This window comes from Sphingobium sp. TCM1 (genome assembly GCF_001650725.1).
GTDB lineage: Bacteria > Pseudomonadota > Alphaproteobacteria > Sphingomonadales > Sphingomonadaceae > Sphingobium.
In genome coordinates, this window is sequence record NZ_LXVX01000005.1 from 1 (window position 1) to 221026 (window position 221026).

The following is a 221026-nucleotide window of genomic DNA, read 5'->3' on the forward strand; positions in this document are numbered from 1 at the left end:
CGTTTTCACACGGCCTGGACCACTTTCGGACACTATGCCGTCCGCGCCTTATGCCCAGATAATGAAGTCCACAAAGGCAAATAGGACTATCCAGATCAGCACCAAAGCGTAGAAACCGACAACGCTTTCTGATCTGCTGATTTGTGTCGCCTTTCCTCCCGCAATCGGCATGCGGATAGTCTGACCGCGCAATAGCATCACTGCCAAGACAGCGATTTGAGCGGTGGCTACAGCAGCAAAGAATAAGCTCATGCGCTCAGCTTAGCGCGTTACCGGGCAGGTCGGCAACGTCAGCTATTCACCCGCGCATCGGGTGAGCAGTCAGTCAGCTAACCACCCGTTCCGTCATTCCCGCGACCCGAAGAGCGGCCGTTACGCAATCCACTCGAATGTCCGCCCGGCGGCAATCCCGGCCGCCTGAAAGCAATCGGGGCCGGATCGTTGCGATCCGGCCCCGGCTCGTTCGTCAGGCCGCGGCGCGGCGTTCCTTCAGTTCCTCGTTGAGCATCTCGGCCAGCAGGAAGGCCAGCTCCAGGCTCTGCGCCGCGTTGAGGCGCGGGTCGCAATGGGTGTGGTAGCGGTCGGCCAGCCCCTCGTCGGTGATCGCGATGGCGCCGCCGGTGCATTCGGTGACGTTCTGGCCGGTCATTTCCGCGTGGATGCCGCCGCCGAAGCTGCCCTCGGCGCGGTGGACGGCGAAGAAGCCGCGCACTTCGGCCAGGATGCGGTCGAACGGCCGCGTCTTGTAGCCATTGGCCGCCTTGATGACGTTGCCGTGCATCGGATCGCAGGACCAGACCACCGGATGGCCTTCGCGCAGCACCGCGCGCACCAGCTTGGGCAGGCCCGCCTCGATCTTGTCATGGCCATAGCGGGTGATGAGCGTGATGCGCCCTGCCTCGCGCGACGGGTTCAATATGTCGAGCAGGCGCAGGAGCGCGTCCGGCTCGAGGCTGGGGCCGCACTTCATGCCGATCGGGTTGCCGATGCCGCGCAGATATTCGACATGGGCCGACCCTTCGAAGCGGGTGCGGTCGCCGATCCACAGCATGTGCGCGGACGTGTCATACCAGTCGCCGGTCAGCGAATCCTGCCGGGTCAGCGCCTGTTCGAACGGCAGCAGCAGCGCTTCATGGCTGGTGTAGAAGCTGGTCCCGCCCAGTTGCGGCACGGTGTCGGCATGGAGGCCGCAGGCGCGCATGAAGTCGAGCGCCTGGCCGATCTGGTCGGCCATCGCCTCGAACTTCGCGGCCCAGGGACTGCGGCCCATGAAATCGAGCATCCAGCCATGCACCCGTTCCAGGCTGGCATAGCCGCCGGTCGAGAAGGCGCGCAGCAGGTTGAGGGTCGCGGCCGACTGGTTGTAGGCGCGGATCATCCGTTCCGGGTCCGGCTCACGCGATTCGGCGGTGAAGGCGATGTCGTTGACATTGTCGCCGCGATAGCTGGGCAGCTCCACGCCGCCGATCGTCTCGGTATCGGCCGAGCGCGGCTTGGCGAACTGGCCCGCCATGCGGCCGACCTTCACCACCGGCAGCTTCGACGCGAAGGTCAGGACGACCGCCATCTGGAGCAGCACGCGGAAGGTGTCGCGGATATTGTTCGGATGGAACTCCGCGAAACTTTCGGCGCAGTCGCCGCCCTGGAGCAGGAAGGCCTCGCCATTGACGACCTTGGCCAGGTCGGCCTTCAGGTTGCGCGCCTCGCCCGCAAAGACGAGCGGCGGAAACTGGCCAAGCTGGGCCTCTACCGAGGCAAGCGCCTCCGCATCCCGATAAAAGGGCATCTGGATGCCCTTTTGGCTCCGCCAGCTATCCGGCGTCCACTTCGCCGCCACGTCGAGTCTCCTTCGCACAAGATAAAATAGGCGCCGCACCTACGCGCCTGCGGGCGGCAAGGCAAGAATGTACCATTTCGACCATGGAAATGCGCAATGATTTGTCCCGATCAGGCTGATCGGCGCCCTCTATTTCTGGCAGGGATAGCGCTCGTTGAGGGCCACGCTGACCAGCACGGAGGCGGGCGCCTTGCGCTGGTCGGGCCAGCGTTCGAGATAGGCGACGACGATGCGGCGCGCCTCGTCCGCGCCCATGCGGTCGGGCCAGCAGACCGGGCGGCCCCGGCCGATGAAGGCGTCCTTGCGAATGCCGTCCACCACGCCGACGATATAGGCGGTGCAGGCCAGCCCATATTCGGGCGCCTTGTTGCGGCATTTGGAAAGCAGGGTCGCGCCGGTTTCGAACATGAAGGCGCCACTACCCGAAGCGGGCGCCGAAGGGCGGGCCGCAGGGGCGGGCGTGGCGGCGAGGGCGGCTGCCGCCAACGCGATCGGGAGCGCGCGCATCATATTATCCTGCAAATTGTCGTTGTTGCCCGCCCGTAACAAGGCGATGCTGAACCACGCCTGTCCGGGTCGCACCCATAGCCCTTCCATGGGCGCCGGGCCAGTGCGCGGCGGGATTAGTCCTTCCGTCGGGCCGCAAAGTCGAAGGTGACGGCCACCTGCGGCGTCAGGCCGGTGCTGCTGTCGCCATTGCCGACGCCGAAGGCGCTGCGGGCGATGGTGGCGCTGCCCGACACCTTGCGGGTGGCGTCCTTGCCCGACAGGGCGAAGCGGATCGCCTGCGGCTTCGATACGCCCTTGAGGGTCAGAGTGCCGCTGGCGCGATAGCGGTTGGGGCCGGTCGCTTCGGCGCCCTTCGCCACGAAGGTCGCGGTCGGGTGGGCGGCGGTGGCGAAGAATTCGTCGCCCGGCAACATCCCGTCCTTGTAGGCGTCGCCCACGCTGGCAGAGGCCATGTCGATCGACACCTGGATGTCGGCGCTTTCCGGATGGTCGGGGTCCATGACGATGCGGGCGGTCCATCGGGCAAAGCTGCCGCTGATCGTGTCGCCATCATTGCCGACCGAAAAGCCGATGCGGCCGCCGGGCTGAACGGTCCAGGCCGGGGGCGGGCCAACGGGTTGCTCCGTGGCGGCTTCGATGGCGTTGGCCGCTGCGGTGGCGGGGGGTGCGGCGGCGGCGTTGACGGCTTGCGCCATGGCGACGTTGCTGGTGTCGGCTTCGGTGTCGACGTCTTCCGCGACCGGCGCCGGTGCGGGCTCGGCCTGCGGGGCGGGCAGGATCGCGCGGCCGGCGACGAAGCCGACCAGGATCAGCGCGGGCAACGCCAGCAGCAGCGCGGTCGAGCGGCCGGGCACCATGCGCCAGATCAGGCCGTCGCGCATCATCACATGATGACGCAGCGCCCCCGCGACATGGAGCAGCACGAGGGCGATGCCGATCCAGGCGAGCAGGCCATGGCCATTTTCCGCAACGGCGTGGCTCTCAGCCGGGAGGGGAAGATGGGGCAGGGGCAGCACGCCGAAGAGCAGGGTCGGCACCTTGACCCGGGCGGTGGACACCAGCGCCCAGCCGGTGAGCGGCGCGCCCAGCATGAAGGCGTAGAGGCCGACATGCACGACCGAGGCGAGCGCGCCCTGCCAGCCGCCCTCCAGCTTTGCGGGGCGCGGCTTCCAGTAGCGGATGGCGATGCGGGCGAGGGTCAGCGCCAGGATCGTCATGCCGACCGACTTGTGTAGCTGGTAGAGGGAGAAGCCGCGCGCCCCCAGATCCTCCAGCGCCCAGCCGACCGCGATCTGGAAGGCGAGCAGGGCGGCGATCGCCCAGTGCAGGATGATGGCGGTGAGACTGTAGCGTTGCGGCATGAAGGAACCCCGGTTGAACAGGGGGCGAAATTATGGCGCGCGCGGAATGAAGTCCATTGGCTCAGGCGGAAACGATGGGTTGCGGCTTGAGGTCGGTTCGGGGGCGAGGTTTAACGGTCTGGAGGCGCGCATTCCCGTCCTGCCGGCGACGGCTGGCATTTCACTTTTTCTGGCGACATGCGTCAAAGAGAAGGGCGATCCCAGCTTATGCCGGGATGTCGGAAACGGACAGGGTCTCAACCCACCCGATCTCGTCGTCCCCGCGCAGGTGGAGATGGCTGCACGCGTTGGCCTGCGGCCGGCCTTCGGGTCGCGGGAATGACGATGTGCGAGAAGCCATTCCGCAATCCTCCCCCGTCCTCCACGTCCGGTCCTAGCGCCCGAGGTCGAGCGGCGGCTGTTCCGCGTCGGTCAGCGTCGCGCCCATGATCCTGGCGAGGGTGGGGGCGATGGCCCGCATATCGACCTCGCCCAGATCCTTGCCCGGCGCCACGCCCTTGCCCATCAGCATCAGCGTGGAGCGGAGGTTGGCCGGGCCGGGGAAATAGCCGTGCATTCCCTTGACCGCGCTGCGCGCGACGATGGGGGCGGTCGGGCCGTGATAGATGTCGGTGACGAAGCCGGGCTTGAGATTGAGGGTGAATCTGGCCTGCGGGTTGCCGCCCATGGCAGCGACCTGCGCCCGGTCGGCGACCGTGGCGATGCCGTTGGCGGGATTGGCGGCGAGCCGGTCGAGCACGATCTTCACCTGCGCCGCCAGCGCCTGGTCGTCCGGGCGGGCGAGCATGATTGCGGCCGACCCGCCGGAAATCCACGGCATGGCGAGCCAGGAGGCGACCTTGCCATCCTTCCCCAGGGTGATGAGGCCGGCGTCGATGAAGGGGCGATAGAGGTTGAGCGCGCTGTGGGTCGCTTCGAACCCATGGTCGCTGACCAGCGCGACCACCGCGTCGGGATGCGCCTTCAGTTCCGCTGCGACAAGGTCGCCGACGATGGCGTCGATCTTTTCCAGCACCGCTTTAGCCTGCGGGGTGTCGGGTCCCTGCTCATGCTGTTCATGGTCCAGCGCGGTCAGGTAGACGGTCAGGAAATCGGGCTTGTGCGCGGCGATCAGTGCGGTGGCGAAGCGGCCGCGCAGCTGGTCGCCGGGCAGGCTTTCGTCGATGCCCATGGCATAGGGCTGGCCGATCCTGGCCTCCAGTTCCGCCTTCAGGCCGGGCGTCGCCAGTGCGTCGAGCAGCTTCGCATCGTCGGGATGGCCAGTGCGCCAGATTTGCGGCAGGTTCCAGGTCACGCCCTTCGCCGCGACGCTGACCGGCCAGTGGATATTGCCGGTGGACAGGCCCGCCTTGCGCGCGGCCTCCCACAGCATCGGCAGCTTGACGTCCTGCGCATACCAGTACCAGCCGCCCTGGTTGATGCCGGTCGGATCGAAGCTGTTGTTGGCGACGATGCCGTGCCGGGCGGGCGCGGCGCCGGTCATCAGCGTCGTGTGGCTGGGGTAGGTGAGCGTCGGCAGCACGCCCGTCACGCCGCTGGCATGGGCGCCGTCCTTCAGGAATCGGCGCAGATGGGGGATGGCAAGGCCGCGCTTGTCCGCGTCCAGCACGTCGCCGGGGCGCAGCCCGTCGATCGAGATCAGCAGGACGGGCTCCGCACTCGCCATCGTCGGGAGGAGCGTAGCGAGTGCGGACAGGAAAAGCGCGGCCTTCTTCATATGTGCGTCTCCGATGCCGGGCTCAGAAACCGGTCTTGAGCGTGGCGAAGAATTGCTGCGGCGCGCCCACCAGCAGCGTCTGGGCGTCGCCGCTGTTGCCGAAGCCGCCCGAGCCGATCGTGCCGACATAGCGCTTGTCGAACAGGTTGGTGGCGTTCAGCTGGATTTCCACCTTGTCAGTGAAGCGATAGCCGAGCGAGGCATCGACGATCAGCCGACCGGGGACCGACGCGTCATTGGTGTAGCTGTAGTAGCGACGCGACATATAGTTGAGGCCGACGCGGAAGAAGCGTTGGCCATCATCATAGTTGAGTTCGCCGCGCGCCATATGCTTGGGGCTGTCGACCACGGTCTTGTCCTTGATCGCCGCGACCAGCGTGCCGTCGCCGTTCACGACATCGTCGCGATAGGTGGCGTCGGTATAGCTGTAGCTGGCGTAGAGGCCGAAGCCGCCGCCCAGCTTGAGGTCGCCCGCCGCCTCGACGCCGATCGCGCGCACGCCGCCGACATTCTGGAGCGCCGACGGGTTGCCCTGGATCGCCGAGCCGACCTGCACGGCGAGCAGCCGGTTCCTGAAATTGACCAGATAGGCGCCGACCGTGCCGTTGAACACGGGCGTATTGTAGCGCAGGCCCAGTTCGAACGTGTCGGACGTTTCGGGTTTCAGATCATCCTTGATCGCGTCGAAGCCGGTCTGGTTGGTCGAGAAGGGGCCGGTGGTGGTGGCGCTGGCGAAGGCGCGCGTCACTTGCGTGAAGCCGCCGAAGATTTCCGCTTCGGGCGTCAGTTCGACCGCGAAGCCGGCATGGGGCTGGAACCAGTCCTCGACCTTGATCTTGCCTTCGGGGAAGGACGACGACACGACCGCTTCAGCCTCGTTCGTGACCTTGAAGCCCTTCCACCCCAGGTTGATCGTGACCATGCCGAGGTCGATCTTGTCCTGGACATGATATTGGAAAGTGTCGGTGGTGAAGTCGAATTCCCACTGGGTGGCGAAGGGATCTTGCGGATAGTCGCGGAAGCTGAGGCCGGGTTCGGTGCGGCTGGCAAAGGCGTAGAAGCGGCGGGCCTGGTTGAACTTGTTATTCTCATACCATGCGCCGACGCTCAGATTCTGGATGCCGAGCGTATAGTCGACGCTGCCGAAGGCGCCGATCCGGTCCATCTCATATTCGGTGGTGCGTACCGACATGGGCACGCCGTTGGGGCTGGGGACATAGGGCGTCGCCCACAGGCCCATGCCGCTGTTGTTGTGATAATAGCCCTTGATCTTGAAACTGGCCGTCTCGCCCAGCGGCGTGGTGAAGCCGATCGCGCCCAGCCAGTCCTTGCGCAGGCCCGCCGCGTCATAATAGGCGTCGTCGGCGCTGGTGACATTGCCGGGGTAGGTCTGGCCGGTGGCCACCGTTGCGCCGCTATAGTCGTAGCGGCCATCGGGGAAGGGCGATCCGCCGCTGTTGCTGATCAGGTCGACATCGTTCAGGCGGCTGGCATAGTCGATCGCGCGGGCATAGTCCGGATAGGTGTTGTCCCAATCCCAGCCGAGGCGACGGATCATGCCCATCGACATGTCCTGATAATCCTGTTCGCGACGGTCGGAGTAGCTTAGCCAGCCGTCGATCTTCGCTTCGCCGATCGGGATGATGACCTTGGCATTGCCCATATGCTGGTCCTGAACGCCCTGGCCCTTATATTTGTCGGTCGAGCCATAGCCGTAGGAGACATAGCCGCGGATACCATCGGCGCTACCCATGTCGATCCGGCCGAAGGCGCGGATCGTGTCGTTGCTGCCATAGGTCAGGTTGCCTTGCGCGCCGAAGGCGCCGGTGGGGTCCATCGAGAAGGTTTCGACCGTCCCGCCGAGGTTGCCGGTCGCCTGCGTACCGAGCGAACCCGCGCCCTGGCTGACGCGCACGCTGCCGATATTCTCGCTGCTGATGGCGCGGGTGATGTGCAGGCCGTTATGATTGCCATAGCTCATATCGCCCAGCGGAATGCCGTCGAAGGTGAAGCCAAGCTGATTCTGGTTGAAGCTGCGGATGGTGACGCGCTGCGACCATTCATAATTGCCGAACGGGTCGGCCGACTGGAAATTGACGCTGGGCAGCTTCTCGATCGCTTTCAGCGCATTGGTGCCGGGCGTCAGGGTCACGATGTCGCGCGACTGGATTTCCTGCACCTGGCGGGTTTCGCCACGGCCGAACACGATGATTTCGGCGCTGTCCGCCGCCGCATCAGGTGCGGGCAGAACATCCTGGGCGAAGGCTGGCGCGGCGGCGAGCATGGTCGATGCGAGCAGTAGGGCGTTGACAGGACGCATGGTGAAAATCCCCCTTGGAACCCGGATGAGATGACTGGTTCGGCGGGGCCTTAGGCGCGCGATGTTGCACTGCGGTGAGAGTGGCTTGACGAAATGGCGACGTTATTGTGACACTATCGTCACAATCATTCTCGCGTCGCGCCCGATCCTTGTGTCAAAAAGGTCGCAGTCTCGCCATTTTCGCCGACGCGATTGCATCACTGGCGATGATGGCTATGGAAATGTGACAGAAAATTCCAATGGGAAAGCAGGACATGGCCAAACCCGAATCCTGGCGGTTCAGTCCCGAAGCCTATCGCTTCGTCACCAGCATCGACACCCGCTTCCAGGATCTGGATACGATGGGTCACATTAACAATGTGGCCATTTCGGGCATCTTCGAAACCGCGCGCATCCGTTTCCACCATCACATGGGGCGCCATCCGCAGGAACAGGGGGTGCGCTGGCTGGTGGCCAACGTGAACCTCAACTTCATCGAGGAATCGCATTTCCCCTATCCGTTCGAGGTCCATTGCGCGATCGGCCATATCGGCCGCACCAGTTGGACGATCAGTTCGGCCGGTTTCCAGAAGGGCGTTTGCGTTGCCACCTGCGACACGACGGTCGTCACCCATGGCGCCGAAGGGCGCCGCCTGATCGACGACACGCTGCGCGAGGCGATGGAGCTGAATTTCCTGCGCCGACCGGAATGATCGGGCCGGAATAATCGGGCCGGCGTGAATCGACCGGTCCGATCCGGCCTATCCGAACCCCGCCATCCGCCGGCTCCACTGGAAGGCGATGACGCCGCCCTTGACCGGCTGGATCATCGCCACCGCCAGCAGGATCGCGAGGCCCGGCCAGATCAGCACCTGCCAGCCCATCGGAATCGCGAAGGCTGAATTCACCTCGATCATCAGGGGGACCAGCAAATGCCCCAGCAGCAGGATCACGATATAGGCGGGGAAATCGTCCGCCTGGTGCAGGTCGAGGCGCAGGCCGCAGGCCGTGCAGGTCGGCGCCGCCTTCAGGAAATGCGCGAACAGCCGGCCCTGGCCGCAGGCCGGGCAGCGACCGCGCAGGCCGCGGCCGATCGCGGGACCGATCGGGCGATCGCCATGGGTGTCGGGGGCCGGGTCGCTCATGGATTCCGGGCTAGGGGCTTCGCACCGCGGATGCAACGGGCCATCCGACCGGGCATGGAACGGAACGTCACGGGCGCGCGCCCTTCCGCTGCGCGCAAAGCCTGTTAAGAAGCGCCATGCGCCTGCCCGGTCCCGATGAGCCATTCTGCCTGTTCGACGATGCGCGCCTGCGCGGCGCGGCGCCTGCGCGGCTGTATCGCGATCCGGTCGCCATCGTCGCCGCGCATGACATTGCGCAGGTGCAGCCCGCGCTCGACCGCATCGCCGAGGCGCGCGAGGCGGGGCTGCACGTCGCGGGCTATATGCGTTATGAGGCCGGCCTGGCGCTGGAGGAGCGGCTGGCCCCCGTGGCGCGGAAGCGGGACCTGGGCGGTGCGCCGCTGCTGTGGTTCGGCCTGTATGAAGGGGTGCGGATGATCGCGCCGGGAGGATTGCCGGAACTGCTGCCCGATGCCGCCGGGGCCACGGTCGGTCCGTTGCGGCCGCTGGTGGACGAGGCCGCCTATCGCATCGCCTTCGACCGGGTGCAGGACTATATCCGCGCGGGCGACATCTATCAGGTCAACCTGACCTTCCCGTGCGAGGTCGCGCTGGCTGGCGACCCGATGGCGCTCTATGCGGCGATCCGTCCGCGCGCGGCGGCGGGCTATGGCGGCGTCATCCGGGATGGCGCGCGGACCATATTGTCCTTCTCGCCCGAACTTTTCTTCACCCAGGTGCGCGGCCAGCTGACCGCGCGGCCTATGAAGGGCACGGCCGTCCGCGCCGCCGATGCGGACGAGGACGCCGCCAACGCCCGCTGGCTGGAGCAGGACGCCAAGCAGCGGGCCGAGAATCTGATGATCGTCGACCTGCTGCGCAACGATCTGTCGCGGGTATCGGCGGCAGGCAGCGTGACGGTGCCCGACCTGTTCAAGGTCGAGACCTATCCCACCGTCCACCAGCTGGTGTCGACGGTGCGCGCGCGGGTGCTGCCCGGCCTGTCTCCGGTCGACGTACTGCGCGTGCTGTTTCCCTGCGGGTCGATCACCGGCGCGCCCAAAGTGCGGGCGATGGAGATCATCGACGCGGTCGAGCCTTTCCCGCGCGGCGTCTATACCGGCGCGATGGGCTGGATCGATCCGGAGGGCGACGCCGCCTTCAATGTTGCCATCCGCACGCTTTGCGTCGAAGAAGGGAGCGGAGTCGGTCGGCTGGGGCTGGGATCGGGCATCGTCGCGGACTCGGAAGGGGCAGCCGAATGGGCGGAGTGTCTGGCCAAGGGGCGCTTTCTCTCACTGGCGTGACGATGATGTGCAGGGGCTTGAAACAATAACGATGTCTGTGGCTGATGGACGGTTCGACCTGCTCGAAACCATGGCATTCGATCCCCATGACGGGATCAGGCTGCTCGAGCTGCATCTGGCGCGGTTGAAGGCCAGCGCCGACGCGCTGGGCTTCGCCTTTGATCGTCATAACGTGCGCAACGAGCTTCAGGCCGCCACCTTCCGCCTGCGCGGGGCGAGCCGGGTGCGGCTGCTGATCTCGCGCGGAGGGGCGCTGGCGATCGAGGTGCGCGACCATCGAAGCTGGCCGCAGGCGATCGTCCCGGTCGCCGTGGTGCCGCGCAATGCCCCGGCGGATGACCTGCGCCTCCTTCACAAGACCACCGATCGATCGCTCTATCGCGACGCGCTGACGCGCGGGGGAACCTATGAGGTGCTGATGACCGATGCGGCGGGCTATCTGACCGAGGGCAGCTTTTCCACCCTGTTCGTCGAGCGGGGCGACAAGCTGGTGACGCCGCCGCTGTCGCGCGGCTTGTTGCCCGGAATCCTGCGGCAGAGCCTGATCGAGATGGGCGAGGCCGTGGAGGGCGACCTGCGTCCCCATGATCTGGAGGACGGCTTCTTCATCGGCAATGCGGCGCGGGGCATGGTCGCCGCGACATTGGCGCGCTGATTGGGGCGCGATAGCCGCGCTATTCTGCCGTAAAGCCATTAACGCCTATCTGGCCGGTTGCCCCTGCGTCCGTTGCACACTAAGGGACGCCGCGTCCGCATATGTTGCGGGCGTTCAGGATTCCTTATTTTGGGTCGCGATTTTCGAGTCGGCGGGCTGTTTCGCCCGCTTCGAAATCGCTCTGGAGAAAGATTATTGCCATGAGCCAGACTTCCGCTGCCCTCGGTCGCATCCAGCCGTCCGCCACGCTCGCCATGAGCGCCCGCGTGAACGCGCTCAAAGCCGATGGCGTGGACGTGATTGGCCTTTCGGCCGGCGAACCCGATTTCGACACGCCCGATTTCGTGAAGGAAGCCGGCATCGCCGCGATCCGCAACAACCTGACCCGCTACACCGATGTGGACGGCACCGCCGACGTCAAGGAAGCCGTGGCCTTCAAGTTCAAGCGCGACAACGGCCTGACCTACAAGCGCAGCCAGATCAGCGTCAATTCGGGCGGCAAGCATACACTGTTCAACGCGCTGGTCGCGACCGTCGATGTGGGCGATGAAGTCATCATCCCGGCCCCTTACTGGGTCAGCTATCCCGACATCGTGAACTTCGCGGGTGGGACCCCGGTGTTCATCGAAGGCCCGGCGAGCCAGGGCTACAAGATCACCGCCGCGCAGCTGGATGCCGCCATCACCCCGCGCACCAAGTGGGTGATGCTGAATTCGCCGTCCAACCCCAGCGGCGCGGCCTATTCGGCGGACGAGCTGAAGGCGCTGGCCGACGTGCTGCTGCGTCATCCGCATGTGCTGGTGATGACCGACGACATGTATGAGCATGTCTGGTACGCATCGACCCCGTTCGCTACCATCGCGCAGGTGTGCCCGGAACTCTATGACCGCACGCTGACGGTCAATGGCTGCTCCAAGGCCTTTTCCATGACCGGCTGGCGCATCGGCTTCGCCGGCGGCCCGGAATGGATCATCAAGGCGATGAGCAAGCTCCAGTCGCAGTCGACCAGCAATCCCTGCTCGATCAGCCAGGCAGCCGCCGTCGCCGCGCTGACCGGGCCGCAGGATTTCCTTGAGGAGCGCAACGGCGTGTTCCGCAAGCGCCGCGACATGGTCGTCGCCATGCTGAACGACGCGCCGGGCCTGGATTGCCCGACCCCCGAAGGCGCCTTCTACGTCTATCCCGACGCCAGCGGCGTGATCGGCAAGACGACGCCCAAGGGCGCGGTCATCGACAGCGACGAGGCGCTGATCGGCTATTTCCTGGACGAAGCCAAGGTCGCCGCCGTCCATGGCGCCGCCTTCGGCCTCTCGCCCGCCTTTCGCATCAGCTATGCGACCTCGGACGAGGTGCTGAAGAAGGCCTGCACGCGGATTCAGGAAGCCTGCGCCGCGCTGAAATAAGCCGGCGACGCTTCGCTGGGCGATGCAGGAAAAACCGGCGCGAAATCGCCGGTTTTTCTGTCCCGGCAAAAAATGGAAACGGTCTTTTTCCCCGCACGCCGTCTTGCGATTGTCGCAGGGCGGTCTATATGCCCGTTGCGTATAAAAACTGAATAACAGGCTTCGTTCGTCGTTCACCTGCCCACATTGGTCGAAAGCTGCTCCCGCAGCCCGGACCGTTCAGTAAGGGGCAAGGCGCATGGACATAGCCGGAGAGCCGGCACGACCGGCAGACTATGGTAGAAAGGCGTTGGCCATGATGGCGTTCCTCAAATCCGACCTGTTCCTGCGCTTCATGGGCGGGTTCGCGATCGGCGCTGTCGGCATGTTCCTGCTCCAGCCCGAAGAGCAGCCGGTGCTCAGCTCGACCGCGATCGCGGCGACCTCGACCCATGACGCGGCGCTCTAAGGCTCCGTTCCTTCTTTTCCTCGCGGCGCTTGCCGCCGCTTCCCCGCTGCACGCCGAACGCGCCGTCCAGGCGCCTGTCCCCAAGGTGGATGCCGCGCCCTCGCGCCGGCTGGAAACGGCGGTTTTCGCTGGCGGCTGCTATTGGGGCGTCGAGGGGGTATTCTCCCACGTCAAAGGCGTCCAGCTCGCCGTATCGGGCTTTGCCGGTGGTCCCAAGGGCCGCCGGGTCGACTATGCGGCCGTGAGCGGCGGCGATACCGGCTTTGCCGAAGCGGTCCGCGTCACCTATGACCCGGCCCAGATCAGCTATGGCAGCCTGCTCCGCATCTTTTTTTCGGTGATCGCCGATCCCACCACGCTCAATCATCAGGGGCCGGACCATGGCACCCAATATCGCAGCGCGCTCTTCCCGCTGAATGGGGAGCAGGAGCGGGCGGCGCGGGCCTATCTGGTCCAGCTCGGCCAGTCCGGCCTGTGGCGCGACCCGATCGTGACGCGGGTGGAGCCGTTTGCCGGCTTCCAGGATGCAGGGCGCGACCATCAGGACTTCATGCGCAAGAACCCGCTGCATCCCTATATCCTGCGCTGGGACAAGCCCAAGCTGGCGGCCTTGCGGTCGATGTTCCCGGCGCAGTATCGGGACAAACCGTCGGCCTGACCCGACCGCGCGTTTCTGCCAGCTTGTCTTCGCCGCCCGGCTGCCTACCTCCTGGTCCTCACATGATAAGGAGCATCCCGATGGGCGACACGCGCGGCCTCAAGATCCTGTCCACCTTGGCCGAGGATGGCCGGTTGACGGTCGAACTGGCCGAGGAAAGCCTGCCGCCGCCCACCGGGCATGAGCTATTGGTCCGGGTCGAGGCCGCGCCGATCAACCCGTCCGACCTTGGCCTGCTGTTCGGCCCGGCCGATGTCGGGAATGCGGATTACGGCGAGGGCCGGATCGTGGCGCAGATGCCCGATGCTGCGCGCCGCGCCCTGGCCGCACGGATCGGGCAGGCGATGGCGGTCGGTAACGAGGGTGCGGGGACGGTCATCGCGGCCGGCGATGCCCCCGAGGCGCAGGCGCTGATCGGCAAGCTGGTGACATGCGTGCCGGGCGGCATGTTCGCGCAATATCGGCTGGTCGATGCACGATCCGTCATGGCGTTGCCGGATGGGGCGAGCGCGGAGCAGGGCGCATCCGCCTTCGTCAATCCCATGACCGCGCTGGGCTTTGTCGAAACGATGCGGCGTGACGGGCACAAGGCGATCGTCCACACCGCCGCCGCGTCCAACCTCGGCCAGATGCTGGTGCGTATCTGCCGGGAGGACCAGATCCCGCTGGTCAATATCGTCCGCAGCCAGGCGCAGGCGGAAACGCTGAAGGCGCTGGGGGCCGAGCATGTGCTGGACAGTTCGCGCGAGGATTTTCGGGCGCAGCTCCAGTCCGCGATCGAGGCGACCGGGGCCACCATCGCCTTCGACGCGATCGGCGGCGGTGCGCTGGTGGGCCAGATCCTGCACGCGATGGAGCAGGCTGCCAGCAAGAACGGCGCCTATAGCCGCTATGGTTCCGGCACGCTCAAGCAGGCTTATATCTATGGCGCGCTCGACATGGCGCCGACGATCCTCAACCGCAGCTTCGGTTTCAGCTGGACCGTGGGGGGCTGGCTGCTCTTCCCCTTCCTCCAGCGTGCGGGCGGAGAGACGGTGGAGCGGATGCGCCAGCGGGTGCGCGCCAATCTCACCACCACCTTCGCCAGCCCCTACAAGGCGCGACTCTCGCTCGAGGACGCGCTGACGCGGGACGCGGTGCTGGCCTACAATGCGCGGCGCACGGGGGAGAAATATCTGATCGTCCCGAACGGCTAGGCCCGGGACTCGGGGTGGCCGCTTGGGAAAGCCGAAGTTTTCCGGTCCACCCCTTGCTGGCAAGGTGGCCGCCGCGCCATGCGGAGGGTGCGCCATCTGCGCCGCGCAAGAAAAAGGGCGGCCACCCGAAGGCGCCGCCCCATTCTCCGGCTGGAACCGGATCGGTTCGCCTCGCGAGCTTTTCTGCCGCGAGGCGGAGCCGATTACTTCAGCTCGACGGTGGCGCCGGCTTCTTCCAGCTGCTTCTTGATCTTCTCGGCTTCGTCCTTGTTCACGCCTTCCTTGACGGCCTTCGGAGCGCCTTCGACCAGAGCCTTGGCTTCGGTCAGGCCCAGGCCGGTGATGGCGCGGACTTCCTTGATGACGTTGATCTTCTTGCCGCCGTCGCCGGTCAGGACGACGTCGAATTCGGTCTGCTCTTCAGCGGCCGGAGCGGCAGCGGCAGCGGCCGGGCCGGCGACGGCGACGGCAGCGGCGGCCGAAACGCCCCACTTTTCTTCCAGAGCCTTCGACAGCTCAGCGGCTTCGAGGACGGTGAGGGCCGAAAGCTGATCGACCAGAGCGTTGATGTCTGCCATTTGTCAATTTCCTTATATGGGGCGATGCGCCCCGTCAGATGAGGGTCAAAAAATCGGATGGGGAACGGCTCAGGCCGCTTCCTTCTCCGCATAGGCGTTGAAGACACGCGCGAGCTGCGCGGCCGGCGCCTGGGTGACGGTTGCGAGCTTGGTAGCCGGGGCGACCAGAAGGCCGACCAGCTTCGCACGCAGTTCATCCAGCGACGGCATCGACGCCAGGGCCTTGACGCCCTCCGCATCGAGCAGCATTTCGCCCATCGCGCCGCCAACGATCTCGATCTTGTCGTTGGTCTTCGCGAATTCGACCGCAACCTTGGCGGCTGCGACCGGGTCGGCCGAGGTGGCGAGGCCGACGGGGCCGGTCAGCAGGTCGCTGATCGAGCCGTAGGCGGTGCCATCAAGGGCGATACGGGCGAGGCGGTTCTTCGTAACCTTGTAGGACGCACCGGCTTCGCGCATCTTCTGGCGCAGGACGGTCGACTGGGCGACGGTCATGCCGAGGTTGCGGGTCACGACGACCACGCCAACTTCTGCCAGCTCTGCGTTCAGCGCGGAAACGACCTCAGCTTTCTGATTACGATCCATGCCATTACTCCACTTCATGTCCGCCGACTTGGCATCGGCGAACGACTAAAACCCGGGCGTTGCGGCCCGGGGCACCAAGTCCGAAGGGGAGAGATCGACTGGCCCGCGCCCAAAAGGAAACAGGCAGACCCGAATCGGACGCAGGCGCCCGTTCGGTGAAGAACTTTTCCCCGTCTAGGCTGGACATTAAGAAGGGCATATTCCCTTCCCCAGCTGTCTCGGACGGAAGACCGCCGGCATTGCTGCCGGGGTCCGCTGGGCGGCCCTTAGTCGAAAGGGCACCCTATGTCACGCGGAATTTGCGCGCCTTGACGCCGTTTCCGGGCGTCAATGCTTGCCCGGCTTGCTCGACGTGCCGGGCGCGCTGGGGTTGATGAGCGCCGCGCCGGCGGGCAGGCCGGTGCCGCCCATGTCGAGTTTCGTCGCCTGTTCCCGCGCCACGCGCATTGGGTCGTCGCGTTCCTTGATCGCCGCCTTGGTCGGTGCGTCCATCTCTTCGTCGCCGGCGTCGTTGCCGCCGCGGCTCCAGCCCAGGATGATCGACATGCGCCGGTTGCGCGGGTCATAGGCGTCGGCCTTCATGAAAGGCTCGCGGTCGGCCACGCCCTCGATCCGGGCGAAGCGGTCATTGCCGATGCCGGTATCGGCAAGCGCCTGGCGCGTGGCTTCGGCGCGGGCGGAGGAGAGGCGCCAATTGTTCATCGTGCGACCCGCCGCATAGGGCAGGGCGTCAGTATGGCCGCGCACGATCAGGGCGTTGGGCATGGTCTGGAGGACGGTGGCGACTTCGCTCACCAGCGTGCGCGCTTCGGGCAGCAGCCGGTCGGTGCCCATCGCGAACATCGCGAAATCAGCCTCGTCGATCAGGTCGATGCGCAACCCTTCGCGGGTTTCGGTGAAGCGCACATTCTTGCGCAGCTTGCCCAGCCCCTTGCGCATCATACGCTCTTCCAGGCTCTTCTTGATCGATTCGAACTTCTGCCGGTCGGCGGCGCGCATCGCCTTGCCACCCTGGTCCTTGGTGCCGGTCGCATCGCGCGGGATGGTGATGGAAAGATTGCCCTGGCCGCCGGTGGTCGGGTAATTTTCCTTGCCCGTCAGGCTGTCGCCGCCCAACAGGCCGGTCGAACCCGCCGACGCCATCTTCAATTCGACCAGCGTAGGCGTGAAATAGTCGGCCAGCGCCTTGCGCTGCTTTTCGGTGGTCGCGCCCAGCAGCCACATCAGCAGGAAGAAGGCCATCATCGCGGTCACGAAGTCGGCATAGGCGACCTTCCAGGCACCGCCATGATGACCGCCATGGCCATCGACGATGATCTTCTTGACGATGATCGGCCGCGGTTCCGGCTCGTTCGCGCCGCGCTTCTTGTCCGCCATGGCTTATTTGCCCCTCATGCCGTCGAACACCTCGGCGAAGGCCGGCTGGTTCGCATGGGTCAGGCTGGAGCGCGCGGCCTCGATCACCAGCGGCTGCGGGTGGCCGTGCAGCGAGGCGATGATGATCTGCTTGACCACATGATAGATGGCGCCATCGGCCTCGATCACGCTGCGGCACCGATTGGCGAAGGGGTTGACCATGCCATAGGCGAGCAGCACGCCGAGGAAGGTGCCGACCAGCGCCGAGCCGATCATCGCACCCAGGATCGCGGGCGGCTGGTCGATCGACCCCATGGTCTTGACCACGCCCAGCACTGCCGCGACGATGCCCAGTGCGGGCAGCGCGTCGGCCAGCCCCTGGAGATTGTCGGCGGGCTTGATCGCTTCGTGATGATGGGTCTTGAGGCTGTTGTCCATCACCTCCTCGACCGCGTGCGGATCGAGCGTGCCCGACGAGACGACGACCAGGCGCAGCGTGTCGCTGATCAGGTGGATCAGCGTCTTGTCCTTCATCAGCCTGGGATATTCGGAGAAGATGGTCGAGCTGCCCGGATCCTCGATATGGGGTTCGAGCGCCACCGGCCCTTCGACCCGCAGCGTCTTCATCAGCTTGCTGACCAGGAAGATGCAGTCGAGAAAATCCTGCTTCTTGTATTGCGGCCCCTTGAACACCTTGGCCAGGCCCCCGCCCAGCGCCTTCAGGTCCGCGCCCGAATTGCCGATGATCAGCGCGCCGACAGCCGCGCCGCCGATGATGAGCATTTCGTGCGGCAGGGCATGGAGCACCGGGCCGATGTCGCCGCCGGTGAAGATGAAGCCGCCGAACACCATCACGATGAGCACGACGAGGCCGATGACTGCGAACATGAAAATCCCCGATATATCGCCCGGAGGCGGTGGCTCCGTCAGCGCCTTCGACAGCGCCGGTCCGTTTCTGGTTAATACGGACTGGTTAGCGTCGGCTTTAGGACCGGAGCCGCCTTTTTCCGCCGCTCAGCTGATCAGGTCGAACAGCGTCTGCTGGTTGATGCGGGCGAAGGCCGACTGCGCCGCTTCGAGCTGGAGCAGTTGCGCCTGCACGCGCGAAATGACATCCTGAAGGTCGGTCGATTCCAGGTCGGCGCGTCGCTCGGTAAGGGTCAGGTCGATGTCGGTCAGCCGGGTGCCGACCACTTCCAGCCGGTCGCTGCGCACGCCCTGCCGCGCCAGTTCGACGGTGATGTGGCTCTGGGCCGCCTTGACCCCGTCGAGCGAAGTCGCGATCTCGCTGTCGACGCCGCCGTCGATCGCGGCGATGCTCTGGGCCAGGATGGCGTCGATCGACATCGGCGTGCCGCTGACGTCGATTCCCTCCGACACCTCCTGCCGGGTGGCGACGACGGCAAGGTTGAGGCCGCGGCTGACGGGCACCAGCGTGCTTTGTCCGTCGTCGAACACGGGCGTGCCCTGATAGTCGGTCTGGTTCAACAATTCGCCGATGGTGGTGCGGATCGTCGTCATTTCCTCGACGATCGCGGCGCGGCTCGTGTCGTTGAGCGACCCGTTGCGGGCCGATGTCACCAGTTCCTGCGCGCGGGTCAGGAGATTGTTGATTTCCGACAGATTGGCTTCGGCATTGGCGGCGCGGGTGGTGCCGTAGCTGACATTGGCCTGCCACGCGGCCTGCTGCGCCTGCGCCCGGCCGATGTCCGACACCTGCACCCAGGCGAGCGCGTCGTCGGACGGCTTGTTGAGCGTGATGCCGGTCGAGATCGCGGTCTGCCCGTCGACGATGCTTTGCGACAATTTCTGCTGCCGGCGCATTTCCGCGAGCATGATCTTGTTGGTGATGCCTACCATGGGTCAGCCCTTCGCCGATCAGATGATGTTCAGGATGGAATCGATGGTTTCCTTGGCGATCTGGAGCACCTTTGCGCAGCCCGAATAGGCTTGCTGGATGCGCAGCAGGTCGGCCGCCTCCATGTCCAGATCCACGCCGCTCACCGCTTCGCGCGCGGCGACCGCCTGGTCGTTGCGGCTGGTCGCGGTATCATATTCGGCCTGGGTCGCCGCCAGCAGGTTCGCGTGGGTCGACACCAGCGAGGTCCAGCTCTGTTCGACGCTGCCATTGCCGCGCAGGGTCGACGAGACCGTGAGCAGATTGCCGTTGAGCGTGCCGTCGGAGGATTTGAGTGCCAGCTCGGCCGGATCGGTGATGAGCGCCGCCATGCTCGCCGCGCTGCCGCCGTAGGACAGCAGGGGAGCGCCAGCCGTGCCGCCGTCCGTCACGCCCTGCGCGTGCCAGGCGTTCATGTCGGTGACGAATTGTTCGGCCAGCGTGTCGAGGCTCTCGCGGCGATCGGTCGCCGTCTGCGCGGCGGAGAAGAGGCCGCCCAGCGTCCCGCTGGCGGGCGCGGTCAGCGCCGTGCCGTCGGACAGGCTGAGCGCGAGCGTGCCGTCGCTGTTGGCGGCCACCGCCAGGCTGGCCGCGCTGTTGCCGCTGACCAGCGTCTGGCCGCCGAAGCTGACCTCCGCACTGTCATGCGCGCCGAAGCTGATGGTGACGTTCAGATTTTCGGACAGGTCCTGGAGCGCGGAATCGCGGCTGTCGAGCAGCTGCGCATAGGCCGATGTGCCGGGCTGGGCGCGCAGCAGGCTGTTGTTGATGTCTGCGAGCGCGGACAGCGAGCGATTGATCGTGTCGACCGAGGCGGTCGCTTCGGTGGCGATGCCCTCGGACACTTGTTCAAGGTCGGCGGCGGTCTGGTTGAACGCCTGCGTCACGCGGCTGATGCTGTCGAGCGTGGTGACGCGCAGCGAGGTGTCCGTGGGGCTGGCCGCCAGCTTCTCCATATTCTGGAACATGCCGGTCATCAGCTGGCCGATGCCGGTGCCGCTGTCGTTCATCGCGGTTTCGGTGTCGGTCAGCCAGCGCAGCCGCGCCGTCGCGCTGCCCAGCGCCGTGCCGGTCGAACGGACCGTGGCGTCCAGATAGGGATCGCTTGCCCGGTCGACGCTCATCACCTGCGTCCCGCCGAAATTGGCGCGCGCGATATAGAGCGACATGGTGGCGGTCGATGCGCCCGATTCGGCGGTCGTCACCGTGCGGCGCGCATAGCCGGCGGTGCTGGCGTTGGCGATATTCTCCGATATGGCGGCCATCATGGTGCGATAGGCCTTCGTCCCGGAAGACCCGATGATGAAGAGGTCGCTCATGCGGCGTCGTCCAGCGTACCGGGCGCCGGGGTCGGGCCGTCAGGCGCGCTGGGGGAGGGGCTGTCACCGACGCGGTCGCCAAACTGCCTGAGCAGCAGTTCGGCGATGCCCATCGCGCCCTTGCTGGCCATGGCGTCGGCGGTGCGCGCGTCGGCCATGTCACGAAACTGCTGCGTCGCGCTCGAATCGCCGATGCCTTCGGCAAGGCTCGCCGATCGCATCGCGCCGATCATCTGGCGCAGAAAGACCGCCTCGAACTGCTGCGCGACCTTTTCCAGTGCGGCCTTGTTCGAGTTGCCGGCGACGCTGGCGCCGGCGGAGGATGTCGTCGCTACCTGCATCACAGCACCACCAGCTCCGCTTTCATTGCGCCCGCCTGTTTCAAGGCTTCGAGGATCGCGACCATGTCCGCCGGGGAAGCCCCGATGGCGTTGACCGCCTTGACTATATCGGCCAGCGACGCCCCACCTTTAAAATTCACCATCGGTTTTTTCTGTTCGTCGATGCTGATGCTGCTTGATGGCTCCATCGCCGTCTCGCCCCGGCTGAAGGGGGCGGGCTGGATGATGCGGGGGCTTTCGTTGACGCTGACGGTCAATTTGCCATGGGCGACCGCGGCCGGATGGATCCGGACCGCGCCGTTGATGACGACCGTGCCGGTGCGGGCGTTGACGATCACCTTGGCCGGGGCTTCAGCGGGCGCAATCTCGATATTCTCGATCATGCCCATCATCAGGATGCGCTGTTCCGCGCCCGGTTCGGCGTCGATCGCGACCGACACGGCGTCCATCGCGCGGGCGCGGCGATCGCCAAAGGCGCGGTTGATGCCGTCGGCCACGCGCAGCGCGGTCGTCAGGTCGGCTTCGGCAAGGTTGAAGGTCAGGGTCGGGGCCGTGTCGAACCCGGTCGCGACCGCGCGTTCCACGGTCGCGCCGCCGGGAATGCGCCCGGCCGAGGGAATGTTCACCGACACCTGGCTGCCGTCCGCGCCCGAAACGCCAAGGCCGCCGACGGCGAGGTTGCCCTGCGCCATCGCGTAGATTTCATTGTCCGCGCCGCGCAGGGGGGTCATGATGAGCGTGCCGCCGCGCAGCGACTTGGCCTTGCCCAGCGCGGAGACGGTGACGTCGAGCCGCTGGCCGGGTTTGGAAAAAGCGGGAAGGTCCGCCGTCACCAGCACCGCCGCCGCATTTTTGAGCGCCGGGTTGACGCCCTGCGGCAGGGTGAGGCCGAAGCGCGAGACGACGCCTTTCATGCCCTCGGTCGCATATTGGATGCTGTCGTCGCCGGTGCCCGCCAGCCCCACGACGATGCCATAGCCGGTCAGCTGGTTGGGGCGCACGCCCTGGAAGCCGCCCAGATCCTTGACCCGCTCGGCCTGGGCGGGGGTGGCGGCGAGGGCCAGCGCGGCAAGAAGAAGGCGGAACAGGCGGTTCATGATGTTTCTGTTCCTCAGAAGGGGCTGATCGCGGAGAAGAAGCGCTGCAACCAGCCCTGGCGGCTGGCATTGGCGATCTCGCCCTTGCCCTTGTAGATGATCCTGGCATCGGCCACGCGGGTCGAGGCGATGCGGTTGTCGGGCGCGATGTCGGCCTGACGGACGAGGCCGCTCAGCTGGATATATTCGTCGCCGCGATTGAGGGTCAGCGCCTTCTCTCCCTTCACCAGCATGGTGCCGTTGGGATAGACCGCCGCGACTGTCACCGTGATTTCGCCCGTCAGCGCGTTGGACTGGCTGGCGGCGCCCTTGCCAGTAAAACTGTTCTGGCCGCCCGCCGCCACGTCGCTGGCGGAAAAGAGCTTGGACAGGATGCCGGTGGTCGGGGGCGTCAGGCCCACCGATCCGTTGCGGGCGGTGTCCGCGCTGGTGCTCTTGGTCGCCTGGGTGCGTTCGACCAGAACGATGGTGATGATGTCGCCCACCGCGGTGGCGCGCGCGCCGCTGGTCAGCGGGGTATAGCCCATCGACGCCTGGAAGATGGAGCCGTTGGCGGGCTGCGCGGCCGGCTGCGCGATGGCGGGCGTGTAATAGTCGCGCTCGACGTCGCGCTTGTTCTTCCTGGCGGCCTCCAGCGGAGAGGCGGCGAGCGCGATCAGCGAGACGGCGGCGATGGTGGCGAGGGAGAGACGCATCATCCCGCTCACATATTCTGGTTGACGTACTGGAGCATCTCGTCGGTCGCCTTGATCATCTTCGAGTTGACCTCATAGGCGCGCTGGGTCTCGATCATGTCGACCAGCTCCTCGACGATGTTGACGTTCGACGTCTCCAGATAGCCCGACCGGATGACGCCCCGGCCTTCGAGACCCGCGACGCCGACCTGCGGCGTGCCGCTGGCGGCGGTTTCGACCAGCAGGTTGCCGCCGGTCGACTGAAGCCCGGCCGGGTTCATGAAGCTGGCCAGTTCGATCTGGCCGAGCTGGCTGGGTTCGCTTTCCCCCTGCAAGGTGGCCGAGACGGTGCCGTCATTGCCGATCGAGACCGATGTCGCGCCCTGCGGCACGGTGATCTGGGGGATCAGCGGCAGGCCGTCGCTGGTCACGATCGTGCCTTCGGCGGTGACGCTGAAATTGCCGGCGCGGGTATAGGCGGTGGAGCCGTCGGGCTGCTGTACCTGGAAATAGCCCGATCCCTCGATCGCCATGTCCAGCGCGTTGCTGGTCTGGTTGAGCGTGCCTTGGGTGTTGATCTTGCTCGTGCCCTGGAGCGAGACGCCCGACCCCAGATTGAGGCCGGTGGCGAACTTGTTCTCGCTGTCCGAATTGGCGCCCGCCGCGACGATCTGCTGATAGGCCAGCGTCTCGAAATCGGCGCGGTCCTTCTTGAAGCCGGTCGTGTTGACGTTCGCCAGGTTGTTGGCGATCACGCGCATCTTCGTGTTCTGCGCGTCGAGGCCGGTGCGGGCGACATGAAGGGCGGCGTTGCTCATCGTTCAATCTCCGTGCGGCATCCCCAAAGGGTGCTCATGCGCTCATAAAAGCAAGATGCGTGCCAATATTAACCATCTGATTCAGCTGTCGAGGCGCATCAGCGAGGCGCCGCCATCGTCCAACTGCTTGGCGGTATCGATCATCTTGACCTGGGTTTCCCAGGCCCGGCTCGCCTCGATCATCTGGATCAGCGCCTGGGTCGAATTGACGTTTGATCCTTCGAGCGATCCTGCGGTGACGGTGGCGATGGGATCGGAAGGCAGGGCGCCGCCATTCACTTCGCGGAACAGGCCGTCCGTGCCCTTGGCGATGCTGGAGCCGGTGGCGCTGACCAGCTTCAGCTTGTCGACCTGCTGCGGATTGGCCGGGTCGCCGCCCTGCGGCACGCCCCAGATGCTGCCGTCCTGCGCGATCGACACGCTGTCCATCTGCGGCAGGATGATCGGGCCGCCTTCGCCCAGCACGGCGAGGCCGTCGCCGGTCGTGAGCAGGCCGCTGTCGGTGACGCGCAGGTCGCCCCGGCGCGTATAGGCTTCGCTGCCGTCCGCGCCCTGAACCGCGAGCAGCGCGTCGCCGTTCATCGCCACGTCCAGCGGATTGCCGGTGGCGGTGACCGCGCCTTGCGCCATGTCGGCGGCGATCACCTGTTCCGACGCCTGGGCGCGGGTGTCGAAGGTTTCGCCCTGAATCCAGCGCGTCTCGGCATTGGCGATTTCGGCGCGAAAGCCGATGGTGTTGACGTTCGCGAGATTGTTCGCGACCGACGCCTGCCGCGCCATCGCGCCGCGCATTGCCGTAAGTGCCGTGTTGACGAGCCGGTCCATGGGCGCTTCCTTCTAACCCTGCGTCGTTCAGGTGCGGAGATTGACGATGGTCGTGGTCAGCGTGTTCGCCGCCTCGATCGCCTTGCTGTTCGCCTGGAAGTTGCGCTGCGCGGCGATCAGGTTGACCAGTTCCTCGGTGATGTCGACGTTGGAGCGTTCCAGCGAGCCGGAATTGACCGCGCCGAACAGGCCCTGGTTGGCGGTGCCCAGGATCGGGTTGCCGCTGGCCACGGTCGAGGTCCAGTGGGCGTCGCCCTCCTGACGCAGGCCTTCCTGGCTGTTGAACGAGGCCATGGCGACCTGGCCCAGATAGACGGTGCTGCCATCGGCATAGACGGCCGAGACCAGGCCTTCCTTCGACACGCCGACGCTGGTCAGCTGCGCGCCGTCCGCGAGCCCGCCAAGGGTGGTGGGAACCTGCAGGTCGGTGAGGTCGGCCGGGGTGGCGCCGGCCGTGGCCGTGGTGGGGTCGCCGGTCGTGGGATCGACCGCGAACACCTGGATGCGCGACCCGGTGGTGTCGACCACATAGCGGTCCTCGTCGACCGAGAAGGCGCCGTTGCGGGTGTAGCTGACATTGCCGTCCTCGCCCCGCACGGTGAAGAAGCCTTCGCCGGTGACGGCCAGGTCCAGCGTCTTGTCGGTGGTTTCGATGGTGCCCTGGGTATATTGCTGGGCGACGCCCTGCACGCGCACGCCCTGGCCGGCGACCTGGCTGGTGGTCTGCATCGGCGCGGCGGCGAAGATGTCGCCGAACTGCGCCTTGCTCTTCTTGAAGGCGGTGCTGCTCACATTGGCGACGTTGTTGGAAATGGTCGACAGGTCGGTCTGCGCGCCCTTGAGGCCCGACAGGGAGATGTAGAAGGACATGGCGTTGCTCCTTGGGTGAAAAGGAAAAGGGTGTGAGGGGTGGCGTTACATCAGGCTTATCGCGTCGGACGGGCTGTAGGTGCCGAGCGCGGTGATGAGCTTTGAGGAGGAGCCGTCCGCGGGTGACTGGACGGCGGCGATGGTGGCCCAGGTCGCGACCCGGCTGGGGGTGGCACCATTGACCTTGACCTGGAGGGCGTCGGTGGCGACGGTTTCGCCCGCATCATCCTTGCCGTCCCAGTAGAAGGTGACGTCGCCGGCTTCCTGCGCGCCCATGTCGATCGTCTTGACGACATTGCCGTCGGCATCGATCAGGTCGATGGTGGCGCCGTCCACGGCGTCCGTCAGGGTGATCTGGCCGGCATAGGTGCCGGTCGCGTCGGGCGCGGCGATATTGCTCTGGACCAGCATCGACTTGCCGATCCAGCTGGCCGCATCGCCCAACCGCGTACCGGTCAGCTCGCTCGCCAGGCTTTTCAGCGTCGCGTTCATTTCCGCGATGCCCGACGAATTGGTGATGGTCGCCATCTGCGACACCATCTGGGCGTTGTCGACCGGCTCGAACGGATCCTGATACTGCATCTGCGCGGTCAGCAGCGTCAGGAAGCTCGACTGGTCCATGGTGGCGCTGCCCGTGCCGACGGTGGCGTTCGGGTTGTAGACCGAAAGGCCCGCGCTGTCGGTGACGGTGGAGGTCGTCGTCATTTGCCGATCCTTATGGTTTCGAGCATCAGGGATTTGGCCGTGTTCAGGACCTGGACATTGTTCTGGTACATGCGCGCGGTCTCGATCATGTCGACCAGTTCGGCATTGCCATCGACCGCGGCTTCCCAGACATCACCATTGGCGTCGGCCAGCGGATGATTGGGGTCGTGGCGCTTGGTCGGCTCGGCATTGGTGGTGACGACATTCTTGACCTTCACGGTCGATACGCCCGGCGTATCGGTGACGGATTCGAACACCGGCTTGATCGCGCGATAGGCTTCGCCCGCGCTGCCGGTGACATTGCCCGCATTGGCCATGTTGGAGGCGGTGGCGTTGAGCCGCACCAACTGCGCGCTCATGGCGCGGCCGGCGATGTCGAAGACGTTCATAGGATTTGAGCCGCTCATGCTCATTCTCCCTTCAGCGCGCGATTGATGGTGTTGATGCGGCCCTCCAGGAAGGAGAGGGTCGTGCGATATTTGACCGCATTTTCGGCGAACAGCGTCTGCTCGGTGCTCAGTTCGACGGTGTTGCCGTCCAGGCTGGGTTGCAGCGGCACGCGATAGCCCATCGCATCATCGACGGCCCTGGACACGTCGGCGGCGGAGCTGCCGGCCTGCGCGGTGGCCTCTTTCAGCGCGGCTTCGAAATCGATGTCGCGCGCCTTGTAGCCGGGTGTGGACGCGTTGGCGATGTTGGACGCGAGCAGGGAGAGGCGCTGCGAGCGAAGCGCCAGCGCCTTTCCATGTATCCCGAACAGATTTTCTTCCACCGCCATGTCCGTTTGCCCTCAAAAGGCTCTAAAAGTTTCCTGTGGCCCGCCGTTCTGATGCCTGATGGCGTCTCCTGCGGGTGATCCAGCCTGTGATCAGCAAGAGCCGTGCCAATTTGCGTGGGTGACGCATCGGCAGGCGGGAAATTTGCGGAAAACCGGGCTGTTGCGGGAAAGGGCGGCAAGGGCGGCAAATTTTTGCCGGTCGGCGGCAGGCTGTTGCCGCCGCCGGTGCGACGGTAAGGGACGGGACGGCCATGATCGCGATTTTCAGCCATTTGTTCGATCCCCTGACGCTGGCGGCGATGCTGGGCGGGATCGGCCTGGTGACGCTGTTCCAGAATGGCGCCGGCGCGTCGGCGCGCGCGATCGCGGCGCTGCGCCCGCTGCTGGGGGCCGATCCGTTGCGCGACCGGGATGCGGCGCGTGCGGCAATGCTGAAGATCGACCAGGTGGCGCAATTGCGCGGCCTGGCCTGCACCGACCGGGTAAAGACCGCCAACCCCTTCCTGGCGGAGGCCGCGCGCAAGCTCGCCAATTGCGACCGGACCGAAGCGTTCGCGCTTTGGGCCGCGCAGGCGGTGGCCGATCGCGCGGAGCGCCACGGCGCGGTTCACAAGGTCTGGCTGTCGATCGCTGACGCCGCGCCCGCGCTGGGCATGGCCGGCACGATCATCGGCCTGGTCGGCATGTTCGCGGCGATGGACGATCCCGCCGCGCTTGGCCCGTCGATGGCGCTGGCGCTGCTCACCACCTTTTACGGCGTGGTCATCGCCAACCTGATCGCCGCGCCCATCGCCGCCCGTCTCGCCGACCTGTCCGGGCGCGAACTCGCGTGGCAGCGCGAGGCGGCGGACCGGATGCTGGCGATCGCCCGGCGCGAAAATGCGCCGCTGCGCCGCGCGTCGATGCGCGAAGTCGCATGACCGCGCCTGTCCATGCATCATCGTCCGCGACCGCCCGGCGCAATCGCTGGGCTGTGAGCTTTGCCGACCTGCTGCTGCTGCTGCTCGCCTTCTTCGTGCTGCTCCAGGCCAGCGGATCGCGGCGCGACGCGATGCTGGCGCAGGTCAGCCAGCAATTTGGCGGACGGGCCATGCGGCAAGGTGTCGAACTGCGCGCCGCCGAGCTGTTCGTGCCGGGGGAGGCGCTGTTGAGCGCAGGCGGGCAGGCGCTGCTTGCCAGCATGGCGCGGCGCTTCGCCGGAGCGCCGGGCGGGGTGGAAATACGCAGCCATGGCGCGGATGCGTCGCGCCGGCGCTTCGACGAATGGGATCTGGCCGCCGCCCGGCTGGGCGCGGTCGCGCGGGCGCTGCAAGCCCAGGGAATCGCGCAGGACCGGCTGCTGATCCGTGGCCTCGACCAGGCGGAGGACCCGGCCGGGCAGGGCCAGATCATCCGCATCGCGCCGGGCGCGCTCAAGCGCCATTGAAGGCGACTGGCACGAAAATTGCTGAATTCACGGCATGACTGTTTGTCTTTTTGGGAGACGTGCTGTGTTTCGAGTGTCGTTCCTCCTTCTCGCCGCCCTCGGGCTGAATGGCGCGCAGCCTGCGCTGGCGCAGCAGAAATTCGAGAATCTCGATCGCATCGACAGTCTGGTCGCCATGACCGTCGGCGCCAATCTGGGTGAGCCGGGCGGCCCCGCCGCGCCGGTCGATCGCCGCCTTCGCCTGGCCGCCTGCCCCGCCACGCCGACCGTCGAAGGGCCGGTGTTCGGCGCGGCGCTGGTCAAGTGCGAGGCGCTGGGCTGGCGCATCCGCGTGCCGCTGGTGTCGGGTGCGGCGACCGCCGCGTCGGGGCCCTTGCCCGGCAATGCCGCCGCCAGCCGCTTCACGCGCGCCGCCGTCCCTGCGGTCGCCTCCAGGGAGAATGTCGTGCGCAAGGGCGATCCCGTCCAGTTGATGGCCGGCAATGCCGTCTTCAGTGTCTCGCGCATGATGGTCGCGGATGAGGATGGCGCCGTGGGCCAGACGATAAGGGTGCGTGAGGACAAGAAAAGCGCGCCCATTTTCGCCCAGGTCGTGGAAATGGGGGTTGTGCGTATTCCCGGATTTAATAGTTTTTGAACTTGTCCGTTATAGGGTTTCAGGGACGAGTGAAGGATTTTACCCAATGATCAACTCTGTGGGCCAGAGCATCAGCAGCGCGATCGGCGCGACGAGCCTGCGGGAAGGCGGCAAGGCGCGCGCTTCGTCGGCGACCGGCTCGGCAGGCGCGTCGGCTGCATCGGCGTCGGCCAGCCCGGCCGCGCGCATGGCCGCCGAAGGCGCGCCGGTCGACACGGACCGGATTTCCGCCATCAAGGCCGCGATCGCATCGGGCAATTATCCGGTCGACGCGAACGCCATTGCCGAGCGCATGATCGCGCTCGACCTGCCGACCGCCGGATAAGGCCGGGAAGGAAAGAGCCGCCATGCCGCTTGGTCTTGCCGCACTGGACGATCTGTTCGACGCCTTCGAGGAATTGCGCGCTGTGCTCGGCGGCCATGACGTGGCCGCGATCGAGCAGGCCAGCAACCGGGTCGGCAAGGCGGCTTCGGCGGTGCGCGCGATCGGCGCCTGGCGCTCCGAAGCGGCGGTGGCCCAGCGGCTCGATGCCCTGCTGCCCCTGCTCGAAAGCGCGCGCGTGCGGGTCAACCTGCTGGCCGACCATGCAGGCCAGCGCCTGTCGATCCTGGCCGCGCATGGCGCGCAGGTCGCGCCCCTGACCTACGGACGCTGACGCCGAAATTTTTTCGCTTCGATCCTGAAGCGGCGCCTGCGGGCGCCGTTTTTCGTTGTACCGGCCGCATTTTCTTGCTGCCGCGTTAACCAAATCTTGGCACAAGCCTTGCTCTAATGTCCTCGCTAGCAAGTGGGGATTTTGGGAACAGTGTCGGCTTTCGCAGACATATCGGCAACGTCGGGATCGACCAGCAATCGCGTGACCAACGCGATTGCGATGGCGAGCCGTCGCACCGGTGTCGACTTCAGCTATCTGCTGGGACAGGCGAAGATCGAATCCAGCCTGAACCCGACTGCCCGCGCATCGACCTCCTCTGCGACCGGCCTCTATCAGTTCATCGACCAGAGCTGGCTCGCCGTTATCGACAAGCATGGCAGTGAATATGGGCTGGGCTGGGCGTCCGACGCCATCAGCCGGGGCAGCAACGGCCGCTATCAGGTGTCCGACCCCGAATTGCGCCAGCAGATCCTCGACCTGCGCAAGCATCCCGAAACCGCTTCGGTGATGGCGGCCGAACATGCCGCCGACAACAAGGCCTATCTGGAATCGAGGCTGGGCCGCGAAGCCGAGCCGGTCGATCTCTACCTTGCCCATTTCCTGGGTGTCGGCGGCGCGAGCAAATTCCTGTCGGTCCATGACCGCGCGCCTGACGCCAGCGCCGCGTCGCTCTTTCCGTCGGCTGCGCGCGCCAACCGCTCCATCTTCTACGACCGTGCCGGCAATGCCCGCAGCTTCTCCGAAATTCGCGACCGCTTTGCCGCCAAGCTCCAGAAAAGCTCGGACAACCTGGGCGGCCCGGTTCAATATGCCGACGCCGCGCTGCCTTCGGGCGCGAAGACCGTGCAGCCCGCCGACTATGTGCGGATCGAAACCCAGCGCCTGAGCGAGCAGCCTGACATCATGGTCAAGCCGCAGCCGCAGACCGCACGCCTCGCCTATCTCATGCTTGCCACCCTCGGAAGGTAACGGCCGATCATGTCTCCTGCCCAAGTCAAAGCGAAGATCTGGATGAGCGCCGCCAAGGGCGCCGTGCTCCCCTTTGCGACGCTGATGGTCGTGCTGTTCATGATGGTGCCGGTGCCGGCGGTCATGCTCGACATCGGCTTCATCACCAACATCATGATCAGCCTTGCCGTGCTGATGGTGGCGCTCAATGCCGCCAAGCCGCTCGACTTTTCCAGCTTCCCCACCGTGCTGCTGTTCGCGACGCTGCTGCGCCTGGCGCTCAACGTCGCCTCGACCCGCGTCGTGCTGGTGCAGGGGCATGAAGGGGCGGATGCCGCGGGGCAGGTGATCGAAGCCTTCGGTCATTTCCTGATCGGCGGCGATTATGTGGTCGGCATCTTCGTCTTCGCCATCCTGATGATCATCAACCTGGTCGTCATCACCAAGGGCGCGGGCCGCGTCTCCGAAGTCAGCGCGCGCTTCACCCTCGACGCTCTACCGGGCAAGCAGATGGCGATCGACGCCGACCTGAATGCCGGTCTGATGACGCCGGATGAAGCCAAGGCCCGCCGTCAGGAAGTCGCGACCGAGGCGGACTTCTATGGTTCGATGGACGGTGCCAGCAAGTTCGTGAAGGGCGATGCTGTCGCGGGCATCCTGATCCTGGTCATCAACATCGTCGGCGGCATCATCCTGGGCGTGGTCAGCCATGGCCTCGCCATCGGCGAAGCCGCGCAGACCTACATCATCCTGGCGATCGGCGACGCGCTGGTCGCGCAGATCCCTGCGCTGCTGCTGTCGATCGCGGCGGCCTCCATCGTCACCCGCGTCAAGAGCGAAGGCGACCTGTCCGGGCAGATCGCGGGCCAGTTCGGTACGGGCAAGGCATGGGTGCCGGTCGCCGCCATCCTCGGTTTCCTGGGCATCCTGCCCGGTATGCCGCACATGATCATCCTGCCCGCCGCGGCGGTTGCCGGGGGCATCGCCTGGCAGCTGCGCAAGGCGAGCCACAAGAAGGCCGCCGAGCCGGTGCCGCCGCCGCCCGCCCCCAATCCTGCGCTGATCGAATGGGACGACGTGTCCGACGGCGCGATCCTGGGTCTGGAGATCGGCTATGGCCTGATCGGGCTGGTGGACGAGCGCAAGGGCGCGCCGCTGATGGCGCGCATCACCGGCATCCGCCGCCAATTGTCCAAGGAACTGGGCTTCGTCGTGCCGATGGTTCGCGTGAAGGACAATCTGGCGCTGGAGCCGAACCAGTATCGCATCACCATCGCCGGCGTGGTCGTGGGCGAGGACGAGATCTGGCCCGACGACCTGCTGGCGCTCGACAGCGGCGCGCTGGAGGGCACGGTGCAGGGCCGTGCGGCGAAAGACCCGACCTTCGGCCTCGACGCCGTCTGGATTTCGCAGGCGAAGCGCAGCGAGGCGGTGGTCGCGGGCTATACCGTGGTCGATCCGCCGACGGTGGTCGCCACCCACCTCAACCAGCTGATCGCCATGAACGCGTCGGAAATGTTCGGCCTGGACGAGGCGCGCAAGCTGCTCGACAATCTGAAGGACGTGGCGCCGCAGCTGGTCGACGGGCTGACGCCGGGGCTGCTCAGCCTGACGCAGATCAGCGCGCTGTGCCGCGCGCTTCTGTCCGAAGGCATCGCGCTCAAGGATTTCCGCCGCATCTGCGAGGCGATGGTCGATGGCGCGCGCCCGGACATGAGTCCCGAGCAACTGGTGGAGGCCGTGCGTCAGCGCATCGGCGCGCTCATCATCCAGGGGCTGGTGCCGGTCAAGATGCCGCTGCCGGTCATCACCCTCGACGGCGACCTGGAGGCGATGCTGGCGCAGGCCATGCGCGTCGCAGGCGACGCCAGGCATCCGATCGAGCCGAGCCTTGCCAACCGCATCGTCGAATCGGTGGTCCATGCCGCGCGCCCGATGCTGGGCCAGGCGCGCAATTTCGCGATCGTCACCTCGCCCGTCGCGCGCCGGGCGCTCGCCCGCCTGTTCAAGCCGCACCTGCCCGAAACGCCGGTGCTGTCCTTCCTGGAAATTCCCGACGGTAAGGGAGTGGAAGTGGTTGCGGTGGTAGGGAATGATCCTCGCCCGGCGCCGCGCCACGATCCGTTGCCGCAGCGCGAACGAGTCGCCTGAGGAAAGGCTGAGCCATGTACATGAACAAGATTCAGGCCGGCGCCCACACCTATGCCAAGCCGGGGGAGAACAGCCCGGAGCGGCTGGCGCGCCAATATATGCCGCTCGTCCGCAAGATCGCCTGGCATGTCCATGGCCGCGTTTCGACCGCGATCGAGGTGGAGGATCTGCTCCAGATCGGCATGGTCGCGCTGGTCGAGGCGGCCAACGGGTTCGAGGATCGCGGCCTGGGCTTCGCTTCCTATGCGCAGTTGCGCGTTCGTGGCGCGATGATCGATCATCTGCGGCGGCAGGCGACGCTGTGCCGCTCCGCGATGGCGAGGCGCAAGGAACTGGCCAAGGTTCGCAGCCGGCTGGAGCAGAAGCTCGGCCGCCTTCCCACCGAAGCGGAAATGTCGGCGGAGATGGGGCTGGAACCGGCCGCCTATCGCGAGGTCGCGGACAGCGTCGAGATGGTCCAGCACACCAGCATGGACGAGGTCTATTCGGACCAATCCATGTGGTTTGCCGACGTCGAGGATCGCGCCGACGACATCATGGAGCGCGAGTCGCTCAAGAAGGCGCTCGCCGCCTGCATCGGCGAACTGCCCCAGCGCGAGGCGCTGGTGCTGCAACTTTATTTCGTCGAGGAACTGAACCTGGAGGAAATCGGCCAGACGCTGGACATCGGCGCGGCGCGTGTGTGCCAGATCAAGAAGGCCGCACTCGACAAGCTGCGCGAGAAACTGCGCGACTGGGACGATTGATCGTCCGGATCGAACTTGTCCAACTGATCCTATTCGTCGTTCGCCGCCACCGGTCCCACGCGCCGACCGTCGCTGGTCGGCCAGCGGAAGCGGAGCGGGCGGTAGCTTTGCGTCCGCCACCAGGGGGCGGCGACCTGAAACAGGCCGCTTTCCTCCGCCCTGCGCCCCAGATCCTTGCGCGCGGTGATCGCCGCCAGCAGCGGCGCGAGAAAAAGGCCTGCGACCACCGGGATGGTCCAGCCCAGGCCGCCAGCCTTCACCGCCAGCGCCGTCAGGCCCGCGCCCAGCAGCAGATGCCATTTGAACAGCCAGATCGCGCTGGTGATGGCCATGCCGTCGCGGTCGCGGGTCTGGCCGTTCCAGCTGCTCTTGCGCCCCATCAATATGCCGAACAGGTTGATCGTCTGGGTCAGCATCGCGACCGGGGCCATCAGGATCGACAGGATGATGTCGGCGATCACCCCGCGCGTCATGCGCGCCGCCCCGCCAAAGCCGATGCGCCGCGCCGGGTCCGCCATCGCCCAGATGATCGAAAAGATTTTCGGCCCGAACAGCAGCAGCGCCGTCACCGCCAGCAGTCCGCTCGACGGCAGCACCGCCGCCGGCGGCCATAGACCGCTCGCCGCGCCGCCCAGCACCACCAGCATCAGCGCCAGCCACATGGGGGACGTGCAATAGGCGCTGGCGCCCACGAGCAGCTGAAACCGGCTGACCGGATGCAGCCCGGCGATCCGAAACAGCAATGGCACATGCTGGATATTGCCCTGGCACCAACGGCGGTCGCGGGTGAAGAGATCGGGCATGGAGGGGGGAAATTCCTCGAAACTGTCGTCCGCCGTCACCATGTGGACGTCCCAGCCGCGCCGGCGCAGCAGCGCCGCCTCCAGCATGTCGTGACTCATGATGTGGCCGCCGAAGGGGGCGCGGCCGGGCAGTTCGGGCAGGCCGCAGCTTTCGGCGAAGGCGCGCACCCGAACGATCGCATTATGGCCCCAGAACATGCCTTCCGAACCCGCCCACCAGATCATGCCCGCGGCCGAGATCGGCCCGAACAGGCGGCTGGCGAATTGCTGCCAGCGCGCGAACAGGGTGGATGCGCCCATCACCGTGGGTACGGTCTGGATGAGGCCGACATGCGGGTGCCGCTCCATGTCGGCGGCGAGCCGCGCCATGGTCTGGCCGCTCATCACGCTGTCCGCGTCCAGCACGACCATATAGTCGTACCCGCCGCCGAAGCGCTGCACCCATTCGGCGATGTTGCCCGGCTTGCGCCCGATATTGAGCGCGCGGCGACGATAATGGACTGGGCGCGAGAAGGATGTGCGCATTTCCTGATAGGCGCGCTTTTCCGTCTCGCCACTCTCGGCGTTGGAATCGGACAGGATGAAGAATTCGAACCGTTCGCCGCCCATCACTTGCGCCAGGCTGCGCTCCATGATCGACAGCCGGCCCAGCACGCCCAGGAAATCCTCGTTACAGACGGGCAGCAGGATGGCGGTCTTGCCGCGCAGCGGTTCGGACGCGCGCAGCGGGCGGGGGGCGACGCTGCGCCCCTTGCCCACGGTCTGGAGGAGGAAGCCGATGGTCGCGGTCGCAAAGCCGAAGGCGATCCAGGCGAACAGCGAGATGAAGAGGGCAAGATAGACCCCCTCCATGGCGCTGATGCCGTCAAGGCCGATCGACCGGCGCATCTCATGCGCGGCCATGGCGGCCGGGATCAGCGCCAGCAGCACAACCAGCAGCCGCCGCGCCCACAGGTCGATATTGAAGCGGCGCGGCGCGATCAGCGGCGGGGCGGTCTCGAACTCCTGCTCCGGCATGGCCAGCGGGCTTTCGGGCGGCACCTGTTCGAAGGCCCGCGCCAATGGCTCGTCCTCGCCGGTCGGCCCCGCCGACCTTGCGCCTCCATTCCCCATGTTCAGACCTGCTTGCTGTTGACCCAGGCGTCAGAACCGTTCGTTACGGCGACGGTTCCCCTCACGCGCCGACAGGGTAATGCACATATTCGCTGAATGCACGATTGCCGGCACGCAATTGCAGGCGAATATCAGCTGAACCGGCCCCGTTTCGCCGCAGGTCGAGCACGACGCGATAGCATCCGGCCTTGCCGAGCACGGGATAGCCGGCACTCTTGAGCAGCGTGCCGCCCTTGATGTCGCTCCAGATGTCCGGCTTGCTGCCCGCCGCCACGCCCGAAAAGTCGACCACCAGCCGATCGCTGCCTGCCTCTCCGCCGCGCCCGCGCCAGATATTCTGGACGACCGCCAGCCCGGTCGAGGCGGGTGCCGTCGCGGCGCTCCAGTCCAGCCGATAGCGGGCGTCGATCCGCCGGCCTGGCCTTACTGCGACGGCCGGCGTCCAGTAGGCCGCGACATTGTCGGTATATTCGCTGTCTGTGGGAAAGGCATAGAGCCGCACCTCGCCCGGGCCCAGCGGCCTGGCCGGGGTCGCCCAGAGCGACGGGCGCCGGTCATAATAGACGCCGTCATCCTGATAATGGTCGAAATCCCGGTCGCGCTGGAGCAGGCCGAAGCCCCTGGGATCACGCTCGGCAAAGGCGCTGACCAGCGGGGCGGACGGGTTGACCAGCGGCCGGGCATGGGCGGTGCCGTCGGCGCTGGCGATCGACAGAAGGTCGCTGTCATGGATTTCCGGCCGCCAGTCGGTGCCCTGGACCCGATTGGCCTGGTCGTACCAGAACATGCTGGTCATCGGCATCAGCCCCAGCTCCGGGATCGCCGTGCGCGGGAAGAGGGCGGCGGTAACGTCTTGCCGCACGCCATCGGCGCCCAGGCTGCTGACGAAACGATAGGCGCCTGCGATCGAAGTGCCGTCGAGCAGCGCATAGATGGTGACGCTGCTGTCGCCGGTCCGCTCCAGCCAGAAATGGGTGAAGCGGGGAAATTCCTCTTTGCCCAGGCTCGTGTTGATCGCGATCGCGCGGGCGGACAGGCCGAACTGCTTTTGCGGGCTGGGCGCGCGGAAATAGCTGGCGCCGAGGAAGGACAGCCAGTCGCCGTCGCGCCGGGCGTTCATGATGCGAAAGCCGGCAAAGCCCGCGTCCGGTCCCAGCGCGGCGACGGCATTGCCCGCCGGTGCGTCGAACATGGCGGGATCATAGCGCAGCGGCGTCGCCTGCCCCCGCTCCACGATCGCGATCTGCACCGGCTGTGGCGCGGTGTTGGACAGCGGGAAGAAGCGGACGCCGGTATCGCCCGGCAGGTCGCCCCAGAGGGTCCGGTCGTCGCGAAAGCGTGCCGCGTGCAGCGCGTCATAATCCACCCTCGCCGCGCCGGGATGGGCGGGCGTGTCCGCATAGCGCGCGCGCGCCAGCTGCTGCGCCCGCGCGACCAGACCTTCCCATGAAAAAGCCTCGGCCCGTGGCTGGGCGCGCAGCGCGGAGGGAAGGAGGAGCGCGGCGCCGGAGGCGGCGATCATCGCGCGCCGGTCTATCTTGGTCATGGGATCGATCATGGATGGCGGAAACGATCAAGCCAAGCCCTGTATCCCTGAACCATTGCCGCAATGCGATGAAGCCTCCGCCCGGGGGGACGGAGGCTTCGGATTTCTGGTCGTTCGATCGAAGGTGTCGCCCCCGGCGCGGTGGGGACTGTTGATGCGCCGGGGGCCACTTGGGCGGCTGGCGGTGACCAAGACCTCAGCCGACCAATCCGGTCCTGGTTTAGCCGATCAGCTTCAGCACGCCCTGCTGGCTCTGGTTGGCCTGGGCCAGCATCGCGGTCGACGCCTGGCTCAGGATCTGCTGCTTGGCCAGCGCGGTGGTTTCCGACGAGAAATCGGCGTCCTCGATGCGGCTCTTGGCGTCGGTCAGGTTGGTGATGTTGTTGGTCAGATTGTTGACCGTTGATTCGAGGCGGTTCTGCACGGCACCCAGGTTGGCGCGGGTCGTGGCGATCGCTTCGAGCGCGTCGTCGAAGGTGGCGAGGTCGGCGGTCGTCGCGGTGGTGGCGTCGACGGCCAGCGCGGCGGTCACGTCGGCATTGCCGGCCACGTCGTCCAGCGTGATCGTCACCACGTCGGCGGCGTTGGCGCCGGCCTGGATGTCGACCGTGGCGGTCGAACCGTCGAACAGCTTGGTGCCGTTGAATTCGGTGTTCGCCAGCGTGTCGGTGATCTGGGTGGCGAGCTGCGAGATTTCCGCCTGGATGTTGCTCTTGGCGTCGGCGTCGTTGGTGCCGTTCAGCGCCTGGACGGTCAGTTCACGCATACGCTGCAGCATGTTGCTGACTTCGCCCAGACCGCCTTCGGCCGTCTGCGCCAGGCTGATGCCGTCATTGGCGTTGCGGACGCCCTGGGTCATGCCGCGGATCTGGGCGGTCATGCTCGAAGCGATGGCGAGGCCGGCCGCGTCGTCCTTGGCGCTGTTGATGCGCTTGCCGGTCGACAGGCGCTCCATGGCGGTGCTCAGCGCCTTGCTGGCCGAGGACGAGGCATTGGCCGAGCGCAGCGCCGCCGTGTTGGTTCCGATAACAGTCATGATATTCCCTTTCCGTATCACTATCAGGTCGCTGCCATCAGGGCGCTTGCGGCCTCGAAAGGGGATAACGGCGGGCCGGATCGTCTTTTTAGCGCTGTCCTGATTTTTTTCCGAAAAAGAGCAAAATCAGCGTCTTGGCGTACGCGCGTAGAGGGATGGGCGGAAATTTTTGCCGGGAAGCGGAAAAAAATTGCCGGTTAGCGGCAGACGGATTGCCGCGTTAACCATCTAATAACCACGGATAGATAGAAATTAACCATCGAAGGGGCGTGGGGCGTACGGGGGTACAAACCAGCCAAAATGTGGGGTATCGTTCATGTCATCGCTTGACGTGAGCCGTGGGGTCTGCGCGCTCGTTCCGGGCCTGCAGCACTGGCTCGAAAATGCCTGCTACATGGTTCGGGTCGTCGACGCCGCCAGCCCGCGCGACAAGGATGGCCGCCGCGTGCTGCTGGCGACCGAGATCGGCCATGCCACCCATCGCGACATCCTCATCAACCTGATCGATGGCGCGCCTTCGCTGGTCGCCGCCGCCAACGGCCTGCCGGCACGCGTCGCCTTCGGCCTGGAAGATATGGGCTTCGCCTTCGCGCTGATCGCGGAACTGGCGCGGCCCGCTTCGGTGCCCGCCGTGGGAGACGCCGCCAGCGCCCATCTGATGCGCCTCGCCGCCCGCGTTGCCCGCAGCGACGCCACGGTCCTGATCCAGGGCGACACCGGCACCGGCAAGGAAGGCATGGCGCGCTTCCTCCATGCCCAGTCCGGCCGGGCCGCTCATGATTTTATCGCGGTCAATTGCGCCGCTCTCCCCGAAACCATGATGGAAGCCATGCTGTTCGGCCACCGGAAGGGCAGCTTCACCGGCGCCGCCCAGTCCTCCGACGGTCTGTTCCTGGCAGCCGATGGAGGCACCCTGTTCCTCGACGAAATCGCCGAGCTGCCGCTGGCGCTGCAAGCCAAGCTGCTGCGCGCGCTCCAGGAAGGTGAAGTGCTGCCGGTCGGCGCGACTCATCCGGTGCCGGTCAATGTCCGCATCGTAGCCGCCTGCAACCGCAATCTGGCGGAAGAAGTCTCCGGCGGCCGCTTCCGCGAGGATCTCTACTGGCGCCTCAACGTCATGCCGCTGGAACTGCGCCCGCTGACCGAGCGTCGGGGTGACATCGGCGCCATCGCCGCTGCCATGCTGCTGCGCCAGCAGGATATGGCAAAGGACAGGTTCGTGTGGCCGACGGCCGCTGCGCTCGACAAGCTCGCCGCCCATGGTTGGCCGGGCAATGCCCGCGAACTGGGCAATGTGTTGCAGCGCGCGCTGGTGCTGCGCGACGGCGATCGCATCGACGCGGGCGACCTGCATATCTCCGGCACGCCGCAGCCGCTGCGCATCGTCCCGGCGGCGCCGCTGGCCGCCGCCGAACCGATCCTGCTGCGCGACGTGACCCGCCATTCCAAGCTGGAAGCGGTCCGCATCGCCCTGCGCGAAACCGATGGCCACCGCGCCGCCGCCGCCCGCAAGCTGGGCATTTCCGAACGCACGCTGCGCTATCGGCTCGCCGAAATGCGCGAGCTGGCTGCTTGAGGGAGGCTGACCGATGAACGGCATTTCCCCCACCGACAGCGTGATGGCGATCCGCAACGCCATCCTGCAGAAGAACGCCGCGCTGCGCGACGTCAGCCAGGCCGGCACTGTCGGCGGCGCGACCGGCGCCACCGGCACGCAGGGCACCGCGCCCGGCGGTTTCACCGAGGCGCTCAACAGCGCGCTGAACCAGGTGAACGGGCTCCAGAATCAGGCCGGTGAGGCCGCCGCCGCGTTCGAGCGGGGCGAGACCACCGACATCGCCGCCGTCATGCTGGCCAAGCAGCAGGCGTCGGTCAGCTTCGAGGCGACCCTTCAGGTCCGCAACAAACTCCTGTCCGCCTACAAGGACATCATGAGTATGCCGGTGTAATCCATGAGCGAGAACGCACTCTCCACCACCGTCGGCGCCGCAGCGCCTGCTCTCCCTGCCGGCTCGTCCTTTGGCGGCGCCAGGGGAATGGACGCGCTCAAGGCGCGCGTGACCGGCTTCATGAAGCAGCCCGCCGTGGCGAAGAGCCTGCCGCTGCTCGGCCTGCTCGGCACCGTCGCGGTCGCCGGCCTGGCCTGGATGGCGCTGCGCGAACCGCCACAGCGCGACCTGTTCCGCGGCCTGCCCGATGCCGACAAGTCGGCGGTCGCCCAGGTGCTCGACCAGAATGGCGTGCCCTATGGCTTCGACAATTCCGGCGCGATGACCGTTGCCGAGGATGATTATTTCAAGGCGAAGATGATGCTCGCCGCCCAGGGCCTGCCGAAGAGCGCGCCCGACGGCAACAGCATGATCGACAGCCTGCCGATGGGCGCGTCACGCGCGGTCGAGGGCGAAAAGCTCCGCTCGGCCCGCGAGATGGACCTGGCCCGCACGATCGAGGCGATCGACAGCGTCGAAAGCGCCAAGGTGCATCTGGCGGTCGAAGCGCCCAGCGTGTTCCTGCGCGACCGCAGCAAGCCTTCCGCTTCGGTGATGCTCCGCCTGGCCAATGGCCGCACCCTCACCGATCAGCAGGTCAGCGCGATCGTCCATCTCGTCGCCTCCTCGATCCCGGAACTCAGCCCGGACGATATTTCCCTGGTCGACCAGAATGGTCGCCTGCTCAGCGACAATGACGGCGACTCCGCCGATGACCGCCAGATCGCGATCCAGACCCGGATCGAGGATCGCTATCGCCAGTCGGTGACCGCGTTGCTGACGCCGATCCTGGGAACCGGCAATTTCTCGACCGAGGTCCATGCCGAACTGAATTTCGCCGAGCGTCAGGCGACCCGCGAAACCTATCCGCAGGATGAGGCGCGGCTGCGCAGCGAACAGGGCACCTGGGCGTCAGACCCGCGCGGTCAGGGTACCGGCGAGGCGAGCGGCATTCCCGGCGCGCTCAGCAATCAGGCGCCGGTTAATCCGACCGTCACCCAGACCAATCCCAACGGCCAGGCGGTGGCGCAGGGGCAGACGGCCCAGCAGCAGCCCGGCACGCCGCCCAACCCGCTGATGAAGACCGAAGAGACGTTCAACCGCAATTTCGAGCTGGGCCGCGAAGTGTCCGTCACCAAGGACGCCGTCGGCACGGTCAAGCGCCTGTCGGTCGCCGTGGCGCTCGATACCGCCCCCGATGGCAAGGCGCGCACGCCGCAGGAAATCGCGGCGCTCGAAGCGCTGGTGAAGGGCGCGGTCGGCTTCGACCAGGCGCGCGGCGACGTGGTTGCGCTGTCCTCGCGCAGCTTCCTCAAGGAAGAGGCGCCCGTAGCCCCCTGGTATGAGGCGGACTGGATGTCGCCGCTGGTGCGCAACGTTTCCGCCCTGCTGGTCGCGCTGCTGCTGATCTTCGGCATCGGTCGTCCGTTGCTCAAGCGCCGCGCCGTCGCCCAGGAAGCGGCAGCCGTCGACACCGCCGAAACCGGCCAGCGCATCGGCCGCGAGATTTCCAGCGAACTGACCAAGCAGGCCGCCGCCGCCAGCCCTGACGGCGCCGAACCGAAGGTAACGCTCGACATGATCTCGTCCACCTACGACTACGCCCAGCGCGCCGACCTCATTCGCAATTTCGTGAAGCAGGACCCCGATCGCGCCGCGCTGGTCGTCCGCGACCTGCTCAAGGAGGGGAAGAAGGAAAATGCCTGAGATCGTCCCCGGCCGTCCCGAGGCGCTGAAAGGCAGCGCCGCCGCCGCCGTCCTGCTGATGCTGTTCAACGAGGATGAAGCCGCGCAGATCCTCTCGCGCCTGGAGCCGGACGAAGTCCGCCAGCTCGGCTACGCCATGTATGACGTCCAGGATGTCGATCCCGAGGAGGTGAACGAGGCGCTCGACCATTTCGTCACCAAGGCGAAGAAGCGCACCACCATCGGCTATGGCGCGACCCGGCATATCCGCGGCGCGATGACCAAGGCGCTGGGCGAGGAGCGCGCCGAAACCATCCTGGCGCGCATCACACCGCCGACCCGCTCCACCCAGCTGGAAATGCTCAAATGGATGGACGCGAAGGAAATCGCCGCCCTGATCGAGGCGGAGCATCCGCAGATCATGGCGATCGTGCTCGCCCATCTGGAGGCGCCCGTCGCCGCCGACGTGCTGCAACTGCTGCCGGCCGAATATCAGGAAGAGATCGTCTATCGCATCGCCACGCTCGGCCCCGTGTCGAACGAGGCGCTGGAGGATCTGGAGCAATTGCTGCTGCGCGGCCCGGCCAGCAAGCAGGGCGCGGCGTCGCAGCGCGGCGGCACGGTCGAGGCGGCCGCGATCATGAACAATGTCCGCAAGGATAATGAGCAGCGGATCATGAAGGCCGTCGCCAAGCGCGACAAGATGATCGCCCAGACCATCGAGGAGGAGATGTTCGTCTTCGATAACCTGATCGACATGGACGACAAGAATCTGGGCACGCTGATGCGGACGATCGACAGCACGGTCCTGGTGGTCGCGCTGAAGGGCGCGAATGACATGCTCAAGGCCAAGATCTTCAGCTGCATGTCTGCCCGCGCCGCGCAGGCGATCGCCGACGAGATCGAGGAACGCGGCCCGATCCGCCTTGCCGAGGTGATCGACGCGCAGAAGCTCATCATCGCCACCGCCCGCCGCATGGCCGATGCGGGCACCATCATGCTGGGCGGAAAGGGTAACGACTTTGTCTAGGATATGGGGCGCGGAAGCCGTGCAGGATGTCGCGCCGGTCGCGGTCGCGGGTTTTCGCCCGGCCGAAGGTGGCTTTCGCAGCCTCTACACCGCGCCGCCCGGACAGCAGACCGCCGCGATGCGCGCGGTCCCGGACGTTCCCGAGGTCGACCTGATCGAGGAAGCCCGAATGGAGGCTTTCACCCTTGGCTTCGACGAGGGGTGCCGCGTGACCGGCGAGGCCCAGGCCGCCGACGCAGACGCCCGGACCCGGCTGGCAGAGGCGCTGGAACTGCTGGCGCCCGCGCCGAGCGGGATGCTCTCGACCATGCTCTCCGCCACCGTCGTTCGCCTGGTCGAACAGATCGTCGGCGAGGTCGAGATCGACATGGAGCGTCTGGTCCAGCGCTGCGACACGGTCGCCGCCTTCATCGAAAGCAATCAGGACCGCAGCGCGCTGCACGTTCATCCCGACGACGCAGAACTGCTCAGGGACGAGGCGATCGGCGTGCCGATGGTCGCGGACAAGACCATGCATCGTGGTTGTGTCCGCCTCGAAACCGCCGACGGTTGGGTCGAGGACGGCCCGGACGTGCGCCTGTCGCGCCTGCGCGCGCTGATGGACGACATGGAGGGGAAGGCATGATCCGCGCCGCGCTCGCCCAGGCGGAAACCCTGTTCGACCATCTTCAGGTCCAGAATCGCGCGCCCCGTCATGTCGGCCGGCTGGTCAGCCATGATGCCGGGATGCTGGAGGTCAGCGGCTTCCGCCGGCCGATCGGGTCCGGCGCGCGCGTGCTGGCGAGCGACGGGTCGGTCTGTCGCGCCGAAGTGGTTGGCTTTCGCGGCGACCGCACATTGCTGGTGCCGCTCGATGCCGACGCGCCGCTGGAAAACGGCATCCGCGTCGAGCCGGACAGCCAGGCGAACATGGTGCAGGTGGGCGACGGGCTGATCGGCCGCGTCATCGACGCCATGGGCCAGCCGCTCGACCGCAAGGGACCGATCATCGCCGGCGGCACCTGGCCGCTCAACGGCGTGAAGGGCAATGTGCTGGATCGCGGGCGCGTGACCGAGCCGTTCGACCTTGGCGTGCGGGCCGTCAACGCGCTGCTGACCGCCGGGCGCGGCCAGCGCATCGCCATCATTGCCGGGTCGGGCGTCGGCAAGTCGGTGCTGATGGGCCAGATGATCGCCGGCGCCGAAGCCGATGTCGTCGTCGTCGGCCTGATCGGCGAGCGTGGCCGCGAGGTCAGCGATTTCCTCGAAACCAAGCTCAAGCACACGATGAACAAAAGCGTCGTCGTCGCCGTCCCCGCCGATCATCCCCCGGTGCTGCGCCTGCGCGCCGCCGCGCGCGCCACCGCCATCGCCGAATATTTCCGCGCGCGGGGCAAGAAGGTGCTGCTGCTGATCGACAGCCTGACCCGCTGCGCCCATGCCCAGCGCGAAATCGGGCTGGCGCTTGGCGAACCGCCCGCCATGAAGGGCTATCCGCCCTCCGCCCTCGCGCTGATCCCGCGCCTGGTCGAACGGGCAGGCGTGGACAGCCGCAGCGGCGGGTCGATCACCGCGCTCTATACTGTGCTCGCCGATGGCGACGACACCGACGATCCGATCGTCGACGCCGCCCGCGCCATCGTGGACGGCCATTTCGTGCTGTCGCGCCATCTGTCCGAACAGGCGATCTTCCCCGCCATCGACATCGGCAAGTCGCTGTCGCGCGTGATGGCCGACGTCGTGCCCGACGAACATCGCATGGCCGCCGCCGGCTATCGCCGCCTCTGGGCCGCCTATGAGGAAAATCGCGACCTCATCCTGATGGGCGCCTACCGCCCCGGCAACGATCCCGTGATCGACGAGGCTGTCCGCCGCCGTCAGGAAATCCTCGACTTCATCCGTCAGGATCAGAAGAGCCGCATCGATCTCGACACCAGCGCCGCCGCGCTCATTGCGGGCTTCAGTGCATGAAGGGGCTGGTCAATCGCCGCCAGCGCGTGCTGCGTGTGCGCGCGGTCCAGCATTCCATGGCCGTCGCGGACACCGCGCGCGCGCGCGACGAAGCGAACGGCATCGCCCATAATCTCGAACGGCTGCGCAAGGTGCGCGGCGAATTGTTCGGAGGGGAGGGGATAGCGACCGGCGCATCCTTTGCGGCGATGCAGGAACTGGCGACCCGTCTGGAGCAGGCCAGCCGCCAGCTCGACGGCGCGCTCTACGATGCGCGGCGCAATGTCGAGGCCAAGGAAGGCCTGACCGTCGCCGCCAATCGCGAAAAGGAAATCGCCAGCCGCCTGAAGGATCGCGCCCGCGCGGACCTGGAGGAATGGCGCGAGAACAAGCTGGCTGCCCTCCCGCGCTATCGCCGGATGCAGCGGACGGGGGACGCCTGACCATGACCATGCTGACCAGTCTCAAGGCCTTGCTCTTCCCGTCGGCGCTGTCGGCTGGTTCAGCATCGGGGGTGCAGCCCGTCGAGGGCGCGCCCGATTTCGCTGCGTTGATGGACGGGGTCAATGCCGCGCCTGCCGCGCAAGGCCCGCAAGCCCCGTCGCCCGCCCTGTTCGCCGCAGCGGATGGTGCGACACCGTCGCCGGAGCCGGAGCCGGATGCGGCTCTGGCGCTTGCCTCCCGTCCCGAAGCGATCTCCGCGCTGCCGCTGACCGGCGGGGCCGCGTCGATCGCGCCGCCGCTGCCGATAGCCGGGCCGGATGCGGAGCTGGATATAGGGGTTAATGCAGCAGAGGGTGCGCCCACTGGCGCGATCGCTGCTTCCGGGTCGGCTCCCGATGAGGGCTGTCCCGATCCTGAAGTAGCGACTGCGCTGCCCAGCGATTCGTCCGCCAAAGTCGTCGCACCGCGCGAGCCGGCCATGGTTGATGCCTCGGGCCGGATGGCTCAGGCGCCGGGCGTCCCGGCGAAGGCCGTGACTGCGGAACACATGGTCTCAGCCGGTGCGGACATGCCGGTCGATCATGACGATACCGAAACAGACGCGCCGCCGGTTGATGTCGAGGCCGCGAGCGACACGAAGGATGAGGATGTCCTGCCCGTCCCCGTTGCGTCGCCTGACATGCCCGCCCTGGTCGTGTCGATGGCGCCACCCGCGCCTGGTCCCGTGACGACGACGATCCCGATCACGCCGGAAACGCCCCCGGCGCCCGCTGGCGTTTCGGCGGCTGCATTCCCCGGTGCGGTGGGTGAGCCTGCCGTCCGCGTCATTGGACCGGCGCTTCAAGGCGATGGTGGGAAGGCCATGGTGAGCGCTGGCCCGTCCGCGCTTTCTCCACCGGCGGAAGAGGCCGTAGCGCCCGCCCGGCCGCTGCCCGCTGCCCCGGCCGCTCCCGTCGTTCCGGAAGCTCCCGCCGCTCCGGAAGCCCCCATCGCCGCCACAAGGCCGGTGAGGGGGGAAGCGGTATCGCTGTTGCAGCTGGTGCGCGATCATATGAAGGGTCGGGACCACGCGTCGACCCCGGCGGCATCGGCCGAGCCGATGGCAATCCCGGCGAGCGATCCCGCGCGGGATGTCGCCGCGCAGCAGCCTGCCTTGCCCGCAAATGACCGTCCGCTCCTGTCGTCCGGCGGCGCTCAACCGACCATCGCCACGCCCCAGCCTGTCCTCGGGCAGCCGACCGTCGATCTGTCCGCCTCGCTCGGCGCGCAGGTGGTGGACATGGGGGTGTCGGGCCAGTGGATCGACGGCCTAGCCCGCGACATTGCCGGCCTGTCGGCCAATGGCGCGCAGGGCCGTTTCCAGATCAACGCCCATCAGCTTGGCCCGATCCAGGTCGACATCCGCCAGGGCGAGGACGGCGTCGCCGTCAGTCTGATGGCGGCGACCGAGGCGGCGGAACAGGCGCTGCGGCAGGACAGCGACCGGCTGAAGCTGGACGCGGGCCTGTCGGCGGTGCGGATCAGCGAGGTGAAGGTGGAACGCGCGCCTCCGGTCGCCGAAGCCGCGCGATCCGATCAGGCCGGCAATCAGCCCGGATCTCAGCCGCAATCCCAGTCTCATCATGGCCAGAGCGCCGGCCAGTCTCAGTCTCAGTCCCAAGCCCAGTCGCAGATGCACGGTCGCGGGCAGCAGCGTGAAAATATCGCGCCCGGCCATAAAGGGGCGAGCGATCCGGTCGTTCTTAACCATGACCGGGCTGGCGATGACGCCGGCGACCTGCCGCGCGCGCGCTATGCGTGACCGGCGCGACTTTCCAGGGGACTGAAGCATGAGCGACGAGCCTAAGGCCAAGAAGAAGAAGGGCGGGGGCATGAAGATGATCCTGCTGCTGGTCGTGGGCATCGTCGTCGGCGGCGCGGGCGCGGCGGGCGGCCTCTATGCCGCGGGCTTCTTCGCCCCCAAGGCGGAAGGCCCGAAGGAAGATCCCAACAAGCCGGTGCTGGTGCTGGCGGGCGAAAATGCCGAGGACATCGCCAAGGCCCATGCCGTGCCCCATGGCGAGGGCGGCGCGGCGGCGCATGGCGCGCATGGCAAGGGTATCGACCTCCCCACCCCGGCCAATCCGGCGGCCTATCAGGCGACCTATTTCCAGTTGCAGACGCCCTTCACGTCGAACATGTCCGATACCGACGCCTTCGCCCAGATCTCGGTCGCGGTATCGACCTATTATGACATGCGCGTGGTCGAGGCGATCAAGACCCATGAGATGGCGATCCGCAGCCAGGTGCTGATGATGCTCGCGCAGCAGCCCGAGGAGATGCTGTCGACGCCGAAGGGCAAGCAGGCGCTCCAGGGTCGGATCAAGACGATCATCAACGATATTTTGAAGCAGAAGACCGGCTATGGCGGCGTCGATAACGTTTATTTTACCAATTTCGTTATTCAATAGGGTTGCCTGAAAAGGATCGGGATGTCCCCTGATCCGATGCGGGCAGGGGACCAAGATGACCGACGTTCAATCCTACGCCTTCGGGCGCGGGGAATCGCAGGCGCCCGTGATGCTGTCCGGGCTGGACCGGCTGGGCGACAAGCTCGGCCGGCGCATTCGCGCGCTGATCGAGCCGATCGCGGGGGTGCGCCCCAATGTCGAGGCGCAGGATGCCCGCGTGCTGGACTTCGCCCTCTGGTCCGCGCAGGTTCCCGCCTTCACCAGCATTTCGCTCTATCGGCTGCACCCGCTCAAGGGGCAGATGCTGCTGCGCCTCGATGCGACGATGATCTCGACGCTGGTGGACTGTTTCTACGGCGGGATCGGCAACCGGCCGCTGCCCGTGCGCGGGGAGTTCACGCCGACCGAGGACCGGCTGATCGCCCGCATCTCCGAAGCGCTCGTCGCGCGGCTGGTCGAGACCTGGGATGACGTGCTGCCGCTCGAACCTGGCCTCATCCTGCGCGAAACCGGAGTTGGCTATGCCGCCGCCGCCCAACCGGCCGACCAGATGGTGCTGCAACGCTTCCTGATCAGCCTGACGCGCGATCAGGAATGGCCGATCGACCTTCTCTTTCCCTTGTCCGCCCTGCGCGCCGTCGAACAGCTGACCGGCACCAACATTCCTGCCGATGAGGATCATGCCGATCCCGTCTGGCAGGCCCGCATCGCGCGTCGGATGCGCGACATTCGCCTGCCCGCCCGCACCGTGCTGGCGCGACCCAACCTTTCGATCGCCGACCTGATGCAGCTCAAGGCCGGCGACGTGATCCCCGTGACGATCGGCCGCTCGCTGCCGCTGATCGTCGGAAACCGCATCGTCGCCCATGGCACGATCGGTGAACAGGACGGCCGCGCCGCCTTCCAGATTGAAAAGATTGCACAGGAACCCGATCAATGAGCGACATGACCGAAGCGCCGCGGATGGAGCGCGGGGAAGACCCCGTGGGCCGGATGACCAGCAACCGCCAGTTCAAGCTGCTGGCCGACATTCCGGTACGCATGTCGGTGGAGGTCGGCTCCACCTCGCTGCGCCTCGCCGAAGTGATGGACCTGGCGGAAGGCAGCATCGTCGAACTGGACCGCCAGGCCGACGACCTGCTCGACATCATGGTCAATGGCGCGCTGATCGCCAAGGGCGAGGTGGTGACGGTCAACGGCCGCTATGGCATCCGCATCGTCGACATCGCCGCGACCGAGAACCGCCTCGCCGGGATCGAACGGCGCGGCTGATCGCAGGGCGTTGATTTTGCACTTGCCTTCGCCCGTGAAACTGCGGATCGCAGGCGTGCGTTAACCATAGTCGCGGGCGGGCCTTCATGTTCTGGTATTTCGTCAAATTGCTGATCCTGCTGCCGCTGGTCGGGGGCATGGCCTTCGGCGCGCTGTGGCTGTGGCGCAAATATCAGCCCGGCATGATGGCGGGGCAGGGGGATCGCTCCCTCAAACTGCTGGAGGCTTTGCCGATGGGCGCCTTCGGCAAGCTCGCCGTGGTCGAGTTCGAGGGCAAGAAGATCCTCCTCGCCGTCACCCGCGGCCGGATCGAGAAGATCGCGGAAGGCGACCCCTACCGTGGGCGCTAAGGCTGTTTCTCCCTTTCCCGTTATCCTCTCGAAGGCGGCAATCCGCTTCCCCGACTTGCGACCAGGACCGACGCTCGGGAGATGGATCCCCGCTCTTGCGGGCGTGACGGCCGTTATTGTCCTGGCGCTGCTCTTCTCCGTCCCCGCCTTCGCCCAGGCCGCGCCCGCCGCGCCGGTCGACAATGGCGGCGCGCTGAGCCGCGCCATGGGGCAGATTTCGGGCGACGGCCGCCCGCTGTCGCTTTCCCTGCAAATCCTGATCCTCATGAGCCTGCTGACGGTGCTGCCGTCGCTCGTGCTCATGATGACCAGCTTCACCCGCATCATCATCGTCCTGTCGCTGCTGCGCCAGGCGCTCGGCCTGCAACAGACCCCGCCCAACCAGGTGCTGGTCGGCCTTGCGCTCTTCCTGTCGCTGTTCGTGATGCGCCCGGCGATCGACACGATCAACGCCCAGGCCTTCGATCCCTATGGCAAGGGCCAGATCAGCATCGAGGAAGCGGTCGGCCGCTCCGGCAAGGTGCTGCACGGTTTCATGACCAGGCAGACCCGCGAAAGCGACCTCAAGCTGTTCGCCAACCTCGCCGAGGCGCCCGCCTTCCGCACGCCCGCCGACATCCCCTTCACGATCCTGCTGCCGGCCTTCGTCACCAGCGAACTCAAGACCGCCTTCCAGATCGGCTTCATGATCTTCCTGCCCTTCCTCATCATCGACCTGGTGGTCGCGTCCACCCTGATGGCGCTCGGCATGATGATGCTGTCGCCCACCATCATTTCCATGCCTTTCAAGCTGTTGCTGTTCGTGCTGGTGGACGGCTGGGCGCTGACCATGGGGTCATTGGCGGGGTCGTTCGCGACATGAGCCAGTTTCCTTCAACGGGTGTAATGGGTTAATCCCATGGAAAACGCCGATTTCTTCATGGGCCTTGCCCAGCAGGCGCTGTGGATCACGGCGCTGGCGGCCGCGCCCGTGCTGATCCCGGCGCTGATCGTGGGCCTTGTCATCGGCATGGTGCAGGCGGCGACCTCGATCAACGAACAGACGCTGAGCTTCATTCCCAAGATCATCGTGGTGGGCGGGATGCTCGCCCTGTTCGGCGGTTCCATCATGGTGCTGATCGCCGACTTCACCCGCGAAATCTTCGAGCGCATCCCGGACCTTCTGCAATGAGGCGGCGGCCATGATCGCGCCGGGCTTCGCGGGCGTGGAGACGCAGCTCTGGATCTGGCTCATCGCCATGATCCGGCCCGGCGCGGCCTTCATTGCCGCGCCCGTCTTCGGCGCGCCCGCAGTGCCGCTCCAGTTGCGCCTGATCCTCGCCCTCGCGCTCGGCCTCGCCGCGCTCAACAGCGTCTCCATCACCCTGCCGCAGGACGGCGTTGCCAGCTTCGAGGGCGTGATGCTGGTCATGGGCGAGATATTGGCGGGCCTCGCCATGGGGTTCGCCGTCCAGATCGGCTATGCCGCCGCCTTCGTCGCGGGGGAGACGATCGGCAACGCCATGGGCCTCAACTTCGCGGCGATGGTCGATCCCTCCTCGGGCCAGTCGACCCAGGTGCTGGGCCAGTTCCTCTCCATCCTCGCCACCTTCCTGCTGCTCGGCATGGACGGCCATCTGCTGCTCGCGAGCTTCGTGGTGCAAAGCTACACCGCCGTTCCGCCGGGCGCGGCGATGCTGTCGAACGACACCGTCTGGCGGCTCATCGAATTTGGCGGTTCGCTGATGGGCATGGGCGTCACCGTGGCCCTGCCGGTCGCCTTCGCGCTGGTGCTGGTGCAGATCGTCATGGGGATGCTGTCGCGCGCCGCGCCCTCGCTCAACCTGTTCGCGGTCGGGATGCCGGTCGCGATGATGGCCGGGCTGGTGCTTCTGGCGATCGCCGCGCCGATCATGGCCGAGGGCATGACCGCCGCGCTCAAGGCGGGCCTGGAAGAAGCGCGCTTCATCTCGGAGGGCCGCTGAGATGGCGGGCGGCGGCGAGGGCGGCGAAAAGACCGAAAAGCCGACACAGAAGAAATTGCAGGATGCCGCCAAGAAGGGCGACATCCTCCAGTCGCGCGAACTGGGCACCGCCCTGGTCGTCATGGCGGGCATCGGCTGCCTTGCCGTCATCGGACCCGCCCTGATCGAGGCGCTGCGCGACATGCTGGTGGAGGCGCTGCGCTTCCGGCGCGAGGATATCACTGACTTCTCCCCCGCCCAACGCGGGATGGACCTGCTCGCGGGCATTGCCCTGCCGGTCGCGGGTGTGATGCTGGCGACCTTCCTCGCCGCCATCGCGGCGCCCGCACTGCTGGGATCGCTCGGCTTCCGTCCCGGCGCCTTCGCGCCCAAGCCGGAAAAGCTCAATCCGCTGTCGGGCCTGAAGCGCATCTTCGGGATGCAGGGGCTGATCGAATTGCTGAAATCGATTGCCAAGGTCGGGTTGCTGGGCAGCATCGGCGTCTGGCTGATCTGGGACCGGCTGACCGAGATCACCGGACTCGGCAAGGCCGGCATCGCGCCCGCCATCGCCGATGTCGGCAACATCTTCATCTTCACCTGCCTGGTCATGGCGGGCGGCCTCTTTCTGATCGCGGGTATCGACGTTCCGGCGCAGATCATGCAGCGCGCCAAGCGCCTGGGCATGTCCAAGCAGGAGGTGAAGGACGAGCATAAGGAAAGCGAAGGCTCGCCCGAACTCAAGGGCCATATCCGTCGTCGCCAGTTCGAGGTGCTGAGCGGCTCCACCCGCAAGGCGGTGGCGGAGGCCAGCGTCATCATCACCAACCCGACCCATTTCGCGGTGGCGCTGCGCTACAAGCCGGGGCAGGACGCGGCCCCGGTTGTGGTGGCCAAGGGGTGCGACGCGATCGCCGCCGCCATCCGCGACCTCGCCGACACCAATGGCGTGACCGTGCTGCAATATCCCGATCTCGCGCGCGCCATCTACTTCACCTCGCGCGCCGGGCAGATCGTCAATGAAGGCCTCTACATGGCCGTCGCGACCGTACTCGCCTTCGTCTTCCGGGTCGAAAACCGCATGGCGAGCGAGATGGACCGGCCCTTCATCACCGTGCCCGAAGACCTGCGCTTCGACGCCGACGGGAAGAAGCTGTAAGCGCGGCGATGGCCGACCGGCTGCGCATCCTGTGGGTCGCGGCAGGCCTGCTGCTGCTGGTCTTCGTGCCCGCCTATCTTCTAACCCTGACGGCAGGGCAGGGCATTCCGCGCGATGGCACCTCGCTGGTGGTGGGTCGTGATTTCCTCAATATCTGGATGTACGGCCGCGCGGCCTGGGAAGCGCATCCGGAAGTCTACTACGACATGGACACCTATCGCGCAGCGCTGGGGCGGGTGGTGGGCGGCGGCTATCCGGGCCAGATCTGGTCCTATCCCCCGGTCGCGCTGCTGGCGCCGCGCCCTTCGGCCTGCTGCCCTACCTGCCCGCGCTCGCGCTCTGGACGCTGTGCGGAGCTGTCGCCTTCGCTGTCGCGTTACGGCTCTGGAGCGAGGAAAGGCGGCTCGTCCTGCTGCTGCTGGCCTCGCCGGCCGCGCTGATCGCCATCCTGTCCGGCCAGTTTGCGCTGTTCGCCGCCGCCATCCTGCTCGCGGTGCTGCGCTGGCGGGAGGAGCGGCCGGTCCTCGCCGGCGCGCTGGTCGGCCTGCTGCTGGTGAAACCGCAGCTCGCCCTGCTGCTGCCCATCCTCTTCCTCGCCAGCCGCAATTGGCGCGCCTTCGCCGCCGCCGCCGTCTCCAGCCTGGCGCTGGCCGCCCTCGTCGCCTTGCTCTGGGGGCCGGACATCTGGCGCATCTACGTCCAGACCGGCATCGCCAACCAGTCGCTGGTGCTGAGCGATCCCGATCATCTGGCCGGGCCGTTCATGCCGACCCTGTTCATGAACCTGCGCGTCGCCGGCGTGCCCGTCCCGGTGGCGAGCGCCTTCCAGGTGGCGCTGGCGCTGCTTGCGGCGCTGCTGGTCTGGCTGCGCTTCCGTCACCGGCCTGCCGCTGGCGATCTGTCGGCCAATCTGCTGTTCCTGGCCTGCGCGGTGTCGGCGACGCCCTATATGCTGTCCTACGACACGCTGGCCCTTGCCACCATGGCCGTTTTTCTGCTGGTCGCCGGGCAAGGGCGCATCCTTCCCATCCTGCTCTTCCTTTTGCCCTTGCTTCAACTGGTTGCGGGGATGGCCGGCCTGCCCGGACCCGCCCTTGTGCCGATCGTCGCGGCCCTTCTTTCCGGCTCAGGGAAAAAATTTCATCTGGTGAATTAAAGTTTAGCCGGGCCTGTCCGTACTCTGTTCACGGGGACGCATGAAAGTGGTGCGTCATGGACGACTATGTATCTCGTACTGAGTTGTCGCCGGTCGACCGGACGGTCGTCCGCGCGCCCTCGCCCGTGCCCGTCGTCCAGCCCGTGGAGGCCAGCCGATCCACGGACTCGGCGACGCAGGAGCGGCGGGCGCCCGTGGCCCAGACCTCCAGCGCCAGCCAGGAACTGGCCAGCGTCGCCGAATATGTCGAGGTTCATGCCCGCATCGCCGAGATACTGGCTGACCTGGACGCTGGAGCGACCGACGTGGACGCCGCCGCCGGCGCGATCCAGGCGATGATCCCCCGGCCGATCGTGCTGGTGCCGCTGCCGCCCGCCAGCAAGGAAGCGGTCGAACATGCCGCCGTCCTCGCCAAGCGGATCGTCGAGCGCGCCGCCTACGCCCATGTCGCGCAGGCGCATCCGACGCGCGCGACGGTCGAGCAGATCGCTGCATCCGGCAGCTGAGCCAGCCTGTTTTTCCGGGACGCAAATCTTTCCTAAAGCTCTGGTCGCTACCGCCGTTCTACCCTCTTGAAAGGACGGCCCATGACTTCGGTAGGCAGCAGCATCTTGACGGCGCTCGGCGCGGGATCGGGGATCGACACCTCCGCGCTCGTATCCAGCCTGGTCAGCGCGACGCGCGAGCCGAAGGAGTCGGCGATCACCAGCCGCCAGTCGCTCAACAGCTCGCGCATCTCCGCGCTCGCCTCGGCGATCAGCTCGCTCGATACCTTCGCCGACGCGCTGACCGAAGTCCTCTCCGGCACGGACTATACCGGCACGGCCTCCTCCAACGACAGCAGCATCGCGTCCGTCAGCCTGCTGAGCGGCGGCAGCCCGGCGGGCCTGCCCGCGCAGCTGACGGTGGAGCAGCTCGCCACGGCGCGGGTGCTGTCCTCCAGCGCGGTCAGCGGCGCGACCGGCAGCACGGCGATCGGCACCGGCAGCTTCACGATCACGACCGCGTCGGGCGGAACGACGACGATCACGATCGATTCGACCAACAACAGCTATGCCGGTCTCGCCTCGGCGATCAACGCGGCCAACAGCGGCGTCACCGCCCGTGTCGTCACCGACGCGTCGGGCACCCGCCTGGTGTTCAAGGGCGAAACCGGGGCCGACAATGATTTCAGCATCGGCGTCGCGGCCGACGACAGCGGCAGCGCGCTCGCCGGCCTGGGGTGGAGCGGCACCGACAGCGCCACCATGACCGGTTCGTCGGCGCCGCAGAACGCGAAGATCACGCTGGACGGCGTCGCATATGAATATGCCAGCAACACCGTCGACGGCGCCATCGACTATCTGCGGATCGATCTCAACAAGGCGTCGCCCGGCACGATCGTGACCCTGTCCATGTCGCAGCCGACGGCGGGCCTGTCCGATCTGCTCAAGGAATTCGTCGACGCCTACAACACGCTGATGTCCGCGCTCAACACCGCGACCGCGGCGGGTACCGATTCATCGAACGCCGGGGTGCTGAGCGGCGTGTCGGGCGTGCGCGACATGAAGCGGCAGCTGGCGGCGCTCACCTCGACCGAGCTGAATTCGACCGGGACCTACAAGACCCTGGCCGACATCGGCGTCACGACCAATCGCGACGGCACGCTGAGCCTCGACACCGACCGGCTGGCGAGCGCGCTGGAGAACGACCCCGAAGGCGTCACCAACATGGTCAATCCCAAGGTGTCGACCACGGCGAATCCCGGCCTGTCCGCGCTGATGGACACGGTGCGCGACAATATCGAGAAGGATGACGGGCCGCTCACCCTGGCGCAGGAACGCTATGAGGCGCTGTCGGACGAATTTACCGAGCAGCTCGAAAAGCTCGACACTCAGATGGCCGATTATGAGGACCATCTGACCACCATCTATGCGGCGATGGAAACGCGCCTCAGCGCGCTCAAGGCCACGCAAAGCTACCTCGAACAGCAGATCGAGGTCTGGAACAACAGCGACAGCTAATTCGGGACGACAAGACGATGTTCTACAATCAGGGTTATGCAGGCGGCGCGGCGGCACGGCGTTATGCGGCGGTCCATTCGGGGAGCCGGACCGAAGGCGCCACCCCGCACGGGCTGGTCAGGATCCTGTTCGACGAGCTGCTGCTGGCGATGGACGCGGCGGCGCTGGCCGAACGCAATGGCGACCGGATGAAGGTGTCGGACAAGCAGGCCCGCGCCATGTCGATCCTGTTCGCGCTCGAATCCAGCCTCGATTTCGACAAGGGCGGCGATGTTGCGGTCGGCCTGGCGCAGATCTACCGCGAAGCGCGCCGGTTGCTGCTGGTCGGCGCCAAGGAACGGTCGGCCGATCCGGTCGACCAGGCCCGCGCCATGGTCGCGGAAATCGCCGAAGCCTGGAACCAGATCGGCTAAGGCCAATCGCCCCTGGGTGGCCATGCTGCGGGGTTGCACCCCCCACATGGCGCCTGTATAGGCGGTGCTCGCAAAGGGCGGCCCGGCGGGGGCCGCCTTTTTGCGTTTCGCGCAAGTCCGCGCACCAGACGATGATACATCAGTCCAGAAAGGGAAGGCCCATGTCGATTACGCCGCTCATGCCCGTTTACCCCCGGTGCGATGTGCGTCCGGTGCGAGGCGAGGGCTGCTATCTGATCGGCGAGCGCGGCGAACGCTATCTCGACTTCGCCAGCGGCATCGCCGTCAACCTGCTCGGCCACGGCCATCCGAAACTGGTCAAGACCATCGCCGATCAGGCCGCGACGCTGATGCATGTGTCGAACCTGTACGGGATGCCGCTGGGCGAGAAGTTCGCGCAGAAACTGGTCGACAACACGTTCGCCGACACCGTCTTCTTCACCAATTCGGGCGCCGAAGCGGTCGAATGCGCGATCAAGACCGCGCGCCGCTATCATTATGCCAATGGTGAGGCGCACCGGCACAAGCTGATCAGTTTCGACAACGCCTTTCACGGGCGGACGCTGGGGACGATCTCGGCCACCAGCCAGCCCAAGATGCGCGACGGCTTCGAACCGCTGCTGCCCGGCTTTACCGTGGTGCCCTTCAACGATCTCGACGCCGCGCTGGCGGCGATCGACGACAATACTGCCGGTTTCTTGCTGGAACCGGTGCAGGGCGAGGGCGGCGTCACCCCGGCGACGCGCGAATTCCTGACTGGCCTGCGCAAGGCGTGCGACGAGCATGGCCTGCTGCTGGTGCTGGACGAAGTGCAGTGCGGCTATGCCCGCACCGGCACCTTCTTCGCGCACGAGCAATATGGCGTGAAGCCGGACATCATGGCGGTGGCCAAGGGCATCGGCGCGGGCTTCCCGCTGGGCGCCTGCCTCGCCACCGAGGACGCGGCCAAGGGCATGGTCTTCGGCACCCATGGCACCACCTATGGCGGCAATCCGCTGGCCATGGCGGTGGGCCTGACGGTGATCGAGGAAGTGCTGGCCGACGGGTTCCTGGACCATGTGAACGCCATGGGCGCGCGCCTGCGCGCCGCGCTGGAACAGCTCATCCCCAATCATGACGACATGTTCGAGGATGTGCGCGGCATGGGCCTGATGCTGGGCGTCAAGATGAAGGACGGCTATGACGCTCGCAGCTTCGTCGGCCATCTGCGCGACCATCATGGCCTGTTGACCGTGTCGGCCGGGCAGAATGTGCTGCGCATCCTGCCGCCCCTCGTCATCGAGGAAAGCCATATCGCCGAAGCCATCGAGAAGATTTCCGCCGGCGCGCGGAGCTTCGCGGAGGCCAAGGCGGCCTGACACCAACCCCCGTTCGCCCTGAGCCTGTCGAAGGGCCGCTCTTCTTCACGGGAAAGAGCGGACTTCGACAAGCTCAGCCCGAACGGTTGAGGGGGCAATGACATGACCAAGCATTTCCTGAATCTCTCCGACGCGGGCGGCAATGCCATCGCCGCGATGATCGCGGATGCCATCGATCGGAAGGCCGCGCGCGCGGGCAAGCCCAAGGGCACTGTGGACGCCGATGCGCCGCTCGCCGGGCACACGCTGGCGATGATCTTCGAGAAGAACAGCACTCGCACCCGCGTCAGCTTCGACATGGCGATCCGCCAGCTGGGCGGCACGTCGCTGATCCTGGACGGCGCGACCAGCCAGCTGGGCCGGGGCGAAACGATCGCCGACACCGCGCGCGTCTTGAGCCGCATGGCCGACGCGATCATGATCCGCACCGACGACCATGCGAAGATCGAGGAAATGGCGCATTATGCCAGCGTCCCGGTCGTCAATGGCCTGACTGACCTTTCGCATCCCTGCCAGATCGTTGCCGACCTGCTTACCGTGGTGGAGCATGGGCTGGCGCTGCCCGGCAGCCAGTGGGCCTGGCTGGGAGACGGCAATAACGTCCTCCATTCGATCGTGGAGGCCGCCGGCCTGATGAAGTTCGATGTTCGCATGGGCATTCCCGAAGGCTATGATCCCGATCCGGCCTTTGCGGAGGCGGCGCGCGCCGCCGGGTCGACCATCACCCTGACCCGCGATGCGGCCGAAGCGGTCGCCGGCGCGGACGTAGTCGTCACCGACACCTGGATCTCCATGGGCCAGTCCCACGCCGAGGAGAAACTGGCGGCGATGATGCCCTATCAGGTGACGCCCGCGTTGATGGCCGGGGCGAAGGCGGATGCCAAATTCCTCCACTGCCTGCCAGCCCATCGTGGCGAGGAAGTGGTGGCTGACGTGATCGACGGCCCGCAGTCGCTGATCTGGGACGAGGCGGAAAATCGCATCCACGCCCAGAAGTCGGTTCTGCTCTGGGCGCTCGGGCGGCTTGGTTGAGTTTTCGGGCGGGCTTCCTATCTAGGCGTCCTGTCCGCATCGCTGGATGCCTATTCACGCCGGCGCGCTGTTCGTGCCGGCCGACCGGAGCTGTATCGTGACTTCTGCCGCCTCCATCGACCAGGCCATGGGCTTCACCATTCCCGGCCGCCATGCGCGCGGTCGCCTGGTGCGGCTTGGCCCGGTTCTCGACGACGTGCTTGCCGCCCATGCCTATCCGCCGCCGATCGAGCGGGTGCTTGCCTCGGCGCTGGTGCTGGCGGCCCTGCTGGGCAGCACGCTCAAGCTGGCCGACGGTCAGCTCACGCTCCAGGCGCAGACCGAAAATGGCGTCGTCAGCCTGCTCGTTGCCGATTATAAGAATGGCGAACTGCGAGGTTATGCCAAGTTCGACGCCGACCGGTTGGCCGAACTGGGGCCGAATCCCTCTCTCTTCGGTCTGTTCGGCAAGGGCTATCTCGCCATCACCTTCGACCAGGCGGTGACCGGCGAGCGCTATCAGGGCATCGTCCCGCTGGAGGGCGAATCGCTCGCCCATGCGGCCGAACATTATTTCTTCCAGTCCGAACAGATCCCCAGCATCATCCGCATCGCCACCCGGCATGATGCGGGCGAAGGCTGCTTCGCGGCCGGCCTGATGCTTCAGCACCTGCCCGAGGGCGAGGTCGGCCGCGAGCGGCTGCATGTCCGCCACGACCATCCCGAATGGGAGCATGTGCAGGCGCTGGCGGTCACGCTGAAGGATGAGGAACTGACCGACGCGGATCTGCCGCTGCCCGACATCGTCTGGCGCCTCTTCCATGAAGAGGAGGAAGTGCGCGTTACCGAACCTGCGCCGCTGGCGAAGGGCTGTCGCTGCGACCTGGCGCATATCCGCAGCGTCATCGGCCGCTTTCCGCCGGAAGAACGGGCGGAAATGGCGGACGAGCGGGGCGTGATCGGCGTCGATTGCGCTTTCTGCTCGCGCATCTTCCCCCTCGCGGTCGACAGTTTCACCTGACGAACGCCGGCTGTCGTTACACTGACGATATTTGTAATTGAGGCAATGGCGCGGCTTCGCGCTATCAAAATGCCGCATTTGTGCGGGATGGATGATGGGATTGCGCGCGGCCTGGCCGTCGCGCACCCTTTTTGGCGGGATCGTACAGGGATCATGGGCAAGGCAGGACTGCGGGCGCTGGGCGTCGCGGCGGCATTGATGATGACGGGTTGGGCCGGCGCGGTGACCATGCCGCAGCTGCTGGCCCTGCGCGCACTGGAAACGGGCGAATGGGAACTGCGCGGCCGGGGCGAGGGCGCCGAAACGCGCAAGCTGTGCGTCGCCGACCTGCGCCAGCTGATGCAGCCGCAGCATCCCGGCCCGCTCTGCGTCAGCTTTGTCGTCAGCGACAGCGCCCATGCGGCCAGCGTGACCTATGACTGCGCGGGGGCGGGCAATGGCCGCACCGACCTGCGCGTGGAAACCTCGCGGCTGGTGCAGATCCGCACCCAGGGCGTGGCGGACGGAGCACCCTTCGCCTTCGCGATGGAAGGTCGGCGCATCGGCGCCTGCCATTGACCGCCTGATGCTTGCGCTGCGGCTGCCCGGGGGGTAGCGCGAAAACCATGGTTGCCAATCAAGGAAAATTCGCCGTCGTCCTGCTTTCGGGCGGACTGGATTCGATGGTCGCGGGCGGGCTGGCGCGCGAATCGGGCTATCATCTGCTTGCCCTGTCGATCGACTATAATCAGCGCCACCGTGTCGAACTCAATGCGGCGGCGCGCGTGGCCGAATCGCTCGGCGCGATGCGCCATATCGTCCTGCCGCTCGATCTCACCGCGTTCGGCGGATCGGCGCTGACCGCTGACATCGCCGTGCCCAAGGGCGGCGTGGGTGGCGACATTCCCGTCACCTATGTGCCCGCGCGCAACACCATCTTCCTGTCGCTGACACTGGGCCTGGCCGAAGTGGCCGGCGCCAGCGACATCTTCATCGGCGTCAACGCGCTCGATTATTCGGGCTATCCCGACTGCCGGCCGGAGTTCATCGACGCCTTCCAGAAGATGGCGACGCTGGCCACCAAGGCGGGGGTGGAGGGGCATCCGATCCGCATCAACACGCCGCTCCAATATATGAGCAAGGCCGACATCGCGCGCGAAGCCCACCGTCTCGGTCTCGATGCCGGGATCAGCTGGTCCTGCTATGATCCCACGCCCGACGGCAAGCATTGCGGCCTGTGCGACAGCTGCCGCCTGCGTTCAAAAGGGTTCGAGGAAGCGGGGCTGCCCGATCCCACCATCTATGCCGTGCAGCCGCCAAAGGCATAGCCGATGAGTTATGCGGTCAAGGAAATGTTCCTGACCCTGCAAGGGGAAGGGGTGCAGGCGGGGCGGCGCGCGGTATTCCTGCGCTTCGCCGGCTGCAACCTGTGGAGCGGGCGCGAGCAGGACCGTGGCCAAGCCATCTGCCGGTTCTGCGACACCGATTTCGTCGGCACCGACGGCCTTGGCGGCGGCAGGTTCGCCGATGCCGATGCGCTGGCCGACGCCGCGCTCGGCTTCTGGGGCGCGGGCGGCGCGGGCCGCTATATCGTGCTGACAGGCGGCGAGCCGATGTTGCAGGTGGACGATGCGCTGGTCGCTGCGCTTCATGCGCGCGGCTTCACCATCGCGATCGAGAGCAACGGCACCCTGCCGGTCCATCCCGGCATCGACTGGGTCTGCATCAGCCCCAAGGCCGGGAGCGAAGTGGTGCAGCGTTCGGGCAATGAACTCAAGCTGGTCTGGCCGCAGCCGGGCGGCGGGCACAGCCTGGCCGATGTCGACGCCATGGCGGAGTGGGCTTTCGACCATCATCTCCTCCAGCCGCTGGACGACGCCCATGCGCCCGACAATGCCCGCGCCGCAATCGCCCTGGTCATGGACCGCCCGCAATGGCGCCTGACCGTGCAGGCGCATAAATATCTGGGGCTGCGCTAGGCGGCGGGCTTCGGCAGGTTGGGCCCGAACGGGAGAGGGGGGCACGTCGCTGAACCCGCCCGCTTCGTCCGAGCCGTTGCGCGCGCCCGCGCGGGTCAGGGCTTCACGCCGGTCCGGTCGTTCCATGCCTGATGACAGAGGGGTTGCAGCACGCCCTTCTTCCAGCATTTCGGATCGAAGGACGGCAGGGCGACGACATAGTCATAGCCAGGCGTGCCGTAAAATTGCTCGCCCGCCAGCACCAGCGCCTTCTTGATCGAGGGCAGGCCGACGCGCCCGACCTCGTTCAGCGTGCCGCGGTCGGCGAAGATCGCCTGGCGACCGACGACGGCGGCCTCCTGGCAGAAGCCCTTTTGCGCCTGGACGGTCGAATAGCCCGAATAGATGCGGGTGTTATACATGTCCGCGGCGGACTGGCCGGCGCGGCCCTTGCCGACGGTGCGCTGGAAATAGCCGAGCAGGGTCGCTTGGGCGGCGTCCAGTTCCGCGTCATGATGGGCGATCATCGCATTATAGTTGCCCACCGTCAGCAGCGTCGGTTCGAACTGGCATTGCAGCGCCGCGACGTTGAGCGCGGCGCGCATGTTCCACGCCAGCCCGGCCTTGATCTCCGCCGGCGTCGCGCCCGGCAGGCCGAGCGCGGTGGCGGCGGTCGTATCGCTCAGCGGCGGCGCGCTCATGTCGGGCGGCGACCAGTAGAATTGCGCGGCGGCGGGCTGGGCGGCGACAGGCGCGATGGCGATCGCCAGGCTGAACAGCGCGCGGCGTGACGGCAAACGGACCTTCATCGACAAAACCTCTCAGGCAGGGCGCGTCGATCGACGCGTCCGTTATCATTCCCCGCGACGACTGTATCGCCGCTGAACCGTCCGGCCTTGCTAGCGGAGCTTCCTATTGATCGGCAAGCACTTCGTCGTCCTGGACCGGCGCCTTTTCGGCAGGTGCCGCCGGTGCGGCCGGCTTGGCGGGCTCGCTGCCGTTGGCGGACGCGTTGCCGCCGGGCAGGGCCAGGGCTGTACCTTCGCTCTGCACGCCATCCAGGTCGGTCATGGCGTCGGTGGCGGTACCGTCCACCACCTCCATGTCCTTCATCTGCACGCTGTTGCCGCCCTTGTCACCGCCCCCGCAGGCGGCAAGAGGCAGCAGCGCAGCGATGCAGATGGTCCGTGCAGTCAGGCGCATCCGGGTCTCCTTGAAAGCCTGTTCCAATGCCCGGCAGCCCCCCGCCAAGCGAAAGGCGCGACCCTAGCCGCCTGTCCCGCATTGCTCAACCCCCGCGCCGCAGCGCGCCAAGCGGCTGAGAAAGGCGGGAAAATGGGCCTTCAAAGCGGCGTCCAGCGCGGCCATCGACGCATTTCCGCCCAATGCGGCGATGCTGGTGACGGGATATTCGCTGATCCCGCACGGCACGATGCCGCCAAAATGGGACAGGTCGGGATCGACGTTGATCGAAAAGCCGTGGAGCGTCACCCAGCGCCGCACCCGGATGCCCAGCGCGCCGATCTTCGCCTCGCGGCCCTGGCGGTCGTCGGTCCAGATGCCGATCCGCCCGTCCGCCCGCCGCGCCGCGATGCCAAGGTCGCCCAGCGCCGCGATCATCCAGCCTTCCAGATGATGGACGAAGTTGCGGACATCCTTGCCCCGTTCCCGCAAATCGATGTTGAGATAGCCGATCCGCTGCCCCGGCCCATGATAGGTGTAGCGCCCGCCGCGCCCCGCATCATGCACGGGAAAGCGCGGGTCGAGCAGTTCGGCTGGGTTCGCGCTGGTCCCGGCGGTGTAGAGCGGGGGATGTTCCAGCAGCCAGACCCGTTCCTGCGCGCCCCCTTCGTAAATGGCCGCGGCGCGCGCCTCCATCTCGGCCAGCGCGGGCGGATAGTCGAGCGGCGCGGTCTCGACGCGCCATTCGAGTCGGGCGGGAAAGGGAAGGGGCGGGGGCGTGGCATCGGAAACGGGATCGGACATGGGGCGCTTCCTTGACTTGGGGCGGGCGAGCGATCAAGTCTCGCGCCATAATTTCCGGAAAACACAGGCAGGCACATAGATATGACGACGATGTCGATCGGCAAGGCGTGGGAAGAAGCGGTCGCCTTCGTCGCGCGGGAGGCGTCGCTGCTCTTTCCCGTGGCGCTGCTGTTCGTGGCGCTGCCGGGCCTCATCCTCCAGGAAATGACCCCGCCCGAACTGGCGGCCTGGTTCGCCGATCCGAAGGCGGACACGATCCCCGCCATGCCGCCCGGCTTTGCCGTGGCGATGCTGCTGACGGTCATCCTCATCTGGTTCGGGTCGCTCGCCCTGTTCGCGCTGGCGCTGCGCCCCGGGATCAGCGTGGGGGAAGCGCTGCGGCTGAGCTTCGCGCGCCTGCCGGTGCTGATCGGCACCGCGCTGGTGATCGCCGGCGCGCTGGTCGTGGCCGTGACCATGGCGATCCTCCTGGGCGTGGTCCTCTCGCTCGCCTCGAAGCCGCTCGGCGCCACGATGGGCCTGCTTCTCGGCTTTGGCGGCGCGATCCTGGTCTTTTTCGCCAGCGTCCGTTTCGTCCTGCTCAACCCGGTGGTGATCGACGGGCGGACCGGGGTGGTGGAATCGCTGCGCGCCGCATGGCAGCTGACGCGCGGCCATTTCTGGCGGTTGCTGGGGTTTCTGTTCCTGGTGATGATCCTGTCCGCGATCGCGAGCGCGGCGGCGCAGGCGGTGGTCGGCGTGCTGGGCGGGCTGGTGGCCGGACCGGAAGGCGCGCGTCTGGCCGGCAGCATCGCCGGGGCGCTCGTGTCGACGGTGATCCAGGTCTATATGTTGGTGATGCTCGCCCGCCTCTATCGTCAGGCGGTCGCCGCCTGATCCAGCAGCGGGACATGCGGCGCGGCGTCGCGCGGCAATATTCCCGCCAGCCGTGGATCGGCGAAGGTCTCGATCTCCCGCCCATAGGCCACGAACCCTGACCTCAGATAGAAGCCCAGCGCCGCCGGGCTGTCCAGCGTGCAGGTATGGACCCAGAACCGCTCCACCCCCTTGCGCCAGGCGAGCGACTTCGCCTGCGCCATCAGCCAGCGGCCCAGTCCCTTGCCGTTCAGTTCGGGCACCAGCCCGAAAAAGCTGAGTTCGCAATCGGGCAGCGAGCGGAAGTCCAATTCGAGCAGGCCCACTTCGGTGCCGCGCGGATCGGTGACGGCATAGACCTCCACCGCCGGGTCATGGAGGATCGCCACCAGCGCCGAATCGGCCATGACCAGCCGCGAAAACCACAGCCAGGGCGCGCCCACCCGGCGGAACAGCGCGCGATAGGCATCCAGTTCCGGCCGCTTCCACGGCACCAGCCGCAGCGGCGCTGGCGGGATCGGCGCGGGCCGGGGGCGATCACGCATCTCCAGATGGGTGACGATCGTCGCCACCATGCCCGGATCGACCGGCATCAGCGCCATGCGCGTCAGCTCCAGCTCGCCATGGGGGGCAGGCTCATCAGGATCGCGTCGATATTGCCGCCGGTCTTGAGGCCGAACAAAGTGCCCCGGTCATGGACCAGGTTGAACTCGGCATAGCGACCGCGCCATTCCAGCATCGTGCGATAGTCCGCGTCCGTCCAGCCTTCCCCCATGCGCCGCCGCACGATCGGCGGGAAGGCGGCGAGGAAGGCGTCGCCGACATCGCGGGTGAAGGCGAAATTCGCGTCGAAGGCGGCATCGTCGGGGCATTCCAGATGATCGTAGAAAATGCCCCCCACGCCCCGATGCACGCCGCGATGGGGAATGAAGAAATAATCGTCCGCCCATTTCTTGAAGCGGGGATAATGATCCGCGTCATGCGCGTCGCAGGCGGACTTCAGCACCTGGTGGAAATGCGCCGTATCCTCGTCGCGCGGCAAAGGCGGGTTGAGGTCCGCGCCGCCGCCGAACCAGCTCCTGGTGGTCACCAGATAGCGGGTGTTCATGTGGACGGCGGGGGCATGGGGGTTGGCCATGTGCGCGACCAGGCTGATGCCGGTGGCGAAAAAGGCGGGATTGTCGGCCGCGCCATGGATGGTCTGGGCGAATCCGGGCGCGAATTCGCCGCCTACGGTCGACACATTGACCCCGACCTTCTCGAAGACCTTGCCCTTCATCACGCCGCGCACGCCGCCCCCACCCTCGCCGGGCGCCTGACCGTCGGCCTCGCGGTCCCAGGCGGTGAAGGCGAAGCGGGCGTCGCTGCCGGCTTCGCGCTCGATCGCCTCGAACTCGGCGCAGATGCGGTCCCGCAGCGATTCGAACCAGCTGCGCGCGGCCTGTTGCCGTGCGTCGAGGGCGAAGGGAACGGTGGGAACGGGATTGCTGGCGGTCATTGCGGGAACCTTCCGGTCTGGCGCAGGGCTTCGGCGACGGCGATGCCCGTCGACACGGCGATGTTGAGCGACCGGAAGCCCGGCGCCATGGGGATGCGGACGCGAATATCGGCCAGGTCGCGGACATCCTCCGGCACGCCGGCGCTTTCCGATCCCATCATCAACACATCGTCGGCGCGAAATTGCACATCGGGCAGTCGCTGCGAGGCATGGGCGCTCATCAGCAGCAGGCGGCGGCCTTCGGCCCGGCGCGCGGCGTCGAACGCGGCGAAATTGACGTGGCGGGTGACGTCCGCCGCCTCGCCATAGTCCATCGCCGCCCGCTTCAGGCGGGTGTCGGAAAAGGCGAATCCAGTCGGCATGATGATGTCGACAGGGACCGAAAAACAGGCCGCCAGCCGCAGGATTGCGCCGACATTGCCCGCGATCTCGGGTTGGTAAAGGGCGATACGCATGGCCGCGCCTTACCGCACGGACGCGATTTGCAACAGTTTAAGTAACATTGCGGTTGGCAAAGCGCGCAATGTGCGGTTATCAGGCTCCCCGAACCACGCCGGGGGGTAGGCGGGGGCAGCTGCGGCTGACGACCCAAATCCCTTGATAAGTAGCGCCAGTAACGGCATTCCGGTGTGACAGGGAAGTCTTGCAAGGGTAGAGGTGCATGGCGAGCGTAGAGCATTCTGACGGCCAAGGTCTATCCGGCGGAGAAGGGGTGCGCCGCCGCGATTTCATCAACATCGCTGCGGTGAGCTTCGCAGGAGTCGGCGCCGTCGCCGTCGTCCTGCCGCTGGTCGACCAGATGAACCCCAGCGCGGACGTGCTGGCGCTCGCATCGACGGAAGTGGACCTGTCGGCGATCCAGCCGGGGCAGGCGATAAAGACCACCTTCCGCAGCCAGCCGCTGTTCGTGCGGCAGCTGACCCCCAAGGAAATCGCCGAAGCCGACAAGGTGGACGCTTCCACGCTGCGCGACCCGCAGACGCTGGAGGAACGCACCGTCGACGGCAAGAAGCAGTGGCTGGTGACGATGGGTGTCTGCACCCATCTGGGCTGCGTGCCGCTGGGCGCGGGCGAGGGCGAGAACAAGGGCGAATATGGCGGCTATTTCTGCCCATGCCATGGTTCGTCCTACGATACCGCCGCGCGCATCCGCAAAGGCCCCGCGCCCAAGAATCTGGAAGTTCCGAAGTTCAGCTTCACTTCCGACACCGCCATTCTCGTAGGCTGAGGTAAGAAACCATGAGCTTTCCCTGGGCTGAGCATTATACCCCCAAGCATCCGGCGATGCAGTGGATGGACGAGAAGCTGCCGCTGCCGCGCCTCGTCTACAACGCGATCGGCGCGGGCTATCCCGTCCCGCGCAATCTCAACTATTTCTGGAATTTCGGCGTGCTGGCCGGCCTCGCGCTGGTCATCCAGATCGTTACCGGCGTCATCATGGCGATGCATTATGGCGCCAACGACCTGGTGGCCTTCAGCACCGTCGAACAGACGATGCGCGACGTCAATTCGGGCTGGCTGATGCGCTATGCCCATGCCAACGGCGCCAGCTTCTTCTTCATCGTCGTCTATCTCCACATCTTCCGCGGTCTCTATTTCGGCTCCTACAAGGCGCCGCGCGAAATGGTGTGGCTGCTCGGCCTCGTCATCTTCCTCCTCATGATGGCGACTGCCTTCATGGGCTATGTGCTGCCGTGGGGCCAGATGTCCTACTGGGGCGCGAAGGTGATCACCGGCCTGTTCGGCGCGATCCCGGTGGTGGGCGAACCGATCCAGACCTGGCTGCTGGGCGGATTCGCTCCCGGCAACGCGTCGCTCAACCGCTTCTTCTCTCTGCACTTCCTGCTACCCTTCGTGATCGCGGGGGTCATCATCCTGCACATCTGGGCGCTGCATATTCCGGGGTCCTCGAACCCGACCGGCGTGGAAGTGAAGGGGCCGCAGGATACCGTCCCGTTCCACCCCTATTACACCGCGAAGGACGGTTTCGGTGCGGGTGTCTTCCTTATCATCTTCTCGGTCCTGCTGTTCTTCGCGCCCAACTTCCTGGGTCATCCGGACAATTATATCGAGGCGAACCCGCTCTCGACCCCCGCGCACATCGTGCCGGAATGGTATTTCTGGCCCTTCTACGCGATCCTGCGCGCCTTCACGGTGGACTTCTTCTTCGTCCCCGCAAAGCTGCTGGGCGTGCTGGCGATGTTCGCGTCGATCCTGCTGCTCTTCTTCCTGCCCTGGCTGGATACCTCGCCGGTGCGTTCGGGCCGCTATCGTCCGACCTTCCGGAAATTCTGGTACATCCTGCTCGCGGACGTGGCGGTGTTGGGCTATTGCGGTGGCGCCCCTGCGGAAGAGCCGTTCGTGATGATCAGCCAAGTGGCGGCGGCTTATTATTTCGCTCACTTCCTCATCATCCTGCCGCTCATCTCGCGCTTCGAAAAGCCGCTGCCGCTGCCTGGCTCGATCACCGAATCGGTGCTGGCGAAATATGGCAAGACCGACGGCGAACCCGTCGCGGTCCCGGCCGAATAAGGGGGTAGACAGATATGGTACGCATCGGCGCATTTCTCGTCGGCCTCTTCTTCGCGGGCTGGCTGCTGGTTTCCTTCCTGGTGGGCGCGGTGGCCTATGTCACCGAGCCGCCCCAGCCCACGGTGGAGCATGAATTTCACTTGGCTCCCAAGCATGTCGCCTTCTCGTTCGACGGCCCCTTCGGCAAATATGACAAGCAGCAGCTCCAGCGTGGTTTCCAGGTGTTCAAGGAAGTCTGCTCGGCCTGCCACAGCCTGAAGTTCGTCGCCTTCCGCGACCTGGAAGCGCTCGGCTATAACGAGGCCGAGGTGAAGGCCATCGCCAAGCAGTGGGCGATCAAGACCCCGTCGGTCGATCCGGCCACGGGCGAGGCCTCGACCCGCGAGCCGGTGCCGGCCGATTATTTCCCCAAGCCGTTCGCGAACAATGTCGCGGCGGCGGCGGCGAACAACAATGCGATCCCGCCGGACCTGTCGCTGATGACCAAGGCCCGCCATCATGGCAGCGCCTATGTCTATTCGCTGCTGACCGGCTATCGGGCGCAACCTGCCGAACTGCTCAAGCAGTTCCCGGATTCGAAGACGCCGGAAGGGCTGCACTACAACCCCTATTTCGCCAACCTCAACCTCGCCATGGCGCCGCCGCTGTCGGCCGATGGCCAGGTGACCTATGGCGACGGCACCAAGTCGACCGTGGACCAGATGGCGCAGGACGTCGCGGCCTTCCTGACCTGGACGGCCGAGCCGAAGCTGGAAAACCGCCGTCGCGCGGGCCTTGCTACCATCGTCTTCCTGCTGATCGCGACGGGCTTGGCCTATATGTCCTATCAGAATATCTGGGCGGACAAGAAAAAGGCGGCCTGACGGAAGCCGGACCGGAGAAAAAGGGAGGGGCGCGGTTTCTTGAGGAAACCGCGCCCTTTCTCTATGGAGGCTTCCCATGAGCATCGACGGCCTGACCGCCCTTATCCGCACCATCCCCGACTTTCCCAAGCCGGGCATCCTGTTCCGCGACGTCACCAGCCTGCTCGCCGACGGGGAGGGTTTTTCCGAGCTGGTCGATCGCCTGTCGGCGATCGCGCGCCCGCTCGACCCCGATCTGATCGTCGGGATCGAGGCGCGCGGCTTCATCCTGGGCGCGGCGCTCGCGCTCGCGCTGGGCAAGGGATTCGTGCCGGTGCGCAAGGCGGGCAAGCTGCCGGGCAGGACGGTCGGCATCGACTATGTGCTGGAATATGGCACCGACCGGCTGGAAATGCATGAAGGGCAGGTACCGCGCGGCGCGCGCGTCATCCTGGTCGACGATCTGATCGCCACCGGCGGCACCGCGATCGCCGCCGCCCAACTGCTGCGCGAACAGGGCGCCAGCGTGCTGATGGCGCTCTTTGCGGTCGACCTGCCCGATCTGGGTGGCAGGGCGGCGCTGGAGGCCGATGGCGTCGCGGCGCAGGCGCTGATCCGCTTCGACGGGGACTGATCAGCCCGGATGCGCGAGAGCGGCGGGCAACAGGTCCACCGCCGCCGCCAGCCGCTCGTCCAGCAGGCCCAGTAATTCCATCCAGCTGTTGATATGGTCCAACTCCCCCGGTCCGTCGGACACGCCGCGCAATCCCATCAGCGGTACGTCGAAACGGGCGCAGGCCCGCGCCACCGCGAAGGTCTCCATGTCGACCATGTCGGCGTCGATCGCGGCATAATCCTCGCCCCCGACGATGTTCGCCCCGGTGGACAGGTGCGCGAGGGGCAGGGGGAGCGGGGTTGCCAGCGGCAGGTCGACGGGATGGTCGACAAAGGGCGTTACCCCTTTGGCAAAGCCCAGGCGCGAGGCGTCCATGTCGCGCCACGAAACGCTGGCCACCTGATAGATGTCGCCCAGCGGGCAGGTGCGCGATCCCGCCGAGCCCAGGCAGACCGCCAGGTCGGGCAGGGCGTTCTGCCGCGCCATGTCGTGCAAGGCGACGCCGGTCGCCAGCGCGGCTTCCACCGGTCCTACGCCGGTCATCAGCGGAATGAATCGCGCGCGCAGATGCGGGCCATATTCGGCCTCCACCGCCATCACGAACAGTATCCGCTTGCCTGATATCGTCTCGCAGCCCGGCATCATTGGTGCATTCCCCGATCGTCCGGGCCGAGCCTTAGCGCGCGTCCCGCCGCGCCGCAAAAGAGAAAGCCCGCCGCTTCGAAAGGAAGCGACGGGCTTTGTCATGGTGGGCGTGGCAAGGATTGAACTTGCGACCCCTGCGATGTCAACACAGTGCTCTACCACTGAGCTACACGCCCGCCGTGGAGGGGGCCAATAACGGGGCTATGTGACTCGCGCAAGCGGGAAATTGCATCGGGTCGATATTCTTCTGGACAGGGCAGGGGTGGCCCATATGCTGCGGCGCAAACAGGGGGACGCCAATATCCATGCTGCCATCGCCATCCTCGCCGATTCAGACGACCCCGCGCCTGCCCTTCTACCGCCAGCTTTATGTCCAGGTTCTCGTCGCGATCGCGCTGGGCGTGCTGATGGGGCATTTCTGGCCCGACGCGGGCAAGCAGATGAAACCGCTGGGCGAAGCCTTCATCAAGCTGGTGAAGATGATAATCGCCCCGGTCATCTTCCTGACCATCGTCACCGGCATCGCGGGGATGAAGGAGCTGGGCGCGATCGGCCGGGTGGCGGCCAAGGCGTTCGGCTATTTCCTGACCTTCTCCACCCTCGCCCTCATCGTCGGCCTGATCGTCGCCAACATCGTACAGCCAGGCGCGGGGCTGAATATCGATCCGGCGACGCTCGATGCCGGCAAGGTCGCCGACTATGCCCATCAGGCGCATGAACGCACGCTCACCGGCTTCCTGATGAGCATCATCCCCTCGACCATGGTGTCTGCGGTGGCGGACGGCAACATCCTCCAGGTGCTGTTCGTGGCGATCCTGTTCGGCATCGCGCTCACCATGATCGGAGAAAAGGCGGAGCCGCTCATGACGGTGCTGGAATCCGCCAGCCATGCCGTGTTCAAGCTGGTCGCCCTGCTCATGAAGGCCGCGCCGATCGGCGCCTTCGGGGCGATGGCCTTCACCATCGCCGAATATGGTGTCGGCACGCTCGCCAACCTGGCCGGGCTGGTGGCGACCTTCTACCTGACGGCCCTGCTGTTCGTGCTGGTCGTGCTGGGCGCGGTCTGCCGGCTGGTGGGCTTCAACATCCTCCACCTCATCCGCTATCTCAAGGCGGAACTGCTGCTGGTGCTGGGCACCTCCTCGTCCGAAGCGGCGCTGCCCAGCCTGATCGAGAAGATGGAGCGGGCCGGCTGCCGCAAGTCGGTGGTGGGGCTGGTCGTGCCGACCGGCTACAGTTTCAACCTCGACGGCACCAATATATACATGACGCTGGCGGCCTTGTTCATCGCACAGGCCTGCAACGTCCATATCAGCCTGGAGGAGCAGATATTGCTGCTGCTGGTGGCGATGATCTCGTCCAAGGGCGCAGCGGGCGTCACCGGCGCGGGCTTCATCACGCTGGCGGCGACGCTTTCGATCGTGCCGTCGGTGCCGGTCGCGGGGATGACCCTGATCCTGGGCGTCGATCGTTTCATGAGCGAGGTCCGGGCGCTCACCAACTTCATCGGCAATGCCGTGGCGACGGTGGTCGTGTCGGCCTGGGAAAAGGGGCTGGACCGGGAGCGGTTCAAGGCCGCGATGGCGGGCATCCCGCTCGATCCGACCCCGGACATGGAGGAAGTGGTGCCGGACTGAGCCTTCAGTTCCGGCCTGACACGCTCTCGCTGCCGAACATCCGTTCGACCTCCAGCACCAGATCGCGCAGGTGGAAGGGCTTGGACAGAACCTTGGCCTGCGGCACCGCCTTGCCGGCCTTCAGCGTCACGGCGGCAAAGCCGGTGATGAACATGATCCGCATGTCCGGCGCGACGGACGCCGCGTGCTGGGCCAGTTCGATGCCGTCCATTTCCGGCATGACGATGTCGGTCAGCAGCAGGTCGAACCGGTCCGAATTGATATAAGGCAGCGCTTCCAGCCCGGTCGCGACCGGCACCACGTCATAACCGGACTTTTCCAGCGCGCGGGCCAGATAGGTCCGCATACTTTCGTCATCTTCTGCCAACAATATGCGAATCATCGCCCGGTTTCGTCCTGTAACCTCACGCGCGCATCCCACCCCTTTGGCTGGCGCGAAGCCCGCTTATATGCGACAAGGTGTAAATATTATCCACCCGGGTAACCAAATTTGGCGCGCCGGCGAAAGGAACCGCATTGGACGACGGCGCGCTGCGATTTTCCGCTTCATCGAACGCTCCCTTCCGCCTGCACGGGCCGACGATCCCCGATCGCCCGGTCATTTTGTCGGTGCCCCATGCCGGGCGGGACTATCCGGCGGAACTGCTGGCGCAGGCGCGGGTGGGGCCGGAAGTGCTGCGGCGGCTGGAGGATCGCTGGGTCGATCTGCTGATCCAGCCCCTGATCGGGCGCGGCTTCACCACGCTGGTCGCGCGCGCGCCGCGGGCGATGATCGATCTCAACCGGCATGAGCGGGAGGTCGACCCGGCGATGCTGCGCGACCTGCCGCGCGGCGTCACCCTCCACAGCAGCGCCAAGCTGCGCGGCGGCCTCGGCCTGGTGCCGCGCCGCCTGCCGGGCGCGAACGATCTGTGGCGCGGACCGCTCGCCTGGGCGGAGGTGCAGCGGCGCATCGACCAGGTCCACCGTCCCTATCATGGGGAGCTGGCCCGGTTGATGCAGGCCGCGCGCGGTGCACATGGGCACGCCATCCTTCTCGACATCCATTCCATGCCGCCGCTGCCGCCGACCGCGCCGGGGTGGCGCGCGCCCGGCCTGGTCCTGGGCGATCGTTTCGGCCGCAGCGCGTCGAGCCGGCTGATGGCCCTCGTCGCCGACATCGGGCAGGCGCATGACGTGGCGACGGCGCAGAATCATCCCTATGCCGGCGACCATCTGCTGGACCGGCATGGCCGTCCGGGAAGCGGGCTCCATGCGATCCAGATCGAGATCGATCGCAGCCTCTATCTGGACGCAACGCTCGACCGGCCGGGGCCGGGCGTTGAGCGGATGCGCGGGCTGATGACCGATATTGTCGAGGCGCTGGCGCTGGAGCTGCCGCGCGAGGATTGCGCGCTCGCCGCCGAATAGGCGTTAAGGCCGCGCACGGATCACCAGCCGGGCGCCCGCGACGCTCAGATGATGGGTGTCGAAATAGAGCGGCCTGCGGTCCCGTTCGATCGTGCAACGGGATGGGCTGCAAAGCGCTGCGATCGGATCGATATAGGCCACGCCGCGCGCCTGCCATGCGGCGAACAGCGTGCGCAGGCGGCGCGTATGCGCTTCGACGGTCGCGCGCGCGACCCCGGTCGCGCCTTGCGTCGCGCCCGTGCGGGCCAGATGGGCGAGCCGGCGCGGCACGTCGAAGGGTTGGGGCGGTACCGGCCCGATGATGGTCACGTCCCGCCCCTCGGCCCGCAGCGCCGCGATCGTGCGGTCGAGCCGGGCGACGAAGGCGGGATTGTCGAAATCGCCATTGCCCCAGAAGGCGGCCAGATAGACGCGGCGGATCCGGGGATCGGCGCGGATTGCGGCGAAGGCGGCGCGATTGGCGGCGGCGCAGCGCGCATCCGTCGCTTCATGGTCCAGCACCGGCGGGCAGCTGGACGCCGTGCGCTGGATCAGCGACCGTCCCTCCCGCCGCGCGCGTTCCGCCAGCGCATAGGCCAGTTCCACGCCATGGCTGTCGCCCCACAGCAGGGCGTCGGGCGGCGCGTCGGCGCCCAGGATACAGGGCGCCGCGCCCCGCACGAAATTGTCGTGGCACCGCTCGCGCGCCGGGCTGATGTCCTGGCGTCCTGCGATCTGCGCCAGCACGGCCGGGGCGAAGCGAGACGGCCAGGGACCGGCGGCGATCAGCGCCAGCGACAGCGCGCACAGCAGAACCGTCGCCGCCGCCGTCAGGGTGAAGATCGCCCGCGCCGACACCCGCCGCGGGTCGCGGAAGGGCCGCTCGACGAAACGCCAGGACAGGAAGGCGGCAAGGAAGGCGGCGGCGACAACGGCTACCCGCGTCCAACCTGCCAGCGGCAGGTCCGTCGCATATTCGGTGAAGACGATCAGCGGCCAGTGCCAGAGGTAGAGGGAATAGGAGAGGAGGCCGATGCCGACCAGCGGCGGCAGGGCGAGCAGCCGTCCGACGCTGGTGCCCGGGGCGCCATGAAGCAGGGCGGCGGTCCCCGCCACCGGCAGCAGCGCCGCCATGCCGGGGAAGAGGGTGCCGCGATCATAGGTCGCGACCGCGATCGCGATGGCGGTAACGCCCGTCCAGCTGATCGCCTCACGCAGCCAGCGCGCCCGAGCCTCGGCGACCGTACCCAGCGCCAGCATTGCGCCCGCCAGCAATTCCCAGGCGCGCGTCGGCGGCAGGTAGAAGGCGAAGCCGGTCGCGTCGCGCTGCATCGCGATGCACAGCGCCAGCGACCCGGCCGCGATCGTCGCCACCAGGGCCGTCCGCCGGTGCGGTGCAAGGTGCGCCAGCAGCATCAGCAGGATCGGAAAGCCGATATAGAATTGCTCCTCGACCGCCAGCGACCATGTGTGGAGCAGCGGCTTCGTATCCGCGCCCCCGGCGAAATAACCGGTGTCGGCGAAGAACCAGAGGTTGGAGGCGAAGGCGGTGGCGGCCAGCGCGGACTTCGGGACGCCCTCCAGGTCGCCCGGCAGATAGAGCCAGGCCGCAGCGCCCAGCACCGCCAGCATCATCAGCGTCAAGGCCGGCAGGATGCGGCGAAAGCGGCGCTCGTAGAAGCGGGCGAGCGAGAAGCGCCCCTCATCCACCTCACGCGCGATGATGCCGGTGATCAGATAGCCGGAAATGACGAAGAAGATGTCGACGCCGACATAGCCGCCCGAAAAGCCGGGCACATGGGCATGGAACAGCAGCACCGGCAGGATGGCGAGCGCGCGCAGTCCGTCAATGTCGCGGCGATGGCGAATCGCGGCGTCCAGGGCTGGCTGTGTCGATGTCGGCCCGTGCATCGGGCGGGGCATAGGGGCAAAGCCCTGACAATCTCTTTACCCGAATCGCCCCCGCGATGCCGCGCGATTCGCGTGCCCGTAACGGGCCCAGCTTGCCGTAGCGTCACCCTGGGTCGTTGCGCTGGCGATTGCATTTCATGCAACTACTGTTTTTTCCTTCGCATTTGCGAACCCGCCGGCCGGTTGGCAAAGGGGGTGTGCCTTTCAGGCATCCTCTCCTAAAAACTTTCAGGCTGGTCTTCGGACCGGCCTTTTTTTTGTCGCATCACTGCGCTAGACAGATTGTGCTGTTGCCGAGCCTGATAATAGTTTCTTGGAGAGGATGCTGCCGGCAAAACCGGCAGGGCGAGGCATGGTTGGGGGATTGAGCGCGGACATCGCGCTCTCCCCCATTTTCTTCTCCGTCCATCACCCGTCGCCGAAGCCAAAGGGCGCGCGCGTGCGGCGATAGTCGTCGGGCAACATCTCGCGGCCGATCGGCGGGGCGGACCGTGCCATGCACTGGGCGCGGTGGCACAGGTGGCAGGTCACGCCGATCGGGGTCGGGTCCACCGGCGCCGCGTCCTGGGTATAGATCAGCCGATGGGCGTACTCCGCCGCGCAGCACAGCGCGATTGCGCGCTCCACCCTCGGTGCGCCCCAGCCGCCCCCGCCCGCCGTCACGGTGCGCGCGATCGAGAAGAAGCGCTGGCCGTCGGGCAGTTCCAGCCACTGCGTCACCACCTCGCGAGGGGTTTCGAACACGCGATGCACCGACCAGAGCGGGCAGGAGCCGCCATGGCGCGCAAAGGGAAAGCCTGCGCCATCAAGCCGCTTGGACACATTGCCCGCCGGGTCGACCCGCAGGAAGAAGAAGGGGATGCGCTCCTGCCCCGGCTTCTGGAGCGTGGTCAGCCGGTGCGCGGTCTGCTCGAAACTGGCGCCGAATTGCCGGGCCAGCGCCTCCACATCATAGCGCTTGGCCTCAACCGCCCTCGCAAAGGCGGTATAGGGCATCAGGATCGCCGCCGCGCCGTAACTGGCCAGCGCGCGCCGGGCGAGGCGCTGGCTGCTCGTCCCACTGAACTGGCCGTCCTTGAGCAGCGTGTCGAAGGCTTTGCGCATTTCCAGATAGGCGATCTGGAGCGCGAGCTGGAATTGCGAACTCGCGCCGTCCAGCGCATCGTCCAGCAATACCGCGTCGCGATGCCGGTCGAACCGCCGCATCGACCCCGCCATCACATCGGACGGCAGCCGCCGCACACGCAGATTGTGCCGCGCCTTGAGCCAGCCGGCCAGTCCGCCCTCAGCCTCCGCCTCGGCCGCCAGCTTCTCCGCCATATCGTCCAGCAACGGGAAGCTGTTGCGTCGCGCGGCGAGGAAGCGGCGGGATTCCGCTACCGGATCGGCGACATCCTCTTGGCGATCCGGCCCCGCGCCGCGATCCGCCCCGCGATCGGCCAGGGCCAGATGCTCCTCGCGATAGCTGGTATAGAGCCTCAGCAGCGCTTCGGTGATGCCGGGATAATTGACCGCCACGTCCCCCGTCGCGAGCGCCGGCAGGTCGATGTCGGCGAACATCGGGTCTTTCAGCACCGCGTGCAGCCGCGCGGTCTGTTCCGCGCCGCCGTCGCCCGCCACTTCCGCCATGTCCAGCTTGTAGGTGCGCGCCAGCCGCAGCAGCATGTCGGCGGTCAGCGGCCGCTGGTTTCGTTCCAGCAGAGCGACATAGGAGGCGGAAATCTCCAGGTCTGCGGCCATGTCCGCCTGGGTCAGCCCCAGCTCGCGCCGCAGCCTGCGCAGGCGCGGTCCCATGTAAACCGGGCGATCCTTGGCCAACGACTCATACCCCTTTGTGCAACCTTTACAACTTTACAGCAGATTTTTGTAAAGATCGACAACTGGACTTTGGCGGGGGTGCGCAAAGGCGGTTTACCTGTCTACTTCGCTGTCCATTCCCGCTCACCCAAGGATGGACACATGACCTATCAAAGTGAAATCGCGAAGGCCGACGCGCTGATCGGCGGCCAGGCCCATTGGGACGGTATCGCCCCGGAATCCGTCGCGCGGATGCGGGTCCAGAACCGTTTTCACACCGGCCTCGACATCGCGCGCTACACCGCGAAGATCATGCGCGCCGACATGGCCGCCTATGATGCCGATCCCGCCAATTACACCCAGTCGCTGGGCTGCTGGCACGGCTTCATCGGCCAGCAGAAGATGATCTCCATCAAGAAGCATTTCGGCACCACCAAGGGCCGTTACCTCTACCTGTCCGGCTGGATGGTTGCGGCGCTGCGCAGCGAATTCGGCCCGCTGCCCGACCAGTCGATGCATGAAAAGACCAGCGTCCCGGCGCTGATCGAGGAGCTTTACACCTTCCTGCGCCAGGCCGACGCCCGCGAATTGGGTGGCTTGTTCCGCGATCTCGACAAGGCCCGCGGGGAAGGGGACGAGGTCAGGGCGGCGAAGCTGCAACAGCAGATTGACGGTTTCGAAACCCATGTGGTCCCGATCGTCGCCGACATCGACGCCGGTTTCGGCAATGCCGAGGCGACCTATCTGCTCGCCCGCAAGTTCATCGAGGCCGGCGCCTGCTGTATCCAGATCGAGAACCAGGTTTCGGACGAAAAACAGTGCGGCCACCAGGACGGCAAGGTCACGGTGCCGCATGAGGACTTCCTCGCGAAGATCCGCGCGGTCCGCTATGCCTTCCTGGAGCTTGGCGTCGACGACGGCGTGATCGTCGCGCGCACCGACTCGCTGGGCGCGGGCCTGACCAAGCAGATCGCCTTCACCCGCGCGGCGGGCGACATCGGCGACCTCTATAACGGCTTCCTCGACTGCGATCCGGTCGATCCGGCGGCGATCGGCCATGGCGATGTCCTCATCAGCCGCGACGGGCAGCTGATGAAGCCGAAGCGCCTGCCGTCGAACCTCTACCAGTTCCGCGCCGGTACCGGCGAGGATCGCTGCGTCCTCGACTGTATCACCGCGCTCCAGAATGGCGCCGATCTGTTGTGGATCGAGACGGAAAAGCCGCATATCGGCCAGATCGGCGGAATGGTCAGCCGCATCCGCGAGGTGATCCCCAACGCCAAGCTGGTCTACAACAACTCACCCAGCTTCAACTGGACGCTGAACTTCCGGCAACAGGTGTTCGACGCCTGGGAGAAGGAGGGCCGCGACCTTTCCGCCTATGACCGCTCGAAGCTGATGAGCGTGGACTATGACGGCACCGACCTCGGCATGGAGGCGGACGAGCGCATCCGCACCTTCCAGAAGGACTCGGCGCGCGATGCCGGCATCTTCCATCACCTCATCACCCTGCCGACCTATCATACGGCCGCGCTCAGCACCGACAATCTCGCCAGGCGCTACTTCGGCGAGGAAGGGATGCTGGGCTATGTCAAGCAGGTCCAGCGGGAGGAAATCCGCCAGGGCATTGCCTGCGTCAAGCACCAGAACATGGCCGGCTCCGACATCGGCGACGACCATAAGGAATATTTCGCCGGCGAAGCCGCGCTCAAGGCCGGTGGCGCGCACAATACGATGAACCAGTTCGCGGCCTGACCAGACCGCAAAATCTCAACCCGTTCAAGGCGTATCCAGCTTCGCGGCGTGCAGTCCGCAAAGCGCCCCATCTCCCCGGCGATGTCCTGATGCGCGACAGGGGAGATGGGTTTCGCTTTCGCACCGGAAGTGAAAGACATGCAGTTTCGCGGCCGGGGCCGTGAAGACAGCCAGTTCGCGGGGACGTCGACACTCCCTCGCGATTTGGGTGGAAGGACCTGGACGGCCCGGTGGCGCACCACCGGGCCGTCTTTTTGTCCGGGCGCTTCCATCCGGGCAGGTGGTTACGCGACTCCTGCCCGCTGCCGCACGGTCTGCTTGAGGATGTCGAGCGGCATCGCGCCCAGCGTCAGCACTTCATGGAATTGCTTGAGGTCGAACGCCGCCCCCTGCGTCTTCTTCACTTCCTCGCGCAGGTCGTTCCAGACGGTGTGGCCGATCTTGTAGCTGCACGCCTGGCCCGGCCAGACCGTGTAACGGTCGATCTCGCCCTGGCTGCGTCCGCGCGCGATGCCGGTGGTGGCGATCAGATAGTCGGTCGCTTTCTCGCGGCTCCAGCGCTTGGCGTGCATCCCGCTGTCCACCACCAGGCGGGTGGCGCGGAACAGCAGCGACTGGAGATAGCCGACCCGGCCCAGCGGATCGCCCTCGAACATTCCCATTTCGTCGGCGAGTTGCTCGGAATAGAGCGCCCAGCCTTCGGAATAGCCGCTGTAGAAGCCGCGCCGCCGGATCATCGGGATGGAATCGGATTCCAGCGCCACCGACACCTGCAAATGATGCCCCGGCACGGCCTCATGATGGGTCAATGTCGCCAGGCCGAATTTGGGCCGGTCGAACGTGTCGCGCAGATTGATGAAATAGATGGCGGGCCGCGAACCGTCGAGCGAGGCATTCTGATAATAGCCGCCCGGCGCCCCCGCCTGGATCGTCACCGGCACGCGGCGCACCTCGACCGGCGCCTTGGGCACGGTGTGGAATGCCTCGCCCAGCCGCTTCTGCATGGCGATGATCTGGCTGTTCAATTGCGCCAGCAGCGCCTCGCGGCCCGGATCGGTGTTGGGGAAAAGCTGGTCGGGCCGCTGGTTGAGCGCCACCAGCCGGTCGCCGACGCTGCCCTGGCTCATCCCTTCGCCCTTCAGGATCGCGTCGATCCGGCCGGAGATGTCGGCGACCTGGTCCAGGCCCATCCGATGGATTTCGTCGCCGGTCAGCTTGGTCGTGGTCGCCGCCTCGGCGGCGGCGGCGTAAAAGGCTTCGCCATCGGGCAGGCGCCAGCAGCCCGCGTCATGGCTGGCCTTGGCGCGCAATTGCCGCACCAGTTCACGCTGGCGGTCGACGGCGGGAAAGATCCGCTCCGCCACGATCTTTTCCGCCTGGGCGGCGCGTTCGGGCGGCAGGCCGGCGGCCGCCAGCTTCTTCGCGAAACTGGCGACCAGCACCGTCTGCGCGGCGGGCTGATCGCGCAGTGCCGCTTGCATCTTCATCGTCGTGTCGAGAATATAGTCCGGCGCGAACACGCCCTTGGCGGCATCCGCCCGCTGCCGGTCCAGTTCGCCGTCCATTGCGGCGGGGAAGGCTTCGAGGCGCGACAGATAGGCGTCGGCGTCCGCCGCATCCTTCACCCGATGCTGCGAATCGAGGAAGTCGGGCACTTCACGATAGCTGCCCGTCAGCTGGGAGAGGATGTAGGGCGCGAACCGTCCCGCCGTCTCGCCATAGCCGAAGCGCTCGCCGCCGACCGCACGGTCCAGCTGATAGGCGACGACATCATAGTCGAGCTGGCTCGCCGCGCTCAGTGCAGCCCGGTCCATGCCGGACAACTGCTTGGCCTGCGCCTTGGTCCGGGCCACGTCGCGGGCTACCCCGGCAGCACTGGTATCGGTCAGTTTCCCGCGCAGCGCGGCGCGCGGGCCGGTGTCGAGGCCGAGCCGCGTCGCGCTTTCGGGCGAATCCTCCAGCCGTTCGTAGAAGAAGCCATCGAGCATCGCCCGGAATCGCGCATCGGGCGTGCCGGTCTGGGCAAGCACGGCGGGGCAGGCGGCGGCGATGGCGGTCGCGCCGCTGGTGGCGAGGAACTGGCGTCGGTTCACGGGAGGACTCCATGGATGGGGAAGGGCGGCAGGGGGCGCCGCCCGCGATCTGCTCTTTTGACGTGCGTTCAACAGCTTGGCTAGGCCCGTCGCGACAAGGGGTCGCAGCCATCCATAAGCCCGGCTTGTCAGCATCATGGATCATCGCGGCTATTGCCTGGGTGCCCGATGCGATATGGCGCGCGTGCAGCTTTCCGAGGGAGGAACCGCATGACCTACACGCTCATCACCGCAAACCGTAACTATAGCAGCTGGTCGCTGCGTCCGTGGGTGCTGATGAAGGCGCTGGCCATTCCTTTCGAAGACCGGATCGAGCCGTTCGCCTCGGCCACCAACTATGCCGCCTTCCGCAGCTTTTCGCCCACCGGTCAGGTGCCGGTGCTGGTCGACGGGGACCGCACGGTCTGGGATTCGCTCGGCATCACTCTCTATCTCGGTGATCGCCATCCGGGCGTCTGGCCGGCGGACGAGGCTGCGCGCGCCTTCGCCCAATGCGCGGTCGCCGAAATGCACAGCGGCTTTTCGACCTTGCGCAGCGATTGCACCATGAATGTCGGCGTCCGGGTCGAACCGCACATGCACTCGCCCGCGCTCAACAAGGATATCGCGCGCCTGCGCGAATTGTGGGAGCAGGGCCTGGACCGGTTCGGCGGCGCCTATCTCGCCGGTAGCGTCTTCACGGCGCTCGATGCTTTCTACGCACCCGTGGCCTTTCGCGTCCGTACCTATGGTCTGGATGTCGGTCGGACAGCGCAGGCCTGGGTCGACCATATGCTCGCCCATCCCTCCATGCAGCAATGGGAGGGGCACGCGCTGGCCGAAACCTGGCGCGAGGAAAGCCATGAGGCGGAGATCGGAGCGGCCGGTCGGATAGTGGAGGACTTTCGGGCGGTGTGACCGCACTGTAACATTCTTGCCCGGCTGAAAGGAAAAACAGTCGATTTCGGTCGTCCACCCCCTTTCCCGATTCGCCGGACGGGTCTACGGGGAAGGGACTATGGTTAAACCACGCACTCTCTACGAGAAGATCTGGGACGCGCACGTTGTCGAGCGTCGTCCCGACGGCACCTGTCTCATCTATATCGACCGCCACCTCGTTCATGAGGTGACGTCGCCGCAGGCGTTCGAGGGGCTTCGCCTTGCCGGCCGGACGGTGCGCCGGCCCGATCTCACCCTGGCGGTGCCGGACCATAATCTGCCCACAACCCCGCGCCGCGACGCGGCCGGCAATCGCATTCCGATCGCCGATCCCGAAAGCGCGCAGCAGCTTGCCGCGCTGGAGCGGAACGCGCCCGAATTCGGCGTCCGCCTGATCGGCGACGCCGATGCGGAGCAGGGCATCGTTCATGTCGTCGGCCCCGAACAGGGCTTTACCCTGCCGGGCACGACCCTGGTCTGCGGCGACAGTCATACCAGCTCGCACGGCGCGCTGGGCGCACTGGCCTTCGGCATCGGCACCAGCGAGGTCGAGCATGTGCTGGCCACCCAGACCTTGCTGCTGAAACAGTCGAAGACCATGGCCGTCGTGGTCGACGGCGAACTGGCCCCCGGCGTGACGCCCAAGGATGTGGCGCTGGCCATCTGCGGGACGATCGGCACGGCGGGCGGCACCGGCTATGTCATGGAATATCGCGGCTCGGTATTCCGCGACATGTCGATCGAGGGCCGCCTGACCGTCGCCAACATGTCGATCGAGGCAGGTGCCCGATCGGGCCTGTTTGCGCCCGATGAAAAGACCGTGGCTTACCTCAAGGGCCGTCCCATGGCCCCCAGGGGCCCGGACTTCGACGCGGCCGTCGCCTGGTGGAAGACGCTGGCCACCGATGAAGGCGCCGTCTTCGACAAGACGGTCGTCATCGACGCCGCCGACATCGTGCCCACCGTCACCTGGGGCACCAGCCCGGAAGATGTCGTCCCCGTGACTGGCTTGGTTCCCGATCCGCAGAGCTTCGCTGATCCGTCCAAGCAGGCCGCCGCTCAGAAGTCGCTCGACTATATGGGTCTGACCGCCGGCCAGCGGATGCAGGATGTCGCGATCGAGCATATCTTCATCGGCAGCTGCACCAACAGCCGGATCGAGGATTTGCGCGCCGCCGCCGCGCTGCTGAAAGGGCGCCATATCGCGCCGGGCATCAAGCACGCCATGGTCGTGCCCGGTTCCGGCCTGGTCAAGCGCCAGGCGGAGGAGGAAGGGCTGGACCGCATCTTCCTCGACGCCGGGTTCGAATGGCGCGAGCCGGGCTGCTCGGCCTGCCTCGGAATGAACCCCGACAAGGTGCCTGCCGGCGAGCGCTGCGCATCGACCAGCAACCGTAATTTCATGGGCCGTCAGGGTCCGGGATCGCGCACCCATCTCGTGTCGCCCGCCATGGCGGCGGCGGCGGCCATCACCGGCCGGCTGACCGATGTGCGCGAATTGCTGAATAACAAAGAGGGGATGGCGCTGTGAAAAAGATATTCTGGCTGCTGACGCTGGGCGCTCTGGCCAGCGCGGCGATGGCGGCGACCCTGGGCCGCGCCGAGGATACCCCGGCGGCCGAGACGAAGAAGGTTCATTGATGGAAAAACTGACGACCGTCGACGGCCGGGCCTATCCGTTCGGGATGAAGAATGTCGATACCGACATCGTCATCCCGGCGCACTGGCTCAAGACGATTTCCCGCAATGGCCTTGGCAAGGGCGCGTTCGAAGTGCTGCGCAAGGAGCCCGGCAATGTCTTCGATGATCCGGACTATGCGGGCAGCCCGATCCTGATCGCGGGCGACAATTTCGGCTGCGGTTCCAGCCGCGAACATGCCGCCTGGGCGCTCGGCGACCTGGGGATCAAGGTCGTGATCGCTCCCAGCTTCTCCGACATCTTCTCGGGCAACGCCTTCAAGAACGGCATATTGACCGTGGTGCTGCCGCAGGAGGCGATCGATCGTCTGATGGAGGTGGCCCGCGGCATCAACGGGACTCCGGACCCGATCCATGTCGATCTGGAGGCTCAAACGGTCACCACCCGGTTCCAGGACCGCTTCACGTTCGAGATCGATCCTTTCCGCAAACATTGCCTGCTCGGCGGTCTGGACGAAATCGGCCTGACCCTGGACGATGCCGATGTGATCGACAGCTATGAAGCGAAAGTGGCACAGGAACGCCCCTGGATCGTCCCCGCCACCGTTGCGTAATCCGGCACGACTCCCTATCAATTGGAAGTAACCAAGGCACGTAACGGGGCACTGACGCATGACCACTTTCGATGATCGCGAAAAGGCGTTCGAAAATATGTTCGCCCATGATCAGGAAATGCAGTTTCGCATCCAGGCCCGCCGCAACCGGCTGCTGGGCGAATGGGCCGCGGCGAAGATGGGGCTGACCCCGGAAGAAACCGATGCCTATGCCAAGGCGGTCGTGCAGGCGGATTTCGAGGAAGCGGGCGACGAGGACGTCATTCGCAAGCTGGTGGGTGACATGACATCGGCCGGGATCGACATCGACGAAGCCGGCGTGCGCGCGGCGCTGGACGAGCAGGCGGTGATCGCCCGACGCATGTTCATCGAAGCCCAATAACCTAATCGAATAGGTAAGGAAGCGCATCCATGCCAATGGCCGCCGACGAGATTGCGGACATGATCCGTGCCGCCATTCCCGATGCCGAGGTCGAAATCACCGACCTGGCCGGGGACGGCGACCATTATGCCGCGCGCGTCGTTGCGGAAAGTTTCCGCGGCATGAACCGCGTCGCGCAACAGCGCGCCGTCTATGCCGCGCTCGGCGGGCGGATGGGGGGCGTGCTTCACGCCTTGCAACTCACCACCGCCGTTCCCAACTAGAACCCCGTAAGACATTCGCGCGCCCGCGACGGTGACGCCAGAAAGATTGGACCCAAGGACATGACCGACGCCGTGCAACAGCGGATCGCGGAGATCGTGAACGGCAATGATGTGGTGCTGTTCATGAAAGGCACGCCGCTTTTCCCCCAATGCGGCTTTTCGAGCCGCGCCATCGCGATCCTTGAGCATCTGGGCGTGTCCTATGACACGGTCGACGTGTTGCAGGACCAGGCGATCCGTCAGGGGATCAAGGCCTTTTCCGACTGGCCGACCATCCCCCAGCTCTATGTGAAGGGTGAATTTGTCGGCGGCAGCGACATCATGATGGAAATGTACGAGGCGGGCGAGTTGCAGCAGCTCATGACCGACCAGGGCGTCGCCGCCGCCAACTGAGCGGGCCGGCTGCCGGGAACAGGATGGCGGTCCGCTATGGCGGGCCGCCTTTTTCATGCGCAGGGTGCGGCCGACCCCTCGCCAGCGCGATGCCGGGCGTGTTCCGCTGTTCCCCATAACAGCCCGGCGCTGAATTTTGCGGCAGGGATAGTCTGGTACCGCCCTCTTTTGACGCCGCGCTCGCCAGCCGGTTCAGGCTGCCAGTCGCAGGAAGGGCACCGGCTGCGTCGATCGCAGGACGATCGGCTTGCCTTCCGAAGCCTCGAACAGCTCGCCGTCCAGGATGACGCTGCTATGGTCGCCCTCGATGCGGATGATGTCGCCCTGTTCCAGGTGGATGCCCTGCATCTGCGCCTTGCCCACGCGCTTGAACAGGCTGGCCCAGACCAGGCGGAGCAAGGCTGGCAGGCTCTGGTCGACCGCCATCAGCTTCATGTTGCCCCGTCGGCTGCCGCCCGGCTGCACGCCCAGCAGCAGCCGCTCCAGCGTCGTGACGATCAGCACCGAAAAACGTCCGGCCAGCTCGCCGTCGCGGATCAGCGAGATACGGACCGGCTTGCTCGACGGCGGCAGGAAGCGCGCGCGGATGCCGAACAGCAGCGACACGATCACCGCGATCGCAGTGATGAAATGGCTGAGGCCGTTGGAAAGGCCCAGAGGATAAATCTGGTTGCGGCAATAGAGCATGGTGTCGGCCAGGCCCGCGCCCCCCAGAAACATGCCCAGCACCGGCCGGGTTTCCGCCCGGCCGTCGGACAGGGCGATCAATTCGCGGGCCACGACATGGTCGTCGACGCCCGACTTGGCGATCGCGACGATCCGCTCCAGCGCCTTGATCGGGTCGCCATGGATGCCAAGGTCCAGCGCGATCAGGTTGGTCTTGCCGTTGGGCAGCACCGCGATCGGCGGCACCCGGCCCTTGAAATGCTCGCCCTGATAGAGTTCGGTCAGCGATGCCTGCACCGTCCCGTCGCCGCCATTGATGACGATGACGGCCGGATCGACGCGGGCGATCGTCTGGAACGCCCGGCCGATCTGGTCGACATGCTCCACCTCATAATGGAAGATGTCGGGGTTGCTGGCGCAATAGCTGCGCACGCGGGGGAGGGTCTGCCGGTTGCCCGTGGACTTCGGATTGGACAGGAGCGCGACGCAGACCATGGCTTTGGATCACATATATTGAAGGTTGATCGTGATCTTCGTCACGCCGGTGCCGGCATAGAAGGCGGCCTTGTCCACGCCCGGCTTGCCCAGGTTGAAGACGCTGATCGACGGATTGTTCGAAAAGCCACCGCCGTCGCGCGAAATGTCGGTCTTGCCATTGCCGTCGCGGTCGTGGCGCACAGCGATGCCATATTTGCCCGGCTGAGGCACCGGCATACAGAAACGCATCGTGCCGTTGCTGGGCCGCACCGGCACATCGATGCGGCTGAGCCATTCGCCCTTGGTCAGCCATGCGGCCTTGGTACCGGGATAGGACTGGACGCGAACCTTGCCGGTGGCGGCGGCGAAGCCGCGCACGTCGACCAGCACCGCCGGCCCCTTGGCATCGGTGCCGCAGCGTTCGAGATTGTTGGCGATTTCCTGCCCATGGGCGAGCGCCGGAACCGCAGCGACCATCGCTGCTGCCGACATCATACCCATTGCAACTTTCAACATGACCATCAGACTCCTGGAAGCTATAGCCACCCGAATGGACCGGACGGCGAGCCCCTGTTCGCCCCGCTTTTTACCTGACTCGCATATGAGATGGGTTTGCGGCCAAAACATGGTGATGGGACGACGACTTAGAGAATGCTGACCGCCACCGACCGTTATCTCGCCCGCCTGATCGCGGTGCCCATGCTCGGCACGCTCGTGATCGCCGCGATGCTGCTGGTGCTCGACAAGATGCTGAGCCTGTTCGATTTCGTCGCGGCGGAAGGCGGGCCGGTCAGCGTCGTGTGGCGGATGCTCGCCAACATGCTGCCCGAATATCTGTCGCTCGGCATTCCGATCGGGCTGATGCTCGGCATATTGCTGGCCTTCCGCAAACTGGCCCTGTCCTCCGAACTGGACGTGATGCGTGCTGTCGGCCTGTCCTACGGCCGGCTGCTGCGCGTGCCCTATATGTATGCGATCGCGCTGGCGCTCATCAATTTCGGCATTGTCGGCTTCGTCCAGCCGCTGTCGCGTCACGCCTATGAAGCGCTGCGCTTCGAGCTTCGCTCGGGCGCGCTCGGCGCGTCGATCAAGGTGGGTGAGTTCACCAGCCTCGGCAAGCGCATGACGCTGCGGATCGAGCGCAGCCTGGACGAAGGACGCAACCTCCAGGGCATCTTCGTCCGCGCGACCAGTCGCGATGGCCAGTCGGTCGCGGTCACGGCGGCGCAGGGCACGTTTCTCGCGACCGACGATCCCGATACCATCATCTTCCGCTTGCGCGACGGCGTGCTGGTGAACGAGGCGCCGCGCTACAAGACGCCGCGAATCCTGTCCTTTTCCAGCCATGACCTGCCGATCGACCTGCCCCAGATCGAGGCATTTCGCGGGCGCGACGTCGACCGGGAAAAGACGATTCCCGAACTGGTGGTCATCGGCAAGAACCAGGCGACGCCCGACAAGCTGCGCAATGAAGTGCGCGCCAATTTCCATTTCCGCATGGTCGAGGTTGTGTTCATGATGCTGTTGCCGCTCGCGGCGCTCGCCTTCGCCATTCCGCCCAAGCGATCGACCTCGGCGCTCGGGGTCTTCCTGTCGATCGTCTTCATCGTGACCTATCACAAGATCAACCAATATGGCGAAAGCGTCGGCGCGCTGGGCAAGGTCGATCCGATCCTGGCGCTGTGGGGTCCGTTCCTGCTCGCGTCCGCGCTGGTGCTGTGGATGTATCATGTGATCGCCCATCGGCCCGGTGGCCAGCCGATCGCGGCGCTGGAAGTCGCCTTCGCCAAGCTGGGCAAGCAGATCGCCCGGCTGGTGCGTGTCGGCCGGCGGCGCGCCCCGGCGGAAGGAGCCGCCTGACCCCATGAACCTCGATTTCTTTCCCTCGCGCCAGATCAGCCTCTATATGATGCGGCTGTTCCTGACCCGTACCTTCGCGGTGCTGGCGCTGCTTGTGGTCGTGCTCCAGACGCTCGATCTGCTGGGCAATTCGGGTGACATCCTGGCCTATCCGGGCAATGGCGACGCGCAATTATGGCATTATGTCGGACTGCGGGCGCCGCAGATCGTTGCGCGGTTCCTGCCCTTCTCGGTGCTGCTTGGCACGCTGGTCATGCTCGCGACCCTGAACCAGAATAGCGAGATCATCTCGATGAAGGCGGCGGGCCTCTCCGCACACCAGATATTGGCGCCGCTGGTCGTCGCCGCGCTGGGCGTGTCGGCCATCAGCTTCGTCTTCAACGAACGGATCGTGGTTCGGTCGACGGCTGCGCTCAGTGCGTGGGAGGCCGTGGACTACGGCCCGATCCCGCGCGACAGCGGGGTCAAGACCAATCCGTGGGTGCGCGATGGCAATAATCTCGTCAATGCGGCGATCGTCGCCGGGCGCGGGACGGCGGTACAGCTGCGCAATGTCCAGATCTACAACCGGGTCAACAACAGCCTGACCACCATCGTCCAGGCGCCCAGGGGCCGTTATGATCCCGCATCGAAAAGCTGGGTGCTGGATGGCGCGCGCCAGTTCGACGTGGCGCGCGGCACGATGCGCGATGTCGGCACGGTCCGGTTCGGGCGCGACATTCGTCCCGACCAGTTCACCCTGGCCAAGGTCGATCCCGACGCCCTGACCTTCCGCGAACTGGAGGCCGCCATCGCCGACCTGCATGACGCGGGCCGGCCGACCGCAGAGCTGGAAGGGAGCCTCTGGCACAAGCTGTCCGGTCCGCTATCCGCGCTCCTGATGCCGATCCTGGGATCGGTCGCGGCCTTTGGCCTGGCGCGATCGGGGCAGTTGTTCGTGCGCGCGGTGATGGGCATGGCGCTCGGCTTCGCCTATTTCGTCGCCGACAATTTCTCGCTCGCGATGGGCAATCTGGGGGCCTATCCCCCGGTTCTGGCTGCGTGGGCGCCCTTCTTCCTGTTCCTGCTCGTCGGCGAGACCGTACTGTTCCGCACGGAGGAATGATCCGGACGCCCAACGAAAAACGCCCCGGCGACCAAGGGGCGTCGCCAGGGCGTTCATAGGGGGCGTCCCGGTCCTCAGGGGGAGGGGAAAGTGACCGGAACAGCCGCGATATGGGCGCGCTTTCTCAGGTTTCAAGTCGCAACTGGAAAATAATCGAACGGCCCGGCCGCTCGATCCGGCCTGTCAGCGCGCGGTCATGGTGCTGCGCGCGATCTTGCCGACCAGCGGCAGCATCCCCGTATAATTGCCTTTCCGATAGGGCGAATCCATCTCCAGCGTCGCCATCAACTGCGCATGGGCTTTGCCCAGCGCATGGTAGGGCACGCTGGGCAACAGATGGTGCAGCGCATGATAGCGCAGGCCCACCGGCGCCCAGAGCGCGGGCAGATAGCCTGGCGGCGGGACATTGACCGAGTCCAGATATTGCGCCGTGACGGTCATGGCCTCGCCCTCATTTTCCCACAGATGCGCGACCAGCGTGCGCAACTGGTTGATGACGGTCATCGCCGAATGGACGGCCATGTAGACCAGCAGCGGCTTCCAGCCAAAGGCGAAGACGCTCGCCACCAGCGCCAGCGCGAACAGGCTCGCGCCTGCTTCCTGCCATTGCCACATGCGCGCGAATTCGCCCTCCGGCGCGCGGCGGCGATAGGCGGGGTTGATCGACAGGGCCGAAAATTCAGCCACTACCTTGGCGCGCAGCGGCGGGATCAGCAGCGACAGCGGCGTCAGCAGGCCGAAGCGCAGGATGAGGCCCACCGGCGCCAGCGACGCGACCAGGATGAAAAGCGGCAGCGACCAGGGCTTCATCAGCGCCAGCGGCAGATATTCGGGGTCATCCGCCGTGCCATAGCGGGTCCGCGCATGATGCTGGGTATGCACGCCTTCATAGAGGAAGGACGGGATCATCAGCGGAATGCCGACGATCAGGTTCCAGCCGAAGCGGAAGCCAGGCAACGCGCCCTTGCGGATGTGGGTCAGTTCATGGATGAAGCTGGCCGCGCGATAGAGCGCCAGCATCGCCACGATGCCGCAGGCGATCGCGACCGCCACATTCTGGACCAGGATCGCGCCGGCCAGCGCGGCCCAGCCGACAAGGGCGGAGGCCAGCATGTCGGGCCAGTAGATGCGGGGATTGGCCGTGGCGAACGCGCGCGACAGATCGGCCGCTGCGCGCAGCATCGCGCTGTCGTCGGGGATCGCCGCGCGCGCCCGTTGCGCGGCGGCAAGAATGGGATCATGCACTGTCATGCGGGCGGTCCTAGCCTCCAAATGCGCTGAGATCATGGCAGCACCATGACATATTCACCCGGTTACGCCCCGGCTTCGCGCGCGTGATTGACATTCCGCAAACAAGCGTCGAACTGCACGGCATCATCCTTTTGAAGGCGGCGATAGTGGCGCAATCCGATCTGGTCATCACTCCTGTTTCCGGCAAGGCCGATCTCAAGGCCTTTATCGACCTGCCCTGGCGGCTATACGCCAACGACCCCAACTGGGTGCCGCCGCTCAAGGGCGAGGTGAAGGAACTGCTGACGCCCGGCAAGAACCCGTTTTTCGGACATGCCGAAGCGCAATATTTCCTCGCCCGGCGCGACGGCCGCGTGGTCGGCCGCATTTCCGCCCATATCGACCGTCTCGCGCTCGCCCAGCCGGTCGAGCAGGGCATGGGGCCGGGTACCGGCAATTTCGGCCTGTTCGAGGCGGAAGATGCGGAAACCGGCACGGCGCTGATCGCGGCTGCGGAGGCGTGGCTCCGCGCCAAGGGCATGACCCGCGTGCTGGGGCCGATCTCGCTCTCCATCTGGGAGGAGCCGGGGCTGCTAATCCAGGGGCATGACCATCCCCCCACGGTGATGATGGGGCATAACAGCCCTGCCTATCAGGCGATGATCGAGGGTTCCGGCTATATCCCGGTCAAGCAGCTCAAGACCTATGAACTCGACATCACGAAGGATTTTCCGCCGCTGATCCAGCGCATCGTCCAGTCGGGCGAGAAGAATGCCCGCATCCGCATCCGCAAGGTCGACAAGACCAGGTTCGATCAGGAAGCCGCGATCATCCTCGCTATCCTGAACGACGCGTGGGGCAATAACTGGGGTTTCGTGCCGATCACCGATGCGGAGGTCGCGCACACCGGCAAGAAGCTGAAGCCGATCGTGTTCGAGGATCTGATCATGATCGCGGAACTGGACGGCGAACCGGTCGCCTTCATGATGACGTTGCCCGATCTTAATGAAGCGATTGCGCCGCTCAATGGCTCGCTCTTTCCGTTCGGCTGGATCAGGCTGCTCAAATGGTTGAGAAAGCCGAACGCCCGCACCATGCGCGTGCCGCTGATGGGCGTGGTGCAGCGCCTGCAATCGTCGCGCATGGCGAGCCAGCTCGCCTTCATGATGATCGAGACCATCCGCCGGCAGGCGATCGCTCATTATGGCTCGACCCGTGGCGAGATCGGCTGGGTGCTGGACGACAATCAGGGCATGAACGCCATCGCCGACGCCATCAACAGCACGGTGAACAAGGTGTACCAGATCTACGAAAAGAGGCTGTAAGGGCACGATTGTCCGGGGCGTCGGGGATGCGGAGGGCGGACGCTCCTAATTCTCCCCCGGCACAGCGACCTCGATCGCGCCGGGGGCGATCCTGACCGTCACCGGCGTTCTCGCCAGCACCTCGCCATCGATCGAGATGCGCTGGGGCGGGTGCGTCGCGACGCGGAAGGATTGGCCATGAAATTCCTCGGTATGGGCGTCCCGGTCGCGCAGCTTGAAGAATTTGGCGTACCAGTCCCAGGCCAGGCGCGGCTTGCTGCGCCCGACGACCGCCTGGATTACGATCTCGCCCGTATCGACATCGGCATGGTCGGACAGTTCGACCCCGCCATGATAAGGGCCGTTGAGGATGCGGACCTCGGTCGACCACATGCGCCGTTCCGTCCCGCCATCGTCGATCGTCAGGCGGAAGGGGCGGAAGCCGACCGAGCATTTCACCGCCCAGAGCAGATAGCCCGCGCGCCCCAGATAGCGCTTGAGCTTGTGCGGCACCGTCTGGCCGATCATCGGGGACAGGCCGAGCGAGGCCGCATTGACGAAATAATCATGCTCGATCATGCCGAGGTCGACGCGCCGGCGCTGCCCGGTGGCGATCGCCCGGACCGCGCCGTCCAGGTCGAGCGGCAGGCCCAAGGTCCGCGCGAAGCTGTTGGCGGTGCCGAGCGGAAGCACGCCGAACACGCAATCCTTGCCCACCAGTTCGTCCACCGTGCCCGACATGGAACCGTCGCCGCCGCCGACGATCACCATGGGGGCGCCGCTGGCCACCGCCTGCCGCACGGTGGCGTTCATCCGGTCCGGTTCCTCGACCGCATGGGCGGCGATCAGGCGGACTCCGGCTGCCTCCAGCTTCTCCCTGGCCTGGGCGAAATCGTCCTGGCCACGGCGGCTATGGGCGTTGACGACGAGAATGGCGTCCTTGGGGAGGGGCTTCGTTTCCATGCCGCAATAACACCGCGTAAGTGATTTCGGGTCCATCGGAAACCGCCCTGCCGTCCATTCGTTACGTGGGGATGGCTCGCATCGCCCATCTGTCCGACATTCATTTCGGCGCGCATGATCCCAAGATCGTGGACGCCGCCACCGCCTGGCTGGAGGATCGCCGCCCCGACCTGGTCGTCATCAGCGGGGATGTCACGCAACGCGCGCGGGTCGAACAATTCCATCAGGCGGCCGTCTGGCTGGGACGGCTTCGTGCGGCGGGGCTGAAGATCCTCGTCATTCCGGGCAATCATGACGTGCCGCTCTATGATGTGGTGCGGCGGTTCGCGGCGCCGCTGGATCGCTACAAACGCTATATCAGCAACGATCTCTGCCCCTTCTACGAGGATCGGGAGGTGGCGATTCTCGGCCTCAACACGGCGCGGTCGCTGACGATCAAGGACGGGCGGATCAACCATGATCAGATGGACATGCTTCGGCAGAAATTCGCCCGCGTGCCGCCGGACAAGACCCGAATCCTCGTCACACACCATCCCCTCTTCGCCATGCCGATCGGCAACGGCGGCGAATGGAGCGAAGCGGTCGGACGGCATGATGACGCGGTCAAGGCCGCCTGCGAAGCGGGGGTGCATCTGGCGCTGGCGGGCCATTTTCACCGGACCTATGCCGAAGCCGCGCGAAAGATGGTGGCGCATAGCGGCGGTGCGCTGGTGATCCAGGCGGGCACCGCCACCTCGACCCGGTTGCGCAACAACGAACCGCAAAGCTTCAACTGGCTCCATGTCCGCCGCAACAACGAGATGGAATTGCAGGTGATCGTGTGGGACGGCGCCGCGTTCCGCCGGGCAAGCCATGTCGAATATCGGCACGATGGCGAGGCATGGGCGGCGCGGGAAGTCGTGGACCCGCCGACGGTCGGAAAAATGGAGCCGAGGCGAGGGTTGGGTTGACGGCCGTCTGCGACGTCAGCAGCGGGTCACTCCTTCCCCTTGAGGGCCGCCGCCAGCGACACCGTGGCGCTACCGCGCCGCGCCGGCCCGGCCTGGCTCGGGTCGGGTTTCCATCCCGATAGATAGACGATCGCGATCTGCTCGGCCGTGCGGCCGTCCGGGTCGGCGGCGTCGCTGAAATGACCTGCCGCACGCATCAGCACGTCGCGGGTCAGGCCCGGGGGGCGGGTCGCCAGCGCATTGCTCGCGCCCATGCCGCGCAGGTCGTGCATCAGGCGGACGACATCGCCATAGCGGATAGTCAGCATGTCTCCGTCCGCGACCGGCATGGCGAAGCCGGCGCGGCTCAGCAGGTCGCCGGCGGACCGCACATCGACCTGCGGATGGACATGCTGGCCCGGCCGGTCGCCTTCGGCGGCGAGCAGCGCGGCCTTGAGGCGGGGCAGGCTGCCCGCGCCCGCGAAGGCCGCCAGCATCAGGCCGTCGGGACGCAGCACGCGACGCATCAGGATCAGCGCGCCGGGCAGGTCATTGACGCTGTCCAGCGTCCCGCAGGCGATCACCAGATCGAAACTGTCGTCGGCGAAGGGCAGGGCATCCTCGTCCACCTGGACGCCGCCCGCGGCTCTTGCCGCAAGGAAGCCGGGGTCGGCGCAGGCGACGCGCTTGCCCATCGCTTCCAGCGCGGCTCTGGCGCTGCCGTCGGGGCAGCCGATCACCAGCGCTTCAGGCAGATCGCGCTGCACGTCGCGAAGGCGATCGAGCAGTTCGTCCAGCATCGCGCGATAGAGGAAGTCGTGATCGGCGAAGGCCGGCAGCATCCGGTCGCGGTGGCGGGCGCGGCGGGCGCGGTCGAAAATGTCGGGGCGGGAGTCCATGGCGGGCCTTGTGCATCGGGCGCGAAGTGCGGACAAGGCAGATGATGTCGCTCCTCCCGCTTCTCAAGGGCGCCTTGCAGCCTGCGGTCGATTATGCGCTGCCGCCGCGTTGTCCCGGTTGCGGCGCCATCGTGGGCGCGGATTTCGCCTTCTGCCTGTCCTGCTGGAGCGGGATGGTTTTTCTGGGCGAACCCTGCTGCGCGCGCTGCGGCTTGCCATTTCCCCATGAGATGGGGGACGGGGCCGAGTGCGGGGCGTGCCTGGCCGAACCGCCGCCCTGGGACAGCGCGCGGGCGGTGCTGGCCTATGGCGATGTCGCGCGGACGGTGGCGCTGCGGCTCAAATATGGACGGCGCATCGGCCTCGCCCGGCTGATCGCGCGGCAGATGCTGCGGCATGTGGGGGACGCGCGCGAAATGCCACTGCTGATCGTGCCGGTGCCGCTCCACCGCTGGCGATTGTGGCACCGGGGGTTCAACCAGTCTGCGCTGATCGCGGATCATCTGGGCGGGCTGACGGGGTGGCCGGTCGACAAGCGGGCCCTGCAGCGCGTGAAGCGGACGGCCCCGCTACGCGGCATGAACCCGGCCGAACGGGAGAGGGCTGTGCGCGGCGCCTTCGCGCTGGCGGAGGAGCATGGTTTCAAGGGCCGGCGGGTGCTGCTGATCGACGATGTCCATACCAGCGGGGCGACGGCGGCCGCCTGCGCGCGGGCGCTCAAGCGCGGCGGGGCGGCCGAGGTGCGGCTGCTCTGCTGGGCGCGGGTGCTTCCCGACGCGGACGTCGAATGAGCGGTGCCGATTGACAAAGCCGTGCGTTCACCCAATTTCGATCCTGCAAGGAGCAAGATATTCATGGCGAAAGTCGAAATCTATACGAAGGCCTGGTGCGGCTATTGCGCGCGGGCGAAGGCGTTGCTGGAAGGCAAGGGCGTAGCCTTCGACGAATATGACATCACCATGGGCGGGCCGAAGCGCGACGAGATGCTCAGCCGCGCGCCCGGCCGGACGACCGTGCCGCAAATCTTCATCGACGGGCAGCATGTCGGCGGCAGCGACGACCTGCGTGCTCTGGACAGCGAGGGCAAGCTGGACGCCTTGCTGGCGGCATGACGACGATGCGCGCCGCCCTGTTCCAGATGACCAGCGGGGTCGACCCTGCCACTAATGCCGCGGCGATCGTGGCGATGGTCGAGCGGGCAAAGGCCGAAGGCGCGGACATGCTGTTCACGCCGGAAATGGCGGGCTGTCTGGACCGGGACCGGGCACGGGCGGCGGCGACGCTTCGCAATGAGGCCGAGGACGTAGTGCTGGCCGCGGTGCGCGAGGCCGCGGCGCGTGAAGGGCTGTGGGTGCATATCGGGTCGCTGCCGCTGCAAGGCGAGCGGGCCGACGGGCGCTGGGCCAATCGCAGCTTCCTGATCGACGACAGTGGCGCGATTCGCGCGCGCTACGACAAGATTCATCTGTTCGACGTGGACCTGGCGACCGGCGAAAGCTGGCGCGAATCCTCCGTCTATGGGCCGGGCGAGCAGGTCGTGGCGGCCGATACGCCCTGGGGTCGGATGGGCTTTTCCATCTGCTATGACATGCGTTTCCCGGATCTGTATCGCGCGCTGACCAATGCCGGAGCGACGATCCTGCTGGCGCCAGCCGCCTTCACCGTGCCCACGGGGCAGGCGCACTGGCATGTACTGCTGCGCGCTCGCGCGATCGAGGCGGGCTGCTACGTTATCGCCACGGCCCAGACCGGGATGCATCAGGACGGGCGGACCACCTATGGCCATAGTCTGGTGATCGATCCCTGGGGCGAGGTGCTGCTCGACATGGACGAGACGGCCGGGCTGGGGCTTGCGGACCTCGACATGACGCGCATAGGGGACGTTCGCGGGCGCGTGCCGGCGCTCGCCAATCGCCGGCCCATACCGAAGGAAGTAACGATTTCGTGATCGTGTTCGATCTCAAATGCGCCGCCCAGGGCCATGTGTTCGAGGCCTGGTTCGGCTCCAGCGCCGATTATGAGGCGCAGCAGGTGCGCGGGTTGCTTGCGTGCCCGATCTGTGGCGACGTTGACATATCCAAAGCGGTGATGGCCCCCGCCGTGGGGGCGAAGGGCAATAGTCGTCCCGATCGGGCGCCCGCCACGCCCGCGCCCGTGCCCGCGGGCCCGGTCGCGCCCGTCATGAACGTCGCCGACCAGGCGAAGATGCAGGCGCTGGTCGAGGCGATGGCACAGGCGCAGAGCAAGGCGCTGGAAGGCTCCACCTGGGTCGGGCGCGGTTTCGCCGAACAGGCGCGGGCGATGCATTACGGCGAACAGGACCGCGTCAGCATCCATGGCGAGGTGGCCCCGGCCGAGGCCAAGGCGCTGATCGACGAAGGCGTGGAGGTGGCGCCCCTGCCTTTTCCCGTCATTCCCCCGCACGCCAAGAATTGACCCGAAGCCCGACGCGCAATAGAGCGCTTCCCTGCGTGCACCCATAGCTCAGCAGGATAGAGCGTCGGATTCCTAATCCGAAGGCCACAGGTTCGAATCCTGTTGGGTGCACCATTCACCTTCATCTTCAGACATCATATCGGCATTTTCCTGAAAGGGACGATGTCTGCGCAGACATCGACAAGATGAGTCGCGCAAATTTGGCGGCAACGGCCCTTTGGTGAACGAGGTTGAGGGGGCGGCAGCGCCTACGGTACATGACGTGCGGCAACAGGATCGTCTCGATGATGATCCGATCTCCATTTCCTGGCAATTTCCAAGACGATGATGCGCTGTGACGGACGCCGAAAACAGCGGAAGCTGGCGCAAGTCCTTTCAGACATTGGGGAGCTACCCCGAAAGATGTAGTCCCGGATAGCAGTGCGATCGTTGACCGCCCAATGATAGATTTGCAGTCCCTATTTGTACGGAGGCTGCTTTGCCAGAGGAACCAGATCGGACTTCCAGCGCCGAGGACAGGCGCGAGTTTCTGAAAACCTGCGGGCGGTTTGCAGCGACGGTCCCACCCGCCGTCACGGTGCTGCTGTCCACATCCCTGTCTTCAGAAGCAATCGCGAAATCCGGCGGCGGCGGCGGCGGTGGCCCGAAGGGCAATAACGGTGTTGGCAATGGTCTGGATCCTCAGCCGCCCGGTAATCCGCCGATCAATGACGGTCCCGGTACCGGCCCAGGAAATCCGGGGCGGCGGCCAAAAATCTGATATTGGTGACCGGCTGGGGGGGAAGGCTGAGCGGTGAAGATGCGGCTGCGTCTGTCGGAGGGCACGTCTATCGTCTTCATCGACGGCCAACCCCTAATTTTTTCGGTTGCCAGCCAGCAGTTGATGGGCGTCAATCAGGTCGCTGGGTATGTCGCCTGTCGCCTTGAAGATGGCGTGCCGTTCGCCCAACTGGCGCAGGAAGTGCTGGATCGGGGAATTACTGAGCCCCTAGCCATGCTGCGCAAGGTGTTAACCAGTTGGTCCCTGCGCGGGCTGGTGAGCGCCTGTGATCCGCCGCCTGCTTCCCATTCCCTGATCGTACAGCAGGTATCCATCGGGGGGAGGAAGTTCCTGCTGCGCTATCATGATAGGGGCCTTGCGGCGCGCGTTTCGCCGCTGTTCGCCCATCTGCAGGCTGACTGCGGGCTTTTCGATGTTGTCTACGATCTGTGGCATGATGACGGCATGGCCTGCCTCAGCCGGGATGGCGCGCCGGCGACGATCATGGAGGCGGCGCAGACGGGGCCAGTCATCAAGGCGCGTATGGCCGAGGATATATTGGGCAGTCCCGGTTGGCTGCTGGGGGTTCATGGTGGGTGTCTGCACCGGAATGGCAAGGCAATGCTGATCCTGGGAGAGCCGGGCGCTGGAAAGACGACCCTGACGTCCTGGTTGACCGGGCAGGGTTTTGCTTATGGTGGAGACGATATTGTTGTCGTGAGCGAAGACGGCCGGGTGCAGGGGCTGCCTTTCCTGCCTTCGGTCAAGGCGGGCGGCTGGAAATTGCTGGCATCGGTTTATGGCGGTCTTGGGGCATTGCCGATGCACGTTCGGGCCGATCGAAGACGGGTTCGCTTTCCTGCGCCACGCGTTATTGCGGGGGACGGATTGGCGGAGATCGGATGGATCGTCAGGTTGCGCCGACGTGCTGCCCGACCTGCGCACCTCGCGCCCCTGCAATCATCTTTGGCACTCAGGCATCTGCTGGAAGAGGCGACATCGCATGGCGACGGCATGAGCCACAGGGCGCTTGACGTGATGATCCGCGCTGTCGGCGGTGCGCGCTGCTACGAGCTTCATTATGCAGGGTTGGACGATGCGGGCGCGCTGCTCCGGCGAATGAGCGATAATGAAGCGGCTTGAGGCGCTTCGGAGTCTGCTTTCATGTTTGAAGGGCGAGCTTCCAGCTGGGGAGGATTGGGTTGGGATCATAGGCCTGGCCAACCGCTCGCTCTGCACGCCCATGCTGGCGAGCCGACTGAAGGCGGCAGGACGGTTTTCCTCGCTGCCGATTGATGTGCAGCAGTTTCTTCAGCTCATCCAAACGCGTAATGAGGAGCGGAACAGACGCCTGCTTCTGCAACTTGATGAAGCCGTGGCGCTTTGGAACGGGGTGGGCGTGCGTCCTGTGTTGCTAAAGGGGACGGCCTGGCTGGCGGACGTTGCAGCGGGTGGGCGGGCCGATCGCCTGATCACCGATCTGGACATGATGGTTCCGGCGGACAGGTTCCATGAGGCCATCGCGCAGTTGGTTGGAGCGGGGTATCGGCCCGATACGCCGATCGTCCGACCGGAGATTCCGGTGGTGCTCATGCGCCCCGAAGATTCGGGCACCATCGACCTGCACACAGAATATGGCGGGGCGAGTATCTTGCGCCTGGCTCATGATGATCTGGCAATAGATGGCACGCCTTGCCATCTGCCGCGGGGAGTAGCCTGTCTGCCCTCTCCTGTTGCAGGCATGGCGATCCTGCTGTTGCACGATCAGTTGAAAGGGAGGGACTATCTGCGCGGGAGGGTCGACCTGCGTCACTTGCTGGACATGCAGGGTCTTGCCGCCGGATTTGGTGCGACGGATTGGGCGCGTTTGGATGGGCTGTTCGCGGCGGGCTATGCTAGGGCAGCAGCAAGGACTCAGTTGCTGACTGCGCGCGAAATGCTCGATCTCCCAGTGCCCGACGGGTTGATCGGCGTTCGGGCGAGGCTGCAATATTGGCGGCGCATGGTACAGATATGCTGGCCGGCAAGCGCGCTGCCGCTCACCATATTGTCGCTGCTCGATCCTCAATATCTCGCCGCCCGGCGTCAGTGGAGGGAGAAGGCTTCCAGTGCTTCGGGTAACGATGCGATTCGGCCGGGATGGCTGCCCAGGCGAGAGAGTGTCACGCGGCTCCTGAGCTGGACGGAAGTCGGGAAGATCTAGCTCGACTGCTCGTCCAACAGATAGAGGCCCTGCATAGCCAAGCGGACATGCAGAAATCTGGGCGGGCACCTATGGCGCGTGCTGGCGGCGGCCGAGGAGAAACTGACGCCGAACATCGCTGCTCGGTGGAGGGGCAAAGCCGCCGGCGTCCTTTTCTGTGTTGCAGATGAGGGCTTCGGCAGCGGCTCGCGACCATTCTGGGCTTGTCCTCGGCATGGAACGCGGTGTCTTCACGATGATGACTGGCGTATCGGGCGTATCTCAGTCCGGGGCGTGCAGGTCGTGAAGCGGCCGGATCTCGATTTCGCACGGTCCTGGCATTGGATTGGGGCAGCGTTTGGCCCAGGCAACCGCTTCGTCCATGTCCTTCACGTCCCAGAGCCAGAAGCCCGCGACCAGCTCGGAGGGCAGCGGGAACGGCCCGTCGATGATGCTGCGCCCAACCCCGTCAAACGCGATCCGCTTGCCGGCGGAGGAAGGTTGAAGCCCGTCCGCCATAACCAGGATACCGGCCGCGCGCAGCGCATCGTTGAACCGGCCCATCGCCGCCATCATCTGCGACGTCCACGCTTCGGGAAACACGCCCTTTTCGCTGTCCTCGGTCGCCTTGACCAGCACCATGACCCGCAACACCTGTCTCCTGCATGATCGCCCGACTGTCATCCGGGCCTTGCAATGCCCAAGGAAGCGTCAGCCTGCCGCAAGCAACGGGTTGCGAGCGGCGGTGCATCCGGCGGCAATGGTCGCCCGAAAGCGGCTCGTCGCAATTTCCCCGAGATTGCGGTGAACCGTGTTCGTCCGCAAGGCTTTGTTAATGTGCCTGGCGGATTTTCAGGGTGAACCGCAGGGGGTTTTATCATGAACAGCAAACAGGTCGGCTCCGCCATCGGAGCCGGGTTTGCCGTGTTCTGCGTCATCGCAGCCGGGGCAGCCACGATTTTGACTTCGACGACAAGTATCGATGCAAATAGTTTAAATACCGTTAACTATAGCACGACGACGTCATCGACGCAGACGAGCATTGCGAGTGTTGGCAGCACGGCAACGACGTCCAGCTTCTCCACCTTCGACTTTGCGAACGGCACCAAATTGCCCGACAAGGCCACCCTGTCGATCGGCAATGCGACCTTCCGTCCCGGCACCGGAACCGCCTATGTGCCGATCAAGCTCGATCGCGCAACGCCCAACACCGTGATCGCGCGGGTCATCACGGTCAATGGGTCGGGCACGTTGCGGGCGCTGTCGGGCTATCATTACCAGACGGTCGACACGGTCGTGATCTTCCGCCCCGGCGACCCGCTGATGCAGACGGTCGCCGTCCCGATCATCGGCGCGGCCGAGGGGCAGTTCTTCCAGCTCAAGCTGCGCGAGGCGCCCTGGGGCGGGTTGCAGGGCCAGTCGGTCGGTACCGTCACCGCCTCCAGCACCGCGACGGTGACGGCCAAGGCGACCGGCACCTTCCGCGCCGCGCGCACGTTCGCGCCGACCGGAACGCTTCAGTTCGAACTGCTCAAGGACACGCACAAAAGGTCGCCCGATGGTGGCTGGAACCGCTGGGCGACATCGCTGTCCCATGGCCGCACGCAGGTCGCCAATGGCGAAACCGGACTCTATCTCGATTCCTCGATCTGGCCTGGCATCGAAGGGCCGGTCTACTGGAGCAGCAAGGGACTGGTCCTGCATACGCAGAAGCTGGCGACCCCGATCTACTACGAAGGGCAGAGCTGGAAATATGGCGCGTCAGTGCTCGACGGACGCAATTTCCTCGCCTCGCAGATTGGCTATGGCCAATATGAATGGGATGCGCGGATGCCCAACCGGCGCGGCACATGGCCGGCCTTCTGGCTGGTGTCGACCAGCGGCTGGCCGCCGGAAATCGATATCTATGAAGGCTTTGGCTATCAGAGCTACTGGGATTTCGACCGACATGTCGGCCAGACCATCCATGGCGGTTCCGGCGGGGTCCGGTCGTTCCAGCGCGGTGTCGTGATCCAGACCGAGCAGGCCTATGGCATCAAGGGCTATTCGGAGGATTTCCACCGTTTCGCGGTCGATATCCAGCGCGACTATATCACCTGGTTCGTGGACGGGAAGGAAACCTACCAGTCGGTCAATCCCTTCCAGGGTTTCCGCTGGTACCCCATCATGAATGTCGCGGTTAAGACCGACAGCGCCTTTACCGACGGGTCGGGCGACATGATCATCCGCAGCTTCAAGATCTACAGCGCGCCATAAGCCTTGTGGCCGCCGCCCGCGAGCGCGTAGAGGCGGCCCCAGCTCTTGATCCACTGCCCGGCGATGTCGACACGATGCGCGCCGGGCAGCAACAGGGCGGACAGGCCCGCCGTGCGAAGCGCCACGATGCCGACGGAGCGAATCAGCAGGACCGGCAATGGCGTCTCCTTCCGCCGAGCCAGCGTTTCGGTGCAGCCGATGCGCCACATGCGCCGCAAAACCCAGCCAAGGCGTGCCCGTTCGGGCGGCACCCATTCGCTGACGCGCGCATCGGGCGCCCAGCCGAAGCGCGCCCCGGCGCGCGCCAGTCGGGCCAGATAGTCCAGGTCCTCGCCGCCGCTGCGGTTAAAGCGCGGATCGAACCAGGGGCGCTCCAGCATCTCCAGCGCCGCGCGGCGAAGGAGCAGATTGTTGCTGGCCCAGAGCATGGCCGTCACGCCCGCCGGCCGCTCTTCTGCGCGGAACACCAGCGTTTCATGCGCCCAGCGCGGCGCCGGGCCGACGAACATCGAATCGACCGGGCCGGCCACGACGTCGGCGTCCACCGCAGCCTGACAGGCGAGCAGGGCGTCGAGCCAGCCGGGCTGGGGCCATTCGTCATCGTCGATCATCGCGAGGAAGCGCATCGCCGGATCGCCGAGCGCGGCCGCCACGATGGCGTTGCGGACGGCGCACAGGCCCGGCTCCGGCACGGGGAGCAGCGTCACCGGCAGCTCATAGCCCGATTCGATCAGGTCGCGCACGACCGCCGCACCCTCTTGGCGTTCGGGGTCATTGTCGGCGACCAGCAGCATCGCGTCCTTCCCGGCGACCACCGCGGGCAATGTTTCGAGCAGGTGACGCAGTTGCCGGGGACGGCGGAAGGTTGGGATCGCGATCCAGATCCGCTTGCCGGGAGCGGTCAAATCGCCGCTTCCCTGACGTCCAGGCGCCGTTGTGCGCGCCGTTGCAGCCATTTGACGAGCCTATGCCCGCGCAGCTCGACCAGCGCATAGCTGGCCCAGCAGAGCAGCCAGGTCGCCACCAGCATCGCCACGACGAACAGCCCGTCCATGCCGGTGATGCCGCGTCCATGCGCCATCGTCATGACCCGCGCCACCACATCGCGGACCAGCGGGTGCCACAGGTATATGGAATAGCTGATTAGGCCTAGGTGGAAGCTGGCCGGGTTGGACATGGCGGCGCGCGCGGCCGGGCCGTCATAATAGCAATTCAGGACCAGTGCAGGCATCAGGCAGACGACGAGCAGGTCGACCTTGCCCGGCAACCAGAGCGCGACGCCGATCAGCGCGCAGACGGCGGCAAAGCCGCCCGGCCGGTCGATGAGCGCCCGGCACCAGCGCCGGTCGGCGACGCGATAGGCGAGCACGCCGAGCGAGAAGCCGGCCAGGCAGCGCAGCAGGGTCAGCACCGTGTCGCTGTCGATCACGTCGAGCGGTCCGCTGACCCCACGCCCTGAACCCGCCACCAGCGCCAGCAGTGCGACGGCCAGAATGCCCTGGATCCAGGCCCAACGGGAAAAGGCGATGAAGGCGATCAGCGGATAGAGGAGATAGGCGGCAACTTCGGTGCTGACCGACCAACTGTTGCCCGCGATCGGTTCCGTGCCCCAGCCCCAACTCTGTACCATCAGCAGATTGCTGATGATATTAGGCGCGTTGAGATCGATTCCAGGATTGCCCGAAATGCTGAGCAGCAGGCGGGCGCTGAACACCAATGTCACGATCAGGTGCAGCGGCCACACGCGAGCCATGCGGTTGACCAGGAAATCGGTATAGCCGGCCCATCCGGGCCGACCCATCACCCGGTCATGATAGCCCAGCGAAATGACGAAGCCACTCAGGATGAAAAACAGATCGACCGCCAGATAGGCGCGCGAAAAGAGCGGGATGTCAAAGGCCGCGAAAGCGGGATTATGCGGGATATGGTAGAGCAGGACTGCCACGGCCGCCACCCCGCGTAGACCAGTGAGCGCGGCGATCCTCATGCGTCGGACCTGCGCAGCCCAGCCTGCTCGCGCATTGCAGGCGCGGCGTCGAAGGCAGCGCCGATCGCGTCCCACAGCGGCTTGCGACGCATCTCACCGTCGAGCGGAAGGCCGCGCGAAAGCTGCCCGTCAGGCCATTTATATTCGGGGTAGTTGGACAGCCAGCTATAGCGGTCCGACAGGCCCCAGCAGAGCAGCCCACGCGTCGCGCTATTGTCGAACGCGACATCCAGGAAAGCCTTGGCGACCGCCGCCACTTCACGGTCGCGCTTGTCCGGGTTGGGCGGGCCACCCCGGTCGGCGACGTCGAATTCGGTGATCGAGAGCGCAAGGCCATAGTCGCTGAGATGCGTCAGGAATTTGGCGAAGATCCTTTCGCTGAAGCCTTCGCGAAAGGGCTTGAGATGGCCCTGGATGCCGATCGCGTCGATGGGCACGTTGCGCGCCATCAGTCGGTCCAGCAGTTTCAGCATTGCGGTGCGCCGCCGTTCGCAGCGGGGGGAATCATGCTCCAGCCCATAATCGGTCAGGAACAGCGTCGCGCCGGGATCCGCCTCGCGCGCATGGTGGAAGGCGATGTCGATATAGTCCTCGCCCAGCCCGCGCATCCACATGCTGTTCTGGCGCATCCCGTCGGCGCGGCCGTCTTTGGGTTCCAGCGGCTCGTTGACCACGTCCCATTCCGTGATCCGGCCAGCATAGCGCGGCATTGCGGCGTCGATATAGCTGGTCATCAGCCGCTCGCGCCCCGCGCGGTCGGTCGCTTCCAGCGCGGGCTGGAGCCAGGGCGGATTGGCAGCGTACCAGACCAGCGCATGGCCGCGCGCGGCCATCCGATGGCGCTGCGCGAAGGCGAGGATCTGATCGGCGCCGCTGAAATCGAACCGTCCGCGCTTTCGCTCGGTCGTGCCGCGCTTCAGTTCATATTCCTGGACCACCATGTCGCATTCGCGTGCGACGGCGGCGGCGAAGGCCTTGTCTTCGCGCAACAGGCGCGACTTGACCGCCGCGCCGAAGCGACGGCCTGACCGGCGGGCGCGGGCTGCGATGCTTTCGGTCGCGGCACCGTCGCGCGCATGGCTTGGCGGCATCGGCGCGCAGGCGGACAGGGCGAGCGAGCCGGCCAGGAATTCCCGTCGCCTCACAGCCGCGGTCCCTTGCCCGCGAGCATGTGGGAAAAGTCGATCCACCGATCCGACAGGCGGCGATATAGCGGGTCGGGCATGACGATCTGGAGCAGGATCGTCGCGGCCAGCCGCGGCCCGAACGCGCCCCGGACCAGCGCGGACAGATAATAGCCCATCGCCCTGCGGCGGCTGACCGGCCAGATGCTCTTCGCCGCGTGCCAGCCCAGATAGGCGGAAAAGGCCTTGGCCGAGATATGCGGGCGCAGCTCGCGCAGCCATGTCAGATTGCCGATATTGTCGCGCACCTGCGAAAGCCGGTCTCCGGTCTGCCGGTCGGTCCAGATCGTGCCGGGCCGTTCCGTCATCAGGAAGCGACCGCCGGCGAGCGCTAGGCGCATGGCGAAGTCGGTATCGTCGCCAAAGCCGACATCCTCGCGATAGCGGACCTTGCGCGCCAGTGCGCGGCTCAGCGCCATGCTGCTGGTCTGCACGAACCCGCGTTCGCACATCAGGTAACGGTCCATGGTCTCGCCGCTGGCGATGGCGCGGGGCGGTTTCAGGAACTGGCGGCCCGCGCCCCGGTCGGCGACGACCTGCCCATAGGCGACGACATTCTCGCCATGTTGCAGCAGCACCAACAGATCGGACAGATGATGGGGCAGAAACAGGTCGTCGCAGTCGAGGAAGGCGACATAGGCGCCGCGCGCATGGTCGATGCCGGTGTTGCGCGCCCCTGCTGCGCCGCGATTGGGCTGCACGATCACGGTCAGCCTTGGATCGTCGATGCCCCGCAGGGCAGCCTCCGTATCGTCGGTCGATCCGTCGATGACGACGATCACCTCGATATCCGCGATACTCTGTTCGAGCGCGGAGACGGTCGCGGCGACCGTTTGCTCGCGCCGCTCATAGCTCGGGATGATGACCGAAAAGATCGGCGTAGCCGTCGTTGCGGCGCGGGCGGGGGCGAGGTCCACCAGCTTCATGAGGGTTGCGGCGGGCGGCGCGCGGCCTCCGCCTTGCCGAAATGCAGGACGAAGCGATTGACCAGCGACCGGTAGAGCGGCTTGGGCAGATAGGATCGCAGCAACTGACGGGCGATGATCTTCGGTGGCACGCCGCCCGCGACCAGTCCCACCGCCAGGTCGCGGATCGCCGCCACCGGCCGGATCGGCGCCATATGATAGGCCAGCACCGTCGCGCGATAGCCACGCCGCGCCCGCACGGTCAGCATGTGGCCGCACCGCTCCAGCCAGTCGAGCGAGGTTTCATAGCCCTTCACATAGGATGTGCGCCCCGCCTCGGTCGCGTCGAGCCAGACGGTCAGCGGCTGGTCGATCATGCGGAAACGCGCGCCCGCACCCTGCAAACGGACGCAGAAGTCGAGGTCCTGCCCTTTCTTGAGCGCCGGGTCGAACAGCACGCGTCGCGCCAGGTCGGTGGGCACGACCATGGTCGATGTCTGCATGAACTGGTTGGCGCAGAACAGATATTCGCCGACATCCTCGCCCTCGCGGATGCCGCGGTCGGGGCGTATCCAGTAGCGGTCTACGCCCCGGTCCACCTTCATCCGCGAATAAAGGACTGTGCGGCCATCGTCGCCCGCCAAGGCCTTCGCCATGATGGACAGCTTGCCGGGCAGGAATAGGTCGTCGGAATCGAGGAAGGCGATATAATGGCCGTACGCTGCCACTATGCCATGGTTGCGCGCCGCGCCGCCGCCCTGATTGTCCTGCCGGATGTAGCGGACGCGCCGATCGCCGATCGCGTCGATCACCGGACGCGGATCGTCCTTCGATCCGTCATCGATCACGACGATCTCCAGATCCTGCCAGTCCTGCGCCAGGACCGACCGGATCGTCGCGCCGACGATGTCCGCCCGGTTGTAGAGCGGGATGACGACCGAGTAAAAGGGGCGTTCAGACTGATGCGTCGCATCGCTCATGCGCCATGCACCTTTCGATATTCTTCATAATGGAAACCGGCGAGGCCGGCGATCTTGCCGGCCGCGCGATAAAGACGGCCGAGCCGCTGGATGCGCTTGCCCCGGTCGCGCGTGAGCAGGGCGCCGAACGCCCCCGACGCCGCGCCGCCCAGGATGCGGGGCGCTTCGCCCAGCAAAGCGCGCATCCGTCCCTTGTGGAAACGCTCGACGATCATGTCCGTCATGCCGATGCGATAACCGCGCATCAGCAGCCATTTCTGCGTCACCCGGCTGGCGGGGATGAGTTCGGTCACGACCGCCTCCTCCGACCAGGCGAAACGATGGCCGGCGCGCTGCATCCGGGAAAAAAGCTGCTTGTCCGACCCGCCGGTCAGCGCCATCCGCTCGTCGAACGGGGCGCTCCCCATGGCGTGCAACGCGGATGCGGCGATCAGCACATTGGCGGTGCTGTCGACCAGGTCGACCCGGCCGGATTGGCCCCGCATCTTGGGCTGGAGCAGCGGGTGGGGCGCCGCCCAGCCGGGCACGGGCGCGTCCATCTCGCGCAGCACGGCGCCGCCGACGACATCGGCATTCCATTGCCGGGCGGCGTCAACCATCGCCTCGATCCAGCCGGGGGAGGCGGCCTCGTCATCGTCCAGCATCGCGACATGGGTCACGGCCGGATCGCCCAGCGCCTGCGCCACCAGCGCATTGCGGACGCGCGGAATGCCACGTTCCGTCACTAGCAGGGCGCGGATCGGCCAGCGATAGCCCTCGCTCGCGATCCGTTCGACCACGGCCATCCCTTCCTGGCGGGTGGCGTCATTGTCCGCGACCAGGATTTCCAGATGGAGGCAGGTATCTTGCTGCGCGATCGACCGGAGCGTGCGCAACAGGCCTTGCGGCCGGTTGCAGGTGGCGATGCCGATGACGATTTTCCCGATTGCCCTATCCATGGGCGGCCTCCTCGTTGCGCGCCAGATGGCGGCGATTCCAGGCCGGGCGCGGTCGCGCCTTGAACGTCGCGTGCGCGGTCGCGACGGCCGCCAGGAAGATCACCCAGACCTGGCGATCTTTGTCGAAGAAGGAAGTTTCCAGCAGATTCTGGTACATGACGAAGACCCATATAGCGAAGGCCGGCACCATCAGATGCTGGTTCTCGCGGGTCGACCCCGTCAGGAACCAGTAGGCCGGCAGGGCAAGGAAGCTGAGCAGCAGCATGAGGAGGCCGAGCGGCCCGGTCGTGACCCAGATTTCCAGATACCCATTGTGCGAATGGGCGGTCAGCATCTGGAATTGCTGGTTCAGATAGTCGTGCGCGGGCGATTGCGCGCCGACCTGCCAGAATCCCCCGAAGCCCGCCCCCAGATAGGGGTGGTCGGCCAGATAGTCGAACACCACCCGCCAGATCGACACACGCCCGGTAAAGGCCGTGGGATCGGCGAACAGTCGCTCGACCGTCGGTTGGTAGGCGATGTAGAGCGCCAGGAATCCGACCATGCCGAAACCGAGCATCAGCAGCAGGATCGCCCGCTTCTGCGTATTGCCGCTCAGCGCGCGGTAGATGTTGCTGATGGCCAGCATCCCGACGGACAGCGCCATTGATGTTTTGCTCTTCGTTCCCACGACGAAGACGAAGGCCATGATCGCGAACAGCGCATAATACCATTTGCGCCGGTCGATCCACGCGTTGCCGCAGACGATGAAGGTCAGCGCCATGACGGCGCCGGCGATATTCTTGTGAAAGAAGAAGCCGCGCCATGCGCCGATCAATGCCTTGTCGCTCTCGGTCGGCGGATGGACCGCGGCCGCCGTCAGCGGCAGCGAGATCCAGCAGATGAGCAGCGAGGTGATCAGCGCTGCCCGCAAGGCATCGAACAGTCGTTGCGGCCCGATCAGCGACAGGGCGCAGAAGGTGATGTAGATCACGATCAATTGCTGCATGGCGCGCTTGAAGGACACGAACGGGTCCGCCCCCCAGGCGCAGGTGACGAAGCACCAGGCCAGCATGACGGCCAGCGGCCAGAAGCTGAACCGGTATCGCAAGGGCTGTTTGCGGATGATCTGCACGCCCGTCAGCAGCAGCGCGAATCCGATGAACAGCGCCTGCTTGAACAGGTCCGAGCCGTCATTGTCCTGCGCCAGCGCGACCAGTTCGTCCTGGGTCCGCGTGGCGAAGGGACGCTGGCCGATGAAGACCATCATCAGGAACACATAATAGAATATCTGGGCGACCCAAACCATCCGGTCGCCGGCGCCATCCGTGGTCGGGGCGGCGGTGGCGATGGTCGGGGTCTGGCCGATGCGGCGCCAGCTTGTCGCCATGGCCTCAGTCCTCCGTGCGCCGGGCGCGCCGCCACTGGCGGTCGAGCCGCCAGATGCCGAGCATCATCACCAGCTGCGAAAGCACCACGCCGCCGATCGACAGCACCGGATCGGCGCCGAGCACGATCAGTGTGACGGCGACGATGCCGACCCCGCAGCTGCGCAGGCTTTGTGCGGCGAGCGGGCGGAAGGCGCGGCGCGCCTGGGTCATCACGCTCATCGGCGTCTGCACGCACTGGACCAGGGACAGCAGCGCGCAGAGCGCGACCGCCATGACGACCGCCTGATGATCGAGCGTGGGCTTGATGATGAGGCCGGGGAAGGCGGCCAGCACGATCGCCGCGACGACGCAGGTGCCGATCCAGAGCAGGACCAAAGCGGCCATGAACAGGCGTTCGGACTTGATCGCCGCATCATGGTCGCCGCGCGCGACGGCACGGGTCATGCGCGGTCGCTCCAGCTGGGTCAGCGCGGTGATGCAGACATTGACCGGGCGGAAGAAGAGCATCCCCACGGCGACCGGGGCAAAGGCGGCCGGGCCTGCGAGCAGGGTGACGATATAGCTGTGCGCGTTGGATGTCGCCTCGGTGGACAGTACGCCCACCAGCGTCCAGGCGGACTGTTCGCGCCAAACCGGGCGGTAGGCGCGCAGCGCGCGGCCCGGCGTCATCGCGCCATGGCGGCGCAGGAAGGCGAAGCCAAAGGGCAGCATCCCGATCAGGCTGGCGGCCACCAGCATCGCGCCGATGGTGGGCAGGCTGGCGCCGGTGCGCGTCGCGATCGTCAGGCCGATCAGGATCGTGCCCGCATAGACGAGGTCGGATCGCGCCGCGCGCATCGGCGCATGATGGGCATAGGCATTGGAGCGGCCGAACCAGCGGATCAGCGAGAAGGTGCCAGCCAGCCCGAACAGCAGGGCGGCGGCGGGGGAGGCGGTGGCCCAGGCGATGCCCGCGCAGATCAGTCCCTGGCTGGCCGCCAGCAGCAGGTTGACCGGGAAGAAGAAGTCGAAACGGCGCGCGTCCGCTTCCTCGCCTTGGTTGACCGCGATCGTATAGGGCGTCGAGACCAGCGCGTTGGACAGGCCGTATCCGAACTGGATGATGACCAGCAAGAAGGCCAGCGTGCCGATCGCCGCCGTCCCCAGATGGTGAATGGAAAAGAGCTGGACGGCCAGATGGCTGACCGACACGATCGCCGAGGACAGGCTCGCCAGGCCGAAGCGGCCGAGCACGCCGCCCAGCCGCTGGGCACTACCCGTCGCGGGTCGCTCCCCGGCTGGCAGCTTTTCGGCCGCTGGCGCTTCAGCCATGGCGATGCTTCCAGATCAGCCAGAGCGCATGGGGATTGGTGGTGATGTAGCGCCAGGCGAGTTGGCGCGGGCGCGTCACCATGCGGTGCAGCCATTCCAGCCCGCGTTCCTGCATCCACATCGGCGCGCGCGGATAATCGCCGGTCACATAGTTGAACAGCCCCCCGCAGGTGACGATCCAGCCCGCCTTGATCCGGTGCCGGTTGCGCACGCAGAAAGCCTGCTCGCGCGGCTTGCCCGTGCCGACCCAGAGGACGTCGGGCGCAGCCGCGTTGATCGCATCGATCACCGCATCCTCATCCTGCGCCGACCAGTATCCGTTGCGGCGTCCGGCGAGGTTCAGCCCCGGCGCGATTTCGGTGATCCGCCGCGCGCATTGGTCGTTCACCTCTTCCGTTCCGCCGAGCAGATAATAGCTGACGCCGGCCTTTGCGGCGGGTTGCAGGCTGTCGATGAACATGTCGGTGGTGCTCGACCGATCGGCGATGGCCGGGCCGTCGAGCCACCGGGAAGCGGCGACCACGACCTGCCCGTCGGCGTGGATCAGGTCGGCCTGCGCCAGGTCGGCGCGAAACGCCCGGTCGGTGGCGTTCATCGACAGGCCCTGGCCATTGCAATCGAACACGAGCCAGGCGGGCTGGTCGAGCGACCGGCGCAACGGCGCCTCCCGCAGCATCTTGCCGATCAGGGCGTCGAGCGACAGGGTGGAAACGGGAATGCCGCCGACATGCGCGATCGACGACTCTGCTCGCGCGCCCTCCGGCCAGGGCAGCGGATTGTTGGCAGCCAGATCGTTCATGCGATCACCGTCCCGGCGATCGGCACGCCATGGCGATCAAGTTCGTCGATGACGCGGCGCATGGCGGCGATCCCTGTTTCTCCGCGCCGCACGATCAGCGTTACTGCGTCGAAGCCGGCGAGGATGCTGCCATAGGGCGTCTGGTCGCCCTTGCGTTCGGCCAGGTAGAACAGCATCGTCATGTCCCGCAGGCCCCAGCCGCTCGCGGTTTCGGCCAGTGGCCCCCGCGTCACCAGGCTGGATGCGCTGCCCGATGCACGCCCGGCGGTCATCAGCCAAAGCCCGTCGACCGCCGTCTTGGCGGCGGGCAGCAAGGCGGCGCTGCCGATCAGCTGTTCGGCCAGCCCTGCCTTGTTGGCGACCCGGAACAGCCGGTCGAGCGAGGGTCGCTCCATGTCGACGTCGACTGCCATGGTCGGTCCGTCCATCTGCGCCAGCACGACGGCCAGGTTGGCCGCCACGATCGCGCCTTCATCGCCCGCATCGACCGACAGGACGGCCAGCCGCAGCGCGGTGGGATCGCCATTCTTGGCGACGGCCCGCATCTTGGAGCGGATGGTGCGGATCTTTGCGGCGTAGGGATCGGCCGGGTCGAAGGCCGCTGCCACCAGCGGGTCAACGCGCGGGTCGCCCATCGGCAGCAGGGCGAAGCCGCCCTGCAAGGCGGCGAGCATGGCCGCATCCTCGCTGTCCAGCAGCCCCAGGTCGACGGCCGCATCATGCAGCGCCAGTCCTTCGGCGCGGGCGTGGGCCTCGATCCGGGCGACATCGGCCTCCGCCATGAAACCATGCTCCACCGCGAGGCGGGCAAAGCCCTTGCTGTCGCGGGCACGGGGACGGGAAGCGGCGGTGCCGCCGGGGTTCATCTGCGGCGGGGCGCCTGCCGTGGAACGCAGTCTCATGCAGCCTCCTTGTGCTTCGGGAACCACCCGGCCCGGACAGGGGCGGGCATCAGTTCGGTGATGACGTCGACTTCGGTGGCGCGGGCGACACCGGAGGCGGAGCGGACGCGGGGGTTGACGATCTCCATCAGGATGACCGCCGCTACGCCGCCGACCAGGCCCAGCGCCACGCCCGCGACCAGCCACAAGGGGATGTTTGGCTTGGCGGGCAGCAGCGGCACGGCCGCCTCGTCCAGCGGGCTGGCGTTGGGCTGGGAGATCTGGCTCCGCAGCGCCGCCTCGTTGAAGCGCTGGCGCACCGTGTCATAGGTCTGGCGCGCCGCATCCACGTCGCGCTGGAGCACCATCAGCTGGTCCTGCACGTCCGACATGCGGATCATGCGATCTTCCTGCGCGGCCATGTTGGCCTTGAGGTCGCCCTCGCGGCCGTTGGCGGCGACGCTGTTGGCGCTGACCGCGCCGGCCTGGCTGGCGCGGGCGGCGCCCAGCTTCGCCTGCAATTCCGACAATTGGGCACTCGCTGCGGCCATGGTCGGATGGTTCGGGCCCAGGGTCTTGCCCAGTTCCGACACGCGAGCGGACTGCGCCGCGACCTGTTCCTGCAGATTCTGGACGATCAGCGACCCTTCGATGTCCGACACGCTGCCGGCGCGCGCCTTGGAGCGCGCGGCGGCCGCCTCGGCCTGCGCCTGGGTCAGCTGATAGGACATGTTCTTCAGCTTTTCGGCTTCCAGATCCATGCGGTTGATGCCGATGATGTCATGGGCGCGTTGGAAGTCGGACAGCTTCTTCTGCGCCAGTTCGTAGCGGCGGCGCACTTCCTGCGTCTGCTCGTCGAACCATTTGGCCGATCCGCGCGCGGGCGAGGCCCGCAGCTCCACCTGTTCGCGCATGTAGATCTTGGCGACCAGGTTCGCGACCTTGGCCGCGATTTGCGGGCTGGGGTCCAGATACTGGAGTTGCAGCACGTTGCTCTGCCGTCCGGTGGTGATGATGAGGTTCGCGCGCACCATCGCGGCGGCCTGTTGCAGGCGGGCGTCGGCCGGCATGTCGGCGGGCAGGGCGTCGACGAACCCGGCTTCCTTCGCCACGGCGTTGATCACCTTGGCGCTGCGGATCACGTCGGTCTGGGTGCCGATGATGCTTTCGGTATCGACCCGGCTGCCCTGGTCGTTCGTCGTCGATGTCGGGTCGGTCTGCGACAGATCGAGCAGCAGCGAGGCCGTGCCCATATATTGCCGCGGCTGCGTGAAGGCAAAGGCGGCGACAAGCGCGAACAGCACGGCGCCGATCGTCGCGGCGGTGCGCCAGCGCGCCTGGAGCGCGGCCAGCAGATCGATGGGATTCATGCTCATAGCCCGTCCACTCCTCGCAGCAATGCGCGCATTTCCTCGGCCGGGGATTGTTCTGGCGGAGCCGCCGTCACCTGCTGCTTGGCCATCAGCAGCAGGAATTGCGGTGCCAGCGTGTCCTCGAACATCCACAATTCGCCATTGGGCGTCGTGACCAGCGCGGGTTGCAGCCGGGCCATGGCGTCGCGCGCCTGTCCTTCGTTGATCGACCCGCCGCCCAGCACTTCATGGCCGAGGCGCGCCAGGCGATCGCTGGAAATGGCGAGCATCTGCGCCGCCACTACCGCGGCCAGGCCGATCATGCGTCGGCTGGCGCCCGCTTCCCACAGGATGCGGCGGAACAGGGCGTGGGTCGGCTCGCTCATTTCCGCCCAGCCGGTCAGCGCATCGGCCAGCCCCTGTTCGGCGTCGGCCAGCGTCACATGATCCCGCCCCGCCCCTTCGCAGGCCAGCGCGGCGTGCATCCCGAAAAGCCGGGCATGATAGGGCGATCCCATCGCGGCGGCGGCCAGCGCCTCCAGCGCGTCGGGGTCGATGGTCAGCCGCGCGTTGGACGCGCAACTGGCGAGCAGCCGTTCCAGTTGGGGGCGGGGTATCGGGCTGACGCGCTGCGGCACCAGATGGCGACGCAGCGAGGGGTGGGCCGCGATCAGTCCGTCAATGTCGCTGGCGATGCCCACCAGCACCACCTGCACCGGGGAATGAATGTCCGTCAGCAGCTTGAGCAGCGCCGCGACATCCTGTTTTGCGCCATCGGATTCCACCCGGTCATATTCGTCGATGATCAGGATCGATCGTTCGCGCACTTCCTCGACCAGCAGCGCGGCCAGCCTTGCCACGTCCAGCCGATCGGCCAGCATGGTCTTCAGCCGCTCGCGTCCGGCCGCGCTCATCGGCAGTTCGGGCAGGAACGGGCGGAACAGCGCATCGAAATCCGAATCGCCATTGGCGGAGGCGTAGAGTGCAACGCAGCCCGCCTCGTCGGCCAGGTCGCCGAAAACCCGCGCGAGCGAGGTCTTGCCCGATCCGCGCGTGCCGAATACGACCGCATGTTTGCGCTGCACGACGATCGCCTCGACCAGCTTTTCCAGCTCGCTGTTGCGCCCGGCCAGGCCATGGCGGTCGGTGACGGGCATCGCCGTGTTGAAGGCGGCGTAAATGCTGTCGCGGCGCAGGCTGATCGGGCGGATGGGCGCGGTCATGGCGCTCATCGACAGCGGCCGCGGCTGCGCGTCATCGGTCTCCTGTTCGGACGAGGCGTGGTGGAAGCCCGGCACGGCGCGCATGTCCGCTTCCAGCTGGACCTCGTCGGGGATCAGCCGGTCGCTGCGCCGTCGCGTATCGCCGAGGGCGGACGAGAGGAAGCGGCCCAGAAGGCCGGTCCGTTCCTGCAATATGCCTTGATCTATCGCGGTCAAAACAGCTTCTCCCGGATGATGAGGACGTCTTCAGGCTGCACCGGATCGTCCAGATCGGCCTGAATTTCCTTCCCCCCCCGGCGAACCTTTATGCGTTTTGTGGACCCTGCCAGGGTCGGGCCGCCCGCCAATGCCAGCGCCTGGCGGAAGCTCTGCCCCGGCGCGAAGGAAAAGGCGCCGGGCTGCTGCACCTGGCCATAGACATAGACTTTCTCGGCCTGCGGCACGAACAGCGTGTCGCCCGGCTTCAGCGGCCGGTTGGCGCCCGCCGACATGTCGGCCAGCGAAATACGCACCGGCGCGCCGCCCTCGGCGGGCGTCAGGATGACCGCGTTGGCGCCGTCCTTGGTCGATCCCCCCGCCTTGGCCAGCATCGATGCCACCGTATAGGGCCGGTCGAGCGGGTAATTGCCTGCCTGCGGCACATTGCCCAGCACGGTAACGAAGCGGCTGACATAATTGCTGACTTCGACGCTGACCGACGGCTTGGTCAGATAGCCGCCGGCGGCATAGCCGGCGGCGATGTCCTGCGACAGCTGGGCCGTGCTCTTGCCGTTCGCCTGAATGGGGCCGATCAGCGCGAGCAGGACCGTGCCATCCGCCTTCACCCGCGTCGTGGTGGACAGGTCGGGCTGGCCGAACACGGCGATCTTCACCTCGTCGTCCGGGCCGAGCAGATAGCCGGCCGCGGCGCCGGGTTGTGGCGCGGCGGGGGCGACGGCCGCCGTCGTGCTCGCCGGTGCAGCGGCCTGGGCAATGGCGGCCGCAGGCAGCGCGGCAAGGGCCGCCGCCTGCAAGATGGTCAGGGTCTTGGCTGTTTTCACAGGTCTTTGCTCCCTGGATGGTTCAGAATTTGATCGCCGCGCCCAGCGTCACCTGGGTGCCGCTGAACTGGGAAATGTCGGTGTCGGTCCGGCGCCGATAATGCTGGGCGTCGAGCGTCAGCGCGACACGGTCCGACAGTTTCCGGCTCAGCACGCCACCCAGCCGCTGATTACGGTCGGCGTTGATCGTGAAGGGGCGCAGCGCGGCGTCCTGCCGGAATTTCCGCCGTTCCCATTCCGCGTAGAGACCGGCAGAGGTGAGTTCGGAAATGGCGAAGTCGCCCTGCACGCGATAGGCGGTCTCGATGGCGAAGCCGGCCGCTATCAGGCTGTCGTTGACGATGCTCCGTTCGGTCGTGGCGGTCAGCTTGAGGCGCGGAACCGCGTTGGTCGACAGGCTGACCTTCCAGCCCAGCCCGTCATAGCTGCCGACCGCGGCCGAATCGCTGTCGACGTCGAGCCAGCGCAGGTCCGCGTCGATCTGGGTCAGCGGCGACACCGAACGCTGGAAACGCAGACCCCAGCTGTTGATCCGGTTTTCGATTCCCAGCGTGTCGCGCTTGCTGTCGACCCGCGCATAATAAGCGGTGATCGTGCCCAGGCTCGGCTTGTTGTAGCCGATCCCGCCCATGAAGCTGTCACTGGTCTGGTCGGCATAGTCGAACTGGTCGGCGTTGCGCGTCAGGTCGTGGCTATAGGCGGCCACGGGAAACAGGCCGGGCCGCTCGCAGCTGAGCTTGGCCCCGAAGGAGGTGAAGCGCTGGAGATTCTCGGTCGCCGTGTTGAGATCGCCATAATCGGCGCGCTGTTGCCGGTAGGCGGCGCGGGGCGTGACGACACAGGTGGCGCCGAAGCGCAGGTCGGCCTTGGCCTCCGTATCGACGCGCAGCTTGCTGCGCTGCTGTTCCGACAGGAAACGGTCATAGCCCAGCTTGGCCCGAAACAGGATGTCATGTCGTCCGACCGGCCGCCCGAACCGCGCCTCTATCGATGGCGTGACGATCAGGTCGCTCTTCGGGTCGGCCACCGCGTCGTCGACGCGATAGACATTGTCGTCATAGAGCAGGTCCAGCCCGGCCGTGAGGTTGAAGCCATAGTCGACCAGGCGTCGCTCTTCGAGTGCGCCGTTGGATCCGATATTGTCCTGCGCAAACGCGACAGGAGGGGTGATCGTCAGGGCTGCGGCCGTGACGAATATGGTGCGCAGGACGCGCGTTCGACGCTCCAGGCGACCCGTGCCGGGCATGACGAAGTGCGTCCGCAGTTGCGGATGATCTGATGGGGCCAAAATGCGACTCATGTTGCGTTGCAGCAATGAGCCCATGCTAGTCGGGTTTCCGCCGCCTGCACACATGGCCACACACCGTTGGTCGCGGCAAAGCAACGGTTCGGATCGTCCGAAATGTGCGGGTTACAGGCCGGAACCCGCCATGTCGGACTTGTTAATCTGGGAGCAATCTAGCGAGCGCTGTTTGGACCTAGAGAATCACCCATCCGATTGCAGCCAAAGTGGCGATCAAGGCGGTGACGCCAGCCCAGCGCGAAACCATCTGCACGATGTTTTCCAGGCGATCGGCAAGCACCGGCGTAGCGCGACGACGGGCGGGAATATGGATTTTCGGGCTGATTTCCTCAGCCGAACGAACTGCAACGATCACGCCAGACTTCCGGTTCTGCATGACACAAAAAAATCCCGCCTGTTCCTGATGCAGGCGGGATATCGCGCGGATATTAACAAAAGGTAGGAATGCGGGGCTTAGCGCCAACCGTTCGTCGCGTTCCGCCCGGCGCGGCGGTGCGCTCAATATGCGTTGCGGTGGACCAGTACGTTGAGCGTGCCCACCAGGATGGCGATATCGCGCATCAGGCTCCAGCCGTGCAGATATTCCAGATCCGCCTCCACCCGGTTGAGGATGTCGCGCCGGGTTTCGGTCGCGCCGCGGAAGCCCCGGATCTGCGCCAGGCCGGTGATGCCGGGCTTGAGCGCGTGGCGATGCCAATATTGCCGGTCGACCTGCCAGAACAGCTGATCTTCCGCCGTCGATCCCAGCGCATGGGGGCGAGGACCGACCAGGCTCATTTCACCCATCAGCACGTTGATGAGCTGGGGCAGTTCGTCGATGCTGGTCTTGCGGATGAAGGCGCCGACGCGCGTGATGCGATCATCGTCGCGGCGGGTCGATGTCGCGCCGTCCTGGCCCGCCTGGTTCACCCGCATGCTGCGGAATTTCAGGATGTGGAAGATGCGGTTGCCACGCCCGATCCGCTCCTGCCGGAAGAAGATCGGGCCGGGCGAGTCGAGTTTGATGAGGATCGCCACCGCCGCCATCATCGGGGCCAGCGCGATCAGCACCGGGACCGTCAGGATGATGTCGAGAAGGCGCTTCTTGGCCCGGTTGGCCAAGTTCAGCGGCCCGCGGGACACGACCAGCGTAGGCATCCCGCGACAATTATGGACCGCGAGCGGCGCCATCGAATCCAGGTCGGAAACGATGATTTCCCCGGAGATGTTGCCGCCCTTGAGCATTTGGGCCCAGTCGTCCTTGCGATCGAGCGCGCTGGCGATCACCACGCGGTCGAATTCCTCCAGGATTACCCCCAGCCGATGCAGCATGTAGGGATCGTCGAGGTCGGGGCGCAGGCCCGCAGCATCGGCTTCGATAACCGTCAAGCCTTGGACATTGTCGGGCAGGACGCCGCCATCGACGATCAGCAGCTGCGCGAACAGGCCGTCGCCGAAATGGCGGCGCACCGCGCGCACGATCATCATTCGCTGGACGATCAGCAGCGTGGCGCTGCACAGGATGCCCGATGTCACGCCAAGGCGGGAAAGACTGTCGGTCGCCTTGAGCGAGAACACGACCAGGAGGAAGATCAGTAGCGTGCCGGCCAGTGCCATGATCGCGCTGCGGCAGGAGCTGGTAATGCCTGTAAGGCATCGCGGATGGAACGCCTGGTTATGAAAGGCCAGTATCCCATAAACGATCATGCCACCTGCCATGGACTGCCAAAGTGCGCTCGACAGTGTAGGGAGGCCCGCCGCGCGCAGGCCCAGAGCAAATCCGGTAGCCAATGCCACCATGTCTGTCGCCAACAGTAGCAGGCACAGCGCCAGTCGGATGTTCCGGAGACTTGCGGCTGTGGTGGGATGGAAACGGGGGATATCTTTGATCGCAAGATCGATTTTCGACATCTACAACCCTTTTTGCGTCATGACGTCATGCCCGATCCATGTTTCCATGGGCGACCGGAATGAAGGCATTTGTTACGCGTGCGTTATTTTGATTTATGTTGCGTAGCAGCACGCCACAATCTTTCGCGGCTGGCAATCCACTATAGACGCCCGGAAGGGCTTTTCCGACGACTTGAAGGCGATCGGCGACGTGGCGCCCCACAAGTGCGATAACCGGAGTAAGACCATCACTGCGCTGCGCTGCGACAAGGCGCGGCTGTAGCCCGTGCGAATCAGCTCAGCAGCCAGTATCCCAGAAGGAGGACGGCGCCAGACAGCGCGGTTGGCCCCGCCCAACGCGACAGATGTTGGACCATGCGTTCGGCCCTGACGAACGCCGGCAACGGGTCTGCAACGGGAGTGACGAGCGGATGCTCGCCCGGCAAAGGATCGCACCGTGCCGGCATCGGGCCTGGGCCAGAATCGACAATTCTTTCACTCGGATCGGTCGGAACACCTATCATATGCGCTTCTTCCGTCCTCACCCCGGCCAATTCAGGCCTGTATTCCGAATTTTTTCGATGCGATCGAACAATAACTGATTTTTTCGGAATTTTCCAGTTTTACAAGATAGTAACCGCGTCAGAACGGGACGAAGTCCACTGGCGTTGCAAAACACGGCTCGATCCGGCTGCTACAGCCACTTCAGCCGTTTGAAGCGGGCGTAGAGCAGGCTGCATATGACGGTTATCACCCCCAGCACGACGAAATAGCCGTAGCGCGTCTTGAGTTCGGGCATATGCTCGAAATTCATGCCGTAAATGCCCGCGATCGCGGTCGGCACCGCCAGGATGGCGGCCCAGGCGGCAAGCTGGCGGGTGATGGCGCCGGTGCGCTGCTGCTCCAGCAGGTTGGAGGATTCGAACACGCTGCTCAGCACCTCGCGCAGATCGTCGACCATCACCTGGACGCGGCGCACATGGTCGCGCACGTCGCTGAAATAGGCCCGCGCCTCCGCGTCGATGCATGGCAGTTCGACCTTCACGAACTTGGTCGCCACCTCCTGCATCGGTACCAGGATGCGCTGGAACCGGATCAGCTGGCGGCGCAGGTTGAAGATGCGGGTAATGTCGTCGCGCCCCAGGAAATGGTCGATCATCTGCTGTTCCATCGCCAGCACCTCATCCTCGATCCCCTCGATGATCGGCAGATAGCCGTCGACGATGAAGTCCAGGATGGCGTGCAGCACATAGTCGACGCCCTGCGCCAGGCGGGCAGGCACCGCCTCCAGGTCGTGGCGCAGGGTGAGATGGGCGCGCGCCGAACCGTGGCGGACGCTGATGATATGGCTGTGACCCACGAAGATCGCGGTCTCCCCATAGGAGATGGCGTCCGCTTCGAGATAGGCGGTGCGGGCGACGACGAACAGCTGGTCGCCATACAGATCGACCTTGGGCAACTGGTTCGCCTTGATCGCGTCCTCGACCGCGAGCGGATGAAGATCGTAGGTGCGCTGCAATCGGTGCATTTCGTCGTCGCTGGGATCGGCGAGGCCGATCCAGACGAATTCGGACTTGTCCGCCGCACAGGCGATCCGCTCGTCGATCGACACCGGGCGCACGCATTGGCCGTTGCGGTAGAGATAGGCGGCAATGACGGTCATGATCTCTTCTGTTTCGCTGTTGTTTCCGTCGATTAGCAGAAGCGGGCGGCGCCGTCCCGCGCGACCTGCGGTTCGCCGCGTCGGCATGTCCGCTCATGTCATTTTCGGCCATCAGGGCGGCGGCTGACTTTTGCCTGACATAGTTGGGGTGGAAATGGGGGCGCGCAAGACGATGCGCGCGGCACAGGCTGGGAGAGGGCCGGCGGCGCGCAGGACCGGAGCCTGAAACGTGACCATAATGACAATCGATTTCGAGGCGTCCTGCCTGCCGCGCCATGGGCGCTCCTTCCCGATCGAGGTGGGGATGGCGGATGATGGCGCCGCGCGCAGCTGGTTGATCCGGCCGCATGACAGCTGGGCCGGCTGGGACTGGACGGCCGAAGCCGAGGCGCTGCATGGCCTCAGCCTCAGCCGCATCGATTCGGAGGGATGGCCGGTCGAGGCCGTGCTCGCCGAACTGGCCCTCGCCGCGCGGGGGCGGCGGGTGATCGCCGACAGTCTGATCGACCAATATTGGCTGGACACCCTCGCGGCGGCCGCCGGCGCAGCTTCGCCCTTCCGCATCGACCATGTCTCGACGCTGTTCGATGAGCGGGCGATCGACGAGGCGCGGATCGGCGCGGCGGTCGCCTATGCCGACGCGCAGGGTGTGGAGCGGCATCGGGCGGCGGGAGACGCGCTCTGGCTGGCCGCGTTGATCGCCCATGCCACCGGCGAGGCGCGGAGCGCGCGCGCCCTGCTGGCGGCCCAGTGACAGGCGACAATGTCGCCAGCAACAATTTGTTACGTCGAGCCAATTACGCAGACATTGAGCGCGCCTAACCTGACACGGTCGTCCGGCTTTGCGGCCGGGATGGTGCGGGCCGCAAAGGAGAAGCGTTCATGTCCCCCGCTCTGGCGTCAACCATTGCGAGTATTTTATCGGCCGTTTTCCACGCAGGCTCCGGCCTTGACGGCCAGGCGCATTGCCCGATCGCTGCGGCAGGGGATGGTGCGCGGACGCTGGCCGCATGAATCCGCCCCTGGTCCTGATCGCCGAAACCCAGCAGGATTTGCGGCGCAATGTCCGCGAATATCTGGAACAGAGCGGATTTCGCGCCTTGCCCGCAGGGTCGGCGCACGACGTCTTCCACGCCCTGACCAGCGTGCCGGTGGGTGTGCTGGTGCTGGACGCGGCGCTGCGCGGTCCCGACGGGCTGGACCTGTGTCGTGACGTGCGCGAGCGCAGCGACGTGCCGATCATCCTGGTCGGTGCCAACAGTTCGGAGGTCGACCGCGTGGTCGGTCTGGAGCTGGGCGCCGACGATTATATGGCCAAGCCCTATTCGACTCGGGAGCTTGCCGCGCGGCTGCGCGCCGTCTTGCGGCGTGGCAGGGGGGAGCGCGCGCTTGGCCTGCGCCGTCAGAGCCGGGCCGTGTTCGAGGGATGGATCGTCGATTTCGCCCGCCGGGAGATTCGCGACCCGCAGGGTTTTCCCGTAGACCTGACCGCTGCCGAATTCGCGTTGCTGACCGTCTTCCTCGACCATCCCCAGATCGTCATCGCCCGCGCGCGGCTGATGGAAATGGCCGGCGTGCGCGACGCCCCCTCCTCCGACCGCAGCATCGACGTGCTGGTCAGCCGCCTTCGCCGCAAGCTGGGGGATGGCGGGCGTGCCGCGCCGATTGTTACAGTTCGCGGCGTCGGATATATGTTCAGCGCGGTGGTCGACCGGCGCTGACGCCCCTGTTTCGCGCGGAAATGGCGGGTTTCAGCGGTTCGGCGCGTCTTTGGCACCGTTTATTAGCCAGACATATTATTTAACAAAGCCGCTGCGCCGCAGCAAAACCGCGATCCTATTCTTCACTCTGCGCCGGTCCGCCCCCTGATCGGCAACCGCATAGAGCAACAGAGAAGAGGATAGACTCCATGAACGAGCTTATCGGTCGCGTATTCAGCTTCGAAACCAAGGTCTTCCCGAACGAAAGCGCGCTCTACAACCAGCTGGCCAGCCATGGCCAGAGCCCCAAGGCACTGATGATTTCCTGCGCTGATTCGCGCATCGTGCCCGAACACATCATGCAGGCGCAGCCCGGCGACCTGTTCGTTTGCCGCAACGCGGGCAACATCGTGCCGCCGCACGCCACCCAGAATGGCGGCGTCACCTCCACCGTCGAATATGCGGTGATGGTGCTGGGCGTGCGCGACATCATCGTGTGCGGCCACAGCGATTGCGGCGCGATGAAGGCGCTGTCCACCAACGCCGATCTCACCACCATGCCTAATGTCGCCGCCTGGCTGCGTCATAGCCACGCCGCGCAGAAGGTCTGCCGCGAAAGCTATCCCGACGATCTGAGCGATGCGGAAAAGCTCCGCAACATGGCGCTGGAAAATGTCGTCGCCCAGCTCGCCCATCTGCGCACTCATCCGTCGGTCGCCTCGGGCATCGCGCGCGGCGAGATCGCCCTGCACGGCTGGTATGTCGACATTCATGCCGGCCAGGTGCTTGGCCTCGACGGCGATACCGGCCGCTTCCTGCCCCTGCGCGAAGGCCAGCCCATGCCGATCGCGCTTCCCCACGGCCGTCGCCTCGCGGGCGAGACGGTCCTTGCCCAAGCGGCGGAGTAACACATGTTGAAGGCTCTTTCCGGCGGCAATTTCAGCCGCGACTTCACGGCGTCGATCGTCGTCTTCCTCGTGGCGATGCCACTGTGCATGGGCATCGCCGTGGCCTCCGGCGTGCCGCCGGAAAAGGGCCTCATCACCGGCATCATCGGCGGCATCGTCGTCGGCTTGCTCGCGGGCTCGCCGCTCCAGGTCAGCGGTCCCGCCGCCGGTCTTGCCGTCATCGTCTTTGAAATCGTCCGCGAACAGGGGCTGTCGGCCCTTGGTCCGATCCTGATCCTGGCCGGCGCCATCCAGGTGATCGCCGGGCTGGCGCGGGTGGGCGGCTGGTTCCGCGCCATCTCGCCGGCCGTCGTCCATGGCATGTTGGCGGGCATCGGCGTGCTGATCGTCGTCGGCCAGTTCCATGTGCTGTTCGACGACAAGCCCTTGTCGAGCGGCTTGCATAACCTGATCGCCATGCCGGGCCAGATACTGGGCCTGTCGAATGGCGGCGCGGCCACGGCCTTCGCGGTCGGTCTCGTCACTATCTTCGGCATGTTGGGCTGGGAAAAGTTCCGTCCCGCATCGATGAAGCTGGTGCCCGGCGCGCTGGTCGGCGTCGTGCTGGCCACCCTGGTCGCCTTCATCCTCGACCTGCCGGTGGCGCGCGTGGTCGTGCCCGAATCGATCGTCGCGGCGGTCAGCCTTCCCGAAGCCGGGCTGCTGGCCCAGCTGATGAACCCGGCCATCATCACCACCGCCATCGCCATCGCCTTCATCGCCAGCGCCGAAACGCTGCTGTCGGCGGCGGCGGTCGACCGGATGCACGACGGCGTTCGCACCAACTACAACAAGGAACTGAGCGCCCAGGGCGTGGGCAATCTGCTGTGCGGCTTCGCCGGCGCGCTGCCGATGACCGGCGTCATCGTCCGCTCGTCCGCCAACGTGCAGGCCGGCGCCAAGACCCGCCTTTCGGCGATCCTGCATGGCATCTGGATCCTCGGCTTCGTCGCGCTGCTCCCCTGGCTGCTGCGCGAGATTCCGATGGCCGCGCTGGCGGGCATCCTCGTCATCACCGGCGTTCGTCTGGTCAGTGTCGCCCACGTCAAGCATTTGTTCCACCTCTATGGCCCGCTTCCGGCCCTGGTGTGGGCGGCGACGTTGATCTGTGTCGTGGCGACCGACCTGCTGACTGGCGTGCTGGTGGGCATCGGCCTGTCGCTGATCGAGCTGCTGCCCCATGCCAGGCGCCTGCGTCTCAACATGGAGGAGGAAAGCCGCGGCGATGCACATGAAGTCGCGCTGCGCGGTTCCGCGACCTTCCTCAGCCTGCCCAAGCTGTCGGCGAAGCTCGAATCGCTGCCCGCCGCCGGCCTCGTCATCCTGAATGTCGAGCGCCTGGGCCATATCGACCATACTTGCGCGGAAATGCTGCGCGAGTGGGTCGATCGCCGTCGCGGCGCGGGCGCCCCGGTCGAACTGTTCGGCGCAACCGGACGGATGCGCCAACTCGTCGCCTGATCCTCACCCCCGTCCAGGCGACTGCCGGAGCCGCCGTGCCATTCCCCGGCACGGCGGCTTTTCCGTTTCCGGCACCGGACGGTTGTTGCATCCGCGCAACAGGGGCTGACTTCATTTCGCAAATGCGAGAAAAAGCGGTTTTCTATTCTGGCCGCATTGCATATTCATTGGCGCATCCACTGATACCGGGGCGCACGACAGACTTCCGGGCGGGTGGAAGCAGGACGGAACATTCTTTCGTAAAGGGGAATGTTCATGAAGTATCAAATCGCCTGTGCCGCCCTCGCGCTCATGTCCAGCGTACCGGCTTTCGCACAGGAAGAACCCACCAGCCCCGTCACCGTCACCGGCAGCGTTGGCCTCGTGTCCGACTATCGGTTCCGTGGCGTGTCGCAGTCCGACCGGGGCATGGCGATCCAGGGCGGCATCACCGCCACGCATGAAAGCGGCTTCTATGTCGGCACCTGGGGATCGAACCTGGGCGGCTGGGGCCGTTTCGGCGGCGCGAACATGGAACTCGATCTGATCGCCGGCTACTCGGCGTCGCTCGGTGAAGGCACGACGGTCGATGTCGGCTTGACCTGGTACATGTATCCGTCGGGCGCGGATGAAACCGATTTCGCCGAACCCTATGTCAAGCTGTCGCACCAGTTCGGTCCGGTCAAGGGTCTGGTCGGCGTTGCCTATGCGCCCAAGCAGGAAGCGCTGGGCAAGTGGTGCAGCGACGCGGCCTGCACCGTCTTCGATCCGGGCGACAAGGAAGACAATTTCTACGTCTGGGGCGACGTCAGCGGCGCCGTGCCCAACACCCCGGTCACGCTGAAGGCGCATCTGGGCTGGTCGAACGGCAATAGCGGCCTTGGCCCGAACGGCACCTCGGTCGCGCCGACCGGCAAATATCTGGACTGGCTGGTCGGTGCGGACGTCGCCATCCCGGGCACGCCGCTGACCGTCGGCGTCTCCTATGTCGACACCGACATCGCCCGCGTCGAGGAAAACTATCTGCGCCCCAACTTCATGGTCGCCGACAGCAAGGACTTCGGCAAGTCGATCGCGCGCAGCACGGTCGTCTTCTCGCTCTCGGCCGCCTTCTGATCCTGAACGCCGGACCCGGTTCGCCGGGTCCGGCGCCTCTATCGCGGATTGATTTTGACATTTGCCTCCCGCTAGCGGCTGGGATGGTTGCAAATGTCAGAATCGGACCACTAGTCCCCGCCGTGACAAATTGTTGCTGCTGTAGCGATCGGCCGTTTCGCTGCCGGCGCGCGGTTGACCCCCGATCGGGCCAGCCCTATCTCCCGGCCATGACCTTTCGTGCGCTGACGCTCCCATGACCGCTCCGTCGATCATTCTGGTCGAAGACGATCCGCCGCTGCGCACGCTGACCGCCCGCGCGCTTCAGGAACATGGCTATCAGGTGCGCCCCGCCTCCTCCGGCCCCGAAATGTGGGTCGCCTTCGACGCCGGCCCGGTCGACCTGGTCGTGCTCGACGTCATGCTGCCCGGCACCAACGGCATCGACCTGTGCCGCCAGATCCGCCGCAAGAGCGACGTGCCCATCATCTTCATCAGCGCCAAGGGCAGCGAGACCGACCGTATCGTCGGGCTGGAACTTGGCGCCGACGACTATCTGCCCAAGCCTTTCGGCACCCGCGAACTGATCGCGCGCATCCGCGCCATATTGCGCCGCGTCGGCGTGGAGCGCGGCCCGGACGAACATCGCGAGAGCGAGGCGCGCTTCGACGGCTGGTCCGTCAACTTCCCCCGCCGGGAACTGCGCTCGCCCACTGGCGCGATCGTCGACCTGACCGGCGCGGAGTTCGACCTGCTCGGGTCGTTCCTCAGCCATCCGCAACGCGTCATCGCGCGCGAACGGCTGATCGAACTGTCGCGCACCCGCATGGGCGACAGCAGCGACCGCAGCATCGACGTGCTGGTCAGCCGCCTGCGTCGCAAGCTGTCGACCGAGGACAAGGGCGCGCCGATCACCACCGTCCGGGGCGTGGGCTATATGTTCAACGCCGAAGTCAGCCGCGCTTGAGACCGCATGTGCGGGGGTCGCTGGGGCTGGTCGGCCGGCTCTTCGCGATCCTGCTGCTGACCGTCACGCTCGAATTTGCCGTGGGCACGCTGATCTACGAGCGCGCCAGCCAGCTCTCGTTGCAGGACGATGAGGCCCGCCGCCTGGCCGAACATCTGGTCATCGCGCGCAAGCTGCTGGCCGAACAGCCGCCGACCGAGCGGCGCGCGCTTGGCATCCAGCTGACCACCGATCGCTACGACGTCCACTGGTCGCCCGCCGCGCCGCCCCCGCCGCCGCTGTCGCCCGAACTGGAACGGATGCGGCGGCAGATCGTCGCCTGGGAACCGAGCCTGGAGAAATCCGGCTTGTGGCTCCGGATCTCGCCAGGGCGTCATTCGGAGATTAATGGCGGGTTGCAGCTGCCCGACGGCAGCTGGCTCTATTTCGGGATGCACCACAGTGGCGGCAAATGGGCCTTCACCATCGGCCGCATGGGATTGGCGCTCATCCCCGTCATTGCGTTGCTCGTCGCCGGCTGGCTGCTGATCCGCCGCACCCTGGGGCCGCTGCGCGACCTGACCCACGCCACCCATCGGATCGGACGGGGGGTGGAGGTGATCGTGCCGGAAGCCGGCACCAGCGACGTGCGCAACCTGATCGTCGCCTTCAACGCCATGCAGGCGCGCATCCATCGGCTGATCGACGAACGGACCGAGACGCTGGCGGCGGTCGGCCATGACCTGCGCACGCCCCTGTCCCGCCTGCAATTGAGGCTGGAGGCGGTGAACGACCCCGAAATCCAGGAGGCCATGGCCGGCGACCTGGAGGAAATGGGCGCCATGCTTGAATCGCTGCTCGCCTTCCTGGGCGGGGGGCAGGATCCCGAGCCGCCCGTGCGTACCGACATCGCCGTCAGCATCGAAACCGTTGTCGATGCCTTCCAGGACCATGGCGCCGACGTCAGCTATGAAGGGCCGGCGCATCTGGAGATGGATGTGCGCGGCCTGTCCTTGCGCCGCGCCGTCCGCAACCTGATCGAAAATGCGCTTCATTATGGCGACCGCGCCCGCGTTTCGTTGCAGCGCCAGGGTGGAGAGGTGCTGATCCGCGTCGATGATGACGGCCCCGGCATCCCGCGCGACCGGCTGGAGGAGGTGCTGCGGCCCTTCGCCCGGCTCGACGATGCGCGCCAGCGCAACACGCGCGGCCTCGGCCTCGGCCTCGCCATCGTGCAGAAGGCGGTGGCGGCGGAGGGTGGGCAATTTCTCCTCGCGAACCGCCCCGAAGGCGGCCTGCGTGCCGAAATCTGCCTGCCGCTGCCGCGATCCGCGACGCGCGGCGCTTCCTCGGCCCGCTAAAAGAGAAGCTGTCCGTCCCCAAGCAAAACTCGTTTACCGCCATGCCCGCGCAGGGGCTATGCCCGATCCATCAAGCGCGTGAGGCGGACATGATTGCAGACGGACCGGAAGACGACAGCATCGTCGAGGGATATTGGGATATCGGGCAACTGGTGACGGAGCTGGGGGCCGCGCGCCGCCGCTGGCGACAGGCGCAGCAGCATCATGCCGAATATGGCGCGGAGGGCTTCCCGTCGCGGGCCAATCTGACGAAGATCATGCAATCGCTGTGCGGCGCGCTCTTCCCGTTGCGCCTCGGCCCCAGTTTCGTGCGCCTTCACAATGAGGACGCCTTTGTCGCCGAAACGCTCCAGACGGTGCTCAGCCGCCTCTACGGCCAGATCCGGCTCGAACTTCTCTACGCGCTCAAGGATGAGCCGGTGCAGGCGGTCGATCGCGAGGCGGCGCGCATCATCGGCGGTTTCGCGCAGAGCCTGCCGGCCTTGCGCGCGCTGCTCGACAGCGATGTCGAGGCCGCCTTCCTGGGCGATCCGGCCGCGCGCAGCGTGGATGAGGTGCTGATCTGCTACCCGTCCATGCTGGCGATCATCCATCACCGGCTCGCGCATCGGCTCCACGCGCTGGGCGCGCCCTTGGTCGCGCGGATCATTTCGGAGATCGCGCATGGCGAGACGGGGATCGACATCCATCCCGGCGCGACGATCGGCCAGTCCTTCTTCATCGACCATGGCACCGGCGTGGTGATCGGGGAGACGGCGATCGTGGGCGATCGGGTGCGGCTCTACCAGGGCGTGACGCTCGGCGCGCGCAGCTTTCCCGCGGACGAGAAGGGGCGGCTCGAAAAGGCATGGCCGCGCCATCCGATCATCGAGGATGACGTGGTCATCTACGCCGGGGCGACGATATTGGGCCGGATCATCATCGGCAGCCGCTCCGTCATCGGCGGCAATGTCTGGCTGACCGACAGCGTCCCGGCGGACAGCAACGTCCGCCAGGCCAAGGCCCAATATGAGGTGACGAGCCGCGTCGAAGTGTCCGCTCCCCACCGCGTCCATGCCCTGCGCGACAGCACGGACGGGATCGGGGAGAATATCTAGGCGATTTCCGTTCGCCCGAAGCGAGCGGGCTCTGCTATTCCGGTGCGCAACTGTCGCCCGCACCCGCGATCAGGTCCAGGCAACGCCCGTCGATTTCGCCCTTCGCCACGGGCAGGCCGATCAGCGCTGCGAGGCTGGGCATGATGTCGACCGTTTCGACCCCCAGCGGCTGTTCGAAATGGCGCATGTCCTTGCGCCAGAACAGGATCGGCACGCGACGGTCTGTGTCCCAGGGCGAGCCGTGGGTGGCGACCGCGCCCATCACCGCCCGTTCGGGGATCGACATGACGCGCGGCTTGAGCAGCAGCAGCAGGTCGCCGGACCGTTCGGAATCGAAGCTGGCGCGCGCTTCCTGGATCAGGCTCCAGCTTTCGGGCGGGCCGGAGGGAGAGGGGGTGGCGGCGATTTCGGCCTTGGTGAACACCGTCTCGACCTGCGGATGGGCGCGCAGCAGCTTGAGCGCCTCGGCTTCCACGCGCGCGCGCTGCGCGGCGGTCAGCCCCTTGTCGAAATAGAGGTCGCCCGCCGGCCCGTCACCCCAGATGACCTTCCGGCCCGGCAGGCCGGCCTTCTCGGCGACGGCGGCCGACAGCGCCTTGGGCGTCAGCGCCATGTCGACCCGGCTTTCCATCGGCATGGCGTTCAGCCGATGGCGTTCGGGCAGGTCATGGCCGCCATGGTCGGCGGTCAGCACCACCACATAGTCGATGCCATCCTTGTCGAGCCGGTCGAAGAAGGCGCCCAGTTCCTGGTCCAGCCGGTCGACCTGGATGCAGCTTTCGGTGCCTTCGGTGCCATAGGTGTGGCCGATATAATCGGTCGCCGACAGGCCGATCGAGATGATGTCGGTCTGGGTCTGCTTGCCAAGGCCCATGGTCTCGATCGCGGCGGCGGCGAAAGCCAGGGTCATCGCATCCTGTTCGGGCGAGATGCGAAAGCCGTTATAGTCGCCCGCGTCGCGCGCGAAGCGGCCGGTGCCGACCGTGCGATTGCCCGCCTGCACCGGAAAATCCTTGGCCGCACACTGGGCGGGCAGTTCGAAGCCGGGATTCGGCTGGGCCAGGCGCTGGGCGAACACCTGGTTCACCTTCGCGACCAGCGGCGGGGTGGGGACGCCCTTGTAGCTGACATAGCCCTGCGCGCCGCCCAGCCACCAGACCTGGTCGGCGGTCGGCCCGCCCATCATGATCGCCGCGCGATCCTTGCCCGCGACCGACACGACGCGGGTGGCGGGGTTCGCCGCCTTCATCCGGCCGCCCAGCGTCGGTACCTTCAGATGGACGGGCGAGGCGACATAAGCGTCGCTGTTGCTGCCCGGCGCGCTTTCATCCTCGGCGCAGTAGATCGCCTTGTCCTCACGGCCCGTGCCGAGATCGAACCAGCTGTTGGCGATGATGCCGGTGCGCGCCGGGCGGCTGCCGGTCAGGATGGTCGAATGGCCGGGGCAGGTCTCCGTCGCGGCATGGCTCTGGTAGCCGCGCGGAAAGACCGCTCCCTGTGTCAGCCGCTTGAGGCCCGCGCTGTAATATTGGCGATATTCGCTGAAAAGGTCGGCGGAAAACTGGTCGATGCTGATCGCGACGATCAGCTTGGGGGCAGCGACGGGCGCGACGGTCGCGGCAACGGGGGCGGGGGCGGGCGTTTGCGCCATGACGGGCATGGCGCTGGCGAGCAACAGGGCGGCGGCGACGCGTTTGAACATATTCTATAACCTTCTCATGCCTTGACGGCGGATAGGGAGCGACCTAGCCCCCATGCATCCACGCGACCAGAGGCCCGATGCGGATTTTTCAAGTCATATTGATGACGCTTGCCCTGCTGGCGAGCCTGCCCGCCGCGCACGCGCAGGGTGCGTTCGGGGGCGGCAAGGCGCATATCGCCGCGCGACTGGTCGCCGAAAGCGCCGCGCCCGCGCCCGGCGCGGGCACGACCATCGCCTTCGCCATGACGCCGGAGGCGGGATGGCACGGCTATTGGGAAAATCCCGGCGACGCGGGCCTCGGCATGACGGTCGAATGGACCCTGCCCAAGGGCGTCAGCATCGGGCGGTTGCGCTATCCGGTGCCGGAAACCCTGGTCATCTCGGGCCTGATGAACCATGTCTATGAAGGCCCCTATGCGGTGCTCGCGACGCTCAAGGTCGCGGCCGACATCGCGCCCGGCACGCGGCTGCCGGTCCGGGCCAGGGCGCAATGGCTGGCCTGCACCGACAAGGTGTGCGTGCCCGAAAGCGGAGAACTGACGCTCGATCTGGTCGTGGGGGACGGGATGGTCGCGGCATCGGATCGCACGCGCTTCGACGGCTGGCGCATCCATCTGCCCCGGCCGCTGGGGTCGGAGGCGACCTATGCGGTGAAGGACGGCAGGGTGCGCCTGTCGGTGCCCTTCCCGGCGAGCGCGAGGGCGAGCGACATCCACCTCTTTCCGCTGGCCGAAGGGTTGGCCCGCTACGCCGCGGCGCAGACGGTGACTCGCGACGGCGACCGGCTGCTGATCGAAACGGACGCGGCCGAAGGCGGGAAGGGCGGCATGGTGCAGGCCGTTCTGCGCACCGGCGACCATGTCGGCTTCCTCCTGACCGCCCGGCCCGGACATGTGGCGGGGGCGAGCGGCGGACAGGCCATTGGCGGACAGGCGGGCGCGATCCTTGCCGCGCTGGGCGGGGCGCTGCTGGGTGGGCTGTTGCTTAACATCATGCCCTGCGTCTTCCCGATTCTGGGCCTCAAGGCGATGAAGCTGGCCAAGGCGGGCGGGGACGAACGCACGGTGCGGCGCGAGGCGCTGGCCTACACCGCCGGCATCATCCTCACCTGCCTCGCGCTGGGCGCGCTCCTGCTGGCGCTGCGCGCGGCAGGCGGGGCGGTCGGCTGGGCGTTCCAGTTGCAGGATCCGCGCATCATCCTCGCGCTGCTGCTGCTGGTGACGGCGATCGCCTTCAATCTGGCGGGCCTGTTCGACCTTGGCGCCTATGGCGGGGGCGATCGCCTCGCGGGGAAGGGCGGTCTTGCCGGTTCCTTCTGGACCGGGGCGCTGGTCGCCTTCGTCGCAACCCCCTGCACCGGGCCGTTCATGGCGGCGGCGATGGGGGCGGCGCTGCTGCTGCCCTTGCCCGCCGCGCTCGCCATATTCGTCGGCCTGGGGCTGGGTCTTGCGCTGCCCTTCCTGCTGCTCGCCTATCTCCCGGCCCTCCGCAATCGTTTGCCAAGGCCGGGTGCCTGGATGGGGCGCGTCCAGAAGATGCTTGCCGTTCCGATGTTCCTGACCGCGCTGGGCCTTGCCTGGTTGCTGGGGCAGCAACGCGGCGTGCCGGGCATGACGATCGGCCTTGCTGCGGCCTTGCTGCTGGCCCTGCTCCTCTGGTGGCTCGGCGGTCGGCAGCGGTTCGGCAAGGGCGGCGGGCTGGTCGCCGCGCTGGCGGCCGCGGCGCTGTTGGCCAGCGGCAGCCTCGCCTTGCCGAGCCGCGCCCCGGTCGTCGCCGAAAAGAGCGAAACTCGTGTCCAGTTCGGTGTCCAGAAACTGGCCGAGCTGCGCGCCGCCAACAAGCCGGTCTTCCTCTATTTCACCGCCGACTGGTGCCTGACCTGCAAGGCGAACGAGGCCGCCGCCATTGACCGCGCCGAAACCCGCGCCGCCTTCGAACAGGCCGGCGTGACGGTGATGGTCGGCGACTGGACCAACGCCGATCCCGCCATCACCCGCTTCCTGGAAAGCCAGGGCCGCTCGGGCGTTCCGCTCTACCTTTGGTATGCGCCGGGCAGGGAGGCCCTGACATTGCCGCAATTGCTGACTCCCGCCACGCTGACGGATCTGGTGCGCTGATGGCCAAGATCCGCGCCGACCAGTTGCTCGTCGACAGCGGTCTCGCCGAAAGCCGCGCCCGCGCCCAGGCGCTCATCCTCGCCGGCCTCGTCTATCTCGGCGACCGGAAGATCGAGAAGGCGGGGCAGCAGGTGCCCGAGGGAACGGACCTCGACGTGCGCGGCCGCGATCATCCCTGGGTGTCGCGCGGGGGCATCAAGCTGGCCCATGGGCTGGAGCAATTCGCGATCGACGTGACCGGCATGGTGGCGATCGACGTCGGCTCCTCGACCGGCGGCTTCACCGACGTGCTGCTGACCCACGGCGCCGCGAAGGTCTATGCGGTCGATAGCGGCACCAACCAGCTCGCCTGGAAACTGCGCTCCGACGACCGCGTCATCGTCCATGAACAGACCAGCGCCCGCATCCTGACCGATGCCCACATCGCCGGGCCGGTCGACATCATCGTGTGCGACGCCAGCTTCATCAGCCTGGCCAAGGTGCTGGAGCGGCCGATGACATTCGCCCGCGCCGGCGCCCATCTGCTCGCGCTCATCAAGCCGCAGTTCGAGGCACGGCGCGACGAGGTGGGCAAGAATGGCGTGGTGCGCGATCCCGCCGTCCATGAACGGGTCTGCGCGGAGGTGCGGGACTGGGTGAGCGGTCAGGGCTGGACCGTCGAAGGCGTGACGCAAAGCCCGATCACCGGGCCGCAGGGCAATGTCGAATTTCTCATCCATGCCCGGCTTGGTGGATAATGGACGTATGTTCGTTTTCCGCCCCGATACATATTGATACATGACGCGACCAACGGTCAGCTTGTGTCGCGTTGAAAGGCCCGATAGCCCTCTGCCATGCGCCCGTTTTTGCCTATCATTCTCACAGCCCTTTGCCTCGCCGGTTGCAATGGCGAAAAACAGCAGAAACCGCGCGCCGTGCCGCTGGTGGAGGCTGGTCCGATCGCGCGGGCCAGCTTCACCGACACGCTCGAAGCGGTGGGCACCGCGCTCGCCAATGAACAGGTGGTGCTGTCCGCGCCGGTGACGGAGCGGATCACCGCGCTCAACTTCGCGGACGGCGGCTTCGTGGCGAAGGGGCAGGTGATCGCGACCCTCGCCGTGGGGCAGGAAAGGGCCGAACTCGCCTCGGCCGAGGCGACCGCGCTTCAGGCGAGCCAGCAGCTCCAGCGCATCCAGGCGTTGAAGGCGCGCGGCTTCGCCACCGGGGCGACGCTCGACCAGCAGACCGCGCTTGCCAACTCCGCCCGCGCCAATGCCGACCTGGCCCGCGCCTCGATCGGCGACCGCGTCATCCGCGCGCCCTTCGCCGGCTGGGTCAGCCTGCGCACCGTATCGCCCGGCGCGATCGTCACCGCCGGCACCGCGATCGCCACGGTCAGCGACATCAGCCGCATCAAGCTGGACTTCACCATTCCCGAAACCCGGCTGTCGCTGCTCCGGGAAGGGATGCCGATCAAGGCGGTCTCCGCCGCATGGCCCGATCGGCCCTTTGCCGGCATGATCGCCACCATCGACCCGGTGATCGATCCCGCCACCCGCGCCATCCGGGTGCGCGCCATCCTGCCCAATCCCGATCATGCGCTGAAGCCGGGCATGTTGCTGACCGTCAGCGTCCTCGCCAGCCAGCGCCAGTCGCTCGCGGTGCCCGAACTGGCCGTTGTCGGCGATGGCGATGAGCGTTTCGTGTTCGTGCTGGAGGATCGCACCGCAAAGCGCGTGAAGGTCGACACCGGCATCCGCCAGAACGGCCTCGTCGAAATCACCGGGGGGCTGAAGGCCGGGCAGAAGGTCGTGACCGAAGGCGTGGTCAAGCTGACCGACGGGGTGACGGTGCGGCTGGCCGGCGACAAGCCCGGTCCCGCCAAGGCAGCGGGCTGAAGCCATGCAACTGTCCGACCTGTCCGTCCGCCGCCCGGTCTTCGCCGCCGTGGTCGCGGTGCTGCTCTGCATCGTCGGCGTCGTCGGTTACATCAGCCTGTCGGTGCGCGAATATCCCGACACCGATCCACCGATCGTGTCAGTCGAAACCAGCTATACCGGCGCGGCGGCATCGGTGGTTGAAACCCGCATCACCCAGTTGATCGAGGATGCGGTGGCCGGGGTGCAGGGCATCCAGACGATCACCTCGACCTCGCAGGACGGCACGTCCAACATCAATATCGAATTCGACCCCTCGCGCGACATAGACAGCGCCGCCAACGACGTGCGCGACCGCGTGGGATCGGTGACGGAGGATTTGCCGGAGGACGCTCTGGCGCCCGAAATCCGCAAGGTGGATTCGGACGCGCGCGCCATCCTCTTCATCGCCTTCTCGCGGCCCGGTTGGTCGCCCATCCAGATCAGCGACTATCTCGACCGCAACGTCGTCGATCGCTTCGCCGCAATCGATGGAGTCGCCCGCGCCAATATCAGCGGGGAAGCGCGCCCTTCGACCAGGGTCTGGTTCAACGCCGAACGGCTCGCCGCCTTCGGCCTGACGCCGGCCGATGTCGAAACGGCGCTGCGCAGCCAGAATGTCGAATTGCCGGCCGGCCGCTTCGAATCGCGGGACCAGAACCAGACCCTGCGCGTCGAACGCCCCTTCGCCACGCCCGACCAGTTCGCGCAACTTGTCGTCGGCCGCGGGACGGACGGCTATCAGGTAAAGCTCGGCGACGTCGCCCGGATCGAGGAAGCCGCGGAAAATCCCTACAGCAGCTTCCGCTCCAACCAGGGGACGGCGATCGGCATCGGCATCATCCGCCAGTCGGGCGCGAACACGCTCGATGTCGCGCAAAAGGCCAAGGCGCTGATCGCGGAGCTGAAGCCCACCTTGCCGCAGGGGATGCGGGTCGCCATCGGCACCGACGAATCCCTCTTCATCGAACGCGCGATCGACAATGTCTACGACACGCTGATCGAAGCGGCGCTGCTCGTCATCCTCGTCATCTTCCTGTTCCTCGGCTCGGTGCGCGCCACCATCATCCCGGCCATCACCGTGCCCATCTGCCTGCTCGCCACCTGCGCGGTGATGTGGTTGCTCGGCCTGTCGATCAATCTGCTGACCCTGCTCGCCTTCGTGCTGGCGATCGGGCTGGTGGTCGATGACGCGATCGTCGTGCTGGAAAATGTCTATCACCGCATCGAACAGGGCGAAGACCCGCTGGTCGCCGCCTATCTCGGCACCCGGCAGGTGGGCTTTGCGATCATCTCCACCACGCTCGTCGTGTGCGCCGTGTTCGTGCCGGTCATGTTCCTCGCCGGCCAGACCGGGCTTCTGTTCCGCGAACTCGCCATCGCGATGATCGCGGCGATCGCCTTCTCCGGCTTCATCTCGCTCAGCCTCGCGCCGATGCTCTGTTCCAAGTTGCTCAGGACCGCCGAGCGCGGCCGGCTGGCGCGTTGGGTCGATGCCCGCTTCCAGCGACTGGAGGACGGCTATGCCCGCTGGCTCGACGCAGTGTTGCGCCGGCCGCTGCTGCCGCTGGCCGGCGTGCTGATCTTCCTTGCGATCGGCGGTTTCTTCTTCACCCGCCTGCCCAGCGAACTCGCCCCGGCCGAAGATACGGGCGTGGTCGAAGCCCAGATCAGCGCACCCGAAGGCACCGGCTTCAATCGCATGATGGCCTATATGCGCAAGATCGAGGATGATCTCGCCTATCTGCGCAAGGATGGCACGCTTCAGAACCTGGTCATCCGCACGCCCGCCGGCTTTGGCGCGACCGACGATTTCAACGGCGGCAACATCATCGCTTTCCTGCGTCCGTGGGAGGATCGTACCATCACCACCGCGCAGGTCGCGACCGTCATCAACAAGGTGATCGCCGACCAGCCCGGCGTGCGCGGCAATGCCGCACCGCGATCGGGGCTGGGGCGCGGGCGTGGCCTGCCGGTCAATATCGTGCTGGCCGGATCCACCTATGAAGGCCTGGTGGCCGCTCGAAACCGCATCGTCATGGCAGCTGCGGACTATCCCGGACTCATCAACCTCGACAGCGATTACAAGGAAAGCAAGCCGCAGATGCGGATCGAAACCAACCTCGCCCGCGCCGGCGACCTGGGGGTTTCGGTCGATGATGTCAGCCAGGCGCTGCAAAGCCTGCTGGGGTCGCGCCGGGTTGGCACCTATGTCGACCGGGGCGAGGAATATCGCGTGCTGGTCCAGGCGGAGGATGAAGGGCGCGAGACGCTGGCGGATCTGGAGCGCATCCATGTGCGGTCGCGCACCGGGGTTCTGGTGCCGCTGTCGACGCTGGTCACGGTCAAGGAAGTGGCGGGGCCGCGCCAGCTCAACCGCTACAACAAGCTGCGCGCCATCACCCTGACGGCGGCGCTGGCGCCGGGTACTTCGCTCGGCGAAGCGCTCGGCTGGCTGGAGGAGCAGGCGCGCCAGTCGCCCGAAGTGCTGGCGCTGGGCTATCGCGGCGAAAGCCAGTCGCTGCGCGAGACGGGCAGCGCGATCTGGCTCGTGTTCGGCCTTACCATCGTCATTGTCTTCCTGCTGCTGGCGGCCCAGTTCGAAAGCTTCATCCATCCCGGCGTCATCATCGCCACCGTGCCGCTGGCGGTGGCCGGCGGCGTCATCGGGCTGGCTATCACCGGCGGGACGATCAATCTCTACAGCCAGATCGGCATAGTCATGCTGGTCGGGCTGGCGGCCAAGAACGGCATCCTGATCGTCGAATTCGCCAACCAGCTGCGCGACGAGGGGCTGGAGATCGCGCAGGCCATTCGCGAGGCCGCGACGCGCCGCCTGCGGCCGATCCTGATGACCTCGATCGCGACTGTGATCGGCGCGGTGCCGCTGGTCATCCGGGGCGGGGCAGGGGCGGCGGCACGCCATTCGATCGGCGTGGTCGTGGTGTTCGGCGTCAGCCTGGCGACGCTCATCACCCTGTTCCTGATCCCGATCTTCTATTCCCGCGTTGCCAAGCGCACGGTTTCTCCGCAAACCGTTAGCCGCAAGCTGGAATCGGCGCTCAAGGATTCGCCCGAACCGGCCGAGTGACATGCGTGGGGGTTGTTGCCGTCGATGAACCAGATTGCGTCCCAGGGTCAGTTGCGTCTCGCCTATCTGCGCTGGGCGCTGGTGACGGTGCCCGCCATCGTCTTTCTGGGCTTCCTGTCGGGCAGGCTCGCCAATAGCGGCTATGGCAATCGCTGGTTCGACGCGCTGGAAAAGCCCGTGCTGATGCCGCCCGGCTGGGCCTTCGGCGTCGCGTGGACCATCCTCTACATCCTGATGGCGCTGGCCTTCGCGATCGTGCTGGACGCACGCAGGGCAAGGGGGCGGGGCGCCGCGATCGCGCTGTTCCTGGTCCAGTTGCTGATGAACCTCGCCTGGTCGCCGCTTTTCTTTCGTTGGCACCAGGTCGGCGGCTCGCTGGCGTTGCTGCTGGCCCTCATCCTCGTCGTGGCCGCAACGATCGCGCTGTTCTGGCGCATCCGTCGCTTCGCGGGCCTGTTTCTGCTGCCCTATCTCTGCTGGCTGGCTTTCGCCTCCTTCCTCAATTATGAGATCGGCCGCCTGAACCCTGAGGCCGAGACCCTTGTCGCTCCGGCGCTCAAGACCCAGATATGAATGTCTGGCGCGCCCGACGCGCCGCAATGAGGATAGAGCAATGCAGAGCGAGAACCGCTTTTTCGACGATCTGGCCAAGCTGGTGAACGGCGCCGCCGGCACGGTGGCGGGCATGACGCGCGAGTTCGAATCCAACGCGCGCGAGCGGGCGAAGGAATGGATCGGCGGCATGGAATTCGTGTCGCGCGAGGAATTCGACGCGGTCAAGGCGATGGCCGCCGCGGCGCGGGAGGAGGTCGAACTGCTCAAGGCCCGGCTCGACGCGCTGGAAGGCAAGGCGGGCGAACCTGTCGCCAAAGGCGCCAGGACGGCCAAGCCCGCGCCGGGTGACGCAGGCTGATCCTATCTGTCCTTTCGCCCTATGCGGTGATAAGGCCCGGCGATGATGGATAGCGACGAATTTGAACATGGCGGCCAGGAAGCGGCCCCGATCGACATGCTGGCGGCCTATTTCGAGGCGCATGGCTGGAGCTTCGAGCAGGTCGGCGAGGATGAGATCGTCGCGAACACGCAGGGTTCATGGGCGCAATATGAACTGCGCGGCATCTGGCGTGACGAGGATCAGGTGCTCCAGCTCCTGGCCCTGCCCGACATCCGGGTGGCGGAGGAAAAGCGCGGCACCATCTATGAGACGCTGGGCCTGATCAACGAACAGCTGTGGATCGGCCATTTCGAACTCTGGTCGTCGAGCGGCATCGTCCTGTTCCGCCACGGCGCGCTGCTGGGTGCGGGCGGCACGCTGACGCTCGACCAGGCGCAATTGCTGGTCGAAACCGCCATCGACGAATGCGAACGCTTCTATCCGGTGTTCCAGTTCGTGCTCTGGGGTGGCAAGTCGCCCAGCGAGGCGATTTCCGCCAGCCTCATCGAAACGCGCGGCGAAGCCTGAGACGCCCCATGTCGATTGTCTGGCCCGATCATCTGTTCCTTGTCGGTTGCGGCAACATGGCGGGGCAGATGCTCATCCGCTGGCTGGATTGCGGTCTCGACCCCGCGCGCGTCACGGTGCTTCGGCCCAGTGGCCGGCCGGTGGCCGACGGGGTTGCCGTCGTGACCGACTATCCTTCAGCGCTGCCTGCGGGCACCACCGTGCTGCTGGGCATGAAGCCCTATCAGATCGGCGATGTCGCGGCCGCGCTGGCGCCGCTCTGCGCGGCGGACACGCGGCTCGTCTCGATCCTGGCCGGTACGACGCTCGCCGAACTGCGCCGCCGCTTTCCGGCCGCGGGCGACATCGTCCGGGCTATGCCCAACCTGCCCGTGGGGTTGGGAGAGGGCGTGATCGCGCTGTTTACCGACATGGCGACATCGGCCGAGGCGAGGGGCGACATCGACGCCCTGATCCAGCCGCTGGGCCTCGCTGAGTGGATCGCCGACGAAGGCCTGTTCAATCAGGTGACGGCGCTGTCGGGTTGCGGCCCGGCCTTCCTGTTCCGCTTCGTTGACGCACTGGCGCGCGCGGGTGAAGCGATCGGCATCCCTGCTGACCAGGCCGCGCGCATGGCGCTGGCGACAGTGCGGGGATCGGCCGAGATGGCCGGCCGCGCGGCGGAAAGCCCGGCGACGCTCGCCGATCAGGTCGCCAGTCCCGGCGGCATGACGCGCGAGGGATTGAATGTCCTCGACGCCGACGACCGGCTGCTGGCGCTGCTGACTGATACGCTTGGCGCCGCGCGCGACCGGGGCGAAGCGATGGCGCGCGGGGAATAAGGGCGTTCCGGCCCGGACGCTTTTCAGCTAAAGCGCCCGAAAATCGACCCCGGAGTCCCCTTATGCTGTCCCCCGAAACCCCGATCCTGCTGCTCACCACCGGCGGCACGATCGACAAAATCTATTTCGACGCCCTGTCCGACTATCAGGTCGGCGAGACGGTGATGGCCAAGCTGCTGGAGGTCGCCCGCGTGAAGCGCCCTTTCCGCATAGAGGAAGTGACTCGCAAGGACAGTCTGGAACTGGACGATCAGGACCGGGCGCTGATCTACGCCCGTGTCGCGGCCGCATCCGAACGCCATATCGTCATCACCCATGGCACCGACACCATGACCGAGACGGCGAAGCAGTTGAAGGACATTGCGGGCAAGACGATCGTGCTGGTCGGCGCGCTTGCCCCGGCGCGTTTCGGTGAAAGCGATGCGAGCTTCAACCTCGGCATGGCCTTCGCCACCGCGCAGGTCGCCGAGCCGGGCGTCTATATCACCATGAGCGGATCGGTGTTCCGCGCCGACCAGGTGGTGAAGGACCGAGCCAAGGGCGCCTTCGTCCCCGTCCAGGACTGATGCCGGTCGATCCTCCCCGGAACATTGCCCCGCATTCGCGCATTGAACCGGCCGGGTGGCGTGACGAGGAGGAGTGACATATGGCCGATTATCAGGAGCGTCCGGCAACGACGACGACGGTGATCGAGAAGCGCAGCGGCGGCGGCATGACGCTGGCGGTCCTGCTGCTGGTGGTCGTGGTGGCTGTGGCCGCCTTCTTCCTGATCAGCAGCGAAACGAACAAGGACAATGCGGTGTCGACGGCCGCGACCCAGGTCGGCCAGGCCGCCAGCGATGTCGGCGACGCGGCCAAGGACGCCGCTGGCAGCGTCAAGGGCGAGTAGGTTCCGACCGGCCCACCGGAATAACAGTAAAAAGGGGCGTCCCGATCGATCGGAACGCCCCTTTTCCTTTATCGGCCTGCCGTGGTCGGCTCGGCGGAATGGTCAGCCTTCGACCTTGACGTGCTTGGGCGCGGCTTCGTTGAGGATGCGCAGGATCTTCTTGAGCGCGCTCGGCTCGTCCGTCTCCTCCATCGCCGCGAGTTCGCGGGCAAGGCGGCTGGAGGCCGCTTCGAAGATCTGGCGCTCCGAATAGCTCTGCTCGGGCTGGTCGTCGGCGCGGAACAGGTCGCGCGTCACTTCGGCGATCGACACCAGGTCGCCCGAATTGATCTTCGCTTCATATTCCTGCGCGCGGCGGGACCACATGGTGCGCTTCACCTTGGGCTTGCCCTTCAGGGTTTCCATCGCTTCCTCCAGCGTCTTGTTGGAGGACAGCTTGCGCATCCCGACGCCTTCGGCCTTGTTGGTCGGAACGCGGAGCGTCATGCGCTCCTTCTCGAACCGGAGCACATAGAGCTCCAGTTCCATGCCCGCGATCTGCTCTTTCTGCAGCTCGATCACGCGGCCTACGCCATGCTTGGGATAAACGACATAATCACCAACGTCAAAGGACAGCGCCTTGGCAGCCATTTGATACCTTTCCAATTCAACCGGGGAACGGGACGTCGCGGAGCAGATGCACAAAGGCCATCTGCCGGGAAGTCCGCGGCGCGACCCGTCAGGACATGAAGCTTATTCTCCAAGGCCGGAATAAGGGGGGCATTCCGGCCGTTGCGGCGTTATTTAGCAGATTCGTAACAAAATTACCACCCCTGGACACAAAGTCTGGGGGTGCACCGCAATATGGGACGCAATAAGGAGCGGCGCGCGGCCGCCCGGATCAGTTGCCGGAGCCGGGTTCGGGCGAGAAAAACTGCTCCAGCTTGTTCTCGACGCCGTTCATCGCCTCGGCGTCGGCCGGGGCTTCGCCCTTGACCGTGATGTTGGGCCATTCGGCCGAATATTTGGTGTTCAGCTCCAGCCACTTTTCCAGGCCGTTCTCGGTATCGGGCAGGATCGCCTCGGCCGGGCATTCCGGTTCGCACACGCCGCAGTCGATGCACTCGTTGGGATTGATGACCAGCATGTTCTCGCCCTCGTAGAAACAGTCCACGGGGCAGACCTCGACGCAATCCATATATTTGCAGCGGATGCAGTTGTCGGTCACGACATAGGTCATTGTCTGGGCACTCTATCGTTTGGAAAAGCGCGGTCCTGCTATGCCTGCCGCGCGCGAAGGTCAATGAGGATATTGTTGCCGGGGATGTAGGGCCGGTTTTGGGCGGTGCGGGCGGAAGTGCAGCGTCGCAGGACGCCGGATCGGCCCGTCCATCCTATTTCGCGTAGCGCCCCTCGGCCACCCATGCGGCGGTCAGCGTCTTGGCCGCCTCCACATCCTGCGGGAAGTCGACCTCCTGCCAGTCCAGCCCCTCGATCGAGACGGTGCCGACGCGATTGCCCTTGGCGATGATGTCGATCGCGCGGAGGTACCAGCGTTCGACGCCTTCGGGCGTGCGCATCATCTGGTCGATCTGGTTGCGGAAGATCGCCGGACCTTCGCCGGTGAAGGCCAGCATCCCGATCGATTCGGCGTTGGTGTCGGGCGGCAGCAGCCGCTTGCCGATGGCGTGCAGGCGCCCGCTGGCATCGCGGTTCACCTTCATGTCGTCATCATCATATTCACCCTTCGCCTTGACGTCGACGGTGACGGTGATTGCATCCTGCGCGCCTGCGATCAGCCGGGCGACGATCTCGTCCGATACGATGGTGTCGCCGTTCAGGATGATGAAGTCCCGGTGCATTTCCTCGCGCGCGATCCAGCAGGTGCCCAGATTGTCGGCGACCTGGAAGAAGGGGTTGAACACGGTGCGGATGCGCACGCCGCTTTCGCGGTAGATCTGGAGCGCATGATCCTCGACCCGCTCGGTGCGGAACCCGGTGACGACGACGATGTCGGTCACGCCATTGGCCGCCAGCGCCGCGACCTGCCAGCTGATGAGGCTGCGGCCGTTGAAGTCGATCAGGCATTTGGGAATGTCGCGGGTCAGCGGCAGGAGGCGCGACCCCTGGCCGGCGGACAGGATGATGGCTTTGCTGATGGTCATGGGCGCGCTGTTAACGGGCAATTTTGCCCAAAAAAAGGCGGCGTTTGCACTCGACCCGGCGCTCGCCTAAAGCGCGCATGGAGAGCAGCACGCCATTCGGGCCGAGCCCGGACGAACGGATGCCATGCCTCTGCGATGCCATGACGGAAAGGCCGGCAGTCATAGTGATGTTCAAGCGCGGATCGGGCGCGGCGGGCGACGGCTTCGCCCGCATCCTGGCCAATACCGGCTGGCTGCTGGGCGGCAAGGGCGTGGGCGCGGTGCTCAGCCTCGCCTATCTCGCCATCGTCACCCGCACGCTCGGCGTCGCCGATTTCGGCCGCTTCGCGCTGGTGCTGAGCGCCGCCAACGTCATCAAGGCGCTGGTCAGCTTCGACAGCTGGCAGATCGTCGTGCGCTATGGCCAGCCCCATCTCGCCGCGAACGATGGCGACGCGCTCAATCGCGTGCTGCGCTTCTGCATCCTGATCGACCTTGCATCGGCGGTAGCGGGCGGTGGAATCGCGGCGGCTATCATCCTCTTCTTCGGCCGGGCGCTGGAACTGGGACCGGGCATGGGCTGGCAGGTCTGGCTGTTCTGCATGGTGATGATGATCACCATCCGATCCAGCCCCACCGGCATATTGCGCCTGTTCGACCGGTTCGATTCGGCTGCCTTCGCCGAAACCATGATCCCTGTCGGCCGCATGATCGGCGCGCTGGTCGCGCTGGCGCTCATGCCCGGCATCACCGGCTTCCTGATCGCCTGGGCCTTTGCCGAATTGCTCTGCGCCTTGAGCTACTGGTGGCTGGCGTTCCGGGTCGGGCGCGGGCGGATCGGCGACTGGCGCGCAGGCCGTGCGCTGGATGCGCGTGCCGAAAATCCCGGCATCATCGGCTTCCTCACCGCCACCAACCTCCAGACCAGCCTGTCCTCCATCGGGCAGCAGGTCGCGGTGCTGATCGTCGGCGCCTTCGTCGGCCCGACCGGGGCGGGTCTCTATCGCCTCGCCAACCAGCTCGCCAATTCGCTGACCAAGATTTCCAGCCTCCTGTCGCGCAGCATCTTCGTCGAACTCTCGCGGACCAGCAGCCACGGGCGCGAAGCGCTGGGCGCCCTGTTCCGGCGGACGAACCGCCTGGCGCTGGTGGTCGGCGCGGTCATCATCGGCCTGATCCTGATGATCGGCCATCCTTTGCTGGGGCTGATCGCGGGACGGGAATTCCTGCCGGCCTATCCGCTGCTGCTGATGCTGGGCGTCGCCGCCTGCATCGACCTGATCGGGGTCAGCTACCGCCCGCTGCTGATGGCGACTGACCGGGCTGGCCTGTCGCTGCGGATATCCTTCGTTTCGACCCTGCTGCTGCTCGGCCTGCAATCCGCGCTGCTGCCGCTCTACGGCACGCAGGGTGCGGCGATGGCGAATATCGCAGCATCGCTCGCCGGCTTCACGATGATGGGCCTCGCCAGCCGCCGGGCCGTGACAAGCGGGGGCTAGAGTCTGTCTAACGCCGGGCGAGGATCGATTCGATCAGCGTTACGTCGGCGGGCTTGTCCGCGTCGATGCAGGCTTCGGGGCTGTCCATCGCCACCAGCCGCGCGGCAAGGCCGAAGCGCCGGCCGATCCGCGCGATCCCGCCGCGCAGTGTCGATATGCGCAGCAGCGCGCCGATCAGCGCGACCGGGCCGAAGGCGGACAATATCTTCCAGCCCTTCTTGCGGTCCTGCTCCACCTCCTGCCACAGTGCGATGACCGGGCGCGCCCTGGTGCTGCCGAACCAGAAGATGTTGGCGCCCGACCACCAGCCGTCGCGAAATTTCAGCCAGGTGCGCCGCGACTGCGGATAGCGCGCCAGCAGCGTCGCCCGCTCCACCATGGCGACGGCAATGTCCGCGCCTGCCGCTTCGCCCACGAACTGGTCCAGCATCGCCGTGTCGAGCAGCACATGGTCGGCCGTGGTCAGCAGCAACGGGAAGGGCAGGTCGTCCGCCGCCATCAGCGCCAGCAGCGAGGAGGCGATTCCCTGCCCCCCCGTCTCGAAGGTGACGCGCGGATGCGCCGCGAGCCAGGCGGTGGCGGGATCGGCGGCAAAGACGTCGGGCCGCTGGGTCAGGACGATCAGCCGGTCGATGGCGGGATGGTCGAGCAAGGCCCGCGCCGGGCGATTGATCATCGGCTCGCCCGCGACCGGGGCGAGCGGCTTGACCGGCACGCCGGCGGCCAGCGCCAGCGGATCGGGAATGGGGCGCGCGCCTGCGAGCAGGATGGCGGTAACGGAACCTGTCATCGCCGCGCGTTAGCGGAGTGGCGGAGAGGCGGGAAGGGCTTTTGCATCCCGGCCCCGAACGGAAATCTACTTGCCTTTCGCCACCGGCACGGCCGACGGCGCCTGTGCGAAACCGTCATGCAGCCCCACGCGCAGGCTCCGATATTGGGCCAGCCGCGCGCGGAAGGCGGTCAGGTCTCGACCGGCCAGCTGCGCCGTCGTCGTGAACTTGACCGACAGCGGATTGACCGTCGCGCCGCCGCGATACAGCTCATAATGAAGATGCGGCCCGGTCGACAGGCCGGTCGATCCGACATAGCCGATCACCTGGCCCCGCCGCACCCGTTGGCCCGGCACGGCGGCGATGCGGCTCATATGGGCATAGCCGGTGGCGAGGCCGCCGCCATGCTGGATGCGGACATAATTGCCATGACCGCCATGCCGCCCGGCGAAGCCGACGACGCCGTCGGTCACGGCATAGATGGGGGAGCCGTAGCGGGCGGCGAAATCGATGCCGGCGTGCATCCGCGTATAGCCCAATATCGGATGGCGGCGCTGGCCATAGCCCGACGACATGCGCCCGGCCACCGGCGAAGAGAGCACGCCGCGCCGTTCGCCGACGCCTGACGCCTCGAACCATTCGGTGCGGCCGTTGCTGGTCCATTTCAGCATGTCGATCGCCTTGCCGCGCGCGCGCTTCAGGCCCGCATAAAGCAGCTCGCCGACCTCCACGTCGCCGGTTTCGGCGCGGCGATATTCGGTGACGATGTCATAACGGTCGCCCGCACCGATACCGCCCAGGTCGACCTGGCCGGCGATGACGCGCAGGAAGGCCTGCACCGCCTTGGGCGGGGCGCCAGCCGCGCGGGCCGAGCGATAGATGCTTTCGCCGACCACGCCCTGGATGCGCAGCGGCGTATTGTCGACGCGGATGGGGATGCGTTTCACCGACAGTACGTTGCCATTGCGGGTCAGTTCGACGCCGAGGTCGAGCCGCGCGCGGAAGGCCAGCTTGTCGAGCGGCCGGGGGCGGTCGCGGCTGGCGCGGCGGCCCAGCACGATGTCGAGCCGCGTGCCCGGCTTCACGCCCGCGCCGATGTCGCCGCCGACCATCGCCATGACGGTCGCGACATCGCCGCCGCTGACCCCTGCGCGCGACAGGGCGCGGGGCAGGGTGTCGCTGCTGCCGACCTGGGCGTTGAGTTCGATCTGCGGGCGCTCGGGCGTCTGGCGCAGCGGCTGCACCGCATCGGTCGGTCCCATGTGCCGGCCACTGTCCGCGCCCAGCGCCAGTGGCGTGATCATCTGGCTGCGCACCTCGTCATAATGCGCGTCGCTCAGCGTCGGGCCGGGCGCGCCGGGTACGGGCTGAAAACCGGGGGACAGGTAGAGGGCGGTGGCGCAGAGGCCGAAACAGGTGGCAAGGCCACGGAACCAGGTAAGGCTGCCGATGCGCTGGCCCAGGTCGGGGACGAGGTCCACTTCGTCGGCCCAGTCGCGCAACCGGCTGCGCCAGTCCTGCGGCCGCGGCGGGGCTTCGCGGCGTAGCGAGTCCGCGAGCCACAGGGATATGGACGCGCCGCCCTGCTGAGACCCGAACTGGCTATCCTGAAACAAACCCGCGACCCCCAAGGGTGATATCGTCACCGCCGACCCGACATTCCCGCTCTATGCGTCGGGGCGGCCGTTGTGAACCGGGCAGGGTTAAAGTCAATTTAAGATGGGGCGCATCGACTCGGTCGTGCGACGAATCGTGCCGCCGGCCCGACAGGCTCGGCAAAGCGGCGGGAACCGCCGAATCTCCTTGCCCCGTGCCGTTCCATCCCCGACATAGGGCGGATATGGCCCAGTTCGCCCGTTCTTCCGTCACTGCCGTCCTGGGACCGACCAACACCGGCAAGACCCACCTCGCCGTCGAGCGGATGTGCGGCCATAGCAGCGGCATGATGGGATTTCCGCTGCGCCTGCTGGCGCGCGAGGTCTATGACCGCGTCGTCGCGATCAAGGGGCCGCAACAGGTTGCGCTCGTCACCGGCGAGGAAAAGATCGTGCCGCCGCAAGCGCGCTATTTCCTCTGCACGGCGGAATCCATGCCGATCGGCGCAGGCCGGCAGGCCGGAGCCGCACAAACAATCGGTGGAGGACGGGAAAGCGGCACGAAGGAAGATTTCGCCTTCGTCGCGCTGGACGAGGCGCAATTGGGATCGGACCCTGAGCGCGGCCATATCTTCACCGACCGGCTGCTGCGCGCGCGTGGGCGCGAGGAAACGATGATCCTTGGCTCCGCGACCATCAGCCGCGTCGTCAAGGCATTGGTGCCCGACGTGGAAATCATCGGCCGCCCTCGCTTTTCCACCCTCTCCTATGCCGGCGCGAAGAAGCTCTCCCGCCTGCCCAAGCGCTCGGCCATCGTCGCCTTCTCCGCGGAGGAGGTTTACGCCGTGGCCGAAATGCTCCGCCGGTTCCGGGGCGGCGCGGCGGTGGTGATGGGCGCCCTGTCGCCCCGAACCCGCAACGCGCAGGTGCAGATGTTCCTGAATGGCGAGGTCGACTATCTGGTCGCCACCGACGCGATCGGCATGGGGCTCAACCTCGATGTCGCCCATGTCGCCTTCGCCTCGCTGCGCAAGTTTGATGGCCGGCGCACCCGGCGCCTGACCGTCAGCGAGATGGCGCAGATCGCCGGGCGGGCCGGCCGGCATCACAAGGATGGCACCTTCGGCAGCCTGGGCCATGAAGATGGCGACGCCGCCTTCACCCCCGAGGAGATCGAAGCGATCGAGGCGCACCGCTTTCCGCCGGTGGAACACTTATTCTGGCGCAACGGCACGCCGCGCACCGACCGGCTCGACCATCTGCTCTTCGACCTGGAACAGAAGCCCGAGCGCCCCGAACTGCGTGCCGCTCCGGAAGCGGTGGACCATGCCGTGCTGAAACGGCTGGCCGACGATCCCCTCGTCATCGAACGCGCCAGGGGGCAGAGGCAGGTGGAACGGTTATGGGCGGCCAGCGGCCTGCCCGATTTCCAGAAGCTGGGCGCGGAGCATCATGCCCGCACCGTCGGCCGCATCTGGCGCTTCCTGTCCGAAGGGACCGGCCATATCCCGCGCGACTGGTTCGCGCAGAATCTCGCCCGGCTCGATTCGGTGCAGGGCGACATCGACACGCTGTCGGGCCGGATCGCGGCGGCGCGGACCTGGTCCTACATCGCGCACCGGCCCGACTGGCTGGCCCATCCCGCCGAGATGGCGGAGCGGACCCGCGCGCTGGAGGAGAAGTTGTCGGATGCGCTCCATGCCGCGCTGACGCAGCGATTCGTCGACCGGCGCACCTCCGTTCTGCTGCGCGACATCGGCCAGAATGCCAGCACCCTGCCGGTCACGGTAGAGCCGGACGGGAGCGTTTGTGTCGATGGCGAGACGATCGGACGACTTGACGGCTTCCGATTCTCGGTTGATCCCGCTACGCGGCATCAGGACCGAAAGATGTTGCTGGCGGCCGCGGAACGGCGCCTTGGAAAGGTATTGCGAGTGAAGGCTGACGAACTGGTTGCTGCGGCGGATGCGGATTTTGCGCTGCTGGACGAGGCGGGACAGGCGCCGGGCATCGCCTGGGGCGAGACGCCGGTGGCGACCCTGCTGGCGGGGCCGACCCTGCTGGCGCCCGAAATCCGGCTTGATCGTGCATTGCTGGGCCTGGGCCAGGATGTGCAGAAGCAGGTCGTGGCGCGCCTCGCCGCCTGGTTCGAGGGTCAGAAGCAGAAGCATCTGCTGCCGCTGGTCAAGATGGTCGAAAGCGCCGCCGATCCGGCCGTGCCGCCGGTGGTGCGCGCGGTCTTCGCGCAGTTGGCCGATGCTGGCGGCGTGATCGCGCGGACCGAACTCGATTCGGCGCTGGGCCATCTCGACAAGGATCAGCGCCATCTGCTGCGCAAGGCGGGCATCGATATCGGCGTGCTCGATATCTATCATCATGGCCTGCTCAAGCCCGGCGCCGCGCGCTGGCGATCGGCGCTGCTGGCGGCGCGCATCGCCAAGCCCTGCCTGCCGCTGCCGGGCCCCGGCCTCACGCTGATCCCGGCGGGCGAGAAGCCGGCGCAGATGGGTGCGCGAATCGCCGGTTTCCGCGGCTTTGGCGATCAGATGCTGCGGATCGACATGGCCGAACGCATGGCCCGCGCCGCGCATGAGGCGATCGCGAAGAATGAAGCCTTCACGGCGCTCAGCCCGCAGATCGTTTCGCTGGGTCTCAGCGAACCCTCCTTCCTGCAACTGATGCGCCTTGCCGGTTTCCGCCCGGTCGCCCCGGCCGCGGCGCCGGCGTCCGAAACGGAAGCGGCTGAAGTGACAGAGGCGACGGAGAGCGGGGACGACGTGGTCGCCGCCGCCGCGCCTCCCGCGGGCGCCAACTGGGCGTTCAAGGGCCGGCAGAAGGCGCGCACCGATCGCCCCCAGCATGGTCAGCAGCCGCGCGGCGGCAAGCCGGGCGGCAACCGTCGCCCCGGCAAGGAGGGTGGACAGAGGGATGGCGGCCAGAAGGAGGGCGGTCGGCCGCGCACCGCTTCGGCCGGCGGCAGCCCCGCGCCCGCCAACAACGCCTTTGCCGGCCTCGCCGAGTTGCTGGGCCGCAATGGCTGACGCGGGCTCCGGCCATGGACCGGCGCTGCGGATCGACAAATTCCTGTGGTTCGCGCGCCTGTCCAAGAGCCGGTCGACCGCGCAGAAGCTGGCCGAGGACGGGCATATCCGCCTCAACGGCCGTCGCGTGGAGCGCTCCCACGCGCCCGTGCGCGCGGGCGACCTCATCACCTTCCCCCATCCCAGCGGCGTGCGGGTGGTCCGCGTGATCCAGCTGCCGGCCCGGCGCGGCCCCGCGCCCGAGGCGCAGGCCTGTTATGAGGAATTGACGGTCGGCGGCTGACCGTGGCGAATGATCGTCGAACCATGATTTGACGCACTTCGATTCAAAAATGCGCAAAACACGCTCGCGAGACGCGGCGTTCCCGTTCGCCGAGACGGGTATAAAAACTATTGAGTTTCAATATGTTATATCGAATTTCAGGCGCTCTTGGCGATTTCCTTTTCGAACCCCTCCTGGAGGAACGCGCGCAAGCTGTCCATTTCGCTGTCCAGTCTTACCGCCGCGCCAAGCTCCGGCTGGCCCGGCCAGCCCGCATCCGCGACGGTCACGCCAGCCGCGCTGCGCGTCCCTTCATAGCGGGGGATGACATGGAAATGGACATGCGGGTCGACCATCATCAGCATCAGATAGTTGATCTTGCTGTAGCCCACCGCCTTGCCCAGCGCCGCCTCGATCACGGTGGTCACGGTCTTGAGTTCGGCATGGGCCGCCGCCGGCAGGTCGCCGAAGGCGGTGGCGTCACTTTTCGCCGCCAGCACCAGGGATCCCAGCGTCGGCTGGGCCGGGCGGAGCAGGACCAGCCAGTGCTCGAACGCCGCGACCAGCGTGGCTGGCCAGCCGAACTTCTCGATTGTCGCGTTCATCGCGCCGCCTCCGCTTCATCCATCCAGCTGACGATCGGCTTGCCGCTGCGCTGCACGGCATAGGCCTGCGCCAGCCGCACGGCATGGACGACCAGCGAAAGGATGGTCCACCAGGCGAGGGCGATCAGGCCGATGTCGGGCCGCCCGGCCAGCAGCGCGACGAACAGGATCACCATGTTCGGGTTGCGCCGTGCGGTGATCAGGCGGAACTGGCTGTCGAATGGCTGCCAGACATGGATGTCCATCTTGAAGTCCTTGAGGAACATCCCCTCGATCAGCCGTTGCAGCACATAGCCGGCGATCACGGCGGTCATGATGAAGGCGAAGGTGCCGGGCGACAGCGCAAGGCCCCAATAGGCGAGGCCGGTGCCCCAGAAATACCACCAGAAGGGCGGGTGGACCAGGTCGACGCCATGGTCGATCACATTGCCCCATTTGGACGAGGTGATGGTGCAGCGGGCGAGCTTGCCGTCAACCGTGTCCAGCACCATGAAGATGAAGCCGCTGAGGAATCCGGTCCAGTACATCCCTTTGGCGAAGAGGAAGGTTGCGACCAGGCAGAGGGTGACGCCGATCACCGACACCATGTTGGGCGTCATGCGCAGCTGCGCGGCGATGCGGGTCAGGACCAGCGCCAGTTCGGGCCAGAGATATTTGGTCAGCAGGTCGGTGACGCCTTTGTAGGCGCCGAAATAGCTGCGCCGCTCGATCTCGCGCCGGGTGCCCGGGGTGAGTTCGCGCACCATCGGCTGTTCCAGCTTGCGAAGCTGGCGATTGTAGAGCTTGCGGCCGTCCGACAGGTCGATGACCGTCGGCGCCGCGAGCGGATCGCTGCCCACCGGCACCTGCCCGACAATGGGCGTCCGTCCCCAGGCGAACAGCGTGCCCGGCGTTTCGAGCGCGAGGCGCAGCAGCAAAGGGTCGAAGGCATAGGCCAGGTTGAACAGCAGTTCATGCCCTGGCGCGAGTATGCTGCCGTTCTTCGCCGCGCTTTCCGCCATGCGGCGGTTGCGCTCGGCATTGGACATGCCCCAGATCGGCGTCGCATTCTCGCCGAGCAGGCGGACCGGGCCGAGGGTGGTGGTGATCGTCTGGCTCATGGCGTTATGAGTCCTTGGGGGCTGTCGCGAAATTCAGGATGAGGTCGGCCTGGCGCTGCGACGCGGGGACCGGGGACAGGTCGATGGATTGCTGCATTGCCGCCTTTTGCGCAGCAACATAGCCCGGTTGCAAGTCGTTCGCGCGGGCGAGGGCGGCGGGCAGGGCGTCGGCCCGCTCGATGACCTGCCCCAGCTTCCAGTGGGCGAAGGCATCGCCCGACCCGTCGTGCCGGTCGAGGTTGAGGAAGATGCAGGGGCGCGGTTCGATAAGGAACTCATAGACCTGGCTCGATACGTCACCCAGATAGACGTCCGCGCTCATCGTATAGCTCATGTCGATCGACCGGCGGCTGCCCATGTCGATCCGGATGTGCGGCGCGCTGCTGGTGATCGCCGGCACCTTGCGTGCCAGCTTGGTGTGCGGGGCGATGATGACGTTCCAGCCGGTCAGCGACTCCAGCGCGGCCAGAACGTCGGGGCCGTGCTTGATCCATGACGACAGCGCCGGATCGAAATGCGGATTGTAGAGCAGGAGCGGCTTGTCGTCGGGGAAGAAGCGCTGCCGCGCCGCCTTCAGTTCGAACTTGGGATAGCCGCCGACGGCGACCGTCTCGGCGGTGCATAGGCCGCGCTCGATCATGCGGCGGCGATCCTTTTCGCCCGCGACCAGGGTCAGGTCGAAATCGGCGTGGCGTTTCTTGTAGCCGCCCTCCCGGTCGCCCGCGCCATGCTTGATGAGGATGAGGCGGGAATGGAAGCCGGGTATGCGGCGGAGCCAGGCGCTGCTGATCTCGGTGGTCACGAGCGTCGGGAAACGGGCGATGGTGGGCAAGTTGAGCAGCAGGGTCGCCAGCCGCGAGGGCTGGCGGAAGAGCGAGTCGGGCCGCGATGGCGGCCGCGCCAGGCGAACGATGTTCAGGCGGCCTTCTGGATCATAGCTTGTCACCAGCGCCAATATCAGGTCCGAAGGGGACAAGATGCTGACCCGTACATCGGGCCGGCGCGCCAGTTCCAGCGCGGCGGGCAGCCAATGATAGAGTTGCTGGGCCTCGGCGATGGCGAGAAAGGCGATGTCGATCGGCAATAGGAGTTCCCCACAGATTTCGTCGCCCTAGCGCGGATGGTGAAGGAAGCAAGACGCGGACTTGGCCGCCATGCTGATCTGCAAGCCATTTGCAACAAGGCTTTGCGGGCAGAAACATGGTCCTCGGTGCTGGACCTTTGCAGATTTTTCGTTATGCGGACCCCCAACAGACAGACATCGACGAAGAGGCTCGACGAGCGATGGCCGAATTTGCGTTGCCCAAGAACAGCAAGATCAGCGGCAAGGGCGTGACCCACAAGGCGCCTGAAGGGGCGACCAACGTCCGCAGCTTCAAGGTCTATCGCTACGATCCCGACTCCGGCGAAAATCCGCGTTATGACACCTATGAGATCGACCTCGACTCCTGCGGTCCGATGGTCCTGGACGCGCTGCTGAAGATCAAGAATGAATATGATCCGACGCTAACCTTCCGCCGCTCCTGCCGCGAAGGCATTTGCGGCAGCTGTTCGATGAACATGAACGGCCGTAACGGGCTGGCCTGCACCACCGCGATCGACGAGTGCGCCGGCAAGGATGTGCGTATCACGCCGCTGCCGCACATGGACGTCATCAAGGATCTGGTGCCGGACTTCACCCATTTCTACGCCCAGTACAACAGCATCAAGCCGTGGCTGCAAACCGTCAGCCCGCCGCCGAGCGGCAAGGAACGGCTCCAGTCGCCCGCCGATCGCGAGAAGCTGGACGGCCTCTACGAGTGCATCCTGTGCGCCTGCTGCTCGACCAGCTGCCCCAGCTATTGGTGGAACAGCGACAAGTTCCTGGGTCCGGCGATCCTGCTCCAGGCCTATCGCTGGCTGGCGGACAGCCGTGACGAATATACCGGCGAGCGTCTTGATGAGCTGGAAGATCCCTTCCGCCTCTATCGTTGCCACACCATCATGAACTGCGCGAACGTCTGCCCCAAGGGCCTTTCGCCGGCCAAGGCGATCGCCGAAACCAAGAAGATGATGGTCGAACGGCAGCTGTAAGTTGGCGAGTGACGGCATAGCGGGCGGCGCCACGCTGACCGAAGGCAAGTGGGCGGGCTGGGCCGCCTGGTCGGACCCGCACCCCGACACTTTCCTCCAGGCGATCGGGCGCGGCTATATGCGCAGTGATGCGCCGGGCAAGGCGCTGGTCGGGCTGGAGACGCGTGCCAATCATCGTAATCGAGTCGACACGCTTCACGGCGGCTTCCTGGCGGCGTTTGCCGATCATGCCTATTTCGGCGGCCTTTGGGTCATGGGGCACAAGGCGCAGGTCAATGGCGTGACCATCGACCTGTCCATGCAATATCTGGGCGCGGGCAAGGTCGGGCCTGATCTGTTTGCCGACGTGGAGATGCTGCGGGAGACGGGGAGGCTCTTCTTCCTGCGGATGCTCATCACCCAGGATGGTCAGCCCGTCGCAGCATCCTCCGCCACTATCCGCAAGGCGCCTGCCGCCAGGTGAGCAGCGTGATCGCCCGCTACGACACGCTGGTCCAGGCCGGCGAACTGAGGCCCGACTCGGACCAGCGGGCGGGGGCGGTTCGACTCGATCGGCTGCAACAGGAACTGGAAGCGGCGCCAGCCCGCGGATCGACGCTCTGGAAGCTGCTGCGCAAGGCGCCCGAGCCACCGCGCGGCCTCTACATGTGGGGTGGCGTCGGGCGCGGCAAGTCGATGCTGATGGACCTGTTCTTCGACACGGTTCAAGTGAAGCGCAAGAAGCGCGCCCATTTCCACGAATTCATGCTGGACGTTCATGCCCGCCTTGCCGAGGCGCGCAAGTCTGAGACGGGCGATCCGATCCCGCCGGTTGTCGAGTCGCTGGCCGAGGAGGCGCGACTGCTCTGCTTCGACGAGATGGTCGTGAACAACATGGCTGACGCGGCGATCATGTCGCGCCTATTCACCGGGCTGCTGGAAAAGCGGGTGACGATCGTCACCACCTCCAACCGCGAGCCTGACGAACTCTACAAGAATGGTCTCAACCGCCAGCTTTTCCTGCCCTTCATCGACCTGATCAAGGCGAAGCTGGACGTGATGACGCTGAACGGGCCGGTTGATTACCGGCGCGACCGTCTGGGCGACGCGAAGCTGTGGCACTGCCCCAACGGGCCGGAGGCGACGAAGGCGCTGTCCGAGGCCTTTTTCCGCTTGACCGACTATCCGGTCGAGGACCGGGCCAAGGTGCCGGCGGAGGAGATTGTGGTGCAGGGCGGGCGCACCATGCAGGTGCCCAAGAGCCTGAAGGGCGTCGCGGTCTTCTCCTTCAAGCGGTTGTGCGTGGAGGCGCGCGGCGCGCCGGACTATCTGGCCATCGCGCGCAAATATCACACCGTCATCATAGTGGGCATTCCGGTGTTGGGGCCCGAAAATCGTAACGAGGCGGCGCGGTTCGTGACGCTGATCGACTCGCTTTACGAATATCGGGTGAAGCTGCTGGCCGCGGCGGATGCGGAGCCGGCGCGCCTCTATCCCGAAGGGGATGGGGCGTTCGAGTTCGAGCGCACCGTATCGCGGCTGATGGAAATGCAGTCAGACGATTATCTGGCGCTGGGCCACGGGCCAAAATAGGCTTTCGCATCGCAAGTCAGTTCATCGGCGGGAGGAATCCGCTCGCCGGATATTGCGCGTGTCGTTCATCGGAACGCAATTTTCATAAAGCAAAACAGGCCGGGCGCCCCCGAGGAGAAAGGCGCCCGGCAGGATACCTCTGCAGGGAAGGCTCGCGGACCAGGGTAGGAGCCCGGAGCGACAGGGTGTAAATCTCCATTAATGCAACTGCGAATGAATTGCAAAGATAATTTGTCCCTCAGCTCTTTGACAGGTTGAAACCCCCGTCCGAAGGGCGTAGGCGGGCCGGCAATTCCAGTAGTCATGACTTGGAGGATGATTGCATATGGCCCGTAAGAAGATCGCGCTCATCGGCGCTGGCAATATCGGCGGCACGCTGGCGCACCTCGCGGCGCTCAAGGGTCTGGGCGATATCGTCCTGTTCGACGTGGTGGAGGGCGTGCCGCAGGGCAAGGCGCTCGATCTGTCCCAGTGCGGTTCGGTCGAAGGCTTCGACGCGAAGATCACTGGCTCGAACGACTATGCCGATATCGCGGGTGCGGACGTCATCATCGTCACCGCCGGCGTCGCCCGCAAGCCGGGCATGAGCCGCGACGACCTGCTGGGCATCAACCTCAAGGTCATGAAGGCCGTGGGCGAGGGCATCGCCGCCAACGCGCCCGACGCCTTCGTCATCTGCATCACCAATCCGCTCGACGCGATGGTGTGGGCGCTGCGCGAATTTTCGGGCCTGCCGCACAGCAAGGTCGTCGGCATGGCGGGCGTGCTCGACAGCTCGCGCTTCAACCACTTCCTGGCCGAAGAATTCAACGTCTCGGCCAAGGACGTCACCAGCTTCGTGCTCGGCGGCCATGGCGACACGATGGTCCCGGTCATCGAATATTCGACCGTCGCCGGCATCCCGGTGCCCGACCTCATCAAGCAGGGTCGCTCGACGCAGGAGCGCATCGACGCCATCGTGCAGCGCACCCGTTCGGGCGGCGGCGAGATCGTCGCGCTCTTGAAGACCGGCTCGGCCTTCTACGCACCCGCCACGAGCGCGATCGCCATGGCTGAAGCCTATCTGGGCGACAAGAAGCGCCTGCTGCCCTGCGCCGCCAACCTGACCGGCCAGTATGGCGTGGACAATCTCTATGTCGGCGTGCCGGTCATCATCGGTAAGGATGGCGTCGAGCAGGTCGTCGAGATCGAGCTGAACGACGAAGCCAAGGCGAACCTTCAGGTGTCGGTCGATGCGGTCAAGGAACTGCTGGAAGCCTGCAAGGCCATCGACCCCTCGCTCGCCTGAGCCCACAAGCTTGCACCGGTCCGTCCCAGGTAAGTGCGCAGCCTGGGGCGGATCGCTTTAGACCCAAGTGCCACGTCCACAGAAGATAAAGGGACACGCATGTCCATTCTGGTGAACAAGAACACCAAGGTCATCACCCAGGGTATGACCGGTGCCACCGGCACCTTCCACACCGAACAGGCTCTGGCCTACGGCACCCAGATGGTTGGCGGCGTGACGCCCGGCAAGGGCGGCACGACCCATATCGGCCTGCCCATGTTCGACACCGTTGCGGAAGCCAAGTCGAAGACCGGCGCCGATGCGTCGGTCATCTATGTGCCGCCGCCGTTCGCGGCCGATTCGATCCTGGAAGCGATCGACGCCGAAATCCCGCTGATCGTCTGCATCACCGAGGGCATCCCGGTCCTCGACATGGTTCGCGTGAAGCGCGCCCTGTCGGGTAGCAAGTCGCGTCTGATCGGCCCGAACTGCCCCGGCGTGCTGACCCCCAATGAGTGCAAGATCGGCATCATGCCCGGGTCGATCTTCTCCAAGGGTTCGGTCGGCGTCGTGTCGCGTTCCGGCACGCTGACCTACGAAGCCGTGTTCCAGACCACCAATGCGGGCCTGGGCCAGACCACCGCGGTCGGCATCGGCGGCGATCCTGTCAACGGCACCAACTTCATCGACGTGCTGGAACTGTTCCTGGCCGACGACGCGACCGAATCGATCATCATGATCGGTGAAATCGGCGGCGACGCGGAAGAGCAGGCCGCCCAGTTCCTGATCGACGAGGCCAAGAAGGGCCGCAAGAAGCCGATGGCCGGTTTCATCGCGGGCCGCACCGCCCCTCCGGGCCGTCGCATGGGCCATGCCGGCGCGATCGTGTCGGGCGGCAAGGGCGACGCCGAGAGCAAGATCGCGGCGATGGAAGCGGCCGGTATCAAGGTCGCTGCCAGCCCGTCCGAGCTGGGTTCGACGCTGGTCGAAGTGCTGAAGGGCTGATCAGCCGATAGATGATGCGGCCGGGCTGCACCCCGGCCGCTATTTTCCCGCATCCGCGACTGCACGCGGCTGGGATGGGACGTAGGGACATGGGTTACGAAAACCAGGATTTCGAGGTCGAGCGCGGGCCGAGCTGGGCGCGCGACAACTGGCCGCTGACGGACACCGACGATCTGACCGGGGCGCTGGACCCCACGCAGATGCAGGTCGCCGTGAAGGCCGCCGCCAAGTCGGCGGGCAAGGCCGTGTCGGATGCCGATGTGGTGGCTGCCGCTGACGATGCCATCCGCGCGCAGATGCTGATCCGCACCTATCGCGTGCGTGGTCATCTGGCCGCCAACCTCGATCCGCTGGGCCTTGCCAAGCGTGACCTGCCGGCCGACCTGACGCCGGAATATCATGGCCTGACCGATCCCGCCAAGAAGATCTATCTGGGCGGTACGCTGGGCGTGCAATATGCGACGGTCAGCGAGATCGTCGCGATCCTGCGCGCCAATTATTGCGGCAATGTCGGCCTGGAATATATGCACATCGCCGACGTGGAGGAGCGCCGCTTCCTCCAGGACAGGCTGGAAGGCAAGGACAAGGAAATCCACTTCACGCCCGAGGGCAAGAAGGCGATCCTGGCCAAGGTCATCCAGGGCGAGCAATATGAGAAGTTCCTGGGCCGCAAATATGTCGGCACCAAGCGTTTCGGCCTCGACGGTGGCGAATCGATGATTCCCGCGCTTGAAGCCGTCATCAAATATGGCGGTTCGTCGGGCGTGCGCGAGATCGTGTTCGGCATGGCTCATCGCGGCCGCCTGAACGTGCTGGCCAATGTCATGGCCAAGGGCTTCCGCGTCATCTTCCACGAATTTTCGGGCGGTACAGCCAATCCCGAAGATGTCGGCGGTTCGGGCGACGTGAAGTACCATCTCGGCACTTCGACCGACCGCGAGTTCGATGGCATCAAGGTCCATATGTCGCTGGTGCCCAACCCGTCGCACCTCGAAACCGTTGATCCCGTGGTGCTGGGCAAGGTCCGCGCGCAGCAGACCTTCCGCGACGATCTGGCCAAGCATGACCAGGTGCTGCCGGTGCTGATCCATGGCGACGCGGCCTTCGCCGGCCAGGGCATCGTCTGGGAATGCCTCGGCTTCTCGGGCGTCCCCGGCTATAATACGGGCGGCTGCATCCACTTCATCGTGAACAACCAGATCGGCTTCACCACCAGCCCGCAATTCTCGCGCGGCTCGCCCTATCCCAGCGATGTGGCCAAGGGCGTCCAGGCGCCGATCCTGCACGTCAATGGCGACGATCCCGAAGCCGTGACCTTCGCTTGCAAGCTGGCGATGGAATATCGCCAGGCCTTCCATCGCGACATCGTGATCGACATGTGGTGCTATCGTCGCTTCGGTCATAATGAAGGCGACGAGCCGGGCTTCACCCAGCCGCAGATGTACGCCAAGATCCGCCAGCATCCCCCGGTCAGCGACGTCTATGCGGCGCGGCTGAAGGCGGAAGGCCTGGTCGATGATGCCTTCGTTGCCAAGGCGACGGACGATTTCGTCAACCATCTGGAAGAAGAGTTCGAGGCGGCCAAGAGCTACAAGGCGAACAAGGCCGACTGGTTCGCCGGTCGCTGGTCGGGGCTGCACAAGCCCGCCGACGCCGAAACCGCGCGCCAGAGCGTGGAATCTGCGATCAGCCAGAAGCTGTTTGACGGCCTGGGCAAGACGCTGACTACCGTTCCTGAAGGGCATAACGTCCACAAGACGCTCAAGCGCGTTCTCGACGCCAAGGCCGAGATGTTCAAGACGGGCGAGAATTTTGACTGGGCGACCGGCGAGGCGCTGGCCTTCGGGTCGCTCCTGTCGGAAGGCTATGGGGTGCGCCTGTCGGGTCAGGATTCCGGGCGCGGTACTTTCAGCCAGCGTCATGCGGTCTGGACCGACCAGGATACGGAAGCGAAATATATCCCGCTCTCGACCGTGCCGCATGGCCGTTTCGAGGTGCTGGATTCGCCGCTGTCCGAATATGGGGTGCTCGGCTTCGAATATGGTTTCGCGCTGGCGGACCCCAAGAGCCTGGTCATCTGGGAAGCGCAGTTCGGCGATTTCGCCAATGGCGCGCAGATCATCTTCGACCAGTATATCGCGTCGTCGGAGACCAAGTGGCTTCGCTCCAACGGCCTCGTCTGCCTCCTGCCGCACGGCTATGAGGGGCAGGGGCCGGAGCATAGCTCGGCGCGTCTGGAACGCTATCTCCAGCTCTGCGCGGAAGGCAATATCCAGGTCGCGAACGTCACGACGCCGGCCAACTATTTCCATATCCTGCGTCGCCAGATGCTGCGGCCTTTCCGCAAGCCGCTGATCATCATGGCGCCCAAGTCGCTGCTGCGGCACAAGGCGGCGGTCAGCAAGGCCGAGGATTTCCTGGGCGAAACGCATTTCAAGCGCATCCTGTCGGACCCCAATGGGGCGTCCGACAAGGACACGAAGCGCCTGGTGCTTTGTTCGGGCAAGGTCTTCTACGACCTGATGGAAGCCCGCGATCAACATGGCGACAAGGACGTGCAGATCGTTCGGATCGAGCAGATCTATCCGTTCGCGACCGAGGCCTTGGCGACACGTATCGCGCGCATGACCAACCTGGAAGAGGTCGTGTGGTGCCAGGAAGAGCCGCGCAACAATGGCGCCTGGTTCTTCGTGGAACCCTATGTCGAGGAAGCGCTGGCCAAGGCCGGAAAGGCGCCGATGCGCGCCCGCTATGCCGGCCGAAAGGCATCGGCCTCGCCCGCCACGGGCCTGGCCAAGCGCCATGTCGCCGAACAGGGCGCCCTCGTCGCCGATGCGCTGGGCCACAGCGTTCGTGAAGAAATCCGCCGCCAGAAGAAAGGCTGAGACAGCTCATGGCAACCGAAGTCAAAGTCCCCACGCTGGGCGAATCCGTTACCGAAGCAACCGTTGGCCAGTGGCTCAAGAAGCCCGGTGAAGCGGTCAAGGCCGATGAGCCGATCGTCAGCCTGGAAACCGACAAGGTCGCGGTCGACGTGCCTGCACCTGTCGCCGGCGTGCTGGGCGATATCATCGCCAAGGAAGGCGATACGGTCGAGGTCGGCGCGCTGCTGGCCTATGTGAACGAAGGTGCGGCTGCGGCCGCTTCGCCGGCACCGGCCGCTGCTGCGCCGGCTGCGAAGGCCGAGGCAGCGGCGCCTGCCGCAGCTGCATCGGCACCCGTTTCGGACGACGAAGAAGGCGGCAACCTGACCCTGTCGCCGGCGGTCCGCCGCCTGGTGCTGGAACATGGTCTTGACCCGAGCAAGATCAAGGGCACCGGCAAGGACGGCCGCCTGACCAAGGACGACGTCACCGCCGCCGTCGCCGCCGGCACCGCTAAGGCGGCTGCCTCGACGCCTGCGGCAGCGCCGGCTGCCGATGCCCCGGGCGCCGGTCCGAGCCGCAAGCAGGAGCGCGTCAAGATGACCCGCCTGCGCCAGACCGTCGCCAAGCGACTCAAGGAAGCGCAGAACAATGCGGCGCTCCTGACGACCTACAACGACGTGGACATGACCAACGTCATCGAGGCGCGCGCCAAGTACAAGGATCTGTTCGAGAAGAAGCATGGCGTCCGTCTCGGCTTCATGGGCTTCTTCACGAAGGCCGTCTGCATGGCGCTCCGCGACATTCCGGGCGTCAATGCGCAGATCGAGGGCGACGAGATCGTCTATAATGATTTCGCCGACATCTCGGTCGCCGTTTCGGCCCCGACTGGCCTGGTCGTTCCGGTGATCCGCAACGCGGAATCGCTGAGCGTCGCCGACATCGAAAAGACCATCGGCGGCTTTGGCAAGAAGGCCAAGGAAGGCAAGCTGACCATGGAAGATATGAAGGGCGGCACCTTCACCATCTCCAACGGCGGCGTGTTTGGTTCGCTCCTGTCCAGCCCGATCATCAATCCGCCCCAGTCGGCGGTGCTGGGCCTGCACCGTATCGAGGACCGCCCGGTCGTGCGCGACGGTCAGATCGTGATCCGCCCGATGATGTATCTCGCGCTCAGCTATGACCATCGTCTGATCGACGGTCGCGAAGCGGTGACATTCCTGGTCGCAGTCAAGAATGCGATCGAGGACCCGACCCGCCTGCTGATCGACCTGTAAGGTCGAGCCGACCCATCCCGTTCGGGCTGAGCCTGTCGAAGCCCCCGTCCTTCCTGTTTCGGACGGACAAAAGAAGAAGTAATGCCCTTCGACAGGTTGAAGCGAGACACTCGGCTCGCTTCAAGGGCGAACGGAGATCGTTATGGCAGACTTCGATTATGACGTGCTGGTGATCGGTGCCGGCCCCGGTGGCTATGTCGCGGCGATCCGCGCGGCGCAGCTGGGCCTCAAGACCGCCTGCGCCGAAAGCCGCGAGACGCTGGGCGGCACCTGCCTCAATGTCGGTTGCATCCCTTCCAAGGCGCTGCTGCACGCCTCGGAACTCTATGACGAGGCCGCGAACGGTGCGCTCGCCAAGCTGGGCGTCAAGATCGACAAGATGAGCCTGGACCTCGACACCATGCAGGGCCAGCGCAAGGACGCGGTCAAGGGTCTGACCGGGGGCATCGAGTTCCTGTTCAAGAAGAACAAGGTGACCTGGCTCAAGGGTCGGGCCAGCTTCACCGGTGCCAACACCGTTGAAGTCGGCGGCGAGACGGTGACGGCGAAGAACATCGTCATCGCGACTGGCTCCTCGGTCACGCCGCTTCCGGGCGTTGCGGTCGACAATGCCGGCGGTCAGATCGTCGACTCGACCGGCGCGCTGGAACTGGACAAGGTTCCGGGCCATCTGGTCGTCGTCGGTGGCGGTGTGATCGGCCTCGAACTGGGCAGTGTCTGGAAGCGCCTGGGTGCCAAGGTGACGGTGGTCGAATATCTCGACCAGATCCTGCCCGGCATGGACGGCGAAGTCCGCAAGGAAGCCAACAAGATCTTCAAGAAGCAGGGCTTCGAATATAAGCTCGGCACCAAGGTGACGGGTGCGCAAGTCGGCAAGAAGGGCGTGACCCTGACCGTCGAGCCTGCTGCCGGTGGCGACGCGGAAACGATCGAGGCGGACGTCGTGCTCGTTTCGATCGGCCGTCGTCCCAACACCGAAGGCCTCGGCCTCGACAAGATCGGCCTGGAGCTGAACGCACGCGGCCAGATCGAGACGGACCATGAGTTCGGTACGAAGGTTCCGGGCGTATGGGCGATCGGCGACGTCATCCCCGGACCGATGCTGGCGCACAAGGCCGAGGACGAAGGCATTGCCGTTGCCGAGAATATCGCGGGCCTGACCGGCATCGTCAATCATGACGTGATCCCCAGCGTGGTCTATACCAAGCCGGAAATCGCAGGCGTGGGGCTGACCGAGGAAGTCGCAAAAGAACGCGGCGCGATCAAGGTCGGCAAATTCCCGATGATGGCCAACAGCCGCGCCAAGACCAACCACGAACCCGACGGCTTCGTGAAGATCATTGCTGACGCCGAGACGGACAAGGTGCTGGGCGTGTGGATCATCGGGGTCCCTGCTGGCACCATGATCGCGCAGGCGGCACAGGCGATGGAGTTCGGCGCGTCGAGCGAGGACATCGCCTACACCTGCCACGCGCATCCGACGCACAGCGAGGCGATCAAGGAAGCGGCGATGGCTGTGACCGGCAAGCCGATCCACATGTGATCGCCTATCGCGTCGACCCATCGGTAGACAAAGGAAGGGCCTCCGCATTGCGGCGGCCCTTTTCCTTTGGCGGCGTCATATGCCCGTTGTCCCTGCCGAAAGGGCGTGAGAGGATCTGTGCTTCAACGGGGAGCCATGCTCATGCGTTTCGCGATCAAAACTGGTGAAGCTGGCGTCCGATGGCGACGCAGCTTCTGGACCGTCCTGTGCTGCCTCTGGGTGCTGCCTGCGATCGCCATGCGTTTTTCGCGGCAGTTTGTCTGGGGCATCGAGGATTTTGCCGCTTGGGCGCTGTTGCTCGGCGGCCTGGGGCTATGTGTCGAATTGTCGTTCAGGGTCACATCTGCGCCGATGTTGCGGGCGATGCTGGTCGGCGCGGCGGTGGCTGTCGCCGGCGTCATCTGGGCTGACGCTGCGGTCGGCATTCTGTAGCGGCGGAACGGGGTTCCAACCGATATTCAGAAATCGGGCCTCCGCTTCTCCCGGAACGCCGTCACGCCCTCCGCAAATTCGGGCAGCGTGAAGGCGTCGCGGAACATTGCCAGCGTGGTCGTGTCATCGTCGGCCTGACCGTCGAGGATGCGGCGGATGATCGCCTTGGATGATCGCACGCTATGCTGGGCATTTGCGGCGATGCTCCGGGCCAGGGTGTCGGCAGTGGTCAGCGGATCGACGGCGATCTGCTCGATCAGGCCGATCGACAGGGCTTCGTCCGCCCCGTGTAGCGCGCCGGTGAAGAGGACGCGCTTCGCGCGCGCCGGGCCGACCAGATCGACCAGCAATTTCGTGTCGAACAGCGAGTAGACGATGCCGAGCTTCGCCGGCGTGATCCCCATTCGGGCGGTTGGTGCGGCGACGCGCAGGTCGCAGGCGATGGCAAGGCCGCATCCCCCGCCGATGCAATCGCCATCGATCGCGGCGATCACCGGCTTTTCGGCATGGGCGAGCGCATATTGGCTGGCGCGGATTGCGGCCTGATTGGCGACCCGCCACTCCTCCGCGCCAGAGAAACGGGCAAATTCGTCTATGTCGGCCCCGGCGCAGAAGAGGCCGGGCGTGCCGGAAGCGAGGATCAGCACGCGCACCGTGGGGTCGCCCATCGCGTCTCCCACCAGCTGCGGCAATGTTTCCCACATCGCCTGGCACATGGCGTTGCGTCGCGCGGGCCGGTCGATCAGCAGACGGGCGACCGCACCGTCGCGTTCGAGCCGGAGAGTCATGCCGGCCAGCGTTCCAGCAGCGGCACCAGTTCGTCGAAATGATGGATGATGGCGTCGGCCTCCAGGTCCTCGACAGGGCCGTCAAGGAAGCCGAAGCTGACGGCGACATTGGCGACGCCTGCATTGCGCGCGCCGGCAATGTCGTTGATCGTGTCGCCGACGAAGAGGGTCCGGCCGCCGCCCGCGCGTTCGATCATGGCGCGGATCGGCGCGGGGTCGGGCTTCGATATGCCGACCGTGTCACCGCCCACGATGCTGGCGAACCGGTCGGACAGGCCGATCTGGCGCATCAATGGGATGGTGAAGCGCTCCGCCTTGTTGGTGCAGATGGCGAGCTTGATGCCAAGCCCCGCAAGCTGATCCATCGCCGCGATCAGGCCGGGATAGGGAACGGAGTAAATGGCCAGATTCTGCTCATAATAATCGAGCAGGATCGGTAGCAGTTGCGCCAGGATCGCCTCGTCATGGCCGCCCGAGGCGTCCAGCGCGCGCTGGAGCATGACCTTTGCCCCTTTCCCGACGAAGGGATGGATGGCCGCGACCGGAAAGGCCGGGCGGCCGATCGTGCCGATGGCATAATTGACCGCCGCAGCGAGGTCGCCGCTGGTGTCGATGAGCGTGCCGTCCAGGTCGAAGCCGATGATGTCGAAGGGGATGTTCGCCATGACCATCGCCATGCCGCGACCATGGTGGCAAAGGCAAGCCAAACATGGCAGAGCAGTCCTGCAATCGCCCGGCGAGGGTGATCGTCGCACCATTCTCCGTTCGCCCTGAGCCAGTCGAAGGGCGGCGCTTTCTCCTTCACACGGAAAGGGAAAGCATGGGGAAGCGGCAAGCTCCGACCCTGGAGGGCTGGGCTTGCCGTGGGGACGATCATCACGCCGGACGCTCAGGAACAACAGGATCCGCACGCCGTGACCAGCCCCGCCTCTCGTCCGCTCGCCGTCATCATCCTTGCCGCCGGCCGGGGGACACGTATGAAATCCGCGCTGCACAAGGTGCTGCATCCGGTCGCCGGGCGGCCGATGCTGCTCCATCTGCTGGCCAGCGTTTCCCAACTGGCGCCGGAACGGCAGGTGGTGGTCGTCGGCGCGGGACGCGAGCAGGTGGAGAAGGCGGTTGCCGGCACGGGCGCGGTGATCGCCGTGCAGGACCGGCAGCTGGGCACCGGTCATGCGGTCGCGCAGGCGCATGACGCGCTCGCGGGTTTCGCGGGCGATGTGCTGATTCTTTATGGCGACGTGCCGTTGGTGAGCGCCGCTACGATGCGGGCGATGCTCGATCGGTTGAGCCGGGGCGACGAGCCGCGCGCGGTGGTGCTGGGCTTCCGTCCCGATGATACCGCCGCTTATGGCCGCATCATCGCCGATGGGCAGGGCATCATCGAGAAGATGGTGGAATATAAGGACGCGAGCGAGGCCGAGCGGGCGGTGACGCTCTGCAACAGCGGCCTGATGGCGGTGCGCTCGACCGACCTGTTCATCCTGCTCGACAGGATCGGCAACGACAATGCGGCCGGCGAATATTATCTGCCCGATATCGTGATGCTGCCCGGCGCCACCAGCGCCGTGATCGAGACGGAGGCGTGGGAAGTGGCGGGCATCAACAGCCGCATCGAACTGGCCGGGGTAGAGGCGATGTGGCAGGCGCGCCGCCGGATCGAGGCGATGCGCGACGGCGTGACCCTGGTCGCCCCGGAGACGGTCTTCTTCTCCCATGACACCGAGCTGGGCCGCGACGTGGTGGTCGAACCGAACGTCGTCTTCGGCCCCGGCGTCATGGTGGCGGACGATGTGACGATCCATGCCTTTTCCCATCTGGAGGGCGCGCGCGTCGAAAGCGGGGCGGAGATCGGTCCCTATGCGCGGCTGCGGCCGGGGGCGGAGATCGGCCCCAAGGCGAAGGTCGGCAATTTCGTCGAGATCAAGAAGGCGACGCTGGGCGAGGGGGCGAAGGCCAATCACCTGTCCTATATCGGTGACGCCAGCGTGGGCGCGGGGGCGAATATCGGCGCGGGGACCATCACCTGCAATTATGACGGCTATTTCAAGTACCGGACGGAGATCGGCGCGGGCGCCTTCATCGGCTCCAACAGCGCGCTGGTCGCGCCCGCGACTATCGGGGACGGCGCGATCGTAGCTGCGGGCAGCGTCGTGACCCAGGCCGTGGAGGCGGATTCGCTGTGTCTGGTCCGGCCCGAACAGGTCGGCAAGGCCGGCTGGGCGGCGGCATTCCGCGCGCGGATGAAGGCGAAGAAGGCGGCTGTCAAAGGATGAGTTTCGTCCGTGGTCATCCCTGGCTGGCGGGATTTCTGTGTCTGCTGCTGGCGATCATCGGTTTTGCGGCTTGGCTGGTCCTGAACGCCAGCGCCATGCCGGTGGTGCGACGGGCGGAGATATTGCTGCCGTTCCCCGCCGATGCGCCCCGCAAGCCGATGACGGTTGCGCTCATGACCGACACTCACCTGTCCGGCCCGGACAACAGCCCGGCGCGGATGGCGCGGATCGTGGCACAGATCAATGCGCTCCGGCCCGACCTCATCCTGCTGGGTGGCGACTATGTCGGCGACGACAAGGGCGGCGCGATCTATGACGGGCAGGCGAGCATCGCGCCCTTTGCCGGCCTGCGTGCGCCACTTGGCGTGGTTGCGGTGCTGGGCAATCATGACAGCCGCAGCCGGAAGAACCAGCGGGCGTTGAGCGGGCCGGACTGGCAGGCGGCTTTCGACCGGATCGGCGTGACGCTGCTGCAGGATCGGGCCGTCCGGCGCGGGCCGCTGGCGATCGGCGGCTTCAAGGACATCTACACCAGCAAGCCCGATGTGCCCGACACGCTGGCGGCGATGCGCCGGATCGGCGGTGCGCCGGTCATGCTGTCGCACGGGGCCGACCTTTTTCCGAGGCTACCCGATGCGCCGTCGCTGACGCTGGTGGGCCACAGCCATTGCGGACAAGTCGCATTTCCTTTGGTTGGCGTAGTCTACGTGCCCTCGCGCTACGGCACCCGCTATGCGTGCGGCCTGTATCGCGAGGGCGCCAGGACGATGATCGTTTCAGGCGGCGTGGGCACCAGCGGCTTTCCCATCCGGATGTTCGCGCCGCCCGACATCTGGATGATCACCATCCGGCCGGGCTGAAATATCCTCGCGCGCCCGTCATGATGCTGCTGGCCGGTCGCGATGACTGGCATGGCGGTGAAACCACTCTATAAGAGCGGTTTCGCTGGTTCATCGGGTTCGACGGGGCATCTTCTTCATGTGCGGCATCATTGGAATCATCGGCAAGGACGACGTGGCCGACCGGCTGGTCGACGGCCTCAAGCGGCTGGAATATCGCGGCTATGACAGCGCAGGCGTCGCGACTGTCCATGACGGCGCGATCGAACGGCGCCGGGCCGAGGGGAAGCTTGCCAACCTCGTGAAGGAACTGGCCGCCGAACCGCTGCCCGGCATGACCGGCATCGCCCACACCCGCTGGGCGACCCACGGCGCGCCGACCACCAGCAATGCCCACCCCCATGCCACGCGTGAGGTGGCGCTGGTCCACAACGGCATCATCGAGAATTTCAAGCCGCTGCGGCAGGAACTCATGTCCCGCGGCCGCGTGTTCGACAGCCAGACCGATACCGAGGTCGTTGCCCATCTGGTGAGCGAACTGGTGGAGCAGGGCGTCAGTCCCAAGGAAGCCGTGGCGCAGGTGCTGCCCCGCCTGCATGGCGCCTTCGCGCTCGCCATCGCCTTCCGCAGCCATCCCGACATGCTGATCGGCGCGCGGCTGGGCTCGCCTCTGGTGGTCGGCTATGGCGACGGGGAGACCTATCTCGGCTCCGACGCGCTGGCGCTTGCGCCGCTGACCCAGCGCATCGCCTATCTGGATGAGGGCGACTGGGTCGTCATCACGCGTGACAGCGCCGAGATTTTCGACAAGGACAACAACCCCGTCGAGCGGCCGGTGACGATTTCCGGTGTGTCGGGCGCGATGATCGACAAGGGCAATCATCGCCACTTCATGCAAAAGGAGATTTTCGAGCAGCCGGTGGTCGTCGCCCAGACGCTGCGCTCCTATCTGCGCCGCATGGAAAACCAGATCGCCATGCCCGACATGGATTTCGATCTGGGTCAGGTGAAGCGCATCACCATCGTCGCCTGCGGCACCAGCTTTTATGCCGGTCTTGTCGCCAAATACTGGATCGAGAAATTCGCGCGCGTGCCGGTCGACATCGATGTGGCGAGCGAGTTCCGCTATCGCGAGCCGGTGCTGGAGCAGGGGGGGCTCGCCCTCTTCATCAGCCAGTCGGGCGAGACGGCCGATACGCTGGCTGCCTTGCGCCATGCCAAAGCGGAGGGGCAGATCATCGCCGTCGTGGTGAACGTCCCCACCAGCAGCATGGCGCGGGAGGCGGACCTGCTGCTGCCGACACATGCCGGCCCGGAGATCGGCGTCGCCTCGACCAAGGCCTTCACCTGCCAACTGGCCGTGCTGGCGGCGCTGGCGGCCAATCTCGCGCGGGCCAAGGGCAAGTTGACCCCGGAGGAGGAAGCCGAGATCGTCTGGCACCTGTCCGAAGCGCCAGCCGCATTGAACGAGGCACTCAGCCGCGACGGTCAGATCGAGGCGATGGCGCACCTGATCGCGCCGGCGCGCGACGTGCTCTATCTGGGGCGCGGGCCGGACTATCCGATGGCGCTGGAGGGCGCGCTGAAGCTCAAGGAGATCAGCTATATCCACGCGGAAGGCTATGCCGCGGGCGAGATGAAGCACGGCCCGATCGCGCTGATCGACGAGCTGGTTCCCGTTATCGTCATCGCGCCGAGCGGGCCGCTGTTCGAAAAGACCGTTAGCAACATGCAGGAAGTGCAGGCGCGGGGCGGCAAGGTGGTGCTGATCTCCGACGCGGAGGGCATTGCCTTGGCCGGCGAAGGCTGCATGGCGACGATCGAGATGCCGCAGGTTCATCCGCTCATCGCGCCCCTCGTCTATGCCGTGCCGGTGCAACTGCTTGCCTATCATGTGGCGGTGGCCAAGGGCACCGATGTCGATCAGCCCCGCAACCTCGCCAAGTCGGTGACGGTGGAGTGACCGAAGACCTGTTCGAGCCGCCGGCCCCGGCTTCGCAGGCGCCGCGGCCGGACATGCTGACCGTCAGCTTCGACCATTGGGAAGGGCCGCTCGACCTGCTGCTGACGCTGGCGCGGGGGCAGAAGGTCGACCTGCGTGAAATTTCCATCCTGGCGCTGACCGAACAATATCTCGCCTTCATCGACAGTGCGCGGCAGCTGAAGCTTGAACTGGCGGCCGATTATCTGGTGATGGCGGCTTGGCTCGCCTATCTCAAATCCTCCCTGTTGCTGCCCCGCCAGGAACAGCCCGATCCCAGCCCCGAGGAGCTGGCGCTGCGGCTGCAACTGCGGCTTCAACGGCTCCATGCGATGCGCGACGCTGCCGCGCGGCTGATGGCGCGCGACCGGATCGGTCGCGACGTCTTCCCGCGTCGCAAGCCCGAAGGGTTGCGGCTGGTCCGGAAGGCGCAGTGGCGCGCCAGTCTGTTCGACCTGATCCAGGCCTATGGACAGATTCGCGCGCGGACCCAGCCCGTCGTCCACACCATCGCGGTGCGGCCGGTGATGACGCTGGACGAGGCCATCCAGCGGGTCGGCGCGCTGGTGGGCGCGGCGCTGGACTGGACCCGGCTGGAGGCTTTCCTGCCCCGCGATCTGGACCAGCCCAAGGCGAAGTCGGCGCTGGCCAGCAGCTTCGTCGCGGCGCTGGAACTGGCGCGGCAGGGGCGGCTCGACATCCAGCAGGACGGCATTTTCCAACCCATTTACCTGCGCGTCGCCGCGCCGGTCGGACCCCAGTCATGATCCAGGAACCCGACGATTTCCTTCGTGCCGTCGAAGCTGCCCTGTTCGTGGCGGAGGCGCCGATGACGCCCGCCGAGCTGAAGCTGCATGTGGGCGATGCGGGCGACCTCGACGGCGCGCTGGCGGCGCTGGGTGACCATTATGCCGGGCGCGGGGTCAATCTGGTCGAGCGGGGCGGGCGCTGGCATTTCCAGACCGCGCCGGACCTCTCCCATATCCTGCGGCGCGAAAAGGACGAGCCGCGCAAACTGTCCCGCGCGGCAATGGAGACGCTGGCCATCATCGCCTATCACGAGCCGGTCAGCCGTGCCGAGATCGAGGCGATTCGCGGCGTGCAGGTCGCCAAGGGCACGCTGGACGTGCTGATGGAAGCGGGATGGGTCCGGCCTGCGGGGCGGCGCGAGGTGCCCGGACGCCCGCTCATCTATGCAACCACCGTAGAATTCCTGTCACATTTCGGCCTTAGCAGCCGCCGTGACCTGCCGGGGATCGAGGATTTGCGTGTCGCCGGGCTGCTTGATCCCGTGGATTTGGCGCTGGAGGGTCTCGCCGACCAATCCGTTGTGGAAAATGACGAGGAAGACGCCTAGAAAGGCCTTCTACTAGGAGTATTGAAAAATGGGTTCCTTCTCGCTGATGCACTGGGTGATCGTGCTCCTGGTCGTCATGCTGCTGTTCGGTGGCGGCCGGATTTCCGGTCTGATGGGTGATGTCGCCAAGGGCATCAAGAGCTTCAAGAAGGGCATGGCGGACGATGATGACGCGGTCACGCCGACCAAGCCCGCCACCCGGATCGAAGGTCATCGCGTCCCCGAACAGGATGCGCCGAGCGCGACGCCGACCGCATCCGACGAAAAGACCAAGGCCTGATCGCTAGCACAGGCCGATAGTCCCGCATGTTTGGCATCGATTCGACCGAACTTCTGGTGATCGTGATCATTGCGGTGATCGTGATCGGGCCGAAGGATTTGCCGCGCGCGCTCTACAAGGTGGGGCAGATCGTGGGTAAGGCGCAGGGCATGGCCCGGCATTTCCGCACCGGGATCGACGCCATGGTGCGCGAAGTCGAACTGGAAGAGCTGGAAAAGAAGTGGGCCGCGCAAAACAAGCGGATCATGGCGGAGCATCCGGCCGAGACTGCGGCCGAAGCCCTGCCCGCTCCGGATGCCGGCGACACGCCGCCGTTCGTGGCCGAATCCGCGCCGCTGGCCGACGAGCCGCCCTATGTTGCTGAATCGGCGCCCGTGGCGACCCCGGCCTCCGATGGCCCGCCCTATGTTGCGGAAGCGCCCGCTGCCGGAGCGCGCAAGGATGACGCAGCGGCATGATCACGGATATTGACGACAGCAAGGCGCCCCTGCTGGATCATTTGATCGAGCTGCGCAGCCGCCTGCTCAAATGCGTTTATGCGCTCTTCCTGACAGGCGCGATCTGCTTCTATTTTTCGGAGCAATTGTTCGCCATCCTTGTCCACCCGCTGAAGGAAGCCTTTGGCGACGGCGGCGGCAAGCTGGTCTATACCAAGCTTTACGAAGCCTTTTTCGTGCAGGTGAAGATCGCCGTGTTCGGCGCTTTCTGCCTGTCCTTCCCGATCATTGCCAACCAGCTCTGGGCCTTCGTCGCGCCCGGTCTTTACGCCAAGGAAAAAAAGGCGCTGCTGCCCTTCATCCTGGCCACGCCCTTCCTCTTTGCCATGGGAGCGAGCCTCGCCTATTTCGTGGTGATGCCGACCGCCTTTCATTTTTTCCTGGAGTTCCAGGGCAATAGCAGCGGCCTGTCGGTAGAGGCGCTGCCCAGCGCGGACTCCTATCTCGGCCTGGTCATGCAGTTCATCCTGGCCTTCGGCATCAGCTTTTTGATGCCGGTGCTGCTGATGCTGCTCAACCGTGCGGGGTTCGTGACGCGCGCGCAACTGATCAGCTTGCGCCGCTACATGATCGTCGCCGCTTTCATTCTGGCTGCGGTGCTGACTCCGCCCGACGTCGTATCGCAGCTGATGCTCGCGATCCCGTTGCTGCTGCTGTACGAAATCACCATCATCGCCATCTGGTTCACCGACCGCAAGCAGGCGAAGGATGAGGCGACCGAGGAAGCGTCGGCCTGAACTGACCCGGATGATGATGGCTTTGCGCGGGGTCGAACGCCGCCCGCGAACGCCTCTTCAGCCGTTCCACGACATGAGACGAACCGGGTGGGGGATGCCTGCGGAGACCTGCCGGCATCCCCCGGTAGTTGAACGGTGGGAACGCCCATCGTGTCGCAATCGCCGTGCCAATATGATGCCGGTCAGGAAAGTCGGCCATTGCAAAGGTTAACGGGCGGCATCCGGGCGTTCGCTTTGTCAAAATTCCCGACATAGTCCGATTCCCGTTGAAATGGCGAGGCTGTCACTCGCTCGAACTTCTATTGACTACATTCGTAATCGATGCGACTACATCTGTGGTTGTCAAACGGATGAGTCGGGTGTCGGGCAAGTGAGCGAGAAGATCAGCGAAGCGGAACTGGTGGTGATGGAAGCGCTGTGGGAACAGGCGCCGCAGACCGCCAATGACGTCGCCGACCGCGTCGCCGCCGACCGTGACTGGAGCCTTCAGACCGTCAAGACGCTGCTGTCGCGACTGATGGCCAAGGATGTGATCGCCGCCGACCAGGATGGCCGCCGCTTTCTCTATCGCCCGCTGGTGGCGCGGGACGATTATGTCGCGGGTGAATCCGGACGGCTGGTGAACCGGCTGTTCGGCGGGCGCGTGTCGCCGCTGGTCGCCCAGCTGGCGCAGCAGGATCAGTTGACGGCGGACGATATCGCCGAGCTTGAGGAAATCCTGAAAGGATTGAGATCATGAGCGTCTGGCTGGCAGAAACCCTGATCGCTACCACCTTGCTGATGGCGCTGGTCATGATGCTGCGAAGACCTGTCGCGCGCTGGCTGGGGGCGGGGGCGGCCTATATGCTCTGGCTTCTACCCTTGGCGCGAATGCTGATGCCCGCGCTGCCGGACGATGTAGTCGATCCCTCGCCGTTGCATGTCGCGGTCGACCAGGCCGGTTTGCCCGCAATCTTCAACGACGCGCCGATCGGTGCGGCAGTCGACACCGCGCCGGGTCTGCCCTGGCTGGAAATCGCCATTGCCATCTGGTTCGTTGGACTGATCGTCTTCCTGGCGATCCAGGCCGTGGGCTATGTCCGCTTCCGCCGTCACATATTGGCCGGATCGACCGAGATCGGCATGGAAGGCCGCATCCGCATCATCACCAGCCCCCAGGCGTCGGGTCCGCTTGCCTTCGGCATTTTCCGTCCCTTCATCGTGCTGCCGCCCGATTTCGCCCTGCGATACGATCCGCAGGAGCAGGACATGGCGATCGCGCATGAACGGGCGCATCATGAACGCGGCGACCTGACCGCCAACATGATCGCACTGCTGCTGCTGGCGATCCACTGGTGCAATCCCGTCGCCTGGATGGCCTATCGCGCCTATCGCGCCGATCAGGAAACCGCCTGCGACGCGCGTGTCCTGTCGCTCTACGGCAGCGACCAGGCCCACGCCTATGGCCGCGCGATTTTGAAGGCCGCCGGCGGTCGGCAGTTCGCCGGCGCCTGTCATCTCACCCGTCTCGCCACGCTCAAAGGGAGGCTGAAAATGTTGTCGACTCATGAAACATCGCTGCGGCGGATCAGCTGGGGCATGGCGGCTGTCGCGCTCGTCACCGCCACCGGTCTTGCCCTCACCGCATCGGGCAGTCGCGCCGCGCAGCAGATGGCGGCGCTGACCGAAAAGGTCGAAGGCGCCGATCTCGCTCGCCTGACCGATCTGGTCGCCCAGCCGGCGCAGGCCAGCATCCCTGCCGTCGCCGCCGTGCCAGCCGTTCGAGCCGTGCCTGCCGTCCCGGCCGCGCTCGGGCACGCCGATCCGCAGCCCCAGGCCGTGCCGCTGCCACCGGTCCCGCCTGTGCCGCCCGCCGCCGACATGGTCGCACCCATTCCGCCAGTGCCGCCTGCGCCGCCGGTGACGGTGCGCAGTGAGAAGGGGCGGATCATGGTCACCCACGCCGATGGACGGGTCGAAAGTCATCGCATTCCCACGGAAGCGGAAATCGCCCGGATGGTGCCGATCGTCGATGTCCGTGAGGGCTGCGACGGCAACGAGATGACCAGTCACCGCGAGACGGTCGACTCCGATGGCCGCCGCCATATCCGTGTCCGTATCTGCGAGCGGGCTATCGAGGCGCAGGCACGGCACGCCGCGCGCATGGGCAAGGCTGCCGCGCGGGCCGGATTATTGTCTGCCCGCGCCCAGATCGCCGCCACGCGGATGCCGGCTGCCGACCGGGCCGAGGCGCTGCGGGACATTGACGAGGAGATCGCCGAACTCGATGGCGAGAAGGACTGAGGTCAGCCGTGGCCCAGACGCCGGGCCACGGCGACAAATTCCTCGACGCTCACCGTTTCCGCGCGGCGCTGCGGGTCGATCCCTTCGGCCTCCAGCGCCGCCAGAGCGCCGGGCAGTCCCTTCAGGCTCTGGCGCAGCATCTTGCGTCGCTGGCCGAAGGCGGCAGCGGTCAGCCGCTCCAGATATTTGAGCTGCACATCCTCGGGCGCCGGCTTGGGGGTCAGGTGGACCACGGCCGACATGACCTTCGGCGGCGGCGTAAAGGCGCTGCGATGCACTTTCATCGCGATCCGCGCATCGCTGCGCCACTGTGAAAGCACGGCGAGGCGGCCATAATGGTCGGTGCCGGGTTTCGCCACGATCCGCTCGGCGACCTCCATCTGGAACATCAGGGTCAGGCTTTGCCACCAGGGTAGCGGCGACCAGTCGGTCGACAGCCAGCCGACGAGCAGGGGTGTGCCGACATTATAGGGCAGATTGGCGATCACATGCGCGCCGTCGCCGGCCTCGCTCTGGGCATCGACCTGCATGGCGTCGCCGGAAATGACGCGCAGCTGGTCGGGGAAGGCTTCCTGCAATTCGGCCAGGGCTGGCAGGCAGCGCTGGTCGCGCTCGACAGCGACCAGTTGCGCCCCTGCACGCAGGATCGCGCGGGTCAGGCCACCGGGGCCGGGGCCGACCTCGAACGCGCGCGCCGTCTTGAGTGGGCCGGGGATGGCCGCGATGCGGTCGAGCAATTGTTCGTCGAACAGGAAATTTTGCCCCAGCGCCTTGCTGGCCGCGAGGCCATGGCGCGCGATGACATCGCGCAAGGGCGGCAGCGCCGGACGGGACTCAGCCATGGGCGATGCGGGCGCGGGCGGCTTCGGCCGCCATCCGGAGCGCGGCCATCATCGCGCCGGGATTGGCGCTGTCGGTGCCGGCGATGCCGAAGGCGGTGCCATGGTCGGGCGAGGTGCGGACGATCGGCAGGCCCAGCGTGATGTTGACGCCTTCGTCGAAATTCAGCGTCTTGATCGGGATCAGCGCCTGATCATGATACATGCACAGCGCCGCGTCGTAGGTTTCGCGGGCGCGGGAATGGAACATGCCATCGGCAGCCAGCGGCCCGACAATGTCGAGGCCATCCGCGCGCAGCAGGTCGATGGCGGGACGGATCACGTCGATTTCCTCGCGGCCCAGCGCGCCATTTTCGCCGGCATGGGGGTTTAGCCCCGCGACGGCGAGGCGCGGGCGGGCGATGCCGAAATTGCGTTGCAATCCCTTGGCGGTGGTCAGCGCGCGGCTGCGGATCAGGTCGATGGTCAGGGCGGCGGGCACTTCCGCGATCGGGATGTGGATCGTGATGGGCACGACTTTCAGTGACGGGCCGGCCAGCATCATGACGGCATTGTGCGGCGCAACTCCACAGCGTTCCGCGATGAATTCGGTCTGGCCGGGATGGGTGAAGCCGACCCCGTACAGCTGTTCCTTCCCCACCGGGGCCGTGACGACGCCGCCTGCCGATCCCGATCGCGCCAGGCCGACCGCGACTTCCAGCGCCTGGAAAGCGGTACGGGCGCCATCGACACAGGGGCTGCCCGGAACGATGTCGCCCGCCTGCGCGACCTGGAGGCAGGGAAGGGACGATCCGAAGGCGTCGGCGGCTTCCTCCGGACTGTCGATCTGGACGACCGGCCCGAGCCACACGGCGCGCAGCGAGGCGATGTCGCCGACCGCGAAGAAGGGCGGCAGGCCGCGCGCCTCCCGCATCACCCAGCTCTTGGCGACGATCTCCGGCCCGATCCCCGCCGGATCGCCGAGCGAAACGGCGAACGGAGCGAGGGGGGGCGCGTCAGTTATATTCGATGACGGCATCGCGGCGAAGATCCCGCAAATAGATGCGCGCGCGCTTGTTGACCCGTTCTTCCTCCAGCTGCGCCATGATCTGGTCGGCATTGGGGGCGTTTGCGGAGGCCGGATCATCCCGGCCGCAGACCACCAGGACGCGCACGCCGTCAGTGATCGAGCCGAATGGCGGTGTCGATTCACCCACCTGCAGGTTGAGCAATATGTCCTGCAACTGCGGCGGCAGGTCGCGGACCTTCACATTGTCATTGTCGACCACGTCGGCGCCGATCTTCGCGCCGACCTCATTGGCCTGGCCGCACCCCTTGATCTCCTTGATCGCGGCCGCGAAGCTCGCGGCCTTGGCGCTTGCCTGTTCCTTGGTCGTGCCCTGCGGGAAGAGGACCGACAACTGCTTCAGGCTGAGCAGCGAATCGCGGGGATCGGCGGTCAGCACCTTGCGCTTGTCCATGACGTAGATGAGCGACACGCCACCCACCGTCTCGATCGGTCCGGCGATCTGGCCGACCTGCATTTCCGCGGCGGCCTGCGCCAGTTCGGCCGGGAGCTGCGCGGGGCGAATCCAGCCAAGGTCGCCGCCAACCGCGGCCGTCGACGCTTCGGAAAACTGGCGGGCATAGGCCTGGAAGCTGCCGCCTTGCTGGATTTGCTGGATGATGTTGCGGGCGTTGGCGACGATCTGCTCGCGATTTTCCGGCGTCGCCGAAAGATAGATTTCGCCGATCCGATATTCGTCGCTGCCCTTCGCGGCGTTGAGGCGGTCGATGACCGACTTCACTTCTTCCTCCGACACGTTGACGAAGGGCTGGATATTGCGGCGGAGCAGGCGGCTCCAGGCGAGTTCGCCCTCGATCTGCCGCTTGATGCTGGCGGACGAGCTGCCCTTTTCGCGCAGATAGCCGTCGAACTGGGTGGGCGACTGGCGGAAATTGGCGGCAACCCGCTCATAGCTCTGGTTGACCTCCGCCGGATCGACCTTGATGTCGTTGGCGGCGGCTTCCTGGATCTGGAGCGTCTCGTCGATCAGGTTGCGCAGAACCTGCACGCGCAGCCGTTCCTTTTCTTCGGCCTCCACCTTGCCGCCATTGGCGGTGATGATGAGGGCGAGGCGCTGATCGACGTCGGTGCCGGTGATGATGCGGCCGTTCACGATCGCGGTCGCCTTGCGGACATTCGGATCGCTCTTGCCGAAGACGGTGACGTCCTTGGGCAGGTTGAGCTGCTGCGCGGCGATATCGCCGCTATCATCGACGGTCTGGGCGGCGACCGACTGGATGCCGGTGCCGATCAGCGCGGACGACAGCAGCAGGGCGCGCAAACCGGTACGAACGCCGCGGATCATGCGGTTGGGCGTGGAAACGACAGGCAGCATCGTCGGCAATAATCTCCAATACGGTCCGATACATGATGTATCGATCCGCCTTAACCAGCCCTGACGGGGACGCGGGAAGCGTGATCCTTATATGCCAATATTGCGGAAAGCTAGCCGTAGCTGGAAACCATTGCCCTTTCGCGCGTCGCCATTGGCCTGGTAGTCGCGTCGCCAGGTGAGGCCGAGCGTCAGGCAATCATCCTCATAGGCGAAGCCCAGCCGATGGCGGACGGGTTCATATCCGTCGGCGGCGCTGACCGGATCTTCCTGCGCGTCGGTCAGGTCGACGACGGTCGATCCGAAGACGGACCAGAAGCGCGCGAACTGCACCCGACCGCCCAGGCGCAGCTCCTCGCGATCCTGAAGGTCCTCAAGCCCGGAGATGGCGTTGCGGTTGAGGCGCAGATAGCCGACCATGGCATAGGTCTTCTTGCTGCCCACGGTGGCGTCGATCTCGTTGCGGCGGACCGACAGACTATCCTTGTCCAACCGGAAACGGTGGGTGAAGGCCACCAGATTCTTGTAGCGGAGCGTGGTGCGCCCGACGATGTCGGAGGTGCGGTCGGAAAGGCCGGTGCCGTCGGGCAGGATGCTTTCCCGGCGGTCGAGGCGATAGCTTTGCCCGACGATGCTCTGGAGCGAGAAATTGGCCAGCTCCAGGCTATATTCCAGGCCATAGGTGACGCGCGAGCTGTCCTCGAACCGGTCATAGCCGGCGAAGCGGTTGAGCGCGAAGAGGTTGCTGTCCTCCAGGTCGACGGCGCGGGCATCTTCATTGGGCAGCGACAGGTTGGCAAGGTGGGGGGCGGCCACGATCTGCACGCGCGGCGCGATTCGCTGGACACCGCCAAATGCCTCGCCGACGAAGGGCCAGCGCATGTCGACGGCGGCTGCAGCGATGCCGCGCGCCTGCCAGCCCGGATCGCCGGCGTAGCTGGCGACCGAGGTCAGCAGATTGTCGCTGCTGTGATAGACGTCGCCGCGCAGATAACCGGTGAACGTCACTTCCTGGCCAAGCCCGGTCAGCGTGCGCAAATTCCATTCTGCGGCTGCGAAGGCGCGTTGCGTGTCCTGGCCGCTGGTCCGGGTGATCGCCAGCGTGTTCGCCTGCAATTGCAGCACGCCGCCTAGCCACGGATCCTTCATCCGCAGCCGATAGTCGATCACCGGCAGCGCGATCGGGGTCTGCCCCTGCGAATCGCCCTGGCGCAGCGTCTGCACCGCCCAGCCGCGAATCGAGAAATAGCTGTCCTCGCCAATGCGCTGCCCGCCGATGGTCGATCGCAGTCGGTCGTCGCGGCTGATGTCGTAACGGCGCAGGAAGGTGCGGTCGGTGGCCACGCGGATCGACCCGTCGACACTCCATTCCGGGCTGAGCTGCATCGCGCCGCTGGCATCGAGATAGCCGCGAATATCCCTTTCCGAATCTGCCGGTGTGGTGCCCGCAGCGCTGTCGCTGGTCGCGACGCGGCTGCCATGGGTGATGTAGCCGGTGATCTGGTAGGCGCCGCGATCGGTCAGGTGGCGGAAGTTCGTCTCCAGCATCGGCAGCGTGTCGGTGTAGACGTGCGGCGTGATGGTCAGGTCGCGATTGGGCGCCAGTTTGTAATAATAGGGCAGCGCGATTTCGAAGCCGTTGGTGCGGTCGTAGCGCAGGTTGGGCATCAGCAGGCCGCTGCCGCCATTGTCGCCGACCGGATGGGACAGGCCGGGCAGGGGTATGAGCGGCAGGCCGAACAGCTCGATATTGGCGTTCTTGTACGTCACGCGTTCGCGCGTGGGATCGTAGATCACGCGGACGGCATTGATCTGCCAGGTCGGCTCCTTGGGGCAGCCATCGCTGTCCTCCACCGCGCAGCCGGTATAGGCGGCGCGGTGGAGCGTGTAGACGCCGTTGACGCGCTCGCCCTTGACTGCCGCCAGGCGGCCGCCGGACTGGAGCACCAGAAGCATATTGTCGACCGCGCCGTCCTTGAGCGTGTCGGTCACGTCGAAGCGGTCGCCATAGGCGATATTGCCTTCGGGGTCGGTGACGGAGACATTGCCCTGCGCCTCCACCTTGCCCGAGTTGCGGTCCCATACGACCTTGTCGGCGCGCAGGCGGTTGCCGTCGCGCAGCAGCTGCACATTGCCGCTTGCGGTCACCACGTCGCTGTCGCTGTCATATTGCAGCGTGTCGGCCGCAAAGCCGAGCTGGTCCTCGCTGTCCGGCACCGGCGCGTCAGGCGCGCTGATCGGCGTCTGCGGTTCGTTGAGCTGTTGCGCCAGCGCTTGCGGGCCGGCGGCGAACGCGACACCGCCCAGCAATGCGGCGCGGAAGGAAATGGGGAACAGGGCGTTTTGCAAGCAGGGGGGCCTTATCGACGGGCGCATCTGGCGTCCCGCCTATCGCACTGATTGGCTGTCCGCAATCGCCCGCGATCCATGACGGGCCGCAAAATCGGTCGAAGCGCTTTGCCAGACGGGGAAAGCGCACTATCTGGCAGACAAGAGCGCGGTTCCCGCCGCCCGCCGACAAAAGAGGAAAAGAGCCCAGATGGATATCCACTTCAGCCCGACCCGTCCCGATGCGGACACCCTGGTCTTTGCCGTGCCCAAGGGTGGCTTCGACACATTGCCACTGGCCGCCGCGCCGACGCTGGCGGCTGGCGCGGCGTCTTCGCGCTTCACCGGGGAAACCGCGTCGGTCTTCGAAAGCTTTGTCGCCGAAGGCGGCAAGACGCTGCGCGTGCTGTTGCTGGGGATCGGCGCCGGCAGTGCGCAGGATGTCGAGAAGGCCGGCGCGGCGCTGACGGGCAAGCTGGCGACAAGCGGCGCAATCCATGCCGCGGTCGAATTCTTCGGCGGCGCCAGTGGCGAACTGGCGGCGCAGTTGGCCTTCGGCGCGCTGCTGCGCGGCTGGCGCATCGACACTTATCGCACGCGCCAGCCGGAAAAGGCGAAGCCGACGCTGAAGACGCTGACCCTGGTCGCGGCCGGCGCGGACGCCGCGTGGGAGCAACTGTCGGCGGTGGCGGCGGGAGTCGCCTTCACCCGCGAACTGGTGTCGGAGCCGGCGAACATTCTCTACCCCGAAAGCTTCGTCGAACGCTGCCGGCATCTGGAAGAGCTGGGCGTGAAGATTACCGTTCTCGACAAGGCGGCGATGGAAGGCCTGGGCATGGGATCGCTGCTGGGCGTGGCGCAGGGTTCGGTGCGCGAGGCGCGGTTGCTGGCGATGGAATGGGACGGCACCAACGGCGCGGTCGAAAAGCCGGTGGTGTTCGTCGGCAAGGGCGTGACCTTCGACACTGGCGGCATCTCGATCAAGCCGGCGGCGGGCATGGAGGACATGAAGTGGGACATGGGCGGCGCGGGCGCGGTCGCGGGCGCGATGAAGGCGCTGGCCGGGCGCAAGGCCAAGGCGCATGTCGTGGGCATCTGCGGGCTGGTCGAAAACATGCCTGACGGCAATGCCCAGCGTCCGGGCGACATCGTCACATCCATGTCGGGCCAGACGATCGAGGTATTGAACACCGACGCCGAAGGGCGGCTGGTTCTGTGCGACGCGCTGACCTGGGCGCAGCGCACCTACAAGCCGGACGTGATCGTGGACCTGGCCACCCTGACCGGCGCGATGATCGTGTCGCTGGGCAGCGAATATGCGGGCATTTTTTCCAACGACGATGGCCTGGCCAACGATCTGATCGCGGCGGGACAGGCGGTGGGCGACCCGCTGTGGCGCTTTCCGCTGTCTGCTGCCTATGACAAGCTGATCGACAGCCCGATCGCCGACATGAAGAATATCGGCCCGCGCTATGCCGGGTCGATCACCGCGGCGCAGTTCCTCAAGCGCTTCATCGAGGATGGCGTCAAATGGGCGCATCTCGACATTGCCGGGATGGTCTGGGCCGACAAGCCCGGCGGCACCTGGGACAAGGGCGCGACCGGCTATGGCGTGCGCCTGATCGACCGGCTGGTGGCGGACAAGTTCGAAGCCTGATGCAGGTCGATTTCTACCAGCTCGGCCGCGATCCCGTGGACCAGGTGCTGCCCGCCATCGCGGCGCGCATCCTTGGCCTGGGCGCGCGGCTGCTGGTGGTCGCGCAGGAGCCGGACCGGCTGGAGCGGATTTCGGCGGGTCTGTGGGCCGGCCCGCCCGAAACTTTCCTGGCGCATGGCCGGGCGGGCGATGGGGGCGAGGCGCACCAGCCGATCCTGCTGAGCGGGGACTGCAACCCGCTGAACGGCGCGGCGCATGTCGCTCTGGCGGACGGCATCTGGCGCGAGGAAGCGCTTGGGTTCGAGCGCGCCTTCTATTTTTTCGACGCTGACACGATCGAGAGCGCGCGCGCGAGTTGGCGCGCGCTGAGCAGGGCCGACGGCGTCGAACCGCGTTTCTGGCGGCAGGAAGGCCGCAAATGGGTGCAAGGCCCGTAGCGGTGAAGCCTCTTGCGGCGCGGGACCGGCGCGTCTAAAGGGCGCGCAACTTTATTCCCCCACCATTGGAGTACCGAGGGCCATGGCCGTCACGCGCACCTTTTCGATCATCAAGCCCGATGCGACCCGTCGCAACCTGACCGGCGCGGTCACCAAGATGCTGGAGGAAGCTGGCCTGCGCGTCGTCGCCTCCAAGCGCATCCGCATGAGCCGCGAACAGGCCGAAGGCTTCTATGCCGTTCACAAGGAACGCCCCTTCTTCGCCGATCTGGTCGCCTTCATGATCTCCGGCCCGGTGGTCGTGCAGGTGCTGGAAGGCGAGAATGCCGTGCAGCGCAACCGCGACATCATGGGCGCAACCAACCCGGCCAATGCCGACGCAGGCACGATCCGCAAGGAACTGGCCGAATCGATCGAAGCCAATTCGGTCCACGGGTCTGACAGTGAAGAAAATGCCGCGATCGAGATCGCCTATTTCTTCAAGCCCGAAGAAATCGTCGGCTAAAACCGATATCGTCTCCGGACGAGCAAGAAGGCCCGGCGCTCCCACAGGGGCTGCCGGGTTTTTGTTGGCTGGCTTGGCTCAGCGCTTCGTCTGGCGCGCCCAGCGGGCGTCGATCTGGGCCTGGGCGCCTGCTCCTTGCGTGGGGCCGACGAGCGACAGGCCACGCAACGTCAGCCGATGGCCCGACAGCCATTTCCCGGCAATGCCATAGCCGATGGCATAGATGGCGGAGTCGCTGCGCGTGTCGCCATTGACGACGAACTGGGTGACGATTGTCACCGGCAATGTCTCGTCGCCGATGCTGTCATCGGGCAGCTTGGCCGCATTGCGCGCTTTTTTCAGCGCGTCCTCGAACCAGCGGGCCTCGATCCGCGGTTCGCCGGTGGTATCGACCGGCGCGATGCCCAGCGCCGTGGGGAAATGGATCGTCTGGCTCTGCACCAGTTGACCGGGATCGGTCGGCTTGAGCGTCAGCCGGCTGTCGCCATCGGCCTGCCCATTCAGTACCAGCCGGGCGGCACGGGCGGAATCCCGGAGGCTCTGCGCCGCTTTGTCGGCGCGCTCGTCCTTCTTGTTCGCCCAGTTGAGATAAAGGGTGAGGGCGGAGATGAGTACCGCGGCCACCGCCAGCAATTCGCCCAGCGTGATCCAGCGCCGGCGGATTCTGGCGGCTTCCTCCTTGCGAGTCTCCGGGCTGTCGCTCATCGGCTCAGGCCGTCTGGGGCGGGACTTCGAACTTGTCGATCACCCATTCCTCCGCCTGCGCGCCGCCGATCCATTCCTGCATCCACGGATGGGCGATGACCGCGCGCATATAGGCTTCGGCGAAGCGGGCGACCGGCAGCTGATAGGTGATGAAGCGGGTCACGACCGGCGCGAACATCAGGTCGGCGCCGCCGAACGCCCCGAACAGATATTCGCCGTCGCCGCCATGGCGGGCGCGGGCCTCAGCCCAGAGCTGCATGATCCGGGCGATATCCTGTGCCACGGCTTCCGACGGCGGAACGGCGGGATAGATCTGGCGGATATTCATGCTGTGCTCGCGGCGCAGCGCGGCGAAGCTGCTGTGCATTTCCGCTGCCATGGACCGGGCCATGGCGCGCGCGGCGGGATCGGCGGGCCAGAATTTGTCGCCGCCGGTCTTCTCGTTCAGATATTCGACGATCGCCAGGCTGTCCCAAACGACGATGTCGTCGCCGTCCCACAGGATCGGCACCTTGCCCGACGACGGCGCGAACTCGTCGCCCTCGCGCCTCTTTTCCCAGGCTTCGTCATAGAGGGGGACGACCACCTCCTCGAAGGGCAGGCCGGACAGCTTGCACGCCAGCCAGCCGCGCAGCGACCAGCTCGAATAGGCCTTGTTGCCAATGAACAGCTTCATCATGTCCGTCTTCTTAGACGGCCAGGGAAGCCGGTGTCGAGCGACGATAATGGGGACCGGGATAATCTCCGACGCGGCATGAACGCCACAAAAGGAAAGGGCCAGGCTCGCGCCTGACCCTCCCTTCGGCCCGAAAGGGGGTGGCTTCAGGGCACGGAAGCAAGGTCATTCCGGTCGATAGCCGAGGCGCGGGAAACGCGGGCGCAGGACGCTGGCGGCAATGCGGGGGCAATTGCCGTCAAGACATACCTCAATCCCATCTGTTCCTCGCCCAAGGCCGCTCCCGTTCGGTTCGGCAGGGACGACTCACTTCATATCGGCAATCATAAGCCGGTCACGGCCGTGGCCGAACGCATCTTACGGATGATGACCGTTCAACCAGAGGACCGCCTGGACCCCTGTCCATCGGGTCAAGATGGTGAGCCATTCGAAGGCGGTGCGACTGGTCCGATTGCCGCATTCTCTATTGGCGACCCCGGCAGGATTCGAACCTGCGACCATTCGCTTAGAAGGCGAATGCTCTATCCAACTGAGCTACGGGGCCGTGCGCCTGCCGCGATAGCGGGCGAGGGAACGGCTTGCAACAGCACGGCTTGCAATCATCCGACCAGGCGATAAGCATGTCCGCATGAACGAGGGGGCTGTTCACAAGGTCGATGCCGGGGCGTTGGGTACGCGCCCGCTGCGCTATTTCGATTTCTTCATGGCGGCATTCGTCGCCATATTGCTGCTGTCGAACCTGATCGGCGCGGCCAAGCTATCGACGCTGGGCGGCTTCACCTTCGGCGCTGGCATCCTCTTCTTCCCGCTCGGCTATGTGCTGGGTGACGTGCTGACCGAAGTCTATGGCTATGCCCGCGCGCGCCGCTGCGTCTGGGCGGGTTTCGCCGCGATGCTGTTCATGGCGCTGATGAGCTGGGTGGTGGTCGCCCTGCCGCCTGCCGAGGGCTGGCCCGACCAGAAGGCCTATGAAGCGGTGTTCGGCAGCACCTGGCGCATCGTCTTCGCCTCGCTCTGCGCCTTCTGGGCGGGCGAGTTCGCCAACAGCTTCGTCCTCGCCAAGATGAAGCTGCGGACCCAGGGGCGGCAGCTGTGGACGCGCACGATCGGATCGACGGTGGTGGGGCAAGGGGTGGACAGCCTGATCTTCTACCCGCTGGCCTTCTATGGCGACTGGAGCGACGCGCAGGTGTTGACGGTGATGGTCACCAACTGGGCGATGAAGGTCGGCTGGGAAGCGATCCTGACCCCCGTCACCTACGCCGTGGTGGGCTTCGTCAAGCGGCGCGAAGGGCTGGACGTCTACGATGCCGGCACCGATTTCACGCCCTTCAGGGCCAGCCTGTGAAAAATGTCGATGCGCGCGCCAACGCGCGCCTTCATAGGACCGCCTCGCCCGGATAGGCGGCGCGGACGAAATAGAGGCCATCGGGCGGCGCGTTCAGGCCCAGCGCCGCGCGATCCTTCGCCTCCAGCGCCGCGCGCAGGTCGTCCGCGCTCCACCGCCCCATCCCGACCATCGTCAGGCACCCGACCATCGACCGCACCTGATGGTGAAGGAAGGATCGGGCCGCCGCATGGATGGCGATGCGGTCGCCGTCGCGCGCCACGTCCAGCCGGTCGAGCGACTTGACCGGGCTTTCCGCCTGGCAATGGGCCGACCGGAAGGTGGTGAAGTCATGCCGCCCGACCAATATCTGCGCGGCCTCGTGCATTGCATCCGCATCGAGCGGCTGGATCACCCGCCACGCCAGCCCCTGCTCGAAGGTCAGCGGCGCCCGCCGGTTGGCGATGCGATAGACATAGGACCGGCCGATGCAGGAAAAACGGGCGTGCCAGTCGTCGGGCACGGCGTCGCACGCCAGGATCGCCACCGGGGCCGGCCGCAGCCGCGCATTGATCGCCTCCATGAGGCGGAAGGGGGCGATCTCCTTCGCGATCTCCGCATGGGCGCGCATCGCCAGGCCATGGACGCCCGCATCGGTCCGCCCGGCGGCATGGATCACCGCGCGCTCGCCGGTGACGGCGAGGATCGCATCTTCGATGGCCTGCTGCACGCTGGGCCCATGGGCCTGGCGTTGCCAGCCCATGAAGGGGCGGCCGTCAAACTCGACGGTGAAGGCGAAGCGGGTCATGGTTTCAGGCGTCGATCCGGCTGCCCGCCGGCATCTCATATCCGCGCAGCAATTCGCCCGGCGTCATCGCGCCCTTGCCCGCGCGCTGGATCAGGGTCGGGCGGATCGCGTCATGGCCGCAACCGATCAGCAGGCTGTCGTCCAGCATCTCGCCCGGCGTCCCGGCATGATGCTCGACATGGGCCGCAAGGATGCGGAAGCGCTCGCCACGATATTCGAAGAAGGCGCCGGGGAAGGGGTTGAAGGCCCGGACCTGCCGTTCGACCTGATGCGCGCCGCGCGCGAAGTCGATCCGCGATTCCGCCTTGTCGATCTTGGAGGCATAGGTGACGCCCTCCTCCGGCTGGGCCATCGGCGGGTGGAGCGCGATGTCGTCGAGCACCTCGACCATCAGTTCCGCCCCGGCAAGAGCCAGTTCGGCGGTCAGGGTGCCCGCAGTCTTGTCCTCGATCGGGGTGACATGCTTGGCCCGCATCGGTCCTGTGTCCAGCCCTGCCTCCATGTCCATGATGGTGACGCCGGTGACATTGTCGCCCGACAGGATCGCCCGCTGGATCGGCGCCGCTCCGCGCCAGCGCGGCAGCAGCGAGGCGTGGATGTTCATGCAGCCATGGCGTGGCGCATCCAGAACCGCGCGCGGCAGGATCAGGCCATAGGCGGCGACCACCGCGACATCGGCGTCGAGCGCAGCGAAGGCGCCCTGCACCGCCGCCTCCTTGAGCGACACCGGCGTGTGCACCGCGATCCCCAGTTGCTCGGCCCGTGTCTGGACCGGGGAGGGGCGCAGTCCCTTGCCGCGGCCGGCCGGGCGGGGGGGCTGGCTGTAGACCGCGACGACGTCATGACCCGCCTGCACCAGCGCGTCGAGCGCGGGAACGGCGAAATCGGGGGTGCCCATGTAGATGATACGCATGATGGATGCTCAAACCCCTTGTCTCTCCCAGTTGCAACCCCTTATCTCACGATATGGCTTCACCTGAAATCGAGGCGCTCACGCAAGCGCTGTCCCGCTTGCCCGGCCTTGGCCCCCGCTCGGCGCGGCGCGCGGTGCTGCACCTGCTCAAGAAGCGCGAGGGCGCGATGGAGCCGCTGCTGCGCGCGCTGGAGGCGGTGAACGACCGGCTCGTCACCTGCCATGTCTGCGGCAATGTCGACACGGTGGACCCTTGCGGCATCTGCGCCGATCCGCGCCGCGACGCACGCGCGCTCTGCGTCGTGGAGGATGTGCCCGACCTCTGGGCGCTCGACAAGTCGCGCCTCTTTCCCGGCCGTTTCCATGTGCTGGGCGGGCGGCTGTCCGCGCTGGAAGGGGTGCGGCCGGAGGATTTGACCATCGACGCGCTGGTCGCCCGGCTGGAGCAGGGCGGCATCGACGAAGTGGTGCTGGCGATGAACGCCACGCTGGAGGGGCAGACCACCGCCCATTATCTCGCCGAGCGGCTGGAGCGCTTCCCCATCCGCCTGACCCAGCTCGCCCATGGCGTGCCGGTCGGCGGCGAACTCGACTATCTGGATGAAGGCACGCTGGCGCAGGCGCTGCGCGCGCGGCGGCCGGTGGGATAGGACGACCTGCCAAAGCTGCCAGCTTTCCACGCCGCCGCGCTCGGCTACACCGGGCCTGGCAGCCGGCCGGAAAGGACAGCCCGATGATCGACCTCAGCCGCACGCACCGCAAGGGCATCGCCGTCGCCGACATCGAACGGGCGGTGGCGGACTATGGCGCGGCGCTGGGCCTGGCCTTCGCGCCGGTGCGCGATTTCGATGCCTTGCCCTTCTGGACGGCGCGCGCGGGTTTCGGGTGCGCGCGACCTACTCGCTGGGTGGGCCGATCCATCTCGAACGGGTGCAGGGCGATAGCCATTTCTATGATCCCGCCAGGCCGGCCAGCGCGCCTCTCGGGCCTGGGCGGGGCCCTGCGCGCAGCCAATATGCGGCCCGAAGCGGGCTATGGCATGATCGCTTATTGCGCCTCGCCGGACGGCGCTTTGTTGGTGGAACTCAGCTCCACCGCGCTCAAGCCCGCCATCGACGCATGGCTGGGGGAGTAGTCGTCGCGCGGTCGCTCGCTTGATATTTCGCCCTGTTCCATCTATGTTCGGACAATGGCAATCCTTCCGATCCTTGAGGCGCCCGATCCGCGCCTGCGCACCATTTCGACCCCGGTCGAGGCGATCGACGACGATCTCCAGCGGCTGATCGACGACATGTTCGAAACCATGTACGACGCGCCCGGTATCGGCCTCGCCGCAATTCAGGTCGGCGTGCCCAAGCGGGTGCTGGTCATGGACCTGCAGGAACCCGAATCGGACGAGGAGGGCGCGCCGCCGGTCCGCAAGCCGATGGTGTTCATCAATCCGGAAATCCTCAAGGGGTCCGACGAACTGTCGGTCTATAATGAGGGCTGCCTGTCGGTCCCCGACCAGTATGCGGAGGTGGAGCGCCCCGCGACGATCCGCGCCAGCTGGATGGACCGGGAAGGGCGCATTCATGAGGAACAGCTCGACGGTCTGCTCGCGACCTGCCTCCAGCATGAAATGGATCATCTGGAAGGCATATTGTTCATCGATCATCTCTCGCGCCTGAAGCGCGACATGCTGCTCAAGAAGCTGAACAAGGCGCGTCGCGCCGCCTGACGCAAACGGCTCGCGATCGAAGCGAAAACACGCCTCGGCCCCTTCGGCCGGGGCGTTTTGCATTTCGGAACCTCTGCGGCGGGGCGAGTGCAGGCGGCGTCCAATGGACTAGCCTTGCCTACTTGGTTAACCGGCCGTTCAACTGCGAAAAATCGGCGGAAATCTGCCCCTCCATTCACCCGAAGGGATGCACAATCCGACAAAATCGCGTTGTCGCTTCGACCGCGCTCGGCTTGGCAATGGGCGGTCATTTTGACCTACAGGAGAATAAGATGTCGCCGTCCTTGACGAAAATTGCCCCGATGGCATTGATTTTGATCGGTTCTGTCGCCTTGAGTGGCTGCGCCACCAAGGGTTTCGTGCGTGAACAGGTCGCCGTCGTGAATCAGCGCGTCGATGCGCTGGACGCGAAGCTGCAACAGACTGATGGCACGGCGCAGCAGGCGCTGGGCGAAGCGCGTTCGGCTTCGGGACTGGCGCAGCAGAACGGCCAGCGTATCGACCAACTGGGTGCGCGCGTCGACAGTGTCGAGCAGCGCATGGTCGAAGCGCAGCGCAAGCGCCCGCGCAACTAAAGCATCGTGCGCAAAAGTGGGCACCGGTTTTGCACAAAAAACGATGCGACCACAGACAACTAGAGCGCGCGTCCTGCGTCCGATTTAACGCAGCGCGCTCTGAAGGCACGACAGACAGAAGGGCCGGAGCCTGCAGGTCCCGCTCCGGTCCTTTAACGCGAGTATTTTCCCAAGATGATCAGACTATCGCGGGCGCCGATCGCAACCATGCTCTCGGCTGTCGCTCTTGTCGTCGCTCCGCCTGCGCTCGCAGCGAAGAAGCCACGCAAGGCGCCGGATCAGGTCGCGACGGCGCCAGCGGACGCGACCGGGAGTGCCCCGGCCGCCGAACCGGAAAGGCAGCCCGATGCCACCGAAATTACGTTCGATCCGACACCCGCCGCGCAGCGCGTACTGCGCTGGGTCGGTTCGGCGCATGACAATGGCAAGCTGCCCTATGTCATCATCGACAAGCAGGCCGCGCGCATCTGGTTGTTCGATGCCAAGGGCAGCCGCATCGCCGACGCGCCCGTCCTGATCGGGATCATGGCCGGCGACGACGCCACGCCTGGCGTCGGCGCCAAGTCGCTTGCGGAAATCGGTCCAGCGGAAAAGACCACTCCTGCCGGCCGCTTCCTCGCCCGCTTTGGCGTCGCCGCGGGCAAGACGCGCGTGCTCTGGGTCGACTATACGACCTCGGTCGCGCTCCACACCATCCCGCCCGGCAACCCCAAGGAAAAGCGCGTCAACCGGATGCTCTCCCCCGACATCGCCGACAACCGCATCACCTTCGGCTGCATCAACGTGCCCAAACGCTTCTACGCGCAGGTCGGACCGCTCTTTCGCAGGAAGGGCGGCTATGTCTACATCCTGCCCGACGCGAAGCCGATGGAGGATGTGTTCCCGCAGCTCCACGCCTATCCCATGACGGTCGCGGCGGTCGGTTGAAGCTGCTTCTGATTCAACCCCGCATCCCCGCGCCGAACATCAGCGACACGAACAGCAAAACTGGATTGGATGAAGCGCGATGACTTCGGTCGCCCGCAAAGCCCAGCGGACCGGAGCGGGTTGACCTGTCTTCCACGACCAGAACAGCGGATATTCGCCCTTCAGAAGCGCCAGCGCCAAGGTCAGCCAGGGAATCGCCCAATTGACGAAGATCATGGCGAATCTGCCCACCCGCAGTTATCGGGCGTCGCCGGCAAACCTATCATCGCGATCAACGCCAGCGTTGGCAGATACTGGAAAAGATGGGAAGGCATTGGCCCGATGGTCAAGGCTCCAATGTCTTCCATGAAGCTTAAGAGGCGTTTAGCGCCGCCGCCTCAGTTCATCCCCTCGGTATCCAGCGCATAGCCCGCCGACCGGACGGTGCGGATGATGTCCTGGAACTGCCCGTCGCCGTTGATCGCCTTGCGCAGGCGCCGGATATGGACGTCCACGGTGCGCAGCTCGATGTCGCTGTCCTGGCCCCACACGCTGTCGAGCAGCCGCTCGCGCGAGAAGACCCAGCCGGGATGCTCCAGAAAATGCTTGAGCAGGCGGAATTCGGTGGGGCCGAGCGGGATCACCTGGCCGCCCCGGCGCACCTTGTGGCCCACCGTGTCCATCTCGACATCGGCGAAGGTCAGCGTCTCGCCGGCCAGTGCCGGCCGCACGCGGCGCAGCACCGCGCCGACGCGCGCCACCAGTTCGCGGGGGCTGAAGGGCTTGGTCACATAATCGTCGGCGCCGGTTTCGAGGCCACGCACCCGATCCTCTTCCTCGCCGCGCGCGGTGAGCATGATGATCGGAATATTGGCGGTGCCGTTCATGCGGCGCAGGCGGCGGCACACTTCGATCCCGGACAGGCTTTCGACCATCCAGTCGAGCAGCACGATGTCCGGCGTGTTTTCCTGCGCCATCAGCAGCGCCTCCTCGCCGTCGACCGTGTGGGCGACGTCGAAATCCTCGCGCTTGAAATGCCAGATGAGCAGTTCGGCGAGCGCCGCGTCATCCTCGACCAGCAGCATTTTTGCTCGCGCCATGGATCAATCCTCCGGCTGAATGTCGGCGCCGCGCTCGCGCTCGGGCAGGGTCTGGCCGGTCGCGGCATAATAGACCATTTCCGCGACATTGGTCGCATGGTCGCCGATCCGCTCGATATTCTTGGCGATGAACAGCAGATGGGCACATTCGCTGATCGTCTTGGGATTTTCGACCATGAAGGTGACGAGCGTGCGGAACATGCTGTTGTAGAAATCGTCGACCACCGTGTCGCGCTCGACAACCGCCAGCGCCAGATCGGCGTCGCGCGCGGCGAAGGCGTTGAGCGCGTCATGCACCATCTCGCCAGCGACCTGGCCCATGGACGGCAGCAGCGAGATCGGCTCCAGCGTGCGGGTGTTGGTCGCGATCAGCGGCACGCGCTTGGCGATATTCTTGGCATAATCGCCGATCCGCTCGACCACGCTCACGATCTTGAGCGCGGCGATCACGTCCCGCAGGTCGTTGGCCATCGGCGCGCGGAGCGCGATGATTTCGATCGCCAGCTTTTCGACCTCCGCTTCGATCGCATCGATGCGCTTGTCTGCGGCAACGACGTCGGCCGCCAGCACCTTGTCCTGACGTTGCAGCGCCAGCATCGCATTCTCGATCGCCGCCTCCGCGCGACCGCCCATTTCGGCGATCAGGCCGCGCAGCTTGTCCATTTCCTGATCGAACGCCTTGATCGTATGTTCTGCCATGTCTCGTCTCTCTCGCGCCGGATCAGCCGTAGCGGCCGGTGATGTAATCCTTGGTCCGCTCCTGGCGCGGATTGGTGAAGATGTCGGATGTCACGCCATATTCGACCAGTTCGCCCAGGTGGAAGAAGGCGGTCCGTTGCGACACGCGCGCGGCCTGTTGCATGTTGTGCGTCACGATGACGATCGCGTAGCGGCCGCGCAGCTCGTGGATCAGCTCCTCGATCTTCGCCGTCGCGATCGGGTCGAGCGCCGAGCAGGGTTCGTCCATCAGGATGACTTCCGGTTCGACCGCGATGGCGCGGCCGATACACAGCCGCTGCTGCTGGCCACCCGACAGGGCGGTGCCGCTGTCGTGCAGCCGGTCCTTCACTTCCTCCCACAGGCCCGCGCGACGCAGCGACTTTTCGACGATCACGTCCATGTCCGCCTTGCCCGCGGCCAGGCCGTGGATGCGCGGCCCATAGGCGATATTCTCGTAGATCGACTTGGGGAAGGGGTTGGGTTTCTGGAACACCATGCCCACCCGCGCGCGCAACTGCACCACGTCCATCGACGGAGCGTAGATATCCTCGCCGTCCAGCGTGATCGTGCCTTCGACACGCGCCGATGCGACGGTGTCGTTCATGCGGTTCAGCGTCCGCAGGAAGGTCGACTTGCCGCAGCCCGACGGGCCGATGAAGGCGGTGACATGGTCCATGCCAACATCGATCGACACGCCCTTGATCGCCTGCTTGGGGCCGTAAAAGACCTTGATGTCGCGCGCGGTCATCTTCGGGTTGGCGATGGCCAGGCTTTGCTGTTCTTCTGTCATGGGGGTCTTTACCACCGTTTTTCAAACTTGTTGCGCAGGTAGATGGCGAGGCCGTTCATCGCGAGCAGGAAGGCGAGCAGCACGATGATCGCCGCGGAGGTCTTTTCGACGAAGCCCTTGGAGACTTCGTCCGACCAGAGGAAGATCTGCACCGGCAGCACCGTGGCCGGATCGGTGATGCCCCCCGGCGGCGTGGCGATGAAGGCGCGCATCCCGATCATCAGCAGCGGCGCCGTTTCGCCCAGCGCGCGCGCCATGCCGATGATCGTGCCGGTCAGGATGCCGGGCAGGGCGAGCGGCAGCACATGCTGGAACACCACCTGCACCGGGCTTGCGCCGATGCCGAGCGCCGCGTCGCGGATGCTGGGCGGCACGGACTTGATCGCGTTGCGCCCGGCGATGACGATGACGGGCATGGTCATCAGCGCCAGCGTCATGCCCCCTACCAGCGCGGCCGAACGCGGCAGATGCAGGAAATTGAGGAAGATCGACAGGCCAAGCAGGCCGAAGATGATCGAGGGCACGGCGGCGAGGTTGTTGATCGACACCTCGATGATGTCGGTCCACCAGGCCTTGGGCGCATATTCCTCCAGATAGAGGGCGGTCGCGACGCCGATGGGGAAGCTCAGCACCAGGGTGACGAGCATCGTCAGCAGCGACCCCTTGAACGCGCCCCAGATGCCGACCTGCGTCGGATCGGTGCCGTCGCTCGCCGACAGGAAGCTCCAGTTGAAGCCGGTCGACAGGACGCCCGCCTTGTTCAGCCGCTCGACCGCTGCTTCCGCCTCGGGCGAACCATCGCTCTTGGCGGCCAGGTCGACCGCGGTCGAGGCGGGGACGCTGATCGTTTCGGTGCGGCCGAGAATTTTCGGATCGGCCTTGATTGCGTCGCGGATGCTGATCCAGGCGGTGGGCGACAGCCATGCGTCGGCGTCGGCGCCCAGCGCCTTTTTCGCGACTTCGCCCGTCACCATCGGCAGGTTGGCCTGGTTGAGCGCCTCGTCGGTGATGGCGGCGGGATCGAGCAGCAGCGGGGAGGCCGGGAAATCGACCGTGAGCGCGATCTCGGTCCGGGTGAAGCCGCGCAGGCCATTGCCCATCATGGTGAAGAGCAGGAAGGCGAGGAAGGCGGCGCTGAGCGCCACCGCGCCCAGGCCCAGCAGGCGGAAGCGGCGCTCGGCGGCATAGCGCCGCGCAATCCGCCGGCGCATCACGTCCGACTTCCAGTCGGTGGGGAGACGTTCGGCCGTCATCAGTCGTAAGCCTCGCGATATTTCTTCACGACCCGCAGGGCCACGATGTTGAGCAGCAGCGTCACGATGAACAGCACCAGCCCCAGCGCGAAGGCCGCCAGCGTCTTGGCGCTGTCGAATTCCTGGTCGCCGGTCAGCAGCTGGACGATCTGGGTCGTCACCGTAGTCACGCTTGCGAAGGGGTTGAGCGTCATGTTGGCGGCCAGGCCCGCGGCCATCACCACGATCATCGTCTCGCCGATGGCGCGGCTGACGGCCAGCAGCACGCCGCCCACCACGCCGGGGAGGGCGGCGGGGATGAGGACGCGGGTGATCGTCTCGCTGGTGGTGGCGCCCATCGCCAGGCTGCCGTCGCGCATCGACTGCGGCACGGCGGCGATGCTGTCGTCGGCCATGGAGGAAACGAAGGGAATGATCATCACGCCCATCACCAGACCAGCGGCCAGCGCGCTTTCGGAACTGGCCCCATGGATGCCGACCGAGACGGCAAGGTCGCGGAGCGCGGGGGCCACGGTCAGCGCGGCGAAATAGCCGTAAACGACGGTGGGTACGCCGGCCAGCACCTCCAGGATCGGCTTCATCCACTGGCGCACGGTGGGGCTGGCATATTGCGTCAGATAGACCGCGCTCATCAGGCCCAGCGGGATGGCCACGATCATCGCGATGATCGCGCCGATGAAGATCGTGCCCCAAAAGAGCGGCACGGCGCCGAACGCATCCTCATTGCCATAGCCCATGGCGGCCGACTGCGGGCTCCATTTCAGGCCGAAGAGGAAGTCGAGCGGGTTCACCATCGAGAAGAAGCGGAAACTTTCCCACAGCAGCGAGGCGACGATGCCCAGCGTGGTGACGATCGCCAGCAGCGACGCGAGCAGCAGCAGCGCCATCACCAGTCGCTCGACCCGCGTGCGCGCCCGGAAGTCGGGACGGACGCGGGTGAAGGCATAGGCGCCCCCGGCAAAGGCCAGGATCAGCGCCAGCACCGCGCCGCCGACGCCATAGCTGCTGGTCGCCGCGCGATAGGGTTCGACCAGCGCCTGCGACGCCGGGTTGAAGGCGCCGGCCTGCATCCCCGTCGCGATCGCTCGCGCCTCGCCCAGGATGGCGGAGCGGGAGAAGGCGTCGAGGGGCAGGCTCTGCGCCGCCGGGTCGGCCAGCACGGCCTGGGTCACCAGTCCCGGCGACACATTGGCCCATACGGCCAGGAAGATGCCGGCGGGCAGCAGCGTCCACAGCGCGACATACCAGCCATGATAGCCCGGCAGGCTATGCACAGCGTCGCGCCGCCCGGTGGCGCGCGCGGCGGTCTGTAACCGCAGCGCGCGGGCGCGGGCGCTGACCCAGGCGATCGCGCCCAGGCCCGCCAGGAGCAGCAGGATTGCAGGTCCGGTCATGTCGCCCTTACTTCAGCTGCGAACCGTCGAGGACAGTCAGCGACTTGACGGTTTCGGCGCTCTTCTTGCGCACATCTTCCGGCGCCGCGACCATGCCGCGCTTGGTCAGCGCGCCGCCGGGGTTCCAGTTGGCGGCAAAGCTGTTGAGGAAGCCCTGGAGGCCGGGGATGGCCGTCATGTGCGCCTTCTTCACATAGATGTAGAGCGGACGGGCGCCCGGATACTGGCCGGTCGACACGGTTTCATAGGTCGCCTCGACGCCGTTGATCGGCACGTCCTTCAGCGAATCCTTGTTTTCCTCCAGGAAGCTGTATCCGAATACGCCGACCGCATTGGGGTTCGCGCCCAGCTTCTGCACGATCAGATTGTCGTTCTCGCCCGAATCGACATATTTGCCGTCCTCGCGGACGCGGGTGCAGGTCGCTTTATACTCGTCCTCATTCTTTTCCTTGAGCGCCTTCATCGCTTCGTCGCTCTGGCAGCCCTTTTCCAGGATCAGTTCGGCGAGCGAGTCGCGGGTGCCGCTGGTGGAAGGCGGGCCGAAGACGGAGATGGCGATGGCCGGCAGGCTGGGGTCGACATCCTTCCATGTCTGCGCCTTGTTCGGACCCTTGCCATAGGGATTGGCGGCCAGTGCCTCATAGACGATCTTGGGGGTCAGCTTCAGGCCGGGGCCGTTCTTGGCTTCTGCGAAGGCAAGGCCGTCGACGCCGATCTGGATCTCGACGATGTCCTTGACGCCATTGGCCTGGCACTGTTCGAATTCGGCCTTCTTCATCCGGCGCGATGCGTCGGCGATGTCGGGATGCTGGGCGCCCACGCCCGCGCAGAACAGCTTCATGCCGCCGCCGGTGCCGGTCGATTCGATGATCGGCGACTTCATGCCGGCATTGCCCTGCACGAACAGTTCGGCGACTGCCGTAGCGAAGGGATAGACGGTGGAGGAGCCGACCGCGCGGATCTGGTCGCGGGTGGCGCCGGCGCCGCCGGTCTGGTCGCCGCAGGCGGCAAGGCTGAAAATGCTCGCGGTCGTAGCAGCGAGCAGGGCGAACTTCGTCACGGAAACCTCCATCATCAAGGCCGCGAGTCGCATGTCGCCGCCCCCCTTGAGGAAGCGCCCTAGTCGCGGACCATCGCGCCTTTGTGACAGTCAGGTTTCATTTTCATGACACCGTGTCGGAAAGCGCCGATGGGCGCTTTTTTTCGTCGATCTTGCCTTGGCTTTCCTCGACCGGCGGGGGCAGCAGCACGGTGATGGTCGTGCCCTTGCCCAAGGTGCTGGCTATGTCGAAGCGGCCGCGATGCCGCTCCACGATATGCTTGACGATGGCCAGGCCCAGGCCCGTGCCGCCCATCGCCCGGCTGCGTCCCGAATCGACGCGGTAGAAGCGCTCGGTCAGGCGCGGCAGATGGTCGGGACCGATGCCTTCGCCCTCGTCGGCGACCACCAGCCGCGCCATGCCGCTCGGCCCTTCGTTCAGCGTCACCCGGATCGGCGTGCCGGGGCGGCCATATTTGACCGAGTTGCCGATCAGATTGTGGAGCAGCTGCGACAGCTGCGCTCGGTCGCCCTGCACGACGGGGACATGCGGCGCGATCTCCATTTCCACCTCGCGGCCCCGCTCGCCATGGCTGGAGCGGAACACGCTGACCACTTCGGCGGCCAGTTCGGACAGGTCCACCCGCGCGTCGGGCAGGCGATATTTCTCCGATTCGATCCGGCTGAGCGAAATGAGGTCGTCGATCAGCCGCTGCATCCGGCGCGCCTCCCGGTCCATGATCTGGAGGAAACGCTTGCGCGTCTCGACATCCTTGCCCAGTTCGGGGTCGGCCAATGTCTCGATGAAGCCCAATATGCCCGCCAGCGGCGTGCGCAGTTCATGGCTGGCATTGGCGACGAAATCGACGCGCATCCGCTCGGCCGCATGGGTGCCGCTATGGTCGACGAGATGGACCAGGCGGCGCATGTCCGCGACCGCGCCCACCGGCGCCACCCGCATCTGCCAGCGCTGGTCGCGCGTGCCCAAGCCGACCAGCTCGATCATGATCGGTTCGGCCAGCGGCGCCAGGCTCGCCAGCCGTTCGGCGGCGGCGGGATGGCGGATGGCGATGCGGGCGTCCTCGCCCTCGATATGCGCGCCCAGCAGGCGTTGCGCCGCGCGATTGGCGCGCACGATCCGCCCCTTTTCCACCAGCATCAGCGGATCGGAAATACCCTCCAGCAGGCTGGCGAAGTCGGGATGGGCGATCAGGTCGGGCTGGTCCGGCACCACACTGGGCGCCGCCGGGCGCAGGCCGGCATCTCCCGATGTGATAATCAGCACGATGACACCCGCCAGCACCGGCAGGGCGATGCTGATCGGGTGCGCGCCCAGCATCAAGGCGCCGCCGGTGCCCAGCATCAGCATCGCGAGCGAAGCGGTGATTTGGGAAATACTGAGTCGATTCATGGTTACCGCACTGGATTTGTCGCGCATTTGCTGCAATGTCTCGCCGCAATAGCGTGCAATCTTTACGCTTTGGCAAGCGCGGGATGCGAAACAGGATCAGATGAGCGAAACGACGCCCGATCAGGACGGCATTCTGCCGCAGGCCGCGCCGGCGCCGGAAAATCCGGCCGACGGGGCGCTTGCCTCGCGCCGCCAGTTGCTGATGGGCGGCGCGGTCGCGGCTTCCGCGATCGTGTCGATCCGTCCTGCGCTCGCCAACACCGCCGCCTCGGTGCTCAACTGCACCATCCCCGTGCCCGACGGTGGCCGGGCGGGCAATTATATCGCCCCCAATGGTCAGGTCGTGCCCGCCGGCACGCCGGGCGCCTTTCCCGGTACCGGGCGCAGCTTCACCGGCGAACAGGTGAAACAGGCGCTGCGCGGTCGCCCGCTGCCCGGGACCAGCTACGACCAGAACCAGGCCTATCTGAACTATATTCGCCGCCTGCAACAGGGGACGAGCGGCTTCACCTGCTACGCCTCCCTGCAAATGCCGCGCTGATCCGACCTTTTTCCGCGACGACAGCGCCCGCTCGCCAGCGCAACGACCAGAACCGGTACGGCTTGGGAGCGTTGACACCGTCGAACCTGCAACGGTTCGGTTCAACGGCAGACGCGGCACATGCATCCTTCTCTCGCGCCATCGGCGCCCGCACTTTCCGTTGCGGTCTATCTCTATCAACCGGGCGACGGCGGGCTGGATCGCGTGGCCATCCTGCTCGCCAACCATCTGCTCGCCCGCGGCGTCGCGGTCGAGCTCTGGATGACGCGCACGGATGGCCTGAACGCGCACCTGATCGATCCGGGTCTGGTCGTCCGGCGCGTGCCGGCGCCGCGCGGAACGCGTCGGCTCGCGATGATCGGTCAGTTCCCGGCGCTGCACGCGATGGTCCGCCGCCACCGGCCCGACATTCTCTATTCGGCGGGCAACCAGAGCAACATGCTGGCGGCGCTGGCCTGCCTCGGCACGGCAACCCGATCGGTGGCGCGCATTTCCAACCCGATCGTCCGCCCGGCCCAGCCCGCGCTCGGTGCCTGGGCGCGGGTCCGGCGCTTCCGGGCGATCACCCGCCTGTCGGCGCTGACGATCGTAATGGGCGAACATGACCGGGCGCTGCTGACGGACAGCGGGGACGTGCGCCTGCTGCCGCGCCCGACGGTGACGCCGGCGATGGAGCGCGCGCGCGACCGGCGCCTGCCGCGCGAACCGCACCAGCCCTTCCGCCTGCTGATGGTCGGCCGCCTCGCGCAGCAGAAGGACCAGGCGACGGCGCTCGCCGCCCTGGCGCGGCTGCCCCATCTCGACTGGCGGCTGGCGATCGCGGGGCGTGGGCCGCTGCGGGAGGCGCTGGAGCGGCAGGCGCGCGATCTCGGCATTGCCGACCGGATCGATTTCCTGGGCTATGTCGGCGATCCCGATCGGATCGCCGCGCTGATGGGGGAGGCGGACCTGCTCCTCCAGCCGTCGCGCTGGGAGGGGCTGTGCGCCACCTTGATCGAGGCGATGGCCTGCGGCGCGGGAGTCGTCGCCACCGACAGCACCCCCAATATCCGATCTCTGTTGGCGGCGGCAGGCCAGCATCCTCCCGTGCCGGTCGGCGATGCCGCCGCCTTCGCCCGCGCCATCGAACGGGCGCTGGCCCGGCCCGCCGCCCCCGCGCAATTGTCCTGCGCGGTGCGCGCCCATGGTCTGGCGCCCGCACTCGATGCCTATCTCCGCGCCTTCGCCTCCATCGCGCGCCAGCCGGAACGCCAACCGATCCCATCGCCTGCCTTTCCCTGATACGTTAGGCACTTGGCTACTCTCCCGCGCTAGGAGGGGGTGAGCAGCAGGAGCGCCGGCAAGTGGAAGCGACGGAACATTATCGGCTGGAGGCGCGGGATGCGACCCGCGCCTGCGTGCTCGACGATCTTGTCCTCCTCTATCATCCCCGTTCGGGCCAGACCCATATGGTCATCAGCCCGGTGCCCGAGATTCTCGACCAGATGCGGGTCGGCGAGTGCGTCAGCGCGGCGGAGGTGCATGACCGGCTGGCCCGCAGCTTCGACCTTGGCCCACCCGAAACCGCGCTGCCTCAGATCGCGGCGCATCTCGACGCGCTGGTCGCGCTCGGACTGGTGCGCCCGGCATGAGGCATAGGCTGACGCTTCGTATCGGCCCCGCCAGCTTCCGCATCGGATCGGCGTGGCGCGCGCCGATCGACCAGTTGGCGCGCCTCTACGCCGCCTATCCGCAGGCCGGGGACGCCATCGCCGATTTCACTGTCCGGCTCCAGCCGACCAGCCTCGCGCGCCGCTGGATACGGCCCTCCATCTTCATCACCGGCGACCATGGCCTGGCCGATGCCGCGCCGATGAGCCTCGCGCACGGCCTGCTCGCCGCCGAAATGGGGATGAACCTGCAAATGGCGCTGGGCTGGCGGCGGCACCTTTTGCTCCATGCGTCGAGCGTCGAGAAGGACGGGCGCGTGCTGGTGATGACCGGCGAATCCGGATCGGGCAAGTCGACGCTGGCGGCGCTGCTGGGGGAACGCGGCTGGCGCTTCATGGGCGACGAGTTCGCCCTGCTCGATCTCGACAGTGGCGCGATCCTGCCCTTCCCGCGCCTAGTATCGCTCAAGAATCGTGCGATCGACGTCGTCGCGGATGCGGTCGGCGACGCGCGGATGGGGCCGCTGCTGCGCGCGACCGCGAAGGGCGACATCCGCCATATGATGCCGCGGGGCGACGCCGTCGCCCGGATGGACGAAGGCGGGATGCCGCGCCTTCTGCTCTTTCCCCGTTTCGGTCATGCGGCCGATGTGCGCGCCGTGGGGCAGGGGGAAATCTTCATGCGGCTGACCCAGGCGTCGACCAATTATGTGGCGCTCGGCGAATCCGGTTTCGCAGCGCTGACCCGTTTCGTCCAGGCCGTGCCCGCGCGCGCGATCGACTTCCCTTCGGGCGATGCCGCGTTCGCCATGGTCGATCGCCTGTGGGAAGAGATGGCATGAGCGCGGTGCTGCTGGTCCGTGCGCTGCGCGATCCCGCCGCCGTCGCGGGCCTGGACGCCACGGGCTGGAACGGCCTGATCGCCGCCGCCCGCGCCGAGCGGCTGATCGGCACCCTGGCGCACCGGTTGGAGCCAGTCGCCGTGCCACGCGCGGTCGCGCCGATCCTGGCCGACGCCCGGCGCGACACCGACCGGGAAGCGCGACAGGCGCTGTGGGAAGCAGATCGCTGCGTCGATGCGTTGCGCGGAACCGGCGTGCCGACCATCCTGCTCAAGGGCACGGCCTATGCCGCCGCCGGGCTGCGCGCCGGGCAGGGGCGTTTCATCGGCGATCTCGACATTCTCGTGCCGCGCGACGCCATGCCGGTGGCGGAAAGGGCGATGATGGCGGCCGGCTGGGAATGGGTGAAGCCCGATCCCTATGACGACGCCTATTATCGCCAGTGGATGCACGAACTGCCGCCGATGATCCATCGGGAGCGGGACCGGATGATCGACGTGCATCATACCGTGCTGCCGCTGACCGCGCGCCAGACGCCCGATGCCGCCGCGATGATCGCGGACGCCGTTGCGATAACCGATGGATTATATATCCTCTCGCCCGAGGACCGGATCATCCACGCGGCGGCGCACATGCTGGCCGACGGCGACTTGCAGGGCGGCCTGCGCAACCTGTGGGACATATATTGCCTGCTGTCCGATGCCGATCCGGCGGCGCTGGAAGCGCGCGCCGTCCGGCACGGCCTGCTGTCCCATGTCCGTCAGGCCCGGCGCCTCGCCGCGGCCCTCTATGGTGACGGCGCGCGGCTCACCCTCCGGGACCGGCTGGTCCGTGCGCGCCTGCTCGCCCGCAATGGCTGGGGGCAGGAAACCGCCAAGCCGCTGGTCTTCGCTTTCTATCTCCGCTCCCACTGGCTGCGGATGCCGCCGCTGATGCTGGCGCGGCACCTCTGGACCAAGTGGCGCAAGGGGCATCGCCCGCAATAATGTGCGTCAGTCTTTGGCCAACATCGCCGCGACCGCCAGCCCCGCCATGTCCGCGACCGCCAGCAGCCGCGCCGCCGCGATCCCGCCGCGCGCATCGGACGACAGGCCGGACATGATCGCGATCATATAGTCCGCGACGACATCGGCCTGTCCCGGATGGATCGGGCGCAGATAGTCGCGCACCCGCTCGCGGCTCGCCTGTTTCCAGGCGCAGGCCAGCGCCGCCGCCTGCCGATCGGCGCCTCGCGCGCCTTCCAGCACCAGACATCCCGGCGCCTGCGGATCGGCCGCGTAGACGTTCGCGGCCACGCCCAGCAGGCGCGTCAATGCCTGCGCCGGATCGCTGCCGGGCGCGAGCAGATCGTCGACCGGCAACGCCTTGCGGGCATAGCGGCCCAGCACTTCGTCGAACAGCTCCGCCTTGCTGCCGAACGCCGCATAGAGGCTGGGCGGATTGATCCCCATCGCTTCGGCCAGCGCGGCGACGCCGACGCCCTCATAACCCTGCGCATGGAACAGCGCCTGCGCCCGATCGAGCGCCGCATCCCGGTCGAACGCGCGGGGGCGGCCACGGGCTTTCGATTTTTCTTTATCGACCACTACAAAAATCCTTGAACCTACCTGTCGATGATTTATATAGCGATCATTACAAATATCTCAAGGACACCGACATGACCGACTTCACTTCCAGGAAAGCCCTTGTTCTGGGCGGCAGCCGCGGCATCGGCGCCGCCATCGTCCGCCGCTTCGCCGGCGACGGCGCGCAGGTCGCCTTCACCTATGCCGGATCGCATGACGCGGCGCAGACCCTCGCGAGCGAAACGGACGCAACCGCCATCCAGTCGGATGCGGCCGACCGCCAGCAGGTGATCGACGTGGTGGCGGGGCAGGGGCCGCTCGACATATTGGTGGTGAATGCAGGCGCTCTGGTGATGGGCGATCCGCTCACGCTCGACGCCGACGCGGTCGACCGGATGATCGACATCAATGTCCGCGCGCCCTATCACGCCGCCGTCGAAGCCGCGCGGCGGATGCGCGAAGGCGGGCGCATCATCGTGATCGGCTCGGTCAATGGCGACCGCATGCCGTTCGAGGGCGGCGCGGCCTACGCCCTCACCAAATCGGCGTTGCAGGGCATGGCCCGCGGCCTCGCACGGGATTTCGGCGCGCGCGGCATCACCGTCAACATCATCCAGCCCGGCCCGACCAATACCGACATGAACCCGGCCGACGGCCCGATGGCGGACATGATGCACGGCTTCATGGCGATCAAGCGCCATGCCACGGGCGAGGAGATTGCCGGTCTCGCCGCCTATCTCGCCGGCCCGGAAGCGGGCATCATCACCGGCGCGCTGCACACGATCGACGGCGGCTTCGGGGCCTGAACCGGGCGCAGGGAAGGGCGCTCCGATGCAGAGCGCCTTTCCCCGAACCCTCAGTTCTTCTTCAATATGTCCAGCGCCAGCACGGTCATGGCCTCGCTTGCCGTGGCGATCACCCTGTCGGCCTGGGGCGCCCAGAAGGGGCTGTGCAGCGAGGGGAGCGAGATCTGCCCGGCCTGCGCCGCCGCCATCTTGTCCGCCGGCACGCCGCCGACCCAGAAGATGAAGCTCTTGATCGACTTGTCCGCGCGATAGAAGCGGCCGAAATCCTCGCCGCCCATCACCGCCGGGGTCTTGACCACGCGGCCTTCGGGGAAATGCGTCTTGAGCAGGCCCGCCATCTGTTCGGCGAATTCGGGCGGATTGTAGGTGGAGGGGGTGAACTCGTCCTTCACCGTGACGACCGGCATCCGGTCGTCCGGCACGCCCGCCGCGATCGCCTCCCCGCGCGAGATCCGCTCGATCCCCTTGATGAGCTTCGCGCGCGTCTCGTCGGAATAGCTGCGTATGGTCAGCAGCAGCTTAGCCTCGTCCGGGATGATATTATGCTTGGCGCCGCCCTGGAAGCTGCCGACCGTGACGACGGCGGGGTCTTGCGGTTCCTGCTCGCGGCTGACCAGCGTCTGGAGCGAGGTCACGATCCGCGCGCCTAGCACGATCGGGTCGCGGGTGGTCTGCGGATAGGCGCCATGGCCGCCCAGCCCCTTCACCACGATGTCGACGCTGTCGACATTGGCCAGCGCATAGCCGGGGGTATAGCCGACAACGCCTGCCTCCAGATTGGCGGCGTCGTGGAAGGCGATGGCGTGGGTCGGGCGCGGGAAGCGGGTGTAGAGCCCATCCTCCAGCATGTCGCGTGCGCCCTTGCCCACTTCCTCGGCAGGCTGGAGGATCATGACCAGCGTCCCCTTCCACTGGTCCTTGCGTGCCGCGAGCAGTTTCGCTGTCGCCATGAAGGCAGTCATATGCGTGTCATGGCCGCAGGCGTGCATCACGCCGGTCTCCACGCCCTCGGGCGTCTTGGTGCGGACCTTGGACGCGAATGAAAGGCCAGTCTGCTCGACCACCGGCAGCCCGTCCATGTCGGCGCGGATCAGCAGCACCGGGCCAGTGCCGTTCTTCATCATCGCGACCACGCCGGTGCCGCCGACCTTCTCGGTCACGTCATATTTCAGCGCCTTGAGCCGCTTGGCGAGCTTCGCCGCGGTATTCACTTCCTGCAACGACAGTTCGGGACTGGCGTGCAGGTCGCGATAGAGGGTCATCAGCCCGTCCATGTCCTTGGCGATCGCCGCGCCGATCTCGCTCTGCGTGGTCGGGGTGGCGGGCGCCTCGGTCGGAGGGGTCTGGGCGGCGGCGATGGACGTGAAGCTGACGGCGGCCAGAATGGCCGTGAGCGCGTGGCGCATGTGCGTGAATCTCCCTTGCTGTCCAGAAGCATAGGGTGATTTTGCGCCGGTAAAAGGGGGATTGTGGCCGGGCCGGCCGTCACCGGCCCGGTTCAGTAATAATCGTAGACGCCGGTATAGGGCAGCTGGAAATAGTTGAGTCCGCTTCCGATCACCCGGCCCAGCCGCGACCGGCTGTTCTTGAAGAACAGTTCCTTGATGTTGAGCGCCACGCCGAAGAAGATGTCGCGCTTGGGCCTGATCCCGGCGGCGCGGTCGGCCGCGAAGAAGTTTTTGCCGCGATAGCCGGCCTGCAACTCCACGAAGCGCAATGGGCTGGTCTTCAGCTTCCGGAAGCCGGCCAGTTCCAGCGACAACAGGAAATGCTGCTGCTCATAATGGCGCTTGCCCTTGAAGCTGTAGACCTCCGAATTGGGCCTCACCAACAGCCGGAAGTCGAGCTTTTCCTCCAGCCCCGGCACGCTGTGGCGCAAAACCGAGAAAGCGGCGCCCGCGGTGTTGAACACGATGTCCTGATAGGAAAAGCCGCTGTCGCTCTTATGCCCGTCCCATATCTCGCCATAAAGTTGCAGGCCGGTGGACAGGATCGCGGCGGGCAGGGCCGCGGCCGCCCGGTCGCCGGTCTTGCGGGCGATGCGCGCGCCCAGGAATTCGGCGAACAGATAGGCGTTGAAGGCGTGGGTCAGCTTGTCGATGCCCAGATTGTTGGTGTTCCGCCCGAACCAGCCTTCGTCCTTGAAATGGAAGGACTCGGTGTCGTCGGTCCAATAGGCCTGGGTCGCGGTGATATAGGCGAACAGGCCCAGCGTTTCCCATTTGGCGGCGCCGATGCGGCCGCCGAGCGAGCGATAGCGGTCCGGGTCCGTCGCCGGTTCGTCCGTATCGACCGGCGGTCCCGCGATCGGCGCCACGGCGGATGCAGCGTCCTGCGCCGGTGTGAGTTCCGCAAGGTCGAAGGAGCCGGCCGACGCGGCCGCTAACCGGATCGGCGCATCGCCGCTGTCCGCGTTGGCCATGACGGAAATCGCGTCGAGCGTCTCCGTCGTCGGGCCCGCGCCCTCATTGGCCCGCGCTGCCACGGACATGGCGGCGATCAGCGCCATGCCTGACGCACATCGCCCTATGCGCCCAAGGCTAGTCTCCATTCCCACAATCTTGTCCCCCATTCAACGACGGAGCGACCTTCTGTTATGGGGCGATGATAACCCAAATTCCTTATATTACAATTCGATGAAACTGCGCCCTGTCGACCGCTGCGCCTCGCTTCGGCGCGCGGCGCGCGCATGGGGTGCCGGCCCGCCCGGCAAGGACGGGCCGAACCGGGCCTAGCGCGCGGTGATGAACGTCCGGATGTCCGCGCTCAGCTTGCGCAGGTCGTCGGGGCGGACATACATCATGTGGCCGGCGTCATAATAATGATACTGGATACGCGACGCGTCGAAGCCGGTGCGGCTCATCGCATATTCCGCGCCGAAGAAGGGCGTGGCGAAATCATACCAGCCCTGGCCGACAAAGACCTTGAGGCCGCTATTTTCCCGCAGCGCCTTGCCCAGATAGGGCGCGACACTGGCATAGACTTCGCCGTCGCGCCCGCGCTGGCCCTGCAATTTCCAGTCCCAGCCGCTGACCCCGCCGATCGTCACATAGGACCGGTCGGTGCGATATTTCAGCGTGTCGCGGGCATAGCTGTTCATCGCCGCGGTATAGGCGCCGTCGATTGCGGTGAAGCTGGGGTCATTGTCCGGCTCCTCGCCGGCGCGGTCATAATCCTTGCCGGTATAGCGGGTGTCGAGCCGGCCTATGCTCACCCCCCGGTCGCGCAACAGCTCCTTGTAGAAGCGGCCCGGCGACACGCGCAGGTCGGCATTGTCGACGAACGGTTCGGACAGGCCGGTCAGCCGAGCCAGTTCCGCGCGGACGCTGGCGCGTTCCCCGGCGGGCAGCTGGTTGCCCTTGAGCAGCGCCGCGGCATAGGGGCCGATCGCGAAGGCGCGCGCCTGCTGCGCGGCTTCGGCCACCGTCGCGGGCGGATTGCCCATCTTCCTGTGATACCAGGCGGTCGTCGCCATCGAGGGCAGGTTGATGATATAGGGCATCTCGTTGCCCTGCACCTCGGCCGTGGCGCCGAAGTCGAGGATGGTCGAGATCAGGATGATGCCGTTCACCGTGACGTCGTTGTAGCTGCCCTCCAGTTCATTGATCAGCGCCACCGACCGGGTCGTGCCATAGCTTTCGCCGCCGATATATTTGGGCGACGACCAGCGGCCATTGTCGTTCAGCCACAGCCGGATAAACTCCGCGATCGACTTGGCGTCGGCCGACACGCCCCAGTAATCCTTGGGGTCTTTCTTGCCGATGGCGTGGGAAAAGCCGGTGCCGACCGGGTCGATGAAGACGAGATCGGTGACGTCCAGCAGCGATTCGGCATTGTCGACCAGCGGATAGGGCGGCGCGCCGTCATCCTGCGCGTCGGGCAGCACGACCCGCTTGGGGCCGAAGGCGCCCATGTGCAGCCACAGCGATCCTGATCCCGGACCGCCATTGTAAAGGAAGGTGATCGGGCGCGTCTTGTCGCCGCCATCCTTGACATAGGAGGTGGCGTAGATCGCCGCGAGCGGCTTGCCGTCCTTGTCCTTGAGGTAGGTTTCGCCGGTCGTCGCGGTGTAGCTGATCGCCTTGCCGCCGAACACACCCTTGTGCTTCGTGACGGAAACATTGGGCGCAGGGACGGTGCTCTCAGCAGCTTCGTCCTTCTTCCCGGCCTCGTCCTGGGCCTGGGCGGTGGTGGCGGAAAGGGCCAGCGCCAGGACGGCGAGGCTGGTGGTGAAACGCATGGCAGTCCCCTTGTTTTACATTTGTCGGACTAGCGGACGGAGGGAGCGGTGGAAAGAGGGCGCGCGCCACTGAAGCGACAGGGGCGATTTCACGCCGTTGTCGGCGTTTCCGGCCCAAGCACCCCCGAAGCCTCCGCGACCCGCGCCCAAAGTGCTTTCGCTGCAACCGGTGCGCGCCTGCACCGCGTTTCTTTTGGCGCAAAGGAAAACGGTCGGTGCAAGGCTGTGAACGACGGATCGGTTCCATCCCGCAGGATGGATCGGGGATAATCCCACCAGGAAAAATAGTTGTGGATGCGGTGCGGCCGGGCAGGGTGGGTAGCGTAACGGCCGCTCTCCATCGTCATGCCCGCGAAGGCGGGGATCCATCTCCGCAGTGCCGTGCTGGACGCACGGCCAGGAGATGGGTTCCCGCTTTGGCCTGCGGCCGCCCTTCGGGTCGCGGGAATGACGAAATGGGTGACGGTAATGCGGGATGACCGCTTTCGAGCGACGTCGCGCCGCGCTTAACAGTCTGCTTCTGGCCGCTCGCAGCCATTTCTCATCCGTCATGCCGGGCTTGGCCCCGCATCCCGCTTCCGTTCGGAACATGCGCGAAGAAAAGCGCTACCCCGGATCGGGTCCAGGGTGACGCAAGCGTCGAAGCAGGTTCCTACTGCGCCGTCCAGCCGCCGTCGATCGAAAGGTTCGCGCCCGTGACCTGCGCCGCCGCGTCGCTGCACAGATAGAGCGCCGTCGCTGCCACCTGCTCCGCCGTCACGAACTGCTTGGTCGGCTGGCCCGCCAGCAGCACGTCATTGATTACCTGCTCGCGCGTCAGCCCGCGCGCCTTCATCGTGTCGGGGATCTGGTTTTCCACCAGCGGGGTCCAGACATAGCCGGGCGAGATGCAGTTGGCGGTGATGCCGAAGGTCGCGACTTCCAGCGCCACCGTCTTGGTGAAACCGGCCAGGCCATGTTTGGCGGTCACATAGGCACTCTTGAAGGGGGAGGCGGTCAGCGAGTGGGCTGATGCGGTCTGGATGATCCGCCCCCACTTTTGCGCCTTCATGTGCGGGATGGCCAGCCGGGTGGTGTGGAAGGCGGCGTTCAGGTTCAGCGCGATGATGAGATCCCATTTGTCGAGCGGGAAATCCTCGACCGGGGCGACATGCTGCATCCCGGCATTGTTGATGAGGATGTCGACGCCGCCGAACGCATCGGCCGCTTCCTTCATCATCGCCTCGATCTGGTCGACTTTCGTCAGGTCGTGCCCCGAATAGAGCGCCTTGGCGCCCGACAGCGCCTCAAGGCCGACGCGTTCCTGCTCGATCGCGGCGGCATCGCCGAAGCCGTTGATGACGACATTGGCGCCTTCCCCGGCCAACGCCTTGGCATAGGCCAGCCCGATGCCCGATGTGGACCCGGTGATGAGGGCGGTCTTGCCGGCCAGGGATTTGCTCATGCCTGTTTCTCCTTGAGGTGATCGGGGGCGTCCAGATCGAAGCTGGAACTCTTGCCGTTCAGGATGTTGCGGGCGATCAGGTCGCCCTTGTGCATGACTTCCTCCACTGCCTCGCGACCCTGGCTCCAATGGTCGAGCATGGTCGAGCGGGAGAATTCGAAATCCTTGGCGCCGCTTTCCCAGTTGCGCGACCGGTAGATGAGGTGGACGATGTTGACCGATCCCTGGTCCAGGCACTGGCGCAGCGCCTGCGCCTGCGCGCTGTCCTGCAATTCGGGCGGCAGCTTGTCGAGCAGCGCCTTGATCGCGCCATGCTCGCGGCGCAGGCGCAGATACTGGTCCGTCACCTGGCGGGTGCGGCTGCTATACTGGATGTCCTTCATGCGCGAATAGACATCGGTCATCTGCTGCGGCATCGGCCCTTCGGCGGGGAAGAGGTCGACCTGGAACACCAGCATGTCCTCGGTCTGGTGGTTCAGCACATGGGCGAGCGGGGTGTTGGACACGATGCCGCCATCCCAATACCAGCGCCCGTCGATCTCGACCGGCGACAGGCCGGGGGGCAGGGCGCCCGACGCCATGATGTGGCGCGCGTCGATCCGCGTGTTGCCGCCGGGGCCGCGCGTGTCCCAATAGGCGAAATTGCCCGATTCCACGTCGACCGCGCCGACCGAGAGGCGCACCGGCCCTTCGTTCAGCAGATCCCAGTCGATGCAGGCGTCGAGCGTCTCCTTGAGCGGGCTGCTGTCGTAGAAGCTGATCGCTCCCGGCGTCCCTGCGGGCATCAGCGGCGCGGGCCAGAGCCGGGGGCGGAACATGCCCGGCACGCCGAAGGTCGCGACCGTGCCCGCCGCCGTCAGGTGCGCCGCCTCTCGGATATGGTCGATTTCCGGCAGGATGACGTTGGGCATCCCGCCCGATACGGTGTACCAGAATTTCTTGAGCCGGCTGATCCGGCGGTGCGGCGGGTTGCCGGCGATGATCGCGGCGTTGACCGCGCCGATCGAGATGCCCGCGACCCAGCTGACGTCCACCCCCAGCTCGTCCAGCCGCTCATAGACGCCCGACTGGAAGGAGCCGAGCGCGCCGCCGCCCTGGAGCAGCAGCGCGATTTCGCGGGGGAGGGGGAGCGGCGTCCTGGCGCGGCGCAGGGGCTTGGCTTCGGCGTGTTGGGGTTCGATATCTGCCATGTCGCACTGCAATATAAGCTTTGATCGCGCCAATCCAACTTAATGTCGCGCAAGAAATCACGATCCGTCGCAACCTCGTCGCCTTCGGACGGTTTCCCGTTCCGATGGAATGGCGTAGGCACAACGCCGGAAAGGGAGGGCGCGATGCGGCTCGACGACGAACAGGAAAGCAGCCATTTCGAGGTGCAGGAGGGGCGCGGCGGCGGCCTGGGTGGCGGTCTGGGCGGTGGCCTGGGCATGTTGCTGCCCCTGATCGGCAGCCGCTTCGGCTGCGGCGGGATCGTCATCGTGCTGGTCATCATGGTGGTGATGGGGGTGAACCCGCTCAGCCTGATTGGCGGCGGGGGCGGCGGGCAGCCGGTGCAGACGGAGCGCCCGGCAACCGGCGAACTGAGCGACGTGCAGCGCACCTCGCTCAAGGTGCTGGGATCGACCGAGCGGCGCTGGGCCGACATCTTCCGGGCGGAGGGACAGCAATATCCGCCGCCGACCCTCGTCTTCTACAGCCAGAACGGCCAGTCGGGTTGCGGCGCGGCGCAATCGGCGATGGGGCCTTTCTACTGCCCGGCCGACCAGCGCATCTATCTCGACACCGATTTCTTCAACGAGATGGAAAGCCGCTTCAACGCGCCCGGCGACTTCCCGATCGGCTATATCATCGCGCATGAGGTCGGCCATCATATCCAGACCGTCACTGGCGAGGCCGATCGCATCCGCAAGGCGCAGCAGCGCGTGTCGGAGGCCGAGGGCAACGCCCTCCAGGTGAAGATGGAGTTGCAGGCCGACTGCTATGCCGGTGTATGGGCGGCGCGCGACACCAATCTGATGGAGGCGGGCGACCTGGAGGAAGGGATGCGCGCGGCCGAGGCGATCGGCGACGACACGTTGCAGAAGGCGGCCGGCCGCCGTCCGGTGCCCGAAAGCTTCACCCATGGCACCAGCGCCGATCGGATGGCCTGGCTGCGCAAGGGTCTGTCGACCGGCGATCCGGCCCAGTGCGACACGTTCAAGGGAGCGATCTGACGACCGGGCAAGGGTGCGATCTTGCGCTCCGGCAAGGGCGCGGTCCGGCCGCGGTCATTCCCCGTTGGGCGTTCCCGCCATGTCGGGGTCCGGTTCGGTAATGCCGCCCGGCGGCACCGGCGGGGCTTCCTGAAGCCCCTCTCCGGCCAGCATGGGCTGGCCCGCGCCCGCGATCGGCTGGCCGAAGACCGCAGGGTCGCTGGCCACCGCCGGCGCGCTGGGGGCTGCGACGGGCGGAGCGACCGGCACGGGGACGGGCGGGGGCGGCGGCGCAACCTGTTCCGCCTGCGGCGCGGGCGCAGGGGTCGGCAGGAAATTCTGCACGGCCAGCACGATCAGCGGCGCGGCGATCAGCGTGGCGATGGCAAAGTTGCGATACAGCATCGGACGAAAGACTTTCCTGCGACGATTTTGCCGCAAAGTCTCGCACGAAGCGGTAAAGAAAGCCTTGCTGGCGAGCCGCCAGCAACTGCCCGGCTAGTGCCGGTCCAGCTTCATCAGCAGCGCCATCATGTCGTCCGGGATTGCCTCGCGCGGCGGCGCGTAGGTGGACCGCAGCGCATTGCCGACGCCCTCATAGGGCGTCGGCAGGCCGACCGTGACCAGGCGGTCGCGGTCCCCGTTCCGCCCCGGTGCCGATCGGCCGAGAGATTTGCGCTGCATGTCCATGATCCCACCAACGGCCGGGCAGCCCAAAAGTTTCTGGTCATGCGTTTCCGGCCAAAAGTGTCTGGCGTTCGTCGCGGCTGCGCGCGATAGGCCGTTGGAAAGGAGAGATGATGGTGACGAACTGGCCGGAAACGCAGGCCCGCATCCGGGCCCATTCGCCCTTTCTGGCGCGCGCGCTGGACCGTTTTCCCACCGTGACCGAGCAGTTGGCGGCGGGCGATTTCGATGCGGCGCTCCGCGCGGCGCAGGCCGTCGCCGGCCCCGAGGACGGCATCGCCCGCTCGCTGCGGCGTCGGCGCGGCGCCATCGCGCTGGCGGTGGCGGCGGCCGATCTGGCGGGCGCCTGGGACATGGACCGGGTTACGCGCACCTTGTCCGATTTCGCCGACCAGGCGCTGGAGGAAGCGCTCGCCGCCGCCATGCAGGAACGCTATCCCGATGCCGAGCATCGCGGCTTCGTCGTGCTGGCGCTGGGCAAGCATGGCAGCCGGGAACTCAACTATTCGTCCGACATCGACCCGATCCTCCTCTACAATCCCGCCACCCTGCCGCATGGCGAGCGGGAGGATGTCGCTGACGCCGCCGTCCGCATCGGCCGGCGGATGAGCGAACTGCTGACCAATCGCGACGGCGACGGCTATGTCTTTCGCGTCGACCTGCGGCTGCGGCCCTCGCCGGAGGCGACGCCGATCGCGCTGCCGGTGGAGGCGGCGATCGGCTATTATGAATCGACCGCGCTCGGCTGGGAGCAGGCCGCCTTCATCCGCGCCCGTCCGGCGGCGGGGGACATGGAACTGGGCGACTATTTCCTGCGCCAGATCCGCCCCTTCGTCTGGCGGCGCAGCCTTGATTTCGGCGCGATCGACGCCATCGTCGACATATCCCGCCGTATCCGCGACCATTATGCGCAGGGGCAGGCGTTCGGGCCGGGATATGATCTCAAGCGCGGGCGGGGCGGCATCCGCGAGGTGGAATTCTTCGCGCAGGTCCACCAGCTCATCCACGGCGGCCGCAACCCCGCGCTGCGATCGGGCAACACGCGGCAGGCGCTGGCGGCGCTCGCCGGCGCGGGGGTGATCGACGCCGATGCCGCCGCCCGGCTCGACGCGGCCTATATCCTGTTCCGCACGATCGAGCATCGGCTCCAGATGGTGGAAGACCGCCAGACCCACGAACTGCCGAAATCGGCCGACAGCCTCGACAATGTCGCACGGCTCCACGGCCTTTCCGATGGCGCGGCGCTGCTCGACCTGCTGCGCCCGCATGTCGAGTGGGTCGGCCGCAACTATGACCGCCTTGGCCCCGAACAGGAGGACGCCTCCCTCTCGCAGGACGAGGACCGGCTCAAGGTGCAGCTGGCCGACATCGGTTTCGCCGATCCCGACACGCCGCTGGCCCGCATCGCCCGCTGGCGCGGCGGCACGATCCGCGCGCTGCGCAGCGCGCCCTCGCGCGATGCGCTGGAGGCATTGCTGCCCGGCCTGATGCGCTCGCTGGCCAGGGCGCCCGATCCCAGCCGCGCGCTCAACCGGCTCGACGACATGATCGCCCGGCTGCCCAGCGCGATCAATTTCTTCAAGCTGCTGGCCGCGCGGCCCGCGCTGGTCGAATTGCTGGCGGAGATATTGAGCCATGCGCCGACGCTCGCCGATGCGCTCGGCCGCCGCGCCGAACTGCTCGACGGGCTGATCGACGCCTCCGCCTTCGATCCGCCGCCGCCGGTGGACCAGCTGGCGCGACAGCTTGGCGCGCTGGAGCCAGGCGAGGATTATCAGGCGCTGCTCGACCGGGTGCGCCAGCGCGTGGGCGACCGTCGCTTCGCATTGGGCGCCCAGATCATCCGGGGCGGCGATCCGCTGGAGGCGGGCAAGGGCTATGGCCGGGTCGCCGAAGCCGCGATCGAGGCGCTGGCCAGCGCCACGGTCGCGCAGTTCGAGGCGGCGCATGGTCGGGTGCCCGGCGGCGAGATGCTGATCCTGGCGCTGGGCCGCATGGGCGGCGGCGTGCTGACCCATGCCTCCGACCTCGATCTCGTCTATCTCTTCACCGGCGATTTCTCGACCGAATCGGATGGGCCAAAGCCTTTGGGCGCGACGCAATATTTCAACCGCCTGGGCCAGCGTATCACCAACGCCCTGTCGGTCCACACCGCGTCCGGCCCGCTCTATGAGGTCGATACCAGGCTGCGCCCGTCCGGCGCGCAGGGGCTGCTCGCGGTCAGCCTCGACAGCTTCGCCCGCTACCAGCGCGAGGAGGCCTGGACCTGGGAGCATCTGGCGCTCACCCGCGCCCGGCCCGTGTTCGGTTCGCCGCAGGCCCGCGCCGCGATCGACGCCATCCTTGCCGAGACGCTCCGGCGCCCGCGCGATTTCGACGAACTGGCGCGGCAGGCGGTGAAGATGCGTGGCGACATCGCCAGGCACAAGCCGCCGGCCAGCGATCTCGACGTCAAGCTGGTGCCCGGCGGGCTGGTGGACCTGGAGTTTCTCATCCACATCACTCAGTTCCGCCATGGCATGGCCTTCGATCCCGATCTGGGCAAGGCGCTGGCGCAACTGGTCGCGGCCGGGCATCTGCCGTCCGGCCTGATCGCCGCGCATGACCTCATCACCCGCTATCTGGTGGTGTCCCGGCTCGTCTCGCCAAAGTCGACCGAGCCGCCGGAGGCGACCCGACCGCTCGTCGCCCGCGCCTGCGGGGCGTCCGATTGGGACGCGCTGCTTGCCAGCTACGCCAGAGCGCGGATATGCGTGGGCGAAGCCTGGGCTGCGCTCGCCGCGCCCTATCAGGAGGACCGATGATGCTGGAACAGGGAGACGCCATCCCCACCGTGGCGCTCAAGGACGCGGATGGCGTAGACTTCGCGCTGGACGCCTATCGGGGCAAGCCGCTGGTCGTCTATTTCTATCCCAAGGCGGATACGCCCGGCTGCACCAACGAGGCCAAGGATTTCACCGCGCTGGCCGATGACTATGCCGCCGCCGGGGTGCCGGTTATCGGCATTTCCAGGGACAAGCCCGCGAAACTCAAGAAGTTCGCGGAAAAATACGGCCTGACCGTGATCCTTGCGTCCGACGAGCCGGGCGATGCGTGCGAAGCCTTCGGCACCTGGGTCGAAAAATCGCTCTACGGCCGCAAATATATGGGGATCGAACGCGCGACCTTCCTGGTCGGCGCCGACGGCACGATCCTGCGCGTCTGGCCCAAGGTGAAGGTCAAGGGCCATGCCGCCGACGTGCTGGAGGCGGTGCAAGCGCTTTGACCCTGCCGGTTTCGATCGAGCCTATGCCCATCGACAGCGTGGGCGCGGCCTGCGCCCATGTCATGCTGACCGCTGATCCCTATGAAAAGCTGATGGCGGCGCGCGCGACGGCGCGGGCCTGGCGGCTGGGCCGGCTCGCGCATCGCTTCGACGGCGCGATGCCCGACCGGCCCGCACGCCCGGACGCGCCCGAATTGCTGCCCCCCAACCGGATGCCCCGGCGCGGCAGGATCGGATCGGAACGGTCGCGCATTGCCATGCTCCATGCGCTCGCCCATATCGAATTTGTCGCGATCGACCTCGCCTTCGACCTGATCGGTCGGTTCGGCGGCGCATTTCCGCGCGCCTTCACCGATCAGTGGATGCAGGTCGGCGCGGAGGAAGCGATGCACTTCGCGCTGCTCGACCGCCGGCTGCGGCAGGTCGGCAGCCATTATGGCGCGCTGCCCGCGCATGACGGCCTGTGGCAGGCGGCGGAGGAGACGGCGGGGGACGCGCTCGCCCGGCTCGCCATCGTGCCGATGGTGCTGGAGGCGCGCGCGCTCGACATCACCCCGGCGACGGTCGAGCGGTTCGAGGGGGCGGGGGACATGGCGTCGGCCCGGATGCTGCGGCGCATCATGAACGACGAGATTCGCCATGTCTCGGCGGGGACCAAATGGTTCGCCTGGGCGACGAACAGACTGGGGCTGGACGCCCCCAATCATTACCAAATCCTTGTGAAACAGTATTTTCGCGGCGTCGTTAAGCCGCCGTTCAACGACTCGGCGCGTCGACAGGCCGGTTTAACCGAAGAATTTTACACTCCGCTTGCAACCTGATCCGTGATCGGCACTGTGCAGACAGCGGGGGCGATCCAGGTCGCCAAAGAGATAACACGGGAAGCACCGAGAGGCACAAGTCTCCGGTCTTATAGTCGGGGTCTGCATGTCGGTTCTTAACACGGTCAATGCGCGCGGATCGCAAATGTTCCAGTCCGCGTCGAAGCTGGTGAAATTTTTTGGAGCCATCGGCATTGCCGGCGTCCTGTGCGCCGCAGCCCCGGCCCAGGCATCCACCGACGACGATGATCCCTATGGCGAGGTGCCTGCCGCCGCCGCCGGGCAGGACAGCAAGGCCGATCCTGCCTTCTCCAATCTGTTCGCCAGCCTCCAGCGGCTCGATGGCACGCCCAAGGCATCGGCCTATATCCCGTCCGGTCGTCCGGTGGCCAAGCTGTCGCTGACCTCCAACTATGGCGTCCGTTCCGATCCCTTCAACGGCGGCGCACGGATGCACAAGGGCATCGACATTCCCGGCCCGATCGGCACGCCCATCTACGCGACGGCCGACGGCGTCATCAGTCGCGCCGGATGGGCCAGCGGTTATGGCAATCTGGTTCAGATCACCCATGGCAGCGGCATGGAAACGCGCTACGGCCATATGTCGAAGCTGCTCGTCGCCGCCAACAGCTATGTGAAGCGCGGTCAGATCATCGGCCTGATGGGGTCGACCGGCCGTTCCACCGGCAGCCACCTCCATTATGAAGTGCGCGTCGACGGCGCCGCGATCAACCCGATCCCGTTCGTCGCCGGTCCCGACTATCTGGTGGCGATGAACACCAAGCCGCCGGTCGCCATGGGCGGCCCGACCAAGGCGCAGGAAAAGGCTGCCGACTGATCGCCTCATCCTCGAAATTCGCAAAAGGCCCGGCGCCCGATGGGTTGCCGGGCCTTTTGCCTGATCCTATCTAGGCAGCATGGCCGACATCGACCTTACCCCCTCCGCCGCCGCGCGCGTCGCCGCGATCGCCGCAAAACAGGGCAAGCCCGCCATTCTCCGCCTGTCGGTGGAAGGCGGTGGCTGCTCGGGCTTCCAATATCGCTTCGGCCTGGCCGACGCGGTCGAGGCGGACGACCTGTCGATCGAGCGGGATGGCGTGACCCTGGTGGTGGACGATGTCAGCATCGACCTGGTGCGTGGCTCCGCGGTCGATTTCGTGTCCGACCTGGGCGGACAGGCGTTCAAGGTGACGAACCCCAACGCCACCGCCGGCTGCGGCTGCGGGACCAGCTTCTCGGTCTGATTTCCGTCTTCCGTTTTTCCAGCCGCCGTTCGCGCTGAGCTTGTCGAAGGGCATTACTTCTTTAAAGAGCAGGGCAGGGCGCTGGCAGCCTGAACGGTTTGGATAAGGAAGTCGGATGCGGATCGCCACCTTCAACATCAACGGCATCAAGGCGCGCCTGCCGCGCCTGCTGGAATGGCTGGACGAAACGCGACCCGACATCGCCTGCCTCCAGGAAATCAAGACCAGCGACGACACCTTCCCGGTCAAGGACATAGAGGCGGCCGGCTATGGCGTCATCTGGCACGGGCAAAAGGGGTTCAATGGCGTCGCCATCCTCGCGCGCGGGGAAACGCCGGTCGAGGTGCGGCGGGGGCTGGAGGGCGAGCCGGAGGACGAGCATAGCCGCTATCTGGAAGCCGATGTGAAGGGCGTGCGGGTCGCCAGCATCTACCTGCCCAACGGCAATCCGCAGCCCGGCCCGAAATTCGACTATAAGCTGCGCTGGATGCAGCGGCTGCGGACGCGCGCCGCCGAAATATGGGCGGAGGAAGTGCCTGCCATCCTGGCCGGCGACTATAATGTCATTCCGCGCGACGTGGACGTCTATTCGGTCAAGGCGATGCAGGACGACGCGCTGATGCAGCCCGAAAGCCGAGCCGCCTACCGCCGCCTGCTCGGGGATGGGTGGACCGACGCGATCCTCAGTCGCCATCCCGCCGGCGGCGTCTGGACCTTCTGGGACTATCAGATGAACGCCTGGCCGCGCGATGCGGGCTTCCGTATCGACCATCTGCTGCTCAGCCCCGCCGCTGCCGACCGTCTGATCGACGCGCAGGTCGACAAGGAATTTCGCGGCCGGGAAAAGGCCAGCGATCATGCGCCGACCTGGGTGGAACTGCGCCCCCGCTAATTATTATCCGGGCAATATTGACTCAATAAAATCCGGGTAATAATAACCATGCCGAAGGAGATCGGCATGGAACGGACTTTCACCGCCTTTGCGGGCGACTATTGGATCGCGACCGGCGACGAGGCGGAAATGCGGGAGGCCTTGCGCGCCGTCGGCGACGATGCGGCCACCATCCTGCTGTTCGACGACAGCACCGGCCGCCAGGTCGACATCGATCTGCGCGGCCCAGAGGCGGAGGCACCACGGGGCCGGGGACGCCCGAAACTGGGCGTCCAGCCGCGCGAGGTGACATTGCTGCCGCGCCATTGGGACTGGCTGGCGGCCCAGCCGGGCGGCGCCTCGGCCACGCTCCGGCGCTTGGTGGATGCCGCGCGCAAGGCCAGCGCCGATGCGCCCGACCCCCGTTTCGCGATGGATGCCGCCTATCATTTCCTCACCGCCATGGCGGGCGATCGGCCGGGCTATGAGGCGGCGATCCGGGCGCTCTACGCCAGGGACGAACAACTGTATATATCGCTGTCGGACAGCTGGCCCGCGGGCATCCGCGACCACGCCCGCGCGCTCGCCGCGCCTGCCTTTTCCGCCTGATCCGTCACCAGTTGCTGGCGACGGTGCAGCGCGCATGACAGCAAAAAAAGGCCCGCCTCGGGGAGGCGGGCCATGCTAGGGAGGGGGTCGTTCCAATGCTGACGCGTAATGTTAATCCGCGACATCCTCCACGGCCTTGCCGGCGCTCTGCACGTCGCGGCCCGCGCCTTCCACCGTGTTGCAGGCGGCAACCATCAGCGAACCGGTAAGCAGCAGCGCTGCCAGGATCTTCTTCGTCATCGAAAATCTCCTCAAAGGTCCAGCCGCACAGGACGACGCCATGGCGGCTACGAGAGGAGAACCCGTGCCGGAACATTCCGTTCCGAAGCCAGAAATAATAAAGATTTCAGGGATTTGAAAAAGTCTGAGCCCGGAACGCGTCGGGGGGGGGAGAAACGTTCCGGGCTCATATTTTGTGGATAGCAAGAGCGGGGGGCAAAAGATTTGCTATCCGGTGTGCAGAACCCACGAAATCGCAGATCGGTTCCCGACCGAGGGAAAAATCTTCGATTTTAATTTCTCAGACATTTCAGCGATTTGAATGGTCTACGAGGCGTTAACCGGAAAAAAGTTCCGCGATCCGACCCTCTGTCAGGCGCGCAAGCTCAGGTCAGAGGACGGCCGCTGTTGCGATATTCGGGGCGGATAGTGGATTCCGGCAGGCCGTCCTCCTCGCCCATAGCGGGGGACGAGGGCGCCACCCGCGCCGGGAGCGGGGCGACCGCCGCTGGGCGCGCGCCGGGGCCGCCCGTTGGGGGCCAATAGCCGGGCGGCGTCGCGGGCCTCTCCGGCCAGACGCGCCGAGCCGGGCCGGAAATCGCTTCATGCCCGCGATAAAGAGCGGTGAAGGCGGCCGGCGTTCCGTTGAAACCGGGATTGCGGTAGAAGATATGCGCTCCCACCACCGCGACAGGCTGAAGGGCCGACGCCCAGTCCGGTCGCACGGCCAGCGTATGATAATGGGTGGCGAGGCCGACAGGGGCATAGACCTGCCCGGCCAGCGCATCCTGCGCGATCCGCCGGGACCGCGCCCAGGCGGCGGCGTCGGGCATCCGCGCCATCGACCCGTCGCAGCTGAAGGTGAACTGGCATTTATAGTCCAGCCGCTCCGACCCTTCATAGACGACGCCGCAGACCGTGTCGGGCCAGAGTCGGCTGCGCACCCGGTTGAGCACCACCTGCGCCACCGCGCGCTGCCCGTCCTCCGGCTCGTTGCCCGCTTCATAATAGACCGCGTTGGTCAGGCAGTTGAGCGCGCGGTAGCCGTCGAGCGCGGTGATGCCGCGAAAGATGGCCGCGGGCGCGGCCTTGACCGCGTCCAGCCCCAGCACATGCCGGCTTTGCACCGTCTCGACGCCCGGCGCCGGATCGAACGCGCCCTCGGCATAGAAGAAGGCGGAACCGGGGAAATTGTCGCCAGGCTGTTCGGCGGGATCGATCGGCGCCGGCGCGCTGTCCAGCAGGTCGAGCGGGGCGGCGGTAATCAGGCGCGGAGCGACGAGCGCGGCCAGCGCCAGCGCGACAATGCCGGCCTGCGCCTTCCACCCTTTCATCCCCGGCACTGCCGCATTGCAAAACCCTGAAAATTCCGCGACCTGCCGCCGCGCAGCATCGCCCTTACCCCAAATTCCTTTCCACTTCGCTGCCCATTTCGCGGCTGTGCCGCGATGGCACGCCGGCCAGGCCAGGCGTTAACGCTGGCGGAAACAGTCCCTTGGCCCCGTTCAGCAATCCCTTGCTTGGCAAAGCAACGCGCCCTCCGCTATGCGTGACGCCATGCTGCTCCATTCCAACAGTCTCGCGCTGATCGGCAATACGCCGCTCGTCCGCCTTGCCGGCCCCTCAGAAGAAACGGGCTGCGACATTTTCGCCAAATGCGAATTCGCCAATCCCGGCGCCTCGGTGAAGGACCGGGCCGCGCTGTTCATCGTCAA

228 protein-coding genes and 3 tRNA genes (1 of these 231 cut by a window edge) are annotated in these 221026 nt (G+C 66.2%); 134 read left to right on the forward strand and 97 right to left on the reverse strand.

Annotated elements, in window-relative coordinates:
• Positions 1-48: 48 nt before the first annotated feature.
• From A7Q26_RS04330 to A7Q26_RS04345, 4 genes are all read right to left on the reverse strand, one after another.
• The gene (locus A7Q26_RS04330; protein WP_066857100.1) at positions 49-252 is read right to left on the reverse strand and encodes a hypothetical protein; all 204 of its coding nucleotides are present in this window, start codon (positions 250-252) and stop codon (positions 49-51) included.
• A gap of 214 nt (positions 253-466) precedes the next feature.
• Complete coding sequence (locus A7Q26_RS04335; protein ID WP_066857104.1) at positions 467-1837, reverse strand: class II 3-deoxy-7-phosphoheptulonate synthase; 1371 nt, start codon at positions 1835-1837, stop codon at positions 467-469.
• Positions 1838-1966: 129 nt separating this feature from the next.
• Positions 1967-2344: a Rap1a/Tai family immunity protein gene (locus tag A7Q26_RS04340; protein ID WP_066857966.1), complete on the reverse strand. Its 378-nt coding sequence runs from the start codon at positions 2342-2344 to the stop codon at positions 1967-1969.
• 116 nt (positions 2345-2460) lie between these two features.
• A complete protein-coding gene (locus A7Q26_RS04345) occupies positions 2461-3708 on the reverse strand; it encodes a YceI family protein (protein WP_066857115.1) in 1248 nt (415 codons plus the stop codon).
• 46 nt (positions 3709-3754) lie between these two features.
• Between A7Q26_RS04345 and A7Q26_RS04350 the strand changes: the two genes are divergently transcribed.
• Entirely contained in the window at positions 3755-4030 is a 276-nt protein-coding gene (locus A7Q26_RS04350) for a hypothetical protein (protein ID WP_157102452.1), read from the forward strand.
• Positions 4031-4081: 51 nt separating this feature from the next.
• Here A7Q26_RS04350 and A7Q26_RS04355 read toward each other — a convergent pair whose 3' ends face one another.
• Positions 4082-5425, reverse strand: coding sequence for an alkaline phosphatase family protein (locus tag A7Q26_RS04355; RefSeq protein WP_066857121.1), 1344 nt, complete (start codon positions 5423-5425; stop codon positions 4082-4084).
• A gap of 22 nt (positions 5426-5447) precedes the next feature.
• Positions 5448-7745 (reverse strand): TonB-dependent receptor, encoded by a 2298-nt coding sequence (locus A7Q26_RS04360; protein WP_066857125.1) that lies wholly within the window; start codon positions 7743-7745, stop codon positions 5448-5450.
• Between the two features lie 254 nt (positions 7746-7999).
• Between A7Q26_RS04360 and A7Q26_RS04365 the strand changes: the two genes are divergently transcribed.
• Positions 8000-8437, forward strand: coding sequence for an acyl-CoA thioesterase (locus A7Q26_RS04365; protein WP_066857969.1), 438 nt, complete (start codon positions 8000-8002; stop codon positions 8435-8437).
• 48 nt (positions 8438-8485) lie between these two features.
• On the opposite strand, the gene A7Q26_RS04370 is transcribed toward A7Q26_RS04365, so the two are convergent.
• Positions 8486-8869, reverse strand: a complete 384-nt coding sequence (locus tag A7Q26_RS04370; protein ID WP_066857127.1) for a DUF983 domain-containing protein — start codon at positions 8867-8869, stop codon at positions 8486-8488.
• Between the two features lie 116 nt (positions 8870-8985).
• Between A7Q26_RS04370 and pabB the strand changes: the two genes are divergently transcribed.
• The 6 genes from pabB to A7Q26_RS04395 all read left to right on the forward strand — a co-directional run bounded on the left by pabB (position 8986) and on the right by A7Q26_RS04395 (position 14515).
• Positions 8986-10155 carry an aminodeoxychorismate synthase component I gene (gene pabB / locus A7Q26_RS04375; protein WP_066857129.1) on the forward strand — a complete coding sequence of 390 codons (1170 nt, stop codon included), beginning with the start codon at positions 8986-8988 and terminating at the stop codon, positions 10153-10155.
• A 31-nt stretch (positions 10156-10186) separates the two neighbouring features.
• Positions 10187-10810, forward strand: coding sequence for an aminotransferase class IV (locus A7Q26_RS04380; protein WP_066857132.1), 624 nt, complete (start codon positions 10187-10189; stop codon positions 10808-10810).
• Between the two features lie 200 nt (positions 10811-11010).
• The gene (locus tag A7Q26_RS04385) at positions 11011-12213 is read left to right on the forward strand and encodes a pyridoxal phosphate-dependent aminotransferase (RefSeq protein WP_066857135.1); all 1203 of its coding nucleotides are present in this window, start codon (positions 11011-11013) and stop codon (positions 12211-12213) included.
• 238 nt (positions 12214-12451) lie between these two features.
• Positions 12452-12661, forward strand: coding sequence for a hypothetical protein (locus tag A7Q26_RS25030; RefSeq protein ID WP_157102453.1), 210 nt, complete (start codon positions 12452-12454; stop codon positions 12659-12661).
• Entirely contained in the window at positions 12645-13319 is a 675-nt protein-coding gene (gene msrA / locus A7Q26_RS04390; protein WP_066857138.1) for a peptide-methionine (S)-S-oxide reductase MsrA, read from the forward strand. The genes A7Q26_RS25030 and msrA overlap by 17 nt, the downstream gene beginning before the upstream one ends.
• An 80-nt stretch (positions 13320-13399) precedes the next feature.
• A complete protein-coding gene (locus A7Q26_RS04395; protein ID WP_066857141.1) occupies positions 13400-14515 on the forward strand; it encodes a zinc-binding dehydrogenase in 1116 nt (371 codons plus the stop codon).
• Positions 14516-14718: 203 nt separating this feature from the next.
• On the opposite strand, the gene rplL is transcribed toward A7Q26_RS04395, so the two are convergent.
• From rplL to flgB, 15 genes are all read right to left on the reverse strand, one after another.
• Positions 14719-15093: a 50S ribosomal protein L7/L12 gene (gene rplL, locus A7Q26_RS04400; protein WP_066857144.1), complete on the reverse strand. Its 375-nt coding sequence runs from the start codon at positions 15091-15093 to the stop codon at positions 14719-14721.
• Between the two features lie 69 nt (positions 15094-15162).
• A complete protein-coding gene (gene rplJ / locus A7Q26_RS04405; RefSeq protein WP_066857148.1) occupies positions 15163-15678 on the reverse strand; it encodes a 50S ribosomal protein L10 in 516 nt (171 codons plus the stop codon).
• 327 nt (positions 15679-16005) lie between these two features.
• Positions 16006-17055: a flagellar motor protein MotB gene (locus A7Q26_RS04410; RefSeq protein WP_066857151.1), complete on the reverse strand. Its 1050-nt coding sequence runs from the start codon at positions 17053-17055 to the stop codon at positions 16006-16008.
• A gap of 3 nt (positions 17056-17058) precedes the next feature.
• Positions 17059-17922, reverse strand: coding sequence for a flagellar motor stator protein MotA (gene motA / locus A7Q26_RS04415; protein WP_066857154.1), 864 nt, complete (start codon positions 17920-17922; stop codon positions 17059-17061).
• 126 nt (positions 17923-18048) lie between these two features.
• Complete coding sequence (locus tag A7Q26_RS04420; protein WP_066857157.1) at positions 18049-18894, reverse strand: flagellin; 846 nt, start codon at positions 18892-18894, stop codon at positions 18049-18051.
• An 18-nt stretch (positions 18895-18912) separates the two neighbouring features.
• On the reverse strand, positions 18913-20250 hold the full coding sequence (gene flgK / locus A7Q26_RS04425; RefSeq protein WP_066857161.1) for a flagellar hook-associated protein FlgK: 1338 nt from the start codon (positions 20248-20250) through the stop codon (positions 18913-18915).
• Positions 20247-20591 carry a rod-binding protein gene (locus A7Q26_RS04430; protein ID WP_066857164.1) on the reverse strand — a complete coding sequence of 115 codons (345 nt, stop codon included), beginning with the start codon at positions 20589-20591 and terminating at the stop codon, positions 20247-20249. Before A7Q26_RS04430 ends, flgK begins: the two co-directional genes overlap by 4 nt.
• Positions 20591-21688 (reverse strand): flagellar basal body P-ring protein FlgI, encoded by a 1098-nt coding sequence (locus tag A7Q26_RS04435; protein ID WP_066857167.1) that lies wholly within the window; start codon positions 21686-21688, stop codon positions 20591-20593. The genes A7Q26_RS04430 and A7Q26_RS04435 overlap by 1 nt, the downstream gene beginning before the upstream one ends.
• Positions 21689-21702: 14 nt before the next feature.
• Positions 21703-22383, reverse strand: coding sequence for a flagellar basal body L-ring protein FlgH (locus A7Q26_RS04440; RefSeq protein WP_084439007.1), 681 nt, complete (start codon positions 22381-22383; stop codon positions 21703-21705).
• Positions 22384-22391: 8 nt separating this feature from the next.
• The gene (gene flgG, locus A7Q26_RS04445; protein ID WP_066857175.1) at positions 22392-23180 is read right to left on the reverse strand and encodes a flagellar basal-body rod protein FlgG; all 789 of its coding nucleotides are present in this window, start codon (positions 23178-23180) and stop codon (positions 22392-22394) included.
• Positions 23181-23261: 81 nt separating this feature from the next.
• Positions 23262-24005 carry a flagellar basal body rod protein FlgF gene (locus tag A7Q26_RS04450; RefSeq protein ID WP_066857177.1) on the reverse strand — a complete coding sequence of 248 codons (744 nt, stop codon included), beginning with the start codon at positions 24003-24005 and terminating at the stop codon, positions 23262-23264.
• Positions 24006-24032: 27 nt separating this feature from the next.
• The gene (locus A7Q26_RS04455) at positions 24033-24875 is read right to left on the reverse strand and encodes a flagellar hook-basal body complex protein (protein WP_066857180.1); all 843 of its coding nucleotides are present in this window, start codon (positions 24873-24875) and stop codon (positions 24033-24035) included.
• A 45-nt stretch (positions 24876-24920) separates the two neighbouring features.
• Complete coding sequence (locus A7Q26_RS04460) at positions 24921-25580, reverse strand: flagellar hook assembly protein FlgD (RefSeq protein ID WP_066857183.1); 660 nt, start codon at positions 25578-25580, stop codon at positions 24921-24923.
• Positions 25577-25987, reverse strand: coding sequence for a flagellar basal body rod protein FlgC (flgC, locus tag A7Q26_RS04465; RefSeq protein ID WP_066857185.1), 411 nt, complete (start codon positions 25985-25987; stop codon positions 25577-25579). The genes A7Q26_RS04460 and flgC overlap by 4 nt, the downstream gene beginning before the upstream one ends.
• Positions 25988-25989: 2 nt before the next feature.
• Complete coding sequence (gene flgB / locus A7Q26_RS04470) at positions 25990-26358, reverse strand: flagellar basal body rod protein FlgB (protein WP_066857188.1); 369 nt, start codon at positions 26356-26358, stop codon at positions 25990-25992.
• A 251-nt stretch (positions 26359-26609) separates the two neighbouring features.
• Between flgB and A7Q26_RS04475 the strand changes: the two genes are divergently transcribed.
• From A7Q26_RS04475 to A7Q26_RS04510, 8 genes are all read left to right on the forward strand, one after another.
• A complete protein-coding gene (locus tag A7Q26_RS04475; RefSeq protein WP_066857190.1) occupies positions 26610-27278 on the forward strand; it encodes a MotA/TolQ/ExbB proton channel family protein in 669 nt (222 codons plus the stop codon).
• A complete protein-coding gene (locus A7Q26_RS04480; protein WP_066857192.1) occupies positions 27275-27784 on the forward strand; it encodes a flagellar motor protein MotB in 510 nt (169 codons plus the stop codon). Before A7Q26_RS04475 ends, A7Q26_RS04480 begins: the two co-directional genes overlap by 4 nt.
• A 34-nt stretch (positions 27785-27818) precedes the next feature.
• A complete protein-coding gene (locus A7Q26_RS04485; RefSeq protein WP_084439001.1) occupies positions 27819-28421 on the forward strand; it encodes a flagella basal body P-ring formation protein FlgA in 603 nt (200 codons plus the stop codon).
• A 46-nt stretch (positions 28422-28467) separates the two neighbouring features.
• Positions 28468-28746, forward strand: coding sequence for a flagellar biosynthesis anti-sigma factor FlgM (gene flgM, locus A7Q26_RS04490; protein ID WP_066857196.1), 279 nt, complete (start codon positions 28468-28470; stop codon positions 28744-28746).
• Between the two features lie 22 nt (positions 28747-28768).
• Positions 28769-29077, forward strand: a complete 309-nt coding sequence (locus A7Q26_RS04495) for a hypothetical protein (protein ID WP_066857198.1) — start codon at positions 28769-28771, stop codon at positions 29075-29077.
• 150 nt (positions 29078-29227) lie between these two features.
• Complete coding sequence (locus A7Q26_RS04500) at positions 29228-30046, forward strand: flagellar biosynthesis protein FlgJ (RefSeq protein WP_066857200.1); 819 nt, start codon at positions 29228-29230, stop codon at positions 30044-30046.
• 9 nt (positions 30047-30055) lie between these two features.
• Positions 30056-32176: a flagellar biosynthesis protein FlhA gene (flhA, locus tag A7Q26_RS04505; protein WP_066857203.1), complete on the forward strand. Its 2121-nt coding sequence runs from the start codon at positions 30056-30058 to the stop codon at positions 32174-32176.
• A 14-nt stretch (positions 32177-32190) separates the two neighbouring features.
• Positions 32191-32922, forward strand: a complete 732-nt coding sequence (locus A7Q26_RS04510; protein ID WP_066857206.1) for a sigma-70 family RNA polymerase sigma factor — start codon at positions 32191-32193, stop codon at positions 32920-32922.
• Between the two features lie 29 nt (positions 32923-32951).
• On the opposite strand, the gene mdoH is transcribed toward A7Q26_RS04510, so the two are convergent.
• The 3 genes from mdoH to A7Q26_RS04525 form a co-directional block, all read right to left on the reverse strand.
• Positions 32952-34838 (reverse strand): glucans biosynthesis glucosyltransferase MdoH, encoded by a 1887-nt coding sequence (gene mdoH / locus A7Q26_RS04515; RefSeq protein WP_066857209.1) that lies wholly within the window; start codon positions 34836-34838, stop codon positions 32952-32954.
• A 61-nt stretch (positions 34839-34899) separates the two neighbouring features.
• Positions 34900-36384, reverse strand: coding sequence for a glucan biosynthesis protein (locus tag A7Q26_RS04520; protein WP_066857972.1), 1485 nt, complete (start codon positions 36382-36384; stop codon positions 34900-34902).
• Between the two features lie 220 nt (positions 36385-36604).
• A complete protein-coding gene (locus A7Q26_RS04525; RefSeq protein ID WP_066857212.1) occupies positions 36605-37420 on the reverse strand; it encodes a flagellin N-terminal helical domain-containing protein in 816 nt (271 codons plus the stop codon).
• Between the two features lie 316 nt (positions 37421-37736).
• On the opposite strand from A7Q26_RS04525, the gene A7Q26_RS04530 reads away from it, so the two are divergent.
• The 27 genes from A7Q26_RS04530 to queE all read left to right on the forward strand — a co-directional run bounded on the left by A7Q26_RS04530 (position 37737) and on the right by queE (position 60591).
• On the forward strand, positions 37737-38996 hold the full coding sequence (locus tag A7Q26_RS04530) for a sigma-54 interaction domain-containing protein (RefSeq protein ID WP_066857223.1): 1260 nt from the start codon (positions 37737-37739) through the stop codon (positions 38994-38996).
• Positions 38997-39009: 13 nt separating this feature from the next.
• Positions 39010-39369, forward strand: coding sequence for a flagellar hook-basal body complex protein FliE (gene fliE, locus A7Q26_RS04535; protein WP_066857225.1), 360 nt, complete (start codon positions 39010-39012; stop codon positions 39367-39369).
• A 3-nt stretch (positions 39370-39372) separates the two neighbouring features.
• Positions 39373-41115: a flagellar basal-body MS-ring/collar protein FliF gene (gene fliF, locus A7Q26_RS04540; protein WP_066857228.1), complete on the forward strand. Its 1743-nt coding sequence runs from the start codon at positions 39373-39375 to the stop codon at positions 41113-41115.
• A complete protein-coding gene (gene fliG / locus A7Q26_RS04545) occupies positions 41108-42124 on the forward strand; it encodes a flagellar motor switch protein FliG (protein ID WP_066857230.1) in 1017 nt (338 codons plus the stop codon). The genes fliF and fliG overlap by 8 nt, the downstream gene beginning before the upstream one ends.
• Positions 42117-42749 (forward strand): FliH/SctL family protein, encoded by a 633-nt coding sequence (locus tag A7Q26_RS04550; RefSeq protein ID WP_066857232.1) that lies wholly within the window; start codon positions 42117-42119, stop codon positions 42747-42749. Before fliG ends, A7Q26_RS04550 begins: the two co-directional genes overlap by 8 nt.
• The gene (locus A7Q26_RS04555) at positions 42746-44074 is read left to right on the forward strand and encodes a FliI/YscN family ATPase (protein WP_066857234.1); all 1329 of its coding nucleotides are present in this window, start codon (positions 42746-42748) and stop codon (positions 44072-44074) included. Before A7Q26_RS04550 ends, A7Q26_RS04555 begins: the two co-directional genes overlap by 4 nt.
• Entirely contained in the window at positions 44071-44496 is a 426-nt protein-coding gene (locus A7Q26_RS04560; protein ID WP_066857236.1) for a hypothetical protein, read from the forward strand. Before A7Q26_RS04555 ends, A7Q26_RS04560 begins: the two co-directional genes overlap by 4 nt.
• A 2-nt stretch (positions 44497-44498) precedes the next feature.
• On the forward strand, positions 44499-46298 hold the full coding sequence (locus tag A7Q26_RS04565) for a flagellar hook-length control protein FliK (protein ID WP_066857241.1): 1800 nt from the start codon (positions 44499-44501) through the stop codon (positions 46296-46298).
• Positions 46299-46326: 28 nt separating this feature from the next.
• Positions 46327-46947, forward strand: a complete 621-nt coding sequence (locus tag A7Q26_RS04570; protein WP_066857244.1) for a flagellar basal body-associated FliL family protein — start codon at positions 46327-46329, stop codon at positions 46945-46947.
• A gap of 55 nt (positions 46948-47002) precedes the next feature.
• The gene (locus tag A7Q26_RS04575; RefSeq protein ID WP_066857247.1) at positions 47003-47887 is read left to right on the forward strand and encodes a flagellar motor switch protein FliM; all 885 of its coding nucleotides are present in this window, start codon (positions 47003-47005) and stop codon (positions 47885-47887) included.
• Complete coding sequence (gene fliN, locus A7Q26_RS04580; RefSeq protein ID WP_066857250.1) at positions 47884-48219, forward strand: flagellar motor switch protein FliN; 336 nt, start codon at positions 47884-47886, stop codon at positions 48217-48219. Before A7Q26_RS04575 ends, fliN begins: the two co-directional genes overlap by 4 nt.
• Before the next feature lie 86 nt (positions 48220-48305).
• Positions 48306-48569, forward strand: coding sequence for a FliO/MopB family protein (locus A7Q26_RS04585; RefSeq protein WP_066857252.1), 264 nt, complete (start codon positions 48306-48308; stop codon positions 48567-48569).
• A gap of 85 nt (positions 48570-48654) precedes the next feature.
• Positions 48655-49431: a flagellar type III secretion system pore protein FliP gene (fliP, locus tag A7Q26_RS04590; protein ID WP_443018151.1), complete on the forward strand. Its 777-nt coding sequence runs from the start codon at positions 48655-48657 to the stop codon at positions 49429-49431.
• A gap of 36 nt (positions 49432-49467) precedes the next feature.
• Positions 49468-49740, forward strand: coding sequence for a flagellar biosynthesis protein FliQ (fliQ, locus tag A7Q26_RS04595; protein WP_066857256.1), 273 nt, complete (start codon positions 49468-49470; stop codon positions 49738-49740).
• A gap of 10 nt (positions 49741-49750) precedes the next feature.
• Complete coding sequence (gene fliR / locus A7Q26_RS04600) at positions 49751-50533, forward strand: flagellar biosynthetic protein FliR (protein WP_066857259.1); 783 nt, start codon at positions 49751-49753, stop codon at positions 50531-50533.
• 1 nt (position 50534) lies between these two features.
• Positions 50535-51671: a flagellar type III secretion system protein FlhB gene (gene flhB, locus A7Q26_RS04605; protein ID WP_066857262.1), complete on the forward strand. Its 1137-nt coding sequence runs from the start codon at positions 50535-50537 to the stop codon at positions 51669-51671.
• An 8-nt stretch (positions 51672-51679) separates the two neighbouring features.
• Complete coding sequence (locus tag A7Q26_RS25825) at positions 51680-52111, forward strand: hypothetical protein (RefSeq protein WP_232313685.1); 432 nt, start codon at positions 51680-51682, stop codon at positions 52109-52111.
• The gene (locus A7Q26_RS04610) at positions 51994-52827 is read left to right on the forward strand and encodes a glycosyltransferase 87 family protein (protein ID WP_232313697.1); all 834 of its coding nucleotides are present in this window, start codon (positions 51994-51996) and stop codon (positions 52825-52827) included. The genes A7Q26_RS25825 and A7Q26_RS04610 overlap by 118 nt, the downstream gene beginning before the upstream one ends.
• Positions 52828-52883: 56 nt before the next feature.
• A complete protein-coding gene (locus A7Q26_RS04615; protein WP_066857266.1) occupies positions 52884-53333 on the forward strand; it encodes a hypothetical protein in 450 nt (149 codons plus the stop codon).
• A gap of 81 nt (positions 53334-53414) precedes the next feature.
• On the forward strand, positions 53415-54830 hold the full coding sequence (gene fliD, locus A7Q26_RS04620) for a flagellar filament capping protein FliD (protein WP_066857269.1): 1416 nt from the start codon (positions 53415-53417) through the stop codon (positions 54828-54830).
• A 17-nt stretch (positions 54831-54847) separates the two neighbouring features.
• Positions 54848-55243, forward strand: a complete 396-nt coding sequence (locus A7Q26_RS04625; protein ID WP_066857272.1) for a flagellar export chaperone FliS — start codon at positions 54848-54850, stop codon at positions 55241-55243.
• Positions 55244-55404: 161 nt separating this feature from the next.
• Entirely contained in the window at positions 55405-56601 is a 1197-nt protein-coding gene (locus A7Q26_RS04630) for an aspartate aminotransferase family protein (protein ID WP_066857275.1), read from the forward strand.
• A gap of 102 nt (positions 56602-56703) precedes the next feature.
• Positions 56704-57633, forward strand: coding sequence for an ornithine carbamoyltransferase (gene argF / locus A7Q26_RS04635; protein WP_066857283.1), 930 nt, complete (start codon positions 56704-56706; stop codon positions 57631-57633).
• Positions 57634-57760: 127 nt separating this feature from the next.
• The gene (gene hslO / locus A7Q26_RS04640; protein WP_198162854.1) at positions 57761-58633 is read left to right on the forward strand and encodes an Hsp33 family molecular chaperone HslO; all 873 of its coding nucleotides are present in this window, start codon (positions 57761-57763) and stop codon (positions 58631-58633) included.
• Between the two features lie 153 nt (positions 58634-58786).
• Positions 58787-59191: a DUF3617 domain-containing protein gene (locus A7Q26_RS04645; protein WP_066857975.1), complete on the forward strand. Its 405-nt coding sequence runs from the start codon at positions 58787-58789 to the stop codon at positions 59189-59191.
• A 47-nt stretch (positions 59192-59238) separates the two neighbouring features.
• Positions 59239-59940, forward strand: coding sequence for a 7-cyano-7-deazaguanine synthase QueC (gene queC, locus A7Q26_RS04650; protein ID WP_066857290.1), 702 nt, complete (start codon positions 59239-59241; stop codon positions 59938-59940).
• A 3-nt stretch (positions 59941-59943) separates the two neighbouring features.
• A complete protein-coding gene (gene queE / locus A7Q26_RS04655; RefSeq protein ID WP_066857293.1) occupies positions 59944-60591 on the forward strand; it encodes a 7-carboxy-7-deazaguanine synthase in 648 nt (215 codons plus the stop codon).
• Positions 60592-60686: 95 nt separating this feature from the next.
• Here queE and A7Q26_RS04660 read toward each other — a convergent pair whose 3' ends face one another.
• The 3 genes from A7Q26_RS04660 to lipB all read right to left on the reverse strand — a co-directional run bounded on the left by A7Q26_RS04660 (position 60687) and on the right by lipB (position 62556).
• Entirely contained in the window at positions 60687-61379 is a 693-nt protein-coding gene (locus A7Q26_RS04660) for a hypothetical protein (protein ID WP_066857296.1), read from the reverse strand.
• A 103-nt stretch (positions 61380-61482) separates the two neighbouring features.
• Positions 61483-61773, reverse strand: a complete 291-nt coding sequence (locus tag A7Q26_RS04665) for a hypothetical protein (protein ID WP_066857298.1) — start codon at positions 61771-61773, stop codon at positions 61483-61485.
• 63 nt (positions 61774-61836) lie between these two features.
• Positions 61837-62556, reverse strand: coding sequence for a lipoyl(octanoyl) transferase LipB (lipB, locus tag A7Q26_RS04670; protein ID WP_066857301.1), 720 nt, complete (start codon positions 62554-62556; stop codon positions 61837-61839).
• 81 nt (positions 62557-62637) lie between these two features.
• Between lipB and A7Q26_RS04675 the strand changes: the two genes are divergently transcribed.
• A complete protein-coding gene (locus tag A7Q26_RS04675; RefSeq protein ID WP_066857304.1) occupies positions 62638-63432 on the forward strand; it encodes a glycerophosphoryl diester phosphodiesterase membrane domain-containing protein in 795 nt (264 codons plus the stop codon).
• Here A7Q26_RS04675 and A7Q26_RS04680 read toward each other — a convergent pair.
• Genes A7Q26_RS04680 through A7Q26_RS04690 form a run of 3 tightly spaced genes read right to left on the reverse strand, consistent with a single transcriptional unit; the run spans position 63414 to position 65364 of the window.
• Entirely contained in the window at positions 63414-64013 is a 600-nt protein-coding gene (locus A7Q26_RS04680; protein ID WP_066857307.1) for a GNAT family N-acetyltransferase, read from the reverse strand. The two genes, A7Q26_RS04675 and A7Q26_RS04680, sit on opposite strands and share 19 nt — an antisense overlap.
• 5 nt (positions 64014-64018) lie before the next feature.
• A complete protein-coding gene (gene hemF / locus A7Q26_RS04685) occupies positions 64019-64909 on the reverse strand; it encodes an oxygen-dependent coproporphyrinogen oxidase (RefSeq protein WP_066857310.1) in 891 nt (296 codons plus the stop codon).
• On the reverse strand, positions 64906-65364 hold the full coding sequence (locus tag A7Q26_RS04690; RefSeq protein ID WP_066857313.1) for a tRNA (cytidine(34)-2'-O)-methyltransferase: 459 nt from the start codon (positions 65362-65364) through the stop codon (positions 64906-64908). Before A7Q26_RS04690 ends, hemF begins: the two co-directional genes overlap by 4 nt.
• A 206-nt stretch (positions 65365-65570) precedes the next feature.
• On the opposite strand from A7Q26_RS04690, the gene petA reads away from it, so the two are divergent.
• The 4 genes from petA to A7Q26_RS04710 all read left to right on the forward strand — a co-directional run bounded on the left by petA (position 65571) and on the right by A7Q26_RS04710 (position 68917).
• Entirely contained in the window at positions 65571-66137 is a 567-nt protein-coding gene (petA, locus tag A7Q26_RS04695) for a ubiquinol-cytochrome c reductase iron-sulfur subunit (RefSeq protein WP_066857316.1), read from the forward strand.
• Positions 66138-66148: 11 nt separating this feature from the next.
• Complete coding sequence (locus A7Q26_RS04700) at positions 66149-67441, forward strand: cytochrome b (RefSeq protein ID WP_066857319.1); 1293 nt, start codon at positions 66149-66151, stop codon at positions 67439-67441.
• Between the two features lie 14 nt (positions 67442-67455).
• The gene (locus A7Q26_RS04705) at positions 67456-68304 is read left to right on the forward strand and encodes a cytochrome c1 (protein WP_066857321.1); all 849 of its coding nucleotides are present in this window, start codon (positions 67456-67458) and stop codon (positions 68302-68304) included.
• A 76-nt stretch (positions 68305-68380) separates the two neighbouring features.
• Positions 68381-68917: an adenine phosphoribosyltransferase gene (locus A7Q26_RS04710; RefSeq protein WP_066857328.1), complete on the forward strand. Its 537-nt coding sequence runs from the start codon at positions 68381-68383 to the stop codon at positions 68915-68917.
• Here the strand turns inward: A7Q26_RS04710 and A7Q26_RS04715 are convergent, their stop codons facing one another.
• Positions 68918-69544, reverse strand: coding sequence for a 5'-methylthioadenosine/S-adenosylhomocysteine nucleosidase (locus A7Q26_RS04715; RefSeq protein ID WP_066857331.1), 627 nt, complete (start codon positions 69542-69544; stop codon positions 68918-68920). It lies immediately after the preceding gene.
• A 101-nt stretch (positions 69545-69645) separates the two neighbouring features.
• Positions 69646-69720 (reverse strand) — tRNA-Val (locus A7Q26_RS04720).
• Between the two features lie 129 nt (positions 69721-69849).
• Here A7Q26_RS04720 and A7Q26_RS04725 point away from each other — a divergent pair.
• A complete protein-coding gene (locus tag A7Q26_RS04725) occupies positions 69850-71181 on the forward strand; it encodes a dicarboxylate/amino acid:cation symporter (RefSeq protein WP_066857334.1) in 1332 nt (443 codons plus the stop codon).
• A 4-nt stretch (positions 71182-71185) separates the two neighbouring features.
• On the opposite strand, the gene cpdR is transcribed toward A7Q26_RS04725, so the two are convergent.
• Complete coding sequence (gene cpdR, locus A7Q26_RS04730; protein ID WP_066857337.1) at positions 71186-71563, reverse strand: cell cycle two-component system response regulator CpdR; 378 nt, start codon at positions 71561-71563, stop codon at positions 71186-71188.
• Between the two features lie 134 nt (positions 71564-71697).
• On the opposite strand from cpdR, the gene A7Q26_RS04735 reads away from it, so the two are divergent.
• Positions 71698-72591, forward strand: a complete 894-nt coding sequence (locus A7Q26_RS04735; RefSeq protein WP_066857339.1) for an N-formylglutamate amidohydrolase — start codon at positions 71698-71700, stop codon at positions 72589-72591.
• Between the two features lie 3 nt (positions 72592-72594).
• On the opposite strand, the gene A7Q26_RS04740 is transcribed toward A7Q26_RS04735, so the two are convergent.
• Complete coding sequence (locus A7Q26_RS04740; RefSeq protein WP_232313686.1) at positions 72595-74493, reverse strand: acyltransferase family protein; 1899 nt, start codon at positions 74491-74493, stop codon at positions 72595-72597.
• A gap of 396 nt (positions 74494-74889) precedes the next feature.
• Entirely contained in the window at positions 74890-76299 is a 1410-nt protein-coding gene (locus tag A7Q26_RS04745) for a helix-turn-helix domain-containing protein (RefSeq protein ID WP_066857341.1), read from the reverse strand.
• Positions 76300-76440: 141 nt separating this feature from the next.
• Between A7Q26_RS04745 and A7Q26_RS04750 the strand changes: the two genes are divergently transcribed.
• Positions 76441-78033, forward strand: coding sequence for an isocitrate lyase (locus A7Q26_RS04750; protein WP_066857345.1), 1593 nt, complete (start codon positions 76441-76443; stop codon positions 78031-78033).
• Between the two features lie 284 nt (positions 78034-78317).
• On the opposite strand, the gene A7Q26_RS04755 is transcribed toward A7Q26_RS04750, so the two are convergent.
• Positions 78318-80126: a DUF885 domain-containing protein gene (locus tag A7Q26_RS04755; RefSeq protein WP_066857347.1), complete on the reverse strand. Its 1809-nt coding sequence runs from the start codon at positions 80124-80126 to the stop codon at positions 78318-78320.
• A gap of 210 nt (positions 80127-80336) precedes the next feature.
• Here A7Q26_RS04755 and A7Q26_RS04760 point away from each other — a divergent pair, with 210 nt between their 5' ends.
• From A7Q26_RS04760 to grxD, 6 genes are all read left to right on the forward strand, one after another.
• Positions 80337-81023 carry a glutathione S-transferase family protein gene (locus A7Q26_RS04760; RefSeq protein ID WP_066857349.1) on the forward strand — a complete coding sequence of 229 codons (687 nt, stop codon included), beginning with the start codon at positions 80337-80339 and terminating at the stop codon, positions 81021-81023.
• Positions 81024-81123: 100 nt separating this feature from the next.
• Positions 81124-82575 (forward strand): 3-isopropylmalate dehydratase large subunit, encoded by a 1452-nt coding sequence (gene leuC, locus A7Q26_RS04765; protein WP_066857351.1) that lies wholly within the window; start codon positions 81124-81126, stop codon positions 82573-82575.
• Between the two features lie 109 nt (positions 82576-82684).
• Entirely contained in the window at positions 82685-83296 is a 612-nt protein-coding gene (leuD, locus tag A7Q26_RS04770) for a 3-isopropylmalate dehydratase small subunit (RefSeq protein WP_066857354.1), read from the forward strand.
• Positions 83297-83354: 58 nt separating this feature from the next.
• A complete protein-coding gene (locus tag A7Q26_RS04775) occupies positions 83355-83678 on the forward strand; it encodes a DUF1476 domain-containing protein (RefSeq protein WP_066857357.1) in 324 nt (107 codons plus the stop codon).
• Between the two features lie 29 nt (positions 83679-83707).
• Positions 83708-83941, forward strand: coding sequence for a BolA/IbaG family iron-sulfur metabolism protein (locus A7Q26_RS04780; RefSeq protein ID WP_066857360.1), 234 nt, complete (start codon positions 83708-83710; stop codon positions 83939-83941).
• Between the two features lie 60 nt (positions 83942-84001).
• Entirely contained in the window at positions 84002-84334 is a 333-nt protein-coding gene (gene grxD, locus A7Q26_RS04785; RefSeq protein ID WP_066857367.1) for a Grx4 family monothiol glutaredoxin, read from the forward strand.
• Between the two features lie 192 nt (positions 84335-84526).
• On the opposite strand, the gene A7Q26_RS04790 is transcribed toward grxD, so the two are convergent.
• Positions 84527-85495, reverse strand: coding sequence for a diacylglycerol/lipid kinase family protein (locus A7Q26_RS04790; RefSeq protein ID WP_066857369.1), 969 nt, complete (start codon positions 85493-85495; stop codon positions 84527-84529).
• 9 nt (positions 85496-85504) lie between these two features.
• Entirely contained in the window at positions 85505-85999 is a 495-nt protein-coding gene (locus A7Q26_RS04795; protein WP_066857372.1) for a DUF2141 domain-containing protein, read from the reverse strand.
• Positions 86000-86128: 129 nt separating this feature from the next.
• Here A7Q26_RS04795 and lptF point away from each other — a divergent pair, with 129 nt between their 5' ends.
• Both lptF and lptG read left to right on the forward strand, forming a co-directional pair.
• Complete coding sequence (gene lptF / locus A7Q26_RS04800; protein WP_066857375.1) at positions 86129-87337, forward strand: LPS export ABC transporter permease LptF; 1209 nt, start codon at positions 86129-86131, stop codon at positions 87335-87337.
• A gap of 4 nt (positions 87338-87341) precedes the next feature.
• Positions 87342-88442, forward strand: coding sequence for an LPS export ABC transporter permease LptG (lptG, locus tag A7Q26_RS04805; protein WP_066857979.1), 1101 nt, complete (start codon positions 87342-87344; stop codon positions 88440-88442).
• Positions 88443-88625: 183 nt separating this feature from the next.
• On the opposite strand, the gene A7Q26_RS04810 is transcribed toward lptG, so the two are convergent.
• Positions 88626-89693, reverse strand: coding sequence for a fatty acid desaturase family protein (locus A7Q26_RS04810; protein WP_066857377.1), 1068 nt, complete (start codon positions 89691-89693; stop codon positions 88626-88628).
• 146 nt (positions 89694-89839) lie between these two features.
• Here A7Q26_RS04810 and A7Q26_RS04815 point away from each other — a divergent pair, with 146 nt between their 5' ends.
• Positions 89840-90997, forward strand: coding sequence for a GNAT family N-acetyltransferase (locus tag A7Q26_RS04815; RefSeq protein WP_066857981.1), 1158 nt, complete (start codon positions 89840-89842; stop codon positions 90995-90997).
• Positions 90998-91042: 45 nt separating this feature from the next.
• Here the strand turns inward: A7Q26_RS04815 and A7Q26_RS04820 are convergent, their stop codons facing one another.
• Positions 91043-91939 carry a diacylglycerol/lipid kinase family protein gene (locus tag A7Q26_RS04820; RefSeq protein ID WP_066857380.1) on the reverse strand — a complete coding sequence of 299 codons (897 nt, stop codon included), beginning with the start codon at positions 91937-91939 and terminating at the stop codon, positions 91043-91045.
• 71 nt (positions 91940-92010) lie between these two features.
• Between A7Q26_RS04820 and A7Q26_RS04825 the strand changes: the two genes are divergently transcribed.
• A complete protein-coding gene (locus A7Q26_RS04825) occupies positions 92011-92889 on the forward strand; it encodes a metallophosphoesterase family protein (RefSeq protein ID WP_066857383.1) in 879 nt (292 codons plus the stop codon).
• 26 nt (positions 92890-92915) lie between these two features.
• Here A7Q26_RS04825 and A7Q26_RS04830 read toward each other — a convergent pair whose 3' ends face one another.
• Positions 92916-93767: a class I SAM-dependent methyltransferase gene (locus tag A7Q26_RS04830; RefSeq protein ID WP_066857385.1), complete on the reverse strand. Its 852-nt coding sequence runs from the start codon at positions 93765-93767 to the stop codon at positions 92916-92918.
• 41 nt (positions 93768-93808) lie between these two features.
• Between A7Q26_RS04830 and A7Q26_RS04835 the strand changes: the two genes are divergently transcribed.
• The 8 genes from A7Q26_RS04835 (at position 93809) to A7Q26_RS04865 (ending at position 99166) form a co-directional block, all read left to right on the forward strand.
• Positions 93809-94558, forward strand: a complete 750-nt coding sequence (locus A7Q26_RS04835) for a ComF family protein (protein WP_066857388.1) — start codon at positions 93809-93811, stop codon at positions 94556-94558.
• Positions 94559-94621: 63 nt separating this feature from the next.
• A complete protein-coding gene (gene grxC, locus A7Q26_RS04840) occupies positions 94622-94879 on the forward strand; it encodes a glutaredoxin 3 (protein WP_066857394.1) in 258 nt (85 codons plus the stop codon).
• A 5-nt stretch (positions 94880-94884) separates the two neighbouring features.
• Positions 94885-95715 carry a carbon-nitrogen hydrolase family protein gene (locus A7Q26_RS04845; RefSeq protein ID WP_066857984.1) on the forward strand — a complete coding sequence of 277 codons (831 nt, stop codon included), beginning with the start codon at positions 94885-94887 and terminating at the stop codon, positions 95713-95715.
• A complete protein-coding gene (locus tag A7Q26_RS04850; RefSeq protein WP_066857398.1) occupies positions 95712-96203 on the forward strand; it encodes a DUF1178 family protein in 492 nt (163 codons plus the stop codon). The genes A7Q26_RS04845 and A7Q26_RS04850 overlap by 4 nt, the downstream gene beginning before the upstream one ends.
• A 37-nt stretch (positions 96204-96240) precedes the next feature.
• Positions 96241-96317 (forward strand) — tRNA-Arg (locus A7Q26_RS04855).
• A gap of 364 nt (positions 96318-96681) precedes the next feature.
• Positions 96682-96963: a hypothetical protein gene (locus tag A7Q26_RS25510; RefSeq protein WP_198162847.1), complete on the forward strand. Its 282-nt coding sequence runs from the start codon at positions 96682-96684 to the stop codon at positions 96961-96963.
• 33 nt (positions 96964-96996) lie between these two features.
• Positions 96997-98106 (forward strand): hypothetical protein, encoded by a 1110-nt coding sequence (locus A7Q26_RS04860; protein WP_198162848.1) that lies wholly within the window; start codon positions 96997-96999, stop codon positions 98104-98106.
• The gene (locus A7Q26_RS04865) at positions 98093-99166 is read left to right on the forward strand and encodes a nucleotidyltransferase family protein (protein WP_066857404.1); all 1074 of its coding nucleotides are present in this window, start codon (positions 98093-98095) and stop codon (positions 99164-99166) included. The genes A7Q26_RS04860 and A7Q26_RS04865 overlap by 14 nt, the downstream gene beginning before the upstream one ends.
• A 261-nt stretch (positions 99167-99427) precedes the next feature.
• Here A7Q26_RS04865 and A7Q26_RS04870 read toward each other — a convergent pair whose 3' ends face one another.
• A complete protein-coding gene (locus A7Q26_RS04870) occupies positions 99428-99796 on the reverse strand; it encodes a YciI family protein (RefSeq protein WP_066857406.1) in 369 nt (122 codons plus the stop codon).
• Positions 99797-100024: 228 nt separating this feature from the next.
• Here A7Q26_RS04870 and A7Q26_RS04875 point away from each other — a divergent pair, with 228 nt between their 5' ends.
• A complete protein-coding gene (locus tag A7Q26_RS04875; RefSeq protein WP_198162849.1) occupies positions 100025-101401 on the forward strand; it encodes a glycoside hydrolase family 16 protein in 1377 nt (458 codons plus the stop codon).
• Here the strand turns inward: A7Q26_RS04875 and A7Q26_RS04880 are convergent.
• The 17 genes from A7Q26_RS04880 to A7Q26_RS04960 all read right to left on the reverse strand — a co-directional run bounded on the left by A7Q26_RS04880 (position 101386) and on the right by A7Q26_RS04960 (position 120206).
• The gene (locus A7Q26_RS04880; RefSeq protein ID WP_232313687.1) at positions 101386-102306 is read right to left on the reverse strand and encodes a glycosyltransferase family 2 protein; all 921 of its coding nucleotides are present in this window, start codon (positions 102304-102306) and stop codon (positions 101386-101388) included. The two genes, A7Q26_RS04875 and A7Q26_RS04880, sit on opposite strands and share 16 nt — an antisense overlap.
• The gene (locus A7Q26_RS04885; protein ID WP_066857409.1) at positions 102303-103388 is read right to left on the reverse strand and encodes an acyltransferase family protein; all 1086 of its coding nucleotides are present in this window, start codon (positions 103386-103388) and stop codon (positions 102303-102305) included. The genes A7Q26_RS04880 and A7Q26_RS04885 overlap by 4 nt, the downstream gene beginning before the upstream one ends.
• Positions 103385-104533: an endo-1,4-beta-xylanase gene (locus A7Q26_RS04890; RefSeq protein WP_066857412.1), complete on the reverse strand. Its 1149-nt coding sequence runs from the start codon at positions 104531-104533 to the stop codon at positions 103385-103387. The genes A7Q26_RS04885 and A7Q26_RS04890 overlap by 4 nt, the downstream gene beginning before the upstream one ends.
• Positions 104530-105498: a glycosyltransferase family 2 protein gene (locus tag A7Q26_RS04895; protein WP_066857415.1), complete on the reverse strand. Its 969-nt coding sequence runs from the start codon at positions 105496-105498 to the stop codon at positions 104530-104532. Before A7Q26_RS04895 ends, A7Q26_RS04890 begins: the two co-directional genes overlap by 4 nt.
• The gene (locus A7Q26_RS04900; protein ID WP_066857418.1) at positions 105495-106457 is read right to left on the reverse strand and encodes a glycosyltransferase family 2 protein; all 963 of its coding nucleotides are present in this window, start codon (positions 106455-106457) and stop codon (positions 105495-105497) included. The genes A7Q26_RS04895 and A7Q26_RS04900 overlap by 4 nt, the downstream gene beginning before the upstream one ends.
• On the reverse strand, positions 106454-107395 hold the full coding sequence (locus tag A7Q26_RS04905; protein WP_066857421.1) for a glycosyltransferase family 2 protein: 942 nt from the start codon (positions 107393-107395) through the stop codon (positions 106454-106456). The genes A7Q26_RS04900 and A7Q26_RS04905 overlap by 4 nt, the downstream gene beginning before the upstream one ends.
• Entirely contained in the window at positions 107388-108764 is a 1377-nt protein-coding gene (locus A7Q26_RS04910; RefSeq protein WP_066857425.1) for an O-antigen ligase family protein, read from the reverse strand. Before A7Q26_RS04910 ends, A7Q26_RS04905 begins: the two co-directional genes overlap by 8 nt.
• Positions 108765-108768: 4 nt before the next feature.
• Positions 108769-110076: a polysaccharide biosynthesis protein gene (locus tag A7Q26_RS04915; RefSeq protein ID WP_066857428.1), complete on the reverse strand. Its 1308-nt coding sequence runs from the start codon at positions 110074-110076 to the stop codon at positions 108769-108771.
• Positions 110069-110875: a WecB/TagA/CpsF family glycosyltransferase gene (locus A7Q26_RS04920; RefSeq protein WP_084439003.1), complete on the reverse strand. Its 807-nt coding sequence runs from the start codon at positions 110873-110875 to the stop codon at positions 110069-110071. Before A7Q26_RS04920 ends, A7Q26_RS04915 begins: the two co-directional genes overlap by 8 nt.
• Positions 110872-111777, reverse strand: a complete 906-nt coding sequence (locus A7Q26_RS04925) for a capsular biosynthesis protein (protein ID WP_066857431.1) — start codon at positions 111775-111777, stop codon at positions 110872-110874. The genes A7Q26_RS04920 and A7Q26_RS04925 overlap by 4 nt, the downstream gene beginning before the upstream one ends.
• Entirely contained in the window at positions 111774-113132 is a 1359-nt protein-coding gene (locus A7Q26_RS04930; protein WP_066857434.1) for a GNVR domain-containing protein, read from the reverse strand. The genes A7Q26_RS04925 and A7Q26_RS04930 overlap by 4 nt, the downstream gene beginning before the upstream one ends.
• The gene (locus A7Q26_RS04935; RefSeq protein ID WP_066857437.1) at positions 113129-114547 is read right to left on the reverse strand and encodes an ATP-binding protein; all 1419 of its coding nucleotides are present in this window, start codon (positions 114545-114547) and stop codon (positions 113129-113131) included. Before A7Q26_RS04935 ends, A7Q26_RS04930 begins: the two co-directional genes overlap by 4 nt.
• The gene (locus A7Q26_RS04940; protein ID WP_066857441.1) at positions 114544-115371 is read right to left on the reverse strand and encodes a polysaccharide biosynthesis/export family protein; all 828 of its coding nucleotides are present in this window, start codon (positions 115369-115371) and stop codon (positions 114544-114546) included. The genes A7Q26_RS04935 and A7Q26_RS04940 overlap by 4 nt, the downstream gene beginning before the upstream one ends.
• A gap of 22 nt (positions 115372-115393) precedes the next feature.
• A complete protein-coding gene (locus tag A7Q26_RS04945) occupies positions 115394-116671 on the reverse strand; it encodes a hypothetical protein (RefSeq protein ID WP_232313688.1) in 1278 nt (425 codons plus the stop codon).
• 178 nt (positions 116672-116849) lie between these two features.
• Entirely contained in the window at positions 116850-117176 is a 327-nt protein-coding gene (locus A7Q26_RS25035) for a hypothetical protein (protein ID WP_157102455.1), read from the reverse strand.
• Positions 117173-118564, reverse strand: a complete 1392-nt coding sequence (locus tag A7Q26_RS04955) for a sugar transferase (protein ID WP_066857448.1) — start codon at positions 118562-118564, stop codon at positions 117173-117175. The genes A7Q26_RS25035 and A7Q26_RS04955 overlap by 4 nt, the downstream gene beginning before the upstream one ends.
• Positions 118565-119237: 673 nt before the next feature.
• The gene (locus A7Q26_RS04960; protein ID WP_066857998.1) at positions 119238-120206 is read right to left on the reverse strand and encodes a magnesium and cobalt transport protein CorA; all 969 of its coding nucleotides are present in this window, start codon (positions 120204-120206) and stop codon (positions 119238-119240) included.
• Between the two features lie 238 nt (positions 120207-120444).
• On the opposite strand from A7Q26_RS04960, the gene A7Q26_RS04965 reads away from it, so the two are divergent.
• The 8 genes from A7Q26_RS04965 (at position 120445) to epsC (ending at position 128792) form a co-directional block, all read left to right on the forward strand.
• Entirely contained in the window at positions 120445-120960 is a 516-nt protein-coding gene (locus tag A7Q26_RS04965) for a hypothetical protein (protein ID WP_232313698.1), read from the forward strand.
• Positions 120961-121216: 256 nt separating this feature from the next.
• Positions 121217-121927, forward strand: a complete 711-nt coding sequence (locus A7Q26_RS04970) for a response regulator transcription factor (RefSeq protein ID WP_066857454.1) — start codon at positions 121217-121219, stop codon at positions 121925-121927.
• Between the two features lie 188 nt (positions 121928-122115).
• Positions 122116-122814, forward strand: coding sequence for a carbonic anhydrase (locus tag A7Q26_RS04975; RefSeq protein ID WP_066857457.1), 699 nt, complete (start codon positions 122116-122118; stop codon positions 122812-122814).
• 3 nt (positions 122815-122817) lie between these two features.
• On the forward strand, positions 122818-124314 hold the full coding sequence (locus A7Q26_RS04980; protein ID WP_066857460.1) for a SulP family inorganic anion transporter: 1497 nt from the start codon (positions 122818-122820) through the stop codon (positions 124312-124314).
• 249 nt (positions 124315-124563) lie between these two features.
• A complete protein-coding gene (locus tag A7Q26_RS04985) occupies positions 124564-125409 on the forward strand; it encodes a TorF family putative porin (protein ID WP_066857463.1) in 846 nt (281 codons plus the stop codon).
• Between the two features lie 235 nt (positions 125410-125644).
• Complete coding sequence (locus A7Q26_RS04990) at positions 125645-126355, forward strand: response regulator (RefSeq protein ID WP_066857466.1); 711 nt, start codon at positions 125645-125647, stop codon at positions 126353-126355.
• Between the two features lie 8 nt (positions 126356-126363).
• The gene (locus A7Q26_RS04995; RefSeq protein ID WP_232313689.1) at positions 126364-127695 is read left to right on the forward strand and encodes an ATP-binding protein; all 1332 of its coding nucleotides are present in this window, start codon (positions 126364-126366) and stop codon (positions 127693-127695) included.
• 89 nt (positions 127696-127784) lie between these two features.
• The gene (gene epsC, locus A7Q26_RS05000) at positions 127785-128792 is read left to right on the forward strand and encodes a serine O-acetyltransferase EpsC (RefSeq protein ID WP_066858001.1); all 1008 of its coding nucleotides are present in this window, start codon (positions 127785-127787) and stop codon (positions 128790-128792) included.
• Between the two features lie 34 nt (positions 128793-128826).
• Here the strand turns inward: epsC and A7Q26_RS05005 are convergent, their stop codons facing one another.
• Entirely contained in the window at positions 128827-130494 is a 1668-nt protein-coding gene (locus A7Q26_RS05005; RefSeq protein ID WP_066857473.1) for an alkaline phosphatase family protein, read from the reverse strand.
• A gap of 77 nt (positions 130495-130571) precedes the next feature.
• On the opposite strand from A7Q26_RS05005, the gene A7Q26_RS05010 reads away from it, so the two are divergent.
• From A7Q26_RS05010 to A7Q26_RS05055, 10 genes are all read left to right on the forward strand, one after another.
• Positions 130572-132611, forward strand: a complete 2040-nt coding sequence (locus A7Q26_RS05010; RefSeq protein ID WP_066857476.1) for a protein-disulfide reductase DsbD family protein — start codon at positions 130572-130574, stop codon at positions 132609-132611.
• The gene (locus A7Q26_RS05015; RefSeq protein ID WP_066857479.1) at positions 132611-133348 is read left to right on the forward strand and encodes a TlyA family RNA methyltransferase; all 738 of its coding nucleotides are present in this window, start codon (positions 132611-132613) and stop codon (positions 133346-133348) included. Before A7Q26_RS05010 ends, A7Q26_RS05015 begins: the two co-directional genes overlap by 1 nt.
• Before the next feature lie 96 nt (positions 133349-133444).
• Positions 133445-134488: an efflux RND transporter periplasmic adaptor subunit gene (locus tag A7Q26_RS05020; protein WP_066857483.1), complete on the forward strand. Its 1044-nt coding sequence runs from the start codon at positions 133445-133447 to the stop codon at positions 134486-134488.
• 4 nt (positions 134489-134492) lie between these two features.
• Positions 134493-137597: an efflux RND transporter permease subunit gene (locus A7Q26_RS05025; RefSeq protein ID WP_066857486.1), complete on the forward strand. Its 3105-nt coding sequence runs from the start codon at positions 134493-134495 to the stop codon at positions 137595-137597.
• A 24-nt stretch (positions 137598-137621) separates the two neighbouring features.
• Complete coding sequence (locus tag A7Q26_RS05030; protein WP_066858004.1) at positions 137622-138170, forward strand: TspO/MBR family protein; 549 nt, start codon at positions 137622-137624, stop codon at positions 138168-138170.
• Positions 138171-138210: 40 nt separating this feature from the next.
• Positions 138211-138510 (forward strand): accessory factor UbiK family protein, encoded by a 300-nt coding sequence (locus A7Q26_RS05035; protein WP_066857489.1) that lies wholly within the window; start codon positions 138211-138213, stop codon positions 138508-138510.
• 42 nt (positions 138511-138552) lie between these two features.
• Complete coding sequence (locus A7Q26_RS05040) at positions 138553-139059, forward strand: YbjN domain-containing protein (RefSeq protein ID WP_066857492.1); 507 nt, start codon at positions 138553-138555, stop codon at positions 139057-139059.
• An 8-nt stretch (positions 139060-139067) separates the two neighbouring features.
• On the forward strand, positions 139068-139880 hold the full coding sequence (locus A7Q26_RS05045; RefSeq protein ID WP_066857495.1) for a pyrroline-5-carboxylate reductase family protein: 813 nt from the start codon (positions 139068-139070) through the stop codon (positions 139878-139880).
• A 62-nt stretch (positions 139881-139942) separates the two neighbouring features.
• Positions 139943-140446 carry an asparaginase domain-containing protein gene (locus A7Q26_RS05050; protein ID WP_066857498.1) on the forward strand — a complete coding sequence of 168 codons (504 nt, stop codon included), beginning with the start codon at positions 139943-139945 and terminating at the stop codon, positions 140444-140446.
• 80 nt (positions 140447-140526) lie between these two features.
• A complete protein-coding gene (locus tag A7Q26_RS05055) occupies positions 140527-140769 on the forward strand; it encodes a hypothetical protein (RefSeq protein WP_066857502.1) in 243 nt (80 codons plus the stop codon).
• 102 nt (positions 140770-140871) lie between these two features.
• Here the strand turns inward: A7Q26_RS05055 and A7Q26_RS05060 are convergent, their stop codons facing one another.
• From A7Q26_RS05060 to A7Q26_RS05070, 3 genes are all read right to left on the reverse strand, one after another.
• A complete protein-coding gene (locus tag A7Q26_RS05060; protein WP_021317558.1) occupies positions 140872-141399 on the reverse strand; it encodes a CarD family transcriptional regulator in 528 nt (175 codons plus the stop codon).
• A 250-nt stretch (positions 141400-141649) separates the two neighbouring features.
• Positions 141650-141988: a ferredoxin FdxA gene (fdxA, locus tag A7Q26_RS05065; RefSeq protein WP_066857505.1), complete on the reverse strand. Its 339-nt coding sequence runs from the start codon at positions 141986-141988 to the stop codon at positions 141650-141652.
• A gap of 154 nt (positions 141989-142142) precedes the next feature.
• Positions 142143-142913, reverse strand: coding sequence for a phosphocholine cytidylyltransferase family protein (locus tag A7Q26_RS05070; RefSeq protein WP_066857508.1), 771 nt, complete (start codon positions 142911-142913; stop codon positions 142143-142145).
• Between the two features lie 167 nt (positions 142914-143080).
• On the opposite strand from A7Q26_RS05070, the gene A7Q26_RS05075 reads away from it, so the two are divergent.
• Positions 143081-144391, forward strand: a complete 1311-nt coding sequence (locus A7Q26_RS05075) for a lipopolysaccharide biosynthesis protein (protein WP_066857511.1) — start codon at positions 143081-143083, stop codon at positions 144389-144391.
• A gap of 7 nt (positions 144392-144398) precedes the next feature.
• On the opposite strand, the gene A7Q26_RS05080 is transcribed toward A7Q26_RS05075, so the two are convergent.
• Both A7Q26_RS05080 and A7Q26_RS05085 read right to left on the reverse strand, forming a co-directional pair.
• Positions 144399-145181 (reverse strand): nucleotidyltransferase family protein, encoded by a 783-nt coding sequence (locus A7Q26_RS05080; protein WP_066857513.1) that lies wholly within the window; start codon positions 145179-145181, stop codon positions 144399-144401.
• Positions 145182-145247: 66 nt separating this feature from the next.
• Positions 145248-146777, reverse strand: coding sequence for a M23 family metallopeptidase (locus tag A7Q26_RS05085; RefSeq protein ID WP_066858007.1), 1530 nt, complete (start codon positions 146775-146777; stop codon positions 145248-145250).
• 224 nt (positions 146778-147001) lie between these two features.
• Here A7Q26_RS05085 and A7Q26_RS05090 point away from each other — a divergent pair, with 224 nt between their 5' ends.
• Complete coding sequence (locus tag A7Q26_RS05090; protein ID WP_066857516.1) at positions 147002-149797, forward strand: helicase-related protein; 2796 nt, start codon at positions 147002-147004, stop codon at positions 149795-149797.
• Positions 149790-150080 carry an RNA-binding S4 domain-containing protein gene (locus tag A7Q26_RS05095; RefSeq protein WP_066857518.1) on the forward strand — a complete coding sequence of 97 codons (291 nt, stop codon included), beginning with the start codon at positions 149790-149792 and terminating at the stop codon, positions 150078-150080. The genes A7Q26_RS05090 and A7Q26_RS05095 overlap by 8 nt, the downstream gene beginning before the upstream one ends.
• 137 nt (positions 150081-150217) lie before the next feature.
• Here A7Q26_RS05095 and A7Q26_RS05100 read toward each other — a convergent pair whose 3' ends face one another.
• From A7Q26_RS05100 to A7Q26_RS05110, 3 genes are read right to left on the reverse strand one after another with little or no spacing between them, the layout of a single operon-like run.
• The gene (locus tag A7Q26_RS05100; protein ID WP_066857521.1) at positions 150218-150664 is read right to left on the reverse strand and encodes an HIT family protein; all 447 of its coding nucleotides are present in this window, start codon (positions 150662-150664) and stop codon (positions 150218-150220) included.
• Entirely contained in the window at positions 150661-151764 is a 1104-nt protein-coding gene (locus A7Q26_RS05105; protein WP_066857524.1) for a CDP-alcohol phosphatidyltransferase family protein, read from the reverse strand. Before A7Q26_RS05105 ends, A7Q26_RS05100 begins: the two co-directional genes overlap by 4 nt.
• A 4-nt stretch (positions 151765-151768) precedes the next feature.
• A complete protein-coding gene (locus tag A7Q26_RS05110; RefSeq protein WP_066857527.1) occupies positions 151769-152848 on the reverse strand; it encodes a glycosyl transferase in 1080 nt (359 codons plus the stop codon).
• A gap of 200 nt (positions 152849-153048) precedes the next feature.
• Here A7Q26_RS05110 and A7Q26_RS05115 point away from each other — a divergent pair, with 200 nt between their 5' ends.
• The 9 genes from A7Q26_RS05115 (at position 153049) to A7Q26_RS05155 (ending at position 163797) form a co-directional block, all read left to right on the forward strand.
• The gene (locus A7Q26_RS05115; RefSeq protein ID WP_066857530.1) at positions 153049-153837 is read left to right on the forward strand and encodes a succinate dehydrogenase iron-sulfur subunit; all 789 of its coding nucleotides are present in this window, start codon (positions 153049-153051) and stop codon (positions 153835-153837) included.
• Position 153838: 1 nt separating this feature from the next.
• Positions 153839-154300 (forward strand): PaaI family thioesterase, encoded by a 462-nt coding sequence (locus A7Q26_RS05120; protein WP_066857536.1) that lies wholly within the window; start codon positions 153839-153841, stop codon positions 154298-154300.
• Complete coding sequence (gene zapE / locus A7Q26_RS05125) at positions 154297-155409, forward strand: cell division protein ZapE (RefSeq protein WP_066857539.1); 1113 nt, start codon at positions 154297-154299, stop codon at positions 155407-155409. The genes A7Q26_RS05120 and zapE overlap by 4 nt, the downstream gene beginning before the upstream one ends.
• A gap of 325 nt (positions 155410-155734) precedes the next feature.
• Entirely contained in the window at positions 155735-156697 is a 963-nt protein-coding gene (gene mdh / locus A7Q26_RS05130; RefSeq protein ID WP_066857542.1) for a malate dehydrogenase, read from the forward strand.
• 99 nt (positions 156698-156796) lie between these two features.
• The gene (gene sucD, locus A7Q26_RS05135; RefSeq protein ID WP_066857545.1) at positions 156797-157681 is read left to right on the forward strand and encodes a succinate--CoA ligase subunit alpha; all 885 of its coding nucleotides are present in this window, start codon (positions 156797-156799) and stop codon (positions 157679-157681) included.
• An 89-nt stretch (positions 157682-157770) separates the two neighbouring features.
• On the forward strand, positions 157771-160566 hold the full coding sequence (locus tag A7Q26_RS05140) for a 2-oxoglutarate dehydrogenase E1 component (protein ID WP_066857548.1): 2796 nt from the start codon (positions 157771-157773) through the stop codon (positions 160564-160566).
• Positions 160567-160574: 8 nt separating this feature from the next.
• Positions 160575-161822, forward strand: coding sequence for a 2-oxoglutarate dehydrogenase complex dihydrolipoyllysine-residue succinyltransferase (gene odhB, locus A7Q26_RS05145; RefSeq protein ID WP_066857551.1), 1248 nt, complete (start codon positions 160575-160577; stop codon positions 161820-161822).
• A gap of 142 nt (positions 161823-161964) precedes the next feature.
• A complete protein-coding gene (gene lpdA, locus A7Q26_RS05150) occupies positions 161965-163365 on the forward strand; it encodes a dihydrolipoyl dehydrogenase (protein WP_066857554.1) in 1401 nt (466 codons plus the stop codon).
• Between the two features lie 141 nt (positions 163366-163506).
• Positions 163507-163797, forward strand: a complete 291-nt coding sequence (locus A7Q26_RS05155; protein WP_066858009.1) for a hypothetical protein — start codon at positions 163507-163509, stop codon at positions 163795-163797.
• A 26-nt stretch (positions 163798-163823) separates the two neighbouring features.
• On the opposite strand, the gene A7Q26_RS05160 is transcribed toward A7Q26_RS05155, so the two are convergent.
• Both A7Q26_RS05160 and A7Q26_RS05165 read right to left on the reverse strand, forming a co-directional pair.
• Positions 163824-164585, reverse strand: a complete 762-nt coding sequence (locus tag A7Q26_RS05160) for an enoyl-CoA hydratase/isomerase family protein (RefSeq protein ID WP_066857557.1) — start codon at positions 164583-164585, stop codon at positions 163824-163826.
• On the reverse strand, positions 164582-165250 hold the full coding sequence (locus A7Q26_RS05165; RefSeq protein WP_066858012.1) for an HAD family hydrolase: 669 nt from the start codon (positions 165248-165250) through the stop codon (positions 164582-164584). The genes A7Q26_RS05160 and A7Q26_RS05165 overlap by 4 nt, the downstream gene beginning before the upstream one ends.
• A 207-nt stretch (positions 165251-165457) precedes the next feature.
• Here A7Q26_RS05165 and glmU point away from each other — a divergent pair, with 207 nt between their 5' ends.
• The 10 genes from glmU to A7Q26_RS05215 all read left to right on the forward strand — a co-directional run bounded on the left by glmU (position 165458) and on the right by A7Q26_RS05215 (position 174835).
• Complete coding sequence (gene glmU, locus A7Q26_RS05170; RefSeq protein WP_269747228.1) at positions 165458-166861, forward strand: bifunctional UDP-N-acetylglucosamine diphosphorylase/glucosamine-1-phosphate N-acetyltransferase GlmU; 1404 nt, start codon at positions 165458-165460, stop codon at positions 166859-166861.
• Positions 166858-167721: a metallophosphoesterase gene (locus tag A7Q26_RS05175; RefSeq protein ID WP_066857563.1), complete on the forward strand. Its 864-nt coding sequence runs from the start codon at positions 166858-166860 to the stop codon at positions 167719-167721. Before glmU ends, A7Q26_RS05175 begins: the two co-directional genes overlap by 4 nt.
• Positions 167722-167839: 118 nt before the next feature.
• Positions 167840-169663 carry a glutamine--fructose-6-phosphate transaminase (isomerizing) gene (gene glmS, locus A7Q26_RS05180; RefSeq protein ID WP_066857566.1) on the forward strand — a complete coding sequence of 608 codons (1824 nt, stop codon included), beginning with the start codon at positions 167840-167842 and terminating at the stop codon, positions 169661-169663.
• Between the two features lie 53 nt (positions 169664-169716).
• The gene (locus A7Q26_RS05185) at positions 169717-170448 is read left to right on the forward strand and encodes a segregation and condensation protein A (RefSeq protein ID WP_066858015.1); all 732 of its coding nucleotides are present in this window, start codon (positions 169717-169719) and stop codon (positions 170446-170448) included.
• Entirely contained in the window at positions 170445-171038 is a 594-nt protein-coding gene (gene scpB / locus A7Q26_RS05190; RefSeq protein ID WP_066857569.1) for an SMC-Scp complex subunit ScpB, read from the forward strand. The genes A7Q26_RS05185 and scpB overlap by 4 nt, the downstream gene beginning before the upstream one ends.
• 28 nt (positions 171039-171066) lie before the next feature.
• Complete coding sequence (locus A7Q26_RS05195; RefSeq protein ID WP_066857572.1) at positions 171067-171318, forward strand: twin-arginine translocase TatA/TatE family subunit; 252 nt, start codon at positions 171067-171069, stop codon at positions 171316-171318.
• A gap of 26 nt (positions 171319-171344) precedes the next feature.
• Positions 171345-171776: a Sec-independent protein translocase protein TatB gene (tatB, locus tag A7Q26_RS05200; RefSeq protein ID WP_066857575.1), complete on the forward strand. Its 432-nt coding sequence runs from the start codon at positions 171345-171347 to the stop codon at positions 171774-171776.
• Complete coding sequence (gene tatC / locus A7Q26_RS05205) at positions 171773-172552, forward strand: twin-arginine translocase subunit TatC (protein WP_066857578.1); 780 nt, start codon at positions 171773-171775, stop codon at positions 172550-172552. Before tatB ends, tatC begins: the two co-directional genes overlap by 4 nt.
• Before the next feature lie 370 nt (positions 172553-172922).
• Positions 172923-173291: a BlaI/MecI/CopY family transcriptional regulator gene (locus tag A7Q26_RS05210; RefSeq protein ID WP_066857581.1), complete on the forward strand. Its 369-nt coding sequence runs from the start codon at positions 172923-172925 to the stop codon at positions 173289-173291.
• Positions 173288-174835 (forward strand): M56 family metallopeptidase, encoded by a 1548-nt coding sequence (locus A7Q26_RS05215; RefSeq protein ID WP_066857584.1) that lies wholly within the window; start codon positions 173288-173290, stop codon positions 174833-174835. Before A7Q26_RS05210 ends, A7Q26_RS05215 begins: the two co-directional genes overlap by 4 nt.
• A gap of 2 nt (positions 174836-174837) precedes the next feature.
• Here A7Q26_RS05215 and rsmA read toward each other — a convergent pair whose 3' ends face one another.
• The 4 genes from rsmA to A7Q26_RS05235 form a co-directional block, all read right to left on the reverse strand.
• Positions 174838-175677: a 16S rRNA (adenine(1518)-N(6)/adenine(1519)-N(6))-dimethyltransferase RsmA gene (rsmA, locus tag A7Q26_RS05220; protein ID WP_066857587.1), complete on the reverse strand. Its 840-nt coding sequence runs from the start codon at positions 175675-175677 to the stop codon at positions 174838-174840.
• On the reverse strand, positions 175670-176692 hold the full coding sequence (gene pdxA, locus A7Q26_RS05225; protein WP_066857590.1) for a 4-hydroxythreonine-4-phosphate dehydrogenase PdxA: 1023 nt from the start codon (positions 176690-176692) through the stop codon (positions 175670-175672). The genes rsmA and pdxA overlap by 8 nt, the downstream gene beginning before the upstream one ends.
• Complete coding sequence (locus tag A7Q26_RS05230; protein ID WP_066857593.1) at positions 176670-178055, reverse strand: peptidylprolyl isomerase; 1386 nt, start codon at positions 178053-178055, stop codon at positions 176670-176672. The genes pdxA and A7Q26_RS05230 overlap by 23 nt, the downstream gene beginning before the upstream one ends.
• 87 nt (positions 178056-178142) lie before the next feature.
• Positions 178143-180428, reverse strand: a complete 2286-nt coding sequence (locus A7Q26_RS05235; RefSeq protein ID WP_198162850.1) for an LPS assembly protein LptD — start codon at positions 180426-180428, stop codon at positions 178143-178145.
• A gap of 163 nt (positions 180429-180591) precedes the next feature.
• On the opposite strand from A7Q26_RS05235, the gene A7Q26_RS05240 reads away from it, so the two are divergent.
• The 3 genes from A7Q26_RS05240 to ndk all read left to right on the forward strand — a co-directional run bounded on the left by A7Q26_RS05240 (position 180592) and on the right by ndk (position 182979).
• Positions 180592-182037, forward strand: a complete 1446-nt coding sequence (locus tag A7Q26_RS05240) for a leucyl aminopeptidase (RefSeq protein ID WP_066857599.1) — start codon at positions 180592-180594, stop codon at positions 182035-182037.
• Positions 182037-182474 (forward strand): DNA polymerase III subunit chi, encoded by a 438-nt coding sequence (locus A7Q26_RS05245; RefSeq protein ID WP_066857602.1) that lies wholly within the window; start codon positions 182037-182039, stop codon positions 182472-182474. The genes A7Q26_RS05240 and A7Q26_RS05245 overlap by 1 nt, the downstream gene beginning before the upstream one ends.
• A gap of 82 nt (positions 182475-182556) precedes the next feature.
• A complete protein-coding gene (gene ndk, locus A7Q26_RS05250) occupies positions 182557-182979 on the forward strand; it encodes a nucleoside-diphosphate kinase (RefSeq protein ID WP_066857605.1) in 423 nt (140 codons plus the stop codon).
• 78 nt (positions 182980-183057) lie between these two features.
• Here the strand turns inward: ndk and A7Q26_RS05255 are convergent, their stop codons facing one another.
• The 3 genes from A7Q26_RS05255 to A7Q26_RS05265 all read right to left on the reverse strand — a co-directional run bounded on the left by A7Q26_RS05255 (position 183058) and on the right by A7Q26_RS05265 (position 184904).
• Positions 183058-183684 carry a hypothetical protein gene (locus tag A7Q26_RS05255; RefSeq protein WP_066857608.1) on the reverse strand — a complete coding sequence of 209 codons (627 nt, stop codon included), beginning with the start codon at positions 183682-183684 and terminating at the stop codon, positions 183058-183060.
• A gap of 4 nt (positions 183685-183688) precedes the next feature.
• Positions 183689-184363 (reverse strand): glutathione S-transferase family protein, encoded by a 675-nt coding sequence (locus A7Q26_RS05260; protein WP_198162851.1) that lies wholly within the window; start codon positions 184361-184363, stop codon positions 183689-183691.
• Between the two features lie 464 nt (positions 184364-184827).
• Positions 184828-184904, reverse strand: a tRNA-Arg gene (locus tag A7Q26_RS05265).
• Between the two features lie 84 nt (positions 184905-184988).
• Between A7Q26_RS05265 and A7Q26_RS05270 the strand changes: the two genes are divergently transcribed.
• Positions 184989-185708: a queuosine precursor transporter gene (locus A7Q26_RS05270; protein ID WP_066857611.1), complete on the forward strand. Its 720-nt coding sequence runs from the start codon at positions 184989-184991 to the stop codon at positions 185706-185708.
• Between the two features lie 31 nt (positions 185709-185739).
• Here the strand turns inward: A7Q26_RS05270 and truA are convergent, their stop codons facing one another.
• Entirely contained in the window at positions 185740-186495 is a 756-nt protein-coding gene (gene truA / locus A7Q26_RS05275) for a tRNA pseudouridine(38-40) synthase TruA (RefSeq protein WP_066857615.1), read from the reverse strand.
• A gap of 4 nt (positions 186496-186499) precedes the next feature.
• The gene (gene fmt, locus A7Q26_RS05280; protein WP_066857618.1) at positions 186500-187408 is read right to left on the reverse strand and encodes a methionyl-tRNA formyltransferase; all 909 of its coding nucleotides are present in this window, start codon (positions 187406-187408) and stop codon (positions 186500-186502) included.
• Between the two features lie 53 nt (positions 187409-187461).
• On the opposite strand from fmt, the gene recR reads away from it, so the two are divergent.
• The 5 genes from recR to A7Q26_RS05305 all read left to right on the forward strand — a co-directional run bounded on the left by recR (position 187462) and on the right by A7Q26_RS05305 (position 190630).
• The gene (recR, locus tag A7Q26_RS05285; RefSeq protein WP_066857621.1) at positions 187462-188058 is read left to right on the forward strand and encodes a recombination mediator RecR; all 597 of its coding nucleotides are present in this window, start codon (positions 187462-187464) and stop codon (positions 188056-188058) included.
• A gap of 83 nt (positions 188059-188141) precedes the next feature.
• Positions 188142-188543 (forward strand): hypothetical protein, encoded by a 402-nt coding sequence (locus A7Q26_RS05290; protein ID WP_066857624.1) that lies wholly within the window; start codon positions 188142-188144, stop codon positions 188541-188543.
• Between the two features lie 54 nt (positions 188544-188597).
• Positions 188598-189128, forward strand: a complete 531-nt coding sequence (gene def, locus A7Q26_RS05295; protein ID WP_066857627.1) for a peptide deformylase — start codon at positions 188598-188600, stop codon at positions 189126-189128.
• A 272-nt stretch (positions 189129-189400) separates the two neighbouring features.
• Positions 189401-189703, forward strand: a complete 303-nt coding sequence (locus A7Q26_RS05300) for a hypothetical protein (RefSeq protein WP_066858021.1) — start codon at positions 189401-189403, stop codon at positions 189701-189703.
• 174 nt (positions 189704-189877) lie between these two features.
• Positions 189878-190630: a L,D-transpeptidase gene (locus A7Q26_RS05305; RefSeq protein WP_066857630.1), complete on the forward strand. Its 753-nt coding sequence runs from the start codon at positions 189878-189880 to the stop codon at positions 190628-190630.
• A gap of 377 nt (positions 190631-191007) precedes the next feature.
• On the opposite strand, the gene phoB is transcribed toward A7Q26_RS05305, so the two are convergent.
• From phoB to A7Q26_RS05340, 7 genes are all read right to left on the reverse strand, one after another.
• On the reverse strand, positions 191008-191709 hold the full coding sequence (gene phoB / locus A7Q26_RS05310; protein WP_066857633.1) for a phosphate regulon transcriptional regulator PhoB: 702 nt from the start codon (positions 191707-191709) through the stop codon (positions 191008-191010).
• Between the two features lie 3 nt (positions 191710-191712).
• Positions 191713-192408, reverse strand: a complete 696-nt coding sequence (phoU, locus tag A7Q26_RS05315) for a phosphate signaling complex protein PhoU (protein ID WP_066857636.1) — start codon at positions 192406-192408, stop codon at positions 191713-191715.
• Between the two features lie 22 nt (positions 192409-192430).
• The gene (pstB, locus tag A7Q26_RS05320) at positions 192431-193219 is read right to left on the reverse strand and encodes a phosphate ABC transporter ATP-binding protein PstB (protein ID WP_066857638.1); all 789 of its coding nucleotides are present in this window, start codon (positions 193217-193219) and stop codon (positions 192431-192433) included.
• Positions 193220-193227: 8 nt separating this feature from the next.
• The gene (pstA, locus tag A7Q26_RS05325; RefSeq protein ID WP_066857640.1) at positions 193228-194472 is read right to left on the reverse strand and encodes a phosphate ABC transporter permease PstA; all 1245 of its coding nucleotides are present in this window, start codon (positions 194470-194472) and stop codon (positions 193228-193230) included.
• Positions 194472-195866, reverse strand: coding sequence for a phosphate ABC transporter permease subunit PstC (pstC, locus tag A7Q26_RS05330; protein ID WP_066857643.1), 1395 nt, complete (start codon positions 195864-195866; stop codon positions 194472-194474). The genes pstA and pstC overlap by 1 nt, the downstream gene beginning before the upstream one ends.
• Positions 195867-195873: 7 nt before the next feature.
• On the reverse strand, positions 195874-196938 hold the full coding sequence (locus A7Q26_RS05335) for a substrate-binding domain-containing protein (protein ID WP_066858024.1): 1065 nt from the start codon (positions 196936-196938) through the stop codon (positions 195874-195876).
• Between the two features lie 91 nt (positions 196939-197029).
• Complete coding sequence (locus A7Q26_RS05340) at positions 197030-198316, reverse strand: ATP-binding protein (RefSeq protein ID WP_066858027.1); 1287 nt, start codon at positions 198314-198316, stop codon at positions 197030-197032.
• Between the two features lie 100 nt (positions 198317-198416).
• On the opposite strand from A7Q26_RS05340, the gene A7Q26_RS05345 reads away from it, so the two are divergent.
• The 5 genes from A7Q26_RS05345 (at position 198417) to A7Q26_RS05365 (ending at position 202334) form a co-directional block, all read left to right on the forward strand.
• Positions 198417-198857 (forward strand): hypothetical protein, encoded by a 441-nt coding sequence (locus tag A7Q26_RS05345; protein ID WP_066857646.1) that lies wholly within the window; start codon positions 198417-198419, stop codon positions 198855-198857.
• 120 nt (positions 198858-198977) lie between these two features.
• Positions 198978-200138: a glycosyltransferase gene (locus A7Q26_RS05350; RefSeq protein WP_066857649.1), complete on the forward strand. Its 1161-nt coding sequence runs from the start codon at positions 198978-198980 to the stop codon at positions 200136-200138.
• A 62-nt stretch (positions 200139-200200) separates the two neighbouring features.
• Positions 200201-200488 carry an HPr-rel-A system PqqD family peptide chaperone gene (locus A7Q26_RS05355; RefSeq protein ID WP_066857652.1) on the forward strand — a complete coding sequence of 96 codons (288 nt, stop codon included), beginning with the start codon at positions 200201-200203 and terminating at the stop codon, positions 200486-200488.
• Positions 200485-201348: an HprK-related kinase A gene (locus A7Q26_RS05360; RefSeq protein WP_066857655.1), complete on the forward strand. Its 864-nt coding sequence runs from the start codon at positions 200485-200487 to the stop codon at positions 201346-201348. The genes A7Q26_RS05355 and A7Q26_RS05360 overlap by 4 nt, the downstream gene beginning before the upstream one ends.
• A complete protein-coding gene (locus tag A7Q26_RS05365; protein WP_066857658.1) occupies positions 201345-202334 on the forward strand; it encodes a nucleotidyltransferase domain-containing protein in 990 nt (329 codons plus the stop codon). The genes A7Q26_RS05360 and A7Q26_RS05365 overlap by 4 nt, the downstream gene beginning before the upstream one ends.
• Before the next feature lie 6 nt (positions 202335-202340).
• Here the strand turns inward: A7Q26_RS05365 and A7Q26_RS05370 are convergent, their stop codons facing one another.
• The gene (locus tag A7Q26_RS05370) at positions 202341-202934 is read right to left on the reverse strand and encodes a TetR/AcrR family transcriptional regulator (RefSeq protein ID WP_066857661.1); all 594 of its coding nucleotides are present in this window, start codon (positions 202932-202934) and stop codon (positions 202341-202343) included.
• 71 nt (positions 202935-203005) lie between these two features.
• Between A7Q26_RS05370 and bdcA the strand changes: the two genes are divergently transcribed.
• Positions 203006-203719 carry an SDR family oxidoreductase gene (gene bdcA, locus A7Q26_RS05375; protein WP_066858033.1) on the forward strand — a complete coding sequence of 238 codons (714 nt, stop codon included), beginning with the start codon at positions 203006-203008 and terminating at the stop codon, positions 203717-203719.
• Between the two features lie 50 nt (positions 203720-203769).
• On the opposite strand, the gene A7Q26_RS05380 is transcribed toward bdcA, so the two are convergent.
• The 5 genes from A7Q26_RS05380 to A7Q26_RS05400 all read right to left on the reverse strand — a co-directional run bounded on the left by A7Q26_RS05380 (position 203770) and on the right by A7Q26_RS05400 (position 210593).
• A complete protein-coding gene (locus A7Q26_RS05380) occupies positions 203770-205125 on the reverse strand; it encodes an amidohydrolase (RefSeq protein WP_066857664.1) in 1356 nt (451 codons plus the stop codon).
• 92 nt (positions 205126-205217) lie between these two features.
• A complete protein-coding gene (locus tag A7Q26_RS05385; RefSeq protein ID WP_232313690.1) occupies positions 205218-206228 on the reverse strand; it encodes a DUF2279 domain-containing protein in 1011 nt (336 codons plus the stop codon).
• Positions 206229-206450: 222 nt separating this feature from the next.
• Entirely contained in the window at positions 206451-207959 is a 1509-nt protein-coding gene (locus A7Q26_RS05390; protein ID WP_066857667.1) for a S10 family peptidase, read from the reverse strand.
• A gap of 652 nt (positions 207960-208611) precedes the next feature.
• Positions 208612-209403: a 3-hydroxybutyrate dehydrogenase gene (locus tag A7Q26_RS05395; protein WP_066857670.1), complete on the reverse strand. Its 792-nt coding sequence runs from the start codon at positions 209401-209403 to the stop codon at positions 208612-208614.
• Positions 209400-210593 carry a patatin-like phospholipase family protein gene (locus tag A7Q26_RS05400; protein ID WP_066857673.1) on the reverse strand — a complete coding sequence of 398 codons (1194 nt, stop codon included), beginning with the start codon at positions 210591-210593 and terminating at the stop codon, positions 209400-209402. The genes A7Q26_RS05395 and A7Q26_RS05400 overlap by 4 nt, the downstream gene beginning before the upstream one ends.
• A gap of 144 nt (positions 210594-210737) precedes the next feature.
• On the opposite strand from A7Q26_RS05400, the gene ypfJ reads away from it, so the two are divergent.
• The gene (gene ypfJ, locus A7Q26_RS05405; protein WP_066857676.1) at positions 210738-211616 is read left to right on the forward strand and encodes a KPN_02809 family neutral zinc metallopeptidase; all 879 of its coding nucleotides are present in this window, start codon (positions 210738-210740) and stop codon (positions 211614-211616) included.
• Positions 211617-211670: 54 nt separating this feature from the next.
• On the opposite strand, the gene A7Q26_RS05410 is transcribed toward ypfJ, so the two are convergent.
• Both A7Q26_RS05410 and A7Q26_RS05415 read right to left on the reverse strand, forming a co-directional pair.
• Complete coding sequence (locus A7Q26_RS05410; RefSeq protein WP_066857679.1) at positions 211671-212000, reverse strand: hypothetical protein; 330 nt, start codon at positions 211998-212000, stop codon at positions 211671-211673.
• A 93-nt stretch (positions 212001-212093) separates the two neighbouring features.
• Positions 212094-212279, reverse strand: coding sequence for a hypothetical protein (locus A7Q26_RS05415; RefSeq protein WP_325232297.1), 186 nt, complete (start codon positions 212277-212279; stop codon positions 212094-212096).
• 116 nt (positions 212280-212395) lie between these two features.
• On the opposite strand from A7Q26_RS05415, the gene A7Q26_RS05420 reads away from it, so the two are divergent.
• The 7 genes from A7Q26_RS05420 to A7Q26_RS05450 all read left to right on the forward strand — a co-directional run bounded on the left by A7Q26_RS05420 (position 212396) and on the right by A7Q26_RS05450 (position 219092).
• On the forward strand, positions 212396-215086 hold the full coding sequence (locus A7Q26_RS05420) for a bifunctional [glutamine synthetase] adenylyltransferase/[glutamine synthetase]-adenylyl-L-tyrosine phosphorylase (protein ID WP_066858038.1): 2691 nt from the start codon (positions 212396-212398) through the stop codon (positions 215084-215086).
• Positions 215086-215547, forward strand: coding sequence for a thioredoxin-dependent thiol peroxidase (gene bcp, locus A7Q26_RS05425; protein WP_066858040.1), 462 nt, complete (start codon positions 215086-215088; stop codon positions 215545-215547). The genes A7Q26_RS05420 and bcp overlap by 1 nt, the downstream gene beginning before the upstream one ends.
• A gap of 23 nt (positions 215548-215570) precedes the next feature.
• Complete coding sequence (locus A7Q26_RS05430; RefSeq protein ID WP_198162855.1) at positions 215571-216368, forward strand: ferritin-like domain-containing protein; 798 nt, start codon at positions 215571-215573, stop codon at positions 216366-216368.
• Between the two features lie 106 nt (positions 216369-216474).
• Positions 216475-217206: a M23 family metallopeptidase gene (locus A7Q26_RS05435; protein WP_198162852.1), complete on the forward strand. Its 732-nt coding sequence runs from the start codon at positions 216475-216477 to the stop codon at positions 217204-217206.
• A gap of 79 nt (positions 217207-217285) precedes the next feature.
• A complete protein-coding gene (gene erpA, locus A7Q26_RS05440) occupies positions 217286-217612 on the forward strand; it encodes an iron-sulfur cluster insertion protein ErpA (protein WP_066857693.1) in 327 nt (108 codons plus the stop codon).
• Positions 217613-217727: 115 nt separating this feature from the next.
• On the forward strand, positions 217728-218504 hold the full coding sequence (xth, locus tag A7Q26_RS05445; protein ID WP_066857696.1) for an exodeoxyribonuclease III: 777 nt from the start codon (positions 217728-217730) through the stop codon (positions 218502-218504).
• Between the two features lie 66 nt (positions 218505-218570).
• A complete protein-coding gene (locus tag A7Q26_RS05450) occupies positions 218571-219092 on the forward strand; it encodes a DUF2239 family protein (protein ID WP_066858045.1) in 522 nt (173 codons plus the stop codon).
• Positions 219093-219203: 111 nt separating this feature from the next.
• On the opposite strand, the gene A7Q26_RS05455 is transcribed toward A7Q26_RS05450, so the two are convergent.
• Complete coding sequence (locus tag A7Q26_RS05455) at positions 219204-219332, reverse strand: entericidin A/B family lipoprotein (RefSeq protein WP_066857699.1); 129 nt, start codon at positions 219330-219332, stop codon at positions 219204-219206.
• Positions 219333-219697: 365 nt separating this feature from the next.
• Positions 219698-220645 (reverse strand): cell wall hydrolase, encoded by a 948-nt coding sequence (locus A7Q26_RS05460; RefSeq protein WP_066857702.1) that lies wholly within the window; start codon positions 220643-220645, stop codon positions 219698-219700.
• 223 nt (positions 220646-220868) lie between these two features.
• Here A7Q26_RS05460 and A7Q26_RS05465 point away from each other — a divergent pair, with 223 nt between their 5' ends.
• Positions 220869-221026: the 5' end (the start) of a cysteine synthase A gene (locus tag A7Q26_RS05465; RefSeq protein ID WP_066858051.1), read on the forward strand. 838 nt of this gene lie beyond the right edge of the window; only the first 158 of its 996 coding nucleotides appear in the window; its start codon is at positions 220869-220871; the stop codon falls past the right edge of the window.

Bases quoted from the DNA above. Each gene is read 5' to 3' on its own strand.
- A7Q26_RS04760 (WP_066857349.1), top strand. From the start codon at position 80,337: ATGACCTACACGCTCATCACCGCAAACCGTAACTATAGCAGCTGGTCG.
- A7Q26_RS04715 (WP_066857331.1), bottom strand. From the start codon at position 69,544: ATGATGCCGGGCTGCGAGACGATATCAGGCAAGCGGATACTGTTCGTG.
- A7Q26_RS04380 (WP_066857132.1), top strand. From the start codon at position 10,187: ATGTCTGTGGCTGATGGACGGTTCGACCTGCTCGAAACCATGGCATTC.
- A7Q26_RS04460 (WP_066857183.1), bottom strand. From the start codon at position 25,580: ATGACGACGACCTCCACCGTCACCGACAGCGCGGGCCTTTCGGTCTAC.
- A7Q26_RS04915 (WP_066857428.1), bottom strand. From the start codon at position 110,076: ATGGCTGAAGCGCCAGCGGCCGAAAAGCTGCCAGCCGGGGAGCGACCC.
- A7Q26_RS25825 (WP_232313685.1), top strand. From the start codon at position 51,680: ATGGCCGACCGGCTGCGCATCCTGTGGGTCGCGGCAGGCCTGCTGCTG.
- A7Q26_RS04945 (WP_232313688.1), bottom strand. From the start codon at position 116,671: ATGAGTCGCATTTTGGCCCCATCAGATCATCCGCAACTGCGGACGCAC.
- A7Q26_RS25030 (WP_157102453.1), top strand. From the start codon at position 12,452: ATGGACATAGCCGGAGAGCCGGCACGACCGGCAGACTATGGTAGAAAG.
- A7Q26_RS04825 (WP_066857383.1), top strand. From the start codon at position 92,011: ATGGCTCGCATCGCCCATCTGTCCGACATTCATTTCGGCGCGCATGAT.
- A7Q26_RS04585 (WP_066857252.1), top strand. From the start codon at position 48,306: ATGTTCTGGTATTTCGTCAAATTGCTGATCCTGCTGCCGCTGGTCGGG.
- A7Q26_RS04930 (WP_066857434.1), bottom strand. From the start codon at position 113,132: ATGAGCATGAATCCCATCGATCTGCTGGCCGCGCTCCAGGCGCGCTGG.
- A7Q26_RS04525 (WP_066857212.1), bottom strand. From the start codon at position 37,420: ATGACTGTTATCGGAACCAACACGGCGGCGCTGCGCTCGGCCAATGCC.
- msrA (WP_066857138.1), top strand. From the start codon at position 12,645: ATGACGCGGCGCTCTAAGGCTCCGTTCCTTCTTTTCCTCGCGGCGCTT.
- flgM (WP_066857196.1), top strand. From the start codon at position 28,468: ATGATCAACTCTGTGGGCCAGAGCATCAGCAGCGCGATCGGCGCGACG.
- A7Q26_RS04350 (WP_157102452.1), top strand. From the start codon at position 3,755: ATGAAGTCCATTGGCTCAGGCGGAAACGATGGGTTGCGGCTTGAGGTC.
- A7Q26_RS04905 (WP_066857421.1), bottom strand. From the start codon at position 107,395: ATGGATAGGGCAATCGGGAAAATCGTCATCGGCATCGCCACCTGCAAC.
- A7Q26_RS05230 (WP_066857593.1), bottom strand. From the start codon at position 178,055: ATGCTGCCTGTCGTTTCCACGCCCAACCGCATGATCCGCGGCGTTCGT.
- A7Q26_RS04795 (WP_066857372.1), bottom strand. From the start codon at position 85,999: ATGGTCATGTTGAAAGTTGCAATGGGTATGATGTCGGCAGCAGCGATG.
- grxD (WP_066857367.1), top strand. From the start codon at position 84,002: ATGACCGACGCCGTGCAACAGCGGATCGCGGAGATCGTGAACGGCAAT.
- ypfJ (WP_066857676.1), top strand. From the start codon at position 210,738: ATGCGGCTCGACGACGAACAGGAAAGCAGCCATTTCGAGGTGCAGGAG.
- A7Q26_RS05305 (WP_066857630.1), top strand. From the start codon at position 189,878: ATGATCAGACTATCGCGGGCGCCGATCGCAACCATGCTCTCGGCTGTC.
- ndk (WP_066857605.1), top strand. From the start codon at position 182,557: ATGGCCGTCACGCGCACCTTTTCGATCATCAAGCCCGATGCGACCCGT.
- flhB (WP_066857262.1), top strand. From the start codon at position 50,535: ATGGCGGGCGGCGGCGAGGGCGGCGAAAAGACCGAAAAGCCGACACAG.
- A7Q26_RS04615 (WP_066857266.1), top strand. From the start codon at position 52,884: ATGGACGACTATGTATCTCGTACTGAGTTGTCGCCGGTCGACCGGACG.
- A7Q26_RS04820 (WP_066857380.1), bottom strand. From the start codon at position 91,939: ATGGAAACGAAGCCCCTCCCCAAGGACGCCATTCTCGTCGTCAACGCC.
- A7Q26_RS05435 (WP_198162852.1), top strand. From the start codon at position 216,475: ATGTCGGTTCTTAACACGGTCAATGCGCGCGGATCGCAAATGTTCCAG.
- pabB (WP_066857129.1), top strand. From the start codon at position 8,986: ATGCGCCTGCCCGGTCCCGATGAGCCATTCTGCCTGTTCGACGATGCG.
- A7Q26_RS05105 (WP_066857524.1), bottom strand. From the start codon at position 151,764: ATGAGCCAGACGATCACCACCACCCTCGGCCCGGTCCGCCTGCTCGGC.
- glmS (WP_066857566.1), top strand. From the start codon at position 167,840: ATGTGCGGCATCATTGGAATCATCGGCAAGGACGACGTGGCCGACCGG.
- A7Q26_RS04740 (WP_232313686.1), bottom strand. From the start codon at position 74,493: ATGCCCCGCCCGATGCACGGGCCGACATCGACACAGCCAGCCCTGGAC.
- A7Q26_RS05070 (WP_066857508.1), bottom strand. From the start codon at position 142,913: ATGACCATCAGCAAAGCCATCATCCTGTCCGCCGGCCAGGGGTCGCGC.
- A7Q26_RS04895 (WP_066857415.1), bottom strand. From the start codon at position 105,498: ATGAAGCTGGTGGACCTCGCCCCCGCCCGCGCCGCAACGACGGCTACG.
- A7Q26_RS04355 (WP_066857121.1), bottom strand. From the start codon at position 5,425: ATGAAGAAGGCCGCGCTTTTCCTGTCCGCACTCGCTACGCTCCTCCCG.
- erpA (WP_066857693.1), top strand. From the start codon at position 217,286: ATGGCCGACATCGACCTTACCCCCTCCGCCGCCGCGCGCGTCGCCGCG.
- petA (WP_066857316.1), top strand. From the start codon at position 65,571: ATGGCGAGCGTAGAGCATTCTGACGGCCAAGGTCTATCCGGCGGAGAA.
- A7Q26_RS04565 (WP_066857241.1), top strand. From the start codon at position 44,499: ATGACCATGCTGACCAGTCTCAAGGCCTTGCTCTTCCCGTCGGCGCTG.
- A7Q26_RS04625 (WP_066857272.1), top strand. From the start codon at position 54,848: ATGTTCTACAATCAGGGTTATGCAGGCGGCGCGGCGGCACGGCGTTAT.
- A7Q26_RS04690 (WP_066857313.1), bottom strand. From the start codon at position 65,364: ATGCGTATCGCCCTTTACCAACCCGAGATCGCGGGCAATGTCGGCGCA.
- A7Q26_RS04660 (WP_066857296.1), bottom strand. From the start codon at position 61,379: ATGAAGGTCCGTTTGCCGTCACGCCGCGCGCTGTTCAGCCTGGCGATC.
- A7Q26_RS04435 (WP_066857167.1), bottom strand. From the start codon at position 21,688: ATGAACCGCCTGTTCCGCCTTCTTCTTGCCGCGCTGGCCCTCGCCGCC.
- mdoH (WP_066857209.1), bottom strand. From the start codon at position 34,838: ATGGGGAATGGAGGCGCAAGGTCGGCGGGGCCGACCGGCGAGGACGAG.
- A7Q26_RS04360 (WP_066857125.1), bottom strand. From the start codon at position 7,745: ATGCGTCCTGTCAACGCCCTACTGCTCGCATCGACCATGCTCGCCGCC.
- A7Q26_RS05165 (WP_066858012.1), bottom strand. From the start codon at position 165,250: ATGGCGAACATCCCCTTCGACATCATCGGCTTCGACCTGGACGGCACG.
- fliG (WP_066857230.1), top strand. From the start codon at position 41,108: ATGCCTGAGATCGTCCCCGGCCGTCCCGAGGCGCTGAAAGGCAGCGCC.
- pdxA (WP_066857590.1), bottom strand. From the start codon at position 176,692: ATGCCGTCATCGAATATAACTGACGCGCCCCCCCTCGCTCCGTTCGCC.
- A7Q26_RS04830 (WP_066857385.1), bottom strand. From the start codon at position 93,767: ATGGACTCCCGCCCCGACATTTTCGACCGCGCCCGCCGCGCCCGCCAC.
- pstC (WP_066857643.1), bottom strand. From the start codon at position 195,866: ATGACCGGACCTGCAATCCTGCTGCTCCTGGCGGGCCTGGGCGCGATC.
- A7Q26_RS04330 (WP_066857100.1), bottom strand. From the start codon at position 252: ATGAGCTTATTCTTTGCTGCTGTAGCCACCGCTCAAATCGCTGTCTTG.
- A7Q26_RS05040 (WP_066857492.1), top strand. From the start codon at position 138,553: ATGATGGATAGCGACGAATTTGAACATGGCGGCCAGGAAGCGGCCCCG.
- rplL (WP_066857144.1), bottom strand. From the start codon at position 15,093: ATGGCAGACATCAACGCTCTGGTCGATCAGCTTTCGGCCCTCACCGTC.
- A7Q26_RS04510 (WP_066857206.1), top strand. From the start codon at position 32,191: ATGTACATGAACAAGATTCAGGCCGGCGCCCACACCTATGCCAAGCCG.
- odhB (WP_066857551.1), top strand. From the start codon at position 160,575: ATGGCAACCGAAGTCAAAGTCCCCACGCTGGGCGAATCCGTTACCGAA.
- A7Q26_RS04450 (WP_066857177.1), bottom strand. From the start codon at position 24,005: ATGGACCGGCTCGTCAACACGGCACTTACGGCAATGCGCGGCGCGATG.
- A7Q26_RS05055 (WP_066857502.1), top strand. From the start codon at position 140,527: ATGGCCGATTATCAGGAGCGTCCGGCAACGACGACGACGGTGATCGAG.
- A7Q26_RS04385 (WP_066857135.1), top strand. From the start codon at position 11,011: ATGAGCCAGACTTCCGCTGCCCTCGGTCGCATCCAGCCGTCCGCCACG.
- A7Q26_RS05360 (WP_066857655.1), top strand. From the start codon at position 200,485: ATGAGGCATAGGCTGACGCTTCGTATCGGCCCCGCCAGCTTCCGCATC.
- A7Q26_RS04780 (WP_066857360.1), top strand. From the start codon at position 83,708: ATGCCAATGGCCGCCGACGAGATTGCGGACATGATCCGTGCCGCCATT.
- A7Q26_RS04970 (WP_066857454.1), top strand. From the start codon at position 121,217: ATGAATCCGCCCCTGGTCCTGATCGCCGAAACCCAGCAGGATTTGCGG.
- A7Q26_RS04370 (WP_066857127.1), bottom strand. From the start codon at position 8,869: ATGAGCGACCCGGCCCCCGACACCCATGGCGATCGCCCGATCGGTCCC.
- A7Q26_RS05380 (WP_066857664.1), bottom strand. From the start codon at position 205,125: ATGCGCCACGCGCTCACGGCCATTCTGGCCGCCGTCAGCTTCACGTCC.
- A7Q26_RS05385 (WP_232313690.1), bottom strand. From the start codon at position 206,228: ATGGCGCTGATCGCCGCCATGTCCGTGGCAGCGCGGGCCAATGAGGGC.
- A7Q26_RS04645 (WP_066857975.1), top strand. From the start codon at position 58,787: ATGGGCAAGGCAGGACTGCGGGCGCTGGGCGTCGCGGCGGCATTGATG.
- A7Q26_RS05045 (WP_066857495.1), top strand. From the start codon at position 139,068: ATGTCGATTGTCTGGCCCGATCATCTGTTCCTTGTCGGTTGCGGCAAC.
- phoU (WP_066857636.1), bottom strand. From the start codon at position 192,408: ATGGCAGAACATACGATCAAGGCGTTCGATCAGGAAATGGACAAGCTG.
- A7Q26_RS04570 (WP_066857244.1), top strand. From the start codon at position 46,327: ATGAGCGACGAGCCTAAGGCCAAGAAGAAGAAGGGCGGGGGCATGAAG.
- A7Q26_RS04705 (WP_066857321.1), top strand. From the start codon at position 67,456: ATGGTACGCATCGGCGCATTTCTCGTCGGCCTCTTCTTCGCGGGCTGG.
- fliE (WP_066857225.1), top strand. From the start codon at position 39,010: ATGAACGGCATTTCCCCCACCGACAGCGTGATGGCGATCCGCAACGCC.
- A7Q26_RS05270 (WP_066857611.1), top strand. From the start codon at position 184,989: ATGAACGAGGGGGCTGTTCACAAGGTCGATGCCGGGGCGTTGGGTACG.
- A7Q26_RS04675 (WP_066857304.1), top strand. From the start codon at position 62,638: ATGACGACGATGTCGATCGGCAAGGCGTGGGAAGAAGCGGTCGCCTTC.
- A7Q26_RS05140 (WP_066857548.1), top strand. From the start codon at position 157,771: ATGGGTTACGAAAACCAGGATTTCGAGGTCGAGCGCGGGCCGAGCTGG.
- A7Q26_RS05300 (WP_066858021.1), top strand. From the start codon at position 189,401: ATGTCGCCGTCCTTGACGAAAATTGCCCCGATGGCATTGATTTTGATC.
- epsC (WP_066858001.1), top strand. From the start codon at position 127,785: ATGATTGCAGACGGACCGGAAGACGACAGCATCGTCGAGGGATATTGG.
- flgK (WP_066857161.1), bottom strand. From the start codon at position 20,250: ATGAGCGACCTCTTCATCATCGGGTCTTCCGGGACGAAGGCCTATCGC.
- A7Q26_RS04495 (WP_066857198.1), top strand. From the start codon at position 28,769: ATGCCGCTTGGTCTTGCCGCACTGGACGATCTGTTCGACGCCTTCGAG.
- queC (WP_066857290.1), top strand. From the start codon at position 59,239: ATGGTTGCCAATCAAGGAAAATTCGCCGTCGTCCTGCTTTCGGGCGGA.
- A7Q26_RS05090 (WP_066857516.1), top strand. From the start codon at position 147,002: ATGGCCCAGTTCGCCCGTTCTTCCGTCACTGCCGTCCTGGGACCGACC.
- A7Q26_RS04520 (WP_066857972.1), bottom strand. From the start codon at position 36,384: ATGACCAAGATAGACCGGCGCGCGATGATCGCCGCCTCCGGCGCCGCG.
- A7Q26_RS05195 (WP_066857572.1), top strand. From the start codon at position 171,067: ATGGGTTCCTTCTCGCTGATGCACTGGGTGATCGTGCTCCTGGTCGTC.
- A7Q26_RS05430 (WP_198162855.1), top strand. From the start codon at position 215,571: ATGCCCATCGACAGCGTGGGCGCGGCCTGCGCCCATGTCATGCTGACC.
- A7Q26_RS04475 (WP_066857190.1), top strand. From the start codon at position 26,610: ATGATCGCGATTTTCAGCCATTTGTTCGATCCCCTGACGCTGGCGGCG.
- A7Q26_RS05100 (WP_066857521.1), bottom strand. From the start codon at position 150,664: ATGAACGCGACAATCGAGAAGTTCGGCTGGCCAGCCACGCTGGTCGCG.
- A7Q26_RS05240 (WP_066857599.1), top strand. From the start codon at position 180,592: ATGGATATCCACTTCAGCCCGACCCGTCCCGATGCGGACACCCTGGTC.
- A7Q26_RS05410 (WP_066857679.1), bottom strand. From the start codon at position 212,000: ATGCTGTATCGCAACTTTGCCATCGCCACGCTGATCGCCGCGCCGCTG.
- A7Q26_RS04955 (WP_066857448.1), bottom strand. From the start codon at position 118,564: ATGTCGAAAATCGATCTTGCGATCAAAGATATCCCCCGTTTCCATCCC.
- A7Q26_RS05455 (WP_066857699.1), bottom strand. From the start codon at position 219,332: ATGACGAAGAAGATCCTGGCAGCGCTGCTGCTTACCGGTTCGCTGATG.
- fliD (WP_066857269.1), top strand. From the start codon at position 53,415: ATGACTTCGGTAGGCAGCAGCATCTTGACGGCGCTCGGCGCGGGATCG.
- mdh (WP_066857542.1), top strand. From the start codon at position 155,735: ATGGCCCGTAAGAAGATCGCGCTCATCGGCGCTGGCAATATCGGCGGC.
- fdxA (WP_066857505.1), bottom strand. From the start codon at position 141,988: ATGACCTATGTCGTGACCGACAACTGCATCCGCTGCAAATATATGGAT.
- pstA (WP_066857640.1), bottom strand. From the start codon at position 194,472: ATGACGGCCGAACGTCTCCCCACCGACTGGAAGTCGGACGTGATGCGC.
- A7Q26_RS05365 (WP_066857658.1), top strand. From the start codon at position 201,345: ATGAGCGCGGTGCTGCTGGTCCGTGCGCTGCGCGATCCCGCCGCCGTC.
- hslO (WP_198162854.1), top strand. From the start codon at position 57,761: ATGGGCTTCACCATTCCCGGCCGCCATGCGCGCGGTCGCCTGGTGCGG.
- A7Q26_RS05245 (WP_066857602.1), top strand. From the start codon at position 182,037: ATGCAGGTCGATTTCTACCAGCTCGGCCGCGATCCCGTGGACCAGGTG.
- A7Q26_RS05260 (WP_198162851.1), bottom strand. From the start codon at position 184,363: ATGATGAAGCTGTTCATTGGCAACAAGGCCTATTCGAGCTGGTCGCTG.
- flgC (WP_066857185.1), bottom strand. From the start codon at position 25,987: ATGAGCGGCTCAAATCCTATGAACGTCTTCGACATCGCCGGCCGCGCC.
- A7Q26_RS04910 (WP_066857425.1), bottom strand. From the start codon at position 108,764: ATGGCGACAAGCTGGCGCCGCATCGGCCAGACCCCGACCATCGCCACC.
- A7Q26_RS04960 (WP_066857998.1), bottom strand. From the start codon at position 120,206: ATGACCGTCATTGCCGCCTATCTCTACCGCAACGGCCAATGCGTGCGC.
- A7Q26_RS04710 (WP_066857328.1), top strand. From the start codon at position 68,381: ATGAGCATCGACGGCCTGACCGCCCTTATCCGCACCATCCCCGACTTT.
- lipB (WP_066857301.1), bottom strand. From the start codon at position 62,556: ATGTCCGATCCCGTTTCCGATGCCACGCCCCCGCCCCTTCCCTTTCCC.
- A7Q26_RS05010 (WP_066857476.1), top strand. From the start codon at position 130,572: ATGCGGATTTTTCAAGTCATATTGATGACGCTTGCCCTGCTGGCGAGC.
- A7Q26_RS05450 (WP_066858045.1), top strand. From the start codon at position 218,571: ATGGAACGGACTTTCACCGCCTTTGCGGGCGACTATTGGATCGCGACC.
- leuC (WP_066857351.1), top strand. From the start codon at position 81,124: ATGGTTAAACCACGCACTCTCTACGAGAAGATCTGGGACGCGCACGTT.
- A7Q26_RS05050 (WP_066857498.1), top strand. From the start codon at position 139,943: ATGCTGTCCCCCGAAACCCCGATCCTGCTGCTCACCACCGGCGGCACG.
- sucD (WP_066857545.1), top strand. From the start codon at position 156,797: ATGTCCATTCTGGTGAACAAGAACACCAAGGTCATCACCCAGGGTATG.
- A7Q26_RS04530 (WP_066857223.1), top strand. From the start codon at position 37,737: ATGTCATCGCTTGACGTGAGCCGTGGGGTCTGCGCGCTCGTTCCGGGC.
- xth (WP_066857696.1), top strand. From the start codon at position 217,728: ATGCGGATCGCCACCTTCAACATCAACGGCATCAAGGCGCGCCTGCCG.
- A7Q26_RS04925 (WP_066857431.1), bottom strand. From the start codon at position 111,777: ATGAGACTGCGTTCCACGGCAGGCGCCCCGCCGCAGATGAACCCCGGC.
- fliQ (WP_066857256.1), top strand. From the start codon at position 49,468: ATGGAAAACGCCGATTTCTTCATGGGCCTTGCCCAGCAGGCGCTGTGG.
- A7Q26_RS04430 (WP_066857164.1), bottom strand. From the start codon at position 20,591: ATGCAGGTAGCGACGACATCCTCCGCCGGCGCCAGCGTCGCCGGCAAC.
- A7Q26_RS05080 (WP_066857513.1), bottom strand. From the start codon at position 145,181: ATGACAGGTTCCGTTACCGCCATCCTGCTCGCAGGCGCGCGCCCCATT.
- A7Q26_RS05115 (WP_066857530.1), top strand. From the start codon at position 153,049: ATGGCCGAATTTGCGTTGCCCAAGAACAGCAAGATCAGCGGCAAGGGC.
- A7Q26_RS05350 (WP_066857649.1), top strand. From the start codon at position 198,978: ATGCATCCTTCTCTCGCGCCATCGGCGCCCGCACTTTCCGTTGCGGTC.
- A7Q26_RS05175 (WP_066857563.1), top strand. From the start codon at position 166,858: ATGAGTTTCGTCCGTGGTCATCCCTGGCTGGCGGGATTTCTGTGTCTG.
- rplJ (WP_066857148.1), bottom strand. From the start codon at position 15,678: ATGGATCGTAATCAGAAAGCTGAGGTCGTTTCCGCGCTGAACGCAGAG.
- bdcA (WP_066858033.1), top strand. From the start codon at position 203,006: ATGACCGACTTCACTTCCAGGAAAGCCCTTGTTCTGGGCGGCAGCCGC.
- A7Q26_RS05335 (WP_066858024.1), bottom strand. From the start codon at position 196,938: ATGGAGGTTTCCGTGACGAAGTTCGCCCTGCTCGCTGCTACGACCGCG.
- A7Q26_RS05025 (WP_066857486.1), top strand. From the start codon at position 134,493: ATGCAACTGTCCGACCTGTCCGTCCGCCGCCCGGTCTTCGCCGCCGTG.
- A7Q26_RS04810 (WP_066857377.1), bottom strand. From the start codon at position 89,693: ATGACAGTGCATGATCCCATTCTTGCCGCCGCGCAACGGGCGCGCGCG.
- A7Q26_RS05460 (WP_066857702.1), bottom strand. From the start codon at position 220,645: ATGAAAGGGTGGAAGGCGCAGGCCGGCATTGTCGCGCTGGCGCTGGCC.
- A7Q26_RS04990 (WP_066857466.1), top strand. From the start codon at position 125,645: ATGACCGCTCCGTCGATCATTCTGGTCGAAGACGATCCGCCGCTGCGC.
- A7Q26_RS04440 (WP_084439007.1), bottom strand. From the start codon at position 22,383: ATGCGTCTCTCCCTCGCCACCATCGCCGCCGTCTCGCTGATCGCGCTC.
- A7Q26_RS05390 (WP_066857667.1), bottom strand. From the start codon at position 207,959: ATGCGTTTCACCACCAGCCTCGCCGTCCTGGCGCTGGCCCTTTCCGCC.
- A7Q26_RS04410 (WP_066857151.1), bottom strand. From the start codon at position 17,055: ATGGCGGACAAGAAGCGCGGCGCGAACGAGCCGGAACCGCGGCCGATC.
- queE (WP_066857293.1), top strand. From the start codon at position 59,944: ATGAGTTATGCGGTCAAGGAAATGTTCCTGACCCTGCAAGGGGAAGGG.
- A7Q26_RS04455 (WP_066857180.1), bottom strand. From the start codon at position 24,875: ATGTCCTTCTACATCTCCCTGTCGGGCCTCAAGGGCGCGCAGACCGAC.
- fmt (WP_066857618.1), bottom strand. From the start codon at position 187,408: ATGCGTATCATCTACATGGGCACCCCCGATTTCGCCGTTCCCGCGCTC.
- A7Q26_RS04395 (WP_066857141.1), top strand. From the start codon at position 13,400: ATGGGCGACACGCGCGGCCTCAAGATCCTGTCCACCTTGGCCGAGGAT.
- A7Q26_RS05020 (WP_066857483.1), top strand. From the start codon at position 133,445: ATGCGCCCGTTTTTGCCTATCATTCTCACAGCCCTTTGCCTCGCCGGT.
- A7Q26_RS04875 (WP_198162849.1), top strand. From the start codon at position 100,025: ATGAACAGCAAACAGGTCGGCTCCGCCATCGGAGCCGGGTTTGCCGTG.
- A7Q26_RS04680 (WP_066857307.1), bottom strand. From the start codon at position 64,013: ATGGCGCTGATGCCGGTCGATCCGGGCATGGTGGCGACGATCGTCACC.
- phoB (WP_066857633.1), bottom strand. From the start codon at position 191,709: ATGGCGCGAGCAAAAATGCTGCTGGTCGAGGATGACGCGGCGCTCGCC.
- A7Q26_RS05255 (WP_066857608.1), bottom strand. From the start codon at position 183,684: ATGAGCGACAGCCCGGAGACTCGCAAGGAGGAAGCCGCCAGAATCCGC.
- recR (WP_066857621.1), top strand. From the start codon at position 187,462: ATGGCTTCACCTGAAATCGAGGCGCTCACGCAAGCGCTGTCCCGCTTG.
- def (WP_066857627.1), top strand. From the start codon at position 188,598: ATGGCAATCCTTCCGATCCTTGAGGCGCCCGATCCGCGCCTGCGCACC.
- A7Q26_RS04775 (WP_066857357.1), top strand. From the start codon at position 83,355: ATGACCACTTTCGATGATCGCGAAAAGGCGTTCGAAAATATGTTCGCC.
- A7Q26_RS05400 (WP_066857673.1), bottom strand. From the start codon at position 210,593: ATGGCAGATATCGAACCCCAACACGCCGAAGCCAAGCCCCTGCGCCGC.
- A7Q26_RS04885 (WP_066857409.1), bottom strand. From the start codon at position 103,388: ATGAGGATCGCCGCGCTCACTGGTCTACGCGGGGTGGCGGCCGTGGCA.
- fliN (WP_066857250.1), top strand. From the start codon at position 47,884: ATGAGCGACATGACCGAAGCGCCGCGGATGGAGCGCGGGGAAGACCCC.
- A7Q26_RS05155 (WP_066858009.1), top strand. From the start codon at position 163,507: ATGCGTTTCGCGATCAAAACTGGTGAAGCTGGCGTCCGATGGCGACGC.
- A7Q26_RS04485 (WP_084439001.1), top strand. From the start codon at position 27,819: ATGACTGTTTGTCTTTTTGGGAGACGTGCTGTGTTTCGAGTGTCGTTC.
- leuD (WP_066857354.1), top strand. From the start codon at position 82,685: ATGGAAAAACTGACGACCGTCGACGGCCGGGCCTATCCGTTCGGGATG.
- A7Q26_RS05035 (WP_066857489.1), top strand. From the start codon at position 138,211: ATGCAGAGCGAGAACCGCTTTTTCGACGATCTGGCCAAGCTGGTGAAC.
- A7Q26_RS05030 (WP_066858004.1), top strand. From the start codon at position 137,622: ATGAACCAGATTGCGTCCCAGGGTCAGTTGCGTCTCGCCTATCTGCGC.
- cpdR (WP_066857337.1), bottom strand. From the start codon at position 71,563: ATGATTCGCATATTGTTGGCAGAAGATGACGAAAGTATGCGGACCTAT.
- lptG (WP_066857979.1), top strand. From the start codon at position 87,342: ATGAACCTCGATTTCTTTCCCTCGCGCCAGATCAGCCTCTATATGATG.
- pstB (WP_066857638.1), bottom strand. From the start codon at position 193,219: ATGACAGAAGAACAGCAAAGCCTGGCCATCGCCAACCCGAAGATGACC.
- fliF (WP_066857228.1), top strand. From the start codon at position 39,373: ATGAGCGAGAACGCACTCTCCACCACCGTCGGCGCCGCAGCGCCTGCT.
- flgG (WP_066857175.1), bottom strand. From the start codon at position 23,180: ATGAGCAACGCCGCCCTTCATGTCGCCCGCACCGGCCTCGACGCGCAG.
- tatC (WP_066857578.1), top strand. From the start codon at position 171,773: ATGATCACGGATATTGACGACAGCAAGGCGCCCCTGCTGGATCATTTG.
- A7Q26_RS04865 (WP_066857404.1), top strand. From the start codon at position 98,093: ATGAAGCGGCTTGAGGCGCTTCGGAGTCTGCTTTCATGTTTGAAGGGC.
- A7Q26_RS04560 (WP_066857236.1), top strand. From the start codon at position 44,071: ATGAAGGGGCTGGTCAATCGCCGCCAGCGCGTGCTGCGTGTGCGCGCG.
- A7Q26_RS04665 (WP_066857298.1), bottom strand. From the start codon at position 61,773: ATGCGCCTGACTGCACGGACCATCTGCATCGCTGCGCTGCTGCCTCTT.
- truA (WP_066857615.1), bottom strand. From the start codon at position 186,495: ATGACCCGCTTCGCCTTCACCGTCGAGTTTGACGGCCGCCCCTTCATG.
- scpB (WP_066857569.1), top strand. From the start codon at position 170,445: ATGATCCAGGAACCCGACGATTTCCTTCGTGCCGTCGAAGCTGCCCTG.
- A7Q26_RS04965 (WP_232313698.1), top strand. From the start codon at position 120,445: ATGACAATCGATTTCGAGGCGTCCTGCCTGCCGCGCCATGGGCGCTCC.
- A7Q26_RS04725 (WP_066857334.1), top strand. From the start codon at position 69,850: ATGCTGCCATCGCCATCCTCGCCGATTCAGACGACCCCGCGCCTGCCC.
- A7Q26_RS04575 (WP_066857247.1), top strand. From the start codon at position 47,003: ATGACCGACGTTCAATCCTACGCCTTCGGGCGCGGGGAATCGCAGGCG.
- A7Q26_RS04345 (WP_066857115.1), bottom strand. From the start codon at position 3,708: ATGCCGCAACGCTACAGTCTCACCGCCATCATCCTGCACTGGGCGATC.
- fliR (WP_066857259.1), top strand. From the start codon at position 49,751: ATGATCGCGCCGGGCTTCGCGGGCGTGGAGACGCAGCTCTGGATCTGG.
- A7Q26_RS05290 (WP_066857624.1), top strand. From the start codon at position 188,142: ATGATCGACCTCAGCCGCACGCACCGCAAGGGCATCGCCGTCGCCGAC.
- A7Q26_RS04630 (WP_066857275.1), top strand. From the start codon at position 55,405: ATGTCGATTACGCCGCTCATGCCCGTTTACCCCCGGTGCGATGTGCGT.
- A7Q26_RS05345 (WP_066857646.1), top strand. From the start codon at position 198,417: ATGAGCGAAACGACGCCCGATCAGGACGGCATTCTGCCGCAGGCCGCG.
- lptF (WP_066857375.1), top strand. From the start codon at position 86,129: ATGCTGACCGCCACCGACCGTTATCTCGCCCGCCTGATCGCGGTGCCC.
- A7Q26_RS05415 (WP_325232297.1), bottom strand. From the start codon at position 212,279: ATGCAGCGCAAATCTCTCGGCCGATCGGCACCGGGGCGGAACGGGGAC.
- A7Q26_RS05420 (WP_066858038.1), top strand. From the start codon at position 212,396: ATGGTGACGAACTGGCCGGAAACGCAGGCCCGCATCCGGGCCCATTCG.
- lpdA (WP_066857554.1), top strand. From the start codon at position 161,965: ATGGCAGACTTCGATTATGACGTGCTGGTGATCGGTGCCGGCCCCGGT.
- argF (WP_066857283.1), top strand. From the start codon at position 56,704: ATGACCAAGCATTTCCTGAATCTCTCCGACGCGGGCGGCAATGCCATC.
- A7Q26_RS04700 (WP_066857319.1), top strand. From the start codon at position 66,149: ATGAGCTTTCCCTGGGCTGAGCATTATACCCCCAAGCATCCGGCGATG.
- flgB (WP_066857188.1), bottom strand. From the start codon at position 26,358: ATGGCGGTGGAAGAAAATCTGTTCGGGATACATGGAAAGGCGCTGGCG.
- bcp (WP_066858040.1), top strand. From the start codon at position 215,086: ATGCTGGAACAGGGAGACGCCATCCCCACCGTGGCGCTCAAGGACGCG.
- A7Q26_RS04790 (WP_066857369.1), bottom strand. From the start codon at position 85,495: ATGGTCTGCGTCGCGCTCCTGTCCAATCCGAAGTCCACGGGCAACCGG.
- motA (WP_066857154.1), bottom strand. From the start codon at position 17,922: ATGTTCGCAGTCATCGGCCTCGTCGTGCTCATCGTGATGGTGTTCGGC.
- A7Q26_RS05235 (WP_198162850.1), bottom strand. From the start codon at position 180,428: ATGCGCCCGTCGATAAGGCCCCCCTGCTTGCAAAACGCCCTGTTCCCC.
- A7Q26_RS04980 (WP_066857460.1), top strand. From the start codon at position 122,818: ATGTTGAAGGCTCTTTCCGGCGGCAATTTCAGCCGCGACTTCACGGCG.
- A7Q26_RS04920 (WP_084439003.1), bottom strand. From the start codon at position 110,875: ATGAACGATCTGGCTGCCAACAATCCGCTGCCCTGGCCGGAGGGCGCG.
- A7Q26_RS04365 (WP_066857969.1), top strand. From the start codon at position 8,000: ATGGCCAAACCCGAATCCTGGCGGTTCAGTCCCGAAGCCTATCGCTTC.
- A7Q26_RS04480 (WP_066857192.1), top strand. From the start codon at position 27,275: ATGACCGCGCCTGTCCATGCATCATCGTCCGCGACCGCCCGGCGCAAT.
- A7Q26_RS05185 (WP_066858015.1), top strand. From the start codon at position 169,717: ATGCTGACCGTCAGCTTCGACCATTGGGAAGGGCCGCTCGACCTGCTG.
- A7Q26_RS04340 (WP_066857966.1), bottom strand. From the start codon at position 2,344: ATGCGCGCGCTCCCGATCGCGTTGGCGGCAGCCGCCCTCGCCGCCACG.
- A7Q26_RS05095 (WP_066857518.1), top strand. From the start codon at position 149,790: ATGGCTGACGCGGGCTCCGGCCATGGACCGGCGCTGCGGATCGACAAA.
- A7Q26_RS04555 (WP_066857234.1), top strand. From the start codon at position 42,746: ATGATCCGCGCCGCGCTCGCCCAGGCGGAAACCCTGTTCGACCATCTT.
- A7Q26_RS05015 (WP_066857479.1), top strand. From the start codon at position 132,611: ATGGCCAAGATCCGCGCCGACCAGTTGCTCGTCGACAGCGGTCTCGCC.
- A7Q26_RS05075 (WP_066857511.1), top strand. From the start codon at position 143,081: ATGTTCAAGCGCGGATCGGGCGCGGCGGGCGACGGCTTCGCCCGCATC.
- grxC (WP_066857394.1), top strand. From the start codon at position 94,622: ATGGCGAAAGTCGAAATCTATACGAAGGCCTGGTGCGGCTATTGCGCG.
- tatB (WP_066857575.1), top strand. From the start codon at position 171,345: ATGTTTGGCATCGATTCGACCGAACTTCTGGTGATCGTGATCATTGCG.
- A7Q26_RS05215 (WP_066857584.1), top strand. From the start codon at position 173,288: ATGAGCGTCTGGCTGGCAGAAACCCTGATCGCTACCACCTTGCTGATG.
- hemF (WP_066857310.1), bottom strand. From the start codon at position 64,909: ATGACCGCCAGCAATCCCGTTCCCACCGTTCCCTTCGCCCTCGACGCA.
- A7Q26_RS05005 (WP_066857473.1), bottom strand. From the start codon at position 130,494: ATGTTCAAACGCGTCGCCGCCGCCCTGTTGCTCGCCAGCGCCATGCCC.
- A7Q26_RS04985 (WP_066857463.1), top strand. From the start codon at position 124,564: ATGTTCATGAAGTATCAAATCGCCTGTGCCGCCCTCGCGCTCATGTCC.
- A7Q26_RS04420 (WP_066857157.1), bottom strand. From the start codon at position 18,894: ATGGTAGGCATCACCAACAAGATCATGCTCGCGGAAATGCGCCGGCAG.
- A7Q26_RS04845 (WP_066857984.1), top strand. From the start codon at position 94,885: ATGCGCGCCGCCCTGTTCCAGATGACCAGCGGGGTCGACCCTGCCACT.
- A7Q26_RS05340 (WP_066858027.1), bottom strand. From the start codon at position 198,316: ATGAATCGACTCAGTATTTCCCAAATCACCGCTTCGCTCGCGATGCTG.
- A7Q26_RS04900 (WP_066857418.1), bottom strand. From the start codon at position 106,457: ATGAGCGATGCGACGCATCAGTCTGAACGCCCCTTTTACTCGGTCGTC.
- A7Q26_RS04835 (WP_066857388.1), top strand. From the start codon at position 93,809: ATGATGTCGCTCCTCCCGCTTCTCAAGGGCGCCTTGCAGCCTGCGGTC.
- A7Q26_RS05060 (WP_021317558.1), bottom strand. From the start codon at position 141,399: ATGGCTGCCAAGGCGCTGTCCTTTGACGTTGGTGATTATGTCGTTTAT.
- flhA (WP_066857203.1), top strand. From the start codon at position 30,056: ATGTCTCCTGCCCAAGTCAAAGCGAAGATCTGGATGAGCGCCGCCAAG.
- A7Q26_RS04750 (WP_066857345.1), top strand. From the start codon at position 76,441: ATGACCTATCAAAGTGAAATCGCGAAGGCCGACGCGCTGATCGGCGGC.
- A7Q26_RS05395 (WP_066857670.1), bottom strand. From the start codon at position 209,403: ATGAGCAAATCCCTGGCCGGCAAGACCGCCCTCATCACCGGGTCCACA.
- A7Q26_RS05160 (WP_066857557.1), bottom strand. From the start codon at position 164,585: ATGACTCTCCGGCTCGAACGCGACGGTGCGGTCGCCCGTCTGCTGATC.
- rsmA (WP_066857587.1), bottom strand. From the start codon at position 175,677: ATGGCTGAGTCCCGTCCGGCGCTGCCGCCCTTGCGCGATGTCATCGCG.
- A7Q26_RS04975 (WP_066857457.1), top strand. From the start codon at position 122,116: ATGAACGAGCTTATCGGTCGCGTATTCAGCTTCGAAACCAAGGTCTTC.